At 69.8% G+C, this 230,686-nt stretch carries 198 protein-coding genes, 1 tRNA gene and 1 riboswitch (2 of these 200 cut by a window edge); of the genes, 107 read left to right on the forward strand and 92 right to left on the reverse strand.

Annotated features, from left to right (window positions below):
* On the forward strand, positions 1–557 hold the 3' portion of the coding sequence (locus LQ938_RS03740; protein ID WP_223721832.1) for a hypothetical protein. 652 nt of this gene lie to the left of the window's left edge; only the last 557 of its 1,209 coding nucleotides appear in the window; its start codon lies off the left edge, out of view; the stop codon is at positions 555–557.
* 84 nt (positions 558–641) lie between these two features.
* On the opposite strand, the gene LQ938_RS03745 is transcribed toward LQ938_RS03740, so the two are convergent.
* A complete protein-coding gene (locus LQ938_RS03745) occupies positions 642–1,268 on the reverse strand; it encodes a cyclodeaminase/cyclohydrolase family protein (RefSeq protein WP_223721833.1) in 627 nt (208 codons plus the stop codon).
* A 35-nt stretch (positions 1,269–1,303) separates the two neighbouring features.
* On the opposite strand from LQ938_RS03745, the gene LQ938_RS03750 reads away from it, so the two are divergent.
* Positions 1,304–2,134 carry a hypothetical protein gene (locus LQ938_RS03750; RefSeq protein WP_223721834.1) on the forward strand — a complete coding sequence of 277 codons (831 nt, stop codon included), beginning with the start codon at positions 1,304–1,306 and terminating at the stop codon, positions 2,132–2,134.
* The gene (locus tag LQ938_RS03755; RefSeq protein WP_223721835.1) at positions 2,131–3,180 is read left to right on the forward strand and encodes a methylenetetrahydrofolate reductase C-terminal domain-containing protein; all 1,050 of its coding nucleotides are present in this window, start codon (positions 2,131–2,133) and stop codon (positions 3,178–3,180) included. The genes LQ938_RS03750 and LQ938_RS03755 overlap by 4 nt, the downstream gene beginning before the upstream one ends.
* 5 nt (positions 3,181–3,185) lie before the next feature.
* Here the strand turns inward: LQ938_RS03755 and LQ938_RS03760 are convergent, their stop codons facing one another.
* Positions 3,186–3,794, reverse strand: a complete 609-nt coding sequence (locus LQ938_RS03760) for a helix-turn-helix domain-containing protein (RefSeq protein ID WP_223721836.1) — start codon at positions 3,792–3,794, stop codon at positions 3,186–3,188.
* A gap of 158 nt (positions 3,795–3,952) precedes the next feature.
* Between LQ938_RS03760 and LQ938_RS03765 the strand changes: the two genes are divergently transcribed.
* From LQ938_RS03765 to LQ938_RS03775, 3 genes are read left to right on the forward strand one after another with little or no spacing between them, the layout of a single operon-like run.
* Positions 3,953–5,275: an FAD-binding oxidoreductase gene (locus LQ938_RS03765; RefSeq protein WP_223721837.1), complete on the forward strand. Its 1,323-nt coding sequence runs from the start codon at positions 3,953–3,955 to the stop codon at positions 5,273–5,275.
* A complete protein-coding gene (locus tag LQ938_RS03770) occupies positions 5,272–6,069 on the forward strand; it encodes a creatininase family protein (RefSeq protein ID WP_223721838.1) in 798 nt (265 codons plus the stop codon). Before LQ938_RS03765 ends, LQ938_RS03770 begins: the two co-directional genes overlap by 4 nt.
* 8 nt (positions 6,070–6,077) lie before the next feature.
* Positions 6,078–6,716, forward strand: a complete 639-nt coding sequence (locus LQ938_RS03775) for a pyridoxine/pyridoxamine 5'-phosphate oxidase (protein ID WP_223721839.1) — start codon at positions 6,078–6,080, stop codon at positions 6,714–6,716.
* 32 nt (positions 6,717–6,748) lie between these two features.
* On the opposite strand, the gene LQ938_RS03780 is transcribed toward LQ938_RS03775, so the two are convergent.
* Both LQ938_RS03780 and LQ938_RS03785 read right to left on the reverse strand, forming a co-directional pair.
* Positions 6,749–7,543, reverse strand: a complete 795-nt coding sequence (locus LQ938_RS03780; protein WP_223721840.1) for a transglutaminase-like domain-containing protein — start codon at positions 7,541–7,543, stop codon at positions 6,749–6,751.
* Positions 7,544–7,957: 414 nt separating this feature from the next.
* A complete protein-coding gene (locus LQ938_RS03785; RefSeq protein ID WP_223721841.1) occupies positions 7,958–8,146 on the reverse strand; it encodes a hypothetical protein in 189 nt (62 codons plus the stop codon).
* A 916-nt stretch (positions 8,147–9,062) separates the two neighbouring features.
* Here LQ938_RS03785 and LQ938_RS03790 point away from each other — a divergent pair.
* The 3 genes from LQ938_RS03790 to LQ938_RS03800 all read left to right on the forward strand — a co-directional run bounded on the left by LQ938_RS03790 (position 9,063) and on the right by LQ938_RS03800 (position 12,668).
* Positions 9,063–10,358, forward strand: coding sequence for a hypothetical protein (locus tag LQ938_RS03790; protein ID WP_223721842.1), 1,296 nt, complete (start codon positions 9,063–9,065; stop codon positions 10,356–10,358).
* A 221-nt stretch (positions 10,359–10,579) separates the two neighbouring features.
* The gene (locus LQ938_RS03795; protein ID WP_223721843.1) at positions 10,580–10,876 is read left to right on the forward strand and encodes a hypothetical protein; all 297 of its coding nucleotides are present in this window, start codon (positions 10,580–10,582) and stop codon (positions 10,874–10,876) included.
* 319 nt (positions 10,877–11,195) lie between these two features.
* A complete protein-coding gene (locus LQ938_RS03800) occupies positions 11,196–12,668 on the forward strand; it encodes an NAD-dependent succinate-semialdehyde dehydrogenase (protein WP_223721844.1) in 1,473 nt (490 codons plus the stop codon).
* Between the two features lie 45 nt (positions 12,669–12,713).
* On the opposite strand, the gene LQ938_RS03805 is transcribed toward LQ938_RS03800, so the two are convergent.
* The 3 genes from LQ938_RS03805 to LQ938_RS03815 are packed head-to-tail and all read right to left on the reverse strand — an operon-like array spanning position 12,714 to position 15,790.
* Positions 12,714–13,553, reverse strand: coding sequence for a carbohydrate ABC transporter permease (locus LQ938_RS03805; RefSeq protein ID WP_223721845.1), 840 nt, complete (start codon positions 13,551–13,553; stop codon positions 12,714–12,716).
* Positions 13,546–14,472 carry a carbohydrate ABC transporter permease gene (locus tag LQ938_RS03810; protein WP_223721846.1) on the reverse strand — a complete coding sequence of 309 codons (927 nt, stop codon included), beginning with the start codon at positions 14,470–14,472 and terminating at the stop codon, positions 13,546–13,548. Before LQ938_RS03810 ends, LQ938_RS03805 begins: the two co-directional genes overlap by 8 nt.
* Entirely contained in the window at positions 14,465–15,790 is a 1,326-nt protein-coding gene (locus tag LQ938_RS03815) for an ABC transporter substrate-binding protein (RefSeq protein WP_223721847.1), read from the reverse strand. Before LQ938_RS03815 ends, LQ938_RS03810 begins: the two co-directional genes overlap by 8 nt.
* A 229-nt stretch (positions 15,791–16,019) precedes the next feature.
* Between LQ938_RS03815 and LQ938_RS03820 the strand changes: the two genes are divergently transcribed.
* Genes LQ938_RS03820 through LQ938_RS03830 form a run of 3 tightly spaced genes read left to right on the forward strand, consistent with a single transcriptional unit; the run spans position 16,020 to position 19,947 of the window.
* Positions 16,020–17,438 (forward strand): LLM class flavin-dependent oxidoreductase, encoded by a 1,419-nt coding sequence (locus LQ938_RS03820; protein WP_223721848.1) that lies wholly within the window; start codon positions 16,020–16,022, stop codon positions 17,436–17,438.
* Between the two features lie 26 nt (positions 17,439–17,464).
* A complete protein-coding gene (locus LQ938_RS03825) occupies positions 17,465–18,691 on the forward strand; it encodes an acyl-CoA dehydrogenase family protein (RefSeq protein ID WP_223721849.1) in 1,227 nt (408 codons plus the stop codon).
* The gene (locus LQ938_RS03830) at positions 18,688–19,947 is read left to right on the forward strand and encodes an acyl-CoA dehydrogenase family protein (protein ID WP_223721850.1); all 1,260 of its coding nucleotides are present in this window, start codon (positions 18,688–18,690) and stop codon (positions 19,945–19,947) included. Before LQ938_RS03825 ends, LQ938_RS03830 begins: the two co-directional genes overlap by 4 nt.
* Positions 19,948–19,965: 18 nt before the next feature.
* Here LQ938_RS03830 and LQ938_RS03835 read toward each other — a convergent pair whose 3' ends face one another.
* The gene (locus LQ938_RS03835; protein WP_223721851.1) at positions 19,966–21,402 is read right to left on the reverse strand and encodes an XRE family transcriptional regulator; all 1,437 of its coding nucleotides are present in this window, start codon (positions 21,400–21,402) and stop codon (positions 19,966–19,968) included.
* 126 nt (positions 21,403–21,528) lie between these two features.
* Here LQ938_RS03835 and LQ938_RS03840 point away from each other — a divergent pair, with 126 nt between their 5' ends.
* The gene (locus tag LQ938_RS03840; protein WP_374197467.1) at positions 21,529–23,409 is read left to right on the forward strand and encodes a phosphoenolpyruvate carboxykinase (GTP); all 1,881 of its coding nucleotides are present in this window, start codon (positions 21,529–21,531) and stop codon (positions 23,407–23,409) included.
* 758 nt (positions 23,410–24,167) lie between these two features.
* Here LQ938_RS03840 and LQ938_RS03845 read toward each other — a convergent pair.
* The 8 genes from LQ938_RS03845 to LQ938_RS03880 form a co-directional block, all read right to left on the reverse strand.
* Positions 24,168–26,105: an ABC transporter ATP-binding protein gene (locus LQ938_RS03845; RefSeq protein WP_223721852.1), complete on the reverse strand. Its 1,938-nt coding sequence runs from the start codon at positions 26,103–26,105 to the stop codon at positions 24,168–24,170.
* Between the two features lie 74 nt (positions 26,106–26,179).
* Positions 26,180–26,533: a Fe-S protein gene (locus tag LQ938_RS03850; protein ID WP_223721853.1), complete on the reverse strand. Its 354-nt coding sequence runs from the start codon at positions 26,531–26,533 to the stop codon at positions 26,180–26,182.
* A gap of 108 nt (positions 26,534–26,641) precedes the next feature.
* Positions 26,642–28,111 carry an MFS transporter gene (locus LQ938_RS03855; RefSeq protein ID WP_223721854.1) on the reverse strand — a complete coding sequence of 490 codons (1,470 nt, stop codon included), beginning with the start codon at positions 28,109–28,111 and terminating at the stop codon, positions 26,642–26,644.
* A 354-nt stretch (positions 28,112–28,465) separates the two neighbouring features.
* Positions 28,466–28,939 carry a 6,7-dimethyl-8-ribityllumazine synthase gene (ribH, locus tag LQ938_RS03860; RefSeq protein WP_223721855.1) on the reverse strand — a complete coding sequence of 158 codons (474 nt, stop codon included), beginning with the start codon at positions 28,937–28,939 and terminating at the stop codon, positions 28,466–28,468.
* Positions 28,936–30,210 carry a GTP cyclohydrolase II gene (gene ribA, locus LQ938_RS03865; protein ID WP_223721856.1) on the reverse strand — a complete coding sequence of 425 codons (1,275 nt, stop codon included), beginning with the start codon at positions 30,208–30,210 and terminating at the stop codon, positions 28,936–28,938. The genes ribH and ribA overlap by 4 nt, the downstream gene beginning before the upstream one ends.
* Entirely contained in the window at positions 30,207–30,848 is a 642-nt protein-coding gene (locus LQ938_RS03870; RefSeq protein ID WP_223721857.1) for a riboflavin synthase, read from the reverse strand. The genes ribA and LQ938_RS03870 overlap by 4 nt, the downstream gene beginning before the upstream one ends.
* Positions 30,848–31,930, reverse strand: coding sequence for a bifunctional diaminohydroxyphosphoribosylaminopyrimidine deaminase/5-amino-6-(5-phosphoribosylamino)uracil reductase RibD (gene ribD, locus LQ938_RS03875; RefSeq protein ID WP_223721858.1), 1,083 nt, complete (start codon positions 31,928–31,930; stop codon positions 30,848–30,850). Before ribD ends, LQ938_RS03870 begins: the two co-directional genes overlap by 1 nt.
* 59 nt (positions 31,931–31,989) lie before the next feature.
* Positions 31,990–32,144, reverse strand: a riboswitch (FMN riboswitch).
* Between the two features lie 483 nt (positions 32,145–32,627).
* Positions 32,628–33,584 (reverse strand): sugar-binding transcriptional regulator, encoded by a 957-nt coding sequence (locus LQ938_RS03880; RefSeq protein ID WP_223721859.1) that lies wholly within the window; start codon positions 33,582–33,584, stop codon positions 32,628–32,630.
* Between the two features lie 98 nt (positions 33,585–33,682).
* Here LQ938_RS03880 and LQ938_RS03885 point away from each other — a divergent pair, with 98 nt between their 5' ends.
* Together LQ938_RS03885 and glpK are read left to right on the forward strand one after the other, a co-directional pair.
* Positions 33,683–35,455 carry a glycerol-3-phosphate dehydrogenase/oxidase gene (locus LQ938_RS03885; RefSeq protein ID WP_223721860.1) on the forward strand — a complete coding sequence of 591 codons (1,773 nt, stop codon included), beginning with the start codon at positions 33,683–33,685 and terminating at the stop codon, positions 35,453–35,455.
* A 70-nt stretch (positions 35,456–35,525) separates the two neighbouring features.
* Positions 35,526–37,055, forward strand: coding sequence for a glycerol kinase GlpK (gene glpK, locus LQ938_RS03890; RefSeq protein WP_223721861.1), 1,530 nt, complete (start codon positions 35,526–35,528; stop codon positions 37,053–37,055).
* Positions 37,056–37,453: 398 nt separating this feature from the next.
* On the opposite strand, the gene LQ938_RS03895 is transcribed toward glpK, so the two are convergent.
* From LQ938_RS03895 to LQ938_RS03905, 3 genes are read right to left on the reverse strand one after another with little or no spacing between them, the layout of a single operon-like run.
* Positions 37,454–38,326: an Fpg/Nei family DNA glycosylase gene (locus LQ938_RS03895; RefSeq protein ID WP_223721862.1), complete on the reverse strand. Its 873-nt coding sequence runs from the start codon at positions 38,324–38,326 to the stop codon at positions 37,454–37,456.
* Between the two features lie 38 nt (positions 38,327–38,364).
* On the reverse strand, positions 38,365–38,931 hold the full coding sequence (locus LQ938_RS03900; protein WP_223721863.1) for a GNAT family N-acetyltransferase: 567 nt from the start codon (positions 38,929–38,931) through the stop codon (positions 38,365–38,367).
* 49 nt (positions 38,932–38,980) lie between these two features.
* Positions 38,981–40,243: an alpha-hydroxy acid oxidase gene (locus LQ938_RS03905; RefSeq protein WP_223721864.1), complete on the reverse strand. Its 1,263-nt coding sequence runs from the start codon at positions 40,241–40,243 to the stop codon at positions 38,981–38,983.
* 121 nt (positions 40,244–40,364) lie between these two features.
* Between LQ938_RS03905 and LQ938_RS03910 the strand changes: the two genes are divergently transcribed.
* Positions 40,365–41,099: a FadR/GntR family transcriptional regulator gene (locus LQ938_RS03910; protein ID WP_223721865.1), complete on the forward strand. Its 735-nt coding sequence runs from the start codon at positions 40,365–40,367 to the stop codon at positions 41,097–41,099.
* A gap of 217 nt (positions 41,100–41,316) precedes the next feature.
* Positions 41,317–42,204, forward strand: a complete 888-nt coding sequence (locus LQ938_RS03915) for an endonuclease domain-containing protein (RefSeq protein WP_223721866.1) — start codon at positions 41,317–41,319, stop codon at positions 42,202–42,204.
* Positions 42,205–42,245: 41 nt separating this feature from the next.
* Here LQ938_RS03915 and trpS read toward each other — a convergent pair whose 3' ends face one another.
* From trpS to sdhC, 7 genes are all read right to left on the reverse strand, one after another.
* The gene (trpS, locus tag LQ938_RS03920) at positions 42,246–43,250 is read right to left on the reverse strand and encodes a tryptophan--tRNA ligase (RefSeq protein WP_223721867.1); all 1,005 of its coding nucleotides are present in this window, start codon (positions 43,248–43,250) and stop codon (positions 42,246–42,248) included.
* A 127-nt stretch (positions 43,251–43,377) separates the two neighbouring features.
* Positions 43,378–44,226: an exodeoxyribonuclease III gene (locus LQ938_RS03925; RefSeq protein ID WP_223721868.1), complete on the reverse strand. Its 849-nt coding sequence runs from the start codon at positions 44,224–44,226 to the stop codon at positions 43,378–43,380.
* A 70-nt stretch (positions 44,227–44,296) separates the two neighbouring features.
* Positions 44,297–45,520 carry a YihY/virulence factor BrkB family protein gene (locus LQ938_RS03930; RefSeq protein WP_223721869.1) on the reverse strand — a complete coding sequence of 408 codons (1,224 nt, stop codon included), beginning with the start codon at positions 45,518–45,520 and terminating at the stop codon, positions 44,297–44,299.
* Between the two features lie 62 nt (positions 45,521–45,582).
* Complete coding sequence (locus LQ938_RS03935) at positions 45,583–46,362, reverse strand: succinate dehydrogenase iron-sulfur subunit (protein ID WP_223721870.1); 780 nt, start codon at positions 46,360–46,362, stop codon at positions 45,583–45,585.
* 2 nt (positions 46,363–46,364) lie between these two features.
* Complete coding sequence (gene sdhA / locus LQ938_RS03940; protein ID WP_223721871.1) at positions 46,365–48,170, reverse strand: succinate dehydrogenase flavoprotein subunit; 1,806 nt, start codon at positions 48,168–48,170, stop codon at positions 46,365–46,367.
* 73 nt (positions 48,171–48,243) lie between these two features.
* Positions 48,244–48,687 carry a succinate dehydrogenase hydrophobic membrane anchor subunit gene (locus LQ938_RS03945; RefSeq protein WP_223721872.1) on the reverse strand — a complete coding sequence of 148 codons (444 nt, stop codon included), beginning with the start codon at positions 48,685–48,687 and terminating at the stop codon, positions 48,244–48,246.
* A complete protein-coding gene (sdhC, locus tag LQ938_RS03950; protein WP_223721873.1) occupies positions 48,687–49,121 on the reverse strand; it encodes a succinate dehydrogenase, cytochrome b556 subunit in 435 nt (144 codons plus the stop codon). Before sdhC ends, LQ938_RS03945 begins: the two co-directional genes overlap by 1 nt.
* Before the next feature lie 185 nt (positions 49,122–49,306).
* Between sdhC and LQ938_RS03955 the strand changes: the two genes are divergently transcribed.
* From LQ938_RS03955 to LQ938_RS03995, 9 genes are all read left to right on the forward strand, one after another.
* Positions 49,307–50,422, forward strand: coding sequence for a mannose-1-phosphate guanylyltransferase (locus LQ938_RS03955; protein ID WP_223721874.1), 1,116 nt, complete (start codon positions 49,307–49,309; stop codon positions 50,420–50,422).
* A 173-nt stretch (positions 50,423–50,595) separates the two neighbouring features.
* Positions 50,596–51,687 (forward strand): BMP family lipoprotein, encoded by a 1,092-nt coding sequence (locus tag LQ938_RS03960; RefSeq protein ID WP_223721875.1) that lies wholly within the window; start codon positions 50,596–50,598, stop codon positions 51,685–51,687.
* 68 nt (positions 51,688–51,755) lie between these two features.
* Complete coding sequence (locus tag LQ938_RS03965) at positions 51,756–52,769, forward strand: adenosine deaminase (protein ID WP_223721876.1); 1,014 nt, start codon at positions 51,756–51,758, stop codon at positions 52,767–52,769.
* 10 nt (positions 52,770–52,779) lie between these two features.
* Positions 52,780–54,318 (forward strand): ABC transporter ATP-binding protein, encoded by a 1,539-nt coding sequence (locus LQ938_RS03970; protein WP_223721877.1) that lies wholly within the window; start codon positions 52,780–52,782, stop codon positions 54,316–54,318.
* Entirely contained in the window at positions 54,315–55,658 is a 1,344-nt protein-coding gene (locus tag LQ938_RS03975) for an ABC transporter permease (RefSeq protein ID WP_223721878.1), read from the forward strand. The genes LQ938_RS03970 and LQ938_RS03975 overlap by 4 nt, the downstream gene beginning before the upstream one ends.
* The gene (locus LQ938_RS03980; protein ID WP_374197468.1) at positions 55,655–56,950 is read left to right on the forward strand and encodes an ABC transporter permease; all 1,296 of its coding nucleotides are present in this window, start codon (positions 55,655–55,657) and stop codon (positions 56,948–56,950) included. The genes LQ938_RS03975 and LQ938_RS03980 overlap by 4 nt, the downstream gene beginning before the upstream one ends.
* A gap of 56 nt (positions 56,951–57,006) precedes the next feature.
* Positions 57,007–57,408: a cytidine deaminase gene (locus LQ938_RS03985; protein ID WP_223721879.1), complete on the forward strand. Its 402-nt coding sequence runs from the start codon at positions 57,007–57,009 to the stop codon at positions 57,406–57,408.
* Positions 57,405–58,697 carry a thymidine phosphorylase gene (locus LQ938_RS03990; protein WP_223721880.1) on the forward strand — a complete coding sequence of 431 codons (1,293 nt, stop codon included), beginning with the start codon at positions 57,405–57,407 and terminating at the stop codon, positions 58,695–58,697. The genes LQ938_RS03985 and LQ938_RS03990 overlap by 4 nt, the downstream gene beginning before the upstream one ends.
* A 39-nt stretch (positions 58,698–58,736) precedes the next feature.
* Positions 58,737–59,852, forward strand: a complete 1,116-nt coding sequence (locus LQ938_RS03995) for an adenosine deaminase (RefSeq protein ID WP_223721881.1) — start codon at positions 58,737–58,739, stop codon at positions 59,850–59,852.
* A gap of 306 nt (positions 59,853–60,158) precedes the next feature.
* Here LQ938_RS03995 and LQ938_RS04000 read toward each other — a convergent pair whose 3' ends face one another.
* The 7 genes from LQ938_RS04000 to LQ938_RS04030 all read right to left on the reverse strand — a co-directional run bounded on the left by LQ938_RS04000 (position 60,159) and on the right by LQ938_RS04030 (position 67,459).
* On the reverse strand, positions 60,159–60,890 hold the full coding sequence (locus tag LQ938_RS04000; protein WP_223722528.1) for an alpha/beta hydrolase: 732 nt from the start codon (positions 60,888–60,890) through the stop codon (positions 60,159–60,161).
* An 807-nt stretch (positions 60,891–61,697) separates the two neighbouring features.
* Positions 61,698–62,849: a mannitol-1-phosphate 5-dehydrogenase gene (locus LQ938_RS04005; RefSeq protein ID WP_223721892.1), complete on the reverse strand. Its 1,152-nt coding sequence runs from the start codon at positions 62,847–62,849 to the stop codon at positions 61,698–61,700.
* Positions 62,846–63,277: a PTS sugar transporter subunit IIA gene (locus tag LQ938_RS04010; RefSeq protein ID WP_223721893.1), complete on the reverse strand. Its 432-nt coding sequence runs from the start codon at positions 63,275–63,277 to the stop codon at positions 62,846–62,848. The genes LQ938_RS04005 and LQ938_RS04010 overlap by 4 nt, the downstream gene beginning before the upstream one ends.
* 159 nt (positions 63,278–63,436) lie before the next feature.
* Complete coding sequence (locus LQ938_RS04015; RefSeq protein WP_223721894.1) at positions 63,437–65,125, reverse strand: PTS mannitol transporter subunit IICB; 1,689 nt, start codon at positions 65,123–65,125, stop codon at positions 63,437–63,439.
* Complete coding sequence (ptsP, locus tag LQ938_RS04020) at positions 65,122–66,810, reverse strand: phosphoenolpyruvate--protein phosphotransferase (protein WP_223721895.1); 1,689 nt, start codon at positions 66,808–66,810, stop codon at positions 65,122–65,124. Before ptsP ends, LQ938_RS04015 begins: the two co-directional genes overlap by 4 nt.
* Positions 66,811–66,818: 8 nt before the next feature.
* Positions 66,819–67,094 carry an HPr family phosphocarrier protein gene (locus LQ938_RS04025; RefSeq protein WP_223721896.1) on the reverse strand — a complete coding sequence of 92 codons (276 nt, stop codon included), beginning with the start codon at positions 67,092–67,094 and terminating at the stop codon, positions 66,819–66,821.
* A gap of 5 nt (positions 67,095–67,099) precedes the next feature.
* Entirely contained in the window at positions 67,100–67,459 is a 360-nt protein-coding gene (locus LQ938_RS04030) for a PTS sugar transporter subunit IIB (RefSeq protein ID WP_223721897.1), read from the reverse strand.
* A 162-nt stretch (positions 67,460–67,621) separates the two neighbouring features.
* On the opposite strand from LQ938_RS04030, the gene LQ938_RS04035 reads away from it, so the two are divergent.
* Positions 67,622–69,529, forward strand: coding sequence for a BglG family transcription antiterminator (locus LQ938_RS04035; protein ID WP_223721898.1), 1,908 nt, complete (start codon positions 67,622–67,624; stop codon positions 69,527–69,529).
* A gap of 193 nt (positions 69,530–69,722) precedes the next feature.
* Here LQ938_RS04035 and LQ938_RS04040 read toward each other — a convergent pair whose 3' ends face one another.
* From LQ938_RS04040 to LQ938_RS04055, 4 genes are all read right to left on the reverse strand, one after another.
* A complete protein-coding gene (locus tag LQ938_RS04040) occupies positions 69,723–70,685 on the reverse strand; it encodes a type IV toxin-antitoxin system AbiEi family antitoxin domain-containing protein (RefSeq protein WP_223721899.1) in 963 nt (320 codons plus the stop codon).
* A 257-nt stretch (positions 70,686–70,942) separates the two neighbouring features.
* The gene (locus LQ938_RS04045) at positions 70,943–71,542 is read right to left on the reverse strand and encodes a GNAT family N-acetyltransferase (RefSeq protein WP_374197470.1); all 600 of its coding nucleotides are present in this window, start codon (positions 71,540–71,542) and stop codon (positions 70,943–70,945) included.
* On the reverse strand, positions 71,539–73,236 hold the full coding sequence (locus LQ938_RS04050; protein ID WP_223721900.1) for a phospho-sugar mutase: 1,698 nt from the start codon (positions 73,234–73,236) through the stop codon (positions 71,539–71,541). Before LQ938_RS04050 ends, LQ938_RS04045 begins: the two co-directional genes overlap by 4 nt.
* Positions 73,233–74,066 carry a purine-nucleoside phosphorylase gene (locus tag LQ938_RS04055; RefSeq protein WP_223721901.1) on the reverse strand — a complete coding sequence of 278 codons (834 nt, stop codon included), beginning with the start codon at positions 74,064–74,066 and terminating at the stop codon, positions 73,233–73,235. The genes LQ938_RS04050 and LQ938_RS04055 overlap by 4 nt, the downstream gene beginning before the upstream one ends.
* 85 nt (positions 74,067–74,151) lie before the next feature.
* Between LQ938_RS04055 and LQ938_RS04060 the strand changes: the two genes are divergently transcribed.
* Positions 74,152–75,603 carry an NAD(P)H-quinone dehydrogenase gene (locus LQ938_RS04060; RefSeq protein WP_223721902.1) on the forward strand — a complete coding sequence of 484 codons (1,452 nt, stop codon included), beginning with the start codon at positions 74,152–74,154 and terminating at the stop codon, positions 75,601–75,603.
* A gap of 110 nt (positions 75,604–75,713) precedes the next feature.
* Here LQ938_RS04060 and LQ938_RS04065 read toward each other — a convergent pair whose 3' ends face one another.
* Both LQ938_RS04065 and LQ938_RS04070 read right to left on the reverse strand, forming a co-directional pair.
* A complete protein-coding gene (locus tag LQ938_RS04065; protein ID WP_223721903.1) occupies positions 75,714–77,480 on the reverse strand; it encodes an acetyl/propionyl/methylcrotonyl-CoA carboxylase subunit alpha in 1,767 nt (588 codons plus the stop codon).
* A gap of 78 nt (positions 77,481–77,558) precedes the next feature.
* Positions 77,559–78,212, reverse strand: coding sequence for a Maf family protein (locus LQ938_RS04070; RefSeq protein WP_223721904.1), 654 nt, complete (start codon positions 78,210–78,212; stop codon positions 77,559–77,561).
* A gap of 69 nt (positions 78,213–78,281) precedes the next feature.
* On the opposite strand from LQ938_RS04070, the gene LQ938_RS04075 reads away from it, so the two are divergent.
* The 4 genes from LQ938_RS04075 to LQ938_RS04090 are packed head-to-tail and all read left to right on the forward strand — an operon-like array spanning position 78,282 to position 82,538.
* Positions 78,282–79,565, forward strand: a complete 1,284-nt coding sequence (locus tag LQ938_RS04075) for a class I SAM-dependent RNA methyltransferase (RefSeq protein ID WP_223721905.1) — start codon at positions 78,282–78,284, stop codon at positions 79,563–79,565.
* A gap of 42 nt (positions 79,566–79,607) precedes the next feature.
* Positions 79,608–80,273 carry a response regulator transcription factor gene (locus LQ938_RS04080; RefSeq protein ID WP_223721906.1) on the forward strand — a complete coding sequence of 222 codons (666 nt, stop codon included), beginning with the start codon at positions 79,608–79,610 and terminating at the stop codon, positions 80,271–80,273.
* Positions 80,263–81,495 (forward strand): sensor histidine kinase, encoded by a 1,233-nt coding sequence (locus tag LQ938_RS04085; protein WP_223721907.1) that lies wholly within the window; start codon positions 80,263–80,265, stop codon positions 81,493–81,495. Before LQ938_RS04080 ends, LQ938_RS04085 begins: the two co-directional genes overlap by 11 nt.
* A complete protein-coding gene (locus tag LQ938_RS04090; RefSeq protein WP_223721908.1) occupies positions 81,492–82,538 on the forward strand; it encodes a hypothetical protein in 1,047 nt (348 codons plus the stop codon). Before LQ938_RS04085 ends, LQ938_RS04090 begins: the two co-directional genes overlap by 4 nt.
* A gap of 297 nt (positions 82,539–82,835) precedes the next feature.
* Here the strand turns inward: LQ938_RS04090 and LQ938_RS04095 are convergent, their stop codons facing one another.
* The 3 genes from LQ938_RS04095 to LQ938_RS04105 all read right to left on the reverse strand — a co-directional run bounded on the left by LQ938_RS04095 (position 82,836) and on the right by LQ938_RS04105 (position 86,125).
* Entirely contained in the window at positions 82,836–83,057 is a 222-nt protein-coding gene (locus tag LQ938_RS04095; RefSeq protein ID WP_223721909.1) for an acyl-CoA carboxylase subunit epsilon, read from the reverse strand.
* Positions 83,054–84,643: an acyl-CoA carboxylase subunit beta gene (locus LQ938_RS04100; RefSeq protein ID WP_223721910.1), complete on the reverse strand. Its 1,590-nt coding sequence runs from the start codon at positions 84,641–84,643 to the stop codon at positions 83,054–83,056. The genes LQ938_RS04095 and LQ938_RS04100 overlap by 4 nt, the downstream gene beginning before the upstream one ends.
* Positions 84,644–85,249: 606 nt before the next feature.
* Complete coding sequence (locus LQ938_RS04105) at positions 85,250–86,125, reverse strand: DNA/RNA helicase (protein WP_223721911.1); 876 nt, start codon at positions 86,123–86,125, stop codon at positions 85,250–85,252.
* 381 nt (positions 86,126–86,506) lie between these two features.
* Here LQ938_RS04105 and LQ938_RS04110 point away from each other — a divergent pair, with 381 nt between their 5' ends.
* From LQ938_RS04110 to LQ938_RS04135, 6 genes are all read left to right on the forward strand, one after another.
* Entirely contained in the window at positions 86,507–87,307 is an 801-nt protein-coding gene (locus tag LQ938_RS04110) for a biotin--[acetyl-CoA-carboxylase] ligase (RefSeq protein WP_223721912.1), read from the forward strand.
* 104 nt (positions 87,308–87,411) lie between these two features.
* Positions 87,412–87,975 carry a PH domain-containing protein gene (locus LQ938_RS04115; protein ID WP_223721913.1) on the forward strand — a complete coding sequence of 188 codons (564 nt, stop codon included), beginning with the start codon at positions 87,412–87,414 and terminating at the stop codon, positions 87,973–87,975.
* 72 nt (positions 87,976–88,047) lie between these two features.
* Complete coding sequence (locus LQ938_RS04120) at positions 88,048–89,184, forward strand: 5-(carboxyamino)imidazole ribonucleotide synthase (RefSeq protein WP_223721914.1); 1,137 nt, start codon at positions 88,048–88,050, stop codon at positions 89,182–89,184.
* A gap of 124 nt (positions 89,185–89,308) precedes the next feature.
* Entirely contained in the window at positions 89,309–89,776 is a 468-nt protein-coding gene (gene purE / locus LQ938_RS04125; RefSeq protein WP_223722530.1) for a 5-(carboxyamino)imidazole ribonucleotide mutase, read from the forward strand.
* 2 nt (positions 89,777–89,778) lie between these two features.
* Complete coding sequence (locus LQ938_RS04130) at positions 89,779–91,251, forward strand: LCP family protein (RefSeq protein WP_223722531.1); 1,473 nt, start codon at positions 89,779–89,781, stop codon at positions 91,249–91,251.
* A gap of 63 nt (positions 91,252–91,314) precedes the next feature.
* Positions 91,315–92,421, forward strand: coding sequence for a glycosyltransferase (locus tag LQ938_RS04135; RefSeq protein WP_223721915.1), 1,107 nt, complete (start codon positions 91,315–91,317; stop codon positions 92,419–92,421).
* Positions 92,422–92,460: 39 nt separating this feature from the next.
* Here the strand turns inward: LQ938_RS04135 and LQ938_RS04140 are convergent, their stop codons facing one another.
* Both LQ938_RS04140 and LQ938_RS04145 read right to left on the reverse strand, forming a co-directional pair.
* Entirely contained in the window at positions 92,461–93,201 is a 741-nt protein-coding gene (locus LQ938_RS04140; RefSeq protein WP_223721916.1) for an ABC transporter ATP-binding protein, read from the reverse strand.
* Entirely contained in the window at positions 93,185–94,054 is an 870-nt protein-coding gene (locus tag LQ938_RS04145) for an ABC transporter permease (protein WP_223721917.1), read from the reverse strand. Before LQ938_RS04145 ends, LQ938_RS04140 begins: the two co-directional genes overlap by 17 nt.
* Positions 94,055–94,205: 151 nt before the next feature.
* Here LQ938_RS04145 and LQ938_RS04150 point away from each other — a divergent pair, with 151 nt between their 5' ends.
* Complete coding sequence (locus LQ938_RS04150) at positions 94,206–95,897, forward strand: glycosyltransferase (protein WP_223721918.1); 1,692 nt, start codon at positions 94,206–94,208, stop codon at positions 95,895–95,897.
* Positions 95,891–96,823, forward strand: a complete 933-nt coding sequence (locus tag LQ938_RS04155) for a glycosyltransferase family 2 protein (RefSeq protein WP_223721919.1) — start codon at positions 95,891–95,893, stop codon at positions 96,821–96,823. The genes LQ938_RS04150 and LQ938_RS04155 overlap by 7 nt, the downstream gene beginning before the upstream one ends.
* Here LQ938_RS04155 and LQ938_RS04160 read toward each other — a convergent pair.
* Genes LQ938_RS04160 through rfbA form a run of 3 tightly spaced genes read right to left on the reverse strand, consistent with a single transcriptional unit; the run spans position 96,808 to position 100,140 of the window.
* Positions 96,808–98,220: a sugar nucleotide-binding protein gene (locus LQ938_RS04160; RefSeq protein WP_374197475.1), complete on the reverse strand. Its 1,413-nt coding sequence runs from the start codon at positions 98,218–98,220 to the stop codon at positions 96,808–96,810. The two genes, LQ938_RS04155 and LQ938_RS04160, sit on opposite strands and share 16 nt — an antisense overlap.
* A 44-nt stretch (positions 98,221–98,264) precedes the next feature.
* Positions 98,265–99,266, reverse strand: a complete 1,002-nt coding sequence (gene rfbB / locus LQ938_RS04165; protein WP_223721921.1) for a dTDP-glucose 4,6-dehydratase — start codon at positions 99,264–99,266, stop codon at positions 98,265–98,267.
* Positions 99,267–99,270: 4 nt separating this feature from the next.
* Positions 99,271–100,140: a glucose-1-phosphate thymidylyltransferase RfbA gene (rfbA, locus tag LQ938_RS04170; RefSeq protein ID WP_223722532.1), complete on the reverse strand. Its 870-nt coding sequence runs from the start codon at positions 100,138–100,140 to the stop codon at positions 99,271–99,273.
* A gap of 112 nt (positions 100,141–100,252) precedes the next feature.
* On the opposite strand from rfbA, the gene LQ938_RS04175 reads away from it, so the two are divergent.
* A complete protein-coding gene (locus tag LQ938_RS04175) occupies positions 100,253–102,646 on the forward strand; it encodes a hypothetical protein (protein WP_223721922.1) in 2,394 nt (797 codons plus the stop codon).
* Positions 102,647–102,723: 77 nt separating this feature from the next.
* Here the strand turns inward: LQ938_RS04175 and LQ938_RS04180 are convergent, their stop codons facing one another.
* Entirely contained in the window at positions 102,724–104,592 is a 1,869-nt protein-coding gene (locus LQ938_RS04180) for a hypothetical protein (RefSeq protein WP_223721923.1), read from the reverse strand.
* 60 nt (positions 104,593–104,652) lie between these two features.
* Between LQ938_RS04180 and LQ938_RS04185 the strand changes: the two genes are divergently transcribed.
* Positions 104,653–106,827, forward strand: a complete 2,175-nt coding sequence (locus LQ938_RS04185; RefSeq protein ID WP_223721924.1) for a hypothetical protein — start codon at positions 104,653–104,655, stop codon at positions 106,825–106,827.
* Between the two features lie 27 nt (positions 106,828–106,854).
* Here the strand turns inward: LQ938_RS04185 and LQ938_RS04190 are convergent, their stop codons facing one another.
* From LQ938_RS04190 to LQ938_RS04200, 3 genes are read right to left on the reverse strand one after another with little or no spacing between them, the layout of a single operon-like run.
* Entirely contained in the window at positions 106,855–107,790 is a 936-nt protein-coding gene (locus LQ938_RS04190) for an NAD-dependent epimerase/dehydratase family protein (RefSeq protein WP_223721925.1), read from the reverse strand.
* Positions 107,774–108,748: a glycosyltransferase gene (locus LQ938_RS04195; RefSeq protein ID WP_223721926.1), complete on the reverse strand. Its 975-nt coding sequence runs from the start codon at positions 108,746–108,748 to the stop codon at positions 107,774–107,776. Before LQ938_RS04195 ends, LQ938_RS04190 begins: the two co-directional genes overlap by 17 nt.
* 26 nt (positions 108,749–108,774) lie before the next feature.
* On the reverse strand, positions 108,775–109,608 hold the full coding sequence (locus LQ938_RS04200; RefSeq protein WP_223721927.1) for a glycosyltransferase family 2 protein: 834 nt from the start codon (positions 109,606–109,608) through the stop codon (positions 108,775–108,777).
* A gap of 167 nt (positions 109,609–109,775) precedes the next feature.
* Between LQ938_RS04200 and LQ938_RS04205 the strand changes: the two genes are divergently transcribed.
* Positions 109,776–110,297, forward strand: coding sequence for a GtrA family protein (locus LQ938_RS04205; RefSeq protein WP_223721928.1), 522 nt, complete (start codon positions 109,776–109,778; stop codon positions 110,295–110,297).
* 26 nt (positions 110,298–110,323) lie between these two features.
* Entirely contained in the window at positions 110,324–111,460 is a 1,137-nt protein-coding gene (gene glf / locus LQ938_RS04210; RefSeq protein WP_223721929.1) for a UDP-galactopyranose mutase, read from the forward strand.
* A 28-nt stretch (positions 111,461–111,488) separates the two neighbouring features.
* Here the strand turns inward: glf and LQ938_RS04215 are convergent, their stop codons facing one another.
* Positions 111,489–113,522 (reverse strand): acyltransferase family protein, encoded by a 2,034-nt coding sequence (locus tag LQ938_RS04215; RefSeq protein WP_223721930.1) that lies wholly within the window; start codon positions 113,520–113,522, stop codon positions 111,489–111,491.
* Between the two features lie 189 nt (positions 113,523–113,711).
* On the opposite strand from LQ938_RS04215, the gene LQ938_RS04220 reads away from it, so the two are divergent.
* Both LQ938_RS04220 and LQ938_RS04225 read left to right on the forward strand, forming a co-directional pair.
* Positions 113,712–114,503, forward strand: a complete 792-nt coding sequence (locus LQ938_RS04220) for an ABC transporter permease (protein WP_223721931.1) — start codon at positions 113,712–113,714, stop codon at positions 114,501–114,503.
* The gene (locus tag LQ938_RS04225; RefSeq protein WP_223721932.1) at positions 114,503–115,246 is read left to right on the forward strand and encodes an ABC transporter ATP-binding protein; all 744 of its coding nucleotides are present in this window, start codon (positions 114,503–114,505) and stop codon (positions 115,244–115,246) included. Before LQ938_RS04220 ends, LQ938_RS04225 begins: the two co-directional genes overlap by 1 nt.
* Here LQ938_RS04225 and LQ938_RS04230 read toward each other — a convergent pair.
* Genes LQ938_RS04230 through LQ938_RS04240 form a run of 3 tightly spaced genes read right to left on the reverse strand, consistent with a single transcriptional unit; the run spans position 115,231 to position 118,964 of the window.
* Entirely contained in the window at positions 115,231–116,226 is a 996-nt protein-coding gene (locus LQ938_RS04230; protein ID WP_374197471.1) for a glycosyltransferase, read from the reverse strand. The genes LQ938_RS04225 and LQ938_RS04230 overlap by 16 nt on opposite strands.
* A 12-nt stretch (positions 116,227–116,238) precedes the next feature.
* Positions 116,239–117,567: an O-antigen ligase family protein gene (locus tag LQ938_RS04235; protein ID WP_223721934.1), complete on the reverse strand. Its 1,329-nt coding sequence runs from the start codon at positions 117,565–117,567 to the stop codon at positions 116,239–116,241.
* Positions 117,564–118,964, reverse strand: a complete 1,401-nt coding sequence (locus tag LQ938_RS04240) for an O-antigen ligase family protein (protein ID WP_223721935.1) — start codon at positions 118,962–118,964, stop codon at positions 117,564–117,566. The genes LQ938_RS04235 and LQ938_RS04240 overlap by 4 nt, the downstream gene beginning before the upstream one ends.
* Positions 118,965–119,006: 42 nt before the next feature.
* Here LQ938_RS04240 and manA point away from each other — a divergent pair, with 42 nt between their 5' ends.
* The 4 genes from manA (at position 119,007) to LQ938_RS04260 (ending at position 125,895) form a co-directional block, all read left to right on the forward strand.
* Positions 119,007–120,227, forward strand: coding sequence for a mannose-6-phosphate isomerase, class I (gene manA / locus LQ938_RS04245; RefSeq protein WP_223721936.1), 1,221 nt, complete (start codon positions 119,007–119,009; stop codon positions 120,225–120,227).
* A 770-nt stretch (positions 120,228–120,997) separates the two neighbouring features.
* On the forward strand, positions 120,998–121,321 hold the full coding sequence (locus LQ938_RS04250) for a WhiB family transcriptional regulator (RefSeq protein ID WP_223721937.1): 324 nt from the start codon (positions 120,998–121,000) through the stop codon (positions 121,319–121,321).
* 300 nt (positions 121,322–121,621) lie between these two features.
* Complete coding sequence (locus LQ938_RS04255; RefSeq protein ID WP_223721938.1) at positions 121,622–124,492, forward strand: glycosyltransferase; 2,871 nt, start codon at positions 121,622–121,624, stop codon at positions 124,490–124,492.
* On the forward strand, positions 124,489–125,895 hold the full coding sequence (locus LQ938_RS04260; protein WP_223721939.1) for a DUF5719 family protein: 1,407 nt from the start codon (positions 124,489–124,491) through the stop codon (positions 125,893–125,895). Before LQ938_RS04255 ends, LQ938_RS04260 begins: the two co-directional genes overlap by 4 nt.
* A gap of 90 nt (positions 125,896–125,985) precedes the next feature.
* On the opposite strand, the gene LQ938_RS04265 is transcribed toward LQ938_RS04260, so the two are convergent.
* Complete coding sequence (locus LQ938_RS04265; protein WP_223721940.1) at positions 125,986–126,423, reverse strand: metallopeptidase family protein; 438 nt, start codon at positions 126,421–126,423, stop codon at positions 125,986–125,988.
* A gap of 147 nt (positions 126,424–126,570) precedes the next feature.
* Between LQ938_RS04265 and LQ938_RS04270 the strand changes: the two genes are divergently transcribed.
* Positions 126,571–126,777, forward strand: a complete 207-nt coding sequence (locus LQ938_RS04270) for a DUF3499 family protein (RefSeq protein WP_223721941.1) — start codon at positions 126,571–126,573, stop codon at positions 126,775–126,777.
* A 63-nt stretch (positions 126,778–126,840) separates the two neighbouring features.
* The gene (gene ahcY, locus LQ938_RS04275) at positions 126,841–128,301 is read left to right on the forward strand and encodes an adenosylhomocysteinase (protein ID WP_223721942.1); all 1,461 of its coding nucleotides are present in this window, start codon (positions 126,841–126,843) and stop codon (positions 128,299–128,301) included.
* 733 nt (positions 128,302–129,034) lie between these two features.
* On the opposite strand, the gene LQ938_RS04280 is transcribed toward ahcY, so the two are convergent.
* Positions 129,035–129,841, reverse strand: a complete 807-nt coding sequence (locus LQ938_RS04280) for an RDD family protein (protein ID WP_223723565.1) — start codon at positions 129,839–129,841, stop codon at positions 129,035–129,037.
* Between the two features lie 16 nt (positions 129,842–129,857).
* On the opposite strand from LQ938_RS04280, the gene LQ938_RS04285 reads away from it, so the two are divergent.
* The 3 genes from LQ938_RS04285 to katG all read left to right on the forward strand — a co-directional run bounded on the left by LQ938_RS04285 (position 129,858) and on the right by katG (position 133,735).
* The gene (locus LQ938_RS04285) at positions 129,858–130,853 is read left to right on the forward strand and encodes a stage II sporulation protein M (RefSeq protein WP_223723564.1); all 996 of its coding nucleotides are present in this window, start codon (positions 129,858–129,860) and stop codon (positions 130,851–130,853) included.
* Between the two features lie 66 nt (positions 130,854–130,919).
* Positions 130,920–131,387 carry a Fur family transcriptional regulator gene (locus LQ938_RS04290; protein ID WP_223723563.1) on the forward strand — a complete coding sequence of 156 codons (468 nt, stop codon included), beginning with the start codon at positions 130,920–130,922 and terminating at the stop codon, positions 131,385–131,387.
* Entirely contained in the window at positions 131,384–133,735 is a 2,352-nt protein-coding gene (gene katG / locus LQ938_RS04295) for a catalase/peroxidase HPI (protein WP_223723562.1), read from the forward strand. The genes LQ938_RS04290 and katG overlap by 4 nt, the downstream gene beginning before the upstream one ends.
* A 108-nt stretch (positions 133,736–133,843) precedes the next feature.
* Here the strand turns inward: katG and LQ938_RS04300 are convergent, their stop codons facing one another.
* The 5 genes from LQ938_RS04300 to LQ938_RS15435 are packed head-to-tail and all read right to left on the reverse strand — an operon-like array spanning position 133,844 to position 139,304.
* Positions 133,844–135,160, reverse strand: a complete 1,317-nt coding sequence (locus LQ938_RS04300; protein WP_223723561.1) for a DUF58 domain-containing protein — start codon at positions 135,158–135,160, stop codon at positions 133,844–133,846.
* Between the two features lies 1 nt (position 135,161).
* A complete protein-coding gene (locus tag LQ938_RS04305; protein WP_223723560.1) occupies positions 135,162–136,127 on the reverse strand; it encodes an AAA family ATPase in 966 nt (321 codons plus the stop codon).
* A complete protein-coding gene (locus tag LQ938_RS04310) occupies positions 136,124–137,302 on the reverse strand; it encodes a DUF4350 domain-containing protein (protein WP_223723559.1) in 1,179 nt (392 codons plus the stop codon). Before LQ938_RS04310 ends, LQ938_RS04305 begins: the two co-directional genes overlap by 4 nt.
* A complete protein-coding gene (locus LQ938_RS04315; protein ID WP_223723558.1) occupies positions 137,299–137,946 on the reverse strand; it encodes a DUF4129 domain-containing protein in 648 nt (215 codons plus the stop codon). The genes LQ938_RS04310 and LQ938_RS04315 overlap by 4 nt, the downstream gene beginning before the upstream one ends.
* Positions 137,943–139,304: a glycerophosphoryl diester phosphodiesterase membrane domain-containing protein gene (locus LQ938_RS15435; RefSeq protein ID WP_269216576.1), complete on the reverse strand. Its 1,362-nt coding sequence runs from the start codon at positions 139,302–139,304 to the stop codon at positions 137,943–137,945. The genes LQ938_RS04315 and LQ938_RS15435 overlap by 4 nt, the downstream gene beginning before the upstream one ends.
* Before the next feature lie 159 nt (positions 139,305–139,463).
* Between LQ938_RS15435 and mtrA the strand changes: the two genes are divergently transcribed.
* The 5 genes from mtrA to hpf all read left to right on the forward strand — a co-directional run bounded on the left by mtrA (position 139,464) and on the right by hpf (position 145,008).
* Positions 139,464–140,144, forward strand: coding sequence for an MtrAB system response regulator MtrA (gene mtrA / locus LQ938_RS04330; protein WP_223723557.1), 681 nt, complete (start codon positions 139,464–139,466; stop codon positions 140,142–140,144).
* Position 140,145: 1 nt separating this feature from the next.
* On the forward strand, positions 140,146–141,831 hold the full coding sequence (gene mtrB, locus LQ938_RS04335; protein WP_223723556.1) for an MtrAB system histidine kinase MtrB: 1,686 nt from the start codon (positions 140,146–140,148) through the stop codon (positions 141,829–141,831).
* Entirely contained in the window at positions 141,828–143,498 is a 1,671-nt protein-coding gene (locus LQ938_RS04340; protein WP_223723555.1) for an LpqB family beta-propeller domain-containing protein, read from the forward strand. The genes mtrB and LQ938_RS04340 overlap by 4 nt, the downstream gene beginning before the upstream one ends.
* 94 nt (positions 143,499–143,592) lie before the next feature.
* On the forward strand, positions 143,593–144,261 hold the full coding sequence (locus LQ938_RS04345; RefSeq protein ID WP_223723554.1) for a ComF family protein: 669 nt from the start codon (positions 143,593–143,595) through the stop codon (positions 144,259–144,261).
* Positions 144,262–144,348: 87 nt separating this feature from the next.
* Positions 144,349–145,008, forward strand: coding sequence for a ribosome hibernation-promoting factor, HPF/YfiA family (hpf, locus tag LQ938_RS04350; RefSeq protein ID WP_223723553.1), 660 nt, complete (start codon positions 144,349–144,351; stop codon positions 145,006–145,008).
* An 82-nt stretch (positions 145,009–145,090) separates the two neighbouring features.
* Here hpf and LQ938_RS04355 read toward each other — a convergent pair whose 3' ends face one another.
* Together LQ938_RS04355 and LQ938_RS04360 are read right to left on the reverse strand one after the other, a co-directional pair.
* The gene (locus tag LQ938_RS04355; protein ID WP_223723552.1) at positions 145,091–146,416 is read right to left on the reverse strand and encodes a hypothetical protein; all 1,326 of its coding nucleotides are present in this window, start codon (positions 146,414–146,416) and stop codon (positions 145,091–145,093) included.
* A gap of 38 nt (positions 146,417–146,454) precedes the next feature.
* On the reverse strand, positions 146,455–147,036 hold the full coding sequence (locus LQ938_RS04360; protein ID WP_223723551.1) for a PadR family transcriptional regulator: 582 nt from the start codon (positions 147,034–147,036) through the stop codon (positions 146,455–146,457).
* 195 nt (positions 147,037–147,231) lie between these two features.
* Between LQ938_RS04360 and secA the strand changes: the two genes are divergently transcribed.
* Positions 147,232–150,027, forward strand: coding sequence for a preprotein translocase subunit SecA (gene secA, locus LQ938_RS04365; protein ID WP_223723550.1), 2,796 nt, complete (start codon positions 147,232–147,234; stop codon positions 150,025–150,027).
* Between the two features lie 195 nt (positions 150,028–150,222).
* A complete protein-coding gene (locus LQ938_RS04370) occupies positions 150,223–151,449 on the forward strand; it encodes a pyridoxal phosphate-dependent aminotransferase (protein WP_269216577.1) in 1,227 nt (408 codons plus the stop codon).
* Between the two features lie 67 nt (positions 151,450–151,516).
* Here LQ938_RS04370 and LQ938_RS04375 read toward each other — a convergent pair whose 3' ends face one another.
* Positions 151,517–151,903: an Rv3235 family protein gene (locus tag LQ938_RS04375; protein ID WP_223723571.1), complete on the reverse strand. Its 387-nt coding sequence runs from the start codon at positions 151,901–151,903 to the stop codon at positions 151,517–151,519.
* 180 nt (positions 151,904–152,083) lie between these two features.
* Between LQ938_RS04375 and LQ938_RS04380 the strand changes: the two genes are divergently transcribed.
* On the forward strand, positions 152,084–152,686 hold the full coding sequence (locus tag LQ938_RS04380; protein ID WP_223723549.1) for a hypothetical protein: 603 nt from the start codon (positions 152,084–152,086) through the stop codon (positions 152,684–152,686).
* 56 nt (positions 152,687–152,742) lie between these two features.
* Here LQ938_RS04380 and LQ938_RS04385 read toward each other — a convergent pair whose 3' ends face one another.
* Positions 152,743–153,024, reverse strand: coding sequence for an excisionase family DNA-binding protein (locus LQ938_RS04385; RefSeq protein WP_223723548.1), 282 nt, complete (start codon positions 153,022–153,024; stop codon positions 152,743–152,745).
* Positions 153,025–153,122: 98 nt separating this feature from the next.
* On the opposite strand from LQ938_RS04385, the gene LQ938_RS04390 reads away from it, so the two are divergent.
* Genes LQ938_RS04390 through LQ938_RS04400 form a run of 3 tightly spaced genes read left to right on the forward strand, consistent with a single transcriptional unit; the run spans position 153,123 to position 156,532 of the window.
* The gene (locus tag LQ938_RS04390) at positions 153,123–153,752 is read left to right on the forward strand and encodes an SAF domain-containing protein (protein ID WP_223723547.1); all 630 of its coding nucleotides are present in this window, start codon (positions 153,123–153,125) and stop codon (positions 153,750–153,752) included.
* Entirely contained in the window at positions 153,749–155,035 is a 1,287-nt protein-coding gene (locus LQ938_RS04395; protein WP_223723546.1) for an AAA family ATPase, read from the forward strand. Before LQ938_RS04390 ends, LQ938_RS04395 begins: the two co-directional genes overlap by 4 nt.
* A 9-nt stretch (positions 155,036–155,044) precedes the next feature.
* On the forward strand, positions 155,045–156,532 hold the full coding sequence (locus tag LQ938_RS04400; RefSeq protein WP_223723545.1) for a sensor histidine kinase: 1,488 nt from the start codon (positions 155,045–155,047) through the stop codon (positions 156,530–156,532).
* A gap of 45 nt (positions 156,533–156,577) precedes the next feature.
* On the opposite strand, the gene LQ938_RS04405 is transcribed toward LQ938_RS04400, so the two are convergent.
* Positions 156,578–156,826, reverse strand: coding sequence for a WhiB family transcriptional regulator (locus LQ938_RS04405; RefSeq protein WP_047542656.1), 249 nt, complete (start codon positions 156,824–156,826; stop codon positions 156,578–156,580).
* 242 nt (positions 156,827–157,068) lie between these two features.
* Between LQ938_RS04405 and LQ938_RS04410 the strand changes: the two genes are divergently transcribed.
* Positions 157,069–157,461, forward strand: a complete 393-nt coding sequence (locus tag LQ938_RS04410) for a histidine kinase (RefSeq protein ID WP_223723544.1) — start codon at positions 157,069–157,071, stop codon at positions 157,459–157,461.
* Positions 157,462–157,491: 30 nt separating this feature from the next.
* Here the strand turns inward: LQ938_RS04410 and bcp are convergent, their stop codons facing one another.
* The 3 genes from bcp to aroA form a co-directional block, all read right to left on the reverse strand.
* Entirely contained in the window at positions 157,492–157,959 is a 468-nt protein-coding gene (gene bcp / locus LQ938_RS04415) for a thioredoxin-dependent thiol peroxidase (protein WP_223723543.1), read from the reverse strand.
* Positions 157,960–158,214: 255 nt separating this feature from the next.
* Entirely contained in the window at positions 158,215–159,255 is a 1,041-nt protein-coding gene (gene rsgA / locus LQ938_RS04420) for a ribosome small subunit-dependent GTPase A (protein ID WP_223723542.1), read from the reverse strand.
* Complete coding sequence (gene aroA, locus LQ938_RS04425) at positions 159,252–160,589, reverse strand: 3-phosphoshikimate 1-carboxyvinyltransferase (RefSeq protein WP_223723541.1); 1,338 nt, start codon at positions 160,587–160,589, stop codon at positions 159,252–159,254. Before aroA ends, rsgA begins: the two co-directional genes overlap by 4 nt.
* 61 nt (positions 160,590–160,650) lie before the next feature.
* Here aroA and LQ938_RS04430 point away from each other — a divergent pair, with 61 nt between their 5' ends.
* The 4 genes from LQ938_RS04430 to LQ938_RS04445 all read left to right on the forward strand — a co-directional run bounded on the left by LQ938_RS04430 (position 160,651) and on the right by LQ938_RS04445 (position 165,447).
* Positions 160,651–161,304: a sigma-70 family RNA polymerase sigma factor gene (locus LQ938_RS04430; RefSeq protein WP_374197496.1), complete on the forward strand. Its 654-nt coding sequence runs from the start codon at positions 160,651–160,653 to the stop codon at positions 161,302–161,304.
* On the forward strand, positions 161,301–161,546 hold the full coding sequence (locus LQ938_RS04435) for a zf-HC2 domain-containing protein (RefSeq protein WP_223723540.1): 246 nt from the start codon (positions 161,301–161,303) through the stop codon (positions 161,544–161,546). The genes LQ938_RS04430 and LQ938_RS04435 overlap by 4 nt, the downstream gene beginning before the upstream one ends.
* Before the next feature lie 119 nt (positions 161,547–161,665).
* Positions 161,666–164,152 (forward strand): bifunctional lysylphosphatidylglycerol flippase/synthetase MprF, encoded by a 2,487-nt coding sequence (locus LQ938_RS04440; RefSeq protein ID WP_223723539.1) that lies wholly within the window; start codon positions 161,666–161,668, stop codon positions 164,150–164,152.
* Positions 164,149–165,447 carry an alpha/beta hydrolase-fold protein gene (locus tag LQ938_RS04445; RefSeq protein ID WP_223723538.1) on the forward strand — a complete coding sequence of 433 codons (1,299 nt, stop codon included), beginning with the start codon at positions 164,149–164,151 and terminating at the stop codon, positions 165,445–165,447. Before LQ938_RS04440 ends, LQ938_RS04445 begins: the two co-directional genes overlap by 4 nt.
* 59 nt (positions 165,448–165,506) lie before the next feature.
* Here the strand turns inward: LQ938_RS04445 and LQ938_RS04450 are convergent, their stop codons facing one another.
* A complete protein-coding gene (locus tag LQ938_RS04450) occupies positions 165,507–169,202 on the reverse strand; it encodes a multifunctional oxoglutarate decarboxylase/oxoglutarate dehydrogenase thiamine pyrophosphate-binding subunit/dihydrolipoyllysine-residue succinyltransferase subunit (protein WP_223723537.1) in 3,696 nt (1,231 codons plus the stop codon).
* Positions 169,203–169,375: 173 nt separating this feature from the next.
* Between LQ938_RS04450 and LQ938_RS04455 the strand changes: the two genes are divergently transcribed.
* The 4 genes from LQ938_RS04455 to LQ938_RS04470 all read left to right on the forward strand — a co-directional run bounded on the left by LQ938_RS04455 (position 169,376) and on the right by LQ938_RS04470 (position 174,829).
* Positions 169,376–170,833, forward strand: a complete 1,458-nt coding sequence (locus LQ938_RS04455) for a GuaB1 family IMP dehydrogenase-related protein (protein WP_223723536.1) — start codon at positions 169,376–169,378, stop codon at positions 170,831–170,833.
* A 296-nt stretch (positions 170,834–171,129) separates the two neighbouring features.
* Entirely contained in the window at positions 171,130–172,110 is a 981-nt protein-coding gene (locus LQ938_RS04460) for a hypothetical protein (RefSeq protein WP_223723535.1), read from the forward strand.
* A gap of 323 nt (positions 172,111–172,433) precedes the next feature.
* A complete protein-coding gene (locus LQ938_RS04465) occupies positions 172,434–173,780 on the forward strand; it encodes a hemolysin family protein (RefSeq protein WP_223723534.1) in 1,347 nt (448 codons plus the stop codon).
* A complete protein-coding gene (locus LQ938_RS04470; RefSeq protein ID WP_223723533.1) occupies positions 173,777–174,829 on the forward strand; it encodes a hemolysin family protein in 1,053 nt (350 codons plus the stop codon). The genes LQ938_RS04465 and LQ938_RS04470 overlap by 4 nt, the downstream gene beginning before the upstream one ends.
* Before the next feature lie 172 nt (positions 174,830–175,001).
* Here the strand turns inward: LQ938_RS04470 and LQ938_RS04475 are convergent, their stop codons facing one another.
* Entirely contained in the window at positions 175,002–176,066 is a 1,065-nt protein-coding gene (locus tag LQ938_RS04475; protein WP_223723532.1) for an NADH:flavin oxidoreductase/NADH oxidase, read from the reverse strand.
* A 35-nt stretch (positions 176,067–176,101) separates the two neighbouring features.
* On the opposite strand from LQ938_RS04475, the gene LQ938_RS04480 reads away from it, so the two are divergent.
* The 4 genes from LQ938_RS04480 to LQ938_RS04495 all read left to right on the forward strand — a co-directional run bounded on the left by LQ938_RS04480 (position 176,102) and on the right by LQ938_RS04495 (position 179,989).
* A complete protein-coding gene (locus LQ938_RS04480; RefSeq protein WP_223723531.1) occupies positions 176,102–176,968 on the forward strand; it encodes an ADP-dependent NAD(P)H-hydrate dehydratase in 867 nt (288 codons plus the stop codon).
* A 120-nt stretch (positions 176,969–177,088) separates the two neighbouring features.
* Positions 177,089–178,357, forward strand: coding sequence for a DUF2029 domain-containing protein (locus LQ938_RS04485; protein WP_223723530.1), 1,269 nt, complete (start codon positions 177,089–177,091; stop codon positions 178,355–178,357).
* 23 nt (positions 178,358–178,380) lie between these two features.
* On the forward strand, positions 178,381–178,695 hold the full coding sequence (locus LQ938_RS04490) for a thiamine-binding protein (protein ID WP_223723529.1): 315 nt from the start codon (positions 178,381–178,383) through the stop codon (positions 178,693–178,695).
* Positions 178,696–178,774: 79 nt separating this feature from the next.
* Entirely contained in the window at positions 178,775–179,989 is a 1,215-nt protein-coding gene (locus LQ938_RS04495) for an MFS transporter (RefSeq protein ID WP_263317819.1), read from the forward strand.
* A gap of 15 nt (positions 179,990–180,004) precedes the next feature.
* Here the strand turns inward: LQ938_RS04495 and metX are convergent, their stop codons facing one another.
* The gene (gene metX / locus LQ938_RS04500) at positions 180,005–181,207 is read right to left on the reverse strand and encodes a homoserine O-acetyltransferase MetX (RefSeq protein ID WP_223723527.1); all 1,203 of its coding nucleotides are present in this window, start codon (positions 181,205–181,207) and stop codon (positions 180,005–180,007) included.
* A gap of 188 nt (positions 181,208–181,395) precedes the next feature.
* Here metX and LQ938_RS04505 point away from each other — a divergent pair, with 188 nt between their 5' ends.
* Positions 181,396–183,450, forward strand: a complete 2,055-nt coding sequence (locus LQ938_RS04505) for a glucose PTS transporter subunit IIA (RefSeq protein WP_223723526.1) — start codon at positions 181,396–181,398, stop codon at positions 183,448–183,450.
* Positions 183,451–183,505: 55 nt separating this feature from the next.
* On the opposite strand, the gene LQ938_RS04510 is transcribed toward LQ938_RS04505, so the two are convergent.
* Positions 183,506–184,828 (reverse strand): bifunctional o-acetylhomoserine/o-acetylserine sulfhydrylase, encoded by a 1,323-nt coding sequence (locus LQ938_RS04510; protein ID WP_223723525.1) that lies wholly within the window; start codon positions 184,826–184,828, stop codon positions 183,506–183,508.
* Positions 184,829–184,965: 137 nt separating this feature from the next.
* Between LQ938_RS04510 and LQ938_RS04515 the strand changes: the two genes are divergently transcribed.
* Positions 184,966–185,745 (forward strand): SDR family oxidoreductase, encoded by a 780-nt coding sequence (locus LQ938_RS04515; protein ID WP_223723524.1) that lies wholly within the window; start codon positions 184,966–184,968, stop codon positions 185,743–185,745.
* A 30-nt stretch (positions 185,746–185,775) separates the two neighbouring features.
* On the opposite strand, the gene LQ938_RS04520 is transcribed toward LQ938_RS04515, so the two are convergent.
* Complete coding sequence (locus LQ938_RS04520; protein WP_223723523.1) at positions 185,776–187,266, reverse strand: MFS transporter; 1,491 nt, start codon at positions 187,264–187,266, stop codon at positions 185,776–185,778.
* Positions 187,267–187,400: 134 nt separating this feature from the next.
* On the opposite strand from LQ938_RS04520, the gene LQ938_RS04525 reads away from it, so the two are divergent.
* Genes LQ938_RS04525 through LQ938_RS04535 form a run of 3 tightly spaced genes read left to right on the forward strand, consistent with a single transcriptional unit; the run spans position 187,401 to position 189,254 of the window.
* A complete protein-coding gene (locus tag LQ938_RS04525) occupies positions 187,401–187,898 on the forward strand; it encodes a phosphoribosyltransferase (RefSeq protein ID WP_223723569.1) in 498 nt (165 codons plus the stop codon).
* A gap of 20 nt (positions 187,899–187,918) precedes the next feature.
* The gene (locus LQ938_RS04530; protein WP_223723568.1) at positions 187,919–188,632 is read left to right on the forward strand and encodes a uracil-DNA glycosylase; all 714 of its coding nucleotides are present in this window, start codon (positions 187,919–187,921) and stop codon (positions 188,630–188,632) included.
* Positions 188,633–188,642: 10 nt separating this feature from the next.
* Positions 188,643–189,254: a GNAT family N-acetyltransferase gene (locus LQ938_RS04535; RefSeq protein WP_223723522.1), complete on the forward strand. Its 612-nt coding sequence runs from the start codon at positions 188,643–188,645 to the stop codon at positions 189,252–189,254.
* A gap of 507 nt (positions 189,255–189,761) precedes the next feature.
* Here LQ938_RS04535 and LQ938_RS04540 read toward each other — a convergent pair.
* The 6 genes from LQ938_RS04540 to LQ938_RS04565 all read right to left on the reverse strand — a co-directional run bounded on the left by LQ938_RS04540 (position 189,762) and on the right by LQ938_RS04565 (position 195,846).
* Positions 189,762–190,565 (reverse strand): ABC transporter ATP-binding protein, encoded by an 804-nt coding sequence (locus LQ938_RS04540; protein WP_223723521.1) that lies wholly within the window; start codon positions 190,563–190,565, stop codon positions 189,762–189,764.
* On the reverse strand, positions 190,562–191,365 hold the full coding sequence (locus LQ938_RS04545) for an ABC transporter ATP-binding protein (protein WP_223723520.1): 804 nt from the start codon (positions 191,363–191,365) through the stop codon (positions 190,562–190,564). Before LQ938_RS04545 ends, LQ938_RS04540 begins: the two co-directional genes overlap by 4 nt.
* The gene (locus LQ938_RS04550; RefSeq protein ID WP_223723519.1) at positions 191,362–192,264 is read right to left on the reverse strand and encodes an ABC transporter permease; all 903 of its coding nucleotides are present in this window, start codon (positions 192,262–192,264) and stop codon (positions 191,362–191,364) included. Before LQ938_RS04550 ends, LQ938_RS04545 begins: the two co-directional genes overlap by 4 nt.
* A complete protein-coding gene (locus tag LQ938_RS04555; RefSeq protein ID WP_223723518.1) occupies positions 192,261–193,211 on the reverse strand; it encodes an ABC transporter permease in 951 nt (316 codons plus the stop codon). The genes LQ938_RS04550 and LQ938_RS04555 overlap by 4 nt, the downstream gene beginning before the upstream one ends.
* Positions 193,208–194,716: an ABC transporter substrate-binding protein gene (locus LQ938_RS04560; protein WP_223723517.1), complete on the reverse strand. Its 1,509-nt coding sequence runs from the start codon at positions 194,714–194,716 to the stop codon at positions 193,208–193,210. Before LQ938_RS04560 ends, LQ938_RS04555 begins: the two co-directional genes overlap by 4 nt.
* Before the next feature lie 113 nt (positions 194,717–194,829).
* Entirely contained in the window at positions 194,830–195,846 is a 1,017-nt protein-coding gene (locus LQ938_RS04565) for an alpha/beta fold hydrolase (protein ID WP_223723567.1), read from the reverse strand.
* 84 nt (positions 195,847–195,930) lie between these two features.
* On the opposite strand from LQ938_RS04565, the gene LQ938_RS04570 reads away from it, so the two are divergent.
* From LQ938_RS04570 to LQ938_RS04580, 3 genes are all read left to right on the forward strand, one after another.
* Positions 195,931–196,401 (forward strand): carboxymuconolactone decarboxylase family protein, encoded by a 471-nt coding sequence (locus tag LQ938_RS04570; protein WP_223723516.1) that lies wholly within the window; start codon positions 195,931–195,933, stop codon positions 196,399–196,401.
* Positions 196,398–197,123 carry a tyrosine-protein phosphatase gene (locus tag LQ938_RS04575; protein WP_223723515.1) on the forward strand — a complete coding sequence of 242 codons (726 nt, stop codon included), beginning with the start codon at positions 196,398–196,400 and terminating at the stop codon, positions 197,121–197,123. The genes LQ938_RS04570 and LQ938_RS04575 overlap by 4 nt, the downstream gene beginning before the upstream one ends.
* Before the next feature lie 129 nt (positions 197,124–197,252).
* Positions 197,253–197,720 (forward strand): SIP domain-containing protein, encoded by a 468-nt coding sequence (locus LQ938_RS04580; protein ID WP_223723514.1) that lies wholly within the window; start codon positions 197,253–197,255, stop codon positions 197,718–197,720.
* Positions 197,721–198,388: 668 nt separating this feature from the next.
* On the opposite strand, the gene LQ938_RS04585 is transcribed toward LQ938_RS04580, so the two are convergent.
* From LQ938_RS04585 to LQ938_RS04600, 4 genes are read right to left on the reverse strand one after another with little or no spacing between them, the layout of a single operon-like run.
* The gene (locus tag LQ938_RS04585) at positions 198,389–198,853 is read right to left on the reverse strand and encodes a Fe-S oxidoreductase (RefSeq protein WP_223723513.1); all 465 of its coding nucleotides are present in this window, start codon (positions 198,851–198,853) and stop codon (positions 198,389–198,391) included.
* Positions 198,850–199,671 (reverse strand): arginase family protein, encoded by an 822-nt coding sequence (locus LQ938_RS04590; RefSeq protein WP_223723512.1) that lies wholly within the window; start codon positions 199,669–199,671, stop codon positions 198,850–198,852. The genes LQ938_RS04585 and LQ938_RS04590 overlap by 4 nt, the downstream gene beginning before the upstream one ends.
* A gap of 52 nt (positions 199,672–199,723) precedes the next feature.
* Entirely contained in the window at positions 199,724–200,521 is a 798-nt protein-coding gene (locus tag LQ938_RS04595) for a PspA/IM30 family protein (RefSeq protein ID WP_223723511.1), read from the reverse strand.
* A 52-nt stretch (positions 200,522–200,573) separates the two neighbouring features.
* Positions 200,574–202,592 carry a TPM domain-containing protein gene (locus LQ938_RS04600; RefSeq protein WP_223723510.1) on the reverse strand — a complete coding sequence of 673 codons (2,019 nt, stop codon included), beginning with the start codon at positions 202,590–202,592 and terminating at the stop codon, positions 200,574–200,576.
* Positions 202,593–202,724: 132 nt separating this feature from the next.
* Here LQ938_RS04600 and LQ938_RS04605 point away from each other — a divergent pair, with 132 nt between their 5' ends.
* The 3 genes from LQ938_RS04605 to LQ938_RS04615 all read left to right on the forward strand — a co-directional run bounded on the left by LQ938_RS04605 (position 202,725) and on the right by LQ938_RS04615 (position 205,227).
* Positions 202,725–203,558, forward strand: a complete 834-nt coding sequence (locus LQ938_RS04605) for a DUF3097 family protein (RefSeq protein WP_223723509.1) — start codon at positions 202,725–202,727, stop codon at positions 203,556–203,558.
* A 135-nt stretch (positions 203,559–203,693) separates the two neighbouring features.
* Positions 203,694–204,356 carry a tRNA (guanosine(46)-N7)-methyltransferase TrmB gene (gene trmB / locus LQ938_RS04610; RefSeq protein WP_223723566.1) on the forward strand — a complete coding sequence of 221 codons (663 nt, stop codon included), beginning with the start codon at positions 203,694–203,696 and terminating at the stop codon, positions 204,354–204,356.
* A gap of 1 nt (position 204,357) precedes the next feature.
* Entirely contained in the window at positions 204,358–205,227 is an 870-nt protein-coding gene (locus LQ938_RS04615) for a CPBP family intramembrane glutamic endopeptidase (protein ID WP_223723508.1), read from the forward strand.
* A gap of 35 nt (positions 205,228–205,262) precedes the next feature.
* On the opposite strand, the gene LQ938_RS04620 is transcribed toward LQ938_RS04615, so the two are convergent.
* The 3 genes from LQ938_RS04620 to LQ938_RS04630 form a co-directional block, all read right to left on the reverse strand.
* Positions 205,263–206,342: a sensor histidine kinase gene (locus LQ938_RS04620; protein WP_223723507.1), complete on the reverse strand. Its 1,080-nt coding sequence runs from the start codon at positions 206,340–206,342 to the stop codon at positions 205,263–205,265.
* A gap of 299 nt (positions 206,343–206,641) precedes the next feature.
* Entirely contained in the window at positions 206,642–207,334 is a 693-nt protein-coding gene (locus LQ938_RS04625; protein ID WP_269216579.1) for a response regulator transcription factor, read from the reverse strand.
* Between the two features lie 70 nt (positions 207,335–207,404).
* Positions 207,405–207,905, reverse strand: a complete 501-nt coding sequence (locus LQ938_RS04630) for an SgcJ/EcaC family oxidoreductase (protein WP_223723505.1) — start codon at positions 207,903–207,905, stop codon at positions 207,405–207,407.
* A 247-nt stretch (positions 207,906–208,152) separates the two neighbouring features.
* Here LQ938_RS04630 and LQ938_RS04635 point away from each other — a divergent pair, with 247 nt between their 5' ends.
* The 5 genes from LQ938_RS04635 to LQ938_RS04655 all read left to right on the forward strand — a co-directional run bounded on the left by LQ938_RS04635 (position 208,153) and on the right by LQ938_RS04655 (position 212,825).
* Entirely contained in the window at positions 208,153–209,445 is a 1,293-nt protein-coding gene (locus tag LQ938_RS04635) for a hypothetical protein (protein ID WP_223723504.1), read from the forward strand.
* 62 nt (positions 209,446–209,507) lie between these two features.
* Positions 209,508–209,580: transfer RNA gene (locus tag LQ938_RS04640), tRNA-Arg, on the forward strand.
* A 201-nt stretch (positions 209,581–209,781) separates the two neighbouring features.
* On the forward strand, positions 209,782–210,795 hold the full coding sequence (locus tag LQ938_RS04645) for an SDR family oxidoreductase (RefSeq protein ID WP_223723503.1): 1,014 nt from the start codon (positions 209,782–209,784) through the stop codon (positions 210,793–210,795).
* A gap of 48 nt (positions 210,796–210,843) precedes the next feature.
* Entirely contained in the window at positions 210,844–211,374 is a 531-nt protein-coding gene (locus LQ938_RS04650; RefSeq protein WP_223723502.1) for an SRPBCC family protein, read from the forward strand.
* Positions 211,371–212,825, forward strand: coding sequence for a phytoene desaturase family protein (locus LQ938_RS04655; protein ID WP_223723501.1), 1,455 nt, complete (start codon positions 211,371–211,373; stop codon positions 212,823–212,825). The genes LQ938_RS04650 and LQ938_RS04655 overlap by 4 nt, the downstream gene beginning before the upstream one ends.
* Positions 212,826–212,840: 15 nt before the next feature.
* Here the strand turns inward: LQ938_RS04655 and LQ938_RS04660 are convergent, their stop codons facing one another.
* A complete protein-coding gene (locus LQ938_RS04660) occupies positions 212,841–213,611 on the reverse strand; it encodes an SGNH/GDSL hydrolase family protein (RefSeq protein ID WP_223723500.1) in 771 nt (256 codons plus the stop codon).
* Positions 213,612–213,702: 91 nt separating this feature from the next.
* Here LQ938_RS04660 and LQ938_RS04665 point away from each other — a divergent pair, with 91 nt between their 5' ends.
* From LQ938_RS04665 to prfA, 10 genes are all read left to right on the forward strand, one after another.
* Positions 213,703–214,509 (forward strand): transglutaminase-like domain-containing protein, encoded by an 807-nt coding sequence (locus LQ938_RS04665; protein ID WP_223723499.1) that lies wholly within the window; start codon positions 213,703–213,705, stop codon positions 214,507–214,509.
* Between the two features lie 134 nt (positions 214,510–214,643).
* Positions 214,644–216,326: an arginine--tRNA ligase gene (locus LQ938_RS04670; RefSeq protein ID WP_223723335.1), complete on the forward strand. Its 1,683-nt coding sequence runs from the start codon at positions 214,644–214,646 to the stop codon at positions 216,324–216,326.
* 7 nt (positions 216,327–216,333) lie between these two features.
* Complete coding sequence (locus LQ938_RS04675) at positions 216,334–217,152, forward strand: LmeA family phospholipid-binding protein (protein WP_223723336.1); 819 nt, start codon at positions 216,334–216,336, stop codon at positions 217,150–217,152.
* A 23-nt stretch (positions 217,153–217,175) separates the two neighbouring features.
* Complete coding sequence (locus LQ938_RS04680) at positions 217,176–217,601, forward strand: GNAT family N-acetyltransferase (protein ID WP_223723337.1); 426 nt, start codon at positions 217,176–217,178, stop codon at positions 217,599–217,601.
* 151 nt (positions 217,602–217,752) lie between these two features.
* Entirely contained in the window at positions 217,753–219,165 is a 1,413-nt protein-coding gene (gene lysA, locus LQ938_RS04685) for a diaminopimelate decarboxylase (RefSeq protein WP_223723338.1), read from the forward strand.
* The gene (locus tag LQ938_RS04690) at positions 219,162–220,484 is read left to right on the forward strand and encodes a homoserine dehydrogenase (RefSeq protein WP_223723339.1); all 1,323 of its coding nucleotides are present in this window, start codon (positions 219,162–219,164) and stop codon (positions 220,482–220,484) included. Before lysA ends, LQ938_RS04690 begins: the two co-directional genes overlap by 4 nt.
* Position 220,485: 1 nt before the next feature.
* Positions 220,486–221,571, forward strand: coding sequence for a threonine synthase (thrC, locus tag LQ938_RS04695; RefSeq protein ID WP_223723340.1), 1,086 nt, complete (start codon positions 220,486–220,488; stop codon positions 221,569–221,571).
* Positions 221,568–222,503 carry a homoserine kinase gene (thrB, locus tag LQ938_RS04700; RefSeq protein WP_223723341.1) on the forward strand — a complete coding sequence of 312 codons (936 nt, stop codon included), beginning with the start codon at positions 221,568–221,570 and terminating at the stop codon, positions 222,501–222,503. The genes thrC and thrB overlap by 4 nt, the downstream gene beginning before the upstream one ends.
* Before the next feature lie 185 nt (positions 222,504–222,688).
* Entirely contained in the window at positions 222,689–224,830 is a 2,142-nt protein-coding gene (gene rho, locus LQ938_RS04705) for a transcription termination factor Rho (RefSeq protein WP_223723342.1), read from the forward strand.
* Between the two features lie 26 nt (positions 224,831–224,856).
* The gene (prfA, locus tag LQ938_RS04710) at positions 224,857–225,933 is read left to right on the forward strand and encodes a peptide chain release factor 1 (protein WP_223723486.1); all 1,077 of its coding nucleotides are present in this window, start codon (positions 224,857–224,859) and stop codon (positions 225,931–225,933) included.
* 117 nt (positions 225,934–226,050) lie between these two features.
* Here prfA and LQ938_RS04715 read toward each other — a convergent pair whose 3' ends face one another.
* Genes LQ938_RS04715 through cysK form a run of 3 tightly spaced genes read right to left on the reverse strand, consistent with a single transcriptional unit; the run spans position 226,051 to position 228,992 of the window.
* Positions 226,051–227,448, reverse strand: coding sequence for an amidase (locus tag LQ938_RS04715; RefSeq protein WP_223723343.1), 1,398 nt, complete (start codon positions 227,446–227,448; stop codon positions 226,051–226,053).
* A 27-nt stretch (positions 227,449–227,475) separates the two neighbouring features.
* Positions 227,476–228,054 (reverse strand): serine O-acetyltransferase EpsC, encoded by a 579-nt coding sequence (gene epsC / locus LQ938_RS04720; RefSeq protein WP_223723344.1) that lies wholly within the window; start codon positions 228,052–228,054, stop codon positions 227,476–227,478.
* Positions 228,054–228,992 carry a cysteine synthase A gene (gene cysK / locus LQ938_RS04725; protein WP_223723345.1) on the reverse strand — a complete coding sequence of 313 codons (939 nt, stop codon included), beginning with the start codon at positions 228,990–228,992 and terminating at the stop codon, positions 228,054–228,056. Before cysK ends, epsC begins: the two co-directional genes overlap by 1 nt.
* A gap of 104 nt (positions 228,993–229,096) precedes the next feature.
* On the opposite strand from cysK, the gene prmC reads away from it, so the two are divergent.
* On the forward strand, positions 229,097–229,993 hold the full coding sequence (gene prmC, locus LQ938_RS04730; RefSeq protein WP_223723346.1) for a peptide chain release factor N(5)-glutamine methyltransferase: 897 nt from the start codon (positions 229,097–229,099) through the stop codon (positions 229,991–229,993).
* 39 nt (positions 229,994–230,032) lie between these two features.
* A protein-coding gene (locus tag LQ938_RS04735; RefSeq protein WP_223723347.1) for an L-threonylcarbamoyladenylate synthase crosses the window boundary here: on the forward strand, positions 230,033–230,686 show its 5' portion. Its footprint extends 45 nt past the window's final position; 654 of the gene's 699 nt are visible here — the first part of the coding sequence; its start codon is at positions 230,033–230,035; its stop codon lies off the right edge, out of view.

The following is a 230,686-nucleotide window of genomic DNA, read 5'->3' on the forward strand; positions in this document are numbered from 1 at the left end:
ACGAGGGCACGCCGCAGCGGTTCGTCTCCGACCCGACGATCCTGCAGCAGGGCTTCGCGACGGCCGAACCGTACATCTACGAGAACGAGATCCCCGAGTGGGGTCGTCCGATCGACTACCAGCTGCTGTCCGAGATCGGCTACTCGATCTACCCCGAACCGCTCGCGGTGCGGGCGGATGCGGTCGAGGAGTACGGCGACTGCCTCGCCAAGCTCGTGCCGATCATGCAGCAGTCGCAGCTCGACTTCCTCGAGGACCCGAGCGCCGCGATCGCGCTGATCCTGGACCTCGTCGACCAGTACGACACCGGGTGGACCTACTCGGAGGGCGTCGCGGAGTACTCGGTCGCGCAGCAGCTCGAGCTCGGCATCGTCGAGGACGACCCGGCGACCGGTGTCTTCGGCGCCTTCGACCCCGACCGCATGCAGTCGATCCTCGATGACTTCGTGCCGTTCCTGGTCGAATCCGGAAGCATCTCGTCGTCGGATGCCGACGCAATCGACGTCGATTCGCTCTACACGAACGACTTCCTCGACACGTCGATCTCGATGGGCTGAGCGGGGCTTCTCATGACCTCGATTTCGTCGGCATCCGCGTGGTGGTACGCGGCGCGGATGCCGACGGAACGAGGCCGCGAAGAGTCAGAGCGCCGACGCGACGCCCCGGGCGATCGCGTCCAACGCGTCGGCCGCGAGGATCGCCGCGGCGACCCGCGCGCGGAGCGGGGCGAGCGTCTCGTCCGGGCTTCCCTCGGCGACTGCGACCGTCGTGGCGGCCGTCAGGTTGCTGCGCGCGGTGACCGCGGCGGAGCGCACCCCCGCGGCGAGCGTGTGGCCGGCGACGACCACATCCGGAGCCAGCATCGGCTCCCCGTGCTCGGCGAGCCAGGCGAGCGGCCCCGGCAGGGGCACGCCCAGCCCGGCGACGTCGAGACTCGTGACCGTGGCCTCCCGAAGCGCCTCCGCACGCGCGGCGGTCGCGGCGGCGCCATCCGGAAGCCGGAACGCCGCCACGAGCGCGGCGGATGCGGCCGCGTCGCGGTCGGCGAGAACCAGCGCGCGCTGCCTCGTTTCCGCCGCGAGGTCGAGCGCTCGCGTGCGATCCGGCCCTGCGGGCGCGTAGCCGGCGGTCATGCCGAGCACGGCGGCGCCGATCGCGAGCGTGACCGCCGCGGCCGCACCTCCGCCGGGCGCCGGTTCGGGGGCCGCGAGTCGTTCCAGCCAGGGCGCCAGGTGGCTCGTCGAAGCATCGTCTTCGGGGTGCGTCACGTCGGAAGTCTAGGACGGCGACGGGCGGCGACCGGATGAGCGCCATCGCAACTCCGCACCCGGAATTCTTCTCGCTCGACGGACCCGACCGGCTCGCCGACCGACGCGGAACCCTCGGGCGCACCGCCGCCGCCGAACGGTTCGCCGAGCGCACCCGTCGGCCGGGCCTCGTGTGCGTGACCCTGCCGGCCGAGGTCGCGACGGTCGCCGCCCTGCGCACGGCCGCGCGCCTGCTCGGACCGGTGGTCGACGCTGTGCTGCTCGATGAGCCCGCGGGTGGCGCCGGCCTCGCCCTCACCCACCGGGCGGCCGTGCTGCGCGCCGAGGGCGCCGAGGTCATCGTGGTGCTCGGTCGCCGCGATCGGAACCGGGTGGCGCTGGAGGGCGAACTCGCCGCGCTCGCCGACATCGACGTCGCCGCCGTACTCATCGCGGCTGGGCACGGCACGGCGGGCGATGCGGCGGCGGACGATCCGTCCGGCGGAGTGTGCGACCTGAGCGCGGCGCAGCTCGCCGCGCTCGCCCGGCGCGCGGGTCACACGGTCGCCGTGCCCGAGCCGTTCTCCGCGACCGAGGATCTCGCGCCCGAACCGGATCTCCGGGTGCTCGGAGCCGGCGAGCCGCGGCCGCCCGCCGCGAGGCCGCATCCGGCCCCGCCGATGCTCGCCGTCCTGCCCGTCGACCTCGCCGATGCGGCGCACGGCCCGGCCGCGATCCGAGCGGTCGTCGCAGCGAGCCGCGCCGCGACTCGCCGGCCGGGCGTGGTCGGGGTGCTCCTCGAGGGGCGCCGCGGCGGACGAACGGATGCGGCCGTCTCCGCGACGATCGCGCGCATCGCGGGAGCTGTCCGGGAGGCGCAGGCATGACCGCGACTCTCGAGACGGCCCGGCACGCGGGGTGCCCGAAGACCATGACGTACGGCCCGTGCGGCGGAGTGAACCGCGACGGCACCTGCGAGGTCGCCCCGACGCCCTGCGTCTTTCTCACCGATCGGCTGCCCGTGCCCTGGACCGCGCGGGCGGAGGCGCCTAGAACCCCGCCGCTGTCAGTGGCGGCGCGGGAGTTCGAAGCCATCCGGATGCGGCGCCCCGTCATCCTCACCGGTTTCCCGGTGCGGGCGATGGTCGCCGACGACGTCCTCCGCGCCGCCGATCTGCTGCGCGGCAGTGTCGACGCCGTACTCTCGGGCGATGTGGGTCGGTCCCGCACCCAGTTCCCGCCGTCGTACCGGGCGCTGCTCATGAGCCAGGCGGGGATGCGGGTGTGGATGGGCGCCAACACCCGCGACCGCACCCGGGACGCCCTCGACCGCGAACTCGCCTCGATGCGCGAGATCGGCGTCGCTGGGGTGCACTGCGTGACTGGCGACCACACCCGCACCGGCGACCGTCCCGACGCACGGCCCGTCTTCGACCTCGAATCGACGTCGCTCATCCCGCGGGCGCGCCAGCTCGGTCTGCTCGTCTCGTTCGCCGAGTCTCCCGATGCGCCCCCGGTCGCCGTGCGGGGCGGCCGGGTGCGCGAGAAGCAGCGCGCCGGCGGGCAGTTCTGCTTCACGCAGTACTGCGGTGACGCCGCCGATGTCGCGGCATTCGTGGACCGGTGCGCGGATGCGGGCGCCGCCGTCCCGGTCTTTCCGGGCGTGCCGCTCGTGGTCGACCGCGACGGCGCGGAGATGCTCGCCTCTTTCCACGCGGCGACGCTGCCGACGGGGTACCTGGACCGGCTGTTCGCCGCCGAGGACGTGCGCCGCGAGGGCATCCGGCTGGCCATCGAGTACGGTCGGTCGTTGATCGAGGTGCTCGGTGTCGGGGGACTCGTCGTTGCGGGCGGCGCCCGGCACGGTGACGAGGCCGCCTATGCGCGAGCACTCGCGGTCGTGGCCGCCGAGCTCGGGGGAGGGCGGCCGTGAGCGGATCAGCGGTTGTGCTGCTGCTCCTTCACGACGAGCACGCGGCATACGGTACCGGGCGGAGTGCGCCATTTGTGGCGGATGCCGCTCTCGTAATAGGTCGCGTCGCCCGCGTGCAGCAGCACCTCGGAGTCCTCCAGCACGACGATGATCGCGCCCTCGAGCACGTAGACGAACTCTTCCTCATCGTGTTCCCACCAGATGCCGTCATCGTCGAAGCTGCCCGAGAACACCATGGGCAGAAAACGCGCGCGATGCTGCGCGAGCACAGCCACCGGCCCGGTGCCGGCGTCGACCGGCGACCCGGACGACTGCCGGTACACGTGATAGTTGCCCTCGGGTCGGTCGGGTGTCTCGTCGGTCAGCAGGTCCTGCTGGGTGGTGCCGAGCGTGCGGGCGACGCGGAACAGCGACGCCATACTGAGCCGTTCCAACCCTCGCTCGACCTGGCTGAGGAAGGAATGCGACAGCCCCGCCTCCGCCGCCGCTTGCGTCAGGGTGAGCCCGCGGCGCTTGCGGAGTTCGCGGATGCGGGCGCCCAGGGCACGTGCCGCGGCGTCCAGGTCGGCGGACCGATCCGCCCGCACCGACGATGCCTCATCCGTGTCCGTCATGGGTGCAGATTACCGTCGCTCGGGCACTCGGACCGTTCGTCCGGTGCCGAACGTCGCGGCGCGACCAGACCCGGGGCGCGCGCGCCCCGTGCAGCGAGTGATCCATCACCCGGCTCGCTGTGCACCACACGCGGGAGATGCTATTCAGGAGGACGAACGTGACAGCTATCGACTACACCGCACTCGAAGCGGCGCTGGCCGACCTGCTCGGCCCACGCGGCGTGAGCAGCGACCTGCGCCAGCGCGAGCGGGCATCCGTCGACGGGGCCCGGATGTCGCCGATCATCGCCGAGCTGCTGCCGCTCGGCGTGGCCGATCTCGTGGCGTTCCCCACGACCGCGGAGGAGATCGCGGCGGCGGTCGCGATTGCCGCGCGATTCGGTGCGCCCATCACGCCGCGGGGCAAGGGGACGGGCAACTACGGTCAGGCGATCCCGATGACGGGCGGGCTCGTGATCGACACGTCGCGCGCGCGCACAGTGCACGGCGTGGACGGCGACACCATCACGGCCGACGCGGGGGCGCCGATGACCGCACTCGAGCAGGCGGCGCGCGCCGCGGGCAAGCAGCTCTGGATGTACCCGTCGACCGTGCACACCACGATCGGCGGCTTTCTCGCCGGCGGATCGGGGGGCACCGGCACGATCGCGCACGGCAGTAACGACATGGGCTTCGTCGTCGCCCTCGACGTCGTCACCCCCGTGTCGGACGGCGCGCTCGTGCACGTCGAGGGCGACGAGGCCCAGCGGTACGTGCACAACTACGGCACGGCCGGGATCATCGCGCGGGCGACCGTGCGCGTGGAGGACCTGCAGGACTGGCGGGGGCTGTACGCATCCTTCGACGACTTCTCCGGAGCGCTCTCGGTCCTGCGCGCGCTCGGCCGACTGCATCCGGCGCCGCGCCTGGTCTCCGCGGATACCCCGCACATCTCCGCCCAGCTCCCGCCCGACGACGCGTTCCCGCCCGGGCGCAGTTCGCTGCGGATGATCGCCGACGCCCGCACGGTGGCCGAGGCGACCGCGCTGATCGAGTCCGCGGGGGGACGCGTCGAGGACGTGCGCGAGGGTCCCACCGTGTCGGCCGCGATCTCGGTGCTCAGCTACAACCATCCGATCGAATGGCTGCAGAAGTCCGAGCCGGGGGTCTACTTCCACGTCGAGGTGTCGGGCGACGCGCTCGTCGACCGCATCGACGAGGTGCACGCCGTATACCCCGGAGGACTTCTGCACATCGAGGCCGGTCACACCGTGCCGATCGGGATGCTGGCGGGCGTGTACGAGAGTCCCGAAGCCGTGTACGCGGGAATCGCCGCGCTGAACGCTCTGGGGGTCGGGGTGCACAACCCGCACCAGTGGAACGTGGACTTCAAACTCGCGCAGACCGTCGAGCTCGCTCGAGAGACCGACCCTCGCGGATTGCTCAATCCGGGCAAGCTCAACCCCGACTACGCCGGCCCGACCAAGGGAGCCATCCGATGACCGCACCGTTCACCCCGCCCGGGCGCCGCTGGGACGACCTGTCGGGACCCTCGCTGGTGGCTGCGACATCGGACCGGTCGATCGCGGTCGTGCCGATCGGTGCCATCGAGCATCACGGGCCGCATCTGCCGCTGCGGACGGACGCGCTGATCGCCGAGGCGGTCGCCTCGGCGGCCGTCGAGCGGGTGGCCGCGCAGGGCGTCGATGCGTGGCTGCTCCCGACGATCGCGTACGCGAAGTCCGACGAGCACCACTGGGCGCCCGGAACGCTGTGGATCGAGGGCACGACCCTCCTCGACGAGCTGATCGAGATCGGTCGTTCCATCGCGATGACCCCGGTCCGAACCGTGGCGTTCGTCAACGGGCACGGCGGCAACGTGATGCTGCTCGGCTGGGTCAACCGCGAGCTGCGACGCCGGTTCGGGCTGCGATCGTTCTCGATGCCGGCGGGTGTCGGCGGCGCCGGCGACGGGGCGGACGGGCGCCCCGACGAGCTCGGTCAGGGGATCCACGCCGGCTTCGGTGAAACGTCCATCGTCATGCATCTCGCCCCGCACCTGGTCGCCCCCGAGATGCCGCCGCGCAACGTGCCGGAACGCATCGCGGCGATGACGCACATCGGGTTCAATCGGAAGCCGGTGATGTTCGGGTGGACGAGCGACGATTTCGGCCCGACGGGTGTCATCGGCGACGCGACGGGCGCGAACGCCGCGGCCGGTCGTGACCTCTTCGACCGCGGCGTGGACTTCGTCAGCGAAGCGCTCGTCGAGATCGACGGCTTCGAGTTCGGATAGGACGCACCATGGACACCCCTCCCGGCCGGCTCGTCATCGACGTGCCGATCATCGATCACCAGACGGATCCCGTGCAGTCCGACGATCCGGTCGACGACCCGTTGGCGTTGGCCGCCTCCTGGCTGCCCGCCGCGGGCGCCGACCGGATGCTGATGACGCTCTCGACCGTCGACTCCGACGGTTTTCCGCGTGCGCGGACGGTGATGCTCAGCGAGTTCGACGGTGAGCGCTTCTTCTTCCACACGGATGCGGCGAGTCGGAAGGTCGCCGATCTGGCGGCGGATCCGAAGGTCGCCCTGACGCTGCTCTGGCCGGGATTCACCCGGCAGATCGTCGTGCAGGGAACGGCCGAGGTCGCTCCCGAGGGCGAGGTCGCCGACGCCTACGCCACCCGCTCCGCCTATCTGCAGCAGCTCGCGTGGCTGAACACCGACGCATTCGCGCAGCATCCGAGATCCGTGCGTGAAGAGCGCTGGGCGGAGTTCGCCGTCCGCCATCCGGCGCCCGCGCAGCCGGAGAGCTGGGTCGGATACGCCGTGACCCCGCACCGACTCCTGTTCTGGGTCTCGAACCCGCGAACGGCGAGTCGCCGGGTGGAGTACACGCGTGGTGCGGCGGGATGGGATCGGCGCTACCTGCCCGGCTGATCCCGGGTCGTGCTTCTTCCGGGGAGTGCCCGTCAGGACAGCGTGACGAGCCGCGTGATGTCGTCGTCCGGGAGCGTGTCGGCGACCGCCGTCACCGAGACGCGATCGAGGTCGGCGCGTCCGGAGAGTACCGAGAGGAAGGCCGTGTCGGCCGCGTCGCGCCCCGTCGCGATCCGCACGAGCGTCGAGCGGGGAGCGAGGGTCGTCGCGTCGACCGCGCGCCACTCGCCATCGACCCAGGCCTCCGCGATCGCGTGGAAATCCATCGGATCGAGCCCGGGGGCGTACACCGACACGAGTCGCGCGGGAACGTTCCGCGCACGCAGCAGGGCGACGCAGAGGTGGGCGTAATCGCGGCAGACGCCCTGGCGGGCGAGCAGAGTGCGGGTGGCACCGTCGGTGGGAAGCGACGATCCGGGCACGTAGAGCAGACGCGTCCCGACCCAGGACGACACCGCCGCGAGCAGGTCGGCATCTCCCTCGATCCCGCCGAACTCCGCGGCCGCGACGGCGCCCAGAGTGTCGGACTCGGCGTACCGGCTCGGCCGGAGGTAGCGGATGGGGTCGGCGGGCTCTCCAACGACCGGCCCTGCCTCGCCATCGATCCGCGCCGAGTAGTCGAGCGTGAACGACCCGACGCCCGCGTGCACGCGGTGCAGTCGAGTGCCGTGCTGATCGGGCACCTCCTCTATCGGCACGTCGGCGCCGTCGAGCAGAACGCGGAATGATTCGGTAGCCGAATACCCCGCGCTGACCGCGACGGAGAAGATGAGCTCAGCCGGCTCGGTGATCGTGAGGGCGATGTGTGCGGAGACGTCCCGATGCATGCGCCCAGCGTGCCACGCCGGGCCGCTCGACCGTAACCGCTTGACCCCGGGCATCTCGCGCTCCGCGTGCGGGCCGGGGGTTCGGCGGCCGACCGCGGATTGCCGCGCATCGAGAAAGTGGACGCGCTCGTGCGCGGGCGTTCCGGGGCGTCGCAGCGGGCGAGTGGCGGAGTACCAGCGCCGGTTCCGGGAGGGTCACCCCGAGAGAGCGCGAGAGCAGGCCTCCCGGGCGACGCAGAAGTGGCGTGACAAAGACGCAGAGCGCACCTGCGCCCGTTGGACGCTCTGCAGCTGCAGAGCGTCATCAGGCCGACCCTGATGCGTGTCAGCGGTGATGAGCCGCGAACCTCGACCGGCAGCGTGAGCGCGGCCGCGAGGCAAGCCGACTACGAAAAGCCGACGGCGACGCGCCGGTTACTGCTTCTTGCGTGGTGGTCTTCCGGCAATCAGGAACACCGCCGCAGCGAGAAGGACTAGTGCGCCGATGAGTGTGATGAGCCACTGATTCGTTGACAGACCGATGAAGATGACAACTACGAAAGGCACCAGCGCGGCGATAATCGCCGTGTCGGTGAACTGGTGCTTCGGGAAGCTGTTCATCATTCGCATGCCGATATGACGTTGGCTCCGGCGACCATGAGTGCTCCAACTTCCGCGCCAAGCAGCAAGCCGGCGCCGACGCCGGCAAGTCCACCCGACGCTATCGTTGCCGCGCCACCTCCGAGGATGGTGGCTTCGATAGCAACGACCGTGCGCAGCTTGATGTTCAATCTGTTCCCCCGTGCCCCCGAGTATCAACTGCTGCTCACACTGGAGACCTCGAAGAAATTCCACAAGCAAAAGAAAAAGAACACCCTGGGACTTCGTGCACTTGTAACCTGCGGCTCTCCAACCGATGATGCCTCCACTTGCGAGGACTGCTGGAGCACGGAGCCGCAACTGCACTCCGTCGAGTGCGGCTCCTCCCCGAACTGGCGGCACCGGACTTGAGAGCCCGTACGTTTCTCGTTGCGCTCTGATTTGAACGGCTACGACTCGCGTGCTGTTCGCTCGGATGTGGCAGAGGTTACCGCAGATGCCCATACCCAGGCTTTGTGCTCGATGCCGGCCATCGTAAAGCGGATGGCCTCACGCCCGTTACCGCGCTAGAACAATGTTCTTTTCTTTGTGGATGTGCGCACGGTCCTCGATCAGGTCGCGGCGCAGCCGGATCGGGTTCCGTCGTCACGCGCGACCACTTGCAGTTGCGCTGAGCCCGTGTCGCGGGCTACTTGCCGAATGGTCGAGGCCGCGGTTTGATCCTCATCAACATCAACATCAACATCAACGTCAATTCTGATTCTCCCCCAGCACAACTCGCTCTGCGAGATCGCCGCATGCTCGATGCGGCATGGACAGTAACCCTCGCGAGCGACGCGGCTCGCGCAGATGTGCTGTCGAGTAAGTCGGGAGTTGTGGACACTTGCCGCGGGTGGATGTCCGCCAAAAGGTCGACATGCGGGAGGTCCTGTCTTGCGTCATGATTGGCCTCGACGGGTGTCGGGGGATGTGTCGCCGCCGCATTGGGGGAGCAATGAATTTATGTCGATGGACCGCAGCCGCATGTGCAGCGCCGCTGATTCTGACCAGCATCGCGGCCGGAGGGGCTGCCAACGCCGAACTGCGAGACGGGGCACTCGAAGAGCCTGATCTCATTGAGAAATCGGCGGACGAATCTTTTCATCTACTCGCCTTCGCTCATCCCGTCTCTCTGGAGTCCGCCACCTCCGTGACAAGCGGAGCCAACCTGCCAATCGAGGGATATCACTTTGAGAGTGAGTCCATCACTGGGGACTACTGGCTGGATGGAGGGCTCACCGTCGAGACCTTCCTCGACGAGGTCGTGGCAAGGACCGGGACCTTCCCGGAAGTCACAGCGGCATATGTCGATGCCCCGGCTTATGCAGACCGCCGGACGGCGAAACGGGGTGCCGAGGAGGCAGCACTGGGTGTAGAGCTACCCGTGTACGAAGCGCCCCCTGCAGACCCTTCCCTCGCAGCAGCATCGAGAGGTTCAGAGAAGAACTCTTCCGTGGCGGGTGAACGACTTGCTGCAACAGATACGTGGCAGCCTAACGACGCCGAAACCATGATCACGCCGATGGGGAGCAATCTCGCCATCTCCGCAAAGTACTCCTGGTGGGGTTTTGATCCCTACGCGTCGCCTCTTTCGATGGCCAACAGCTGGGGGATGGAGTTCCAGACCGACTTCTACTCCGCTAACCGTCCTTGGCCACCCGGAACACCTATCAACTTCCCTGGAAAGAACACGCGACCGAACTGCTCTGCCATGGACTACAAGGATTGGGGGGCCGCGTCAAATCAGCCGTTCGACTGGTTTGGCTGGGTAATCTCTGGGGATGATTATGTCGCGGCCCCTGGAAGTCTCGGCCTGTACGGGGACTATAACGACGCCACCGATCCATGCACAGTCAGTTCGATCGCGGTTGGCATGGCAAATCCACAGGCCATGCCTTGGAGCACCCTAGGGACGAATCATTTGGACCTCTACATCTACCCCAAGACAGGTCAAGCAGCACAAAGCCCTGTGGGCGCCATCGTTCAGCCGGTCAGTCGAAATTGGTGTGAAATTAACTCCTGGATGCCTCTCACAGACTGCATGGGTGTCACGCCGGGAACATATCCTGGCCCTGGTCCCACGCAGAGTCGGATGGTGCTCAACTCGGCCAATAACAACCTGGCGCCGAGCCTGTGCTGGTACTCCTCGGACTTCGGGACCGTGCCCGCTACATTCTGGGATTGCAGCAGCTTTTAGAGGGGAATGGGCTGATCGTCGATCCACGAGCTGTGCGCCACGCACCAACGTGGCTCGGGTGGGCTGCCTTGCTGGCCGCGCTTGCCGTGCCTTTCGCGATCTCACTCACGACGGTGATGGAATTATGGAAGGGGCGTTGCACTGAGGAGGTTTCATGGACCTTTGCTCCATTGCTCCTGAGTTGCGGAGTCCCATCGCCCCCCGCCTTAATCACAGGCTGGATGCTGACTGTAGTGACGGTTCTATCGGCTGCTGTTGCGATTGTGGTGGCAGGCATGGCCTCCAACCACGCGCGGTCTCCCTACCGCCGGAATCTATTCGGGGACATGTACTTTGCGGGTACGTTGCTGCTCGTCATCGCGACGGTTTCCTGTGCGATTGCTCTGACGGTGGAAAGTACCTGGGGGCGTGGGGCATGGATTTTCTTCGGCTCCGCGAGCGGCTTGGGAGTGATATGCGTTGCACTTGTTCTGAAGCCGCTTTTACAAGCGGTGCTCACGCCACGGCTCATAAACTGAGCGCTCGATGGCAGGCTCCGGGCGTCGCCGCGCGTCCGTGACGTCCCCGGAGTAGACGCATGTGCTCGCTACCCGTCACCATGTCCTGCGGGTTTACCCGTGGTGAGACACTCGACTCCCTTCCGACCTCGACCGCACGCGCGCAGGGGTATCGCGGCGGCCGAAGGAACGCGGATGTACACCGTGTCGAGTCTTGTGGCGTCAGTGCTCCACGGGGGAGAGTGGAGACGCGGGGGCGGCGCACGAGAATGGGACCGGCCCGGGCCGCTGCATCCGCCGTGTGATCGAGCCGAGAGACGTCCGCGACGAAGGAGTGCACATGTCCGACACCCGTGAATCCGACCTGCTGGCGGCGGTTCCCGACGGTCTGTACATCGGCGGCGAGTGGCGCGCGGCAGAGGACGGCCAGACGCTCACCGTGCAGGATCCGTCGACCGGTGATGTGATCAAGACGATCGCGTCCGCCTCCGTCGCCGACGGCAAGGCGGCGCTGGATGCCGCCGTCGACGCCTTCCCCGCCTGGGCCGCCACCCCCGCGCGGGTGCGCGCCGAAGTGCTCCGACGTGCGTTCGACCTGCTGCAGGCGCGCAAGGAGGACTTCGCGCTGCTGATGACCCTCGAGATGGGCAAACCGCTCGCCGAGGCACGCGGCGAGGTCGTCTACGGCGGCGAGTTCCTGCGCTGGTTCAGCGAAGAGGCGCCGCGCATCCAGGGGCGCTACGGCGCGAACCCGGAGGGCACCGGTCGCATGATCGTGTCGCAGCATCCGGTCGGCCCCTGCTTTCTCATCACGCCGTGGAACTTTCCGCTCGCGATGGCGACCCGCAAGATCGCGCCCGCGCTCGCGGCGGGGTGCACGGTCGTCGTGAAGCCCGCCGAGCTGACCCCCTTGACGACGCTCGCCTTCGTGAAGCTCCTCGAAGACGCGGGACTCCCGAAGGGCGTGGTCAACGTGATCACCACCGCGCAGTCCGGCGCCGTGTCCGAGCCGATCATCCGCGACCCGCGGTTGCGCAAGCTCTCGTTCACGGGCTCGACGCCGGTGGGGCAGAAGCTCCTCGAGCAGGCTGCATCCGGGGTGCTCCGCACCTCCATGGAGCTCGGCGGCAACGCCCCGTTCGTCGTGTTCGACGACGCCGACCTCGACAAGGCCGTCGACGGTGCGATCGCGGCGAAGTTCCGCAACATCGGCCAGGCCTGCACGGCCGCGAACCGGTTCATCGTGCACCGGTCGGTCGCAGAGGAGTTCGCGCGCCGGGTCACCGAGCGCGTGCAGGGCTTCGGCATCGGTCGGGGCACCGAGGACGGCGTGACCATCGGGCCGCTGATCGATGACCGTGCGGTGGCGAAGGCCACCGATCTGGTGTCGGATGCGGTGTCTCGCGGGGCGACGCTGCGCACCGGAGGAAAGCCCGTCGACGGGCCGGGCACGTTCTACGAGCCGACCGTCATCAGCGACGTGCAGCCCGGCAGCAGCATCCTCCGCGAGGAGATCTTCGGACCCGTGCTCGCGATCGTGCCCTTCGACGACGAGGACGACGCGGTGCGCCTCGCGAACGACACCGAGTACGGCCTCGTCTCCTACGTCTACACCGAGAGCCTGTCGCGCGGTCAGCGCATGATCGAGCGCCTCGAGACCGGGATGATGGGCCTGAACATCGGCGTCGTCTCGAACGCGGCCGCGCCGTTCGGCGGGTGGAAGTTCTCCGGCCTCGGCCGCGAGGGCGGCGCCGAGGGCATCCACGAGTACCTGCAGACGAAGTACACGCTCACCCCCGACCCGTTCGCCTGAGCCGCGTGGGCACCGCCGGGAGCCGCGACTCCCGGCGGTGCCGCGTCAGCGCACGCTGCCGCTGGTCAGCCCGCCGATCAGCCAGCGCTGCAGGAAGACCGCCGCGGCGAACACGGGGATGACTCCCATGACCGACGCCGCCGCGATCTTGCCGAAGTGCGGCGTGCGCTCACCGTAGAAGAGCGACAGCACCACCGGGAGAGTCTGCGCATCCGGGCTCTGGGTCAGGAACGTGGCCAGCAGGAACTCGTTGTAGTTCAGCACGCCCACGATGATGCCGACGGCCACCATGGCGGGCGTCACGATCGGAACGACGATCGAGAACAGGATGCGGAACGACCCGGCGCCGTCGATGCGTGCGGCCTCCTCGATCTCCTCGGGGATCTTCCGCAGGAAGCCCTCCAGCAACCAGATGCCGACCGGCACGTTCACCAGGGCGTAGACGAGCGTGAGACCCAGCAGCGTGTTGTTCAGGCCCAGCACCCGCAGCAACGTGAACAGCGGAACGACCGCGACGATCGGGGGCAGCAACCACGGACTCATGAGCGTCGCCGACAGGGTGCGGCCGCCGGTGCGGTACCGCACGATCGCCCACGCCCCCGGCACCGCGAGCGCGATCGTGAGCACCGCTCCGCCGATGGCCGCCACGAGCGAGTTGCCGATGCCCTGCAGCAGGTCCGAATCGACGAGGACGTCGGTCCAGTTGGTCCACTGCGCCGCGGCGGGGATCAGAACGCCCTGCCCCGTTTCGTTGCGCCCCATCAGCGACACCGATACGAGGTAGATCAGCGGCGTCACGAAGAAGACGAGCAGAACGACCAGGACGACCGTCGCGAGAATGCTGCGCGGGTTCGTTCCGGCACGGACTCGGCGATTCTCACTCATCTGCGGCCTGCCATCTCCGTGCGATCAGCGCGACCGGCACCGTGATCACCGTGACGACGACCGCGAGCAGCAGGGTGATGACCGCTGCCTTGCTGAGATCGAACTCCCGGAGCGCCGCCTGGTAGATCAGGTACGACGTGGTGGTGGTGGATTGACCCGGTCCGCCGGAGGTCATCATGAACACGAGATCGAACACCTTGAACGCCAGCACGAGCCGGATGAAGAACGCCGCGGCGATGACGCCGCCGACGGCCGGGAGGGTGATGTAGCGGAGCAGACCGAGACCGTGCGCGCCGTCGAGGCGCGCGGCTTCGAGGGTGTGCGGGTCCTGCGCCAGGAGCGCGGTGAACACGAGCAGTGCGATCAGCGGCGACCACTCCCACACATCCGCGACGGCGATACCCGGTAGCGCCCAGGTCGTCGACGACAGAGGCGCGATCGCATCGCGCGGCGCTCCGAAGAACCCCAGCACGGTCGCGAGCAGCCCGCCGCCGGGGTTGTAGATGAGCTTCCACAGGGTGCCGACGATCACCGGGGGAGTGATGAGCGGCAGGAGCAGGAGCGTGCGAACGAGCGAGCCGCTGCGCACCGCGCTGTGCAGGGCGAGAGCGGTGATGACGCCGAGGAGCAGGCTCGCGACCGAAACGCCGAGTGCATAGATGACCGTGCGGCCGAGTGAGGCGATCGTGTCGGCATCCGCGAGGACGGACTCGAACGTCTCGGTCCCCACCCACTCCTGGAAGGGCTTGCCGAGCGAGGACTCCGTCACGGCCGCGCCGACGATGAAGATCAGCGGGTAGACGCCGAGCACGAGCAGCGCGAGAACGCTCGGCCCCACGAACAGACGGTGCGCCGACGCCGGGCCCCGGAACCATCCGGAGCCGCGGCGCGGGCGCGCGACGGGAACGAACTCAGCCAAGAAGCTCTTCCCATTCGGCCTGGGTGGCGTCGAGGGCCTCCTGCGCCGTCGCCTCTCCGGCGATGAGCTTCGCGAGCTCGTCGGTCAGCACCTCCGCGGCCTGCGTCGCGTTCTTCCCGGTCGGCCAGGCGAGCGTGCCGTTCAGTGTCGCGCGGTTCGCCTCCTGCAGCGCCGGGTACGCGTCGCCGTACGCTTCGCTCTCCAGCGACGACAGGCGGTTGGGGTCGATGCCGGTCTGCGGGTCGGCCACCAGCAACTCCTCGTTGACCTCGCTCGAAGACGCCCACTCGATGAAGTCCTTCGCCTGCTCGGTCTTCTCGGTGTTGGCCGCGATCACCCAGGTGAAGCCGGCGACCAGCGACGCGCGCGGCTGCGTGTTGTCGCCGCCCACGGGTAGGAACGTGACGCCCCACTTGTCGGCGACGGTGGAGTCGGGGTTGATCTGCGAGCCGACGCCGAGGTCGGTCCAGTTCTCGATGAACGCCACCTTACCGGCGTACCAGGCGGAGTTTCCCTCGCCGAACGCGGTCTCGGCGGGAGTGGGGTACGCCGAAGCGATGGAGTCCGCGAGCGACTGCGCCGCCGCGACCGCCTCCGGAGTGTTGATCGTCGGTGCGCCGTCCGCATCCACGAACTCGCCGCCGAAGCCGGCGAGGCGGTTCGCGAAGCTCGCGCCGAGGATCAGGGGGGACTTCTGCCCGAAGATCACGTTGCCGTAGACGCCGTCGGCGCTCTCGTTCGCGGTGATGGTGCGGGACTGCTCGTTGTATTCGTCCCACGTGGTCGGCGGGGCGTCGAACCCGTTCCGGGCGAGGATCTCCTTGTTGTAGAACAGCACGTGCGTGTCGCCGTCGAACGGGAGACCGTAGCGCCGACCGTCGACGAGCGTATACGGGTCGTAGATCGAGGGGATGAAGTCCGCCTCGTCGATGCTCGGGGTGTCGGCGATCCAGTCGGTCAGGTCCTGAATCGCGCCGGCGTCGGCGAGGTCGCCGATCGACACGTACCAGGGCGCCGCGACGTCGATCGTGTTCGCGCCGGACTGCTGGTCGAGGGCGAGGGTGTTGCCGATCTCGTCGTACGGAACGATGACCGGGTTGATCTTCACGCCCGTCTTCGCCTCGTACTCCTCGGCGAGGAGCTTCGACGCTCCCTCGTGAGAAGAGATGAGGAGCACGGTGAGCTCGTCGACATCGCCCTCTCCGGAGGCGGATGCGGAACCGCCGGCGCACGAGGCGAGCGTCAGCGCGGCAACCGCCAGCGCGGCCGGAACGAGGATCGGGCGCCAGGAGCGCGCGCGGCGAGGGGTAGCGGACATGGGGGCCTCCAGTGGGCAGTCGGGACGCGCGGGGCTGTGGTCCGCACGGAGGAATTCTCCGGAGCCGCAGCGGGCGACGAGCGCGCCGTCGTAAAACGGGGTCACGTGACGACGCGGAACGCAATGAACCGGGCCACCGTGACCGTGTGTGTCGGAGCGGTAGCGGGCGGTCCCTCGTGCGCTGCTAGCTTTCCGAGTCGTGCGCCCCCGAGCGCAGGAAGGAACGGTGATGGTGTCTCGCATCATCCTCAACGCGTTCGAAATGAGCTGCGTCACGCACCAGGCCCCCGGACTCTGGCGTCACCCCGACAATCGTGCCGACCGGTACAACCGACTGGACTACTGGGCAGATCTCGCCCGTCTGCTCGAGCGCGGCACGTTCGATGCGGTGTTCCTCGCCGACGTGGTGGGCGTCTACGACGTGTACCGCGACTCGGCAGCCCCCGCTCTGCGCGACGCGGCGCAGATTCCCGTCGGCGACCCGCTTCTGCAGATCCCCGTCATGGCCGCGGCCACCTCGCACCTCGGCTTCGGGGTGACGATCGCCTCGACCTACGCCCAGCCGTACGCGCTTGCGCGCACGCTCTCGACCCTCGACCACTTCACCGACGGCCGCGTGGGGTGGAACGTCGTCACGTCGTACCTGAACAGCGCGGCGCGCAACCTCGGGCTCGGGGAGCAGATCCCGCACGATGACCGATACGAGATCGCCGACGAGTTCCTCGACGTCACCTACAAGCTCTGGGAGGGATCCTGGGAGGACGGCGCCGCGGTCCGCGATCGCGAGGCCGGGGTGTTCACCGATCCCGAGCTCGTGCACCCGATCGAGCACCACGGCCGGTTCTTCGACGTCCCCGGCATCCACCTGGCGGAACCCTCGCCCCAGCGGACCCCCGTGATCTTCCAGGCGGGTGCCTCCCCCCGCGGGCAGGAGTTCGCCGCGCGGCACGGCGAGGCCGTGTTCATCAACGGTCTCGTGCCCGAACTCACCCGCACGGTCACCGACAGCATCCGCCGTAAGGCCGAGGAGATCGGTCGTCCGCGCGAGAGCGTCAAGATCCTCACCCTCGCGACCGTGATCGTCGCGGAGACCGACGAAGAAGCACAGGCGAAGCACGCCGACTACCGTCGTTACGTCTCCGTGGAGGGGGCGCTGGCACTCTACGGCGGATGGTCGGGAGTCGATCTCTCAGCGCTCGACCCCGACGAACCCCTCCAGTACGTCGACACGGATGCGGCCCGCTCCGCGCTCTCGATCTTCACGAAGGCCGACCCGTCACGCACCTGGACCCCTCGGGACATCGCCGAGTACGTCGGCATCGGCGGTATCGGCCCGGTCATCGTCGGGAGCGCGGCCACCGTCGCCGACGAGCTGGAGCGGTGGGTGGAGGTGGGCGGCATCGACGGGTTCAACCTCGCCTACGTCGTGACGCCCGGCACGTTCGAAGACATCGTCGAATACCTCATCCCCGAGCTTCGCCGCCGCGGCCGGGTCTGGGACGAGTACGAAGGCGGCACGCTCCGCGAGCGGATCAGCGGAAGCGCGGTCGTTCCGTCGTGGCACCCCGCCCACGCCTACCGCGGTGCCTATCGCGCACGTCGCAGCGCCGCCGACGGTGCCGCCGCCCGTCAGCCCGAATCCGTCTGAGCACGCACACCCGAAGGAGCGCACACATGGCCATCGCCGAAACCCGCACCGCCCGCACCCCATGGAGCGGCACCGCCGACCGTGACGAGCTCGCCCGGTGGGACGCCGTCGCCCTCCGCGTCGCCGACCAGCTCGGACAGGACGCCCTCGCCCGCGACCGCGCCAACGCGCAGCCGTTCGCCGAGGCCGAGCTGCTCCGCGAGGCGGGCCTGACCACGCTTCTCGACCCCGTCGAGTTCGGCGGCGGCGGCGGCCACTGGGAGTCGGCTCTACGCGCTGTGCGGACGATCGCGCGGACCGACGGATCGATCGCCCAGCTGCTCGGCTACCACTACATCAACTCGGCCAACATCGCCCTGGTCGGTGCTCCGGAGGAGCGCGAGCGCTGGTACCGGGCGTCGACGGCGGGCCGGTGGATCTGGGGCGACTCGGTGAACCCGGTCGACCCGCAACTGACCCTCTCGGTCGACGGCGACGGATACCGCCTGAACGGCTTCAAGCGGTACTCGACCGGATCCGGGGTGGGCGACGCGCTGCTCATCAACGCCGTCGTCGAGGGCGGCGCGCGGCACGGCGAATTCGCCTTCCTCGTGCTGCCCTACGGGCACCCGGGTGTCGAGCTCGTCGATGACTGGGACAACCTCGGCCAGCGCCTGTCGGCGAGCAACACCGTGCGGTACACCGACGTGCGCGTCGACCCGGATCAGGTGCTCGGATACGGCACGGACGAACCGATCCAGAGTTTTGTCACCCCCGGCATCCAGCTCGTGTTCGGCAATCTGTACCTCGGGATCGCCCAGGGTGCGCTCGCGCAGGCACGCGAGCTCACGCGGGCGCGCCCCAACGCCTGGTTCCTGAGCGCGGCGGAGACCTACCGCGAGGACCCCTTCGTCCAGCGCTTGTACGGCGAACTGGTCTCGCGGGTCGCCGCGGTCGAGGCCCTCGCCGACCGCGTCAACCGGCGCTTCGACGAGATCATCGGGCGGGGCGAGACCGTGACCGCCGACGACCGCGCGGGGATCGAGATCGAGGTGGCGCAGCTCAAGGTCGTCTCCAGCGACACCGCCGTCGACGTCGCCCAGCGCGTGTTCGAGGCGACCGGGACGAGTTCGACCGCGAACCGGATCGGTCTCGACCTGCACTGGCGCAACATCCGCACGCACTCGCTGCACGACCCGGTCGACTACAAGAAGCTCGAGGTCGGCGCGCATTTCCTGACCGGCGCCGTCCAGCCGATCTCGCTGTACACATGAGCGCGACCGACTACGCAGACCAGCTCTGGGCGCGTCTTCCCGCCGACGTCGTCGCCGCGTTCCGCCCCGCGGTCGAGGAGATCGCTGCGGGGGCCGGCGCGCGCGACGTCGAGCGCGAGCTTCCGGTGAAAGAACTGGGGCTGCTGCGCGACGCGGGGCTCGGCCGGGCACGACTCCCGATCGCCGACGGCGGCGCCGGCCTCGACTGGCCGACGTTCGGGCGGCTGCTGATCGCGATCTCCGCGGCCGACAGCAACCTGCCCCAGATCCTCCGCGGGCACTTCGCGCTCGTCGAGCAGGCGCTGACGACGGGCGATCGCGCGTTCGCGGAGCGCTGGCTGCCGCGCATTGCAGCGGGCGAGATCACGGGCAACGCGTGGAGCGAGGCGGGCGGGTCGAGCATCGCGCGCGCCAGCACCGAGCTCGTCGCCGACGCCGATGGCGTGCTCCGCATCCGGGGCCGCAAGTTCTACACGACGGGCAGCATCTTCGCGGAATGGACGGATGCGGTCGCGCACCGGCTGAGCGACGGCGTCGACGTCTCGGCCCTCGTGCGCCTCGACCAGCCCGGCGTCACGGTGCTCGATGACTGGGACGGCTTCGGCCAGCGGCTGACGGGAACCGGAACCATCGTGTTCGACGGCGCCGTCGTCGAGGCCGGGGACGTGCTGCCGGTGCCCGAGCGATTCGGCTACCAGACCGTGCTCTACCAGTTCGTGCTGCTCGCGGTGCTCGCCGGCACGGCGCACGCCGCGGTGGCCGACGCCGCCGACGCGGTGCGCGCCCGCACGCGCGTGTACAGCCACGGTTCGGCAGACCAGGCCCGCAGCGACCCGCAGATCCAGGCGTTGCTCGGCGAGCTCGCGGCATCCGCCTTCGCCGTCGAGTCGGTCGTTCTCGCGGTGGCCGATGCGCTCGAGGACTCCTACGGTGCGGCGCTCGCCGAACGCGATTCCCCGGGTGAGGAGGAGGCGGATCGTCGACGCCGCATCCACGGCCTCGCCGAGGTGCGCGCAGCGCAGGCGCAGTCCTTCGCGACCGCGGCCGTGCCGAAGATCTCGTCGCGCTTGTTCGACGCGCTCGGCGCCTCGGCCACGTCCCGCGGGGCTTCTCTCGACCGCCACTGGCGGAACGCGCGCACGGTCTCCAGCCACAACCCGGTGCTGTTCAAGAACCGCTGGGTGGGGGAGTGGGTGCTCGACGGCACGCTGCCGCAGCCGCTCTGGGCGGTGGGGAACCCGACGCCGGGCGCGTGATCCGCGGCCGCCCACGACTCAGGCGTGGCGGTCGAGGAACGCGTAGACCTCGTTGTCGTCGACCCCGGGGAACGCGCCGCGGGGCAACGGCGTGAACATCTGCATGTGCACGCGTGCGCTCGGCCACGCCTTGCCGGTCCACCGATCGGCCGCGGCGCTGTCGGGCCGGCGGCAGCACGCCTCGTCGGGACAGGTCGAGACCGCGCGCTGCGCCGTTTCGCGCCCGCGGAACCACTTCGCGTCATCGAACGGGACACCGACGGTGATCGAGAACTCGCCCGCCGCGGTGCTGCCGGTCTGGGTCGAGCACCAGAAGGTGCCGGACGGAGTGTCGGTGTACTGGTAGTGCTCCGTCGTGCGGTTCTGCTCGGCGAACGCCGACCGCGCCGAGAACTTCCGGCACACGATCTGTCCTTCGACCGCCCCCGTGACGTCCATCGGAAGGGGCAGGTCGTCGTTCTCGAAGACGCGGGAGATCGAGCCGTCGCCGTCGACGCGGAGGAAGTGCAGGGGGATGCCGATGTGCTCGGTGAGGAGGTTCGTCATCCGCATCCCGGCTGCTTCGTGGGTGACGCCGAACGCGTCGCGGAAGTCCTCGACCGCGAGATTCCGGTCCTTCTTCGCCTGCTGCAGGAAGGCGACCGACGCGGTCAGGGGCATGAGGCAGCAGGCGGCGTAGTAGTTGATCTCGAGGCGCTGCTGCAGGAAATCGGCGTAGTCGCTCGGCGGGCGGTGCCCGAGCAGGCGGTGCGCCATCGCCTGCAGCGCCATGGAGCGCAGTCCGTGGCCGCCGGGGATCGACGCCGGCGGAAGGTAGATGCGTCCGTTCTCGATGTCGGTAATCGAACGCGTCGACTGCGGCAGGTCGCTCGCGTAGATGAGCTCGAAGCCGAGTTGCTCGGCCATGACGCTCACGGTGCGATGCGTCAGCGCACCGCCGCCGTGACCCGCGGCTTTCAGCTGCTTCTCGGCGAGCTTCTCGATCTCGGGCAAGTAGTTGTTGCGTTCCCGCATCCGGAGGCGCAGTTCGGTGTTGGCCCGTCGCGCCTCTTCGGGGGTCGCGATCGCCTCGCGCTCCCGGCGCTGCAGCTCGCGGTGCAGCCCCAGCACGGTCTCGATCGTCTCGTCGCTGAGGCTCTTCGTCACCCGGATGCCGGGGAGACCCAGCCGGCGGAACTCGTGCGTCGACTGGGCGCGGTCGAGTTCGATCTCGAGGGCGGCGCGGCGGTTGGGCGGGTCGCTGGAGAGGAGATCGGCCAGCTGCGCCCCGGTCGCCCCCGCGATCTGCTGCAGCAGCGAGAGCTTGGGTTCGCGCTTGCCGTTCTCGATGAGGCTCAGGTGGCTGCCAGCGACGCCCACCGCAGCGCCCAGCTCGTCGAGCGTGAGTCCGGCCGAGGTGCGGTAGTGACGGATGCGGTGGCCGAGCGTGGCGAGCTCGATCGTGGACGAAGTCATTCTTTGAATATAGCGAAAGAATCCAGACTCTTTCGACCTGGACGGCGGGTAAGAGTCGCCGCGAAGGCGGCAATCTGGGTGAGAACCCGCGTTCTGAACGCGATCCACCCACCTTCAGGAGTCATCGTGGCACTTGCCGAGACCTTCATCCGCACCGCACCCCACGGCACCGCCGCCCTTCGTGCGTACGGCCGCCGTCCGGCCGTCGAGGGTGCCGGCATGGCAGCCCTCACCGCGTGGGTCGACGAAATCGCCGCCCTCACCCAGCCCGACCGCATCCACTGGGTCGACGGCTCACGCGGCGAGAACGACACGCTGCTTCGCGAGATGGTCGACGAGGGCAAGCTGATCAAGCTCAACCCGGAATGGCGCCCCGGTTCGTACCTGGCCCGTTCGCACCCGAGCGACGTGGCACGCACCGAGGGGCGGACCTTCATCGCTTCCGAGCGGGAAGAAGACGCCGGCCCCACCAACAACTGGGCGGCCCCGGCCGAGATGCGCGGGACGATGACCCGCGTCTTCGCGGGGTCGATGCGCGGCCGCACGATGTACGTCGTGCCGTTCTCGATGGGCGCGGTCGGCGGCCCCCTCTCGCACATCGGTGTGCAGGTCACCGACTCGGCGTACGCCGTCACATCGATCGGGATCATGACGCGGGTCGGTGACGACGTGATCGCCGAGATCGCCGCGGGAGCCCCGTGGGTGAAGACCGTGCACTCGGTCGGCGCCCCGCTGGCACCCGGCGAGGCGGATGCAGCGTGGCCCTGCAACGACGACAAGTACATCGTGCACTTCCCCGACACTCTCGAGGTCTGGTCGTACGGCTCTGGGTACGGCGGCAACGCGATCCTCGCGAAGAAGTGCTTCGCCCTGCGCATCGCCTCGGTCATCGGGCGCGACGAAGGATGGCTGGCCGAGCACATGCTCCTCATCCGGGTCATCAGCCCCGAGGGCAAGGCGTACCACGTCGCGGCGGCGTTCCCCTCGGCGTGCGGCAAGACGAACCTCGCGATGCTGCGTCCGACGATCCCGGGGTGGCGCGTCGAGACGCTCGGTGATGACATCGCCTGGCTCCGCCCCGGCGACGACGGTCGGCTCTGGGCCATCAACCCCGAGGCCGGGTTCTTCGGTGTCGCCCCCGGAACGGGCGAGTCGACGAACGTGACCGCCGTCGAGACGCTCTGGGGCAACACGATCTTCACGAACGTCGCGCTCCGCCCCGACGGCGACGTCTGGTGGGAAGGACTCACCGACGAGGCCCCGGCGGAGCTCACCGACTGGGAGGGGAACGCGTGGACTCCCGCATCCGGTCGCCCCGCCGCCCACCCGAACTCGCGCTTCACCGTCTCGGCCGGGCAGTGCCCGCAGATCGCCGAGGACTGGGAGGCGCCCGAGGGCGTGCCGCTGGACGCGATCCTGTTCGGCGGGCGACGCGCGACCAACGTGCCCCTCGTCCTCGAGGCGACGGACTGGACGCACGGCGTCTTCCTCGGGTCGACGATCTCGTCGGAGCGCACCGCGGCTGCCGAGGGCACCGTCGGCGAGCTGCGCCGCGATCCGTTCGCGATGCTGCCGTTCTGCGGTTACAACATGGCCGACTACTTCGGGCACTGGGTGTCGATCGGCCAGAAGCTCCGATTTGACCGGGCGCCGCGGATCTTCCAGGTGAACTGGTTCCGCAAGGGCGCCGACGGGCGGTTCCTGTGGCCCGGGTTCGGTGACAATGCCCGCGTCGTGGACTGGATCATCCGCCGCGTCGAGGGCCGGGTGCCCGCGATCGACAGCCCCATCGGGCGTCTGCCGCGTACGAGCGATCTGAACCTCGACGGCATCGAGGTGCCGGATGCGGACCTCGCCGAGCTCTTCGCGGTCAACCCGCAGTCGTGGCTGACCGAGGCGACGCTCACGGAGGAGTTCTACGACACCTTCGGTGACCGTGTTCCCTCCGCGCTCCGCGCCGAACTCGCGTCGCTGCGCTACCGCCTGGAGCGCGCCGACGTCGCCTGAGCGCCCGGGCGCCCGGGCGTGCCGGTCGGCTGAGCGCCGGTGCTCCCGGGCGCCGAGCGCGCCAGTCGGCTGAGCGCCGTGCGCCCGGCCTCGCCCGCCCGCGCTGGTGCGCGCCCGCGCCGGTTCCGGGCTCACGTGGCGCAATCCGCCGCCGCGACTCGCCGATTGCGACACGTGAGCGCCGAGTACCGCGGCTCACGTGTCGCAATCTGTCGCCACGACCCGCGGATTGCGCCACGTGAGCGACGCGCGCGCCTCACGAGTCGCGATAGGTCGGGCCGGGGCCCGCCGCGCCGGTCCTGGGCCATGCATGTGTCGGTCGCGGTGTCGGTCGCGCTGGTTCCCCGCTCACGTGTCGCGATCTGCCGCCGCGACTCGCCGATTGCGACACGTGAGCGCCGAGTACCGCGGCTCACGTGTCGCGATCTGCCGCCGCGACCCGCGGATTGCGCCACGTGAGCGATGAATGCGCGCCTTACTCGTCGCTATCGGTCGCGCCGGGGCCGCCGCGCCGGAGTCGGCTCGCGCCGGGGCTGGTCACGCTGGTTCCCCGCTCACGTGTCGCAATCGGCCGCCGCGACTCGCCGATTACGCCCCGTGAGCGACGAGTACCTCGGCTCACATGTCGCAATCTGCCGCCACGACCCGCGGATTGCGCCACGTGAGTGCGGGGGACCACGTGAGCACGGCGGACGTGACCGCGGGGGACGTGAGCGCGGCGGGGGACGTGAGTGCGGGGGATGGCGAAAGCCGCAACGTCAGACGAGCAGCTGGTGCTTCGCGAGGTCGCGGTAGAGCGGCACGGTGGCGACGAGTTCGGAGTGCGTGCCCTGACCGACCACGACCCCGTCCTCGAGAACGACGATCAGGTCGCTGTCGACGACGGTCGAAAGGCGGTGCGCGATGACGATGAGGGTGCGTCCGGTCGCCACCGCGTCGATGGCCTCGCGCATGCGCTGCTCGTTCAGTCCGTCGAGCGATGACGTCGACTCGTCGAGCAGCAGGATCGGGGGCGCCGCGAGCAGTGCCCGTGCGATCGCGAGCCGCTGACGCTCGCCGCCCGAGAGCATGACGCCGGCCTCGCCCACCGGCGCGTCGATCCCGAGCGGGTTCCGCTCGAGCACGTCGCCGAGGTTGACGGCGCGAAGGACTCGCGCGCACTCCTCGTCGCTCGCGTCGGGTGACGCGAGCCGCAGGTTCTCGGCAATCGTGCCGGCGAGCGTCGGCGCATCCTGTTCCACGTACCCGAGCTGGGCGCGGAGCGCATCCCGCTCGAGCGTGCGGATGTCTTCTCCGCCGAGCAGGATGGCGCCCGACGTCGGGTCGTAGAACCGCTCGATCAGCGCGAGTGTCGTGCTCTTGCCGGCACCGGACGGCCCGACGAGCGCGACACGCGAGCCGCGCGGCACGGTGAACGACACCCCGTGCAGAACACCGCCGTCGTCGGTGCCGGTCACGGTTTCCGCCACGCCGGCCGCGGCGACGCCCTGATCGACGACGGCCACGGCGCTCGTGTCCACGCGCGCCTGTTCGAGCACCGCGCGCGCCTCGTCCTCGGCCTTCCGGCGGGCCTGCACGACGTGCTCGGGGTAGCGGAAGTGCACGTCGCGGAACTCGATCGCGGCATCGGCGTCGCCGCGGACACCGGATGCGGTCGCGGCAGCCGCCGTCGCCGCATCATCCGCCGTCTCGGTCGGCAGTTCCAGCACTTCCTGGATGCGGCCGAGCGCGCCGAGTGCCTGGTTGACCGAGCTGATCGCGCCGAAGAACGAGCCGAGCGGGGCGACCAGGAGGAAGAGGAACATCACGAAGGTGACGAGGTCGCCGACCGTGATGTCGCCGGCGGCGACGCGGTAGCCGCCGAGGCCGAGCACGACCAGGAGCGACACTTGGAGGGCGATCCCCGCGATCGGCACGACGAGCGCGGACACCTTGGCGATCCGCACGCCGACGCCGTAGACCTCGGTTGCCACGGTGGTCACCGCGGCCGTCTCGCGCTCGGTCGCACCGGCGGCGCGGACGGTCCGGATCGAGCCGATCGCGCGTTCGATGCCGGAGGCCAGCTCGCCGACCTTCTGCTGTTGCTGCTGGGTTGCTTGACGGATGCGGCTGCTGAGCGCGACGACACCCACAACGGACACCCCGATGACCACCACGATCGCCGCGAGGAGCAGCGGGTCGATGAAGCCCATCGCGATGATCGCGCCGACGAACAGCAGCGCGTTGCCGACCGAGTCGGCGAGGCCCTGGGTGAGAACGGCGTAGAGGAGAGTCGTGTCGGTGCCGACGCGCGACACCAGGTCGCCGGTGCGGCGGGAGTCGAACTCGCTGATGGGCAGGTGCAGGATGCGGGCGATCAGCTGTCGACGGCTCGAGTAGACGACCGCGGTGCCGGTGCGCTGGAGCAGGTAGTGCTGGTAGCCGGAGATGATCGAGCTTCCGACGACCAGGCCGACGATCGCCCACACGAGCATGCCGAGGCCCTGCTCGGCCTGCACGCGCTGGATGACCTGTCCCACAAGGAGGGGCTGGCCGAGGGTGAGGGCCGCCCCGACGATGCTGAGCACGACGATGAACACGACCACGCCGCGGTGCTCGAACACGTACGGAAGCAGTTGTTTCAGGCTCGCCCGGGGTCCGTCTTTCGGATCCGCGCGGCGGCCGCGGCGGCGGGGTTCGGAAGCCGTGCCGGACATGGGGGTGCCTCGTTCCTGCGTGGGGATTGCGTACCTTCGACCGTACTTCGCTCCGGGCCCTCAGAGGCGCGCGGTCATCGCCATAGAACGGCGATCGCCGCGTTCGCGAGAGTGAGGATACCGACCGCCCAGAAGAGGGGTGCCGGTGTCGCGCCGGTGCGGCGCTGGCGCGCGGTCCCGATGCCGAGCACCGCGCCGATGGCGAGGAGGATGACCAGCTTGACGCCGATCTTGGCGTAGTTCAGGTCGTGGTCGATGCCCCACGGCGCGGCGAGGGCGAGACCCGCGATACCGGCGATCAGCATCCCGTAGGTCATCAGGCGCGTGAGTCGGATGCGGCGGCCCACGGCCTCGGCGGCCCATGCGCCGAACAGGACGGCAAATCCGACGAGGTGGACGAGGAGCACGACGTGACGCAGTATTTCCATGCGCGTCACCCTACCTTACGTAACACTGAAGGTTGGTGCCGGCCGGTCTGCGCGCCGTTCGAGAGTGGATCGGCCGGCCGGCATCGGCCGGCCGATCCACATCGCGGTCTAACGTGCGGCGGTCACGCCGATGTTCTCGTCGTAGTCGATGTCTTTCGTCTCCTTCGACAGCAGCAGGGCGATGAAGGTGAGCACGCCCATGGTCGAGAGGTAGATGCCGACGAGCCACGGGTTGCCGTCGCCGAGTTCCCACAGCCACAGCGCGATGATCGGAGCGACGGCCGCACCGAGGATCGACGAGACGTTGTAGGAGATCGCCGAACCCGTGTACCGCACGTTCGTCGGGAAGAGTTCGGGCAGCAACGCCCCCATCGGACCGAACGTCGCGCCCATGAGCATGAAGCCGAGAACGAGGAACGCCTGCGTGAGCGCACCGGTGAACTTCGGGTCGGAGTGCGGCAGCAGGAACACCGAGAAGGTGAGACCGAACACGATGATCAGTCCGGTGACCCACAGCAGCAAGCGCCGGCGGCCGATCGCGTCGGCGATCGGTCCCGACAGCAGCGTGAAGACACCGAAGAAGATCACACCGATGATCTGCATGATCACGAAGTCGGTGTAGCCGAAGCCGAGACCGGGGTAGAACTGCGCGGCGAACGCCGTCGGGTCGAACGGCTTGCCGGCGGCTTCCGCGGCTGCCTGGGCGGTGGCGGATGCGGCGCTCAGGTCGCCGGACTTCGTGCCGTACGAGAGCGTGAAGTTCGTCATCAGGTAGAAGAGCACGTAGGTCGCCAGCATGATGAACGTGCCGAGAATGAGCGACTTCCAGTGCCGGCGGATCACGACGCCGAGCGGGAACTTGCGGATCGCTCCCTTCTCCTCGGCCTTCACGAACGACTCGGACTCGACCAGACGCAGACGCACCCAGAGGCCGACGATGACCATGACGGCCGAGAAGAGGAACGGCACGCGCCATCCCCACGCCAGGAACTCCGCGGATCGCTGCGCGGTGCCGTCGGGGTGGGGGAGCGCGAAGTTGATGATCAGGAAGACCGTGTTGGCGATGATGAAGCCGATAGGGGCGCCGAGCTGGGGGAACGTGCCGTACCAGGCGCGCTTTCCCTTCGGCGCGTTCTCGGTCGCGACCAGCGTGGCACCGGACCACTCGCCGCCGAGCGCGAAGCCCTGCGCGAGCCGCATGACCAGCAGCAGCACCGCGGCCCAGACGCCGATCTCGTTGAAAGTGGGGAGGCAGCCGATGAGGAAGGTCGCGACACCCATCGTGAGCAGCGACGCGACGAGGGTCGCCTTGCGGCCGAACCGGTCGCCGAAGTGCCCGAAGACGACTGCGCCGATGGGGCGCGCGATCATCGCCGCGCCGAAGACGCTGAACGAGAGCAGCAGCGCGGTGGTGTCGTTGCCCGTCGGGAAGAACAGAATCGGGAACACGAGCACGGCCGCCGTGGCGTACGCGTAGAAGTCGTAGAACTCGATCGTCGTGCCGATGAGGCTCGCGGTGATGACGCGAGAGCGCGGGTTGGCGGGTGCGGTCGAGGTGGGGGGTGCAGAGGTGGTCACGAAGAAGCCCTGTCGAAGATGCGGCGGAGAGACGTTCGTTCTGCGATGCGTCGAGGTGGGCGAGCCGCGGCGCGGGGTGTGCGCCGGGTGGAAGCCAGATCACCGTGTGCGCCGACGAGTCGCCGAGGCACGATCCTCGATTCTACGCCTCTCGTCGGCGAGATCGGCGGCGCTGCCGCGATGCCGCCCGCCTGGTCGGCATCGGCGGCGGGGTATGGCGGCTCCGCGGAAGGTCCGGGGCGGCGCATGCCCCCGGCCGCCTGCGGCGGCCTCCCGCCAGACCCGATGCCAGCGCCGCCCCGGACCGCCCGCGGCGCGGCGCGGCCGTGGTGTCGACCGCCGGGGGTCGCCGCCTCAGCCGCGCAGCTCGCGCAGCAGCAACGCCGTGCGGACGGCGGCGTCCGCGGCTTCCTCGCCCTTGTCCTCCGTCGAGCCGGGAAGCCCGGCCCGGTCGATGCCCTGCTGCTCGGTGTCGAGCGTGAGCACGCCGAAGCCGACCGGTTTGCCCGTGTCGAGAGCCACCCGGGTCAGTCCGTCGGTCGCGGCCGACGACACGAACTCGAAGTGCGGGGTCCCGCCGCGGATGATCACGCCGAGGGCGACGACCGCATCCGCGCCCGCCTCTAAGGCCGCCTTGGCGGCGACCGGCAGCTCGAACGATCCGGGTACGCGCACGACGCGGTACTCGGCTCCGGATGCGGTCAGCACCCGCTCCGCGCCCGCGATCAGGCCGTCGGTGATGACGTCGTGCCAGGTGCCCGCGACGACGACGACGCGCAGTCCGCTCGCGTCGACGATCTCGGTCCGGGGTGCTCCGTGTCCGCTCATTGGCCTGTGCTCTCTTTCATCTGTTCCAGGGCATCGGTGAGGTCGGCATCCGGGATGATGTGCCCCATCCGGTCGCGCTTGGTCGCGAGGTACTGGTGGTTGTTCGGTCCGACGCCGACCAGCAGCGGAACCTGCTCGACGACGTCGAGCCCCAGGGCGACGAGCTGGTTGACCTTGTCGGTGTTGTTCGTCAGCAGGCGCACCCGTTCGACGCCGAGGTCCGCGAGGATCCCCGCGGCCGCGGCGTAGTCGCGGGCATCGGCCGGCAGGCCCAGCGCGAGGTTCGCGTCGACGGTGTCGAAGCCGCGCTCCTGCAGGCTGTACGCCCGCAGCTTGTTGATGAGGCCGATCCCGCGGCCCTCGTGACCGCGCATGTAGACGACGATGCCGCCGTCGCGATCGATGCGATCCAGAGCGGCGTCGAGCTGCGGTCCGCACTCGCACTTGAGGGAGCCGAACGCTTCACCCGTCAAGCACTCCGAGTGCACCCGCACCAGCGGAGCGTCGTCGAGCTCGCCGGAGACGACCGCGATGTGGTCGGTGCCGGTGATCCGGTCCTTGTACGCGAGGAAGCGGAACTCGCCGTGCGAGGTCGGCACGGTCGCCTCGGCGCGCAGGCTCACGCGCCGTCGGTGCGAGGCCGCCACCACGGCGTCGATCGGCTCGGTCTCCTGCAGGTAGGCGATCAGTTGCTCGATCGTGATGACCGGGATGTCGTCGCGGGCGCCGAGCTCGATCAGGCCGGGAAGACGCATCATGCTGCCGTCCTCGGCGACGATCTCGGCGATCGCACCGACGGGCTCGAGGCCGGCGAGGCGCATGAGATCGACGGCGGCTTCGGTGTGGCCGCTGCGTTCGCGGACACCGCCCTCCACCGCGCGGAGCGGCAGCACGTGGCCGGGGCGGATGAGACTCGTCGGCACGGATGCGGTGTCGGCCAGCACGTTCAGCGTGCGTGCCCGATCGGCGGCGCTGATGCCCGTGGTGACACCGGAGGAGGCATCGACGCTGACGGTGTAGGCGGTGCCGCGGGCGTCCTGGTTGACCTCGACCATCGGGGGGAGGTCGAGCCGGTCCGCCCATTCGGCGGGCATCGGCGCGCAGATGAACCCGCTCGAGTGGCGCACCGTCCAGGCGATCCACTCGGGAGTCGCGAGCTGAGCGGAGAGGATGACGTCTCCCTCGTTCTCGCGATTCTCGTCGTCGGCGACGATGACGGGGTTGCCGGCGCGGAGCGCGTCGAGGGCGACGGGGATGGGGGAAAGGCTCATCGTGAGCCTCCTTCGAGGGGGATGCGGGGAGCGGGGGAGAAAGCGAGAAGGCGCTGCACGTGGCGCGCGAGGATGTCGGTCTCGAGGTTGACGGCGTCGCCCTCCACGCGGGCGCCGAGGGTCGTCGCCGCGAGCGTTTCGGGGATGAGGGACACTTCGAGCCACTGCTCGGCGGCATCCGCATCGCTCACCGCGCTCACCGTGAGCGATACGCCGTCGAGAGCAATCGACCCCTTGTCGACGACGAGAGGGGCGAGCTCGGCGGGCACGCTGACGCGGATGACCTGCCACTGCGCGCCGGGGCGGATCTCGAGCACGCGGCCCGTCCCGTCGACGTGGCCCTGCACGATGTGTCCGCCGAGGCGGGCGTGCACCCCGGTGGCCCGTTCGATGTTGACGCGCGTGCCGCCGGCGACACCCGCGACGGAGGTCATATCGAGCGTCTGGCGCATCACGTCGGCCGTGAACCAGTCCGGGCCCTGATCGATGACGGTCAAGCACACGCCGGAGACAGCGATGGAGTCGCCGTGACCCGCGTCGGACACGGCCAGCGGAGCCTGCACGGTCAGACGCACGCCGTCACCCGACGGCTCGACGGCGGTGACCGTACCGATCTCTTCGATGATTCCGGTGAACATCAGCGAACTCCTTCGAGCGGGGTGGATGCGGGGCGCGCGATGATCAGAAGGTCGTCGCCGAGGCGGTGGAGATCGGTCATCTGCAGGCGATGCTGCTGGTCGATCGTGTCGACACCCAGCATCCGCACCGCCGGATGGTCGGTCCCGTCGGGGCCGTAACCGATCAGAGTGGGGGCGACATAGGCGAGGATCTCGTCGGCGAGTCCCGCCCGGATGAAGGCGCTCGCGATGGTGGGGCCGCCCTCGACGAAGACACGCTGCACCCCGAGTTCGCGCAGCTCGATCAGGAGCGAGTCCGAGGCCTCATCGCCCGCGTGCTCGCCGAAGAGGTTCGCGCCGGAGCGGTGCAGGAAGCCCCGCGGATGCTGCCGCAGCGCCGCGTCGTCCGGCACGGCGCGGTCGCCCAGCACGACGGGGAGCGGCTGGTGCTCGTATAGTGAGCCGTCGGGCCGGCGGGCGGTGAGCGCCGGGTCATCGGCGAGCACCGTTCCGGTACCCACCACGATCGCATCCGCATCCGCACGGCGACGGTGCACGTCGGCCCGGGCGTCGGGGCCGGTGATCCACTGGCTGGTGCCGTCCGCGGCGGCCGCGCGTCCGTCGAGGCTCTGCGCCCATTTGACGGTCACGTGCGGGCGGCCGAGCATCTGCATCGTGGTCCAGGACGACAGCAGGTCGCGGGCGTCATCGGCCAGCACGCCGGACTCGACCGAGACGCCGCCCGCGCGCAGGCGATCCGCGCCGCCGCTGGCGACCGGCGTGGGGTCGGGCAGGGCGTACACGACGCGCGCGATGCCCGCCTCGAGGAGCGCGACGGCGCAGGGGCCCGTGCGTCCCGTGTGGTTGCAGGGTTCCAGCGTGACGACCGCGGTGGCCCCGCGGGCCGCGCCCGGGGCGAGATGCGAGAGCGCGTCGACCTCCGCGTGCGGGGTGCCGGCGCCGTGGTGCCACCCCTCGGCGAGGACGTCGCCATCCGGCCCCAGAATCACGGCGCCCACCTGCGGGTTGACACCCGTCGGGCCGCGCCGGGCGATCTCGAGCGCGTGCGCCATGGCACGGCGTTCGGTGTCGCTGACCGTCATTCGTTTCTCCGCTCGCAGGCTCCGCGGTCGGCGAACGGCGCGCGCCGCCTACGGCGGTCACGCGTGCTGCCTCCCATCCGGACTAGCGACATGAATGTCGCATCACCGTCGGTTCCGGAATTACACCGGATCAACCTTTCCCCGCCCTGAAGGGGGGAAACGCTCGCGGACTGTTACCGCCGGTTCGGATTCACACCGACCCCGGAGCACGTTTGCTCCGAGTGTACTCAACCCCTCGGACGCGGAATCATTCCCCGCCTCGCGCGGTCACAGAACGCGCGTCCCGGTGCCCGCGTGCGGGGGCTCGGGGAGGGGCGCAGGCTCCGGGGTAGTGGGCGGGGGCGCCGGCCGCCGGGGGCCGGCAGCGGCCGTAGGTGCGCGGTGCCGACCGCGGGGGCGCCGGGGCCGCGCGCGCGCAACTCCTCCAAGTCGTGGGTGTCGGCCGGTCGGGGCGCTGCCGGGGCCCGATGTGGAGGAGTTATCGCGGGTGCACGTGCGCGACGGGCGAGATTCGGCCCGCCCCGCGCCCTTCGGGCGGGGCTGCACTCGTTGCTCCTGCAGTCGCGCACGCGCGCCGCCGCAGCCGGGTGCCGCGCGCATAACTCCTCCAGATCGTGGGTGCCGGGCGGTCGGGGCACTGCCCGGGGCCCGATGTGGAGGAGTTATCGCGGGTGCGTGCCCCGACGGCGTCGCGACGCTACCCGGCGAGAGCCCGCGCGGAGGGTTCGTCGATCACGAGATCGGTCACCAGGCCCGCCGCGAGCGCGCCCCGCACGCTGTCGAGCTTGCCGTCGCCCGAGACGATGCAGATGCGCCGGGGCACTCGCGCGAGATCGGCGAGGGCCGGGCCGGAGGCGCGAGCGTTCAGCGCGATGTCGGCGCTCGAGCCATCGGCTCGATAGAACACGGTCGCGACGTCGCCGACGACGCGTTCCCGGTCGAGCTCGGCGAGGTCGGCGGGTTCGAGATAGCCGCCCGCGTACACGTGGCTCGGCACCGACGATCCGCTCGCGCCGACCGAGAAGACGACGGCGTCCATGGATGCCTGTGCGTCGAGGATCCGGTGCATGCTGCGCTCGCGCCAGAGCGCGGTCTTGGTCGCGGGGTCGTCGAAGAACGCGGGAACCGGGAACTGCTGCACCTGCGCAGTGAAAGCGCGCCCGAACCGGCGGAGCAGCTCGCTCGCGTAGCCGAGCCCCGTCGTGCGCGTGTTGCCCGAACCGTTGAGCTGCACGAAGCGCGTGCCGGTCGTCGGCTTCGGGACGAGTCGACGGCTCACCGCAGCGATCGTCGCCCCCCAGGCGAGCCCGACGGTCATGTGCGACCCGATGTGCGTGGCCAGCACGTCGGCCGCGGTGGCGGCGACGATGTCGAGCCGCTCCACCTCGCTCGCGTCCTCCCGCACGAGGGCCGTGTGCGTGGTGACGCCGTACCGGAGGCGCAGCGTGTCGGCGAGGCCTTCGGGGGCATCGCGCGGTGAGCGCACGCGGATCTCGACGAGCCCCGTCTCGCGGGCATGCTTGAGCAGGCGTGACACCGTCGACCTCGACATCCCCAGGCGCGCGCCGATCGATTCCATCGTCTCGCCGTGCAGGTAATGCGCGGTCGCGGCCGCGAGAGCGCGCTCGTCATGGCGGCGGAGTTCATCGGACATCGATCCAGTCTGCACGTTCGTGCATCGCGACTGCAACGATGTGTGCGGCTGGCACGATGGGTGCAGTGGCGCGCCCGACGCCGCGATGCGGAGGAATCATGACGACGGATGCGGCCCCTCGACGGTCCTGGCAGCAGTTGGTCGATCGTCCCCACGCCGAGGTGCTGATCGTCGGCGGCGGTATCAACGGTCTCGCGACCTTCCGCGACCTGGCGATGCAGGGGATCGACGTCGCCCTCGTCGAACGCGACGATTTCGTCAGCGGTGCGTCTGCGGCCAGCTCCCACATGATCCACGGCGGCATCCGGTACCTCGAGAACGGCGAGTTCCGTCTCGTGCACGAAGCGGTCGTCGAACGCAACGGTCTGCTGCAGATCGCGCCGCACTACGTGCGCCCTCTGCAGACGACGATCCCGATCTCGTCGACGTTCTCGGGCGTCCTCTCCGCCCCGTTCCGATTCCTGCGCCACGGCGCCGGACGCCCGAAGGAGCGCGGTGCGGTGCTCATCAAGATCGGGCTCGTCATCTACGACTCCTTCTCTCGCGGCGGCGGACAGGTCGCGCGGCACGCGTTTCACGGGCGCACGCAGTCCCGCCGCATCCTTCCCGAGTTGAACCCGTCCACGCGCTACACCGCTTCGTACTGGGACGCCTCGCTGCACGATCCCGAGCGGCTCGCGCTCGACGTGCTGCAGGACGGGATCACCGCCGGCCGTGACCGCGCTCGCGCGGCGAACTACGTCGCCGCGGTCGAAGCGCGGGACGGGGCGGTGCTGCTGCAGGATGCGGAGACCGGCGCGCAGGTCGAGTTCACCGCATCCGTCGTCGTGAACGCGTCGGGCCCGTGGACCGACCTCACGAACGCGGATCTCGGCGCGCCGACCCACTACATGGGCGGCACGAAGGGGTCGCACATCGTGCTCGACAACCCGGCGCTGCTCGCAGCGACCGGCGGGCGGGAGATCTTCTTCGAGCACAGCGACGGCCGCATCGTGCTCATCTACCCGCTGAAAGGCCGGGTGCTGGTGGGCACGACCGACCTCGAGCACGACATGCGTGACGAGATCATCTGCACCGACGCCGAAGTCGACTACTTCTTCGAGCTGATCGGCCACGTCTTCCCTCGCATCGAGGTGGACCGCGAGCAGATCGTCTACAGGTTCTCGGGTGTGCGTCCGCTCCCGGGTCACGGCGATCTCGCCCCCGGGTTCGTGTCGCGCGACTACCGGATCGAGTCCTCCCCGCTCACGGGTTCGGATGGCCGCGTGCCCGTACTCAGCCTCGTCGGAGGCAAGTGGACGACGTTCCGCGCGCTCGCCGAGAACCTCTCCGACCGCGTGCTCGAGGCCCTCGGCGCCGACCGTCGGCAGAGCACCGCCGGTGTGCAGATCGGCGGTGGCATCGGCTACCCGACGACCGATCGCCGGCGCGCACGTTGGGTGAACGACAACGCCCAGGGTCTTCCGGCCGAGCGTGTTGCCGTGCTGCTGGACCGGTACGGAACGCGCGCGACCGAGGTGATCACCGCGATCGTGGCGGATGCGGACGACGCACCCCTCTCGGCCGCACCGAACTACTCGACCGCCGAACTGCGCCACCTCGCCCGCGCCGAGAACGTCGTGCACCTCGCCGACCTGCTTCTTCGTCGGACGAGCCTCGCGTTCACGGGCGAGGCCGTCGCCGCCGCTGCGCAGATCGCGGATGCGGTGGCACCGGCGCTGGGCTGGGACGCCCCGCGCGTGGCGCACGAGGTGCAGGCCGGGATCGCCGCGGTACGCCGGGCGGAGCCGCATCCGGTGTCGGCACGCTCCGACGAAACGGATGCGGAGCCCGCATCCGCGGACGCGGGCACGGCGCACGCCGAGTCCTGAGCGACCGCACCCCGCACGGCATAATCGAGCACGGGTCGCGCACCGGCGCGCCCGGAGAGGAAACGGCGACGTGGCCGACCATGTGATCGCCCTCGACCAGGGCACCACTTCCACCCGAGCGATCGTCTTCGACGCGGCCGGTCGCATCGTGGCGAGCGCGCAGCGCGAGCACGCGCAGATCATGCCGCGCGCCGGCTGGGTCGAGCACGATGCGAACGAGATCTGGACCAACGCGGTCTGGGTGCTCGAGACCGCGCTCGCCGAGTCGGGCCTGGGATCGGACGAGATCGCGGCCCTCGGAATCACGAACCAGCGCGAAACCGCCATCGTGTGGGACCGCCGCACCGGTGAACCCGTCCACAACGCGATCGTCTGGCAGGACACGCGCACGCAGCCGGCGATCGACCGCCTCGTCGACGCGCACGCGGACTACGACCGCTTCGCCGACATCACCGGCCTGCCGCTCGCCACCTACTTCTCTGCATCCAAGGTCGCTTGGATCCTCGACCAGGTGCCCGGTGCGCGCGCGGATGCGGACGCCGGACACCTCCTGTTCGGCACCGCCGACAGCTGGCTCGTCTGGAAGCTCACGAACGGCGACCGGCACCTGACCGACGTCACCAACGCCAGCCGCACGCTCCTCATGGACCTCGAAGCGCTCGATTGGTCCGAGCGCATGCTCGATGTGTTCGGCATCCCGCGGACGATGCTTCCGGAGATCGTGTCGTCCTCGGCCGTCGTCGGGGAGATCTCCGCGGTGGCGGCGCTTCGCGGAACCCCGATTGCCGGCATCCTGGGCGACCAGCAGGCCGCGACGTTCGGTCAGGCCGCCTTCCTTCCGGGCGAATCGAAGAACACCTACGGCACCGGCAACTTCCTCCTCGTCGGCACGGGCGAACGCATCGTCCGCTCGCCGCACGGCCTGATCACCACCGTCGCGTACCGGATCGGCGACGAGCCGGCGCAGTACGCCATGGAAGGATCCATCGCCGTCACCGGGTCGCTCGTGCAGTGGCTCCGCGACAACCTCGGCATGTTCAGCGAATCCAACGAGATCGAGCGGCTCGCCGCATCCGTCCCCGACAACGGCGGCGCCTACTTCGTGCCCGCATTCTCCGGACTGTTCGCGCCGTACTGGCGCCCGGATGCGCGCGGCGCACTCGTCGGGCTCACCCGCTACGTCAACCGTGCGCACATCGCTCGCGCCGCTCTCGAGGCCACCGCATTCCAGACGCTCGACGTGATCGGCGCGGTCGAGGCCGACACCGGCCACGCCCTCGAAGAACTCCGCGTCGACGGCGGAATGACCAAGAACGGCCTGCTCATGCAGTTCCAGGCCGACATCCTGGGCGTCCCCGTCGTGCGCCCCGAGGTCATCGAGACCACCGCGCTCGGCGCGGCCTATGCCGCAGGCCTCGCCACCGGAGTCTGGACCGACCTGGACGAACTCCGCAGCCACTGGCGCGAGGGCGAACGGTGGGAGCCGCAGATGGACGGCGAAGAACGGGACCGCCGCATCCGGATGTGGCGAAAAGCCGTCCGCCGATCCTTCGACTGGGTCGACGACGATGCCCGCATCCTCATGGGCACGACCGGCTGAGGGGCGGGGCTGGTGCTGGCGCTTCGCAACGCTGGTGCTGGTAGTCGCGCTTCGCTGCGCGGGAGGTCCCCGGCGCCGCATGCCCCCGGCCGCCTGCGGCGGCCTCCCGCCAGTCCCGATGCCAGCGCCGCCGGGGACCTCCCGCTTCGCGGTGCCGGATAGGGCGAGGGATGCGGTGGCTGCCGGATGTCCGGATCGCCTGCGGCGGACTCCCGCCAGTCCCGATGCCAGCGCCGCCGGGGACTTCCCGCTGTGCGGTGCCGGATAGCGCGGCGGATGCGGTGGCTGCCGGATGTCCGGATTTTCTGTGGCGGCCTCCTGCCAGTCCCGATGCCAGCGCCGCCGGGGACCTCCAGGTTCGCGGTGCCGGGATGCGGCAGGGCGCGGGCCGGGCGGCGTTACTTGAGGAGCCGCGAGAGGCGGCGATCCGCCAGGATCTTGCCCCCGGTCTGGCAGGTCGCGCAGTACTCGAGCGAATTGTCGGCGAAGAAGACCGAACGCACCACGTCGCCGCACACCGGGCACGCCTCACCGCGCCGCCCGTGCACGCGCATCCCGCGGCGCTTGGCGTCCTTGAGGTCGGCCGGAGGTTTTCCGGATGCGGTCGCCACCGCATCCGTCAGCGTCTCGACGGTCGCCGCGTACAGCGTGTCGATGTCGCCGTTCGAGAGCGTCGCGGCCAGCGCGTACGGAGACAGCCGCGCGACGTGCAGGATCTCGTCGGAGTAGGCGTTGCCGATGCCCGCGACGATCGACTGATCGCGGAGGACGCCCTTGATCTGCGTGCGCCGCCCGGCAAGCAGGCCCGCGAGCGTGTCGCGCGTGAAACCGGGCGCCAGCGGATCGGGTCCCAGCCGCGCGATTCCCGGCACATCCGCGGGGGAGCGCGCCACGTACACCGCGAGCGACTTCTTGGTGCCGGCCTCGGTGAGATCGAAACCGGAGCCGTCGTCGAACCCCACGCGCAGCGCGATCGGTGTTCGACCGGGCTTCACGACGGTCGCCGGCATCGTGTCGTACCAGCGCAACCACCCCGCCTTCGCCAGGTGGAACACGAGATGCGCGTCAGCGTCCACCCCGAACACGTCGACGTCGAGGAACTTGCCGTGACGCTGCACCGCCCGCACCGTCGCACCGATGAGGCTCTCGATCGGGGGGTCGTAGGTCTTCAGAGCCGAGATCGCGACGATCTGCGCCTTCGTGATCTGCCGCCCGGGGAGGCGGCCGTTCAGGAACGCGACGAGACCTTCGACCTCCGGCATCTCCGGCATGGAGTCATCCTGTCACGTGCCGCCGACACCGGCCCGACTCAGTCGAGGACCGGCCACGACTGCGGCGTGCGGTCATCGTCCGCGAGGAGGCCGGCGATCCAGCCGTCGCTCCGGACGCCCGTTCCGTTGCGCAGGACCGAACGCGACATCCCCTCGTACCGGAACCCGAGAGCCCGCGCGGCGCGGGCCGAACCGATGTTGCCGACGACGGCCCGCCATTCGATCCGGGCGAGGCGGAGTCCGTCGGGAGAGAACCCCCAGTCGATCACCGCACGCGCCGCCTCCCGCACGACGCCGTCGCCTCGCGCCGCCGGGGCCGTCCAGTAGCCGAGCTCGCCGGCACCCGTCCCGTCGACGCGGTAGATGCCGATCGTGCCGACCAGGGCACCGTCGCGGTGGACGCCCCAGGTGAAATGCACACCGACCGCCCACTCCGCCGCGACCCGGTCGACGAACGCCTCGGCCAGTGAGCGCGGGTACGGCGAGGGCACGGTCGTGTAGCGCTGGATCTCCGCATCCTGGCACGCCGCATGGATCGCGTCGACGTCGTCGATCGTCGGCGCGAACAGCTCGAGACGGGCGGTGCGGAGCGTGACCGGTTCCATTCCGGCACCCTACCGGCCGGGCGCGCTCCGCATCCGGCCCCGTAGCAGATCAGACCGTGATCGGGCTTCCCGACATCGTGCGCGGCGCGAGGCGCTGCAACTGCGTGACGTGTGACGGCGTGAGTTCGGCCAGTTCCGACACCTGCAGCAGCTTCATCGTGCGAACGATCTGCTCGGTGAGGATCTCGATCGTGCGGTCCACGCCCTCGCGTCCGCCGGCCATCAGGCCGTAAAGGTAGGCGCGGCCGATGAGGGTGAACTTCGCCCCCATGGCGATGGATGCCACGATGTCGGCGCCGTTCATGATGCCCGTGTCGATCGTGATCTCGGTGTCTGCTCCGACCTCGCGGACGACCTCCGGCAGCAGGTGGAACGGCACGGGCGCGCGGTCGAGCTGGCGTCCGCCGTGGTTCGAGAGCACGATGCCGTCGACGCCGAGATCGACGAGTTTCCGGGAATCCTCGACGTTCTGCACGCCCTTCACGACGATCTTGCCCGGCCACATCGAGCGGATGATGTCGAGATCCTCGAACGAGATCGAGGGGTCCATGGCGGAGTCGAGCAACTCGCCGACCGTGCCGCCCGTCGTCGACAGCGACGCGAACTCGAGCTTCGGGGTCGTGAGGAAGTCGATCCACCACCAGGGGCGGGGGAGCGCGTCGAGGATGGTGCCGACGCTCAGCTGCGGCGGGATCGAGAACCCGTTGCGCTTGTCGCGCAGCCGTGCACCGGCGACCGGGGTGTCGACGGTGAAGAACAGCGTGTCGAATCCCGCCTTCGCGGCGCGCTCGACTAGCGCGTACGAGATCTCGCGCTGGCGCATCACGTACAGCTGGAACCAGTTGCGGCCCGCGGGATTCGCGGCCTTCACGTCTTCGATCGAGGTCGTGCCGAGCGTCGACAGGGTGAAGGGGATGCCGGCCGCACCGGCCGCCCCCGCACCGGCGATCTCGCCCTCGGTCTGCATGAGGCGCGTGAAGCCGGTCGGCGCGATTCCGAACGGCAGCGCGGACGGGCCGCCGAAGACGGTCGTGGAGGTGTCGACGTGCGACACGTCGCGCAGGATCGACGGGTGGAACTCGATGTCCTGGAAAGCCTGGCGGGCACGCGAGAGCGAGATCTCGCCGTCGGCGGCGCCATCCGTGTAGTCGAAGGCCGCGGTCGGGGTGCGGCGCTTGGCGATCCGCTGCAGATCCTCGATCGTGAGCGCCGAGGTGAGGCGACGGCGCTTGCCGTTCAGATCGGGCTTCTTGAACTGCATCAGTTCGAGGAGTTCGGCGGGGTTCGGCAGCTGCCGGCGGATGGCACTCATTGGCGTCCTTCGAGAGGGGGATTGCACGGCGCACCGCGCGGGTAGGTGGTCAGACCTCTCTGCTAGAGTAGGGATGCGCCGTGGCTGAGTCAATCCGGGCCGTCGCGCGGAGGAGGACGACGTGACCGACGTACGCAACCCGGCCTGGGCTCCCGTCATGCGCAGTCGCGCGCACGAGCTCGTGATTCAGGCGATCGAAGACCAGATCATGACCGGCGGACTGACGGTCGGTGATCCGCTGCCTCCCGAGCGTGAACTCGCCTCCCGGCTCGAAGTGAGCCGCGCGGGAGTTCGCGAAGCCGTGCGCGTGCTCGAAGGGCAGGGCGTGCTGCGGTCGAGGGTCGGCTCCGGCGCCGAGGCCGGCACGTTCATCGCCGCACTCCCCGACGCCGCGCTCACCCGTTTCCTGCGCTTGCACGTCGCGCTCGCGAACTACCCGCTGGCCGACGTGGTCGATGCGCGCGTGACGCTGGAGCGGTCGTCCGCGTCGTTCGCGGCGCGGAACGCGGATGCGGCCGCCCTGGCCCCCATCCGGGCCGCCCTCGACCGGGGCGCCGTCCCCGGGCTGTCGCTCGCCGAGTTCAACGACGCCGACACGGCGTTCCACGTCGCGATCGCCGAGGCGGGCGAGAACCGTCTGGTGGCCTCGATGACCGTCGCCATCCGGGAGTCGCTGAGCGCCCGCATCCTGGACGCGCTCGCCGACCACGCGGACTGGTCGGGCCTCGCAGCCCGGCTGCACGCGCAGCACGTCGAGCTGTTCGAAGCGATCAGCCGGCGTGATCCCGACGCCGCTGCGCGACTGGCGGAGGAGCACATCCGCTTCGCCGGCCAGGAACTCCCGCACGTTCCCTGAGAGATCTGCGGCACGGCGAGTGCAGTCTGCTAACTCCTCCATACTCGACACCGCGGGCCCGCGGACCGGGTAAACGCACCGAAATGGAGGAGTTGGCGTCGCGAGGGCGGCGGCACGGCGGCGGAAGTCGTCCTCCACAGGGCGAGTCACCCCGGAAGTTGTGCCGACAGGGCGCTTCGCGCGGGATGCAGCAGCCCGGACTGCGCACGCTGGGAGGATGTCAGCGTTCTTCGCCACCCCGTGCGTGTATTCGACTCGGGCGGATCTCCGTTCCGGCGGCTACACCGATTCGTCGATTGCACGGCTGTGTCGCGATGGTGAGGTGGTGCGAGTGCGGCGGGGTCGCTATGTCGATGCGAGCCTCCCCGCAGAGATCGTCGATGCCGCCCGCCTCGGCGGGCGGCTCGATTGCACGTCGCTGCTGCGCCTTCTCGGGGTCTTCGTCCTCGACGATGGTCGCCTCCACATCCAGATCGAGCGTGGGTCCAGCCGGCTTCCCCATCGGGGCACGAACGTCCACGCGCACTGGCGGACGACGGCCACCGCCAGCTCCGATCTGATCGTCGACCCGATCGAGGCGTTGGCCCAGGCATGCCGCTGCCTCGCTCCGCGCGCGGCGGTCGCCACGCTCGATAGCGCGTGGCATCTCGGGGTCGTCGACGAGGCGGGGATCAACGAGGTGTTCGCCCGGCTGCCGGGTCGGTTCCGGACGCTCCGGCGTCTCCTCGACCCGCGGAGCGAATCCGGACCCGAAACGCTCGTGCGGTTGATGCTTCGAGCGATGGGGGTTCGCGTCGACGTACAGGCGTGGATTCCCGGTGTAGGCAGGGTCGATCTGCTCGTCGATGGCTGGCTCATCATCGAGTGCGACAGTCGCGCGTTCCACAGCGACTGGACCCAGCACCGCAACGACCGCCGCCGCGACAGCGCGTCGGCCGCGCGCGGCTACGTCACCCTGCGCCCCATCGCGGAGGACATCTTCGGGAACCCCGCCGACGTTCGCGCGGCCATCGCCGGGCTGCTGTCCGCGGGTCCGCCGCGTCGACGCCGCGCAAACTCCTCCAGAACGGGCCGCACGGCCGCTCTGCGACCCGCAACGGCGTGATCTGGAGGAGTTATCGGGCGGCGGTGGCGCCCGAGCGGTGCTCAGCTGCGGCGGAGCAGCCCGATCCGGTCGTACACGTCGCCGAGAGTCTTGTTCGCGACGGATGCGGCGCGCTCCGCGTTCACGGCCAGCACACGGTCGAGCTCGGCCGGGTCGTCGAGCAACCCGAGCGCGCGCTCGCGCACCGGCCCGAACTCGTTCACGACCACCTCGGCAAGACCCTTCTTGAAGTCGCCGTACCCGCGGCCCGCGTACTCGTCCTCGATCGAGGGGATCTGCCGGCCCGTGAGAGCCGCGTAGATGACGAGCAGGTTCGAGACGCCGGGCTTCAGCTCGCGGTCGAATCGCACCACGCCCTCCGAATCCGTCACCGCGCGCATGATCTTCTTCGCGCTCTTGGCCGGGTCGTCGAGCAGCCACAAAACGCCCGCGTCGGACTCGGCGGACTTCGACATCTTCGCGGTCGGGTTCTGCAGGTCGTAGATGCGCGCGGTGTCCTGCTGGATCACCGGCATCGGCACCTCGAATGTCTTCCCGTAGCGCGAGTTGAAGCGCTCGGCGAGGTCGCGGGTGAGTTCGACATGCTGCTTCTGATCGTCGCCGACGGGCACGATGTTGGTCTGGTACAGCAGGATGTCGGAGGCCATCAGCACCGGGTAGGTGAACAGGCCGACGTTCGTGGCATCGGTGCCGTACCGCTGCGACTTGTCTTTGAACTGCGTCATCCGCCCAGCCTCGCCGAAGCCCGTGATCGTCGACAGGATCCAGGCAAGCTCCGCGTGCGCGGGCACGTGCGACTGCACGTAGAGCGTCGACTTCGCCGGCTCGATGCCCGCCGCGATGTACTGCGCGGCGGTCCGGCGCGTCTTCTCCCGAAGCTCTGCGGGGTCGTTCGGCTGGGTCAGCGCGTGCAGGTCGACGACCGAGAAGAACGCATCGTAGGACTCCTGGAGATCCCGCCACTGCATCAGCGCACCGATGTAGTTGCCGATCTGAAGGGAATCGGCGGAAGGCTGCATTCCGGAGTACAGGCGCGCTTTGCTCACACGGTCGATTCTATGCGGGACGGATGCGGCGCCCGCCCCGAGCCGTGCGGTACCCCGCCCGCGCACGGCGCCTGCCCCGCGCCCGCGCCGAACCCGCGCCTCGCCACCCGGCGCCCGGCGCGGTCGGTCAGCGCCCGATGCGGTAGTCCGCGATGACCGGGGCGTGGTCACTCCATCGCTCCGCGTAGGCAGCGGCACGAGCGACCCGATAGTCGCTGACCCGTGCAGCGAGGGCGGGGGAGGCCAGGTGGTAGTCGATCCGCCATCCGGTGTCGTTGTCGAACGCCTGGCCGCGGTTCGACCACCAGGTGTACGGGCCGTCGACCTCGCCGGCTGCGCGTCGGCCGATGTCGACCCAGCCGATCCCCGGACCGACCGAGCCGTCGACTCCGGTGACGGATGCGCCGGCGTCGCCCAGGAACCGGTCGAAGTAGGCGCGCTCGGCGGGGAGGAACCCTGCCTTCTTGACGTTGCCCTTCCAGTTCTTGATGTCGAGTTCGCGGTGGCCGACGTTCAGGTCTCCCGTGACGAGGGCGAGCGCGTCGCTGTCGGAGAGCTGCGGCAGCCGCGCGCTCATCGCATCGAGGAACCCGTACTTGGCCTCTTGGCGGGGGGTACCCACTTCGCCCGAGTGCACGTAGGCGCTGACGACGGTGAGCCGTTCGCCGTCGACTTCGAAGTCCGCCTCGATCCAGCGGCCGCGCGAATCGACGTCGTCATCGCCCAGGTCGATGCGCGAGTCGACGATGGGCAGTCGGCTCGCGACGGCGACGCCCGAACGCCCCTTCGTGAGCGACTCGTCGTGCACGAGGTGCCATCCCGGAAGGGCATCCTCGAGGTGGACGCGCTCGGCGCGCACCTCTTGCAGGGTGAGGACGTCGACTCCGGCGGAATCGAGCCAGCCGGCCATTCCGTTCCGGACGGCGGCACGGATGCCGTTGACATTGACAGAGGCGATGCGAACCGTTCGAGACACGCTCTCCAGCGTATCCGCCGCCCCCGACACGGCCCCGCGTCGCCCGAGACGACCCCCGCGGCCCCCGATGTCAGCTCAGCACGTCCCGCAATCGCAGCTGATCGGCGTCCGGACGCGGCGGCGCATCGAGCGCCCGAAGCTCGGCGATCGCGCGGCGGACGGCGCGCCGTGCCGCGGGGCGGCGCCACCACGGCGCGGACGCGAGTTCCGCGCGAGCATCGCGGAGATGGACGCCCGCGGCGATCCGGAGCGCGTGGCGTTCCCGTCGCTCGCGCTCCTCGGGCGAGATCTGCACAAGTGGCAGGTCGCGGTCGGACGTCTCGACCGCGATCCAGGCGGCGGCCACCAGGATCACAATGCCGTTGATCCGGAACCACAGCAGGAAGCCGATGAAGATCGCGAACGTGGCGAGCAGCGGATTGCTCGGCGTGTACACGAGGAGGAGTCCGGCGCCGACCTGCAGCAGGGCCAGCGCACCGCCGCCGAGCAGCGAACCCGGCCAGATGCGTCGCCAGCGGAGCGACGTCCCGGTGAGGAAACGGAACAGGAGGGCGAGAGCCAGGGCGTTGATCGCGAAAGCGACGACCAGCGTCAGCACGCGCACCGAGATGTTCGAGGCGGTGGAGTCCGAGGTCCATCCGAACAGGGAGAAGACCAGATCGAGAGCCCACGTCGTCATCTGCACGAGAACGGAGCCCGCGACGAGCGCGACGCCGAATGCGAGCGCGGCGATCAGATCGCGTGCCTTCAGCAGCACGTAGCTGCGGCTGTCGTACGGCAGCCCGAAGGTGTCGCGCACCGCGCGGCGGGCGTAGGTCACGAACCCGATCGCCGTCCAGACGATGACGATCAGCGCGATGCCGCCGGTCACGGTGAGCAGGCTCGCCGAGCTGTCGGCGATCTCCTGCACCTGACCCGGCTTCACGAGCCCGTGCTCGCTGATGAGGTTCGGGATGTAGCTGTTGATGAGGTCGATCAGCTGCCCGACCGCCTGCGCGTCGCCGCCGAGCCAGACTCCCACGACCGCGAACGCCAGATAGATCGCGGCGAAGATCGTGAACAGCGACTGATAGCTGATCCCGGCCGCCAGGAGAAAACCGTTGTGCTGGAGGAAGTGGCGCCAGACCCGGATCGGCAGCCAGGCGAGGGTGCGCTGCGTCAGACGCGACGCGCGTTCGATCGGCTCATCGAAACGCTCACGGAGCTCCGCCTGACGCGCGTCCCAGCGTTCACGGAGCGACGGATCGGTCGCCGGCAGCGGGTGCGCCGCATCCGGGTTCGGTCTGTCACTCACGCTCACAGAGTAGCGAGCGGGGGATGCCGCTTTCGCCGCATCCCCCGCTCGTCGTCGGTGACTCAACCGCGCAGGACTGCCTGCTTGACCTCGGCGATCGCCTGGGTCACCTGGATGCCGCGGGGGCACGCCTCGGTGCAGTTGAAGGTCGTGCGGCAGCGCCACACGCCTTCCTTGTCGTTGAGGATGTCGAGGCGCGCGTCGCCGGCGTCGTCGCGGGAGTCGAAGATGAAACGGTGCGCGTTCACGATCGCGGCCGGGCCGAAGTACTGGCCGTCGGTCCAGAACACGGGGCAGGACGAGGTGCACGCCGCGCACAGGATGCACTTCGTGGTGTCATCGAACCGCTCGCGCTCGGCGATGGTCTGCACGCGCTCCTTGCCCGGTTCGGGCTTCGACTTCGAGATCAGGAACGGCTGCACCTCGCGGAACGACGCGAAGAACGGGTCCATGTCGACGATGAGGTCCTTCTCCAGCGGAAGGCCCTTGATGGCTTCCACGTAGATGGGCTTCGAGATGTCGAGGTCCTTGATGAGGGTCTTGCACGCGAGGCGGTTGCGGCCGTTGATGCGCATCGCGTCGGAGCCGCAGATACCGTGGGCGCAGGAGCGGCGGAAGGCGAGCGTGCCGTCGACCTCCCACTTGATCTTGTGCAGGGCGTCCAGCACACGATCGGTCGAGAAGACCTCGACGTCGTAGTCCACCCAGCGCGGTTCGTCGTCGAGCTCGGGGTTGAACCGGCGCACGATGAAGGTGACGAGGAACGCCTGAATGCCGGAGTCGTTGATCTCCTGCACGTCCGTGCTCTGTGCCGTGGTTTCGGCGATCGCAGTGGCGGCCATGGTCAGTACTTCCTCTCCATCGGCTGGTAGCGCGTGATGACGACCGGCTTCCAGTCCAGGCGGATGTGGTCTTCCGGATGCGAGGATGCGGCGTCTCCGGAGAGATACGACATCGTGTGCTGCATGTAGTTCTCGTCGTCGCGCTTCGGGTAGTCGTCGCGCATGTGCCCGCCGCGGCTCTCCTTGCGGTTGCGCGCGGCGACCACGACGACCTCGGCGATGTCGAGCAGGAAGCCGAGCTCGACGGCTTCGAGCAGATCGGTGTTGTACCGCTTGCCCTTGTCGTCGACGTGGATGTTGCGGTAGCGGTCGCGGAGCTCCTCGATGACGAGCATGACTTCGCCGAGCGACTCGTCGGTGCGGAAGACCTGGGCCTTGCGGTCCATCTCGTCCTGCAGGGTCTTGCGAAGAACGGCGATCCGCTCGGTGCCGGGGTTGTTGCGCAGGCCCTCGATGAGCTCGCGGACCTCGGCGGCGGGGTCTTCCGGCAGCGGCACGAACTCGGCGGTCTGCACGTATTTCACGGCGTTCTTGCCGGCGCGCTTGCCGAACACGTTGATGTCGAGCAGCGAGTTCGTGCCGAGGCGGTTCGAGCCGTGCACCGACACGCATGCGCACTCGCCCGCGGCGTACAGGCCGGGAACCACGGTCGTGTTGTTGCTCAGGACCTCGGCGTCGTTATTGGTCGGGATGCCGCCCATCGCGTAGTGCGCGGTCGGCATCACGGGAACGGGTTCGACGACCGGGTCGACGCCCAGGTAGGTGCGGGCGAACTCGGTGATGTCGGGGAGCTTCGTCTCCAGCACCTCCGCGCCGAGGTGCGTGCAGTCCAGCAGCACGTAGTCCTTGTGCGGACCGGCGCCGCGGCCCTCGGCGACCTCCTGCACCATGCACCGGCTGACGATGTCACGCGGGGCGAGGTCTTTGATCGTGGGGGCGTAGCGCTCCATGAAGCGTTCACCCGATGCGTTGCGAAGGATCGCTCCTTCGCCTCGGGCACCCTCGGTGAGCAGGATGCCGAGACCGGCGAGGCCGGTGGGGTGGAACTGGAAGAACTCCATGTCTTCCAGCGGCAGGCGCTTGCGCCAGATGATGCCGACGCCGTCACCGGTGAGGGTGTGGGCGTTCGAGGTGGTCTTGAAGATCTTGCCGAAGCCGCCGGTGGCGAAGATGATGGCCTTCGCCTGGAAGACGTGCAGGTCGCCGGTGGCGAGCTCGTAGGCGACGACGCCCGCGACCTTCGTGGTGTCGCCGTCTTCGACCGTGATCAGGTCGAGCACGTAGAACTCGTTGAAGAAGTTGATGCCGAGCCGCACGCAGTTCTGGAACAACGTCTGCAGGATCATGTGGCCGGTGCGGTCCGCGGCGTAACAGGCGCGGCGCACGGGCGTCTTGCCGTGGTCGGCCGTGTGGCCGCCGAAGCGGCGCTGGTCGATCTTGCCCTCCGGCGTGCGGTTGAACGGCAGGCCCATGTTCTCGAGGTCGATGACCGCGTCGATGGCTTCTTTCGCGAGGATCTCGGCCGCATCCTGATCGACGAGGTAGTCGCCGCCCTTGACGGTGTCGAAGGTGTGCCACTCCCACGAGTCCTCTTCGACGTTGGCGAGCGCTGCCGCCATGCCGCCTTGCGCGGCGCCCGTGTGCGAGCGGGTGGGGTACAGCTTCGAGATGACGGCCGTCTTCGCTCCGGGGCCCGCCTCGATCGCGGCACGCATGCCCGCGCCGCCGGCGCCCACGATGACGACGTCGAACTGGTGGTAGTAGACGCCGTCCTTGATGACGGTGTCCTCGGTCGAATGTGCGCTCACGGCGATGCCTCTTTGTCTGTTCTCACGCGTCGTTACCGGCGCGCAACGTGTCGTTGGGCGGGATGCGGCGGAATTACTGGCAGATCTCCCACAGCGAGCTGTCGGGAGTCACACCCAGGCACGGGTCGAAGGTGAAGACGACGAGGGTGCCCAGCACGATGAGGAAGATCGACACGATCCAGATCGCCCAGACGAGCGTGCGGCGCACGCCGTTGTGGGTGACGTAGTCGTTGACGATCGTGCGCATCCCGTTCGCGCCGTGGATCATCGCGAGCGTCAGCATCAGGAAGTCCCACCACTGCCAGAACGGCGAGGCGAGCTTTCCCGCGACGAACGCGAAGTCGATCTGGTGGATGCCGTCGCCGGTCAGCAGGTTCACGAAGAGGTGCCCGAAGATCAGCACCACCAGGACCATGCCCGAAACGCGCATGTAGACCCAGCCCCACTTCTCGAGGTTGGGGCCCTTCCGCCGCGGGGCGGCGTAGGGGGTGCGGGGGTCGGCGATCGCGGTGCTCATCAGTGACCGCCTCCGATCGAGGAGAAGACGTTGATGAGGTGGCGCGGGGCGAAGCCGAGCATCGTGACCGCCCAGACACCGAGGACGATCCACCAGAGCTGGCGCTGGTAGCGGGCGCCCTTGGACCAGAAGTCGACCAGGATGATGCGGAGCCCGTTGTACGCGTGGTACGCGATGGCGGCGACGAGCACCACTTCGCCGAGGCCCATGATCGGGTTCTTATAGGTGCCGATGACCGCGTTGTACGCCTCGGGGGAGACGCGGATCAGCGCCGTGTCCAGGATGTGCACAAGAAGGAAGAAGAAGATCGAGACACCGGTGATCCGGTGCAGGACCCACGACCACATGCCCTCGTTGCCGCGGTAGAGCGTGCCGCGAGGAACCTTGGACGTGGTCTGAGCCACAGTTGGTATGACCCGCGCTGGTGCAGACACGGTCGTCCTCCCTGATCGAACACGGTGTGAGGTCATCGATGGCCCCTCGGGACGTTGGCCCCTCGCGTCACTCGGGCGCTGTCCGCCATTTTATCCGGCCGGATGCGGTTGCGCCTGGAAGGCGAACCTAACTATCTCGACGTCGAGATAATCGAGCGGATGCGGCGGCCCGCTACTCTGGCCGCATGGCGACTCCTATCGACGATTTCTATGCCGTGATTCCTGCCGGCGGGATCGGCAGCCGACTGTGGCCGCTCTCCCGCGCCGACGCGCCCAAGTTCCTGCACGATCTCACCGGCTCGGGTCAGACGCTGCTGCGCGACACCTGGGACCGGCTCGAGCCGCTCGCCGGTCATGACCGCATCGCGGTCGTGACGGGTCGCGCGCATCGCGCTGCCGTGGAGGAGCAGCTGCCCGGCATCGCCGACGTCAACGTGTTCCTCGAGTCGGAGCCGCGCGACTCGACGGCCGCGATCGGCCTCGCCGCCGCGATCCTGGTGCGCCGCGAACCCGACGTGGTGATCGGCTCGTTCGCCGCCGACCACGTCATCCGCGGGGCGCGGGTGTTCGATTTCGCCGTCCGTCAGGCGGTGGAGGTGGCCCGGGCCGGCTACATCTGCACGATCGGCATCCAGCCGTCGGAGGCATCCACCGGATTCGGCTACATCAAGCGTGCCGATGAGCTCCCCATCGACGGCGCTCCGGAAGCGGCGCTCGTCGAACGCTTCGTGGAGAAGCCCGATCTCGAGACCGCGCGGTCCTACTTCGCCGACCGCGCCTACTCGTGGAACGCCGGCATGTTCATCACCCGCGCCGACGTGCTGCTGGCCGAGATCGAAGCGAACGAGCCGGAGCTCCACGCGGGCCTCGTCGAGCTCGCCGACGCGTGGGACGACCGGGAACGCCGCGGCCCCGCGGTCGACCGGATCTGGCCGACGCTGAAGAAGATCGCGATCGACTACGCCGTGGCCGAGCCCGCGGCGGCGAAGGGCCGGCTCGCGGTCGTGCCCGGTCACTTCGACTGGGATGACGTGGGTGACTTCGCGAGCCTCACCAAGCTCATCTCCAACGGTCGGAAGAACGACCTCGCGATCCTCGGCGAGAACGCCCGCATCCTCTCGGATGCCGCGAGCGGAATCGTGGTCTCGCAGACCCAGCGCGTGATCAGCCTGATCGGTGTGCAGGACATCGTGGTGGTCGACACCCCCGATGCGCTGCTCGTGACGACGACGGAGCACGCGCAGCGCGTGAAGCAGGTCGTCGACGCGCTCAAGCTGACCGGCCGCGGCGACGTCCTCTGATCCGCACCCGATGAGCCGCCCGTCCGGTGGCTGTGAAGCCCGTTTGTAACCATTGCGTTGCGGCCTGTCGCCGCGTACGGTTCGCCGCCGACTCATTGGGTAACGTGACCTCATCCACCCCGGACTCGCCGGGGTGCACCACGTCTCTTGATGGAGGACTCGTGAAGAAGACGATGACCAAGGCACTGCTGAGTGGCCTCGCGATCGCCGGCACTGCCGCGCTGCTCGCCGGCTGTGGCTCGGCACCCGCAACCTCGAGCAGCTCCGGCGGCGGCGCCGCAGCATCCGACTACCTGCCCTGCATGGTCTCCGATTTCGGTGGCTTCGAGGACAAGTCGTTCAACCAGCTCGGCTACGAAGGACTCAACAAGGCGGCCGACGAGCTCGGCGTCGAGGCGAAGGCCGTCGAGTCCGCGACTGAGACCGACTACGCGTCCAACGTGCAGGGCCTGGTCGACCAGGGCTGCAGCACGATCGTCACGGTCGGCTTCGCCCTCGCGAGCGCCGCATCCGAGGCCGCGCTGGCGAACCCCGATGTCGAGTTCGTCTCGATCGATGACGTGGTGGACACGGATGGCGACGGCGAGACCGACGCCGAGAACATCAAGCCGCTCATCTTCGACACCGCTCAGGCCGCGTTCCTCGTGGGTTACCTGTCGGCGGGCGTCACCCAGACGGGCGTCGTGGGTACCTTCGGCGGCATGAACTTCCCGACCGTCTCCGTCTTCATGGACGGTTTCGCACAGGGTGTCGAGTACTACAACGAGACCAAGTCGGCTGACGTCCAGGTCATCGGCTGGGACCGCGCGTCGCAGGACGGCTCGTTCACCGGTGGCTTCGAGGCCAACGACACCGCGCGCCAGATCGCACAGGGTCTCATCGACCAGAACGCCGACATCATCCTCCCCGTGGGTGGTCCGATCTACCAGTCGGCCGCTGCCGCCATCCAGGACTCGGGCAAGGACATCGCTCTGATCGGTGTCGACGCCGACGTCTACGAGACCGACCCCTCGGTCGGTCCGCTGCTGCTCACCTCGGTGCTCAAGGGCATCGACGTGGGTGTCTACGACGCGATCGTCGCGGCCGGTAACGACGAGTTCGACAACGCGCCGTTCGTCGGCACGCTCGAGAACGACGGCGTCGGAATCGCGCCGTTCCACGACTGGGAGTCCAAGGTCCCGGCCGAGCTCGTCACCGAGGTCGACGCGCTCAAGGCCTCGATCATCGACGGTTCGCTGACCGTCGAGTCGTACCTGGCTCAGTAAGACGCACAGCTCGGGGGAGGTCGGCGGCTGCCGGCCTCCCCCTCTGCATGGTCGGGAAAGGACCGCACATGACCACGCTGCCGCTCGTCGAGCTGCATCTGCACCTCGAGGGAACGCTCGAACCCGACTTCATCATGCGGACCGCCGCGAAGAACGGTGTCTCGCTGCCGTGGGAATCGGTGGAGGATCTGCGCTCGCGGTACGAGTTCACCGACCTGCAGTCCTTCCTCGACCTCTACTACACCAACCTCGAGGTGCTGCGCGAGCGCGAGGACTTCCGCGACATGACCGACGCATACCTGCGTCGGGCGCAGCAGGCCGGAGTCCGGCACGCCGAGGTCTCCGTCGACGTGCAGGTGCACACGGCCCGCGGCATCCCGGTCGAGGTCGTGCTCGGCGGCATCCGTGACGCGCTCGACGAATCGGAAGCGCGCTACGGCATCAGCACCGTGCTGCTCGTCGCGTTCGTCCGCAACCACCCGCCCGAAGAGGCCCAGGAGCTGCTGGACCACCTCCTCCGCACCGGTGCGCGGATCGACGGCATCGGCCTCGATTCCACCGAGGTCGGCTACCCGCCGCGCCTGTTCGCCGGCGTCTACGAAACCGCTCGCCGTGCGGGCCTCCGACTCGTCGCGCACGCGGGAGAAGAGGGGCCGCCGGAGTACGTGGTCGAGGCGCTCGACCTGCTGCACGTCGAACGAGTCGACCACGGCAACCGCAGCCTCGAAGACGACGCGCTCGTGGACCGGATGGTGCGCGAACGCATTCCGCTGACCGTCTGCCCGCTCTCCAACGTGCGATTGCGGGTGGTGGACCGGATGGCGCTGCACCCGCTTCCGGGCATGCTCGCCCGCGGGCTCCGCGTGTCCGTGCACTCCGATGACCCGGCGTACTTCGGCGGCTACATCGACGCCAACGTCGACAGCATCCGGGAGGAACTCGCGCTGACCGACGATCAGCTCGAGACGCTCGCCCGGAACGCCGTCGACTCCGCCTTCATCACGGACGACCGCCGCAGGGTGCTGCACGCCGAGATCGACGAATGGGCGGCGCAGCGCGGCGGCCCGCAGAGCGCAAACTAGGATCGATTTCATGAAGCTCGAACTTCGCGGCATCACGAAGACATTCGGGTCTCTCGTGGCCAATGACCACATCGACCTCACTGTCGAGGCCGGAGAGATCCACTGTCTTCTGGGTGAGAATGGCGCCGGCAAATCCACGCTGATGAACGTGCTGTACGGCCTGTATCAGGCCGACGGCGGGGAGATCCTCCTCGACGACGCGGTTCAGCACTTCGCCGGACCGGGTGATGCCATGCGGGCCGGGATTGGGATGGTGCACCAGCACTTCATGCTGATCCCCGTCTTCACGGTCGCCGAGAACGTCGTGCTCGGCCACGAGCAGACGAAGTTCGGCGGTCGCCTCGACCTCCAGTCGGCGCGCGCGAAGGTGCGGGAGATCTCGGAGCGGTTCGGCTTCGACGTCGACCCTGACGCTCTGGTGGAAGACCTGCCCGTCGGCGTTCAGCAGCGGGTCGAGATCATCAAGGCGCTCTCGCGTGACGCGCGGGTGCTCGTCTTCGACGAGCCCACCGCGGTGCTCACCCCGCAGGAGACCGACGAGCTGATGGCGATCATGCAGCAGCTCAAGGAGTCGGGCACCTCGATCGTGTTCATCACGCACAAGCTGCGCGAGGTGCGCGAGGTCGCCGACCGCATCACGGTCATCCGCCTCGGCAAGGTCGTCGGCGAGGCGGCGCCCACCGCATCCAACGCCGAACTCGCCTCGCTCATGGTGGGCCGCGCTGTCGAGCTCACGGTGCAGAAGTCCGCGCCGACGCTCGGCGGTCGCGCGCTCGTGGTCGAGGGCCTCACCGTCATCGACCCGATCGGTCAGCTCGTCGTCAACGACGTGAGCTTCGATGTGCGCCACGGCGAAGTGCTCGCGGTCGCGGGCGTGCAGGGCAACGGTCAGACCGAGCTCACCGAAGCGCTGCTGGGCCTGCAGCCGAACGTGCGCGGATCCGTCGTGCTCGACGGCAACGAGCTCGCCGGGCGTTCAGTCCGCGGGATCCTCGACGCGGGCGTCGGTTTCGTTCCGGAGGACCGCAAGGAGGACGGCCTCGTCGGCGAGTTCTCGATCGCCGAGAACCTCATGCTCGACCGCTCCGACGGAGCGCCCTTCGTCCGCGGCGGCGCCGTTCAGGTGGGAGCCCTGACGGACTTCGCAACCCAGAAGGTCGCGGAGTTCGATGTGCGGACGCCCTCGATCGAGACCAAGGTCGGTCGCCTCTCCGGCGGCAACCAGCAGAAGGTCGTCCTCGCACGCGAGCTCAGCCGCGAGCTGCGCCTCTTCGTCGCGGCTCAGCCGACCCGCGGTGTCGACGTCGGATCGATCGAGTTCATCCACAAGCGCATCATCGAGACACGGGATGCGGGCGTTCCCGTCATCGTCGTCTCGACCGAACTCGACGAGGTCACCGCCCTCGCCGACCGCATCATGGTCATGTACCGGGGCAAGGTCGTCGGCGTGGTGCCGGGAGACACCCCGCGCGACGTGCTCGGACTCATGATGGCCGGCGAGATCCCGACCGGCGTCGACGCCACGACCACAGGGGGAGCCGCCGCATGAGCGACCCATCGAACACCACCGACCCCGACGTCGCGCTCGAGACGCCGGGCGCCGTGAGCGGTGAGACGGCCACACGCCGCTCCGCCGCGACACCCCCGGCGGACGACGAGGGGTCCAGTCGCTGGACGCGCGCGCTGCACGAGATCGCGACCGGCAACGCGATCATCTCCGTCCTCGCGGTCGTCATCGCGCTCGTCGTCGGCGCCATCATGATCGCTGCGACCGACTCGCGCGTCGAAGAGACCGCGGGCTACTTCTTCGCGCGTCCGGGCGACATGCTGTTCGCGATCTGGGATGCGGTCTCCGGCGCCTACGTCGCGCTGTTCCAGGGAGCGATCTACAACTTCAACCGCCCCGACTTCCTCACCGGCATCCGGCCGCTGACCGAGACGCTCACCTTCGCGACCCCGCTGATCGCGGCGGGGCTCGGTGTCGCGCTCGCGTTCCGCGTGGGAATGTTCAACATCGGCGGCCGCGGGCAGATGCTCGTCGCGTCGGCCGCGGCCGGCTGGGTCGGCTTCGGCTTCGACCTGCCGTGGGGCATCCACATGATCGTCGCGCTCCTCGCCGGTCTCGTCGCGGGCGCCGCCTGGGCGGGCATCGCGGGTCTCCTTAAGGCGCGCACCGGAGCGCACGAGGTGATCGTCACGATCATGCTGAACTTCGTCGCGCTCTACCTGATCACCTGGATGCTGCGCACCCCCGGCCTCCTGCAGGCACCCGGGTCCAGCAACCCGAAGACGCCCGCCATCAAGGAGACCGCGATCTTCCCCGACCTCCTCGGCCCGGGATACAACCTGCACTTCGGCTTCATCCTGGCGCTCCTCTCGGTCGCGGTCGTGTGGTGGATCCTCAACCGCTCGGCGCTCGGCTTCCAGTTCCGCGCCGTCGGTGAGAACCCGAACGCGGCGCGCGTCGCGGGCATCAAGGTGCCCCGCATGTACGTCTACGCAATGCTCATCTCGGGCGCGCTCATCGGTCTCGCCGGTGTCAGCCAGGTGCTCGGCACCGTGACGACCGGCTTCTCCAGCGGTATCGACGCGGGCATCGGCTTCGACGCGATCACGGTGGCCCTGCTGGGTCGTTCGACCCCGGTCGGCGTGCTTGTGGCCGGCATCCTGTTCGGTGCGTTCAAGGCCGGCGGGTTCTCCATGCAGGCGGCGGAGGGCATCCCCGTCGACATCGTTCTCGTCGTGCAGTCGCTCATCGTGCTCTTCATCGCGGCGCCGCCGCTCGTACGGGCGATCTTCCGCCTGCCCGCCCCGGGAAGCGGCCCCCGCCGCCCCCGTCCGATCGTCTCGAAGAAACTCCGCACCGGTGAGGAGGTGACGGCCAAGTGACCACGACCGCCGTCCCCGAGCACGTCGTCCCCGACGCGCCCCTGGCGCGCACCGTCGTCGTCAGCTGGAAGGCCCCGATCGCCTTCGCCGCGCTGACGGTGCTCGGCGCCATCCTGTTCCTCCTGGTCGGGCACGGTCAGGAGACCGTGTTCCGCATCACCTCCGACGGCGACGCGATCCAGCTCGCCGACATCACCCTCGACGCGGGTCTGACGGGCGTGATCTGCACGATCGGCCTCGTCGTCGTGACGGCCGCATCCGCGTATCTGGTGTGGAAGCGCCGCCGGGTTCCGCTCTGGCTCATGGTCGTGTTCGCGGTGCTCTTCATGGTGGGCTTCCTCACCTGGGCGGGATCCGGCGCGCGCACCAACGTCATCCCGCTCGCCGGTCTCCTCGCCGGTGGCATCAGCCTCTCCGTGCCACTCATCTACGGTGCGCTCGCGGGCGTCATCAGTGAGCGCGTCGGCGTCGTGAACATCGCGATCGAGGGTCAGCTGCTCGCCGGGGCCTTCACATCCGCCGTCGTGGCGACGGCGACCGGGCAACCGCTCCTCGGACTCGTGGCCGCCGGCGTCGCCGGCGTGCTCGTCTCGTTCGTGCTGGCGGCGTTCGCGATCAAGTACTTCGTCGACCAGGTCATTGTCGGTGTCGTGCTGAACGTGCTGGTCACCGGCCTCACGAGCTTCCTGTTCTCGCAACTGCTGGCCCCGAACGCGGCGACCCTCAACACCCCGCCGCGGTTCGAACGCATCCCGATCCCCGTGCTCAGCGACATCCCCCTGATCGGGCCGATGTTCTTCCGCCAGACGATCATCGTGTACCTGATGTACGTGCTGGTCGCCGCGGTCTACTTCGGTCTTTTCCACACCAAGTGGGGGCTGCGCCTCCGCGCCGTCGGCGAGCACCCGCAGGCCGCCGACACCGTCGGCATCAACATCGCCCGCACGCGGTTCTGGAACGTCTCGCTGGGCGGGGCGATCGCCGGCATGGGTGGCGCCTTCTTCACGCTCGGCTCGGTCGGTGCGTTCAACAAGGAGATGACCGCGGGCGCCGGATTCATCGCGCTCGCGGCCGTCATCTTCGGCCAGTGGGACCCGCTGAAGGCGACCCTCGCGGCGCTGCTGTTCGGCTTCGCGTCCAACCTGCAGAACACGCTCGGCGTCATCGGTTCGCCGGTGCCAAGCGAGTTCATGCTGATGCTGCCGTACGTCGTGACGATCTTCGCCGTGGCGGGGCTCGTCGGCAAGGTGCGCGGACCCGCCGCATCCGGCAAGCCGTATATCAAGGGGTGACCCCCTCGGATGCGGTTCGCCGCACCCTGACTCTGTTCGACAACTGAAAGGCGACCGTGACTGATATCGACTGGGACCAGCTTCGTACCGTGGCGAATGAGGCGATGCAACGCGCCTACGCGCCGTACTCGCGGTACAAGGTGGGCGCGGCGGCGCTGGTGTCGGACGGCCGGATCGTCTCGGGATGCAACGTCGAGAACGCCTCCTACGGCGTGGGACTCTGCGCGGAGTGCGGCCTCGTGTCCGAACTCAACATGACCGGCGGCGGTGAGCTGGTCGCGTTCGTCTGCGTGAACGGCGCCGGCGAGACCATCATGCCGTGCGGTCGCTGCCGTCAGCTGCTGTACGAATTCGCCCTTCCCGGGATGCTGCTGGAGACCGTGTCGGGCATCCGCACGATCGACGAGGTGCTGCCCGACGCCTTCGGACCCCGCGACCTCGAGGAGTACCGCCGGTGAGCGCGGTCGAACCGTTCGACGCCGTCGACGTCATCCGCGCCAAGCGCGACGGCGGGGCCGTCCCCGACGACGCGCTGCGCTGGATGATCGACGCGTACACCCGCGAGTACGTCACCGACGCGCAGATGGCCGCGTTCGCGATGGCCGTGCTGCTCAATGGCATGGAACGCGATGAGATCCGCGTGATGACCGACGCGATGATCGCTTCGGGCGAGCGGATGAGCTTCGCCGGTCTCGGCAAGACGACGGTCGACAAGCACTCCACGGGCGGAGTCGGCGACAAGATCACCCTCCCGCTCGCGCCCCTCGTCGCGGCCTTCGGGGTCGCCGTGCCGCAGCTGTCGGGCCGGGGGCTCGGTCACACCGGCGGCACCCTCGACAAGCTCGAGTCGATTCCGGGGTGGCGCGCCGCCCTGTCGAACGATGAGATGTTCGCCCAGCTCGCCTCGGTCGGTGCGGTCATCTGCGCCGCCGGCTCCGGGCTCGCCCCCGCCGACAAGCGGCTGTACGCGCTTCGCGACGTGACCGGCACGGTCGAAGCCATCCCGCTCATCGCGTCGAGCATCATGTCGAAGAAGATCGCCGAGGGAACGGCCGCGCTCGTTCTCGACGTGAAGTTCGGCTCGGGGGCGTTCATGCAGGACGTCGATCGGGCCCGCGAACTGGCGCGCACGATGGTCGCCCTGGGCACCGACTCGGGTGTGGCGACGACCGCGCTGCTCACCGATATGAACACGCCCCTGGGGCTCGCGATCGGCAACGCGAACGAGGTTCGCGAGTCGGTCGAGGTGCTCGCCGGCGGAGGGCCCGCCGACGTGGTGGAGCTGACCGTCGCGCTCGCCCGCGAGATGCTCGCGCTGGCGGGTCAGCCGGACGCCGACGTCGAAGCCGCGCTCCGCGACGGACGTGCGATGGACGCCTGGCGCCGCATGATCATCGCCCAGGACGGCGACCCGGATGCCGAGCTGCCGGTCGCGCGCGAAACCCACACCGTCACGGCCACCGAATCCGGCGTCATCACGCGGATGGAGGCGCTGCCGTTCGGCATCGCCGCGTGGCGCCTCGGCGCCGGCCGCGCGCGTCCGCAGGACCCGGTCGTGCACGCGGCCGGCATCGACCTGCACGTGAAGCCGGGCGACCGGATCGCCGCTGGACAGCCGCTGTTCACCCTGTCGGCGGATGATGGCGACCGATTCGCCCGTGCCCTCGGTGCCCTCGAGGGCGCCTGGGAGATCGGCGGGGCGGCACCGGCCGCATCCGCCCGCGTCCTCGAACGCATCACCGCCTGACCCGTCCACCACCGCACCCCCCACGCCGAGGAGCCCCCGATGCCCATCGATCAGCACGCAGACGCCCTGGTGGAAGGCGTGTCGCTACGCGGCCTGCCGAAGGTCTCGCTGCACGACCACCTCGACGGTGCCCTGCGCCCCGAGACCATCATCGAGCTGGCGTCCGACGCCGGCGTCGACGTGCCCGAATCCGACGCCGACGATCTCGCCGACTGGTTCGCCGACAAGAGCGACTCCGGGTCGCTTGTCGAGTATCTGAAGACGTTCGATCTGACGACCGCGGTCATGCAGACGCGCGAGGGCCTCACCCGGGTCGCTCGCGAGTTCGTCGAGGACCTCGCGGAGGACGGCGTGATCTACGGCGAGGTGCGCTGGGCGCCCGAGCAGCACCTCGGCGGCGGACTCTCGCTCGACGAGGTCGTGGAAGCCGTGCAGGACGGGCTCGAGGAGGGCGAGGATGCGGCGGCCGACGCCGGTCACGACATCCGCGTCGGTCAGCTCCTGACGGCCATGCGCCACACGGACCGCTCGCTGGAGATCGCCAAGCTCGCCGTCGCCTTCCGCGAGCGCGGTGCGGTCGGTTTCGACATCGCCGGGCCCGAGGACGGCTTCGCGCCGTCGCGCCACCGCGCGGCCTTCGACTATCTGGCCTCCGAGTTCTTCCCGGTCACGGTGCACGCGGGTGAGGCGGCGGGGCTCGACAGCATCCGCTCGGCGCTCATCGACGGCCGTGCGCTGCGGCTCGGCCACGGTGTGCGCATCGCCGAAGACCTCGAGGTCGTCTCGCGCGCCGGCGACATGGTCGAGGTCGTGTTCGGCGACCTGGCTCGCTGGGTGCGCGACCGCGAGATCCCGCTCGAGCTGTCGCCGTCGTCGAACCTGCAGACCGGCGCGATCGCGGCGTGGGGTCAAGAGCTCGGGGACCACCCGTTCGACCTGCTCTACCAGCTCGGTTTCGCCGTCACCGTGAACGTCGACAACCGCACGATGAGCCGCACGTCGCTCACGCGCGAGTTGGCGCTGCTCGCCGAGACGTTCGAGTACGGCCTGGAAGACATCGAGACGTTCCAGCTCAACGCGGCCGCGGCCGCATTCCTCCCGGTGGAGGAGCGCGAAGAGCTCATCGAGCTCATCGGCGAGGGCTTCGACCACTGACCCCCGCGCGGGTTTCGTAGGCCGCTCCGGGTTGCGGGCCGCTCCGGGGTGTGCGGGCCGCTCCGGGGTGCGTGCCGCTCCGGGGTGTGTGCTCCTACCCCCGTCGCGCGCTAGTTTTCTGCTCGCGCGCCAGCGATCTGTGGCGCGGGTGCAGCGAACTAGCGCGCGACGCCCTCGCCGCTCGTGACCGTGTTGGCGCCTGTTTCCTGTCGGGGCTTCAGTAGTTTCTGGCGCCGGAGCAGGAAACAGGCGCCATCGCGGCGAGGGCCCCGGTGAACGAGGGCGAGTGAGAGGGCGCGGCGGGGGTCAGCCGACGGATGCGGCGAAGTCGCCCACGAGCGAGGTGATGTCGGCGCGCATGTCCGCATCCGGAATCGTTGGGGTGCCGTCGCCGGGCTGCAGGCCGTAGTCGCCGAACGAGGAGTGCCCGGCGCCGGGGATCTCGATCAGCTCGGCGTCGGCGGGGAGCTGATCGCGGGCGTCGGCGATCTTCTCCGGGGTGGATAGGCCGTCTTCGCTGCCGGCGATGCTGAGCACCGGCAGACCGGATGCGGAGAGGTCATTGGCGCAGTACGAGCCGAAGAGCGCGAGCGCGTCGGCATCCGTGGCCAACTGGCAGGCACGGACTCCGCCCAGCGAATGCCCGCCGACGATCCAGGTCGCTGTATCGGGGGAGAGGCCCGTGAACGAGTCGAGCCCGCGCAGGTCGAAGAACGCGAGGTTCAGCCACGGTTTCGTGATCACGACCGTCATCCCCCGCTCGGTGACGAGTCCGGACAGCTTCGACGCGTACGCCCAGGGGTCGACCTTCGCACCCGGGATGTAGACGAGTCCGGTCTCGCCCGCACCGGCAGCGGGGGACAGGACGATCGCCGCGGAGTCGTCGGTCAGGACGATGCCGGGGTCTGCCCGCACGGCCGCCAGTGCCTCCGGCTCCGCGCCCATGACGCCCACCTGGCTCCAGATGAGGATGCCGACGACCGCGGCGAGCAGCACGGCGCCCACGGATCCGAACACCCACGCGAGGATGCGCCGCATCCGTCGCCGCGGGCGCGCCCGCGTGCGGTCGTTGTCTTGGGGCGCGGTGGTGTCCGTCACCCCTCGAGCCTACGATCTCGCGAGCCCGTCCACCCCGGCTTCAGGTGTCCGCGTGGGCTGGCTTGGTCCGGGTTCACGTGTCGCGGATTGTCGGGCTGTGGCGTGGATTGCGACACGTGAGCCGGTGTGGCCTGGGTTCACGTGTCGCAACCTGCCGCGCCGCGTCGTGGATTGCGACACGTGAGCGGGAATCGCGCGTGGGCTGGTTTGGTCCGGGTTCACGTGTCGCAATTAGCCGGGGTGCAGCGCGGATTGCGACACGTGAGCGTCGATCGCGACGCGTGAGCCGGTGTGGCCTGGGTTCCCGTGCCGCGATCTGCCGTGGCGCGCCGCGGATTTCGCCACGTGAGCGCGGATCGCGCGTGAGCTGGCTTGGCCTGGGTTCACGTGTCGCAATTTGCCGGGCTACGGCGTGGATTGCGCCACGTGAGCCTGCCTGGCTCGGGTTCACGTGTCGCAATCTGTCGGGCTGCGGTGCGGATTGCGACACGTGAGCACAAACCGCCCCGCGCAACGGTCGCGGCAGTCGACAACGGACCCCGTAACCCCACGGACCCGCGAACCCCACGGACCCCGTAACCCCACGGACCCACGAACCCCGCGAACCCCGCGGACCCGCGAACCCGACGGACCCGCGAACCCCGCGAACCCCGCGAACCCCACGGACCCGCGAACCCGACGGGCCCGCGGGGTGGCTCCTCGACGGGGAGGTTCGGGTCCTCCCCGCCGAGAGTCGGGAGGGCGGGCTCAGCGGAGCGCGGTGCGGCGTGCGGCGAACGCGTCGCGCACACGGGGATAGAGCGGATGCTGCGGCTCGAGCCCGGTGACCTCGCCGACGAGCACGTCGGTGTCGGTCTCGACCAGGCGGCGCTGGAGCTCCACAGCCTCCGGGTCCTCGGGCGACGAGAACTCGAGCGCCGCACCGATCGTGGCGACCAGGGCGTCGACCGGCAGGCCGCGCTCGGCAGCCTCGGCTGCAGGACCGATGAATCGCTCGTGGCGGGAGAGCTTGCGCAGCGGCTGCCGTCCGACACGACCGACGGTGTCGGGAAGCCCCGGGTTGCGGAAACGGCCGAGGATGGTCTCGCGGTAACGGGCGAGCTCGTCGGGCGCGAAGCCGTGCGTGGCAATCAGCACGGCCGAGGTCTCGGCGAGTGTCGCCGACACGGCGGCCGCGATCTCCGGATCGGCCAGGACGTCCGAGATCCGATCGATTCCCGCGCGCGCGCCGTAGTACGCCGTCGTCGCGTGGCCCGTGTTGACCGTGAACAGCTTCCGCTCGATGTACGGTGCGAGGTCGTCGACGAAATGCGCCCCGGGGATGGTCGGCAGCTCGCCCGCGAACGGACCCTGCTCGATCGCCCACTCGTAGAACGGCTCGACGAACACGTCGACACCCGCATCCGCGGGCTGACCGGGAACGATGCGGTCGACGGCGGTGTTGGCGAAGACCGCGCGGGCGGCGAGGGCGTCCCAGTCGGCGCCGGCCTGCTCGGCCATGTGCGCCCGCAGCTGATCGGTCGCGCGGATCGCGTTCTCGCACGCCATCACCTGCAGGGGAGCGCGTGACGCGTCGCGCGCCGCGAGTCCGGCGTTCAGCAGCGGTGCGACGAAGCGCAGGATGTTGGGTCCGACGGCCGTCGTCACCACATCCGCCGTCGCGATCTCATCGATGACCGCCTGCGGATCCGCGGCGCTGTTCAGCGCACGGAACCCGGTGACCTCGATGTCCACGCCGCCGTCGCCGACTTCGTGGACCGTGTAGGAGTCGACCGCGTTGATCGCGTCGACGAGACCGGCGGAGACGTCGGAGAACACGACCTCGTACCCGCCCTCGTGGAGCAGGAGCCCCACGAAGCCGCGGCCGATGTTGCCCGCGCCGAAGTGAACGGCTTTCACTGGTTCACCGTCGCGAGCAGGGTGTACAGCTCCTCCGGAGTCGATGCGGCCTTCAGGCGCGCGACGTCGTCCTCGTCGGAGAACAGGATGGCGATCTGCGACAGGATGTCGAGGTGCTCGTCGCCCTTGCCGGCGATGCCGATGACGAACGTGACGTGCTCGCCGCTCCAGTCGACGCCGCCGTCGTAGCGGACGACCGAGAGCGCGGAGTCGAGGATCGCGTCCTTGGTCTCGTTGGTGCCGTGCGGGATGGCGAGTTCGTTGCCCATGTAGGTGGACACCGTCTCCTCACGCTGCAGCATCGCGTCGTAGTAGGCGTCGGTCACGGCCCCCACGGACTGCAGGATGTCGGCGGCCTCGCGGGTCGCCTCCTCCCGGCTGACGCTGCCCGGGTGAATACGAACCTGCCCGATGCTGAGAACTGCCATGATGCTTCCTTTCGGTTGGTGTGCCCCGCCCGGGAGCCATGTCCCACTTTCTGCCGTTCAGACCGGGTCTGAGCGGCACAAAGTGGGACACGATGCGCAAAGAGTGGGACATGGAGAAGGATGCGGGCCGCGCGCGTGACGCGGCCCGCATCCGGAAGGTCAGCTCTGCGAGCCGTCCTTCTGCTGGTCGATGACGAGGTTGACGACCTCGTCGTACTTCGGGGAGTTCATGAAGTTGTCGACCGAGACGTGCACCGCGCCGGGAGCCGTGCCGCGGGCACGGTCCGTCAGCTGGTTCTGCGTGATGACCAAGTCGGCCGAGCCGTCGAGGTTCGCGATCGCCTTGTTCGTGACCGTGATGCCCTCCACGCCTGCCTTCTTGATCTTGTTGCGGAGCACGCTGGCGCCCATGGCGGACGAGCCCATGCCCGCGTCGCACGCGAACACGATGTTCGTGACGCGCTTCGTGGTGAGCACGCCGCCGTCGGCGTGGCCGCCGCTCTCGGCGCGGGTCTCGAGCACGTCGGCCTCGGCCTCGGCGTCGCGCACCACGGCGCGGTCACCGCCCGCTGTCGAGGTGCGCAGCGCATCCATGGCGGCAGAGGACTTGCCCTTGTTCGCCTCGGTCTGCGCGATCGCGGCGCCGAACGTGTCGCCCTCGGCGAGCAGGTCGCGCTTGCGCGAGGCCCGCAGGATGATCGCGGTGATGACGAACGTCACGGCCGCGGCGATGAGCACCGAGAGGTAGACGACGACGAGGTTGCCGACGCCCGGTCCGATGGCCGCGGCGGTCACGGCGATGATGCTGCCGGGAGCCGCGGGGAAGGCGAGACCGCCGCCGAGAACCATGTTGGTCGTGACACCGGCCGCGCCACCCGCGATGAGGGCGAGGATGGTGGTCGGCTTCGACAGGGCGTACGGGAAGTAGATCTCGTGGATGCCACCGAAGAACTGGATGATGGCCGCGCCCGGAGCAGAGGCCTTCGCTGCGCCGACTCCGAAGAAGGTGAAGGCGAGGAGGAGGCCGAGGCCCGGGCCGGGGTTGGCCTCGATGAGGAACAGGATCGACTTGCCGGCCTCGGTGGCCTGCTCGATTCCGAGCGGGGTGAAGACGCCGTGGTTGATCGCGTTGTTCAGGAAGAGCACCTTGGCGGGCTCCACGATGATCGAGACGATCGGAAGCAGGTTCACCGACACGAGCCAGTCGACCGCCGCACCGAGGACGGTGCTGATGCCGAGCATGACCGGGCCGAACACGAAGAAGCCGATGATCGCGAGGAACATGCCGAGGATGCCGGCCGAGAAGTTGTTGACGAGCATCTCGAAGCCGGGCTTGATCTTGCCGTCCCAGATGCGGTCCATCCACTTGGTGAGGATGGCGGCGATCGGGCCCATGATCATCGCGCCGAGGAACATCGGGATGTCGGTGCCGACGATGACACCCATCACGGCGATCGTGGCGACGACGCCACCGCGCTCGCCGTAGACCATGCGGCCGGCGGTGTTCGCGATGAGGAGCGGCAGCAGGTAGGTGACCATCGCACCGACGAGGCCGACGTAGGCGGAGATGTTTCCGCCGTCACCGGCGGCCAGGGCCGTCATGGCGCCGTTCCAGCCGATGACGCTGGAGTCGCCGCCGCCGCCGATGATCTCCGAGACGGGGTACCAGTGCCAGCCGAAGGGGCTGTTGGCGCCGAAGAAGCCGGCGGGGATGAAGAGCATGGTGATGAAACCCCATGCGATGAACGCGGCGATGTTCGGCATGATCATGCCGGACAAGAACGTGCCGAATCGCTGAACCGCGACCCGTGCACCCCCTGCCTTACTCGGTGTAGACGTCGTCGTCATTGCTGTGTCTCCTTCTGGGCGGTCGCGGCCTCACGGGCTGCGGTTCGGGCGGATGCGGCATCGTTTGCGGCAAGGGCGGCCTCGGCGATGCGACGTGCATCGTCGAGCGTGTACTGCAAAAGGGTGGCGCGGACGTCCGCGAGGGCGGTGGGCGCCATCGACAGGGTCGTCGCGCCGAGTCCGACGAGGACCACGGCGAGCAGCGGGTCGGCGGCGGCTTCACCGCAGATGCCGACGGGCTTGCCGAGTTCCGCGCCGGCACGGCCGGTGGTGCGGATGAGGCTGAGGACCGCGGGGTGCCACGGGTCCTGGAACGACGCGACGGAGCCGAGCAGGCGGTCCGCCGCGAGCGTGTACTGGGTGAGGTCGTTGGTGCCGATCGAGGCGAAGTCCGCCTCGCGCAGCACACGATCGGCCAGCAGCGCGGAAGAGGGGACCTCGACCATCACGCCGGCGGTCTTGATGCCGTACTCGCGCGCGATCGTGACGAAGTAGGTCGTCTCCTCGACGGTCGACACCATGGGTGCCATGACCCAGAGGTCGGCTGGCTCGCCGCTCGCGCGGACGTCCGCATCCGCTTCCGCGAGTGCCGTCAGCTGCTCGCGGAGGATGTCCTCGTTGGCGCGCAGGGCGCGAAGACCGCGGAGACCGAGCGCCGGGTTCTCCTCGTGCGCGTCGTTGAGGAACGCCAGCGGCTTGTCGGCGCCGGCGTCGAGTGCCCGGACGACGACCTTCTTGCCGCGGAATCCGGCGAGCAGCTGACGATACGACTCGCGCTGCTGGGCGACGGTGGGGGCATTCGTCGCGCTGAGGAACAGGAACTCGGTGCGGAAGAGTCCGACGCCCTCGGCGCCGAGCTCGATCGCCTCTGCCGCGCCCTCGGGCTTGCCGAGGTTCGCCAGCAGCGGCACCTTGGTGCCGTCGGCCAGGGCTCCCGGGGTGAGGGGAGCGGATGCGGCGTTCGCCCGAGCGTCGGCGCGGTTGCGGGCGCGCTGCAGTTCTTCCTCGGTCGGATCGATCGTGACGACTCCGGATGCCGCATCCACGATCACGACGCCGTCGTCGACGAGGTCCTTCGCGCCGGCGGCGCCGACGATCGCGACGATGCCCTTCTCGCGGGCGAGGATCGCCGTGTGCGAGGTCGGGCCGCCCTCGCTCGTGATGAGCGCGAGCACCATATCCAGGTCGAGGAGCGCGGTGTCGGCGGGCGCGAGGTCGGTCGCCACCAGTACGAACGGGTGACCGGGCTCGGGAACGCCGGGTGCGGGAACGCCGCGGAGACGGGCGATGACCCGCTGCGCTACGTCGTCGAGGTCGGCCGCGCGCTCACCCAGGTAGCCGCCGACGGCCGTCAGCGTGTCGCGGAAGCTCGCGAATGCGTCGTGCACGGCCCACTCGGCGGTCACGCCCTTCGCGAGCCGCGAGTCGACCTCGGATTCGAGCGACGGGTCCTCGGCCATCATGGCCTGGGCTTCCAGAACGTCCTGCGCGGCTCCACCAGCCTGCGCACCGCGCTCCTCGAGTTCGCGCGCGACCGCGTTCACGGCATCGCGCACGCGGGAAGTCTCCTCCTCGACGGTGAGGGTCGAGGGATCGTTGGCGGGAGCGGGCAGAGGCGCGGCCATGCGGGCGACAGGGCCCTGGGCGACGCCGAGTCCGATACCGACTCCGGGGATGGTGCTCATTGTTACGTTCACTCCGAATCGTGGTCAGTCGACAGCAGGTCCGCGAGGCGATCCAGGATCTCCTCGGCGTCACCACCGTCGACGGTGAGGGTCACATAGTCGCCGTAGTCGATGCCGAGCGAGATCACGCCGAGGATGCTGGCGGCGTTGATCGGTGCTCCGGCGTCCTTCGCGATCGTGACGGGGACGCCAGCGTCCTTCGCCGCCTGCGCGAACATCTTGGCGGGGCGAGCGTGCAGACCGTGGGACGATCCGATCCGCACGGTTCGGGTTGCGAGTGCCATGGGTGTCAGGGGGCCTTTCGTGCTCGGTCGGTGAGGGCGTCCGGAACCTCGGCGGCGCGAACGCCACCGGCGGCTTCCGTGACGAGACGCAGGGTACGGGCCCCGTCGCGGTCCGTGAAGATGTCTTCGGGGAGCAAGATCACGGGCACGCTGTACGCCGCCGCATCCGTTCGGATGTCGTCAATCGCGTCGGTCAGGTGCGGGCCGATCAGAACGATCTCCGCCTCACCGAGCCTGGCCGCAAGAGCGGACCGACTGACCGGTGCAGCGTCGTAGTGGAGTCCGGAATCGAGCGCCGCCCGCCGTAGCCGCTGCGCCACAAACGTGCTGGACGCGCCTGCGCCGCACACCACAAGGATCCTCATCGACCCGCCTCCTTCTTACCCATCCTGGAAACTCGCTGGGAGCAGGGCAACCAGAGGTTCTTCCGCGGGGTGCGGAAACCGGCGCGCACGCTCGGACGCAATCAGGCGCAACGTGATGGAATGAGAGTGTCGGCGGGTCTCGTCGGCAGAGAAAGGCGACCCGTGACTCGAGCAAGACAGGACCGTGTCCTCGCGGTCCTCGTGCGCGAGCGCGATTGGGTCACTGCGGCGACCCTCGCGGACGCGCTCGGAGTGACACCGCGCAGCATCCGCTCGTACGTGACGGCGATCAACGCCCGAGTGGCGGGCGCTGTCGAGTCCGGGCCGCTCGGTTACCGCGCGGCCGCGGAGGCGACGCTGGCTCTGCGTTCCCACGGAGCGGATGCGGGCACCCCCCGCGACCGCCTGCACACGATCGTGCGCACCCTGCTGAGCGCGCCCGACGGCATCGACGTATACGAGACGGCCGATGCGCTGTTCGTCAGCCCGGCGACGCTCGAATCCGATCTGTCGCGGGTACGCGGGCTGCTCGGCAGCACCGAACTGACGCTCGAGCGCTCGGCGGCCCGCGCGCGCCTGGTGGGCACCGAGGTCGCGCAGCGCCGCCTGCTGAGCAGCCTGGCCCACGACGAGATGGATGCGGGAGCGTTCGACCTCGCGAGTCTGCGCCGCACGCTCGGTGAGGAGTCGGTGGGGCCGCTCGCGTTCGGTCCGTTCAAAGCCGCGCTCGTCTCGGCGCTGACCGGCCTCGGCTACTTCGTGAACGAGTTCGGGATCTCCGACGTCATCGTGCACATCGCCATCGCCGCCGACCGCGTGACCGCCGGGCGCCCCCTGGAGGAGACGGCGACGCCCGCGACACCCGCCGTGCAGGCCGTCGCCGACGTCATCGACCGGTTGACGCAGCAGCACCTCGGTGTGCATCTGGGCACCGGCGACCGGCAGCATCTGGCGACCCTCGTGCTCACCCGGGTGGTGGCGCCGGGCGCCGAGGAGGGCCGGACGCCCCTGGATCCCGAGGTCGAGCTGGCGGTGCGAGACATCGTGGCGGATGCCGCATCCGAGTTCCTCGTCGACATCGTCGACCCGGACTTCGTGCTGCGTCTCGCCCTGCACGTGCAGAATCTGCGCCTGCGCGCCCGCGAACAGGCGTGGTCGCGGAACCCCCTCACCCGCTCGCTCAAGTCGACGTACCCGATGATCTTCGAGGTCGCCGTGTACATCGCGAATCGCCTGCACGAGCGGCTCGACATCCCGCTCCTCGACGATGAGATCGCCTATATCGCGATGCACGTGGGCGGCGAACTCGAGCGCAGCCGGCGCGCGGACGACCTGCTGACCGCGACGATCGTGTGCCCCGGCTACTACGAGCTGCACGAGTTGCTGCGATCGAGCGTCGATCGTTCCCTCGGTCGCGCGATCGAGGTCGTCGAGGTCGAGACGCGAGTCGATCCCGACTGGGAGGCGATCGACACCGACCTGGTGCTCACCACGATCGACCCCCCGATCGCGAGCGACCGGTTCGTGCACATCCAGCCCTTCCTGACCCCCGCCGACGTCGAGCGCGTGCAGACCGTCGCCGCCCGCATCCGCCGCGGCCGCCGACTCGCCCGTTTGCGGGCGGAACTCGAGCGGTATTTCGATCCGAGCGCGTTCGTCCGCGGGATCGACGGCGCCGGCGGTGAGGAATCCGTCATCCGGCACCTGGGCAGCACGCTCGTCGCGCAGGGCGTGATCGACGTCGACTACCTCGATCGCACGATCGAGCGGGAGCGCCTGTCGTCGACCGCCTTCACGGACTCGCTCGCCGTGCCGCACGCGATCGGCATGACGGCCGAACGCACCGCGATCGCGATCGGGATCGCCGAGCACACGATCCCGTGGGGCGACGGGCGCGTGCAGGTGGTCGCGCTGGCGGCGTTCTCCGAGACCGACCGCGAAGCCTTCCAGACGGTGTTCGAACAGTTCGTCGAGGTCTTCAGCGAGCGCGACAGCGTGCAGCGGATCGTGCGCCGCGGCACGGACTTCTCGTCGTTCCTCGACGAGCTCGTCGCCGTCATCGACGGCTGAGCGCGGGCGCGCTGCGCGTTCGAGGTGCGTGTTCGAGGTGCGCGCCGATGTTCGTTCGGCTGAGCGCCGAGCTTCGTTCCGGTTCGGGGCACGATCCTGCGGTTGGGGCACGAATTTCGCGCCCCAACCGCACGAATGTGCCCCAAACGACAAAGAATGCGCCCCAAACACGGGGGAATGTGCTGCGAACGGGTCAGCGGGAGCGTGGCGGAACGAGGCCGAAAGCCGCGAGGCGCGTGCCGAGCGATTGAGCACTGCCGATGTGGTCCCACCCCCACCGGGCGAGTGGGCGACCGGTCGTGCCCCTGATCCAGTCCTCGCGGGCCTTTTCCTCCAGGAGCGTGCGCTCGAGGTCGCGTCCGCTGCGTAAGTCCGGGTTGGTGTACTTTCCGAGTCCGTCGAACTCGCCGAGGGCGTGAACGTCGTCAAGTCCGAAATCGACGAAGAAGTCTTGGCCGTGCGGACCCGCGACGCGCACCTGGAGATCGGGACGAGCGAACCCGAGTTGTGCGAGGCGGATGCGGCTGATGCTCTCTCCCGGGAGCTGCGCGCGCCCGTCGGCGAACTCCAGCACGCGCTCCGCGCGCCAGATGCCATGCGCCGAGCCCCGGGCGATCCCGGCGGCGGCGGCCCGGAGCTCTTGGGCGCGGTCTGCGTCGTAGGTGCGCGACATCGCCACGAGCCGGAGCGCAGCATCCGCGACGCAGACGGACGTCTCGCGCTCAGAGGTCCGGGCGACGTCTGCAACGGTCCGGACGAGACTCGTGCATCGAAGCCCGACCCGCTCGACGATGTCGCCCTCATCGAGAGCGCCGCGATGACGCACCACGCCCTGGGATGCTCGCGGCCTGCTGCCCGGAACGATCGTGTGCACGCTTCGATCGCGCACGCCGTAGACAGGGAGGCCGTGCAGTGCCGCTGCCGTCAGATGGGAGAAGACGGGCGGCCGGTGCGACACCAGTGCGACGGCCCGGGCACGCACGATGATGCGGTCCTCGACGGTGAAGGCGGATGCCGCATTCTGGCGCAGATAGACGCCGGGGCGCACGACGGTCAGTTCGTTCGCGGCGAGCAAGCGCCGCAGCGGAACGGCCCCGATGCCGACGTCCGCGAGATCGTCGCGGCGAAAGAGTTCTACCGTCCAGGCCAGGCTCATCCGTTGAGTATCGAGGCCCGACGTGACGCGGAGTTCGTTTCGTCGCCGCATCCGTACAACGGATGCCCGCGTCGCCCCTGGGGAGGAGCCGTCGGCTCACTGCCCCCGTGCACGCTCCGCTCCAAGCCGACCAGGCGTTCGGGGCACAATCCTGCGGTTGGGGCACGATTTTCGCGCCCCAACCGCACGAATGCGCCCCAAACCCTCAGGAATGCGCCCCAAACGAGGCGCGGGGAGCGCGGGCGCGCGGCGCGGGGTCAGGCGCGGCGGCGGAGGCGCTGCTCGAGGGCCGTGCGGGCCGCGGGCCACTCGCGGTCGATGATCGAGAACACGACCGTGTCGCGCAGCGATCCGTCCGCCCACACGGAATGGTTGCGGAGCACCCCGTCCTGCTTCGCGCCGAGACGGGCGATCGCGGCACGCGACTGGTGGTTGTGCCAGTGTGTGCGGAACTCCACCGCGATGCAGTCGAGGTCCTCGAACGCGCGCGTGAGCAGCAGCAGCTTCGCCGCCGGGTTGACCCCGGTGCTCTGCGCCGCCGCACCGATCCAGGTCGAGCCGATCTCCAGACGCCGGTTGGGGGCGTCGATGTTCATGTACGTGGTCATCCCCACGGCGCGACCGGTCGACACCGGCACGATCGCCCACGGCGCCATGGTCCCGCTCCGCTGCGCGGCGAGCCGCCGTTCGATCTCGGCCGGCACCGCGTCGGGCGCGGGGATGCGGGTGTACCAGGTGCGCCACAGGTCATCGACCGCGACCGCTTCCGCAAGGTCGGCGGCGTGCGAGAGCGCCAGCGGCTCGAGGCGAACGATGTCGTTCTCGAGCGCCGGCGTCGCGGCGAACCCCTCGCTCACGACAGGCTGTCGAGAAGCGCTCGTGCGCCGGAGGACAGCGCGTCCAGGCGGGTGCGGGCAGCATCCGCGGAGTCGCCCCGCACGTCGAGGTACAGCTTGAGTTTCGGTTCGGTACCGGAGGGGCGCACGATCAGGCGCCCGCCGCCCTTGACCGCGTACCGCAGCACATCGCCGGGCGGCAGGTCGCCGGATCCCTCGAGCAGGTCGTCGACGCGGGTGACCTTGGTCTCGCCGATCCGGGCCGGATGCTGCGCCCGCAGCGCAGCCATGATCCGGGCGATCGTCGAGACATCGTCGACCCGCACCGAGATCTGATCGCTCGCGTAGTACCCGAAGGTCTCGTCGAACTCGGTCAGCAGATCGGAGAGCGTGCGGCCGTCGGCGCGCGCCTCGGCGACGAGGCCGAGGATCGCGACCGCGGCCGAGATCCCGTCCTTGTCGCGCACGGTTCCGGGATTCACGAGGTAGCCGAGGGCTTCTTCGAACCCGTAGGCGAGGCCGGGGGCGCGCGAGATCCACTTGAAGCCCGTCAGGGTGGCGTGAAAGTCGAGCCCGTAGTGCGTCGCCACGGCCTCGAGGCCGGGGGAGGAGACCAGCGAGCACGCGAGCGCTGCGCCTTCGGTGGCACCGGATGCAGCGACCAGCCGCGCAGCGCGCCAGCCGAGCAGCAGCCCGACCTGGTTGCCGGTCAGGCGTCGCCATCCGCCGTCGGCGTCCGCATCCGGGATCGCGACCGCCAAGCGGTCGGCGTCGGGGTCGTTCGCGATGATCAGTTCGGCGTTCTCGCGCCGCGCGGTCTCGAACGCGAGGTCCATCGCGCCCGGCTCCTCGGGGTTCGGGAAGGCCACCGTCGGGAACGCGGCATCGGGCTGGATCTGCTCGGCGACCACGATGGGGGCCGGGTACCCCGCGGTCGACACGATGCGTCCGAGCGTCTCCGCTCCGACGCCGTGCAGGGCGGTGTAGACCCAGCGGAGCCCCTCGGCGCCGGCGACCGCGGGGGCGACGGCGGAGGTCGCCTCGACGTAGGCGTCCACGACGGACTCGGGCGCCGTGCGGTAGGCGAGGGACCGCGGCAGTTCGCTGACGGGAGCAGATGCAGCGACCCGCGCGATGTGCGCGGCGATCTCGCCGTCGGCGGGCGGAACGATCTGCGAGCCGTCGTCGGCGCCGCCGAGGTACACCTTGTACCCGTTGTCGTTCGGCGGATTGTGGCTCGCCGTGACCATGACGCCGGCGTCGGCGCCGAGGGCGCGCACGGCGAAGGCCAGCACGGGCGTCGGCAGAAGACGCGGCAGCAGCACGGCATCGAAGTCGGCGCCGGCGAAGATCTCGGCGGAGTCGCGCGCGAAGACGTCGGAGTTCTTGCGCCCGTCGTAGCCGACGACCACGGTCGGCGTCCGGCCGGCCGGGGCGTGTTCCCGCAGGTAGCCCGCGAGTCCCGCGGCGGCCTGCGCGACGAGCACCCGGTTCATCCGCTGCGGGCCGGCGCCGAGTTCGCCGCGGAGGCCGGCCGTGCCGAACTCGAGTCGACCGTCGAAGCGGTCCGCGAGTTCGGCGGATGCGGCGGCGTCGCCCGCATCCGCCCGCTCCAGGATGGCCTCGAGCTCTGCACGGGTCTCCGGATCGGGATCCTGCGCGAGCCAGTCGCGTGCCGCAGCGGCGAAACCGCCCGCCGCGTCCGGGGCGCTCACAGCGCGCCGATCACGCGAGCGAGCAGGGCAGAGATCACGGGCTCCGCCTCGCGGCCCGCCTCGATCACCTCGGCGTGGCTGAGCGGCGTGGTCTGGATGCCGGCGGCGAGGTTCGTGATGAGCGAGAACCCGAGGATCTCCATGCCGGCCTGTCGCGCGGCGATCGCCTCGAGCGCGGTCGACATGCCGACGATGTGCCCGCCGATGATCCGCGCCATCTGCACCTCGGCGGGAGTCTCGTAGTGCGGACCGCGGAACTGCACGTACACACCCTCGTCGAGCGACGGGTCGATCCCGCGGGCCAGCTCGCGCAGGCGCGTGGAGTAGAGGTCGGTGAGGTCGATGAACGTGGCGCCCTCGAGCGGCGAGTCGGCGGTCAGGTTGATGTGGTCGCTGATGAGCACCGGCTGCCCGGGCGTCCACTCGCGCTTGATGCCGCCGGCGCCGTTGGTGAGCACCATCGTCTTCACGCCCGTCGCGGCCGCGGTTCGCACGCTGTGCACGACCCGGCGGACGCCGTGGTCCTCGTAGTAGTGGGTGCGCGCGCCGATGACGAGCACGTTCTTGCCGCCGGGCGTGCGGACGCTGCGGAGCGTGCCGACGTGTCCCTCGAGCGCGGGCTTGCTGAAGCCGGTCACCTCGGTCGCCGGGATCGTCGCGACGGTCTCGCCGATGAGCTCCGCGGCCTTACCCCATCCGCTGCCGAGGGTGAGCGCGATGTCGTGCTGGGCGACGCCGGTCAGGCGCGCGATGTCGTCCGCGGCTTGGCGTGCGACCTCGAACGGGTCGGCTGCGGGATCGTCGAGGGGGTGGGTGCCGGTAACTGCCATCCCCCCACCTTATGAATCCGCGCCCCGCGGGGCCACTCGGGCGCGCGGTTTCGCGCTGCCCGCGCGCGCGGGAGACAATGAGCACATGTCCGTCAGCTTCGAGAGTTCGCAGAGCGTCGCCATCATCGGTGGAGGGCCCGGCGGATACGACGCCGCGCTCGCCGCCGCCCAGCTGGGGGCCGAGGTGACGGTCGTCGAGCGCTCCGGCATCGGCGGCTCGGCCGTGATCACCGACGTCGTCCCATCCAAGACGCTGATCGCGACGGCGGATGCGGCGGTGTCGATCGCGGGTGCCGGCGACCTGGGCGTGCAGCTGTTCGCGCGGAACGGCGACGGCACGCCCCTTCAGCCCCACATCGCGATCAACCTCGCGGCCGTCAACCGCCGCACGCTCGCGCTCGCTCGCCAGCAGTCCGACGACATGCGCGCCACTCTCGTCGAGGCCGGCGTCCGCATCATCTCCGGGCACGGGCGCCTGGAAGGTCCGCGGGCTGTCGTCGTCTCGACGGGCCCCGGCGGCACCGATTTCGACCGCGTCGAAGCCGACACCCTGGTCGTCTCGGTCGGCGCCTCGCCGCGTGAGCTTCCGACGGCGAAGCCCGATGGCAGCCGCATCCTCACGTGGACTCAGCTGTACGACATGAAGACGGTCCCCGAGCACCTCATCGTGGTCGGCTCGGGCGTGACCGGCGCCGAGTTCGCTTCGGCGTACATGAACCTCGGCGCGAAGGTGACCCTCGTGTCGAGCCGCGACCAGGTGCTCCCGGGTGAGGATGCGGATGCGGCGGCGGTGCTCGAGAAGGTGTTCGCCCGCGGCGGCATGACGCTTCTCGCGAAGGCGCGCGCCGACCGGGTCGTGAACACGGGTTCGGGTGTCGTCGTGACCCTTTCCGATGGGCGGACCGTCGAGGGCAGCCACTGCCTGATGGCGGTCGGGTCGGTACCGAACACCGCCGGCATCGGGCTGGAAGAGGCCGGGATCGAGATGACCGAGTCCGGCCACATCCGGGTCAATCGGGTCGCCCGCACCTCCGTGCCGAACATCTACGCCGCGGGGGACTGCACGACGTTCGTGCCGCTCGCGTCGGTCGCCTCGATGCAGGGGCGCACGGCGATCTTCCACGCGCTCGGCGATGTCGTCATCCCGCTCGACCAGCGCCGTATCGCCGCCAACATCTTCACCGCGCCCGAGATCGCGACCGTCGGGTGGCAGGAGAAGGACATCGCGGAGGGCACCGTCAACGGCGTCGTCCGCAAGCTCCCGCTCGCCGCGAACCCGCGCGCGAAGATGATGGGCATCAAGGACGGCTTCGTCAAGATCATCGCCCAGAAGAACAGCGGCACTGTGCTGGGCGGCGTGATCGTCGGACCCCGCGCATCCGACATGATCTACCCGATCGCGATCGCCGCCGAGCGCCGCCTGACGGTCGACCAGGTCTCTCGCGTGTTCGCGGTGTACCCGTCGCTCTCGGGCAGCATCACCGACGCGATGCGCGCGATGCACGTCGTCGAGCGCTCCGGCGAAGACGAGGACTGACCCCGCGCGGGCGGGTGCGGCCCGCCCCCGTTCCCGCAGTCCCTTGTCGCGCGCTACTTTTCTGCTCCCGCGCCACAGATCTGAGGCGCGGGAGCAGAAAAGTGGCGCGCCTAGGTGATCGTGAGCAGTCGGTGGCCGGCGGAGACGGTCGTGCCGGGGGCGGCGTCGATCCCGCCGACCACGCCGTCCTTGTGGGCCTGGATCGGCTGCTCCATCTTCATGGCTTCGAGCACGACGACGAGGTCGCCCTTGACGACCTGCTGGCCGTCCTCGACGGCGAGTTTCACGATCGTGGCCTGCATCGGAGCCTTGACCGCGTCGCCCGATGCTCCCGCGACGACCGAAGTCTGGTGCGAGCGGCGCGAGGGCGGCACGATCGCGGGGCGTCCGGATGCGGCGGGCGCCGCAGCGATGCGGTCGGGCAGGCTCACCTCGAGGCGCTTGCCACCGACCTCGACGACGACCGTGTGGCGCGCCTCCGCCGGGGCCGGGTCGCCCAACTCGCCGTCCCACGCGGGGATGTCGTTGTCGAACTCGGTCTCGATCCAGCGGGTGAAGACGCCGAATTCGCCGCTCTCCGCGGTGAAGGCGGGGTCGCGGACGACCTTGCGGTGGAAGGGGATCACGGTCGGAAGCCCGGCGACCTCGAACTCGTCGAGCGCGCGGCGGGCGCGAGCGAGCGCCTCGTCGCGGTCGCGACCGGTGACGATGAGCTTCGCGAGCAGCGAGTCGAACGCGCCCGAGACGGCATCGCCCGCGGTCACTCCCGAATCGAGCCGGATGCCGGGGCCACCGAACGTCTTGAAGACGCTGATCGGGCCGGGCTGGGGCAGGAAGCCGCGACCGGGGTCTTCGCCGTTGATCCGGAACTCGATCGAGTGGCCGACCGGCGCCGGGTCGTCGTAACCGATGAGCTCGCCCTCGGCGATCCGGAACTGCTCGCGGACGAGGTCGATCCCGGTGACTTCCTCCGAGACCGTGTGCTCGACCTGCAGTCGCGTGTTGACCTCGAGGAAGGAGATCGTGCCGTCGGCGCCGATGAGGAACTCGCACGTGCCGGCGCCGAGATATCCGACCTCGCGGAGGATCGCCTTGGACGACTCGTAGAGGATGCGGTTCTGCTCTGCGGTCAGGAACGGCGCGGGCGCCTCCTCGACGAGCTTCTGGTGGCGACGCTGTAGAGAGCAGTCGCGGGTGGAGATGATGACGACGTTGCCGGCCGCATCCGCCAGGCACTGCGTCTCGACGTGGCGGGGCTTGTCGAGGTACTTCTCGACGAAGCACTCGCCGCGACCGAACGCGGTGATCGCCTCGCGGGTGGCGGATTCGAACAGTTCCTCGACCTCGTCGAGTTCGCGCGCGACCTTGAGGCCGCGCCCGCCGCCGCCGTATGCCGCCTTGATGGCGATCGGCAGCCCGAACTCCCGAGCGAACGCGACCACTTCGTCGGCACCGGACACGGGCCCCGGCGTGCCGGGGGCGAGCGGCGCGCCGACCTTCTCGGCCACGTGGCGGGCGGTCACCTTGTCGCCGAGCGACTCGATGGCGTCGGGGGACGGCCCGATCCAGATGAGCCCCGCTGCGATGACGGCGCGGGCGAACTCGGCGTTCTCCGCAAGGAAGCCGTAGCCGGGGTGCACCGCATCCGCCCCCGAGCGGCGGGCGATCGAGAGGATCTTCTCGATGGAGAGGTACGTGTCGGCGCTCGTTGCGCCCTCGAGTGCGTAGGCCTCATCGGCGAGGCGGACGTGGAGGGCGTCGCGATCCTGGTCGGCGTAGACGGCGACGGACGCCTTGCCGGAGTCGCGAGCGGCACGGATGATGCGGACGGCGATCTCGCCGCGATTCGCGATGAGGACCTTGGCGATTCGAGGCATGGGTGCCAGCCTACCGAGCGTTTCCCGACTGTTTTTGACCGAACCTCACAAAACGGCGGACAAACCGTGGGTGGGTTCCTACGACACGTCCCACAGGTCGGTCCAGGTCACGTCGAGTTGCCGGCAGAGCTGCCGGAGAGTCGACAGCGACATGCCGACGACGGTCGAGGGGTCGCCCTCGACCCGCGTGATGAAGGCCCCGCCGAGGCTGTCGACCGTGAACGCGCCCGCGACCAGCAGCGGTTCTCCGGTGGCGACGTACGCCGCGACCTCGCCGTCGGTGACGTCAGCGGCGAAGGTGACGGATGCGGCCGCCACCGCGTGCGCCTCCTGCGGGGGTCGTCCGGGAGAGAGTCGCACGACGCTGTGGCCGGAATGCAGCACGCCGGTGCGCCCGCGCATCTGGTGCCAGCGGGCCGTGGCCGCCTCCGGCGTGTAGGGCTTGCCCAGGATCTCGCCGTCGATCTCGAACATCGAGTCGCCGCCGATGACGATGCCGTCGAACGCGGGGTCGTCGGCTTCGACGACGGCGGTGACGGCGGCCGCTTTCCGGCGAGCGAGCAGCAGGACGTGCTCGTCGGGGGCGAGTGTGCGCCCCTCTCCGGCCTCGACGGCGGCGATGACGGCCTCTTCGTCGACGTCCGGTGCCTGCGTCTCGGGTTCGATGCCGGCCTGGCGCAGCAGCATGAGCCTGGCGGGAGACGTGGAGGCGAGCAGCACGCGAAGGGGCATGATCTCCACGGTAGTGCGCCCCGGTCCGCCCGGCGATCGGCCCGCCACGGCATGTGACAGGCTCGACGTATGGACACCGGTGACGTCATCGACCTCGAGATCACGGATGTCGCCCACGGCGGCGTCTTCGTCGGCCGCCACGGCGAGCCCGGCGAGAAGGGGCGTGTCGTGTTCGTGCCCGACACGATGCCCGGCGAGCGGGTTCGGGTGCGTCTGACCGATACCCGCAAGCCCGCGTTCTGGCGTGGCGAGGTCGTCGAGGTGCTCGACGCGTCGCCGCACCGCCGGCCGCACGTGTGGGCGCAGGCGGGCCTCGACCACCCGGCCGACGATCGTCCCGGCGGGGCCGACTTCGGGCACATCGCGCTGGACGAGCAACGCGCCCTCAAGCTCCGCGTCGTCGAGGATGCCCTCGCGCGGATCGGCAAACTGGACCTCCCGGCGACGATCGAGCCGCCGCGTCCGGTGACCGACGCCGCGGGCGCCGTGCACGAGGAGTCCGAGGACGGCACCGGCTGGCGTACGCGCGTCAGCCTGCACGTGGATGCGGACGGCCGCATCGGACCGTTCGGCGCGCGCAGCCATCGGGTGGTTCCGGTCTCGGAGCATCCGTTGGCGACCGCTGCGATCGCGGAGACCGCCGCACGCCTCGATCACGGTCGGCCGGGACGGATCGACCTCGTCCAGCCCGCCGACGGGCGTGTGCGCGTGCTGCCGCGCCCCGACGCTCGGCCGGCGCGCCGGGCGACCCCGGAGGTCGTCCGCGAGATCGTCGGCGAGCGGGAGTTCCGCGTGGACGCCGGCGGATTCTGGCAGGTGCATCGCCTCGCGCCCCGCACCCTGACCGATCTCGTCACCGACGCGTTGCGCGAGGTCGGAGCGGATGCGGACGGCTGGCACCTCGACCTCTACGGCGGTGTCGGCCTGCTGGCCGCGGCCATCGGTGACGTCGTCGGCCCGCTCGCGCGCATCACGACGGTCGAATCCGACGCTCGGGCGACCGAGCACGCGGGGGAGAATCTCGCGGAATGGGTCGGCGCGCGTGCGGAGACGGCCCGCGTCGAGCGCTGGGTCGACGCGCTGGCGAGCGGCGCGAGCGCCGCGGAGCAGGAGCGGCTGCAGCGCGGTGTCGTGGTACTCGACCCGCCCCGGTCGGGTGCGGGAACGCAGACGACGCGCGCGATCGCCAGGCTCGCTCCGCGCGCGATCGTCTACGTCGCGTGCGACCCGGTCGCGCTCGCCCGGGACCTCGCGGTGTTCCGCGAGGAGGGCTACGAGGCCGCCACGGTGCGGGCCGTCGATCTGTTCCCGCACTCGCATCACATCGAAGCCGTCGTCGCCCTCACCCGGTGACGCCTCGCCATCCGGTGTCGGTGCCGCGGTTAGCATGAGCGCATGACGCGCGTTGCTTTCGTCGATGACCACGAGTCCGTCCGGCTCGGGGTCGAGGCGGCGTGCGCGCGCACCGGCACCACCCAGGTGATCTTCTCGGGTGCCACCGTCGACGCCTACCTCGCGTGGCGCCGTGAGGACGGCGGCGCCCCGGCGGATGTCGTCGTGCTCGATCTGACCCTCGGCGACGGAACGACGGTCTCCGAGAACGTCAACCGCCTCGTCGACGACGGCAGCGCGGTCATCATCTACAGCGTCGCCGACCGGCCCGCCGCCGTTCGCGAGGCGCTCCAGGCGGGCGCGGCCGGCGTCATCAGCAAGGCCTCACCCGTGCACGACGTCGTCTCGGCGATCGAGACGGTCGCGGCCGGCGACGCGCTGAACACCGTCGAGTGGGCGAGCGCCATCGAAGGTGACCGCGCGTTCGCCGACGCGCAGCTCTCGGTCCGCGAGCGCGAGGTGTTGCGGCTGTACGCCGCGGGTCTGCCGCTGAAAGCCGTCGGCGAGCGGCTCGGGATCGCGTTCTCGACTGCGAAAGAGAACATCACCCGCATCCGGATCAAGTACGTCGAAGTCGGGCGCCCCGCGCCCACGAAGGTAGACCTGCTGCGCCGCGCGCTCGAAGACGGCCTGCTCGAGGAGTACTCGGTGGGCGCCAATGGCGGCTAAGGCCCCCGCGGCGCCGACCGTCGACGAATACGCGGGAATCCCGGGCATCGCATCCTTCACCCGCGAGCGCGTGGAACGGGTCATGGCGGTGTCCGTGGCGATCGGAATCCTGGCCCTCGGGGCCCAGGGGTTCTTCGCCTCGATCGGGGCGCCCGATGTTCGTCCGGGCTGGCTGCTGCCGCTACAGCTTCTGACCTTCGTTCCCCTCGTCCTCACCGTGATCTCGTTCTTCTCCGGCACGGCGGTGAGAACGTTCGGCACGATCTTCGTCGCCGCGTACGTGATCGTGCTCCTGCTCTGGCCGATGGCGACGGCCGGATCGCAGACCGCCATCACCTTCCAGCCGTGGATCTACTTCATCGTGAACGTGGCCACGGTCGCCGCGGTGATCGTCATGCCGTTCCGGGTACACCTCGTCGTCACCATCGCGATTCCGGTGCTGTACTGCCTGGTGCGGATGGTCGAGGCGCAGTTCGTCCCCGAAGCGTGGATCGCGGTCGTGCTCGACAGCTCCTACTCGCTCATCCTCGGGAGCGTCCTGATGATGGTCGGGTGGACGTTCCGCACCGCCGCGACCACGATCGACGATCGACGCGCGCGCGCCGTGTCGTCCTACGCGCAGGCCGCCGCGGTGAACGCCACCGAGCGGGAGCGCGTCGCGGTCGCGGCGCTGATGCACGACAGCGTGCTGGCGGCGCTCATCGCGGCGGAGCGGGCCGAGACCCCCCGGGAACGCGACCTCGCGGTGTCGATGGCTCGCGAGGCGCTGACCCGGTTGGCCAACACCGACCGCGACGTCGGCGAGGGCAGCGATGCGCCGGTACCGGCCGACTCGATCGTCGACGGCATCCGGAACGTCCTGGTCGAGATGCGGGCGGATGCAGACATCCGGGTGCAGATGCATCCGGACACCCCGACCGTCCCCGGACGTGTGGCGCGCGCACTCGTGCTGGCGGCGACCCAGGCGCTGGCGAACGCCGTCGAGCACGCCGGCGCGGCCGACCTGACCGTCACCGTCGAGGGACGCCCGGCGCCCGAGGGCGTCATCATCACCGTGCAAGACGCCGGAGGCGGCTTCGACATCCGCAGCGTGCCGGCCGATCGGCTCGGCATCCGGGCGTCGATCCTCGCCCGGGTGAGCGCGTTCGGTGGCGAAGCCGTCGTCGACTCCGACGAAACCGGTACCCGCATCACGATGGTCTGGCGAAGCGGGGCGGCATGATCAGCATCCGTTTCGTCATCTCGATGCTCGGCGTCGCTTTCACATCGTTCCTGATCGCGCGCGCGGCCTGGCTCACCGGGCCCGTCGACAATCTGCCCCTGCTCTACACGACGATGGTCGTCTACCTCGTGAGCGCGTGGCTCTGCATCTTCTGGGGACTATCGTGGCGCACCGCGGCCCGCACGAACAGCGTGTCGGTGGGTCGCGGGAACGAACGGCTGCCGGTGTGGGTGTGCCTGGTGGCGCTGGTCGTCGCGATGATCCTCCCGCCGGCGGTCAGCCTCGGCGTCGGCAGCGGAGCGCTGACCGAGCAGTACGCGACCTGGTACATCGGCGGCATCGGCGCGACGATGACGATCCTCGTCGTCCGCCGCCGTCCGTGGCCGGCCTGGAGCGGTACGGCTCTGCTCGCCGGCTGGTCGATGTTCCTGCTCGGCCCGGGCGACGCGCTCGGTCTCGGTCTGGTCGGGTCGGTCGTCTGGGTCGCGGGCGCGCAGTTCTTCACCTTCGCGCTGGATCGCGCGGCGCGCGACACCGAGCGGCTCAGCGAGCTGCAGCGCAAGGCATCCGCCGTGCACGCCGCACAGAGCGGGCAGCAGCGGGAGCGCCGCATCCAGGTTCAGCGGGCGCTCGCCGTCGCCGGGCCCGTTCTCGGCCGCACGATCGCGAGCGGCGGATCGCTCACCCCGGAGGAGCGCACCGAGGCGCGGATCGCCGAGGGGCGGCTGCGCGACGAGCTGCGCGGACCGCGCCTTCTCGACGAGGCCGTGCGGGAGGCGCTGGATGCAGCGCGGCGCCGTGGTGCGCTCGTGACGGTGCTCGACGAGGGCGGCCTGGACGGCCTCGACGAGGGGCAGCTCGGCGAGATCCGACGCGAGCTCGCCGACACGCTGCGGAGCGCCCGCTCGGAACGGCTCTACATCCGCACGTCCCCCGACGACCGCGTTGCGGTGACGGTTGTGGGCCGGGCCGCATCGGCGCTCGGACTGTCGGACGAAGACAGCGTCGACCTCTGGCGCGAGATCGAACACCCCATTCGCTGAGCGCGCTTGCGGGTGAGGGTGCGGTCGCGGCCGTGTGCATGAGCGGATGCGGCGGCACGCGCTCGAGAACGTGACCCGCGCGATCGTCGCGGTGAAGAGGAGGGGAGCGGGAGGCGGCGAAACGCACGCCCCCCGCCCCGGGCAGACGGTTACCCGAAAACCGTCTGCGAGGCCGGTCCCGTCTGTCTACCCTGGTCGACAGCGGAACGACCGAACGCGAAAACGCGTTCCAGCGGTTCAAGTATCGCTAGCGGTGCGCGCGTCGTCTGTAGGTCTTTTGGGGGACATTTTCCGGGCTCAGCCGGAGAATCCACCCCAGCCCAGATCCCGGCGCAGGGGGGAGCGGAGCCCGCGCTGCGAGATCTCCCACCGCGAGCGCCGGGTCTCATCGGCGCGTGCGTCCTCGGACTCCTCCACGTAGCCGGTCGTGACGACGGCGATCACCGCGGCGAGTTCTTCCTCGGTGGGGTGTCCGCGCCGAACATCCACCCTCAGACCGGGGGCAGGCTCAGCGGTCACAGGGGGATGTTCCCGTGCTTCTTGGGCGGCAGGCTGGCACGCTTGCCGCGCAGCGAACGCAGCGCCTTCGCGATCGCGACACGCGTCTGGGCGGGCTCGATGATGCTGTCGAGCTCGCCGCGCTCTGCCGCGAGGAAAGGCGACGCGACGTTGTAGGTGTACTCGTTCGCGAGCTTGGTGCGGACCGCGGCGACGTCTTCGCCGGCCTCTTCGGCGCGCTTGAGTTCGCCCCGGTAGAGGATGTTGACTGCGCCCTGACCGCCCATCACGGCGATCTCCGCGGTCGGCCACGCGAGGTTCACATCGGCGCCGAGCTGCTTGGAGCCCATCACGATGTACGCGCCGCCGTAGGCCTTGCGGAGGATGACCGTCACGAGCGGCACGGTGGCCTCCGCGTAGGCGTACAGCAGCTTCGCACCGCGACGGATGACACCCGTCCACTCCTGGTCTGTGCCCGGCAGATAGCCGGGCACGTCGACGAGCGTGACGATCGGGATGGAGAAGGCGTCGCAGAACCGCACGAAGCGGCTGGCCTTCTCGCCCGCGTCGATGTTCAGCGTGCCGGCCATCTGCGACGGCTGGTTCGCGATGATGCCGACCGAGCGACCTTCGACGCGACCGAAGCCGATCATGATGTTCGGTGCGAACAGCGGCTGGACCTCGAGGAACTCACCGCCGTCGACGATGTGCTCGATGACCTGACGGATGTCGTAGGGCTGGTTGGCCGAGTCGGGGATGACGGTGTTGAGGAAGCGGTCCGCATCCGTCGTCTCGAACTCGAACGCGCTCTCGTACGTCGGGATCTCGGCCATGTTGTTGTCGGGCAGGTACCCGAGCAGCGAGCGGACGTAGTCGATCGCGTCGTCTTCGTCGTCGGCCAGGTAGTGCGCGACCCCGGAGCGTGAGTTGTGGGTGTGGGCGCCGCCGAGTTCTTCCATGCCGACGTCCTCGCCGGTGACGGTCTTGATCACGTCGGGGCCGGTGACGAACATCTGGCTGGTCTTATCGACCATGATGACGAAGTCGGTGAGGGCGGGGGAGTACACCGCGCCGCCGGCCGCGGGGCCCATGATGATCGAGATCTGCGGGATGACGCCGGATGCGGCGGTGTTCAGCCGGAAGATCTCGCCGTACTTGCCGAGGGCGACGACGCCTTCCTGGATGCGGGCGCCGCCGGAGTCGAGGATGCCGATGCAGGGCATGCCGCCGCGCAGGGCGAACTCCATGACCTTGATGATCTTGTCGCCCGCGGCCTCGCCGAGCGAGCCGCCGAAGGTGGAGAAGTCCTGCGCGTACACGGCGACCGTGCGGCCGTGGATCGTGCCGACGCCCGTGACGACGGAGTCGCCGTAGGGGCGGGACTTGTCCATCCCGAACGCGGTCGTGCGGTGACGCACGTACTCGTCCATCTCGACGAAGCTGCCGTGATCGACGAGCATCTCGATGCGCTCGCGCGCCGTCAGCTTGTTCTTCGCGTGCTGCTTCTTCTGGGCGGCGTCCTCGGCGTCGAGAACCGCTTCCTGGTAGCGCTGGCGCAGATCCGCGATCTTGCCGGCGGTGGTCGAGAGGTCGGGGGTGTCCGTCACGCGTTCCACCCTATCGGCGGGGATGCCGGCGGCCTTGGAGGGTGGGCACAGCGGTTGGCCGGATCCGCTGTGCGCATGCTCCGCGCCGGTGGGGGGTGGGTGCGGGGGTGGGTGCGGGGGTGGGGGTGCGGGGTGGGCGGTGCGTGAGTCGGTCGGGGCGTGCAGCGCGGGACGAGTCGCGGCCGAGATGAGGGGATTCCGCCGAGATGAGGGTGCGTGCGCCGCATCCGCCCTCATCTGGGTAGATCATCCTCATCTGAGGAGGCTCCGGATGCGGATGCGGATGCGTGGTGTGAGGAGCGGGTGCGCGGTGCGGAGCGTGAGGTGCGTCGCGTGCGCGGTGCGCGACGAGTCGCGGCTGAGATGAGGGGATTCCGCCGAGATGAGGGTGTGTGCGCCGCATCCGCCCTCACCTGGGCGGATCATCCTCATCTCGGGAGGCATCGGATGCGGATGCGGATGCGGATGCGCGGTGCGTGATGTGAGGAGCGGGTGCGCGGTGCGGAGCGTGAGGTGTGGCGCGCGACGATTAGCGGCCGAGATGAGGGGATTCCGCCGAGATGAGGGTGCGTGCGCCGCATCCGCCCTCATCTGGGCAGATCATCCTCATCCCAGGAGGCGCCGGGAGCCGTGACCGGATGCGGATGCCGCCCGCAGGGGCGCCAGATGCAGGCCCTGCGCCATCGCGTCGAGAACCTCCCGCTCCATCTTCTCGGCGACGTGGACGGTCTCGAAGTAGTCGTATCGGAATACCGTGCAGCCGAGCAGGCGGAGCGTGCGATCGTGCGCGAGGTCGCGACGGCGTTCGGCGGCCTGGTGGAAGGAGAGTCCGTCGAACTGCAGCACCAGATGAGTGCCGACGAGACCGTCGACATCGTGTCCGGCGAGCCGCACCTGCTGGCGGACGGGCACCCCCGCGCGTCGGAGCCGTGCGACGCCGATCGTCTCCACCCCGGAGTCCGAGAGGTCCTCGACCTCGGCGCTGAGAGCACGCGCCCGCGTGCCGGGCCAGGTGACGGCCGCAAGATGCTCCGGTGTCGCGATGCCCCGCGCGACGGTGGATTCCCACGCCGCTCGCGCGTGATCGAGCGGCTGGCACACGGCGATCGCGGCCAGGACGTTCTCGATCGGCTCGACCAGCGAGCGCGGATGGGCGGGAACGATGGGCCGGGCGCGGTGCACGCGGAGGCCCTCGACGCTCGCGCTCGCGTGCGGCGGCAGCCAGAGGTGCGGGCCGGAGGGTTCATCCGATACCCACACATTCCGGACCGCCGCGGCGCTGACGCACGTGAGTCGCGCGCCCCGTGACGCCGCCGCGCGGATGGCGGCATCCGCATCCGGATCGACGACCCACTTCCGGCGGAGCAGCAGCAGCCCCTCCTCGGACACCGCGCGGCGGATGCGGTCGGCGGACCACCCCGCATCGACGAGATCGCCGCGATGGATGTAGCCGAGCGGATGCAGACGCGCGCGAATCGACATCGCCCCAGCCTGCGTCGTGCAGGCCACCCGGAGACGCGCTGCACAGGCGCGATGCGGCAGGGTGGCGCCGGGGAGGACCAGTGGGCGGCGTGCGATCCGGGCGCGGACGACCTCCGCGCCGTCGGGGACCGAGGCGAGGCGCCCCGCCGAGCGGAGGGGTTTCCGCCGAGACGTGGGCTTTTGCGCCGCATCCTCCCTCGCCTCGGCAGATCATCCTCATCTCGGCGAGTGGCGCGGCGCATCTCGGCGAGTGCCGGCCCGCGGCGCGGCGCGCACCTCGGCGCAACCCCGCGAGCGGCGCGCCGCGCGAGCACTACGCCCCGCCCATCGCGGCGTGTCAAGTCGACACCACCGGATGCGGCCGCGCGTAGGGTGGGCGCCATGTCGATCCCCGCCGAGGGCTTTCCGCTCGCCGCTGCCATCAGTCCGCGTCTGCAGGTCGTGGAGACGACCGATTCGACGAACGCGGATGTGGTCGCGGCGGTCGTGCAGGATGACGCCGGATGGCCGCACCTCGCCGCTCTGCTCACGACCGATCAGCGGCATGGCCGCGGCCGCCTGGACCGCACCTGGACGGCGCCCGCGGGCACGGCGCTGGCCGTGTCGGTCGTCGTGCGCGTACCCGGGATTCCGGCGCAGGCGCGCGGCTGGGTGCCCCTGATCGCGGGCGCGGCGATGACCCGGGCGGTCGCCGCCCAGCTCCCGGAATCGCACGACGTGGGACTCAAATGGCCGAACGACGTGCTGGCCGGCGGCGGCAAGATCTCCGGCATCCTCGCCGAGGCCGTGCCGAATCATCCGGACGCGATCGTCATCGGTGCGGGCGTGAACACGCGGATGCCGCAGGCCGACCTGCCGGTGTCCACCGCCGTGTCCTTCGAGGTGCTGGGGCGAGCCGCCGACGATGACCGTCTGCTCGCCGACTATCTTTCTGCGCTCGACGAACTGCTCCAGAAGCTGATCGCGGCAGGCGGAGACGCCACCGCATCCGGGATCCGAGACGAGATCACGCGGATGTGCACGACCATCGACGCGCGGGTCCGGGTGTCGATGCCCGACGACACCGTGCTCGAGGGACGCGCCGATCGCCTCGACGAGGCGGGCCGGCTGGTCGTCGTCACCGGCGGCGCCGAGGTTGCCGTCGCCGCCGGCGACGTGACCCACGTCCGTCCTACCCCCTGACCTCGGCCGATGGGGCCCATCCGAGCGGCAACGAACACGCACCGATCGACGTCGCCGTGCGTGTGCTGCGACGCGGTGTCGGTGGCGCACGTCAGAATGAGGGCATGACCCAGCCGACCGGTCTCGGCCTGTCCCGACCGCTCACGCCCGCGCCCGGCGTTCCGACGCCCGAACGCCGCATCGTGCGCACGCGGCATCATGCGCGCCGGCTCACCTGGTCGGCGCTGATCCTGATCGCCGTGGCCGGTGCGGTCGGCTTCTTCTACAGCAACCTGCCGTCGCCCTTCGAGGACTGGATGCTGCTCACCGCCGCGGGCGTCGTGGTCTTCCTGTTCGTGCTGCTGCCGTTTCTGGTCTGGTGGTCGCACACGTACGTCATCACCACGCGCCGCGTGATCGAACGCTCCGGAATCCTCCGACGTCGGGGGCGTGAGCTCACCCATGTCCGCGGTTACGCGATCACCGAACGCCGCGGAATTCTGCAACGCATGTGGCGGACCGGTTCGCTGAGCCTCGACGACGGGGTGGAACGCCCTCTCGTCATCCGCAACATCCCGCACGTCGCGCTCGTGCACGAGGTGCTCGTCGACCAGGTCGAGGTGAACCAGATCCTCGCCCATCGCGACGGGCAGTCGCTGCCGCCCGCGCCGCCCCTTCCCGGGCGTTAGGCCGGCACGACGCGGCGCCGAGAACACGGCGGAGCGGTGTGGGGGAGAATGGCCGGGACGAAAGGGAGTCGCATGACCGTGCGTGTCGGTGTGGTGGGCGGAGGACAACTCGCCCGGATGATGATCGCCCCGGCGGTCGAACTCGGACTCGAGATCCGGGTGCTGGCCGAGCAGGAGGGGATGTCCGCATCCCTCGCCGCGACCCAGGTCGGCGACTACCGCGACCTCGACACCGTCCGGGCGTTCGCCCGTGAGGTAGATGTCGTCACGTTCGATCACGAGCACGTGCCGCAGGACGTGCTGCGTGCGCTCGTCAGCGAGGGCGTCGCGGTGCACCCCGGGCCCGACGCGCTGCAGTTCGCACAGGACAAGCTCGTCATGCGGGCGCGACTCGCCGAACTCGGGATGCCGCAGCCGGACTGGGCCGCGGTCACATCCGCCGACGAATTGCAGGTCTTCCTCGACGCCCACGGCGGCCGCGCCGTCGTGAAGACGCCGCGCGGCGGCTACGACGGCAAGGGTGTGCGGGTCGTCAACGCCGCGACCGAGGCCGACGACTGGTTCGCCGCGCTCGCCGAAGACGGGCGGGGCGGTGCGCTGCTCGTCGAGGAGCTCGTGGAGTTCACCCGCGAGCTCGCGCAGCAGGTGGCGCGGCGCCCGTCCGGTGAGATCGTCGCGTACCCCGTGGTCGAGACGGTGCAGCAGGGCGGCGTCTGCGCCGAGGTGGTAGCACCCGCCCCGCGCGCCGGCATCCGGCTCGCTCAGGTGGCCGAGCGCATCGGTATCGCGATCGCCGAGGGCCTCGGCGTCACCGGGATGCTGGCGGTCGAGTTGTTCGAGACGGTCGATGATCGTGTGCTGGTCAACGAACTGGCGATGCGACCGCACAACAGCGGCCACTGGACCCAGGATGGCGCCGTGACGAGCCAGTTCGAGCAGCACCTGCGTGCCGTGCTCGACCTGCCGCTCGGCGACCCGTCGGCGCGTGCGGACTGGTCGGTCATGATCAACGTGCTGGGCGGCCCGTCGCAGGGAACCCTCGATGGCCGCTTCGCCGACGCGATGGCCGCGCACCCGCGGGCGAAGATCCACACGTACGGTAAAGCGCCGCGCCCGGGCCGCAAGGTGGGGCATGTCACGGTGACCGGCGACGACCTCGACGACGTCGCGTACGAAGCGCGCGCCGCCGCATCCGTCTTCCTCGACTGAACGCGAAGCAGGCGCGGATCGATGCGGGTGCGCGCCGTTCCCGCGAACACACAGCACTGCGGCCTACCCTGAACGGGTGACCCGGCCACTGCATTCCTCCGACGCGCCTCTGGTCGGCGTCGTGATGGGTTCTGATTCCGATTGGCGCGTCATGAGCGCGGCCTCCGAGGCGCTGACCGAGTTCGGCGTGCCGCACGAGGTCGAGGTCGTTTCCGCCCACCGCACGCCCGACAAGCTGCACCGGTACGGCCGTGATGCGCGCGCCCGCGGACTCAAGGTCATCGTCGCCGGAGCCGGCGGCGCTGCGCACCTTCCCGGGATGCTGGCATCGGTGACGCCGCTGCCGGTCATCGGTGTGCCCGTGCCGCTCGCAACTCTCGACGGACTGGATTCGCTTCTCAGCATCGTGCAGATGCCGGCGGGGATTCCGGTGGCGACCGTGTCGATCGGCGGCGCGAAGAACGCGGGGCTGCTGGCCGCCCGCATCCTCGCGGTCGCGGACTCCGCGCTCGCGGATCGCATCGAAGCGTACGCGCGGGAGCTCGAAGACGTCGTCGAGCAGAAGAACCAGCGTCTGAAGGATTCCCTGTGAGCGTGACGAGCGCCGCTCGTCCGCGCGGTGCCGGTGCTTCATCGCGGAGCGTCGTCAACCCGTATCCGCTCCGCTATCCCGACAGCTCGTCGCGCGCGGGCATGACGCGCCGCGCGTGGTGGCTCGTCGGGATGAACATCCTCGTTCCGGGGTCGGCGCAGGTTCTCGCCGGTAATCGGCGTCTCGGTCGCATCGGTCTCGGTGCGACGCTGTTCCTCTGGGGCGTCGTGATCGTCGGCGGCGCGATCGCGCTGCTGTCGCCGAGCGCGATCATCGGGATCGCTGCTGCGACGTGGATTCCGGAGTGGCTGAGCGCGCTCCGCAGCCTGCCTCTTCTCATCGCTCAGGGGGTGCTGCTGCTGTACGGCGTGCTCTGGGCGGTGCTCACCATCGACACGCTGCGGCTCGTGCGGTTCGTGAAGATCGAGCCGTGGGCGCGGATCGGCACCGGAATCGTCGCGATCGTCGTGATGGTGCTGAGCACCGGCGGCGCCGTCTACGCGTCGAACGCGACGGGGGCCGTCCGCGACACGCTCAGCTCCGTCTTCACCCAGTCCGGCCCCGCGATCCCGCCGGTCGACGGGTACTACAACATCCTGCTGCTCGGCGCCGACAGCGGCGAGGGGCGCGATTCGATGCGCTTCGACAGCATTTCCGTGGTCTCCGTCAACGCCGACACGGGCGCCGTCAGCATCTTCGGCATCCCGCGCGACATGCCGAACTTCCCCTTCGCTCCGGGTCCGATGCAAGACAAGTACCCCGACGGTCATGAGAGCCACGACAGCAAGACCTGCGGCTGGGGGAGTGGCATCAACCAGCTCCGCACCGAGGTCGAGGTGTGCCAGGACGGCAACGAGCTGTATCCGGATGCGGTGGACAACGGCTCCGAGCCCGGTGTCGAGGCGACGAAGGACGCGGCCGAAGGCATTCTCGGCATCGAGATCCCGTACTACGCGTTCATCGATATGGATGGTTTCGCGGCGCTCGTCGATGCCCTCGGGGGTGTGAACATCACCGTGACCGAGCGGCTTCCCGAGGGTGGCGGCCCGGCGTACGCGGGGCAGCCGGCCGAGGACTGGGCCATCGGCTGGATCGAGGCCGGCGAGCAGCACATGGACGGCAACACCGCGCAGTGGTATGCCCGATCTCGGTACACGACGAACGACTGGGATCGGATGCGGCGCCAGCGCGAACTGCAGGAGGCGATCCTCGCGCAGGCGACGCCGGCGAACGTCCTGACCCGCTTCCAGGAAGTCGCGACGGCCGGGCAGCACCTGGTCAAGACCGATATTCCGCAGTCGATGCTCGGCTACTTCGTCGAACTCGCGATGAAGGCGAAAGAGCAGCCGGTCACCACGGTCGAGATGACGCCCGCGACGGGGATCGACGATCGCAACCCCGACTACGCGCACGTGCAGGAGCTCGTGCAGCAGACGCTGCATCCGGTCGCGGCAACGGAGACTCCCGCGGGCTGAGTGATTTCGTCCCTCTGCGGTGTCTCTCAGGGGCGGCGGACGGGTGCTCGTTAGTCTCGGAGGGTGACCGTCTCTCTGCGCGTGGTGCTCGACCAGCTCGTCGACGTCGTCGACGCGGACGTGGCGGAGGCCGAAACGCAGATCGCCCGTGCACTCGTGGCTACCGCGCCCCGGGGCTGCGTCGTCGAGGCGATCGTGCCGGCCGGGTCGGAGGGATCGGTTCCGGATGCGGCGGCCGTCGCCGAGGTGACGAAGGCGCCGCTCACGCGTGCCAAGCTGTCGGCCGCGTGGCAGCTCGGGATTGCCCCGGGCCTGAATCGCGGGCTCATCCACGCGCCCTCGCTGATGGCGCCCCTCGTGCGGCACGACCGTGTGAACGACAACGATCAGACGGTCATTACGGTCTGGGATCTGTGCGCGTGGGAGGTGCCGGACGCGATGCCGCGGGGCGCGGTCGCGTGGCATCGGTCGATGGTGAAGCGTGCGGAGAAGTACGCCGATGCCGTGATCGTGCCCGCCCACGCTCTTGCCGAGCGGCTCTCCGAGGCATCGCCGAAGCTGCACTCCCGCATCCGTGTGATTCCCGGCGCCGCGCCGCTCGGGTTCGCCGTGCCCTCGGATGCGGTCGGTCGTCGTCGCGAGCTGATGCTGCCCGATGAGCTGATCGTGCTCGCCGGTGGTCGCTGCGATGATGCCGCGCTGGCCGCGGGCCTGGCCGCGATCGCATCGCTGGGCGATGAGCATGCGGTGGTCGTGCTCGATATCGCCGAGGGTGGAGAGTCGCGGGTGGAGGACCTCGCCGCGGCCGCGGGCCTTCGCGCCGAGGTCGTGCATTCGCAGGCTTCGCTGTCGCCCGCGGATCGTGCCGCCGTCTTCGGTGCGGCCCTCGCCGTCGTGGCCCCCTCCGCGTTGACCGCGTTCCCGTGGCGTGTGGTGGAAGCGATGGCGCTCGGGGTTCCCGTCGTCGCGGTCGCGTCGCCGATCCACCAGGAGATTCTGCTCGACGGCGGCTCGCTCGCGCCGGCGGAAGGCCTGGGCGAAGCGCTCGCCGAAGTGCTGTCGACCGACGCGAATCGACGACGCGCATCGGTGCGTGCCGCCGACCGCGGCAAGGCGTTCGCGTGGCGCGACCACGCCGAGCGCGTGTGGGCGCTGCACGCCGAGCTGTAGGAGCGGGCGCCGCTAGGCGAAGTGCTCGAAGAGCCGGCGTCAGACGCGCATCATCGCGACGGCCTCGTGACTCGGCCCGTCAAACACCAGCTCGCCGTCCCGAAGCAGGACCCCTCGGTTGCAGAGCGCCGAGACCATGTCGAGGTCGTGCGAAACGACGACGAGTGTCTTTCCCGCGGCATGTAGCTCGCGGATGCGTGCGAGGCACTTTTGCTGGAAGGGCTCGTCGCCGACCGACAGGATTTCATCGATGAGGAGGATGTCTACCTCGGTGTGGATGGCGACCGAGAACGCTAAGCGAAGAAACATGCCGGAGGAGTAGTGCTTGACCTCGGTGTCGATAAACTTCTCGATCTCGCTGAAGGCGACGATCTCGTCGTAGCGTTCCTGGGTCTCGCGTCGACTCATACCGAGGATCGCGGCGTTGAGGAAGATGTTCTCGCGCCCCGACAGATCGGGGTGGAAACCAGCACCAACCTCGATGAGCCCCGCGACGCGTCCGCGCGTCAGCACGGCCCCCTTGTCGGGACGCAGTACTCCGGAAATCAGCTTGAGCATGGTCGATTTGCCCGACCCATTGAAGCCGAGGAGGGCGACCGACTCGCCCTCGCCGATGGAGAAGGACACGCCGTCCAGGGCATGGAAATCGGTAGTCAGCGGTCGGCGCCGCACCGATGCGAGGAATGTCTCCTTGATGGAGTGGGTGTGGCGGAGCTTGAAATCCTTCCGGACATTGTCGACGACAATACGGGGGACGTCGAGGTCAGAGGTCTTGGGCAAAACGCCCCTCCAATCGGCGGAAGACGATCTGGCCGATCACCATGAAGCCGAAGGACACGGCGGCAGCGATGCCCGCAAAGGTCCAGAGACCTGGCAGGAGCTGACCGCCGGCCGGGTCGAGCGGGTACCAGATTCCGTAGTGGAACAGTTCGATCGCGGGTGTGAGGGGGTTCAACCGATACAGCACGAAGAGCCACTCCGGCACCTTCTGTGCCACCATCTCCCATTGATACATCACCGGTGAGGCCCAGACAGCGCACATCGTGATGATCTCGACGAAGCTTTGAGCGTCGCGGAAGGTGACGTTGATCGCCCCGAACAGGAGCCCTAGCCCCGTTGCCAGCATGGCGACGATGGCGAGCGCCAGGAGGACTGCGGCGATGTGCGCGAGCGAGGGCAGCCACCCGAAGAACAGGGAGATGACGATCAGCACCGCGATCTGCGGGAGCGTGTTCACCGCGGCGATGAGCATGCTCGATACCGGGAACATCTCGCGCGGCAGATAAATCTTCTTGATCAGCGCAGAGTTGTCCACCAGCGAGCGGGTGCCGTTAGAGAACGCCTCATTGAAGAACGTGACGACTGTGTTGCCGGCGAGTAGGTAGATCGGGAAATACTCAACCCTGTCGTTCATCCCGAGAAACACGCCGATGGCCAGGTAGAAGACGACGAACTGGACCAGCGGTTTGACGTAGGACCAGAGCCAACCGAGCACCGATCCCCGGTAGCGGATCTGGACTTCTTTGCGCACGATCAAAGAGAGCAGATAGCGCCTTCGGAAGACGTCGAGGAGTCCACCGGCGCGCCCTGGTTCTTCCATCTGTGGGTGCTGCACAGCAGGCGGAAGTGTCATCGCCCTCCTTGTCGGGTTTGGTGCCCGTCGGACGGACCTCGTCAATCCTAACGGGGACGTCATGTGGATGAGCCGCCTGGCGCTCCGGACGGCGTGGAGCGCGCTGGTAAGGTCGAAGAGTTCCGGAAAAGAGAAGCCTGAGATTGCGCACGTGACACTCGAAACCGCCCTTGACCAGCCCGCCCTCTTCACGATCGCTACCGCTCCTGCAGCTCTCGATGAGTTGAGCGTTCGAGAGCGCCGTTTGTTGGTGGGCGCGCTTAACTTCCACGCACTGATGGCACCTGGCCAAACCCTCACGATTCACGGATACGACGGGGACTGGACCACCCTGCCGCGAACCACTGACGATTCAACCTTCACCGGAATGTCCAGGGTATTTCGGAAGAGAATCTTCTCGTTCGACATCGAGAGTCGCGTCCGGCCTGAGGAACGCCCTGCAATCGTGGCGGAGAAGCCGAGCTTGCGTCTGTCTTCGCGGGAAACGCGCCACCTGCATGTCTCCCGTGATGCGGTACTCGACTTCGACCCGCCGAGAGATATCTCCCCCGATCCTGTGCGTCGCGTGCTGCGGGCAATTCGAGCGAAAGCGCCCCTGTGGTATGACGAGGCGCGGGATGTTGAGCTTCTCCGGCACCGGCGCGCGCTACTGACCTCCGCCCCGCGCCGCCGATACGAGGAGGAATTCCATCCTGGAGGCGGACATTCTCATGCCGATTCGGAGATCATCCCGGCTTACACGTTTCACGCGGACGCCCCTAGAGCAGTGATCGTCGGTCTCCACTGGTTTGAGCTGGGTGGTGCCGAGCGGTGGGCATTCGAGACCGTGCGTCTCGCACGGGAAGCGGGGCTCATTCCAATCGTCCTGACGAACCGTGATTCCCATCAGCCGTGGATCGGTAGACCCGAGCTGGATGGGGCCCTCCTCATTCCCTTTTCGGAGGCGACGGCGCTCAGTCAGACGCCCGGCGTCGAAGAGTTGCTCCGTGCGCTTATGCGCGAGTTCGACGTGCGCGGTGTCGTAGTCCATCACAACCAATGGCTTTACGACCGGTTGCACTGGATCAGAAAGTCGCGCCCGAACATTCCGATCGTCGATTCCACTCACATTGTCGAGTACCGAGGCGGCGGATACCCGCTCAGCAGCGCGATGGTGGAGGAAGTTATCACGGCGCATCACGTGATCTCCCCGTCGTTGGCGCGCTGGATGACCGATGTGCAGCGGATCGATCCGAAGAAGATCGTGATGGCGCCGTTGGGCGGTCTGACCGTCGACGTGTCGACCCCCGTCTTCCGGGATCGCGCACCAGATGAGTCATTCGTGGTTGCCTTCGTCGGTCGGATATCCCGGCAGAAGGCTCCCGAAGTATTCGTCAGCATGGCGCGACGAATGCGGGGTCTGCCCAACGTCGAATTCATCATGCACGGGGATGGCGAGCTCTCCAGTTGGCTTGACGATGTCATCCGCTCGCAGGGGATGGAGGGCCGCATCCGGCGCCGCAACTCGTCCGTCGCGGTGTCCATGACGCTCGATGAAGCCCACGTTCTCGTCGTTCCGTCGCACAACGAAGGACTGACCCTGACGTCGCTTGAAGCGATTGCGCACGGAGTACCCGTCGTGTCCACGGCCGTCGGCGGGCAGGGCGATCTGATCCCGAACCGCGCACTGGTTCCGCGTCGGGCGCACGCCGCGGCGCGGGAGTTGACGCGCGTCGTGTCCGGGCTGGTGGGTGACGAGATTTCTCGGAAGAAGCTCTGGATAGACGAGCTCTCAGCCGAGCGGGGGCTGCTCGCGCAGCGTTCCGCGAGCGAATGGTTCCAAGAGGAGATCAGCGGATGGTAACGACAGCTGCAGTTGTGGTGACTTTCAATCGTCTCGAGAAACTCAAAGCGGTTATCGAGTCCGTTCGTGCGCAGATTGAGCCCGTTGAGACGCTCATCCTTATCGACAACGCCTCAACAGATGGCACGCGGGAGTATCTGGCGACACTCCGCGATCAGGACGGAATCGACGTCGTGACGATGCCGCGCAATGTCGGCGGGGCGGGGGGTTTCGCCGAGGGAATGCGGCGCGGATACGGCACGGGCGCCGACTTCGTCTGGATCATGGACGACGACTGTTACCCCGAGTCGACGGCGCTTGCGGAGCTCACGCGCGGATTCGCCGACGCGGTCGATGAGCTCGGACCGGATGTCCCCTTCGCCTGCTCCGTCGTCAAGTTCACCGACGGAACAATCTGCGAGATGAACAATCCGGTCCCCACCTGGGACTGGGGGCGACTGTTGGTCAAAGGGCAGCGCAATGTCATGGTGACAACGTGCTCGTTCGTCTCGGTGCTGGTCCCGCGGTGGGCGATCGCGGAGTACGGCCTGCCTTACGCCGAGTACTTCATCTGGTTCGACGACCGCGAGTACACGTTGCGGCTTACGCGCAGGTGCCCGGGCGTCCAAGTGCTCGACAGCGTCGTTATCCACGACATGGGTGAGAACCGCGGAGTCAACTTCGGGATGGTCGATCCCGCGAGCGTGTGGAAGTTCGAACACGGCGTCCGCAACGAAGCGTCGTACCTTTTCCACCATCGAGGGCTCTTGTACTACATCGAGTTCGGTGCGCGACTGGCGGTCAGCCTGCACCGAGGCCGGGTGCCGCTGCCGCTGCGCGCGAGACTCTTCAAGAAATGGCTCGCTGGAGTAACCTTCAACCCCCAGGTGGCTTTCCCCGACCACTCACCCGAGGATAAGCGCCCGAATACTCATTCGCGCAGGTAGCGGCGGAGTTCGTCGATGGCGTCGGTGGGGCTGAAGCCCGATGCCACTAGTTTGTCGAGACCCAGCACGCTATTCGCGGGTCGTGGGGCGACCGGTGCGGTAGATCGCGTGAAATACTCCGCGGTGGAAGTGGCGGATACTCGTTTCGGTTCGTGACCGGTGAAGGTGAACACCGAACGCGCTATCGCGTGCCAGGACATGGGTTCACCGCTGTTGGTGACGTTGTAGATGCCGCCGCCCGGTCGCGTCGTTACCAGGTGCTGGATCGCGGCGGCGAGAGTCGAGGTGAATGTCAGCCGTCCGACTTGGTCGTTGACCACGCTCGGGTTGATGCCGCGTTCGGCGAGGTTGGCCATGGTGCGGACAAAGTTGTTGCCGTCGCCGATGACCCAGCTGGTGCGGATGATGTAGTGGTGGGGGACGGTGGTGACGATGGCGTCGCCGGCGGCTTTGGTTTGCCCGTAGACGCCGAGGGGGGAGAGGGGGTCGGTTTCGGCGTATGCGCCTGGTTTGGTGCCGTCGAAGACGTAGTCGCTGGAGACGTGGACGAGGGTGATGCCGTAGGTCGTGGCGATGCCGGCGAGGGTGGTGAGGGCGGTGACGTTCGCGGCCCACGCGGCGGTGCGTCCGGTGGGGGTTTCGGCGGTGTCGACGGCGGTGTAAGCGGCGGCGTTGATGATGGTGTCGTAGTCCCGCCACCGGCGTGCGGAGCCGAGGCCGGGTGCGGTGATGTCGAGGGTGTCGCGGGTCGCGTATTCCATGGACGGCTCGTCGCCGAACGCAGCGCGGAGAGCCGTGCCGAGTTGCCCGTTCGCGCCGATCACGAGAGTCCGCTTCGGGGGAATCGGAGTGACACCCGCAAGGCGGGGGTGATTCTTGTCTTTCTCGCTGATTTCGACCTGATCCAACGGGATGGGCCAGTCGATCGCGGCGGTTTCGTCGGCGAGGTTCAGGAAGGAGTACGACGCGGTCGGTGACCAGTGATCGTTGACGAGGTAGGTGTACGCCGTATCGGGTTCCAGGGTCTGGTAACTGTTGCCGACACCACGGGGGATGTAGATCGCTTGGGTGGGATCGAGCTCGGTAGTGAACACGGTCCCAAAGGTGGGACCATCGCGCAGGTCGACCCAGGCGCCGAAAATTCTCCCGGTGGCGACGGACACGAACTTGTCCCAGGGTTCGGCGTGGATGCCGCGGGTTGTGCCGACGGCGTCGTTGAAGGAGATGTTGTTCTGCACCGGACCGAAGTCGGGGAGGCCGACATCGAGCATCTTTTGCCGCTGCCAGTTCTCCTTGAACCACCCGCGCGAGTCGCCGTGCACGGGCAAATCCAGCACGACCAAGCCCGGGATAGGGGTCGCCGTAAGTCTGAGGGTCTTGCCGAAGTCAGTCACGATTGCCCACCACTACGTCGATCTTGCTGTGCGCCCCGGCGGGGTCGTCACTGTCCTTTGGTTGCGTAGAAGGCTTCGACGCTGTCTTTGGTGGGGGACCACCAGGGTTCGTTGTTTTGGTACCAGGTGATGGTGTTGGTGATGCCTTGTTCGAAGTTTTGGTACTTCGGAGTCCAGCCGAGTTCGGTGCGGAGTTTGGTGGAGTCGATCGCGTAGCGGAGGTCGTGTCCGGGGCGGTCGGTGACGTGGTCGTACGCATCCGCGGGTTGACCCATCGTGGTGAGGATCAGTTCGACGACGTCTTTGTTGTTCTTTTCCCCGTCGGCACCGATCAGGTACGTCTCACCGATGACACCGTTGTTGAGGATGGTGAGGACGGCGGAGGAGTGGTCGTCGGCGTGGATCCAGTCGCGGACGTTTTCGCCGGCCCCGTAGAGCTTGGGGCGGATCCCGCGGATCACGTTCGTGATCTGGCGGGGGATGAACTTTTCCACGTGCTGGTAGGGGCCGTAGTTGTTGGAGCAGTTGGAGATCGTGGCTTTCACGCCGAACGACCGCACCCACGCCCGCACCAGCAGATCCGAGCCCGCCTTGGTGGAGGAGTAGGGGGAGGACGGGTTGTAGGGGGTGTTCTCGGTGAACCGGGCCGGGTCATCGAGTTCCAGGTCCCCGTAGACCTCGTCGGTGGAGATGTGATGGAACCGGCGGTCGTGTTTCCGTGCGGCTTCCAGCAGCGTGTACGTGCCGATGATGTTCGTGTCCAGGAACGGGCGGGGGTCGTTCAGGCTGTTGTCGTTGTGGGACTCCGCGGCGTAGTGCACGACCGCATCGACCTCACCGAACAACGTGTCCACGAGGCCCTGGTCGGCGATGTCGCCTTCGACGAATCGGAACCGGTCCGCGGGGAGCCCGTCGAGGGAGGCGAGGTTTCCGGCGTAGGTGAGTTTGTCGAGGACGGTGACGTGGTCATCGGTGTGGGTGAGGACGTGGTGGACGAAGTTCGAACCGATGAACCCGGCACCGCCGGTCACGAGAAGTTTCCGGACCATGCGTTTACTTGCCCCTCTTCAAAATATCCAGCAGGTACGCCCCGTACCCGGACTTCACCAGCTTCACCGCACGCTCTTCGAGCTCCGTGTCGGTGAGGAATCCTTGCCGCCACGCGACTTCCTCGGGAACACCGATCCGCATCCCCGTGCGCCGTTCCATGGTTCGCACGTACTCGCCCGCGTCGAGCATCTGATCAAACGTCCCCGTGTCCAACCACGCCGTCCCGCGGGGGAGAACCTCGACCTGCAACTTCCCCGCATCCAAATACGCCGAGTTGATGTCCGTGATCTCGTACTCGCCACGGGGGGAGGGCTTCAGGCCCCGTGCGATCTCCACCACATCGTTGTCGTAGAAATACAACCCCGGCACCGCATAATTCGACTTCGGGGCCACCGGCTTCTCCTCCAACGACACCGCCCTGCCCGCATCATCGAACTCCACCACCCCGTACGCGGACGGCTCCGCCACCCAATAGGCGAACACCGCCCCACCATCAACATCCGCGTAACGCTTCAGCTGCGTGCCCAATCCGGGTCCGTAAAGCAGGTTGTCGCCGAGGACGAGGGCGACCTTGTCGTCGCCGATGTGGTCCGCGCCGATTGTGAACGCCTGCGCCAACCCATCCGGCGACGCCTGCTCCGCGAACGACAACGAAATCCCGAACTGTGACCCATCGCCGAGCAGACGCCGGAAATGCGGCGCATCGTGGGGTGTCGTGATCACCAAGATCTCCGTCACACCCGCGAGCATCAACGTCGTCAACGGGTAATACACCATCGGCTTGTCATAAACCGGAATCAGCTGCTTCGACACCCCCAACGTGATCGGATGCAACCGAGTCCCCGAACCACCAGCCAGAATGATGCCTTTCACTCGTCCATTGTGGCAGGTGGTGGCGGCGCCGCCGAATTTCCGCCCGGCCTGCCGGCTCTCGAACCGTTCGTCGGTAACAATGGCCACTGTGATGCATAGTAAAAATCGTCCCGTGCGCGCTCACGCGCGTACCCTTCTGGTCGCGCTGCTGTCCGCTGCCGTGCTGGTCAGCGGGATGACGGCATCCCCGGCAATCGCGGTGGCACCGGCCGTCGACGCCGCACTGCCCGCCTCGGTGGCGCCGGCCGCAGTGAGCGACGGTGTAGACGCATCCCGCATCGTCCCCGCCGCCGACCTCGCTGGCTTCCGGCCGGGCAACATCATCTCCAACGAGGTCTTCTTCAATTCCTCGACAATGACCGAAGCGCAGATCTCGGATTTCCTCCGTCAGCGCGTGACGTCGTGTCAGAGCGGGTACACCTGTCTGCGTGACTATCAGCAGGACACCGTGACCCGTGCGGGTGACGCCTATTGCTCGACCTACGACGGGGCCGCGAACGAGTCGGCAGCGCGCATCATCTACAAGGTCGCTCAGGCCTGCGGGCTGAATCCTCAGGTGCTACTGGTCACGCTGCAGAAAGAGCAGAGCCTCGTCACCAACCGTGCGCCGAGCAAAGACAACTTCACCATCGCGATGGGACAGGGATGCCCCGACACCGCCGCCTGCGACACCCGCTACTACGGGTTCTACAACCAGGTGCTTGGTGCCGCGCGTCAGTTTCAGATCTACAGCGCGAACAAGTTCTTCACGTACTACGCGCCGGGCAGGACCTGGAACGTCCGGTACAACCCGAATGCGAACTGCGGTTCCTCGCCGGTGTACATCGAGAACCAGGCGACCGCCAACCTCTACTACTACACGCCCTACCAGCCCAACGGGGCCGCGCTCGGCGCCGGGTACGGTCTCGGCGACGGATGCTCCGCCTACGGCAACAGGAACTTCTACAACTACTTCACGGACTGGTTCGGGAGTACGCAGATCTCCACGACCGTCCTGGTGAAACTCGCGACGGACGCGACGGTATGGCTGGTCAGCAACGGTGCCCGATGGCATGTGGGGAACGTTGAGGACTACATCGAGCTGTCGCGGGTGTTCGGCGCGGCCAGCGTCGTGGGGGCCCCGTACATCTCGTCGCTCGCCTTCTCCGGGGCCGCGGGTGCCGTCCTCCGAGACTCCACGACGGGCGCGATCGCGCTCATCCAAGACGGCCAGCGACATGCGATTCCTAGCTGCGAGCTGGTCGCCGGCCTGGGCGGATCCTGCGCCGCGCCGGTGAACGTGGCGGCGGGCCTGTTGGCCCGCGTGCCGACCGGAGCCGACGTTGGCTCGTTCTTCCGTGTGCGCGGTGGGGAGCGGTGGGGACGATTCGAGGACGGGCAGACGGTCACGCCGCTGTACAACGCCGCGGCCGCGCGATCGGCGAACAACGACGTCCGGACGACCCCGTACGCGCCGTACCTGAACACTGACCTCTACCTGGCGGCTCCTAAGCGGAGCCTGGTCTTCGCACCGGCGCAGCTCGTCAAGGCGGCGAACGACCAGACCGTCTACCTCACAGTGGACTACGACAAGCTCCTATACGTGCCGACGTGGGACAGCGTGGCCGACTACAACCGCGACGGGTCTTCCCTCGCGGTCGTCAGCCCGGAAGAGCTCAGCGGTTACAAGATGTCCGGGACGGTGACCCCGTTGCTCTCCTGCAACGGCGCGACGTATCTGCCCGTCGCCGGGTGGCTCAACGCTCTCGCGAATCCGTCGTCCACCGGACTGGGCGTGACCTCGGCGGGTGCCGCGACGTGTGCTCAGTTCTCCGCGCGGGACGGGCAGATCGCCGGAGTGCTGGCGATCAAGACCGCGGATTCGGCGGACGTGTGGGTCGTTGATCGCGGTTCGCGACGCTACGCGATCTCGTGGTCGGCCCTGGTCGCGCAGAACGGTGGAGCCGCGCCGCAGATCATCACCGTGGGCCGCGGCACGCGGGACGGGATCCCCGAGGGGGTTCCCGTGCTGGCCGGGTCGGTCGTCAAGACGGCCTCCTCGCCGGACCTCCTGCTCACGGGCGCCGCGAACACGTACTGGATTCCGTCCGGGGGGCTCGCCGCCGATCTCGGCATCGCTCTCAGCTACCGGGTGATCCCGGATGCACAGGCCACCGGTCTGCCGCGCGGCTCTCAGCTCTCGAGCTGGATCCGGTGCGGCACCATGACGTACTTCGGGGCGGAGGGGCGAATGTGGCCGGTTTCGGAGCAGGCGGCACGCGGGTTCACGCCCACGGTGCTCGATGCGGCGGCGTGCGCTACCGTCTCTCGCGGCACCGACACTCTGGGCCTGGTCGCGGTGAAGCGCGCGGGTTCCGCGGATGTGTTCGTTGCCTCGGGCGGACAACTGCGCTACGTCACGTCGTGGAACGCCCTCCTCCAGCTGAACGGCGGCGCCGCACCGCGCGTGCTGACCGTGTCGCCCGACGCACTGAACGCGATGCCGGCGGGCGCGGCCGTCGGATAGCGGCGAGGGCAACAGGGGCAACCGTTTCGGCGCTCATGCCTGGGGTGAGTGAGCCTAACGGGGGCGCGCGGGGTCGGTCAGTCCGTGAGGCGCCAGAGGGTGATGGTGCCGTCGCTCTGGCTTCCGGCGCCGATGACTTCATCCTGGGCGAGCCGATAGTCGATCGAGTCCACAGGCGTCAACACGCTCTGATACTCGTTCTGCCAATCCGAGTCACAGCTCGAGTCGGTGAGAACCCAACGCGTTCCACTCTGGTGCATCGCGTTGACATCGAGACCGCCCGCGTCGCGCGCCGCGATGATGCTGTCAATGGCGGAACGGTCGTCGGGCCACGCCATTCCCAGGTGGTAGTTGGCGATCGCCGCGCCGGAGGTCACCTTCGCGGTGCGATTGTCGATGCAGCGTTCCGTCGTGAGCAGGCCGCCCTCCTCGGAGAATGCCGGCATCGAGGCGAGCTCCGCGATCGCGAGCTCCCGTTCCGTGCCCGGATCCCAAGCGGCCTGCATCTGTCCGTCACGGAGCGAGTTGACCCAGTCGGGGAGCGCGCCCGTCCACAGGACCCCGGAGGCCAGGACGGTCGCGAGAAACACAGCGGCAGCGCGTCTCGGCGCGGGGGTGGATACTGCGGGGTCCGAGTCGAGCTCGCGGCCGGGCACCGTGCGCGTAGAGAGGATGAGACCGGCCAGCCGAGCCATGCCCAGCAGGGCGAGGACGGAGCCGAGGAGAATCCCCTCGATCCAAAAGCGGTAGGGCTCCGCGTTCGCACCCCACACATCGTTCACCGTCAGAAGCGGCAGTGCGATCAGCGCGGTGATGGAGATCGTGAGGGTGAGGCGGTCGCGGAGGAATGACGCCGTGATGAGCACGCCGACGAGCGCGGTGAGCACGACCGCCGCTCCCACGACGGCTTGCCACGATACGACTCCGAGCATGTGGTTCGATGCCACGCGATAGTCGAGGAACGGGTCGTCGCTCACGATGCCGAGGACGGTGTAGGTGATCTGCGGCAGCGCCGTCGCCGCGGCCGCGACGGCCGCGATGCCGACGAGCCCCCGGGTACGGACGATCGCGACGACGAGGCCGGGGAATGCCGGGATCATGCCGAGGACCAGGGTCGGCAATTGGCCCAAGGTGTCGGCGGACAGCGGACCCAGGACGAACACGGCGACCAGCAGCAGCGCCGTGATCACGAGGGTCGGTGTACGGCGCCGTGCGGCGATCACCCCGGCCGTCGCCGCGCCGAACACGAGCAGGTACGTGAGAGTCAGGAACGAGTAGGTCTGGAAGCTGGAGAGCAGGCCCACCGCGGCCGCCGCCGTGATGGTCAAAACGATTCGGGTGCCTCGGCGTGCGGTGCCCCGCCACGCCCAGACCAGGGCGCTCAGCGCGATGATCCCCACGCAGAGGCCTGCGGTCTCGGCGTTGTTGGAGAACAGCACCCCGTACGGGCCCCACAGCACGGCGTGCGCGGCGAGATGGGTGTACCAGGCGTTCTCGGTGCCGGCGATCAGGTACGCGAACGTGCCCGTGAAGAAGGGGAGCGCGCCCGCGAACGCGACCCACCAACGGTGGGCGAGTCCTGCGGCGACGAGCGACAGAGCGAGGGCGGCGAGGAACTGCAGCACGAACGAGGTCAGGTTCCAGGCGACGACGGTGGGGAGCCCGAACAGGCGGGCGATGAGTCCGACGAAGGAGTAGTACAGCCGGGGGTAGTGGCTCACCCCGGTCATCGTGACGGGTTCCGAGTTGTCGAAGTGCCCGTGAGCGACATCTGCGGCGATCGCCAGATAGCCGAGCTGATCGTGCCAGAACTCGGTGCGCAGGAACTGCAGCGGATTCCGTCCCGCACGAAGCTGACCGAGCTGTTGCAGAAGGACGACGGCAAGCGCCGTCACGCTCGCCGCTGTGCCGAGCAACCACCGGTCGAGGGTACGAAAAGGGCGCATTCGGCCAAGTCTAGACACTGGCCTGCGAGACTCCGATTGTTCCCCGGGTAGCCTCGTACGGTGCACAGCCTGACCGAGACCGAAGATCGATCGACACCCGACGGATCGGTGCAGAAGCCGGGCTGGCGGCAGTCCCCGGTGCTGTGGCTGGCTGCCAGCGTCGCGGCGGTCATGGCGATGATGCTGGCCCGTCTGGTCAGGGAGCCTCGATTTCTGTTCTGGGACGACACGCAGCTCGGCGCCTTCGGGCAGTGGTACGGCCTCGGATCGCGGCTTCTTGAGGGGCAGCTGCCGATTCTTTCTCCCGGGGCATGGCAGGGAGGTAACTACCTGGCAGAGGGGCAGTGGGGTATCTGGAACCCCCTCACCTGGCTCATCGCACTCAGTATGCATGTCGGAGACGGCGCGACCGTTGCGGTGACGCTCGTCAAACTCGTGTTCCTCGTGGCGCTTTGCATCGGCGTGTTTCTCTTGGCGAGAGCCTACGGGGCGCAACCGTGGTGGGCAGCTGTCGCCGGATTCACGGCAACTGCGGGCGGCCAAACGATCTTCATGGACGCGCCATCCTGGGTGACCGGTCTGCAGAACGCAACACTTTTCGCCTTCGTCTGGTGGGCCCTCAAGCGGCACCTTGACGGCGCGAGGGGGCCCCTGCCGTTCTTCGTGGCCTCCTACCTGCTCGTCACGATCGGGTACGTGTTCGGTGTCATCGAGCTAGCCATTCTGCTCTTCGTATTTCTCGGGTTCGCGATAGCCGCGAAGAACCGCGCACAAGCCCTGCGCGTTGCACTTCTGGGCTGTTTCCCGGCGCTTCTGACGGTGTTCGTCTACCTTCCCGGTGTTCTTACAGCTCCCGTGACTCGACGGGCTGGTTCCGACATCCTGAACGACCTGTTCTTGAACATGGATCTGGGTGACCTCGCAGCTTCGCCGATCGCAACAGGGGTCAGCTCTGTTCGTGGGTATTGGGGAGATTTTCTCCCCGTTCCGCTGCAGTACGTGACGTGGCTGCTTCCGCTGCTGGTGCTCATTAGTGCCGGATGGCGAGCGTCCTTGCGGGACCTTCGTGTGCCGCTTGTGCTCCTCGGGGTCACTCTCGCTCTAGTAATCGGGCCGAGCGTGGTGGGGCCGCTCCGCTACCCCGCACGGATGATGCCGTACGTCGTGATGGTGGTCGCGCTGTTGATCGCGGTCGTCGCCTCACGCGGCTGGCCACAGCGGGTGTCGCCGCGCCGTATCCTGGTGGCCGCCCTCATCACGGTCGTCTCCGGATGGCTCGCGTGGGCCGCGCAGCCCTCGTCGTGGGTAGTCGTGGCGGTCGGTGTGCTCATCCAGCTCGGCGTTCTCTTCGCCCTCCTCCATCGACGGGTGGGCGGCCGGGGCGGGAAGGCGGCTGCGGGGTGGTTGCTCATCGCGTCGCTCGTGGTCATCGCGCCCCAGATCGCGAAGTACCCGTCCAGCCCGCTCGGCAACTTCAACGTCCCGTCGTCGGTGTCCGCCATGCACGATGTCGCCTCCGGCATGGGCGACGGGATCTTCACGGTCGGCGATGTCTACTCCCTGCAGAGGGACCCCCGTTCGTACGAGGAGTCGCTCGTCGCGAACCTCTGGTACACGACCGGCAAGGACGTCGCCTCGGTGTACACCGTGCTGCCGTTCACGTCGTACGCGGATCAGCTCTGCGTGGACATCCGCGGGTGGACCTGCGCCGACGCACTCGACACGCTCTTCGAGGGCTCACCCACGATCGCCGACGACATGGCGCTTAACACCGTGGTGGTCATCAAGGGAGAAGGCCTCGATGACGTCCGAGCGCCCGCGGGATGGACGGCTGACGAGGGCGAGTTCACCTGGACGCTCCACCGCACGGACGAGCTTCCCCGGGCGGGAGGAATCGCCCGCGTCTCCGATGGCGTCACGGTGTCGAACGTCACGCACGACGACACCTCGGTGACGTTCACCGTCGATTCCGTCGCACAGTCCGGGAGCGAGGTGGTGATGAGCCGTCTCGCCTGGCCGGGTTACACGGTCGACGGTGCGGAACTCGCCGCACCCGATCGGGGCTTCCTGCTGTCGGTCGCTCTGGATCCGTCGGACGTCGGCTCGACGATCCGCGTCCAGTTCTCGCCGCCCGGATGGACGGCGGAAGTCGCCGCCGCCGCCCTCGCCGGCGTGCTGGCACTCTCCTACACGCTCTGGTTCGCGGTGCGCGCCCGCGCGCGGCGACGGGCATAAGCGCCGACGCGCATCTGCGTCGGCGGGCTATAGGCCCGACAGCATGTGCGACCGCAGCTGCGCCTGATACACGGCGCCGAGTCCGGCCGGGAGTGTCGTGGCGACCAGTCCGTCGAGGTCACGCCACACGGTCGATCGGACACGCAGGTCGAGGGCCTGCCCCGTGGCGTTGCCCTGGCCGAGGATGAGGGGGACGGGCTTGCGCCGCAGCCGCGAGAGCTCGCCCACGATGGCGCCGATCGACAGGGCGGTCATCGAGCCCACGATCTTCGTCACGACGGTTCCCTCGGGTTCCCGGCTCACGCGATCCATCGCGGCGGAGATCACCCGGGCGCAGTCGTCGACGTAGATGTAGTCCCGCAGGGTGTCGAGCGAGACGTAGACCTTGACCGGGCGTCCCGTGACGTAGCCGTCGACCATGACCGAGATGAGTCCTTGGCCCTTGCCGAGATCCTGGCCCGGCCCATACAGGTTCGTCACGCGTGCGATGAACGCCCGGTGTGCGGTTCCGTCGACGAAGGAGCGCAGCGACGCCTCCATGCGGAGTTTTGCCTCCCCGTACGCCGACAGGGGGGCCGGCGCGGTGGCCTCGGAGAAGGGCGGTCGGTCGCTGCCGGCATACGCGCCACCGACGCTCGAACCGAGGAAGAATACCCCGGAATCCGCCTCCGAGGTGCGCTCGGCGACGACGCTCAGAAACTGCTCGAAGAGGTCGGCCTCCGCCATGACGACGTCGCGCGGCGTCGAGGTGACGCCACGGCCCGCGCTCCAGTAGATCTCCCACGGTTCCGCCGCGGAGCGCACCTTCCGGAGGAACTCATCGAGTCCTTCCGTCAGCGACGTCAGCGTCGCCGCCGAGTCGGCCCAGTCCACCGCGACGTGGAAGGCCTCCGCCGACCCCGTGCGGTCGATGGCGGAGCCGAGCAGGCCCCGTCCGATGATCCACCTATGGGGCGTCGGCATGCCGGTGGCCCAACGGACCGGATTGCGGATCGCGGACGATGAGGTACGCCGGCTTGCCGAGGGCCATGTTGACCGCGAGGCCGAGGTACTCCGCGATGATGCCGAGCGCCACGAGGATCGCCCCCGTTCCCAGCGCCGTCAGGACCATCTGAGACGTCCACCCCGCCGGTATCTCCACCCCGGCCAGTCGCACGATGATCAGGTAGAGGGCGAAGAGGATGCCCCCACCGGCGAACAGCAGACCCGCGCCGGTCACCAGGCGCAGTCCGCGTGTGCCGGACGTGAGGATCATCCGCCAGAAGTGCGCCATCAGGCGCCGGTAAGAGTACCCGGATCGACGGTCGCCCTCCTCGCGGAGCGTCACGGGAGAGGTGACGATGCGGGCGGCTACCCACGAGAGCGCGACATCGAGGTACACGCCGGTGCCAGAATACGCCGCCACGCTTCTGCCGACCTCGCCGAGCACGAGCCGGTAGCTGTTGAAGTGCGATGCCTTGCCCCCGCCGAAGATGGTCTCGAGCAAACGCTTGGAGACGCGCGAGGCGGAGTTGCGCACGTATCCGTGGGGCGGCTTGTTGGTGGGCGCCGCGTAGACGACGTCCGCCTCCTCGCGCATCGCCGTGTCGAGCATCGAACCGATGGCGGCGGGATCGTGCTGGCCGTCCTCGTCGAGCGTGACCACCCATTCGCCGCCCGACGACGCGATGCCGGCCAGGGTCGCCGCGTGCTGCCCGTAGTTGCGGCTGAGCCAGACGGGTTTCACATACGGGAACTCGGCGGCGAGTTCGCGGATGACTCCTGCCGACCGGTCGGGACCGTGATCGAACGCGAGCACGACCTCATCCACGGAGGCGTGATATCCGTCGGCCGTCACGAACCCTCGGGTGAGCGGCTCGATCTCGGCGAGCACCGATCTGAGGGTTCGTTCCCCCTGGTACACCGGGATCACGACAGACATCCTGTGCACGTATTGCGCGGTAGTGGTCACCGCATCCTCCGTTCGAGAATCTTGTAGCTGATGCGGCGCGCGCGAGCCATGATCCGCGCTCGGGCGTTGCCCAGCGCGACGTCGGCGCGCGAAAGCGCATCGGGATGGTGGCGGCGGAACCAGAGATGGAAACCGCGTGCCTGGGAGGCTTGGTCCTTCGTCAGAGCCACACTCCACTGGGTCGAGCTCATTCGGAACGTTGCGCCGACCTCGCCGTCGGGAGCGAAGTCGCCGGACAGCAGGACGCGCGAGTAGGTGGCTTGATCGATGAGGTACGGGAAATCGCCGAACCATCCGCCGGCATCCCGCAGGGCGGCGGTGCGCATCATGACCGACGCCGGCTCGCCGAACGGGTTGGACCCGGCCCGGACGGCGCGTCTGACGGCGGCCACTCCGGGCATGCGGCTCTTGATGCCTCGAAGGCCCCATCCGGCCATCAGCACCTGACCGGACGCGTCGATGATGTCGCGTCGGCAGGCGGTCAGCGCCACCGCCGGGTCGTCGAGGATCCGCGCTTGACGCGCGAGGATGCCGGGGCGGAGCACGTCGTCGCCGCAGACCAGCTTGAGCAGTTCACCCCGGGCCCCGTCCGTGACCCGATTCCAGTTGCGTGGAGCGCCCCCGCCGGCGGGGGTGTCCAGTAACCGGACACGCGGATCGTCCGCATAGCGGTTCATCTGCGCCCGGGTGTCGTCCGTCGACGAGTGGTCGGCGATGATCACCTCGAACTCGACGCCGTCCTGCACCAGCACCGAGTCGATGGTCTCGGCGATCGTGCGGCCGTTGTTGTACGCGGGGATGACCACCGAGACGCGGGGTGCAGCGCTCATGCCCGTCCTTTCGTAGCGGCGGCCGTCGGGCGGCCGGGGGAGGTGCTACGCCCACCGCATCCGGGAGCGACACTCCGCGAATGCGCGGCACGCCGCGGTTGTCGAGCATACCGCAGGTGTCTGGGGGTCCTGCGTGGGGCCACGGAGCGGGCAGGTAACATCAAGAGGTGCGGACGTTCCTCTCCACCGTCGCGGCTCGTCCCGAGGTGAGGTATCTCTTCTTCGGAGGGATCAACACGGCTTTCTCCTATGGGCTGTACTCGGTGTTCCTGATCACGCTGCACCATTTCGAGGTTCCCGGCGACTTCGCCATCGCGACGGCGCTCAGCTGGCTGATATCCAACGTGACGTCCTTCGCTCTGCAACGTCGGTTCGTCTTCCGGAGCAGCGCGCGCATCGTCCGGGAGTTCGTGAGGTTCTCCTCCGTGACCCTCGGATCGTTCGCCGCGAACCTCGCCCTTGGGTTGTTCGCGGTGACCGTGCTGGGACTCAACGGGCAGGGAGAGAAACTGCTGAGCCAGTTGGTGATCACGGTCATCCTGGTCATCGCGACGTTCGCGCTGCACAAGGCATTCTCGTTCCGCGGTGATCGGGTCGACGCGTTCGGCACGGGGGCGGTCATCGAGGAGTCCCCGACAGAGGATGCGCCCCACCACCGGAGCTCTGCGCGTTCCTCAGACGAGCGCTGACTTCTTCAACGAAAGGACGGTCCTTCGTGGACTTGCTTATTGTCGGCTCGGGTTTCTTCGGCCTCACGATCGCCGAGCGCGCCGCCGCGGCGGGTCGCAAGGTCACGGTCATCGACCGCCGCCACCACATCGGCGGTAACGCCTACACCGAGAACGAGCCCGTGACGGGCATCGAAGTTCACCGCTACGGCGCGCACCTGTTCCACACCTCGAACCCGACCGTGTGGGAGTACGTCAACCGATTCACGGCGTTCACGAACTACGTGCACCGCGTCTACACGACGCACAAGGGGATCGTCTTCCCGTTGCCGATCAACCTCGGCACGATCAACCAGTTCTTCCAGGCCGCGTACACGCCGGGCGAGGCGCGGGCGTTGATTCAGGAACTCGCCGGTGAGTTCGACCCGAAGCAGGCGCAGAACCTCGAGGAACGAGCGATCGGGCTCATCGGCCGCCCCCTGTACGAGGCGTTCATCCGCGACTACACGGCGAAGCAGTGGCAGACCGATCCGAACAACCTGCCGGCCGAGGTCATCTCTCGCCTTCCCGTCCGTTACACCTACGACAACCGGTACTTCAACGACACGTGGGAGGGCTTGCCGGTCGACGGCTACACGGCGTGGCTCGAGCGGATGGCCGATCACCCGAACATCGAGGTGCAGCTGAACGTCGACTACTTCGATGCGTCCCAGCCGCTCAACAAGGCCGCGACCGTGGGTCAGGTCCCCATCGTCTACACGGGCCCGGTTGACCGCTATTTCGATTACGCCGAAGGTGAGCTGTCGTGGCGCACCCTCGACTTCGAGCAGGAGGTGCTCGACATCCCCGATTTCCAGGGAACGAGCGTCATGAATTATGCGGATGCAGACACCCCGTACACCCGCATCCACGAGTTCAAGCACTTCCACCCGGAGGGCGCCGACCGGTACCCGACCGATAAGACCGTCATCGTCCGCGAGTACTCGCGCTTCGCCACGCGCGATGACGAGCCCTACTACCCGGTCAACACGCCCGAGGATCGGGCTGGGCTGCTCGCCTACCGCGACCTGCAGAAGGGCGAGCAGGGCGTGCACTTCGGAGGTCGACTGGGTACCTACCAGTACCTCGACATGCACATGGCGATCGGCGCAGCGCTGTCGATGTGGAACAACCAGCTGGCCTGATCCCGAGCGACGCCCCGGCTCTCCCGCCTCAGCGGAGGGCCGGGGCGATCTGCGCGGTGAGCGCCGGCACGAGCGAGTGTGCGTACGACCGCGTCAGGTGGTTGTCGTCGCTGTAAACGACGACTCCGCCGATGCGCGACAGGCAGCGATCCGCCGTGCAGAACAGGTCGTCCAGATCGATGACCGTCGCCGAACGGGCGGATGCCGCAGCGAACATCGGGTCGTCGAAGGTCGCTTCCGACCGGGGGAGAGCGCAGTCCGCTGGCGAGGTCGCCTTCAGCAGGCAATCCGCGGCGCTGCCGCCGCCCTGCGGGGGGATCGCGTTCATCTCCGGCGGATCTTTGAGGACGACGACGTTCTTTCCGGCGTCCTGAAGGGCAGAGATCGATGCTTCCACCATCGGCTCTGTCAGCGGGCGGTAATCGAGGTTGTCGGTGACGTAGAGGCGGGTTCTGTTCGTCAGGACGACTGTGCCGAACTCGTCGTCCGCGGCGACGACGGAGTGCACCTTCGTGGAGATGTCGCGGCACTGTTCGCCGTAGGCGGCGTCGAAGCCCCAGGCGCTGCCGGTGAGCTCGGTCGACATCATCGAGCACCCGGACACGAGGAACGTGCTCAGTGAGCCGCCCTGGCTCTCCACAGCGGTTCGGAGCGCCTCGACCCATCGGGTCGCGTGGGAGTCGCCGATCAGTGCGACGTGCGGCCCGGGACCGGCGAGGTCGCCGAAGTCGCAGCGCACGAACTCGCCCGTGGATGCGGCGCGCTCGCACCCCATCACGTCGGCGGGCGGGAGGTCGATGGCGAAGGACTCCAACGATGCGACGAGCGGCACGTCCTCCGGCGCCGGGCAGGAATCGTCCGTCATCGCGTCGGCGCCGACGCAGGAGGTGTCCGCTTCCGCCGCGGGCGGCGCACGGAGCACCGTGCTTGCGACGGGGTAGGCCGCGCCGGCGACCAGCGTCGTGGCGAGGGCGACGGCGAGGAACGTGCGTGCCGGCGAATGGGCCGTCAGCCACGGGAGCCGCCGGACCGGATCTTCGACGATGCGTTTCGACAGCCACCCCAGCATCAGAGCGGCGCCGGCGATGACGAGCTTCTCTACCGTCGAGAGATCGTGTCCGCTCGCGTAGGGCACGAGCACGATCAAGGGCCAGTGCCAGAGGTATGTGCCGTACGACACATCCCCGGCGAACTGCACAGGGCGCAGCTGGAACAGTCGCGCCGGCGACAGACGAGTGCGTGGAGCGCCGGCCGTGATGATCACGATCGTCGCGGCGACCGGCACGGCGGCGGTCCACGAGGGGAAGGGCGTATCGGCGTCGAACACGAACATGCACGCGACCAGCGTGACGAACCCGGCCCACGACGCCAGACCGGCGAGTCGTGCCGGGAGGGCGAATGAGTGGTGGTGCAGGGCCGCGGCGAGCAACGCGCCGGCGGCGAACTCCCAGGCCCGCGTGAACGTGGAGAAGTACGCGACCGTCGGCTGAGCGGCCGTCAACACGACGGAGTACACCAGGCTCGCCGCGGCGACCGCCGCGATGGCCGCGGCGATGCCCGCGCGCCGCCGCCCCGCGAGAAGACGTGCCCCGAGCAGGCCGCCCAGGACCATGAGCACCGGCCACATGAGGTAGAACTGCTCTTCCACGCCGAGCGTCCAGAAGTGCTGCACCGGGGACTTCACGTTCGAGAGCGCCATATAGTCGACCGACTGGGCAGCGAGCGACCAGTTCTCGACGTAGAACGCCGAGGCGATGATCTCCCATCCGAACTGTCCCCAACGGCTGACCGGGACCCAGAGGGCGACCCCCGCCAGAGTGGCGAGCAGGACGAGCAGGGAGGCGGGCAGCAGACGCCGCGCCCGCTTGGCCCAGAACCCCGCGAAGCTGATCCGCCCGCGCGTCGCCAGCTCTCGCAGCAGGTGATCCGTGATCAGGAACCCGGAGACGACGAAGAACACGTCGACGCCGATGAATCCACCCGTGAGCCTCAGGGGCCACAGGTGGTAGACCAGCACCCCGAGGACGGCGAGCGCGCGAAGCGCTTGGATCTCGGTACGCACGCCCTCGGCGCGTCGGCGGCGACGTGTGCTCGTCGAGGGGAGCGGCGATGTCGTGGAGAGCAAGGATGTTCCGGGGGGACAGGGGGTTCGGGCTTGAACAGCGTAGACGACGCCCCACTCGGGCGAGAACTCTCCGGCGGTGTCGCGGCGGCGGAGTCGTCGCCGCAGCCTCGCCTCTAGACTCGTCCAGTGACCGCCGCCGCCGTAGGAGCTCCCGGATCCCCGCGGCGCTACCTCCACTCGCTGTGGCTCTTGTCTGCCCGCGACCTGCGGGTGCGCTACGCGACCAGCGCACTCGGGTACCTGTGGTCGGTCCTCGATCCGCTCGTCATGAGCGGGATCTACTGGTTCGTCTTCACGCAGGTGTTCGGGCGGGGCGTCGGCGAAGAGCCGTACATCGTCTTCCTCATTACAGCTCTCTTGCCGTGGGTATGGTTCAACTCCGCGGTCACGGATTTCACGCGAGCGTTCAACAAAGACGCGCGTCTCGTGCGATCGACCGCGATCCCGCGGTCGATCTGGGTCAACCGGATCGCCCTCAGCAAGGGGATCGAGTTCCTCTGTTCGCTGCCCGTGCTCGTGCTGTTCGCGGTCGTCTCCGGCGCCACCGTCGGATGGGGGTTGCTCCTCTTCCCGGTCGCCGTGCTCCTGCAGGCCGTCCTCCTCGTCGGGCTCGGTCTCATCGTCGCGCCGCTCTGCGTGCTCTGGGGCGACCTCGAGCGCACGACACGTCTCGTTCTGCGAGCGCTGTTCTACGCGTCGCCGATCATCTACGGAGTGACCGATCTTCCCGGTGCATTCGCCGACCTCGCCGCGCTCAATCCGCTGGCGGGCATCTTCACGCTCTACCGGGTCGGGTTCTTCCCCGACCAGTGGGATGCGCTGAGCGTGGGAATCGGGGCGGTCACCAGCATCCTCATCCTGATCATCGGTGTGCTGGTCTTCCGTCGCCTGGAGCGATCCGTGCTGAAGGAGCTGTGATGTCAGACGCTCTCGCGATCGAGGTCGGCGGGCTCGGTGTGCGCTTCCGTCGCAACCGGCGCGGTCGACGCACCCTCAAGGATCTTTTCTCCGGATCGTCGCGGCGTTCGCGCCCGGGCGAGTTCTGGCCGCTCCGAGGCGTGTCCTTCGACGTGCGGCCGGGGGAGTCCATCGGGGTCGTCGGGCGGAACGGTCAGGGCAAGTCGACGCTCCTCAAACTCGTCGCGGGCGTGCTTCTGCCGGACGAGGGTCACGTGCGTGTGCACGGCGGGGTGGCGCCGCTCATCGAGATCACCGGCGGGTTCGTCGGCGATCTCACGGTGCGCGAGAACGTACGCCTGACCGCGGGCCTGCACGGCATGCCGCGCGCGGAGGTCGCGCGACGTTTCGACGGGATCATCGACTTCGCCGAACTGCGCGAGTCGGTCGACACCCCATACAAGCACCTCTCGAACGGGATGAAGGTGCGCCTGGCCTTCTCGGTCGTCTCGCAGCTCGAGGAGCCGATCCTGCTCGTCGACGAGGTGCTCGCGGTCGGCGACAAAGCGTTCCGGGAGAAGTGCTATCGCCGCATCGATGAGCTTCTCGCGGACGGGCGGACGCTCTTCTTCGTCAGCCACAACGAGAAGGACCTGCGCCGCTTCTGCACCCGCGGTCTCTACCTCGACAAGGGTGCCCTGAAGATGGATGCGCCGATCGCCGAAGTGCTCGATCGGTACAACGCCGATTACAACGCGGGCTGAGCCGCATCCAGCGGCGGCATCGGCCGCCACGAGCGATCGCGCGCGATCTTGCGACCGTCGCGGAGCCCCCGGAACAGGTGCCGGGTACCGCTGACCTTCCGCTCCACCACGAGGAGTCGGATGATCTCCTTCGCGAACGTCAGCGCCGTGCCGGCGCCGAACAGCACGGGGCTGTATGCGCCCACCGTGCGGTAGTAGCGCTTGATGTGGGCGCGGTTGCGCATGATGTAGTAGCGGTAGGCGTCGCTCGACGCATTCATGTGCCGGATGCCCATGTCCCACTGCTTGATCTCGCGTGTGCGACGCAGCACGAACTCGTCAACGATGACGGATGTGGTGATCCGCGACGCCAGCCAGCCGTACAGCTGGTCGTCCCAGTAGATGAAGAAGCGCGGGTCGGGCAGACCGATCCGGCGGACGATGTCACGGTGGATGAACATGCCCTCGAAGCATCCGGAGTTCATCTCCTTGTAGCCCGACGGGCCGAACCCGGCCGGGGCGAAGGGGATCGGAATGCCCATTCGGTCGGCGACCCGGTACTGCCAGTAGAACTCGCTGCCGTCGTAGTCGTACCGGCGCCCCTGGATGCTCTGGAAGCGGGGTGCCCACACGCCCATCCGCGCGAGTCCGTCGGGGAGTACCTCGACGTCGTCGTCCATCAGCCAGATCCACTCGGAGCCCAGCTCGTAGGCGATCCGCATCCCCTCGCTGAACCCGCCCGATCCGCCGGTGTTCGTGTCGAGCTTGCGATAGACGATCTCGCTCCCGATGCGGCTCCGGAAGGACTCCACGACGGCGGTCGTGTCATCGCTCGACGCGTTGTCGACGATCACGATGTGGCCCGGCTTCGGGTCCATCACCACGAGGCTCTCGAGCAGGCGCGTGAGCAGTGCGGAGCGGTTGTAGGTGACGACCGCGATCGTGGCGGATGCCGGGTCGAAAGAAGTGAGCACGTCGTGACTTTCCGGTGCGGCGGCCATAGCGGGACGAGCCTACCGCCCCTTCCCGTCCTCGCCCTGAATGCCGCTCGGCAGCTCGGGGGGCACGGCCGTCTCGTCGCGCACACGATCGCGCCACGAACGTGACCGGCTTGCTCGTGCGGCGCACAGCACGAGCAGCATCCACCCGTAGCCGACCAGCGTGAAGCTCTCGAACATCGAATCGACCAGCAGCGCGACGAGCATCAGCGGCGTCCAGGTGTAGACCACCGAGCGCCGGTTGCTCGCCTCGACCCAGCCCCGGACCAGCGCGATGCCGCAGACGAGCAGGAACAGCAGCAGGCCGAACCAGCCGATCTGCAGCAGCACGTCGAAGTAGGCGTTCAGCGCCGACGCGTGGCGCTCACGGAGGAAGAGGTTGATGGGGAGGAACGGGAGCTCCGTCGTCGTCCACGAGCCGAACCACCCCCACCCTTGCACCGGGTTCGTCCGGACGAAATCGAGGATCGTGTTCCAGAGATCCGCGCGGGTCGAGAAGTCCGAGCCTGCGCCGAGGAACGCGATGATGCGATTGCGGGCCGCGTACGCCAGCACAAGGCCGACGACCACCGTGCTGCCGAGAGCGATCTGCAGGGAGGGGCGCCGTACGGCCGGCGCGTGCCGGACGGCCATGAGAGCGAGTGTGGCGAGCCCGACCACGATTCCGATCACCAGCACGGTGGGGGAGTCCGAGAGCACCGCCATCCCGCCCGCCAGAACCACCGAGAAGATCGAGAGCCCCGGCCGCACCGACGACGTGCGCCACTCCACGACGAACGTGATGAGGGCGAGCACCGCGATGAAGCCGAGCGCGTTGCGAGTGCCGAAAATGCCCTGCACCGGCCCGAACTGGGCGATGTTGCCCTGCACCCCCAACAGCCGGAAGGGCATGTCGAGCAGGATGCCGAACAGCACCTCGACCCCGAGCGAGACCCCGAGCAGCCACCGCATGACGTCGCCGACAGCGCGCGCCGTCTGCAGCGTGTCGCGCACATGACCGATCGTGATCGCCAGCAGGGCGAACGCGAGCAGCGAAACCCACCCCCACGCGGACTTGGGCGGGTCGGACGACCAGACGACGCTGATCCCCGCCCAGACGATCAGGATGACGACCGAGAACGGCACCAGCCGCAGCAGCGACAACTCCGCCCGACGAGCGACCAGGATGCCGACGGCCACCGCGCACAACCCCGCGATGATCGTCACGTACGTGAGCCGACCGGCGAGCCGTTCGATCGCAAAGGCGCCGAACGCCGCGGCGATCGTCGTCAGCGTGAACGCGCGAGCGAGCGCCGCCGAACGCAGCAGGTCGCCGGCCTGGCGGACGGCGGCCGCATCCGTCATGCGGCGTCCGACACGGCTTCGCCCTGCTCGATGGCGAGCGACTGCTCGGCGGGGCCGACGCCCACGAGCGGCGACTGGGTGACCTTGAACCCGAGCATGACGATGAACAACCAGCCCCACAGGAGCAACGGCCCCGACTCGGCGAGTCCCTGCACGAGCAGCACGGTCGCGACGAGCGTCGGCAGCAGCGTGAGGGGAGAGTAGGGGCGATCGTCGCGCAGATCGAACCGCGGGCGGTCGATCGCGAAGAACCACGCCCGCCAGATGAATGCGACGTAGATGCCGGCGATGATCAGCACACCGATCAGGCCGAGCTGCAGGAACACATCCACCCACATGTTGTGCGCCTGCATGACGGTCTCGCCGTGGTCGACGATCCAGCCGTCGAACATCGGGTCCCAGGGAAGCCACGGGGTCGCGAAGCCCCATCCGATCACCGGATGCTGCTGCGCGCGCTCGAGGACGCTCTGCCAGATTCCCTCGCGACCCGTGAGATCGCTCGAGCGGCCGAGCGCGTCGAAGATGACGCTCCGTCCGAACCAGAGCACGGCCGCGCCGGTGACCGCGACGGCGGAGTAGAGCACGTAGTACTTCGTGCGACCGCCCGGCCGGTTGACCGTCCGCATCAGCAGCACCGTCACGAGGACGACGACGACAGCCGCGGCCGACAGATACGCCGTCGCCGACCCGGCGCGAACGAAGAGGAACGCCGCGAGCACGAACCATCCGACGAGCAGCACGCGCCGCGGGGCGCGGGCCGTGAAGCGGATGGCGAAGACGATGAGACCGAGAAGCGCCACGACGGCGAGCAGATTCGCGTTGCCGAAGAGGCCCTGGATGCGGCCGCCGTCGAACAGGTTGTCGCGTGACCAGTAGACGATCGGGTCCATCTTCTCGGCCGGCAGGATGAAGCCGGGCAGAAGCGGCCCGCGGACGAAGATCGAGACGCCGAGTTCGAACAGCAGGGAGAGGCTGAGCACCCACTTGAGGGCGCCGGCGATCGCCGCGACCGTCTCTTTCCACGTGAGCATCGCCGCGACGAAAAGGCCCTGCAGGGTGGTGATCGCGAGCAGCAACCAGGTGAGAGCCGTGGTGCCCGGCCACGCCGACCACAGGATGGAGGCCGCCGCCCAGGCGACATAGCCGAGGACGAACCAGGGCAGCCGTCGCGCGTTGATCGCCGGTCGAACGCTCACCCAGACGGCGATCGAGACGAGCGCGCTGACGACGGTCACCACGATCGTGATCGTGTTGCCGAAGGCGTGCACCCAGCCGACACCCGCCAGCGCCTGGAACAGCACGAAGACGCACCACGCGCGCAGCAGGAGGTGCGAGGTCCGCTCGCGCACCGGTGGCGCGGGCGGCGAGCCGACCGGATGCAGGGTGTGAACCGCCATGATGCACTCAGGGTATCCCGGCGTCACCCCTAGGCTGGGGGCGTGCTGGCTGCGCTGACGAACACGCCCCGTGACTACGCCTGGGGATCGACCACTCTTATCGCGGGTCTGGAAGGACGCGCGCCCACGGGCGTGCCCGAGGCGGAGATCTGGTTCGGCGACCACCCGGGTTCGCCCGCCCGGCTCGGCGCCGACGGGAACCCGACCCTCGCCGAGTGGCTGAGCGTGCACGGAACGGATGCGGAGACCCCCGCCCGGCTCCCGTATCTGCTGAAGCTGCTGGCCGCCGCATCCCCCCTCTCGATTCAGGTGCACCCCTCGAAGGCGGAGGCCGAGGCGGGCGCCGCGCGCGAAGACGCGGATGGCGTCGCCGCGGACGCTCCGCACCGCAACTACAAGGACGACAACCACAAGCCCGAGGTGATCGTCGCGATCTCCGAGCGCTTCGAGGCGCTCGCCGGCCTCCGCGACCTCGACGCGACCCGCCGGCTCGTTGCGGCCCTCGGCGACAGCGCCGGGGTGCGTGCGCTCGCCGACTCCCTCGAGGGCGAGGGCGAGGGCGAGGGCGAGGGCGGGGGCGATGGCGATGGCTCCCTCGACGGTGACGCGTCTGCCGCGCTCCGCCGCACGATCGCGTGGCTGCTCTCCGGGTCGGCGCAGAACACGGTCGACGACGTCATCGCCGCGCTCGGCACGGCGACGTCGGCCGAGTTCGAGCCCGAGATCGCGGCCGTCCGCGCGATCGCCGAGGCCTACCCGGGCGACCCCGGCGTCGTCGTTGCGCTGCTGATGAACTACGTTTCGCTCACGCGCGGCGAGGCTGTCTTCGTGCCCGCCGGGGTGCTGCACGCCTACCTCTCGGGACTCGGCGTCGAACTCATGGCCGCGAGCGACAACGTGCTCCGCGGCGGACTGACCCCCAAGCACATCGACGTCGACGAACTGCTCCGGATCGTGGACGCGCGCCCGGATGCCCCGCCGCGCCTCGCTCCGCAGCCCGTCGCCGAGGGCGTCGAGGTGTTCGCGCCCGGAATCGCCGACTTCGAGCTGTGGCACATCACGTCCGGCGCCGACGACGAGCGGCGCGTGCCGCTGCACGGCCCCGGCATCGCACTGGCCGTCGCCGGCGAGCCCGTGGTGCGCACCGCATCCGGCGCCGAGGTGTCGCTCCGCCCCGGAGCGGCAGCCTTCGCAACCGCGGACGAGCGCGAGCTCGTGATCAGCGGTGCGGGCGAGGTCTTCGTGGCCCAGCCCGGGCGCTGACCCGGGCGTGCGGCGCGGTGTCCGGTGCGGCGCTGTGCTGTGCTGCGCGGTGTCCGGTGCGGCGCGGTCTGCCCGATGCAGCATCCGGTCGTCGTGGCGCAGCTTCGGTGTGGTCGCAGCCTGCCCGGCGCAGCATCCGGCGCAGTCGCGGTCAGTCTGGTGCAGCATCGGGCGTTCGAGGTGAGGGGAATCTGCTGAGGTGAGGGCTTTCGGATGCGGAGCGTCCTCGTCTGGGCGGAATCCCCTCGCGTCGGCCGCGCGCGGGGAGGGCTGTGCGCGCGGCACCTTGGCCGCCCGCACCATGCCCGTGCCGCACTGGCGCGCCGGTCTCGGCCTGAAGCGAGGGAATCTGCCCGAGCGAGGACGAATCGGCCCGAGACGGACCTCGCTTCGGCAGATCACCTCGCTTCGGGCCGGCGGCCCCCGCCTCGCTTCGGGCCGGTGGCCACGCCCTCGCGATGGCGGGCGGACCGCGGCAGGTCGCTTCGCGCGAGTGTCCCGATGTCGTCCCGGGCGCGTCGCGCACTACGGGAGGATCGATCTCCGGATGCGGCGACACGCCGTCACCTCCGTCGAGTTCCGCCCGGAACACGCGGCACGCGCTGTGTCGAGGTAACGAATCCGCCGCATCCGACACGCCGTCGGCGCGTCGTGAAGTTTCGAGCGCGGGTTGAGGGTTTACGATCTGCGACTTGATTTCAGCGAATCACACCTGTGTAATTCATACATCCGCTTCCTTCGAGCGGAGTTCGGACGAGTGGGGAGACCAGATGACGGGCGCACAGTACCGTTCGGGCGTTCCCGACAATTGGTTCGTCGATCCGGTGTTCCTGGGTGTTCCCGGGGTTCGCCGTGAGGCGCCTGCCGAGGAAGAGAACACTCTCTCCTGGCAGACCGATGCGCTCTGCGCACAGACGGACCCGGAGGCCTTCTTTCCGGAGAAGGGTGGATCCACGCGAGACGCGAAGCGCATCTGCACGACGTGCGACGTTCGCGACCAGTGCCTCGAGTACGCGCTGCAGAACGACGAGCGCTTCGGCATCTGGGGTGGCCTCAGCGAACGCGAGCGCCGCAAGCTCAAGCGACGCGCCTGACCGTCGACTCTGTCGCCAGCCAGCCAGCCAGCCAGCCAGCCAGCACGCGGCGACGACACGCTGTCGCGAGCGCGCCTCGGCGCACGCGGTCTTGCGACCCGCTCAACCCCAACCTCGAGCTCTGCCCGTCGCGACGGCGACCCGCTCGGTGATACGGGTCGTGCGAGCACCCAGCCCCGCGAGCGTCGAGCCCCGCACACCCAGTCCCGCGAGGGACACGCCCCCACCCCACCCGTGACATTGCCGTTGTCGGCGCGTGCGCCCGGTTCGTTCGGTCGACGCGCTTAGGCTGACCAGGCCATGCCCGCCCGTGTACATGCTCTCCTCGTCGTGCGCCCCGATGGACGCAAGGCCGCCGCGACCCATCTGCAGCACACCCTCGACGCCCTTTCCGCGCAGACGCGCTCCGCGGATGTGCTGACGATCGTGCTGTGCGGCCCCGACCGTGCGCTCACCGAGGTGGCGGCCGCATCCGGAGCCGAGGGCGTCATCACCGCGAACGGGTCCACGAGCTTCGCGGATGCGGCGCGCCTCGCCAGCCCGCGACTGACGGGCGACGCGATCTGGCTGCTCGCGCAAGACACCGCCCCCGAGCCGCACGCGCTCGCGCGGCTGCTGGCCGGTCTCGAGCGGGCACCGTCCGTCGGGATCGTCGCCCCGAAGCTCGTCGATGCGGAGGATCCCGCGCGCATCGTGTCGCTCGGCGTGACGATGACGCCATACGGGCGAACGGTCGGCCTCGCCGACAACGAACTCGACCAGGGTCAGCACGACGCCGACGAGGACGTCCTCGGGGCGGACGTTCGCGGACTGCTCGTCCGAGCCGAACTCTGGCGCCAGCTCGTCGGCATCGATCCGTCGCTCGGCGGCGCCGACGAGGGCCTCGATCTCGGCGTGCGCGCCCGCCTCGCCGGGCACCGTGTCAGCCTTGTCCCCACCGCGCACGTCGCGGTGAACGGCGACGGTACCGCCGGGCTCCCTGCGCCGACCAGCCGCCGACGCCGTCGCCGTCGCGCGTACGCCATCCGGCTCGCTCAACTTCACCGCCGCATGGTCTACGCGCCGGCGGCGACCGTGCCCCTGCATCTGCTCTCGCTCATTCCGCTCGCACTGTGGCGCGCCGCGGCGCTGCTCGTCGCCAAGCAGCCCGCCCGCGTGCTGCCCGAGTGGGGCGCGTCGATCGTCGTGTTCTTCCGCTGGGGAGCGATCGCGCGGGCGCGCGGAATCATCCGCCGTTCACGAACCAGCTCGTGGGCGCAGCTCGCGGCGCTCCGCATCACGCGGTCGACGCTCCGACAGCGTTTCGACGCGGATGCGGATGCCGACGCGTTCGATCGTCCGATCCGCGAAGAGCTCCGCTTCTTCACCGGCGGCGGCGCCTGGCTCGTCCTCGCCGCGCTGCTCGTCGCCGTCGTCGCGTTTCCCTCGCTCCTCGTGTGGTCGGTGCTGGGCGGCGGCGGCCTCGAGCCGCTGCGTGCGACGCTCGGACAGCTCTGGGCCGACGCCGCCTACGGGGTGCGGTCGGTCGGTCTGGACACCGTCGGACCCGCCGACCCGTTCGCGGCGCTGATGGCCCTGATCGGCTCGTTCTGGCCGGGCGACCCCTCGCGGGCGCTCGTTCTGCTGTGGATCGCGGCGCTTCCGCTCGCCACCGTCGGCGGCTGGTTCGCCGCCACCCGGCTCACGCCGAACTCGCTGCTGCGCAATACGGCCGCCGTCGCCTGGGTGCTGGCGCCGACCTTCTGGACCGCACTCATCGATGGCCGTCCGGCCGCGGTCATCACCCACTTGCTGCTGCCGTGGCTGTTCTACGCGGGTGCGGTTGCGCATCGATCGTGGGCGGCAGCGGGCGCCGCATCCATCCTGCTCGCCGGCGTCGTCGCGGCGTCTCCGTCGCTCGGACCGGCCCTCATCGCCGTGTGGGCTCTGCTGGTCATGCTCGTCGTCATCGCCCGCGCGGGCCGCGGCGTCGGCCACATCGTCTGGATCGGCGTGCCGTCGATCGCGATCTTCGCGCCCCTCGTCTGGGTGCAGGTGCACGCGGGAACGCCGTGGGGTCTGCTCGCCGATCCCGGCGTGGTCTGGGCGGGGCCGCAGGCCGCAGCGGATGCGGCGGGGCGCCTCGCGCTCGCCGGCGGGTTCCCGACGCAGGACTTCGCCGGCTGGACGACGCTCCTCTCCAGCACGACCCTCGCGGGTCTCGCTCCGTGGGTGCTCGTCCTGGTCGCTCCGCTCGGGGCGCTCGCGCTCCTCTCTCTTCTCACCCCGCGCTGGATGATCTCCGGCGTCCTCGTCGTGATCGCTCTCCTCGGACTCGGTTCGGCGTTCGTCCTGGTGGGCGTGGCGGTGGCGGCGAGCAGCGCGGCTGCGGCCGTGCCGATCTGGCCGGGCGGGGCGCTCAGCCTCGCGTGGCTGGGCGTCGTGGGCGCGGCCATCGTCGCGCTCGACGCCGGGATCCCCGTCCGGCGGCGCGCGCTGCGCGTGGTCGGTGCGGGCGTCGTGATCGGCACTCTGTTGGTCGTGGCCGTGCCGTCGGCGACCTCGATGCTGCGGGGAACCGCGCTTCTGCAGAACGGTCCGAGCACGACGCTTCCCGCATACGTCGCGGCGCAGGGGGCGGACGACCTCTCCGTCGGCACGATCCTGATCACCCCGCAGAACTCGGGTGCGGTCGCTGCCCGCGTCGTCTGGGGCGGCAGCGACACGCTCGGCGGCCACTCCACCCTCACCGCCACGCGCCCGGCACCGACCGAGGACGACCGCGAGGTGGCAGCGCTCACGGCCGACCTGGTGTCGGCGTCGTCCGAGGATGTGGTGCGCCGTGCCGCAGCTCTCGGCATCCAATTCGTCGTGGTCGCACCTGAGTCCGCGACCGAGTCGGATGCGGCCCGCGCCCTGCGCCTGACCGCAGAGACCGCGCTCAACCAGCGCAGCGACCTCGACGCCGTCGGGCCGACACCCAAGGGAACGCTCTGGCGGATCTCGACCGACGTGGCCGATCGACCCGGGGCCTCCGCGGCGGACGACCGGCTCACGCTCGCGATCTCGCTCATCCAGTTCGTCGTGTTCGCGGTCGCTCTGCTGCTCTCCGTGCCGACGGCGGCATCGCGCCGCCAAGCCCGACGCATGCCGCGCACCGTGGGTCCACGGGCCCGGGAGGAAGAACAATGACCCGCCGCCGCGCCCTCGTCTGGGCTGCCACCAGTACCCGGCTCGTCGTCGGAACCGCCCTCGCGGCGGGCGTCGTGCTCGCGGTCGGCGTCGGAGTCGCCGCACCCTGGCCGACTCACGAGACGCAGCCGGTCAGCCTCTCCGTCACCCCGGCCCCGGCCGACACCGTGCTCGCCTGCACCGGGCCGCTCCTCGCGCTCGGCCGGGACGCCTCGGATGCCGGCGGGCTCACCTCGGCGGCATCCAGCCAGACGGTGTCCGCATCCGACGGGTCTCCGCTGGACACCGTTGCGCTGACGGCGTCGCCCGCGATCAGCGGTGATGCCTCGGCCTCGGCCCTCGTGGCTGCCCCCGACGGCGATCGCCGCTCCGACGCAGCCGCCGCCGCAAGCGCATCGGTCGAGGCCGACGATCTGCGCGGATACACCGTATCCGCCTGCCGGCAGCCGCTCATCGAGTCCTGGCTCGTGGGAGGCGCGACGACGACCGGTGCGGCGGACCTCGTGATCCTGTCGAACCCGTCCGACGTCGCGGCGACCGTGCAGCTCAGCCTCTACAGCCCGACGGGCATGTCTGTGCCCGCCGGTGGCGCCGGACTCCGCGTCGACCCGCGAACCCAGCGGATCGTTCCGCTCGCGAGCCTCGGCGTCGGCGAAGAAGCGCCGATCGTGCGGGTCACCGCATCCGGTGCCCCCGTGTCTGCCGTGCTGCAGTCGAGCCTCACGCGCACCCTGCTTCCGGGCGGTGTCGAGCAGACCGGACCGGTCGTCGCCGCCGAGACCACCCAGGTGCTGCCGGGGGTGCAGGTGCTGCAGAGCGCCGTCGACGCCGGCCCGAGCGGTGCGACGACGGTGCTCCGCGTGCTGTCACCGGGAACGGCGACGACCGTCACCGTCACGGTGCGGGACGAGCGCGGAGACGAGGTACTCCGCCAGGAGGCACCGCTCGAAGCGGATCTGCCCACCGAAGTGGAGCTCGCGGGCCTCGCGGTCGGCCGGTACACCGTGACTGCCGCCGCCGACGCGCCGATCACAGCGGCGGTGTGGCAGACGACCGGATTCGGCGAAGGGGCCGACTTCGCCTGGTACACCCCGGCGCCCCTGCTCGCCGCGCCGACGCTCGTCGCCGTCCCCGCCGGTCCGTCGCCCACGATCTTCCTCGTCGGAGGGGGAGAGGCGGCCGACGTCACGCTCGAACCCGTCCAGGGCCCAGGCGACGCGATCGACGCGAACGTCTCCGCCGCCGGCGTCACCGTCGTGGCCGCCACAGCCGGCACGGTCTACCGCCTGCAGACCGACGCGCCCGTGCGGGCGTCGGTGTCGTACGCGAGCGCGGGTCAGCTCGGCGGATTCCCGATCTGGCCGGCGGATGCGGCAGCCGCAGCACTCACCGTCTACCCCTGAGCCTTCGGGTCGGAGGATGCGGCGCTGCTGCGCTGCTGCCCTGAGGATGCGGCGCTGAGCGTTTTGCCCTGAGCGTTCTGCGGCGCTGCGTCAGAGGTCGCGGAAGCGATCCGGACCGAGGTCCCACGGATCGCGGCCGAGATAGTCGGCGGCGGCGCGGAACACGCAGCTCTCGATCATCATCCGGCGGTGCGCCTCATCATCGCGATGCAGGTGGCTGAGCCGTTCGATGGGCAGCCGGTACAGCACGATCCGCTTCTCGGCGGGCAGAGCGGTCCACCGCGGGATGCCGTCCGCATCCGTCGCCGGCGGCATGTCGGCCATCTCGAACCGCACGTCGCGAAGGTCTTCCCACGAGCCGCGCAGGAACTCCGCCGCCGACCCGACGGCCATGTCGAAGCGTTCGACACGGGTCTCCAGCGGCGGAAGCGGCGGGCGGACGACCGCGCTGCGGCCCTCACGCCCGTGTCGCCCGTGCCGACCGGGCCGGGAACGCGTGGGGGTGGTGCGGGACCGCCGGCGGATCATGCTCTCATCCTAGGCGGGGCGTCCCGGCTTGTCGGCGGCGCGTCCGAGCCGGGGTGGGGGGCGCATCAGGCGGGCTCCGGGGCCCGGCTCCGGCCCGCGCGGCGCGGCGACCCGGGGGTGCCGCATCCGCTGAGTAGGGTCGATCAGGTGCAAGACAGACTGTGTTCGAAGGTGGCGTGCGCGCGCGAGGCGGTCGCGACGCTGACCTACGACTACGGCGACCAGATGGCCGCGGTCGGCCCGCTCGGCCGCGCCGGCGACGTGCATGCGCACGACCTCTGCGCCATCCACACCGAACGTCTGTCGGTGCCGAAGGGGTGGCTCGTCATCCGTCACGAGACGCTCCGCGCCTAACACGCCCCATCCTGCCCCGGTAATACGCTCCGCACCCGTGCGCACGTGGGGGACAATAGGGGCATGGCCACCCCCACGCAGACCACGATCGACCACGCCGTCCGCGACCTCGCGCTCGCCGAAGCCGGTCGCCACCAGATCCGCCTCGCCGAGAACGAGATGCCGGGACTCATGGCGCTCCGCGAGGAGTTCGGCCCGACGCAGCCGTTGAAGGGCGCCCGTATCGCGGGATCGCTGCACATGACGGTGCAGACTGCGGTGCTCATCGAGACGCTCGTCGCCCTCGGCGCGCAGGTGCGTTGGGCGAGTTGCAACATCTTCTCCACCCAGGACGAGGCCGCGGCCGCGGTCGTCGTCGGCCCCTACGGCACCGTCGCGGAGCCTCAGGGCGTGCCGGTGTTTGCGTGGAAGGGCGAGACCCTCGAGGAGTACTGGTCGCTCGCCGACCGCATCTTCGACTGGAGCGCCGAAGGATTCGACGGACCCAACCTCATCCTCGACGACGGCGGCGACGCGACGCTGCTCGTGCACCGCGGTGTGGAGTTCGAGAAGGCCGGCGCGGTTCCGGATGCGGAGGCCTCCGCATCCGCCGAGTACCGGGTCGTTCTCGACACGCTGCGGGCCTCGCTCGCCGCCGACCCGCAGCGCTTCACGCGAATCGCTGCCGGACTCATCGGCGTCACGGAAGAGACGACGACCGGTGTGCACCGCCTGTACGAGCTCGCAGCGGACGGCAAGCTCCTCTTCCCGGGCATCAACGTCAACGACTCGGTGACGAAGTCCAAGTTCGACAACAAGTACGGCATCCGGCACTCGCTGCCCGACGGCATCAACCGTGCCACCGACGTGCTGATCGGCGGCAAGACGGCATTCGTCGTCGGCTACGGCGACGTCGGCAAGGGCGCCGCGGAAGCACTTCGCGGCCAGGGTGCGCGCGTGATCATCGGCGAGATCGACCCGATCTGCGCCTTGCAGGCCGCGATGGACGGCTACCAGGTGGCCAAGCTCGAGTCCGTCATCGACAGCGTCGACATCGTCATCACCGGCACCGGGAACACCCGCGTCGTGACCGTCGAGCAGCTCCAGGGGCTCAAGCACCTGGCGATCGTCGGCAACGTCGGCCACTTCGACGACGAGATCGACATGGCCGGGCTGGAGGCGATCCCCGGTGTCGAGAAGGTCGAGATCAAGCCGCAGGTGCACGAATACCGTCTGCCGAACGGACGCAGCATCCTGGTCCTCAGCGAAGGCCGGCTGCTCAACCTCGGCAACGCGACCGGGCACCCCTCGTTCGTCATGAGCGCGTCGTTCGCCAACCAGGTGCTCGCCCAGCTCGAGCTCTTCACCCGCCCCGAGGAGTACCCGGTGGGTGTCTACGTGCTGCCGAAGGCGCTCGATGAGAAGGTTGCACGCCTGCACCTCGCCGCGCTCGGCGTCGAGCTGACGACGCTCTCCGACGAGCAGTCGGCCTACCTCGGCATCCCGGCCGACGGCCCGTACAAGCCCGACCACTACCGCTACTGAGTCGCGCACCGCCGGCCCGCCACCCGAGTCCGGGTGGCGGGCCGGCGGCATGCGTGGCGGTTGCGGTGCGGGCTTTGCCCGGCCGGGGAGGGCGGTGTCTGCCGGCCGCGGGTTTCTGGCGGCCGTGCCCGCCTGCGGTGGGCCGGCGCCGTGTTTCGACGGCTGTAGGTCGTGAGTCGTCGGACCGGTGGTGCAGATGCGCACGGGTGGGGCGGATGAGGCGGCCCAGCGACGTTCGTTCCGACGACTGACGCGCCATCGGCGGCGTCCCGGCACAGATGGGCTGGACTGGCACGATCCCGGTGCGGGCACGCGTACCGGTCGGCGGCGGCGGTCGGCGCGGGCGGGGGATGTGCTGTGCGTGGGCTGCATCCGCGCGTTGAGTCGACGGCTGTAGCTCGTGAGTCGTCGGACCGGTGGTGCAGATGCGCACGGGTGGGGCGGATGAGGCGGCCCAGCGACGTTCGTTCCGACGACTGACGAGCCATCGGCGGCGTCCCGGCACAAGTGGGCTGGATCGGCGAGGGCGGGGAAGTGCTGTGCGTGGGGGTGCGTCCGTGCGTCGAATCGGCGTGAGTCGTCGGACCGGTGGTGCAGATGCGCACGGATGGGGTGGATGAGGCGGCCCAGCGACGTTCGTTCCGACGACTGACGAGCCATCGACGGCCGAAGAAGCGGCGGACCCGCGGCGCGGCGGACCCGCGGCCGTCCGCCGCGCCGGCGCGGGCGGGCGTCAGTCCCGGAGGAGCGTGGCGGCGCGGGCGTCGCGCAGGCGCACGGCGGCGAGTTCGCGTGAGAATCGCACGGCGACCACCGCGCGGACGAACAGTTCCGGATCGACCTCGGGAACGGGGGAGACGGATGCGGACACCGCGGCAGCCAGGTCGCGGGCGAGCCGCGCCCGGGCGGCCGGCTGCAGATCCTCCGCCTGGCGGACGAACTGGCTGAGCCGGCGGGCGAGCCGCTCGGGGAGCGGGGCGACATCCGCCACTGTCGCCCAAGCCGCCAGCGCGGGCGGAACGACCGGAGCGATCTCGGGCAGTCGCGGGGATCGGGTGCGCTGGCTGTAGGTGCCCGCCAGCAGGTCCCCGAGGCGCTGCGCGCGAGGGGTGAAGATGCCGGTCACCGCGGCGACCGCCCCGAACGTCATCCAGATCTCCAGAACGCCCACGAGGGCGCGGATGAAGGCCTGCCGGAAACCGGCGGCACCGCCGTCGGCGCGGACGATGCGGCCGCCCACGGCCAACTTGCCGAGGCTTCGTCCGTGCGTGGCGGTCTCGACGACGGTGGGGATGACGACGGCCACGACCACGAGCATGGCGATCGACAGGATCGGCGCGAGGGCGGGATCGAGGCCGGACCCGCCGGCCCAGAGCATCACGAGGATGAAGAGCACGTACACGAGGACCGCGAGCACGATGTCGATCAGTGCGCCCAGCGCACGGAGGAAGAACCCGGTCGGCTGGATGTCGAGCGCCACCGCTTCGCCGGTCAATACCTCGTCCTGGGCGATATCGACCACGGTCACGGGGGAGGCCATGGGTACAGTGAAACACATGGACCTCGACGCCCTGACGGCCGCGCACCGTGCCGAGTGGGAGCGCCTCGACGAGCTCACCCGCACCCGCCGCCTCGCCGGCGCGGACGTCGACGAGCTCGTCACGCGGTACCGGGCCGCATCCGCCGATCTCGCCGATGTCAAGACCACGGCCGGTCGGAGTCCGCAGGCCGATCACCTCTCGCTCGTCCTCGCCCGCGCCAGGCTGCGGCTGACCGGCGCATCGGAGAACGTCCTTCGCCGCATCCCGAGATTCTTCGTCCTGCAGCTGCCCGCGGCGCTCTACCGGGTTCGCGGGGCGACGCTCGGCGTCACCGTCGGGTTCCTGCTGATCGCGACCCTGGTGGCGACGTGGATCGCGAGCGATCCGGCTCTCGTTGCCTCGCTCGGGTCGGACGCGCAGCTCGCGTCGTACGCCCAAGACCAGTTCACGGCCTATTACTCCGAGAATCCGGCCGCCGTCTTCGCAGGAACGGTGTGGACGAACAATGCCTGGATCGCGGCCCAGTGCGTGCTGTTCGGCATCTCCGGGGTGTGGCCCGTCTACGTTGTCGCGCAGAATGCGGTCGGACTCGGCACGTCCGCCGCGGTGATGGCGTCGTACGACCGGCTCGACGTGTTCTTCGCGTTCATCCTTCCGCACGGTCTGCTCGAGCTGACCTGCATCTTCGTGGCTGCGGCCGCGGGGTTGCAGATCTTCTGGGCCTGGGTCGCTCCCGGGCCGCGTTCGCGGGGGGAGGCGCTCGCGGCCGCGGGGCGCTCCCTTGTCACGGTGGCGATCGGGCTCGTGTTCGCGCTCGGACTGTCGGGGATCGTCGAGGGCTTCGTGACGCCGCAGCCCTGGCCGTGGCCGATCAAGCTCGGACTCGGCGCTCTCGCCCTGGCGGTCTTCCTCTTCTACATGCTCGTGATCGGTCGCCGCGCCGTGCAGCGGGGGGAGACCGGCGACCTCACCGAGGACGAGACCGGCGCTCCGGAGCTCGTCGCGGGCTGATTTCTTCCGCCCGGCGATCGGCCCGCCTTCTTTTGAACAGATCAAAACTAGGCTAGATTGGGCCTGATGACCCCCGCACCTCTCTCCCCGGCCGATACCGCGATCCGCGGTGCCGGATTGCGTGTGACCGACACCCGGCGAGGCGTGTACGACGCGCTCCGCGGGATGGCGCACGCCCGCGTCGACGAGGTGCATTCCCGGGTCCGCGCCGACGTGCCGGCGATCAGCCTGCAATCCGTGTACAACGCGCTCGGCGATTTCGTCGACGCGGGGCTCGCGCGACGCATCGAGCCGGCCGGACACCCGGGCCTGTACGAGATGCGCGTCGATGACAATCACCACCACCTGGTCTGCACGAGCTGCGGACGGGTCGAGGACGTGGACTGCGTCGTCGGCGAGGCGCCCTGCCTCCAGCCGGCGAACACGCACGGCTACCGCATCCACACCGCCGAAGTGACGTTCTGGGGGCTTTGCGCGGACTGCGCAGACCCGGCCTCCGGCGAAAACCACCTGTCAACGGAAGGACACTCATGACCGACAACGAAGGTACCGTGCCGCAGATCGGCGACACCCCGACCGGCACCGACCAGTCCGTCACCGACATCGACACCCCCGTCGACGAGCGGTTCGACGGTGAGGATCGTCCCCGTTCCAACGAGGATGCGGCCGGCTCCTGCCCCGTCATCCACGGCGAGGGCCAGCGCCCCGCGGCGCCCGCCTGGACCGGCGCGCAGCCGCATCCGACCGCGGGTTCGGCGAACCGCGTGTGGTGGCCCAACCAGCTGAACCTCAAGATCCTCGCGAAGAACCCGGCGGTGTCCAACCCGCTCGGCGAGGACTTCGACTACAAGGCGGCGTTCTCGCGCCTCGACCTCGCCGCGGTGAAGCAGGACATCGAGTCGGTCATGACCGACTCGCAGGACTGGTGGCCCGCCGACTTCGGCCATTACGGCCCGTTCATGATCCGGATGGCGTGGCACAGCGCCGGCACCTACCGCGTCACCGACGGCCGTGGCGGCGCCGGAGCCGGGATGCAGCGGTTCGCACCGCTCAACAGCTGGCCCGACAACGTGAGCCTCGACAAGGCACGTCGCCTGCTCTGGCCCGTGAAGAAGAAGTACGGCCAGAACCTGTCGTGGGCCGATCTCATGATCCTCGCCGGCAACGTCGCGCTGGAGTCCATGGGCTTTGCGACCTTCGGCTTCGGGGGCGGTCGCCCGGACGTCTGGGAACCGGATGACGACGTGTACTGGGGCCCCGAGACCACTTGGCTCGCCGACGAGCGGTACTCCGGCGATCGGGAACTCGAGAAGCCGCTCGCGGCCGTGCAGATGGGCCTCATCTACGTCAACCCCGAGGGCCCCAACGGCAACCCCGACCCGCTCGCCTCGGCGCGCGACATCCGGGAGACGTTCGGTCGCATGGGCATGAACGACGAAGAGACCGTCGCCCTGATCGCGGGCGGTCACACGTTCGGCAAGACCCACGGCGCGGCGCCCGACACGAACATCGAGGACAACCCGGAGGCGGCCGGCCTCGAGATGCAGGGTCTCGGCTGGAAGAACAACTTCGGTACCGGCAAGGGCGACGACACGATCACGTCGGGCCTCGAGGTCACCTGGACCTACCACCCGACCCGCTGGGACAACGAGTTCTTCCACATTCTCTACGCGTACGAGTGGGAGCTCATGCGCAGCCCCGGCGGCGGTCACCAGTGGCGACCGATCAACGGTGCAGGCGCCGACATGGTGCCGCTGGCGCACTCGTCCGGGCGCCGCGAGCCCCGCATGCTGACGAGCGACCTGGCGCTGCGCGTCGACCCCGACTACGACCGGGTGTCACGCCGCTTCAAGGACGACCCGGTCGCATTCGGCGATGCCTTCGCCCGCGCGTGGTTCAAGTTGACCCACCGCGACATGGGTCCGATCGACCGCTACCTCGGCCCCGAGGTTCCGCAGGAGGAACTGCTCTGGCAGGACCCGGTGCCCGCGGCCCCCGCGGTGCTGATCGACGCGGCGGATGCAGCGGCGATCAAGGAGCAGATCCTGCGCTCCGGTCTCACCGTTTCGCAGCTCGTATCGACGACGTGGGCCGCGGCCTCGACCTTCCGTGGCAGCGACAAGCGCGGCGGCGTCAACGGCGCCCGCATCCGGCTCGCTCCGCAGAAGGACTGGCAGGTCAACAACCCCGCGCAGCTCGCGCAGGTGCTCGCCGAGCTCGAGAAGATCCAGACGTCGTTCGCCGAGGGGCGCACCGACGGCAAGACCGTCTCGCTCGCCGATCTGCTGGTGCTCGCCGGTAACGCCGCGGTCGAGAAGGCGGCGGCGGATGCGGGTTACGAGGTCGAGGTGCCGTTCCACCCGGGACGCACCGACGCGACGCAGGAGCAGACCGACGAGGTGTCGTTCTCGTTCCTCGAGCCGGCCGCCGACGGATTCCGCAACTACTATGGCCCGAACGCGACCCTCCCGCAGGAGCACCACCTGATCGACAAGGCCAATCTTCTGACGCTCAGTGCGCCGGAGATGACGGTGCTCGTCGGCGGGCTGCGCGTGCTGGGGGCGAACTGGGACGGCTCGGCCTACGGCGTCTTCACGGACCGTGCGGGCGTGCTGACGAACGATTTCTTCGTCACGCTGCTCGATCTCGGCACCACCTGGAAGCCGCTCGACCCGGGTTCGCACGCGTTCGCCGGAGCGAAGGACGGCTCGGGGGCGCCGGTCGGTGTGGGAACCCGCGTCGACCTGCTCTTCGGCTCGAACTCCGAACTGCGCGCGCTCGCGGAGGTCTACGCGAGCGATGACGCGAAGGAGAAGTTCGTGCGGGACTTCGTCGCCGCGTGGACGAAGGTCACGGAGCTCGACCGGTTCGACCTGGTCTGATCTCCGCACGCCCTCCGGGCCCGCTCCGCATCCGCGGGGTGGGCCCTCGTGCGTCGGGGGCTCCGCCGGATGGCGGGCACGCCCGCGGGCAACGAGATCCGGACGGGGTCAGAGGAGTCCGCGGAGCTTGAGCGCCAGGTAGTGGTCGGCGATGAGCGGAGGCAGCGACTCCGCATCGGCGGCGAGAGATACCGCGCCCGCGCGGGCGACGGCATCCGCCACCCGCGCCGCATCCGAGCCGGCCCGCGCCCGGGCGGCCTCGAGATATGCGGACTCCGCGTCGATCAGCCCTTCGGCGGCGTCGGCGGCGCCTGCGGAGGTGTCGTGGTCGGTCGCGGCGCCCACCAGCACGCGGGAGCGCGCGGTCCACGACGGAAGCGCGGCGAGGAAGGCGCGGGATGCGGCGGGGTCGTCCTGGGCCGTCAGCAGCACGACGAGCGCCGGGCGCACGGGCAGCCGCCGGACGAGGGCCGCGACGCTCGACCAGTCCGTGTCGATCAGCTGCGGGTCCACCGCCGCCATCGCGTCGACGAGAGCGGGAACGAGGGCGTTCCCGTCCACCCCGCTTACTCGGGCGCGCGTCACCCGGTCCATCATGACGAGATGCACGTGGTCGCCGGCGCGGGCGGCGAGAGCCGACAGCAGCAGCGTCGCCTCCATGGCCGCATCCAGCCGAACGCCGTCGCCCACCCGCGTCGCCGACGTGCGTCCGGTGTCGATCACGATCACGATGTGCCGGTCGCGCTCGGGACGCCAGGTGCGGAGCATCGTCGTGCCCGCACGTGCGGTGGCGCGCCAGTCGATCGAGCGCACGTCGTCGCCGCGCACGTATTCGCGCAGGCTGTCGAACTCGGTTCCCCGGCCGCGTAGTTGCACGCTCGTGGAGCCGTCGAGCTCGCGCAGGCGGGCCAGACGTGAGGGCAGGTGGCGGCGCGAGCGGAACGGCGGCAGCACGCGCAGCGCTCCGCGGGCGCCGATGCTCGCTTGGCGTCCGGCCACGCCGAACGGCCCGCCGGAGCGGACGACGACGAATTCCGAGACCAGTTGGCCCCGGCGACGCGGATGCAGCGGCACCGTGATGCGACGTGACTCGCCGCCCGGGATGTCGATGCGGAACCGCCCGAGAGGGGCGCCCGCGGTCGGCTGCCAGGCATCCCGCATCCGTCCGTGGATCCGGCGCGTTCCGGTGTTGCGGAGGATCACTTCGGTGCGGACGGCCTCATCGCGACGCGCACGCGCGGGGATCTCGCGTGCGACCCGGAGCGCGCGCGGGGATGCGGCGAGGAGCGCGTCGGCGACGGCGACCGCCGCGCTGAGGAGGATCCAGCCGCCCGCGACGATCCACGGACCGAGGGCCGCGCCGAACAGCACGACGGGCACGATGCCCGCCGCGACGAGGAGAGCGAGACGACCGGTGATGTACACGTCAGAGCGGAACGCGCGTCTGCTGAACGACCGAGGCGATCACCGCATCGACCGTGACCCCCTCGAACTCGGCCTCCGGTCGGAGCCGCAGCCGGTGGCGCCAGGTGGGCGCGAGCATCGTCTGCACGTGATCGGGGGTGATCGCGGGGTACCCGCCGAGCCAGGCCCAGGCCTTCGCGGTGGCGAGCAGCGCGGTCGCGGCGCGCGGGCTCGCCCCGAGCTGAATCGAGGGCGATTCGCGCGTGGCACGGGCGAGGTCGACGATGTAGCCGAGCAGATCGTCGGAGACGCCGACGGATGCGGCCGCGCGCTGTGCGGCGCGGATGCGTTCCGCGTCGACGACCGGCACCAGGTCTTCGAGCTCGCGCGGCGAGAACCCGGCGGCATGCCGGCGCAGGACGTCGATCTCGGCATCGCGTTCCGGTACGTCGATCAGGAGCTTCAGCAGGAACCGGTCCAGCTGCGCCTCGGGGAGCTCGTAGGTGCCTTCGTGCTCGATGGGGTTCTGCGTCGCGGCGACCAGGAACGGGTCGGGGAGCGGGCGGGTCACACCGTCGGCCGAAACCTGACGCTCCTCCATCGCCTCCAGGAGCGAGGACTGGGTCTTCGGCGGCGTGCGGTTGATCTCGTCGGCCAGCAGCACGTTCGTGAACACCGGTCCCTCGCGGAAGTCGAACTCTCCGTCGCGAGCGTTGTAGATGAGCGATCCGGTCACATCACCCGGCATCAGGTCGGGCGTGAACTGCACCCGGTGCGTGTCGAGGCCGAGGGCGCGGCTGAACGATCGCACGAGCAGGGTCTTCGCGACGCCGGGAACGCCCTCGAGCAGCACGTGGCCGCGGGCGAGGAGGGCGACCAGCAGTCCCGTGATCGCGCCGTCCTGACCGACGACGGCCTTGCCGACCTCGGTGCGCACGTCGTGCATCGCGGCGCGCAGCGCGTTGTGGTCGGGGGTGATGTCGCTCATCGGGGGTCCTTTCCGGGCCGGAGCGCCGCGGACAGCGCGGCTTCGAGGTCGTGGAGATGGTGAATGAGTGCGACGAGGTCGCGGTCGGTGCGCGGGACGTCGTCGACGAGCAGTGCCCGCACTTCGCGGGGATCGCGGTCGAGGCGCGCGGCGACGGCATCCGATACCGAGACGGCGGAGGAGGATGCGGCGAGCCCGGTCAGCCGCGCGAGACGCGCGACGGTCGCCTGACGGATCGCGTCGGCGGCGTGCGGGACGTCACGGGAGCGGGCGTAGAGGCGCGCCCGCCCGCGGGTGGTCTCCGAACCGCGCACGGTCACCGGGAGGCGCTCGCGGACGAGAGGTCCGAACCGTCGCCCGCGCCAGATGATGGCCGCGAGGGCGGCGGCCAGCAGCAGAACGATCGCGGGACTCACCCAGCCCGGAGTGAGTTCGCCGAGCGTTCCGGCGGCGCCGTCGCTGTCGGCGAGGCTCGGGACGAACCACACGACCCGGTCGCGGGCGCCGAGCAGGTTGAGCGCCAGGGCCGCGTTGCCGTCGCTCGCGAGGGTCGCATTGGTGAAGAGCGCCGTGCCGTCGATCGCTACCGCCCGTCCGTCTCCGCGCGGCACCGTGAGCAGGCCGTAGCCCTCGCCGACGGGATAGCACCCGGTCGCCGTGTCCGAGGCGAACGTCACACCGATCACGACCGGGCCCGCGCGTTCGGCCTCGGCGAGACCGCACCCCGGGGCGACCGGCGTCGTCTCGCCGAATCCGTCGAGGCGGCCCTCGAACAGCACCCGGATGCTGCGCGCCCGGGGCTCGGCGACGACGACATCCGTCGCGGCGCTCGCGAGGTGGGTGAACGCGTCGTCGGAGAGGAGCGGTGAGTCGGGCAGCACCAGGGTGGCGCTGCCGGCGCGGAGGGCATCCTCCGCCGCGGCCCGATCGCGGACGATCTGCACGTCGATACCGTTCTCGGCGAGCAGGCGGGCGACCGCGCGGGTGCCGCCCGGGCCCGCGGACTCCGGGTCGAATGCGCCGCGTTCGGACCACTGGATGCCCCCGGAGATCACCGCACCGAGGGAGCCGACCAGCACGAGCACGAGGGCGATCACGATCCAGCCCCCGACGCGTCGGCGACGCCCACTGCGCTCCGGGAGAGCGGTCGCCGCGCGGGCGGGCGCGGACGTCATCGCGCGTCCACCGTCGCGCGCGCATGGGCGAGCCGGTCGTCGAGGGCGCGCACCCGATCGTAGGTCTCCCGGCTGCCCGGCCGCCGGAGGTATCGGACGTCGTCGAAGTCGGCCGCACAGCGCGCGAGATCGGCCGCGCGATCCGGGAAGCTCGCGGTGGCGGCGCGCGCGAAGGCCTGCACGGTCGCGCCCGGGGGAGTCGTGACGATGCCGCGCTCGTCGAGGCCGCGCGCGAGCGCCCGGACCGCATCCGACACGGCGGCGGACCAGTCACCGGATGCTGCCCATCGGGCGGCGTCGGCGCGGAGGTCCTGAGCGGAGCGGCCGGCCGCGTCGCCGAACAGGTCGCTCGGTGTGGTCGTCCGCATCCGGGCCCGCGACCGCGGACGCCCCCACACGAGGAAGGCGACCAGAACGACGGCGAGCACGATCACCGTGGCGACGACGGCCGCGACGGGTCCCCACGAACCGGTCAACGGCTGCGAGAAGAAGCGGGCGATCGCGTCGCCGACGGCCTGCGCGATGCGGTCGATCGGGGTCGGTTGGGCGGCGAGGTACGAGGGATCGCTGAGTTCCTGTTCGGCCCAGCGCCGCGCCTCGTCGCCGTCCGGGATGAGGGGGGCTCCGGTGAGGACGCCGATCACCGTGCCGAGCCCGAGCCGCCGGGGGCGGCCCAATCGGTCGGGGTCGGGGTCGGGGTCGGGGTCGGCGGCGGCGGGGTGTCCTGTCCGCGATCCGACGGCTCTGGTGCCGGCGCCGGCGAGGGTTCGGGTGCGGGCTCCGGGTATCCGTGCGGTGCCGGGTATCCCTGCGGGACCGGGTATCCCTGCGGTGCCGGGTATCCCTGCGGTGCCGGGTACCCCTGCGGTGCCGGGTATCCCTGCGGGACCGGGTATCCCTGCGGGACGGGGTACCCCGGGGATGCCCCCGGGTACCCCTGCGGCGACGGCACGGGTGCCGGGGTGACCGCGCGGCCGACATGCCAGCGGTACGGGTCGGCGACGCCGGCCCCGGCCTGGCGCTGGTCGACGTAGGACTGCAGGTCGTGGTCGAGGCCCTCGGTCCGCATCCGCGCGTCGACGTACAGAAGTGTTCCGGCGGAGGCACCGACGACGAGCGCCACGGACTGGACGAGCAGCGTCACGATCTGCGCGAGGCCCATCGAACCGAGGTAGGCGATGATCGCGGTCGGTTCGGGTTCCCCGGTGGGGGCGATCACGGTGCTGAAGACCCCGCTGAGGAGCGAGAACGGCACGCTGACGACCTGAGCGATCACGCTGAAGGTGACCTGGATGACGAACCAGATGCCGAGCGTCTTCCAGAACCGGCCGCGGGTGAGTTGCCACGAGCGACCGATCGCCGCGAAGATCCCGGCACCCTCGAGAACGATGACCTCGGGAACGAGGAACAGCTTGGTCGTCAGCCAGAACATGAGGGGGACGGCGGCGATCACGAGAAGGATCGCGAGCACGATCCCGACCGCGAGCGCGACGGTCGAAAGCGCCACCACGGCGATCACGAGGACGGCGACCACGATGATGATCGCGACGACCGTGAGGACCGTATAGCCCAGCAGACGCCAGAACGCCGGGCGCACGCGTCGCCAGAGCGCTCCGACGGTGAGCTGCTCTGAGACGACGCCGTGGGCGACCTCGGCCACCACGACGCCCTGCACCACGACCGTCAACGCGGTCGCGGCGATCCCCAGCACGACGCCGGTGATGACGGTGATGAGCGTCGACCCCGCGAAGAGGGCGTCGTACTCGTCGGAGCCGAGGGGCACGGTGTCAAGCCGCGAGAACGACGCGAACGCGGTGCCGCCGACGGCCACCAGCAGCACGATGTACGCCAGCATCTGCATCCCGAGCGCGAATCCGAGCAGCACACGAGGGTTCCGGCGGAGCGCGGTGAACGAGCGGCCGAGGATGGCGCCGAACGTGAGCGGATGCAGCGGGATGATGCCCGCTCTCGCTGCCGGCGTCCATGACGGGTAGGCGGTCACGATGTCTCCCTCGCGGTCGGCGTCCCCTTATCGTGACACACGGGCGGTCGCCCCTCGGCAGCGCGGCGCGCGGCGTGGACTACTCTGTGGGGAGCGCACGGGGGACATCGGCGGTGCCCGGCCGTCGTCGTGTCGCAGGCAAAGGACGAACGCGATTTCATGACTTCACGCATTCTCGTGGTCGACGACGACGTTGCCCTTGCCGAGATGATCGGCATCGTCCTCGACACCGAGGGGTTCGAGACGGTGTTCTGCGCAGACGGCGCGGAGGCCGTCGAAGCGTTCCGCACCGAGCGTCCCGACCTGGTTCTGCTCGATCTCATGCTTCCCGGGATGGACGGGATCGAGATCTGCACGCGCCTGCGCAGCGAGTCCGGCGTGCCGATCATCATGCTGACCGCGCGCACCGACACCGCCGACGTGGTCCGCGGGCTCGAATCCGGTGCCGACGACTACATCGTCAAGCCGTTCAACCCGAAGGAGCTCGTCGCCCGCATCCGCACGCGGCTGCGTCCGACGCCGGCCGAATCGGCCGAGGTGCTGCGCATCGGCGATCTCGCGGTCGATGTGGCCGCCCACGAGGTGCGCCGAGGCGACGCGCCGATCGCGCTGACGCCCCTCGAGTTCGAACTGCTGGTTGCGCTCGCCTCGAAACCGCAGCAGGTCTTCTCCCGCGAGATGCTGCTCGAGCAGGTGTGGGGCTATCACTACAAGGCCGATACGCGCCTCGTGAACGTGCACGTGCAGCGTCTGCGCGCGAAGGTCGAGCTCGACGCCGACAACCCGAAGATCGTCACCACGGTGCGCGGCGTCGGGTATCGCGCGGGCGCCGTGGTGTGAGATGACCGTCCAGGCCCCGCGCCGGCGGCGCCGCACGGCCCTGGTCCGGTTCCTGCGGAACTGGCGAACCTGGCCGGACTCGCTGTCGGGATTGTGGCGACGCTCGCTCCGGTTCCGCACGCTCGTGCTGACGATCGCGCTGAGCGCGCTCGCCATCCTGGTCGCCTGCGTCTGGATGGCGCTCGCCATCCAGAACGACCTCTTCCAGTCCCGTCGCGATCAGGTCGTCGGCGACGCGCGCCGCGCCACCGCCGCGGCCCAGGCGACGCTCGACTCGGCGGTGCAGAGCGACAGCGCGCAGGTGCGGAGCGTCATGGACAGCGTGCGCACCACGCTCGTCCAGCAGTCCGCCTCCCAGCGGGTCGCGGCGACCCGGATCGATGACGCGCCGTCCGCGACCGCGCCGCAGGACTTCACCCTCGGCGGGGCGGACTGGGATGCGCAGATCAGCGACGCCCTCCGGGAGCGCGTGCAGAGCACCGCGAACGCGCAGTGGTGGCAGTCGATCTCTCTGCCCGACGGGCCCGGCGACACGTCGCCCGGGATCGTCGTGGGCCAGCAGCTCAATGTGGACGGCGACGCGTACGAGCTCTACATCGCCTACGACCTCTCCGCCGCAGAGCAGACCCTGCTGTTCGTCCAGAGCACGCTGTGGATCGTCGGGCTCGCGCTCATCGCCATCATTGCGGCGATCTCCTGGTTCGTGCTGCGCACGGTGACCGTGCCGATCGCGGACGCGGCGCAGACGAGCGCCGAGCTCGCCGCCGGGCGACTGAACGTGCGGCTCGACGTGCACGGCGAAGACGAACTCGCGACGCTGGGCCGCTCCTTCAACGCCATGGCCGACAGCATCCAGACCCAGATCGCCGAGCTCGCAGAGCTGTCGCTCGTGCAGCAACGCTTCGTCTCCGACGTCTCGCACGAGCTGCGGACGCCGCTGACCACCATCCGGCTCGCGGCCGACGTGCTGAACGATCACCGCACCGATTTCGACCCGGTCTCCTCCCGCGCCGCCGAACTGCTGCATGCCCAGGTGCAGCGCTTCGAGGTGCTGCTCGGAGACCTGCTCGAGATCAGCCGCTACGACGCGGGGTCCGTACAGCTCGAACTCGAGGCGACGAGCCTCGCCGCGCTCGCCGAAGACGTCGTCGAGTCGATGCATCAGCTCGCCGCACAGCACGGCAGCGACGTGCGGGTCGTCGCACCCGGGGGATACTCCCCGGTCGACATGGACCCGCGTCGGGTGCGCCGGGTCGTCCGCAACCTGCTCGGGAACGCGATCGAGCACGGGGAGGGGCGGCCGATCGTCGTCACGGTCGACAGCGATCAGGATGCGGTCGCCGTGGGCGTCCGCGACTACGGGCTCGGGATGCGGGCCGAGGATCAAGAGCGGGTGTTCGACCGGTTCTGGCGCGCCGATCCGTCGCGCAAGCGCACGATCGGCGGCACGGGGCTCGGGCTCTCGATCGCGCTGGGAGACGCGCGCCTGCACGGCGGCACGCTCGCGGTGTGGTCCTCTCCCGGGCGCGGGACGAACTTCGTGCTGACGCTGCCGCGGCGCACCCTGGATGTGGACGTTCGCTCTCCCATCCCGCTCGATCCGGGCGAGGACGCGCTCGATGTCCTCGGGATGACCCAGCCGATCGATGTCTCCGCGAACGCGCGGGCCCGGGAGGAGAAGCGATGAGACGCACCGTGTCACTCGTGTCCGCCGTCGTGATCGCTCTGGTGCTCGCGGGATGCGCCGGGCTGCCGACGACCGGACCCGTCCAGCCGGTGCCGCAGGAGACGGCGCAGGCCGAGGTCCCCGACATCACGTTCCGCCCCGACGCGCCGCAGGCAGGCGCCACTGCGCAGCAGATCGTCGAAGGGTTCGTCCGGGCGGCCTCCGGACCGCAGAACGACTGGGATACGGCGCGGCTCTTCCTCGCGCCGGACTTCCGCGACTCGTGGGAGCCGGAGGCGGGCGTCATCGTGGACGTCCTGTCCGACCGTGTGTACACCCCGATCTCCGACGAGGCCCTCGATCTGCAGGTGACCCCCCGGGCCACCGTCGACGAGCACGGCAGCTATGCGCCGTCCGACGGCGGCACCGCCGCGCCGCTGTCGTACGCGCTCGCGCAGCAGTCCGATGGCGAATGGCGCATCACGTCGGCCCCGAACGGCATCCTGCTCGACGAGGACTTCTTCCGGAGTGTGTTCCGGTCGTACTCGCTCATGTACTTCGACCCGACGTGGGAGTTCCTCGTTCCGGACACCCGGTTCTTCCCGACCTACAACGCGGCGACGCGGATCGCGGACGCGCTCGTGAACGGTGCGCCCTCCGCGTGGCTCGCGGATGCGGTCAAGACCGCGTTCCCCGAGACCGTCGACCTGCTGCCCTCCGTGCCGGCGATCGGCGGCGTCGCGCAGGCGCAGCTGAGCCAGCAGGCCCTGACCCTCGACCAGACCACGCTCGACCGGATGCAGACGCAGCTCGCGAGCAGCCTCGCGAGCGCTCAGGTCAGTCAAGTCGAGATGCTCGTGGACGGCACGCGGCTCGACGCGGACCGGGTGGCGACCGAAGACACCTCCGTCGACCAGCGAGCTCTCGTGCTCTCCGAGGACGGCTTCGGGTTCCTCGTCTCGGGAGACCTCACGCCGATCCCTGCGCTGTCGCCCGCCGTCGTCACCGCCGCGCCGTCGGCGATCGAACTGGCGCGCGATCGGGGCTCGGTCGCGGTCCGGATGCCGGACGGTTCCGCATCCCGCATCTCCGACGACGGCCGGCGCTCCGTGATCGACGATCGGAAGGGCCTGCTCGCACCGGCGATCGACCCGTTCGGCATCGTCTGGACCGTGCCGTCGGCGTCCCCGAGCGATCTCCACGCGACCACGCCCGGCGGCGAACTCGTCGAGCCGGAGGGCGCGTGGAGCGGAGCGAGCCGCATCGACTCCCTGCAGATCTCGCGGGACGGCGCGCGGATGGCGGCCATCATCGGATTCGGGTCGCGGACGGTGCTCGTGGTCGCGGGCATATCGCGCGACGCGGATGGCGTGCCGATTGCGATCGGCGATCAGATCACCCTCGCGAATCTGGACGGCACCGGTCGTGACGTCGCGTGGCTCGATGATCTGACGGTCGGGGCGCTGACCGGCCCCGATGACGACGTGACGTTCGTGGAGCAGGTCGTTGGTGGTCTGACGACGACGTTCGAGGCACCCGCGGGTGCCGCGGAGATCTCGGGCGTCAACACGCCGTCCGCGGTGCGACTGCGATCGGCCGACGGGGCGCTGTTCGTGCGGCGCTCGTCGAACTGGGTGCAGACCGCCGCGGGAATCTCGGTGCTGGCGGTGCTGCAGGGGAGCCCCTGACCTCCTTTCCTCCCCAGGGCGTGAGGGCGGGCCATTGTCCGAACGCGCGCGCGAACCGGGATCGGGCGAAGGTCGGGTGGGCCAGAGTCGACCCGTGTCGTCTTTCTCTCCCCTCATGCCCGACGTCGTGCGCGCAGCCTTCGCGGACGCGCTCGCGTTCGTCCTTCCGGTCTCGTGCGCCGGCTGCGGTGCGGCGGACGTCGCGCTCTGCCCCGCTTGCGCGGTTCTCCTCGCGCGTCCGTCCGACCTCGTCCGGTCGGTCGGAGACGGCCTCGTCGTGCACTCCGCGTTCCGTTACGTCGACGAGCCGGCGCGGATGCTGCGCGCGCTCAAGGAGGACGGCCGCACCGCGCTCGCACGCCCGTTCGGGCGCGCGCTGGCGATGCGTGCCGCATCCGCCTTCCCCGGCGAGGATCTCGTGTTCGTCCCCGTGCCGACCTCCCGGGCCTCGATGCGTCGCCGCGGGTATCGCGTCGTCGAGCTCCTGACGCGCCGGAGCGGACTGCCCGCCCTCGCCGCGCTCCGCCCCGCGCGGCGAACGGCCGACCAGCGCACGCTCGGCCGCGAGGAACGCGCGTCGAACGTGCGGGGGAGCCTCGTCGCGACCCCGGCGGCATCGGGCCGGCGCGTCGTGGTGGTCGACGACGTCGTGACGACGGGAGCAACGCTCGAGGAGGCGATGCGCGCGTTGACGGCGGCCGGCGCGGACGTTCGGGGAGCGCTGACGGTCGCCGCCACTCCGAAGCGCCGGTTCGATGCGTGACACCCGACACCGTGCGGGCTAGGTTGGGACGGACAAGGCGACGATGGTCCGCCCTTGACCGGGCGGACCGGAACAAGGAGGTCAAGGATGGATACCAACATCGTCGGCGTGGGCGTCGGGATTACGGATCGCTTTCGCGCAGTCGTCGAGGAGAAATCCGTTCGCATCGAGAACATTGCGCCACGCGCGCAGAGTCTGGATGTGAAAGTCACGCATCGCGCCTATCGCAACGGCCGAATGGAGGACTCGACGGTCGAGCTCACGCTCACCGGCAAGGGTCCTCTGGTACGCGCCGAGGCTGTCGACGGCGACAAGTTCACCGCCCTCGACCTGGCCGTCGACAAGCTCAGCGAACAGGTCCGTCGCGCGAAGGAGAAGCGCATCGACGGGCGAAATCATCCGCGCGGCGCGCACTACGAGAAGGGCACCGGTGAGATCGCGGGCATCGACGTGCAGCCCGCATCCGTCGACGTCCTGCGAGCCGTCGCCACCGGCGAGGTTCCCATCATCACGGGCGCCGAAGACGAAGAGGCCTACTCGCCCGTCGTCATCCGCACGAAGCAGTTCGACGCGGAATGGATGACCGTCGAAGACGCCGTCGATCGGATGGAGCTCGTCGGTCACGACTTCTTCCTCTTCATCGACGCGCGTTCCGATCAGCCGAGCGTCGTCTACCGGCGCAAGGGCTGGGACTACGGCGTCATCTCGCTCGAAACGCAGGCCGCCCCGGAGAAGGTGGCGTCCTGACGCAGTGAGGCGTTGAGACAGAAGAAGGGACCCGTCCGTGCGGCGGGTCCCTTCTTCTGTCTCTGAGGATCAGTCGACCAGGTCAGTCGAACATGTCGCCGAGCAGGCTGCCGATGACCAGGCCGCCGAGGATGCTGCCGCCCATGCCGCCGCCCATGCCTCGCCCGCCGCCACCGCCCCAGCCGCCGCCTCCGCCCCAGCCGTCGTCGCGCGGACGGGACTGGTCGATGTCGCGTTGGGCGAGCTGGAGCGCTTCACTGGCCAGCTGACCCGCGCGGCGGGAGAGCTGAAGTGCGGTCTCGAGGGAGTCCTCTTCGTCCGGGAGCCGGTCGATGTCGGCCCGGGCGCGCTCGGCTTCGGCGAGGCGCGTGCGCGCGTCGGCGCCGATCCACCCGCGGTGTCCGTTGATGAGGCTTCCCGCGACCGCGATCTGCCGGTCGGCGTCGTCGATCGTGTGCCGCACGAGGTCGGGGCTCGGAAGGGGGCGTTCGGCCCGCTTCCGCGCCTTCGCGACGGCGGCGTCGAGGGCGGTGTTCGCCGTCCGCAGCTGCGAGAGCTCCGCGAACGGGTCGCCGAGGGTGCCGGGAGGGGTCAGGGCGTCGAGCGCCTGCTCGAGATCGCGCATGGCCGCCGTGATCTCGGGGTTCCCGGCGATGCGGCGTGCCTCGACCAGATCGCCGCGGGAATCGGCAACGACCTCGCTGAGCGTCGCCTCCGCCCGCAGTGCCTCGATCTCGAAGTCCTCCACACCGTCGAGCAACGATTCGGCGCGGCGCACCGACTCGGTCGCGGCCTCGAGCGCCATGTTCGCCTCTTCGGCGCGCCCCGCGTCGCGACGCCTTGTCGAAACGTCGGCGCTGTGCAGGGCGAACGAGAGCACTTGCTCGGCTTCCGCCGGGGCGTTCTCGATCTGGTGCACGGCGGACTGGGCGTAACGGGCCCGCATCCGTTCGACGACGTCGGCCGCGTTCGGAATGCGCTCGCGGAGCCGTTCCGCATCCGCTCGCACACTCGCGAGTACCTCGGGGGCGCGGCGGATGCGGGCGATCGCGTCGGCGAGCACGGTCGTACGGTCATCGAGCAGGTCTTCGGCCCATTCGGCCAACTGCACGATGCGGGCGTTCCGGGTGCGGAGCTCTTCGGGGGTGTCGGGGATCTCGTCGTGGTTCAGCTGATGCAGCTGGAACGCCTCGCCGAGATGCGTGCGCACAGCGGTGAGCGCGTCGCGCAGATCCTTCGTCGACTTCGGGCCGAGTTCGGCCTCGGCGAATGCCAGCTCCTCCGTCGTCGCGCGGATGCGCTCGTCGGCCGAGACCAGGGCCTGCTCGGCGCGTCGGGCCAGATCCGCACCCTTCGCGTCGATCTCCGCTTGCTGTTCGCGCTTGCGTTTACCCCAGAAACCCGCCATGTACCGATCCTAAGCGCGCTGCTGCGCGGGCGATCCGTTCAGGCGACGCGAGCCGGCCGCCCGCGCTTCGGACGCCGCTCCGACAGCGACACCGTGCGGGCGGATTCCGGATGCTGCGCCAGTCGCTCGGCGACGCGCCCGAGCCAGACGACCTCCGCTTCGGCCTGGGCCAGAAGGTGCTCGTGCACGATCAGGGCGGCGAGATCCGGGGTGTCGTCGGCGCCGCTCGGGTCGTTCGCCCGGAGCGCGGTGACGCGACCGCGTGCCGCAGTCTCCTCCGCGGCGACCACCCTGCTCGCCGTGACGCCGGGCAGCGTGGCGGCCAGGGCGATCTTCACGGAAAGCTCGTCTCTGGTCGCGGGCCGCTCCACCGTGTCCTGGAACCACGCGCGGGCGTCGGCGCGCCCGGCATCCGTGATCTCGTAATAGACGTGGCCGTGCTCATCGGTGTCGCCCTTGACGACCAGTCCGTCGCGCTCGAGGCGCTCCAGCGTGTTGTAGATCTGGCCGACGTTCAGGGGCCAGACGCTGCCGGTGCGCCGGTCGAACTCGGCGCGGAGCTGGTAGCCGTAGCACGCGCCCTGGTCGAGGATCGCGAGCAAGCTGCGTCGTACCGACATTCCACGTCCCGTCCTGGAGTTTTCAATTTCCGAGTATATGGCGGGGGTGGAGGGCTCGGCGCGACGACGGCGACCGCATCCAGTGCTCTCGTAGGTCACGGACGGATAACATGGGAGACGGCGTGCCCGGGTTGCCGGGAACGACCCGCGTGAGCGTTCATCCGCCCGCGCCCACCCGACAGATGGAGATGCCCCGTGGCCAACCCTCTCGAGAGACTGCTCCGCGCCGGCGAGGGCCGGCTCGTCCGGAAGCTTCAGCAGGTGGCGAAGGCCGTCAACGCGCTGGAGGAGGAGTACGCGCACCTCACTGATGAGGAGCTGCGCGGAGAGACCGCAGAGCTCCGTGCGCGCTACGACGCCGGTGAGACGCTCGATCAGCTCATGCCCGAAGCCTTCGCCGCCATCCGCGAGGCCGCGAAGCGCACGCTCGGTCAGCGCCCGTACGACGTGCAGATCATGGGTGGTGCGGCCCTTCATCTCGGCAACATCGCCGAGATGAAGACCGGTGAAGGAAAGACGCTGACGGCGACGTTCGCGGCCTACCTGAACGCGATCGCCGGCCAGGGCGTGCACGTCATCACGGTCAACGACTTCCTCGCGAGCTACCAGGCCGAGCTCATGGGTCGCGTCTATCGCGCGCTCGGCATGACGACCGGCACGATCGTGTCGGGGCAGACCCCCGAGGTCCGTCGCGCGCAGTACGAAGCCGACATCACGTACGGCACGAACAACGAGTTCGGATTCGACTACCTGCGCGACAACATGGCGTGGCGCAAGGAGGACCTCGTTCAGCGCGGTCACTTCTTCGCGATCGTCGATGAGGTCGACTCGATCCTGATCGACGAGTCCCGCACCCCGCTCATCATCTCCGGCCCGTCCTCCGGCGAGGCGAACCGCTGGTTCACCGAGTTCGCGAAGGTCGCCCGCACCCTCGAATCGGGCGTGGACTACGAGGTCGACGAGAAGAAGCGCACCATCGGTGTGCTCGAGCCCGGTATCGAGAAGGTCGAGGACTACCTCGGCATCGACAACCTCTACGAGTCGGCGAACACCCCGCTCATCTCGTTCCTGAACAACTCGATCAAGGCGCTCGCACTCTTCAAGCGCGACGCGGACTACGTCGTCATGAACGACGAGGTCATGATCGTCGACGAGCACACCGGCCGAATCCTGGTCGGGCGCCGGTACAACGAAGGCATCCACCAGGCGATCGAGGCCAAGGAAGGCGTTCCGGTCAAGGCCGAGAACCAGACCCTCGCCACGGTGACGCTGCAGAACTACTTCCGTCTGTACGAGAAGCTCTCCGGCATGACCGGTACCGCCGAGACCGAGGCGGCGGAGTTCATGTCGACCTACAAGCTCGGCGTCGTGCCCATCCCGACGAACAAGCCCATGATCCGCAAGGATCAGCCCGACCTGGTCTACAAGAACGAGCAGGCCAAGTTCGAGCAGGTCGTCGAAGACATCGCCGGGCGCCACGAGAAGGGCCAGCCCGTGCTGGTCGGTACGGTCAGCGTCGAGAAGAGCGAGTACCTGTCGCGGATGCTGGCGAAGAAGGGCATCAAGCACGAGGTCCTGAACGCGAAGAACCACGCTCGTGAGGCCGAGATCGTCGCCCGCGCGGGCCGCTTGGGCGCGGTGACCGTCGCCACGAACATGGCCGGTCGCGGTACCGACATCATGCTCGGTGGGAACGCGGAGTTCCTCGCCGTTCAGGAGATGAAGGCCAAGGGCCTCGACCCGGAGGAAACCCCGGACGAGTACGAAGCGGCCTGGGACACGGTGTACCAGGGCACCCGCGACACGGTGGCGGAAGAGGCGACGAAGGTCGTCGAGGCCGGCGGCCTGTACGTGCTCGGCACCGAGCGTCACGAGTCGCGCCGAATCGACAACCAGCTGCGCGGTCGCTCGGGACGACAGGGAGACCCCGGTGAGAGCCGCTTCTACCTGTCGCTGACCGACGATCTCATGCGTCTCTTCCAGTCGGGAGCCGCGGAAGCCATCCTCGCCCGCACGAACTTCCCCGACGATGTCGCGATCGAATCCGGCATGGTGTCGCGGGCGATCCGCAGCGCGCAGTCGCAGGTCGAGTCGCGCAACGCCGAGATGCGTAAGAACGTGCTCAAGTACGACGACGTGCTGAACCGCCAGCGCGAGGCGATCTACGCCGACCGCCGGCACATTCTCGAGGGCGACGACATCGCCGATCGGGTCGCGCACTTCGTGGAAGACGCCGTCGGCGGCATCGTCGCCGACCGCACCGGCAGCGGACACACCGAGAGCTGGGACTTCGACGCGCTCTGGACCGAGCTCGGCACGGTGTACCCGGTCGGGGTCACGATCGACGAGGTCGTCGCCGAGGCGGGGGAGAAGGGTCGGGTCACCTCGGCCGGCCTCATTCGCGAACTCGTGAGCGACGCGAAGATCGCCTACCAGAAGCGCGAGGAGCAGCTCGGTGAGGCCGCGATGCGCGAACTCGAGCGCCGCGTGGTGCTGCAGGTGCTCGACCGCCGCTGGCGCGACCACCTGTACGAGATGGACTACCTCAAGGACGGCATCGGCCTGCGCGCCATGGCGCAGCGCGATCCGCTGATCGAGTATCAGCGCGAGGGCTACGAGATGTTCCAGACGATGATGGGGCAGATCAAGGAGGAGTCGGTCGGCTTCCTCTTCAACCTCGAGGTCGAGGTGCGCCGCGCCGACGGTGAGCACACCGAGGTCGAGGCCAAGGGTCTCGTGGCCCCGTCGGTCGAGGCGCAGCGCCTGGAGTACACGGCGCCGTCCGAGGATGGCGAGGCCGAGGTGCGGAACGAACGCGGCCAGGTGCAGAAGGCCGCGACCGGTCGTGCGCGTCAGGCCGCGGCTCCCGTGGTGCCGCAGCGCGCCGCAGAGCCCGCTGCCCGTGGTGCGTTCGGGCAGAAGACCGACGCTCCTGCGGCGCCCGCATCCGCCCCCCAGAACCGCGCCGACCGCCGCGCCAAGAAGAAGTAGCCGCCCGCTCCTTCCGGGGCGTCCTCGACCGCGAGACGGGATCTTCGCGCCGAGACCGTGGGGTAACCCCACTGTCTCGGCGGCCAGATCCCGTCTCGCGGCCGGTGCGGTGCGTCTCGCGGGCTGTGCGGGGCGGCGGATGCGGGGGCCAGCGGTGGCCGATTGGCATGCCGGTGGCGGGACTATCCTGATCGGATGAGTTCGCTGCGCCACCTCGACCAGTCCGCCAAGCTGAAGAACGTCTTGTACGAGATCCGCGGCGAGGCCCTGGCCGAGGCCGATCGGCTCGAAGCCCGCGGACACACCATCCTCAAGCTGAACACCGGCAACCCGGCGACCTTTGGGTTCGAGGCGCCCTATCAGATCGTGCGCGACATGATCGCGGCGATCCCGTCGGCGCACGGGTACAGCGACAGCAAGGGCATTCTGTCTGCGCGTCGCGCGGTCGTCTACCGGTACGAGCAGGAGCCCGGGTTCCCGGCGTTCACGCCCGAGGACGTCTACCTCGGCAACGGCGTGTCCGAGCTCATCACGATGACGATGCAGGCCCTCCTCGACGAGGGCGACGAGGTGCTGATCCCCTCGCCCGACTATCCGCTCTGGACGGCGATGACGAGCCTCGGCGGGGGCACCCCGGTGCACTACGTCTGCGACGAGCAGAACGACTGGCAGCCCGACATCGAAGACATCCGATCCAAGGTGACGCCCAAGACCAAGGCGATCGTCGTCATCAACCCCAACAACCCGACCGGCGCGGTCTACAGCCGTGAGGTCCTGCAGCAGATCGCGCAGATCGCGCGGGAGAACTCGCTGCTGCTGCTCGCGGACGAGATCTACGACCGCATCCTCTTCGATGACGCGACGCACATCCCGCTCGCGACCCTCGCCCCCGATCTGCTGTGCCTGACGTTCAACGGTCTGTCCAAGACCTATCGCGTCGCCGGGTACCGCTCGGGCTGGCTCGTGATCACGGGACCGAAGTCGCACGCGCGCGGGTTCCTCGAGGGGATCAACCTGCTCGCGTCGACGCGCCTGTGTCCGAACGTCCCCGCGCAGCACGCCGTGCAGGCGGCGCTGTCGGGCGTGCAGTCGATCGATGCGCTCATCGGGCCGTCCGGCCGCCTCCACGAACAGCGCGATAGTGCGTGGGAGGGACTCGAAGCGATCCCGGGTGTGTCGTGTGTGAAGCCGCGCGGCGCCCTCTACGCGTTCCCCCGGCTCGACCCGGAGGTACATGAGATCCGCGACGACGCGAAGCTCGTGCACGACCTGCTGGTGGCGGAGCACATCCTGCTGGTGCCGGGCTCGGGGTTCAACTGGCCGACGCCCGACCACCTGCGGATCGTCACGCTCCCGGAGGCGCGCGTCATCTCCGAGGCGATCGAGCGGTTGGGGAACTTCCTGTCGTCGTACCGCCAGTAGACCGGCGGTCGGCGGCGCCGCGGGTGCGCCCGCGAAGGCTCGCGCTCCGAGGCGGACGGCGTCGCGCTTACAGCAGTGCGAGCGACGTCGCGCGCCAGCGGCGGTCGATGCCTTCGAGGCGGATGGCGATCGCCCGGGTGCGCGCGGGGCCGGCCACGATCGCGACAGCCTCGACGACGCCGTCCGCGGGCGCGGAGTGGTGGACGCTCAGAATCGTGTGCACCGGGCGGACGGCGGCGACGCCGCGGGCGCTCCGCGCGCGGGTCGCGAGGTTCACCCGAGTGAGCAGCGCACGGTAGGCGTCTTCCGTCAACCAGCGTCCGAACTGGTCGATGTCGCGGACCCCCGCGAGCGCTTCCAGCACACCGTTCGTGAGGTTGCGGACGAGCGGGACCGGGTCGGGAAGATCGGCGGCCGACGTCGGCTGCGGCGCGAAGAAATCGCCGGAGTACATCCGTCCGTCCGCACGGGAAGCGCGCTGCGCTTGCGTCGACGTGTGTGCCATGGTGAGCCTCACTGGGTGGGGGATCCTGAACGGGTTCAGTAGACCACGCACCTCAGAGCCGCCTCCAGGGCTCCGGCCTATTGTGGAAAACTTCTCATCCGGGCCACCGGATCGGTCTAATCTCACGGCGTGCGCTGGGATCGTTTCTTCGAAGACCTGCAGGACCAGTTCGACGCCGAGTGGGAGGCGGAGCGAGCGGTCCTGGACACCGAGGCCGAACGGCTGCGGCTGTCGCGTGTCGCGCTGCGCGAACGCCTCACCGAACTCGGTCGCGGCGCGGATGCGGACGCGCCCACCCTCGCCTGGGACCTGCTCGGCGATCTCTCGATCACGGCGCGTGTCAGCGTCGTGGGAGCGGACTGGGTCGGTGTCGAGACGGCGGGCGACCGCTCCGGCGTCATCCCGCTCGCGTCGATCGCCGCGATCGGGCTCGGTCATGCCGATCTCCTGCGCAGCGCGCGGCCGCGCGCGTCGGAGCGCGCGTCACTCACCGAACGGATGACCCTCGGGTTCGTGCTCCGCGATCTCGTGCGGCGCCGGACGCCCGTGACGGTGACGACGACCGGCGGACGCGCGCTGGCCGGAACCATCGACCGGGCCGGGGCCGATCACCTGGATCTCGCGCTTCACGATCCGGGGTCGCCGCGCCGGGCGGATGCGGTCAACGGGCACCGGCTCGTGCCGTTCAGCGCTGTGTCATGGGTGCGCGTCGACAACCTCGAGCGGCTCTGAGGGCCGCAGAGCTCCGCGCCGTTCCTCCGGGAGGATTCTCAGGTCGACGGGCGTCGTCAGTCCGGGTTGCGGACGCGGCCTCGGCCCCACAGCTCCGGAAAACTCGCGGTGCTCGACTGGCGCCACAACGCCATCCGCCGGGCCTCTTCGGCCTCGTCGTCGAGATACTCGGCGACGCTCGCTTCTTCGACGCGCCACTGACGCCCTGATCCGACGCGCAATCCGCGCAGCCGGCCGTCCATGATGAGAGCCACGACCTCGTCGACCGACACGGAAAGCGCCTCCGCGACGGACGCGGGGGGAAGAAGACGCCCCTCGGTCGGGGAGGAATCGGGCATGTGTTCATTATGGGACCACCCACCGACGCACCCGCCCGCGAAGAGCGGCTGTGGATAACATCCGACGCCGTACCCGCTCCTGGACGACCATGGACGCCATGACAGCTCAGGACCCGCCGCGGCAGCGACCGCGTGCCCTGTGGGCCGACGCCCGATTCGTGATCGGAGCGGCCCTCGTGATCGCCTCGATCGTCGGAGTCTGGCTCGTGGTCGCCGCCGCCCGCCAGACCACCCCGGTGTTCGCCGCCGCCCGGACCATCACCCCGGGGGAGGCCATCACGGCGGGTGATCTCCGAGTCGTCGACGTGGCTCTGGGCTCGCTCGAGGAGATCTATCTCGCGCCGACGCAGCTGACGCTCGACACGGTTGCCACCCGCACCATCCACGCCGGAGAACTCGTTCCGGCCGAAGCGCTCGGCGCGGCGGACGTCGCGGCGACGACAACGGTGGTGGTGCGCAGCGCGACGGAGGTGCCGGCATCCGTCGCGACCGGCGCGGTCGTCGAAGTGTGGTCCGCGCCGCTCGACGCGGAGGGGGTCCGTGAAGAACCTCGCATCCTCGTCGCGGACGCGACCGTGACGGAGGTCACCCGGGACGACTCAATGATGGGCGGTGGTGCGGCATCCGTCGAACTCGTCATCCCGCGCGAGGACGTCGCGGACGTGCTGGCGGCCATCTCCGGCGAGGCGTCGCTCTCGGTCGTGCCGAGTGTCGGAGGGGCCCCGTGACCCGCGTCGTCTTGGTCCTCGAGGAGGCCCTCGCCGCGGCGATCGCTCCCGAACTGGCGGCCGAGGGCGTTGCCGAGATCGCCCGTGTCGCACCCGAGCACGTGGCCGCGACGATCTCCTGCGCAGCGGCACCGGATGCGGCCGCTGCGGCAGCCTTCGACGGCGCGACCGCTGTCGTGCTGCCGGCGATTGCCGGCATCCTCACCTCGGATGCCGTGGCCTTCGCGGATCGCCAGGGCATCCGACTCGTTCCGGTCGGCGACGACAGCGCTGCCGCGCGTCTCGCCGCGGCGTTCGGGTTGGCGGCGCCCGTGCCGAGCGTGTGGAGCGCTCGCGACATCGCGCGTGCGGTGCTGGCCGCTCAGCCCCCGGCGCCCGAGCTCGCTCCGGCGCCCGCACCGCGGACGATCGCCGTGTGGGGGCCGCACGGGTCGCCGGGGCGGACGACGCTCGCGATCGCTCTGGCCACCGAACTCGCGCGCGGCGGGCGGCACGTCGCGCTCGTCGACGCCGACTCGCACGCACCGGCTGTCGCCATGACGCTGGGGCTTCCGGATGAGGGACCCGGCTTTCCGGTCGCGTGTCGTCAGGCCGAGCGCGGCACGCTCGACGACGTCGAACTCCATCGCATCAGCGTGCCGCTGGGCGGAGTGGACGTCGACGTGTTCGCCGGGATCAACCGGCCCTCGCGGTGGCCGGAGCTCAGTGCCGTGCGCGTCTCGCGAGCCCTGGCGGCGTGCGCCGGATGGGCCGATCACACGGTCGTCGACGTGGCCGCGAGTCTGGAGCAGGACGAGGAGATCGTCAGCGACATCGTCGACGGGCCGCGGCGGAACGCGGCGACTCTCGCCGCGGTCGCGTCCGCTGACCACATCGTGGCCGTGCTCTCGGCCGATCCGGTCGGCGTCGCGCGTTTCCTCCGCGCGTATCCCGATCTGCGAGCGCTCGCCGGCACGACGCCCGTGTCGGTCGTCGTGAACCGGCTCCGTGCGGGCACGGTGGGGGTGGACGCGCGGGGGCAGATCCGGCGCACGCTCGACCGTTACGCCGACATCCGCGACCTCTGGTTCGTGCCCGAAGATCGGCGGGGGATGGATGCGGCCATGCTCGCCGCGCGCCCGGTCGCCGAGGTCGCACCGCGCTCGACCCTCGTCGCCGCGGTCCGGCGCATGGTGGGCGCCGAGCTCCTGCCGCCCGCACCGGCATCCGCCGATCTCTCCCGACGTGCGCGGCGGCGTTCGGCACCCCGTCGGGCGCCGCGAGGGGCGCTGGTCGACGTCTAGGCTGGACGCGTGTCGACCCTCAGTGAACTCGTCTACGCGCACGGCTTCTCGGACCCCGCTGATGTGGAGTGGCTGCACCGCCTCGCCGGCGACGGCCAGTTGCTCGCCGACCTCGCGTCCGCCGACATCGTCGTGTGGGTGCCGACGGAGGACGAGTCCTTCGTCGCTGTCGCGCACGCGCGTCCGAGCGGCGCGGCGACCCTCTTCTACCGAGACATCGTCGGCGACCGGGTGCGCCCGCAGTGGCGGGCGCAGGTGCGGGACGCCTTCGTCTCGGGGCGCATCGTGGATTCCGCGTCGCCCGACTGGTTCGAGGAGACGCCGACCCGGGTGCGCGCCGTGCCCATCATGCGTGCCCGGTCCGACAAGGCCGTGAACGTCATCGCCGTGCTGACGCGGCACACGAACCTGGGGGAGGCGCGCACACCGTCGCGTCAGCAGATCACGTTCAACGACTGCGCCGACGACCTCTTCGGCATGATCGCCTCGGGAGAGTTCCCCGACCTCGCCGCCCCGACCGCCCCCCGCCGGGGAGCGCCGCGCGCGTCGGACGGCCTCATCCGCATCGACGTCAACGGTCTGGCGACCTTCGCGAGCCCGAACGCGCTGTCGGCGTTCAACCGGATGGGGTTCGATGACGAACTCGAGGGCGAACCGCTGATCGAGGTCATCACGCAGATCCTCCCGGCGAAGCGCCAGTTCGACGAGTCCCTGCCGGTGGTCGTCGCCGGTCGGGCGCCCTGGCGCACCGACATCGAAGCGCGCGGCGTCACCGTCTCGCTCCGCGCCATTCCGCTCCGCGACCACGGCACCCGGGTCGGTGCCATCGTCCTCTGCCGCGACGTGTCGGAACTGCGCCACCAGGAGCAGGAACTCATCACCAAGGACGCCACCATCCGGGAGATCCACCACCGGGTGAAGAACAACCTCCAGACCGTGGCGTCACTGCTCCGCATCCAGGCGCGTCGCACGCACTCCGACGAGGCGCGTGACGCGCTCACCCACGCGACCCGGCGCGTCTCGGCGATCGCCGTCGTGCACGACACGCTCTCCGAAGGTCTCATGCAGAGCGTGGACTTCGACGACGTCTTCTCGCGCGTGCTGAAGCTCGTCGCGGAGGTCGCCGCCGCTCCCAACACTCGCGCGATGACCCGCAAAACGGGCTCGTTCGGGCCGCTGCCGAGCGAGTACGCGACTCCGCTCGCGCTCGCACTGACCGAGCTCGTCACCAACGCCGTCGAGCACGGACTGGCCGGCCAGGAGGGCGAGGTTGAGATCGCCGCCGAACGCAGCGACGAGACGCTGTCGGTCAAGGTGCGCGACACCGGAGTCGGCCTGCCCGAGGGTCAGGTCGGACGCGGCCTCGGTACCCAGATCGTCCGCACCCTCATTCAGGGTGAGCTGGGAGGAACGATCGACTGGCACACCGTGATGGGCAGCGGAACCGAGGTCACGATCGAGATTCCGCTCCGCTACATCGGGCGCGCTCAGGTGTAACGCAGAAGCGGATGCGGGCACCCCGCATCCGCTTCTCGCGTGAGGTCAGGAAGCGCGGCGGGCGCGCGCGGCGCGGCGCTTGAGGGCGCGGCGCTCGTCTTCGGAGAGGCCGCCCCAGACTCCCGAGTCCTGCCCGGTTTCGAGGGCGTACTGGAGACACACTTCGGTGACGGTGCAGCGAGCGCAGACAGCCTTGGCCTTCTCGATCTGGTCCACAGCGGGTCCGGTGTTGCCGACCGGGAAAAAGAGTTCCGGGTCGACGGTAAGGCAGGCCGATTTGTCGCGCCAGTCCATGCGTGTTGCTCCTCAGACTTGGGAAGGAAGATTCGTGCGGTAACAGGGCGGAACTCGGGTCCGGTACCCTGTGTGGTGTGCGAGCAGAATGCTCGCCCCACGCCGCTGTGGGAGCACACGACGTGAGCAATCGTCGCACAGGGGTTGACCCTTTTCAAGGGTTCACCCCCTGTTTTGTTGGCATTCACCCAGTGGAAGCTCGTCGTGTTGACGTCCCCAACAACAGTGCGACCGGGAGAACCATGCGTTACGACCTGCTCAGTACCCTCACCGGGGGCCTTCTCATCCTGGAGGGCGCCGCGATCGCCGTGCTCGCGATCGCCCAGGGCGGCGCCATCATCGGGGGAGACACCAGCGCCCTCGAATCCGCGATCGCGCTCCTGGTCTTGACCGTGATCGGGGCCGCCGCTGTCGTCGCGTTCGGTGTGGCCACCATCCGCGGGCGCTCCTGGGGGCGCTCCGGCGGAATCGTCACCCAGCTCCTCATCCTCGCGGTCGCCGGCGGCGCCGCCACGGGAGTGTTCGCGCACCCGCTCCTCGGGCTCCAGCTCGCCATTCCCGCGATCATCACGCTGGTGCTGCTGTTCGCCGCCGTCCGTCAGGCCGGACGCGACGCGGGCACCGAACGCCCCTGACCGCCACCGGGCACCGTCCCGGCGCGCGACTCAGTCGATCGACAGCATCCGGCGCAGACGCGCGACGTGACCGGTCGCCTTCACGTTGTACTGCGCGTGCACGATCCGACCCTCGGGATCGATCACGAACGTGGAACGCCGGACGCCCTCGATGCGCTTGCCGTAGTTCATCTTCTCGCCCCACGCACCGTACGCATCGTGCACGGCGTGGTCCTCGTCCGCGAGGAGCGAGAACGTGAGACCGTCGCGCTCGCGGAACTCGCGAAGCTTCACCGGAGTATCGCGGGAGACACCCAGAACCGTGAACCCCGCCGCCTCGAGCGAGGAGAGGCTGTCGCGGAAATCGCACGCCTGCGTTGTGCAACCCGGCGTCATCGCCGCGGGATAGAAGTAGACGATGACCTGCCTGCCACGCAGATCGTGCAGCGACACGGTCTGACCGTCCTGGTCGGCGAGCGTGAAGTCGGGGGCGATGTCTCCGGGATGCAGCGTCGTCATATGTCCAGGGTACGGGGCGCTCGCTCGGTGCTGTGCTGTGCTGTGCTGTGCTGTGCTGTGCTGCGCTGCGCGTCGCGTCCGTTCCGGGCGCATGCCCCCGACCGCCTGCGGCGGTCTCCCGCCAGTCCCGATGCCAGCGCCCGGAACGGACGCGTCGCATCCGCTTCGCCCGCGTGCGACGGGCGCATGCCCCCGCCAGTCCCGATGCCCGCACTCGGAACGGATGCGTCGCGTCCGCGGGCGGGTGGGAGCGAGTCAGCGGGCGAACGTCGTGAGCAGGCGCTGCAACGAATCGAGACGGGCCGGAGCGCTCGGGCCCAGCCGACCCTCTGCGACGGCCTCGATGATCGCGCAATCCGGGGCGTCGGGCAGATGCGTGCACCCGCGCGGGCAGTCGGCTGCCGCCTCGGCCAGATCGGTGAACGCGCCGAGCACGTTCGCCGGGTCGACATGACCGAGTCCGAACGACCGCACGCCCGGGGTGTCGATCACCCATCCCGCCCCCGCCGGGCCGCGGTAGCGGTACGAGATCGTCGAACTCGACGTGTGCCGTCCGCGCCCGGTGACGTCGTTGACGTGCCCCGTCGCGCGCATCGCGCTGGGCACGAGGGCATTCACCAGCGTCGACTTGCCCACACCGGAGTGCCCGACGAACACGGTCGAATGCCCGACGAGCGCCACGCCGATCCGATCGACCGGCATCTCCGTCTGAGCGCTCGTGAAGACCTCGAGATCGAGCCCCGCGAAATGACCGAGGAACTCGGACGGATCGGCGAGGTCGGTCTTCGTGACGACGAGAAGCGGGCGGATGCGCGCATCCAACGCCGCGATCAGGTAGCGGTCGACCAGCCGCGCGCGCGGCTCGGGATCCGCAGCCGCGACGACCACCAGCATCTGGTCGGCGTTCGCGACGATGACCCGCTCCACCTGGTCGGTATCGTCGGCGCTGCGCCGCAGGAGCGTCGCCCGCGGCTCGATCCCCACCATCCGCGACAGCGTGCCCTCATCGCCCGACGTGTCTCCGACGACGCGCACCCGGTCTCCGGTGACGATCGGCTGCTTGCGGAGCTCCCGCGCGCGGGTCGCGGTGATCGCCCGCTCATCGGCTTCGTCTTCGTCGATGAGCACCGCGTACCGGCCGCGGTCGACCCCGAGAACGCGCGCGATCCGGGCATCCGCGTGCGCCGGTCGACGCTTCGTCCGCGGGCGGTTCGCCTTCGGGTTCGGTCGCGCCCGGAAGTCGGACTCGTCGAGTTCTTGCTCGTCGTCCTCGTCGTCGTCGCTCAGCCAGCTCACCCGGCGGCGTCCTCGTCGGCGAGCATCCGCCGCCAGAGCTCGGGGAACTCCGGCATCGTCTTCGCCGTCGTCCCGATGTCATCGACGTGGACGTCGGCCACCCGGAGACCGAGCAGTGCACCGGTCGTCGCGAGTCGGTGGTCGTGGTGCGCACGCCACAGCCCGCCGTGCATCGTCCGGGGGATCACCCGGATGCCGTCCGGCAGTTCCTCCGCCTCGCCACCGATCGCGCGCAGGTTGCTCACGAGCGCCGCGATGCGGTCGGTCTCATGTCCCCGGATGTGGCCGATGCCGGTGAAGGTCGAGGGGGCATCAGCCAACGCGGCGAGCCCGACGAGCGTCGGGGTGAGCTCTCCGACGGCCGACAGATCGAGATCGACGCCGTGGATCCGGTCACCCGCGGTGACGGTCAGCGCGCCGTGGCGGCGCACGCACCGCGCGCCGAAGGCGGCGAGAAGCTCGGGCAGCTGCGCGCCGGGCTGCGTCGACGTGCCCGGCCAGCCGAGCACGGAGACCTGGCCGCCCGTCACCAGCGCGGCCGCGAGGAACGGTGACGCGTTCGAAAGGTCGGGTTCGATCGCGACATCCTTCGCGCGGATCGGTCCTGGCGGCACGATCCACTGTCCGGGCGCGGGTCGCTCGACATGCACCCCGCGGTGCGTGAGCGACTCGACGGTCATGTCGATATGCGGAACGCTCGGCAGGCGCTCGCCGCGGTGGATCAACTGCATCCCGACATCGAACCGCGCAGCCGACAGCAGCAGCCCGGAGACGAACTGGCTCGACGCGCTCGCATCGATCGTGACCTCGCCACCGCGCACGTGACCGCGCCCGCGCACGGTGAAGGGCAGAGACCAGCTTCCGCCGTCGTCGATATCGACCCCCACTTCGCGCAGGGCTCGGATCATCTCGCCCATCGGGCGGTGCAGGGCGCTCTCGTGCGCCGTGATCGTCACGTCGCCGGTCGCGAATCCGGCGGCGGGCGTGACGAAGCGCATGACCGTGCCGGCCTGGCCGCAATCCACCGTTCCGCCGCCCGGGATGTGCGCGGGGGGCGTGACCCGGAGGTCGTCGCCGAAAGCGCTCGTCCCCTCCACCGGATCGACGGCGACACCGAGTCCACGGAGCGCTTCGATCATCCGCCGCGAGTCATCCGAGTGCAGCGGGGCGTGCAGCGTGCTCGGCCCGTCGGCGAGGGACGCGAGCACCAACTCGCGGTTCGTGAGGGACTTCGAGCCGGGCACGGCGACCGCCGCTTCGACGGGCGCAGCGGCGACCGGTGCCGCCCAGTGGCCGGCATCCTTCGATTCGGGGGAATAGCCTTTCGCGCTCATCGGTTCCACCCTACTGAACGGCTTGCAGACCGCGTGGGCCTGAGCCGAGAAGGGGGACCGGATGACGAGCGTGCTCGAGCGCCCCCGGAGCGCTACCGCCCCGGCCGTAGACTGGCTGGCGATGGATGACCAGGCACCCCCGGATCCGCGCGCGCAGTTCGAAGAACAGGCGTTGCCCTTCATGGACCAGCTTTACGCCGCGGGCATGCGCATGACGCGCAATCCCGCGGATGCGGCCGACCTCGTGCAAGAGACCTTCATGAAGGCCTACGCGTCGTGGGCGACCTTCACGCAGGGCACGAACCTCAAAGCGTGGCTCTACCGCATCCTCACGAACACGTACATCAACACGTACCGCAAGAAGCAGCGCGAGCCCTACCAGAGCGCCATCGACGACCTCGAGGACTGGCAGCTGGGCGGGGCCGAATCGACCACCGCGACCAGCTCGCGGTCGGCCGAGGCGGAAGCCATCGACCACATGCCGGCGTCCGTCGTGAAGGACGCCCTGCAGTCGATCCCCGAGGACTTCCGGCTGGCGGTGTACCTCGCAGACGTCGAGGGATTCGCCTACCAGGAGATCGCGGACATCATGAAGACACCCATCGGCACGGTCATGAGCCGTCTGCATCGCGGCAGACGGATGCTGCGTGACCTGCTGGCCGATTACGCGAAGGAACGGGGCATCACCCCGTCATCATCCAGGAGTGGGAAATGACCGATTGCGGCTGCGACCAAGCGCGACGCGACCTCGAAGAGTATCTGCGCAACGAGGTCTGCCACACCCAGCACACCGACATCACGGAGCACCTCGAGCACTGCGCCTCCTGCCGCGATGAAGCGCTCGTGGCGAGAACCCTCACCGAGGTTGTTGCGCGGGCATGCCGGGAGACCGCTCCCGAAGAACTGCGCGACACCGTGCTCACGCGCCTGCGTGACGTGCAGGCGACCCACCACTGATCCGCATCCCCTCTCTCGCGATCCTCAGCTGACTCATCGGCTATTGCTCGGTGCGGCGTCCCGGTCGGTGCCCGTCATCGATAAGGTGACGTCGGCGCACTGAGCACGCGGGAGGGCATGTGTCGACTGTCGATTCGTCGGGTGCGACCGGATGGCGCGCGACGCTCCGGATCATTCGGAGCTACCTGACCCGGCATCCGTCCGCGGTCATCATCGCCGGCGCGGTGCTTGTGTCGGCCGTCGTGACCGGCTCTCTCTGGGGCGAAGACGCCACATCCTGGGGCACGGGTCCCACGGCGCTGGCCAGTGGGAACTGGTGGACGCCCATCACGGCGCTGATCGTCCCGGACTCCACGATCGAGACCGTGCTGGCGGTCGTTCTGCTCCTCACCGTCTTCGCCTACGCGGAAACCCTGCTCGGTCACCTGCGGGTCGCCGTGCTCTTCGTGGCGACGGGCCTGGTCAGCGTCGCCGTCGCCACCGGTGTGCACGCGGCGCTCTGGAGCATCGTCGATCTTCGGCCGTGGGAGACGACCGACCCCGTGCTCGACCCATCGATCGGCATCTTCGGGGCGACGATGGCCGCATCCGCGTTCGCCTCGGCGCTGTGGCGACGCAGATTGAGAACCGTCGGCTTCGCGGTGCTCGTGATGTTCGCCTTCTACGCGGGCGACGCCGACTCCTGGTATCGGCTCGTCGCAGGGCTCGTCGGATTCGTCGTGGGCGTTCTCATGGCGGGTCGGCCCCGGTTGGAATGGCACCGCTCGTCCACCCGTGAAATCCGCTCGCTGATGGCCGCCCTCGTCGCCGTCACCGGCCTCGGTCCCGTCGCAGCCGTGATCGCGGGCGGCGGACGCGGCCCGTTCTCCCTCGTCGCCTCGTCGTTCGTGGAGTACGACCAGCACCTCGTCGACCGGTGCGTGGCCGTGTACTCCCGCGGGTGCGATCATCAATTCGCGCTCCTCGTCACCCGCGGTGCGGGCCCCGTGATCCTCGCGCTCGTGCCGCTCGCGCTGCTGATCGTCGCGGCGATCGGGATCCGACGCGGACGCCGCGCCGGGGCGCTGCTGGCGGTCGTCGTGCAGGTTCTGCTGGCCGCGGTCGCGATCTACTCCTGGGCCAGCGGAGAGCTGTCGATCGATTCCTGGGCCGACGGTACCGGGCTCGAGTACGTCCTGTGGGCCGCGGCATCCATCGGCGTGCCACTCGTGACCGCCGGCACCATCATCCTGCTGCGGCGCCGCTTCTCGGTGCGGGCCACTCCCGCCGCCGCGCACACTTTCGTCGTGACCGCCGTTCTGGCGTTCGTCCTCTGCGTCACGGTGTTCATGGGGAGCGAGTGGCTCCTGCGACGCTCGTTCGACGTGGCGCCATCCGTGCTCGACCTGCTCACCGAGGCGCTCCGCCGCTTCATCCCGCCCGCGTTCCTGCAGGGCGTCGGCCAACCTCCGTACCCGCGGCAGGGTCCGGCGCTGTGGGTGTACCAATGGGTCGGCGTCGTGTTCTGGGCGATCATCATCGTGGCGCTGCTCCGCCTCTCGCGGAGCGTGCGCGGTCCCGTGAACGACGACGGACGCCTCTACCGCGACCTGCTGCGCCGGGGCGGCGGCACGCTCGGCTTCCTCGGAACCTGGCGGGGCACGAGCTACTGGTACAGCCCGGATCGGTCATCCGCCGTCGCGTTCCGGCTCGTCGGTGATGTCGCCCTCGCGCTCGGCGACCCGCTGACGCCTCCCGGCGGCGAGGACCGCGCCATCCGCGGATTCATCGATCACTGCACGGATGCGGGCTGGGTTCCGGTGTTCTACAGCATCCACGATGCGCAACTTCCCGTGTTCGACCGGATCGGTTGGCAGTACGTCTCGGTGGGGGAGGAGACCGTCATGGTGGTCTCCGAAGTCACCCTGACCGGCAAGCAGTGGCAGAAGGTACGTCAGCCGATGACCCGGGCGGAGCGCGAGGGCATCACGGCGGTGTGGACCCGTTGGGCCGACCTCACCGCCTCCCAGCGCGCGCAGGTGCGCGAGATCGACGAGCAGTGGGTGGCCGACAAGGCCCTGCCGGAGATGGGATTCACCCTCGGTTCGCTCGATGAGGTGACCGACCCGGACGTGGCGCTGCTGTTGGCCGTGGATGCGGAGGAACGCGTGCAGGTCGTCACGAGCTGGATGCCGTCGTGGCGCGATGGCGCGCTGACCGGATGGACGCTCGACTTCATGCGACGCCGCGCGGACGGACCCAACGGCCTCATGGAGTTCGTCATCGCACGCGCGGCCCAGCGCGCCGCGGCGGACGGCATCGAGGAGGTGAGCCTGTCGGGTGCCCCCATGGCCGTGAAGCCCGACGCCGAGGTCTCCGGCGACCCGACGACGCTCCGCGGGGTCTTGAGCTGGCTGGCGGAAACGCTCGAACCCGCCTACGGCTTCGCCTCGCTGTTCCGGTTCAAGCGGAAGTTCCACCCGCACTACCGCACGATCTGGCTCGCCTACGGGGATCCGGTCGACCTGCCGAAGATCGGCATCGCCATCGGGCGCGCTTATCTTCCCGACGCGACGCCGGCCGACGTGCTGACGCTGCTCCGTTCCGCCCGAGGAGGCGACCGATGACCCGGTGGATGCTGAGCCTCGAGCTGATCGACAGCCCGCTCGTGTGGGTGTTCGCCGCCCTCACCGTCGTCGTCGCGCTCGTCATCGTCGCGGCGCGTCCGCGGCGCGTGCGCCGGCTCCTCATCACGTTCGCGGCGGCGACGGTCGCCGCCTACGCCGCAGCCCATGTGCTGGCGGGGTGGGGGATCTTCGACGGCGCGCTGCCCGTGCATGCCGCCCTGTGGGCGGCGGCGGGCACCGGATTCATCGTGATCGGGTTCTTCGCGCTCTTCCTCCGGCCCTGGTGGCGCCGTGCGCTCGGCATCCTCCTGGTGATTCTGGCCGCCACCACGGCCGGTCTCGGCGTCAACGCGTCGTACGGGCTCACCCACAATCTGGCCGCCATCCTCGGAGTGCAAGCCCTCGACAGCGCCCCGCTGCCGAATGCGGGCGCCGCGTCGACGGACCCATCGACGCTGTACGAGACGTGGACACCGCCGGCCGGAATGCCCGCGCAGGGCCGGGTGAGCGCACTGTCCGGCGACCAGCGGATCCCATCCACCGGCTTCTCGGCACGGGATGCGGCCGTGTATCTTCCGCCCGCGGCGCTCGTGGCCGACCCGCCCCAGCTGCCGCTGATCGTCTTCATGATGGGCCAACCCGGCTCTCCCGACCCGACGGCGCTCGCCGCGGCCCTCGACGCCTTTGCGGCCGCGCACAACGGTCTCGCCCCCATCGCGATCGTGGCCGACCAGCTCGGCTCCGTGAACGCCGACCCGGCGTGCGCCGACTCCAAGACCTACGGAACCGTGTCGACCTACATCAACCAGGATGTGCTCGACTACGCGACCCGGACGCTGAACATCGTGGACGACCCGGCGTACCGGGTCATCGGCGGCTACTCCAACGGTGGGTCCTGCGCTTTCACGTACGGGGCGCAGCATCCGGAACTGTGGGGAAACGTCATGGACATCTCGGGGAACGAGTACCCCGGATCCGAACACATCGACCAGACCATCGCCGACGCGTTCGGCGGCGACAGCGCGGCGTTCACGGCGGCGAAGCCGGCGGCGCAGCTCGCCGCGCACCCCGGTGCGTACGACGGTCACGTGGCGGTCTTCACCCACGGCGACCAGGACGCCACCTTCGGCCCGGGGCAGGTGAGCAACGCGGCGCTGGCGCAGCAAGCGGGATTCACGGTCTACGCCGAGACCATCGCCGGGGAGGGGCACGTCGGTGCGGCGCTCTCCAAGGGGCTCACCTCGGCGATCGAGGCGCTCGGCCCCCGGCTCGGACTCGCCGCCCCGACCGGCTGAGACGGAAACGACGATGCCCCGGAGGCCGCAGCATCCGGGGCATCGTCATTCCGCGGTGATCAGAGGGTCAGCGCCTTCGCGAGCAGGGCCGCCTGCTCGATCTGGTGGACCTTCGCCGACCCGGCCGCCGGGGATGCGGATGCAGCACGCGAGAGCACGCGCATCGAGGGGCGGTGGAGGTGCGGCACGACCTCGAGCGCGATGAAGGGCCATGCGCCCTGGTTCTCGGGCTCTTCCTGGACCCACACCAGTTCGGCGTTCGGGTAGCTGTCGATGATCGCGTTCAACTCCTCGATCGGAGCGGGGTAATACTGCTCCACCCGAACGAGCGCGATCTCCGGCTTCGGGTTCTTCTCGAGGTCGGCGCGGAGGTCCCAGTGCACCTTGCCCGCGTGCAGCAGAACCCGCGTGACCGCGTTCTTGTCGAGTCCGCGATTGTCATCGAGCACCGGTTCGAAGCGGCCCTGCGTGAAGTCCTCGACTGGGCTCGTCGCGTCCCGCAGCCGCAGCATCGCCTTGGGTGTGAAGACGACGAGGGGCTTCCGGGGCTTCGAATACGCCTGCCGACGCAGCAGGTGGAAGTACGACGCGGGCGTCGACGGACGCGCGACGACCATGTTGTCTTGCGCGCACATCTGCAGGAAGCGCTCGATGCGCGCGGACGAGTGGTCGGGACCGGCGCCCTCGTAGCCGTGCGGCAGGAGGAGCACGACCGACGACTGCTGGCCCCACTTCTGATCGGCCGACGTCAGGTAGGTGTCGATCACGGTCTGCGCGCCGTTGGCGAAGTCACCGAACTGGGCCTCCCACAGCACGAGCGCGTCGGGCCGTTCGACCGAGTAGCCGTACTCGAAGCCGACGGCCGCATACTCGCTCAGCAGCGAGTCGTATACGAAGAACCGGCCCTGGTTGTCCGCGATGTTCACGAGCGGCAGCCACTCCTGGCCGTTGGCGCGGTCGTGCAGCACGGCGTGACGCTGCACGAATGTGCCGCGACGGGAATCCTGTCCGGCGAGGCGCACCGGCGTGCCCTCGAGAACGAGCGAACCGAACGCGAGCAACTCACCGAACGCCCAGTCGATTCCGCCCGAACGGCTCATCGTGTGGCGCTTGTCGAGCAGCTGCTGCAGCTTGGCGTGCACCGTGAAGCCGTCGGGCTTGTTGATGAACGCGTCGCCGATCAGGTGCACGACCTCCGTCGACACGCCCGTGGATTCGGGCTCTCCGACGGCGGGTTCCGGCTCGACGGTGTCGCTCACGACCTGGTGCGTACCGGTCTCGGCGGCGTGCGTCTCCGCGAAAGCCACCTCGAGACGGTCCTGGAAGTCGCGCTTCGCCTGCTCGTATTCCTCTTCGGTAATATCACCGCGGCCGACGAGCGCCTCGGTGTACAGGCGGCGCACGGAACGCTTCGCCTCCACGAGGTTCGTCATGAGGGGCTGGGTCATCGACGGGTCGTCGCCCTCGTTGTGACCGCGGCGGCGGTAGCAGACGAGGTCGACCACGATGTCGCGGTGGAACTCCTGGCGGTAACGGAATGCGAGCTCCGCCGCACGAACCACAGCCTCGGGGTCGTCGCCGTTCACGTGCAGAATCGGTGCCTGGATGGTCTTGGCCACATCCGTCGCGTACACCGACGAGCGACCGTCGATCGGCAGGGTGGTGAAGCCCAGCTGGTTGTTGATGACGACGTGGATCGTGCCACCCGTGCGGTAACCGCGCAGCTGCGACATCTGGAGCGTCTCGACGACGATTCCCTGGCCGGCGAACGCGGCGTCGCCGTGGACGAGGATCGGCAGCCACGAGAACGTGCCGATCGGCTTGCGGTCCTGCTTCGCGCGGACGATTCCCTCGAGCACGCCGTCGACGGTCTCCAGGTGCGACGGGTTCGCGGCCAGCACGACCGGCAGCTCCTCGTCACGGTCGGAGATGAAGGTGCCCTCGGTGCCGAGGTGGTACTTCACATCGCCCGAGCCGCGCTTGTTGCCCGGCAGGCTCGTGCCCTCGAACTCGCGGAACACCTGGCCGTACGTCTTGCCGGCGATGTTCGTCAGCACGTTCAGGCGACCGCGGTGGGCCATTCCGATGGCCGCGCCGTCGAGTCCGGCGGTGGCGGCCCCCTGCAGGATCTCGTCGAGGAGCGGGATGACGGACTCGCCGCCCTCGAGGCTGAAGCGCTTCTGACCGACGTACTTGGTCTGCAGGAAGGTCTCGAACGCCTCGGCCTCGTTCAGCTTCGACAGGATGCGCAGCTGCTCGTCGTGACCGGGCTTCTGGTACTTGACCTCGACGTTGTCCTGGAACCACTTGCGCTGCACCGGATCTTGAATGTGCATGTACTCGATGCCGGTCGTGCGGCAGTACGAGTCGCGCAGAACGCCCAGGATGTCGCGGAGCTTCATCAGCCGCTTGCCGCCGAAGCCGCCGACGACGAACTCGCGATCGAGGTCCCAGAACGTCAGGCCGTGGTTCTCGATCTCGAGGTCGGGGTGCGTGCGCTGCATGTACTCGAGCGGGTCGATGTCGGCCATCAGGTGGCCGCGCACGCGGAACGAGTTGATGAGCTCCTGCACGCGCGCGCCCTTGTCGACGCGCTCGGCGAGGTCGACGTTGATGTCGCGCGCCCAGTGGATGGGCGCGTACGGGATGCGGAGGTCGGCGAAGATGTCTTCGTAGAACCCGCGCTGCCCGATCAGCAGCTCGTGCACCTTCTTGAGGAACTCGCCCGAACCGGCGCCCTGGATGACGCGGTGGTCGTAGGTGCTGGTGAGCGTGATCGTCTTGCCGATGCCGAGCTCGGTGAGCGTCTTGTCGCTCGAACCCTGGAACTCGGCGGGGTACTCGAGGGCACCCGCGCCGACGATGCATCCCTGCCCCTTCATCAGACGGGGCACCGAGTGCACCGTTCCGATTCCGCCGGGGTTCGTCAGCGAGAGCGTCGTGCCCTGGAAGTCGGCGGCCGTGAGCTTGTTGGCGCGTGCGCGCTTGACGAGATCCTCGTAGGAGGTGAGGAAGTCGTGGAACGTCAGGGACTCGGCGCGCTTGATGCTGGGCACCATGAGCGAGCGGGTGCCATCGGGCTTGGGCAGGTCGATCGCGATGCCGAGGTTGATGTGCGCGGGCGCCACGACCGACGGCTTGCCGTCGACCTCGGCGTAGAACACGTTCTGGCTCGGGAACTCCTTGAGCGCCTGGATCAGCGCCCAGCCGATCAGGTGCGTGAAGCTCACCTTGCCGCCGCGGGTGCGGGCCATGTGGTTGTTGATGACGATGCGGTTGTCGATCATCAGCTTCGCCGGCACGGTGCGGACGCTGGTCGCGGTCGGGACCGTCAGCGACTGGTCCATGTTCGCCGCGAGGGTCTTGGTCATGCCGCGCAGAGGCGTGACCGTGTCTTCTTCGACGGCGGCCGTCGGGTTCGAGGGCTGCGCGCTCGGCGCCTGCGCGGGAATCGGCTGCCGCGCGGCCGGCTTCGCCGTCGTGCGCGCCACCGGCTGAGCCCCGATCACCGGGATCGGCGCCGTGATCGGATGAGGTTCCGTGCCGGTCGGCGCGGGCGCCGCGCTGGGTGTCAGCGGAGCGGCGGCCTCTGCCGTGAGATCCGCCGGGGTGTAGGCCTCGAGAACCGGCCACCATGACTTGTCGACAGAGTTCCTGTCGACCTTGAACTGCTCGTAGAGCTCTTCGACGAGCCATTCGTTGGCCCCGAACTCTCCCTCGTTCGATACTCCGACGCCTGTCACCTGGCTCGACACTCTCGATCGCCCGCTTTCGTGAGATTCAGTGGTCGTGCGGGGCCACCGTCGGCCCACACGCACGCTTACCCAGGGTAGCCCAGTCTGGCCGCGCCGAGTCCGGCGACCCGCATCCGTGGTATCACCTCCGCCGCCGGTCCGCGGCCGGGGCGAGAGGTCTAACGTTGGGATACATGGAGTTCTACGGCGACGACCCCGAACTGGACCTGACCTACTCGGACGTGTTCCTCATTCCGCGGCGATCCGCCGTCACCAGCAGGCTCGACGTCGACCTCTCGCCCGGAGACGGCACGACGGCGCGCATCCCGCTCGTATCGGCGAACATGAACTCGGTCACCGGCCCGCGGCTCGCGGCGACCCTCGCCCGACGCGGCGGACTCGGCGTGCTGCCCCAGGACATGCCCCTGCAGGAGCTCGATGCTGCCATCCGGTGGGTCAAGCGGCAGCCGGTGCGCTGGGACACGCCTCTGGTGCTGCCCCCGCAGACGACCGTCAGCGACGCGTCCCGGATGCTGCCCGCCACCCCCGGGCACGGGATCGTCGTCGCCGACGCTCCCGCTGAGGGGCTCTCGATCGACGACATCGCCGGGGTGGTGCCCGCCTCCCGGCTCGCCACCGCGCTGCCGGATGCGACCCTCGGCGATCTCGTTCGCGGCCGCCCCGTCGCGATCGACGCGGACGACGTCGCGGACGCGCGCGCCGCGTTCGATCTGCTCGTCGCGGCGGATGCGGAAACCGTGTGCGTGCTGCACCACGGGCACCTCGTCGGCACGCTCTCGCAGCGGAGCGCCCTGCGCTCGACGCTGTACCGACCCGCCGTCGACGCGAACGGTCGACTGATCGTGGCCGCCGCCATCGGCATCAACGGCGACGTTGCCAGCAAGGCGCGCGCGCTCGCGGCCGCCGGAGTCGACGTGCTCGTGCTCGACACCGCGCACGGCCACCAGGAGGGGATGCTGCACGCCCTCCGGGCCGTGTCGGCGCTCCAGCTCGGACTCCCCATCGCCGCTGGCAACATCGTGACCGGTGACGGCGTCCGCGATCTCGTCGACGCCGGCGCCTCGATCCTGAAGGTCGGCGTGGGGCCGGGCGCGATGTGCACGACGCGGATGATGACCGCGGTCGGGCGCCCCCAGTTCTCCGCGGTCCTCGAGACGGCCGCGGCGGCGCGCGAGTTCGGCGCGCACGTGTGGGCGGACGGCGGAGTGCGCTACCCCCGCGACGTCGCGCTGGCGCTGGCCGCGGGCGCCGCATCCGTCATGGTCGGCTCGTGGTTCGCCGGCACGATCGAGGCGCCCGGCGAGCTTTTCGCGGATGCCCAGGGCCGGGTCTACAAGGAATCGTGGGGGATGGCGTCCACGAAGGCCGTGCAGGCGCGGTTCGGCCGGCTCGACGCCTACGAGCGCGCTCGGAAGGAGCTGTTCGCCGAGGGGATCTCGTCGTCGAAGATCTACCTCGATCCGCTGCGCCCGGGCCTCGAGGATCTGCTCGACATGATCACCTCCGGCGTGCGCTCGTCGTTCACCTACGCCGGCGCGTCGACGGTCGCCGAGTTCCACGACCGCGCCCTCGTCGGCCTGCAGTCCGCATCCGGCTACGAAGAGGGCAAGGCGCTCCCCGTCAGCTGGTGACCCGCGCGGCGCGGCGCCCCGCGCTGAGCCCGTCCGCCGGTCGCGGTTCGCCCGTGCTGAATCGCTCTGCGCGCTACTTTCCTGCACTCGCGCCTCCGATCTGTGGCGCGACAGCAGGAAAGTAGCGCGCCGACCAGGGGGCACCCGTGGCGGGGGACCCGAGCGGCGCGTGCTCGTGCCCGAAGGGAGCGTCGGGCGGGCGATCCTGTCCTCCACGGGGGGATGCGGACCCGGATTTGTCCACGGATGGGGCGCAGAGCCCGCGGAAGGGGCGATCACGAGGCCAGCCTGACTCCATGCAACCGCCCGCGCCGCCCGACATCGAGGTCTATCGCCGCAAAGATCGCGACGGGATGCCGGTCAATGATCGGCGGCTCCGCGCGCACGTGGAGGCGGGCCTCGTCCACCGGGTGTACCCCGGATCGTTCGTCTCCGCCGACGCATGGAACGGGCTTCGCGCACGCGAGCGTCACCACATCCTGGTCATAGAGGCGGCGGAGCACGCTCGTGGACCGCTCGTGATCACCCACGACTCGGCTGCGGCGGTCTGGGGGATGGAACGGCTGGGCACCTGGCCGGAGCGCGTGGACACCCGGATCGACCGCCGGACGGGAGGCCGCTCGACCGGCCTCATTCGCCGAAGAGCGTGGGGGACGAACGGCATCGACCTCGTGCCGTGGGGGTCGCACTGGATCACCTCGCCCGCGCAGACCGCGCTCGATCTCGCGGCGGACTCCTCGTTCACCTCGGGCGTCGTGGCGCTCGACCAAGCGCTGTGGGGCCGCCGCGAAGGAGATCCGCTCGTGCAGGTGCCCGATCTGCGAGCGGCGGCGGAGCACGCCGACGTCGGACGCGGCGTCGCCCGAATGCGGATGGCGCTGGAGTTCGTCACCCCGATGTCGGATTCGGTCCGCGAGTCACAGAGCCGGGTGGCGATCCACCGCCTCGGCTTCCCCGCGCCGATTCTGCAGCAGCGGTTCTTGTTGGGCGGGGGACGGGTCGCCTACACGGACTTCTTCTTCGAGGCGCACGCGCACGTGGGCGAGTTCGACGGCGTCGGCAAGTACGTCGATGCCGCGCTTCTGCGGGGCCGCACACCTCAACAGGCGTTGCTCGCGGAGAAGGATCGCGAAGACGCGCTGCGCCGCCGCATCCGCGGTCTATCGCGATGGCGGACGCCCGAGCTGCAGGACGTCCGGCTTCTCTACGACATCCTCTCCGGCGCGGGCTTGCCGACGTCGTCGCCGCGGCCCCGCTCCCGACTGCAATTCGTCTGACTCGTTCGGTGCTCGCTCGTCCCCGCGTCACATTTGCCCTCTCGCTGTTCATCGCGCGCCATCTTCCTGCTCCCGCGCCACAGATCGGAGGCGCGCGAGCAGGAAACTAGCGCGCCGGGCAGCGGAGTAGCACGGCTGGCGGAGCGGATGCGGAACGGCGGGGCGGTAGAGCGTGCGGGGTGATGCGGAGCGGCGGGACGGATGCGGGGGAGCCCGGGTCCGGAGGGTGCAGTCTTCGGTAAAGTGGTCCGCACGATGGACGACCCTCCCAGTTGCAGACCCTCGCCCCACCGACCCCCCTCCCGCACGGGAGGTGATGCGTGATGGATTACGTCATGTTGGGCGTGGGGCTCCTGCTCACCGTGGGTACGGGCTTGTTCGTTGCGAGCGAGTTCGCCCTCGTCAATCTTGATCGCGCCGACCTCGAGTCGCGGCGCGACGCCGGCGAGACCCGGCTGGCGATGACGATCGGCGCGTTGCGGATGACGTCGACGCACCTCTCGAGCGCGCAGCTCGGCATCACCCTGACCACGCTGCTCACCGGTTACACGATGGAACCGGCGATCTCGAACCTGTTGCGCCCGGTGCTCAGCGGATGGGGGATCGCGGAGGGCATCGTCGTCGGCGTCTCCTCGGTGATCGGCATAACGATCGCGACGGTGTTCTCGATGATCATCGGCGAGCTCGTCCCCAAGAACTTCGCGCTCGCGATCCCGCGGCAGACGGCGATTCTGGTCATGCCCTTCCAAGTCGCGTTCACCACGGTCTTCCGCCCGGCGGTGGCTCTGCTCAACGGCAGCGCGAACGGCATCCTGCGCTCCGTCGGCATCGAGCCGAAAGAAGAACTGTCCGGCGCCCGCACCGCCGAAGAACTCTCGAGCCTCGTCCGCCGTTCCGCGAGCGCGGGCGTGCTCGAGAAGGACACCGCGTCGCTTCTCGACCGCACCCTGACATTCGCTCGACTGAGCGCCGACGACGTGATGACGCCGCGTCCGCGCGTTCACGCCGTCGCCGCATCCGATTCCGCGGATGACGTCATCCAGCTGGCGCGCTCGACGGGACACAGCCGCTTCCCGGTCTACGACGAATCCATGGACGACATCGTCGGCATCGTGCACCTCAAGGCCGCCGTCGCCGTGCCCCGCGATCGGCGCGGAGACGTGCCCGCCGCGGCCCTCGCGAGCGAGGCGCTGCGCGTTCCCGAGACCGTCCACCTCGACGTGCTCGTCGCGGAGCTCCGCGCCCGCGGCTATCAGATGGCCATCGTCGTCGACGAGTACGGCGGCACCGCCGGCGTCGTCACGCTGGAGGACCTGGTCGAGGAGATCGTCGGCGAGGTGCTCGATGAGCACGACCGGCGGCGTGCGGAGATCGTCCGCGGTGCCGATTCGGTGACGTTCTCGGCCGCGCTCCGTCCCGACGAACTGAGCGACCGCGCCGGCGTCCGCGTGCCCGAGGGCGACGTCTACGACACGGTCGGCGGATTCTTGATGAGCGAACTGGAACGGATCCCCCGAGTGGGCGACGAAGTGGAGATCGAGGACGGCACGCTGGCGGTGGCCCGCATGGACGGACGACGCGTCGACCGGGTGAAGTTCACCCCGCGATCGATGCCCGGTGACACACCCGACCACGTCGCACGTGAGGCCCGAGGGGGTGAGTCCCGATGAGCGATTGGGTGGGAATCGTCTGGCTCGTGGTGCTGCTCGTCTTCAACGCCTTCTTCGTCGGCGCCGAGTTCGCGGTCATCTCCGCGCGCCGATCGCAGATCGAACCCCTCGCCGAGAAGGGATCGCGCGCGGCGAAGACGGCGCTGTGGGCGATGGAGCACGCCACGCTCATGCTGGCCACGTGCCAGCTCGGCATCACGATCTGCTCGCTGCTGATCCTGAACGTCTCCGAGCCCGCCATCCACCATCTGCTCGCGGTTCCGCTCGAGCTGACCGGATGGAGCGAGGGGGTCGTCGACATCGTCGCCTTCGCCTTCGCGCTGGTGCTCGTGTCGTACCTGCACGTGGTGTTCGGAGAGATGGTGCCGAAGAACCTCGCGTTCTCGGTGCCGGATCGCGCGGTGCTGATGCTGGCGCCGCCGCTCGTGTGGGTCTCGAAGGTGTTCCGCCCGATCATCGTCTCGCTCAACTGGACCGCGAATCACATCGTGCGCCTGTTCCGGGTGGAGCCGAAGGATGAGGCGGCCTCGACCTTCACGCTCGAGGAGGTCGCGACGATCGTCAACCAGTCGCGGATCGAGGGCGTGCTCGATGATTCCGCGGGCGCCGTTGCGGCGGTCGTGGAGTTCACCGACAAGAAGGCGAAGGATGCGGCCGTGCCGCTCGCCGAGCTCGTCACCCTGCCGCAGCACACCACGGCGGCGGAGATCGAACGCGCCGTCGCCCGCCACGGGTTCTCGCGCTACGTGATCGTGGACGACGCGGGCGTGCCCGTCGGATACGTGCACCTGAAGGACGTGCTGCGGGTGACCGAGGACCCGGCGGACCCGCGCCCGGACCGGGTGATCCCCGCCAAGCGGATCCATCAGATGGTGCCGCTGCAGGAGACGACCGATCTGGAGGACGCGCTGGCGCTCATGCGCCGCGCCGGCCGCCACCTCGCGCAGGTGCGGGACGCCACCGGGCGCACGACCGCGGTGCTGTTCCTCGAGGACATCATCGAGGAACTGATCGGAGAGGTGCAGGACGCGACCCGCCGCGCCCGCTGAGCAGCATCCGTCTCCCGCCTTTCGACCGCGAGACGGGATCGGGGCGCCGAGACAGCGGGGTTACCCCACTGTCTCGGCGCGAAGATCCCGTCTCGCGGACCCGACCGGGCCCGACCGGACCGGACCGGTAGCGGGAGCGAGCCGGGATGCGGCGGCGGGCGGCGGGATGCGGTCAGTGGCGGCGGGCGGCCCGCTCATACTGGGGCGGCCACGGGGCCGACACGCCGAGCTCGCCGGCGGCACGGAGAGCGAAGTGGGGGTCGCGGAGCCACTCGCGCGCGGCCATGACCGCATCCGCATCGCCGTCGACCAGCACTTGCTCGGCCTGTGCCCCCGAATCGATCAGCCCGATCGCGCTGACGGGCAGGCCCGCCTCGTGCAGGCGCCGCGCCAGCGGCACCTGGTAGCCGGGGCCGGCCGAGATCTGCTGGTGGGCGACGAGGCCGCCAGAGGAGATGTCGAAGAAGTCGGCACCGTGCTCCGCGGCCCACTGCGCGACCTGCACGGTCTCCTCGATCGTCCATCCGCCCTCGGCCCAGTCCGTGCCGGAGAAGCGCACGAACAGCGCAGCCTCGGGCGCTTCTCGGCGGACGGCGTCGACCACGCGCAGCAGGAGGTGCGCGCGTCCCGACAACGGACCGCCGTACTCGTCGGTGCGCGTGTTGGCGAGGGGTGAGAGGAACTGGTGCAGCAGGTATCCGTGGGCGGCGTGCACCTCGAGGACGACGAAACCGGCCTCGACCGTTCGGCGCGCCGCCGCGCCGAAGTCGGCGACGACCTGGTCGATCTCGAACGCCGTGAGCTCCCGCGGCACGGCGTAGCCCTCGTACGCGATCGCGGACGGGGCTACGGGTTCCCAGCCCCCGTCGGCGGGCGGCACGGTCCCGTGGTGTCCGGAGAACGGCGACCAGGTCGACCCCTTGCGCCCCGCGTGCGCGAGCTGGATGCCGGCGACCGCGCCGCGGCTGTGGATGGCGGCGACGATCGGCTTCCACGCATCCCGCTGCTCGTCGTTCCAGATGCCGGTGTCCTCGGGCGAGATGCGCCCCACGGGAGACACGGCCGTCGCCTCGCTGATCACGAGACCCGCCCCGCCGCTCGCGAACTGGGCGAGGTGCACGTGGTGCCACTCGCCGGGCATCCCGTTCTGGGCGCTGTACTGGCACATCGGTGCCACCCACAGACGATTGCGCATGTGCGCGGAACAGATGGTCAGCGCAGAGAACAGCTGGGACAACGGGGCTCCTCGAGGTTCGCGGATAGGGTGACGCCATGGTGGTGACGGAGTGGAACGCGGCCTGCACGCGACGGTCGTTGCGTGAGCCAACGGCCGCCGATGACAAGTATTCCCGCGGCGTCGTCGGGATGCGCACGGGTTCGGAGGCGTATCCGGGCGCCGCGCTCCTCGGCGTCGAGGCGGCGTGGCGAACCGGCACGGGCATGGTGCGCTACATCGGCCCCCCGCGCCCGACGGCGCTCGTGCTGTCCCGCCGCCCCGAAACCGTCACCTCGTCGGGCCGCGTGCAGGCGTGGGTCATCGGATCGGGAACGGATGCGGCCAGCCGCTCGGCGCTCGAGACGTCGGCACTCGTCCGCATCCTGTCGGGCACGGTGCCGGTCGTCGTCGACGCCGGGGCCCTCGATCTCGCCGCGGATGCGACCGCGCCGGTCATCGTCACGCCGCACGCGCGCGAGTTCGACCGGCTGCGGGCCGTCCTCGGACTCCCGGCGCTCCGCCCGGACGCGGACGACGCGGAACGCACGGATGCCGCCCGTGACACGGCCACGGCCCTGGGCGGTGTGGTGCTGCTGAAGGGATCGGCGACCCTCGTCGCCGATCCGGGCGGCGACGTGCGGATCGTGCGCGCGGGCACACCGTGGCTCGCGACGGCCGGCACGGGAGACGTGCTCGGCGGAGTGCTCGGCGCGGTGATCGCCGGCGGGGTCGCACGCGACGAGTCGGGTGATCCGGGGCGCTGGCTCGCGGATGCGGTCGCCTCGGCGAGCTGGCTGCACGGCCGCGCCGGAAACGCCGCCGCGGAACGCCTCGGCGGGTCGGGCGGTCCGATCACGGCCCTCGACGTCGCAGAAGCGCTCCCGGGCGTGGTCGGCGCCCTGCTCGCGTCAGCATCCGACTGACTCGCCCGCGCCGCGTCGTCCACCGGACCGGCCACGCGAGCCCCGCTCGCGCACGTCGAGTCCGCCGCGGGAGGCGTTCGCGTCCGGGGGCGCAGGGGCCGTCCACGTAGGATGTCCTGCGTGTCAAAACGGGCGGTTCTGTGGGTAGCGTTCCTCATCGTCCACCTCGGGGTCTCCGTCCTCGGGTGGATCATGCCGAACGAGCCGATGGGCGACGTCTACCGCGTGTACGAACCGTGGTCGGGCGCGTTCTTGAACGGCGGCTACTTCACTCAGCCGGACCCGATGACCGGGCAGCCGAAAGACAACTACTACGGGTTCGTCGGCATCACGGATTCGTGGGTGTACCCGCAGCTCGCGCTCCTGCCGATGCTGTTCACGTGGCTGTTCGCGTGGGCCGTGTCGTACACGCCGGCATGGGCCATCACGGTCGCGCTCCTGGATGCGGTCGCTTTCGCGGTGCTCGTCGGCCGGGGCCGCTCGACCGGGCGGAACGTCGGTGCGTGGTTCTGGCTCGTGTTCATCGCGCTGATGGGGCCGGTGGCGCTGTACCGGCTGGACGCGATCACCGTGCCGCTGGGCATCATGGGCTGCCTCTGGCTCGTCGGGCGGCCGTGGCTCGGTTCGATCCTTCTGGCGGTGGCGACCTGGATCAAGGTGTGGCCCGCCGCTCTTCTCGCTGCCGCCCTGATCGCCGTCCGCCGCCGGATGGTGGTCATCGGGGGAGCGCTGCTGGTGAGCGTCGCCACCCTCGCCGTGGTGTTCGTCGCCGGCGGCGGCCGGTACGCCTTCGGTTTCATCGGGGATCAGACCGGTCGCGGGCTGCAGGTGGAGTCGCCGGTGAGCACGTTCTACCTGTGGGACGCCATGCTCGGCGGGTCCTCGCAGGTCTTCTACAACCCGGATCTGCTGACGTTCGAGGTGCTCGGACCGTTCGTCGACCCGGTGATCGACATCATGACGCCGATCCTCGCGATCGGGGTGGGCGCCGTGGCGCTGCTCGGCGCGTACAAGGCCTGGCGCGGCGCCTCGTTCGCCGCGCTGTTCCCCCCGCTCGCCCTCGCCCTCGTGACGGCGTTCATCGCTCTGAACAAGGTCGGGTCGCCGCAGTACATCGTGTGGCTGGTCGTGCCCCTGGTCATCGGTCTCGTGCTGGATCGACGGCGCTGGTGGGGGCCGGGGATCCTCGTGCTCGTCATCGCCGCGTGCACCCAGATCATCTACCCGCTGACCTACTTCGATCTCCTGGTCGCGCTTCCCTTCCCCGTCATCGTCATCACGGTGCGAAACGCTCTCCTGATCGCCCTGGCGATCTGGTCGGTCGTGCTCATCGCGAAGGTACGGGGGCAGCGTCGCGCCGTCCCCCGGGCCGCGGCGCTCGCCACCTGACCGCTCCTCGAAAGGACCCCGCCATGCTCGTCGCCTTCTCCGTCGCCCCGAGCGGCACCGGCCGTGCCGATGGCTCCGTGCACGACGCGGTCGCCGCGGCTGTCCGCGTGGTCCGTGCGTCGGGCCTTCCGCACCGCACGACATCGATGTTCACCGAGATCGAGGGGGAGTGGGACGAGGTCTTCGCCGTCGTGAAGGCGGCGACGGATGCGGTGCTGCCGTTCGGATCCCGAGTCTCCCTCGTGCTGAAGGCCGACATCCGGCCGGGCTACTCGGGAGAGCTCGACGCGAAGGTGGAGCGCCTGGAAGAGGCGATTTCCGCCGTCGACGAGGGCTGATTCGAATCGATTCGTCGCATTCCGGCGGGTTCACTACGATGGGCCGGTGACCTCTTCGACTCGAACGAAGGGGGCGGCGATGTGGGCGCTCCTCTCTCTCGCCATCGGCAGCTTCGGTATCGGCATGACCGAATTCACCATGATGGGTTTGCTGCCCGAGATCGGCCAGCAGCTGCTTCCCGCCCAGTGGGCGGCGAATCCCGACGATGCGATCGCCCAGGCGGGCTGGCTAATCAGCCTCTACGCCCTCGGCGTCGTCGTCGGGGCCCCGACGATCGCCGGGTCGGTCGCGCGGTTCCCCCGGCACCGGGTGATGATCGTGCTGGCGCTCGCGCTCACGGTGTTCAACGCCCTCACGGTGATCGCGCCGACCTTCGAACTCGTCGCCGCCTCCCGCTTCCTGGCGGGTCTGCCCCACGGTGCGTACTTCGGCATCGGCGCGCTCGTCGCCGCCGAGATGCTCGGACCGGGGATGCGGGCGAAGGGTGTGGCGTTCGTGCTCACCGGGCTCACCGTCGCGAACGTGGTGGGCGTTCCGTTCGGCACGTTCCTCGGGCAGCAGTTCGGCTGGCGCGTGGCGTTCGCGGTGGTCGCGGGCATCTTCGCTCTCGCGACCGTGGCGATCGCGGTGTTCGTGCCGGCCCTGCCCGGCCAGCCCGGCCGCACACTGCGCGCGGAGCTCGGAGTGTTCCGCATCCGGCAGGTGTGGTTCGCGCTCGGCACCGGGTCGATCGGCTTCGGCGGGTTCTTCGCCGTCTACAGCTACATTTCTCCGGTCGTGACGGATGTGGCCGGCTCGCCGGCGTGGACGGTGCCGCTGATCCTCGTGGTCATGGGGCTCGGCATGACGGTCGGGAACCTGCTCGGCGGGCACCTGGCCGATGTGGATCTGCGGCGCACGCTGCTCGGCGGGCTCGCGGCCCTCGTGGCGGTGCTCGCGCTTCTCGCCGTGACCGCGCAGTGGATCTTCGTGCTCGCCGCGATGGTCTTCCTCGTGGGGCTGGTGTCGTCCGCGCTGAGCCCCGCGATCCAGTCCCGGCTGATGGATGTCTCCGCAGACAACCAGTCGATCGCGGCGGCGCTCAACCACTCGGCCCTCAACATCGGCAACAGCCTCGGCGCGTACCTCGGCGGCGTCGTGATCGCGGCGGGCTGGGGCTTCCTGGCTCCGACGTGGGTCGGGGTGGGCCTGGCCGCCGCGGGTCTTCTCGTGGCCGTCGTGGGTTATGCCGTCGAGTCGCGGTCGTCCACTCCCGCGCCGATGCTCCGGCCGCACGACACCGCCGCGGGCTGATCGGCGCGGCCTGCCTCAGGCCGACAGCAGACGGCGAAGGTGTCGCGCGACCGCATCCGTTTCGATGAGGAAGCCGTCGTGGCCGAAATCGCTCGCGATCACGACCGTGTCGTCGTCGATCGTGTTCCGGATGCCGCGGCTGATGCGGTGCTGTCCTTCGACCGGGAACAGGCGGTCGCTGTCGATGCCGAGCACCAGGGTCGTCGCGCTGATCTCGCGCAGCGCGTCTTCGACGCCCCCGCGGTCGCGCCCGACGTCGTGCGAGTTCATCGCCTCCACGAGCGTGATGTAGCTGTTCGCGTCGAAACGGCGAGTGAACTTGTTGCCGTGGAAGTCCAGGTACGACTCGACGGCGAACCGGCCGCCGTGTCCGAGCGGGCTGACGCCGGACTGCCAGGAGCGCTGGAAGCGCAGGTTCAGCTCGGTGGGGCTGCGATAGTTCAGAAGCGCCATGCGCCGAGCGAGGGCGAGGCCGCGGTGCGGGCCGTCGCCAGCCTGCGCGTCGTAGTACTCGCCGCCGGTGAAGCGCGGATCCATCCGGATCGCCTCGGTCTGCACCGAGTTCAGCGCGACCTGGTCGGCGGTCGTCACCGGGGGAGCGGCGAGTATCGCCAGACGCGCGACGCGGTCCGGGCGAGTGATGCCCCACTCGAGAGCGTGCATCCCGCCCATGGACCCGCCGACGACGGCGCCCCAGCGGTCGATGCCGAGGAGATCGGCGAGCTCGGCCTGAGCGGCGACCTGGTCGCGGATGGTGAGGTACGGGAAGCGGGCCGCCCACTCGTACCCGTCCGGAGCGACGCTCGCGGGGCCGGTGGAACCCTGGCAGCCGCCGAGCATGTTCGGCGCCACGACGAACCACCGGTCGGTGTCGATCGCCGCACCCGGCCCCACGATGCCGTCCCACCATCCGGCGGTCGCGTGCCCCGCCCCCGCGGGCCCGCGCACGTGGCTGTCGCCCGTGAGGGCGTGCAGGATGAGGATCGCGTTGTCGCGCCGCGCGTTGAGCGCGCCCCACGCCTCGTAGGCGATCCGGTAGGCGGGAAGGGTCTCGCCGCCTTCCGTGCGGAACTCGCCGAAGGCCGCGAAATGGCGTTCACCGCTCGGGTCTCCGTCGCGCCACGCACCGGTGGCGGGCGGTCTGCCGCGGAGCAGGCGCGCGTCGGCCTCCGTCACGAGTGCGCTCGGCACCGTGTCTTCGGAGGTCTGCCAGTCCATGCCCCCATTGTCCCAAGCGGGGTTGCTCCGTCGGGCCGTGTTACGTCATCGCGGGGGACGGGCTTTAACACGGCGCGAGCGGACGCACGGTGAGGGCGATCGGCCTAGCGTCAGGAGACGAAGAGGCCGTGCCCACGGGGACCGCGACGAACGGGCTATCCCGGCGGCCGAATAAGAGGGAGTGAGCCATGGCTCAGAGCGCGGCATCCGACATCCTCACCCGGGTCGGCGGGGCGGAGAACGTGGTGGGTCTCACCCATTGCGCCACCCGTCTCAGATTCCAGTTGCGCGACGCATCGGTCGTCGACGGCGCGGCCGTCGAGGCGATCCTCGGCGTGATGGGCGCCGTCCCTCAGTCCGGCGACCGCTATCAGGTCGTCATCGGCGGCGCGGTGCAGACGGTCTACAACGACATCATGGCGCTGCCGGCGATGGCCTCGGTCGGATCGGGCAGCGACGACGACGCCGCCGCGGTCAAGGCGCGCGAGCGCGCGAAGGGACCGCGCGGAAAGATCGCCTGGCTGGACTCGCTCTTCGAGTTCCTCTCCGATTCCTTCCGCCCGATTCTCGGGGCGCTCCTCGGCGCGTCGCTGTTCATCACCTTCATGGCCCTGATGGGCACGCTCGGTGTGATCGGCAACTGGGCCGACCCGCGCACCGACCTGCCGCCGTCCTGGCAGTTCGTCAACCTGATGTGGCAGTGCGTCTTCGTCTTCCTGCCCCTCCTCGTCGCCTACAACGCGTCGAAGAAGCTCGGTGCGGACCCCTGGGTCGGCTTCGCGATCATGGCCGTCGTCATGCTGCCCGGGTTCAGCGCCCTCGGCTCCTCGCCCGAGGCGTCGCAGATGTCGTTCCTCGGCTCCGATGTGACGACGATCCCGATCTTCGGTGTGCCGCTGACGATCTTCAACTACAGCTCGCAAGTCTTCCCGCCGCTGTTGATGGCGGCCGCCCTCGGCCCGCTGTACAAGCTGCTGCGCAAGATCATCCCGGAGAACGTGCAGCTGATCTTCCTGCCGTTCCTCAGCATGCTCATCATGATCCCGCTGACCGCGTTCCTCATCGGCCCGATGGGCGTCTACGCGGGCGCGGCCCTCGCTGACGGCCTCCGCGCGGTCAACGACTTCTCGCCCTTCATCTTCGCGGTCGTCATCCCGCTCGCGTACCCCTTCATGGTGCCGCTCGGGCTGCACTGGCCCATCAACGCGATCATGCTCCTGAATATCCAGACCCTCGGGTTCGACTACATCCAGGGCCCCATGGGGGCATGGAACTTCGCGTGCTTCGGCGCGACCGCCGGTGTGCTCTTCCTCGCCTGGCGGGAGCGCGACGCCCAGATGAAGCAGACGGCCACGGGTGCGCTCGCCGCCGGCCTGCTGGGCGGAATCTCCGAACCGTCGCTGTACGGCATCCACCTGCGCTTCAAGCGGATCTACCCGCTGATGCTCGTCGGCTGTCTGGTCGGCGGTGTCATCATCGGCATCGGCGGTGGCGTCACGACCAAGGCGTTCGTCTTCACCTCGCTGCTCACGATCCCCGCCTTCGACAACATGCCGCTGTACGCGACGGCCGTGGGCGCGGCGTTCCTGACCGCGATGCTGCTGGTGATCTTCTTCGGGTACCGCGACAAGGAGCCGAAGGCCGAAGCTGCCGGTTCCGTTCCCGCGACGACGACGGCAGTGCCGATGACGGCCGCATCCGGCGCCGTGGGCGCACAGTCGGCCGCATCCGGCGCCGCGGGTACACGCTCCGCCGCGGTCGGTTCCGCCGTCACGATCGCTTCGCCGCTGGATGGCGACCTGGTGCCGTTGTCCGAGGTTCCGGACCCGGTCTTCGCCGCGGGGGTCATGGGGCCGGGCATCGCGATCATCCCGACGGGTGACACCGTCTACTCGCCCGGCGACGGCACCGTCGCGGCGGCGCAACCGACCGGCCACGCGTTCGGTCTGGTCATCGACGGAGGCGTCGAACTGCTCATCCATGTGGGCATCGACACGGTCAACCTGAAGGGCGAGGGGTTCGACGTGAAGGTGAAGGCGGGCGACCGGGTCGTCGCCGGTCAGCCGCTCGTCACGTTCGATCGCGCCCTCATCGAGAAGGCCGGCTACCCGCTCATCACCCCCGTCGTGGTGCTGAACGCGGATGATCTCGGAGAGGTCAACCCGGCCGCATCCGGTGCCGTGGTGGTCGGTGAGCCCGTGATCGAGGTGCGTGCCGCCGCGACGGCGGAGTCCCGCGCGTAACGACGAAAGGAGCCCCGGACCTGTCGGTCCGGGGCTCCTTTCGTGTGTGCCGTGATCAGGCGCGGGCGGCCTCGACGCTCCGACGTGCGGAGGCGAGGGCCTGCTCCAGGTCGGCCTTCAGGTCGTCGACGTTCTCGATACCGACCGACAGGCGCACGAGACCCGGCGTGACACCGGCCGTGAGCTGCTGCTCGGGCGTGAGCTGCGCGTGCGTCGTGGATGCCGGGTGGATGACGAGCGAGCGCACGTCGCCGATGTTGGCGAGGTGGCTGAACAGGTCGAGGCTGTTCACGAACTCGCGGCCGGCGCCGACGCCGCCCTTGAGTTCGAACGACAGCACCGCTCCGACACCGCGCGGGGCGTACTGGTTCGCCGCGGCGTACCAGGGCGAGGTCGGCAGGCCCGAGTAGTTCACCGACGCGACGTCGTCCTGGTTCTCGAGCCACTCCGCGATCTCCTGCGCGTTCTGCACGTGACGCTCGATGCGCAGCGACAGGGTCTCGATGCCCTGCAGCAGCAGCCAGGCGCTGAGGGGGGCGATGGAGGAGCCGAGGTCGCGGAGCAGCTGCACGCGGGCCTTGGTGATGTACGCGACGCCGTCGCCGAGGGCGCCGGTGTAGCTGAGCCCGTGGTACGACGGGTCGGGCTCGGTGAGACCCGGGAAGCGCTCGACGTTCTCAGACCACGGGAACGCACCGCCGTCGACGATGACCCCGCCGATGGTCGTGCCGTGGCCGCCGAGGAACTTGGTCGCCGAGTGCACGACGACGTCGGCACCGAACTCGAACGGGCGGATGAGGAACGGGGTCGCGATCGTGTTGTCGACGATCAGCGGCACTCCCGACTCGTGCGCGACGTCGGCGACGAGGCGGATGTCGAGGACGTTGATCTTCGGGTTTCCGATGGTCTCGGCGAAGAAGAGCTTCGTGTTCGGCCGGACCGCGCGACGCCACTCGTCGGCGTCATCCTGGTTCTCCACGAACGTGGTCTCGATACCGAGCTTCGCCAGCGTGTACTTGAACAGGTTGTACGTGCCGCCGTAGATCGAGCTCGACGACACGATGTGGTCGCCGGCTTCGGCGACGTTCAGCACGGCGAAGGTCGAGGCGGCCTGGCCGGAGGCCACGAGCAGCGCGCCGGTGCCGCCCTCGAGCGCGGCGATGCGCTCTTCGACGACGCTGGTGGTCGGGTTGATGATGCGCGTGTACACGTTGCCCGGCTCAGCGAGCGAGAAGAGGTTCGCGGCGTGGTCGGCGTTGTCGAACACGTACGACGTGGTCTGGTAGATCGGGGTGGCCCGGGCGTTCGTGGTCGGGTCGGGCGCGGCGCCGGAGTGGACCTGCTTGGTCTCGAAGCGCCAGTTCTCGGGTGCGGACATCGCATGCTCCTGAAGATTCGGTGATGTCGCGGCGGGCGTCGCGGACTCCTCGAGCGTAGAACCGCCCGGGGTGGGCGACAACGCGCGGGACACGTGACGTAACACCACCGCCTCGGGCAGCCCGTAGCGTGGGTGGTATGACGAACAGGCGTGCAGTGGTGACCGGAGCGAGCTCGGGGATCGGGGAGGCGACGGCACGGATGCTGCGCTCCCGAGGATGGGACGTGGTCGCCGTCGCGCGGCGCGCCGACCGCCTCGAAGCGCTCGAAGCCGAGACGGGCGCGGTCGCGTACGCTGCCGATCTCACGGTCGAGTCCGACATCGATGCGCTCGCCGGATGGTTGGCCGACTCCGGCCCCGTGCACGCACTCGTGCAGGTCGCCGGGGGCGCCCGCGGCACCGACCGGGTGGAGGACGGCGCGGTCGAGGATTGGCGCTGGATGTACGAGACGAACGTCCTCTCCTCGCAGCGGCTCGTGGCGCACCTGCTGCCGCTGCTGCGGCGGGCGGCCGCATCCGACGGTCACGCCGACACGCTCTTCGTGACCTCGACCGCGGCGCAGGTCGCGTACCCCGGCGGCGCGGGCTACAACGCCGCGAAGGCGGCGGAGGAGATGCTCGTGCGGGCACTGCGTCTCGAGCTGAACGGCGAGCCGATCCGCGTCATCGAGATCGCGCCCGGGATGGTGCGCACCGAGGAGTTCTCCCTGAACCGGCTGGGCGGCGACGCCGCGGCCGCCGAGGGGGTCTACGAGGGCGTCGAGAACCCGCTGTCGGCCGACGACGTCGCCGACGTCATCGCCTACGCGCTCGGCGCTCCGGGGCATGTCAACCTCGACCTCGTGACGGTGCGTCCGGTCGCGCAGTCCGCGCAGCACGTGCTCGCCCGCGGTCCGCTGCGGGTGCGGCAGGGCTGATCCGGTACCGACGGCCTCCCGGCCCGGCGGTCAAATGATCGGGGACTCGGCGGCGGTCGCGCCTGCCGCATCCTCGTCGCTGTCGGCGAAGGCGACCTTCGGGACGACGAAGAGGACGGCGGCGGCGACGAAACCGCCGATCGCGCAGATCGTCCATACCGCGAGGTAGCCGCCGAGCGACGCGGCCGTCTCGGCGGCGATCGCGCCGACCCCCGCGGCGAGGACGACCCCGAAGACCGCCGAGGCGAACGTGCCGCCGATCGTCTTCGTGGTGTTCGTGAGCGCCGACGCGATGCCCGTCTGCCCGCGCGGAGCGGCAGCCGCCGCGGCGGCGGGAAGAGCCGCGACCAGAGCGCCGGATCCGAGCCCGGCGATGGAGAGGTTCAGAAGCACCTGCCAGAGCTCCAGATGGAACGGCAGGAACAGCAGGTAGCCGATCCCGACGAGCAGCGCCGCACCGATGAGGACGACACGGGGGCGCGCGCGACGAGACGTCACCGCGAACAGCACGGCACCGACGATCAGCGAGACGAGGTAGACGCCGATCACGTTCGAGCGGCCGGTCGCGTCGAGCCCGAGTCCGTATCCGAGCGATGAGTCCGTGCCGGCGTAGGTCGAGAGCGGTCCCTGCGCCCCGAGCAGACTGATGCCGACCAGCGCCGCGGTCGCCTGCACGGGCCACATCTCGGGCCTACGGAGAACGCGGATGTCGACGGCGGGATCGTCCTGTCGCAGCTCGAACCGCACGAACCAGGCGAACAGGGCGAGTCCGGCGGCCAACAGCAGCCACGTCCACACCGATCCCGGTCCGTTCAGGCGCAGGAAGGTGAGCGCGCTCGTCACCAGCAGCAGCGCCAGCGCGAGCAGCACGAAACCCCCACCATCCAGGCGTCGGCCGCGGACGGGCGTGGACTCCGGCACGCCGAACCAGATCACGAAGCCGACGAGGGTGACGGCGATCGCGGGGAACATGAGCGTGAGCGACAGGTTCTCCGCGGTCGCGGCGAAGATGCGGCCGGCGGCGAGAGCGCCGACGATGGCGCCGGCCTGCAGCCCCACGACCAGGAGCCCCGCCGCTCGCCGGGTCGCCGACACTCCGCGGCCCTGACGGCGGCCGCGCTCGAAGATCAGCGCGATCTCCAGCGGGAGCCACACGACGTAGAAGCCCTGCAGCGCCCACGCGATCAGGAAGCTCCAGAACGTTCCGGCGAAGGCGATCCACCAGGTCGCGCCGGCCGTGAGCACCGTCGCGATCAGCAGGATGCGCTTGTGGCCGTACATGTCACCGAGCTTCGCGAGCACCGGCACGACCAGCGCCGAGAGCAGCAGCTGCGCCGCCTCGAACCAGTTCACATCGGAGTCGTGCACCCCGAGATGCGTCACGATGTCGCTGAACAGCGGCACGTAGTACCCCTGCAGGATCCCGCTCGTGATCTCGACGAGCACGAACCAGCCGATGAGGGATGCGGTGATGCCGAGCGCGGAGGCGCGGAGGCGATCACCGGTGAGCGGACGGGTCATGGCGACACGCTAGTGGTTCCGGCGGCCGCCCGTGCGCACGACGGGTGGGCGGGAGCGTCCGCCGGTGCGCACGACGGACGGGCGGGGGTGCCCACCGGTCGTAGGCTGGGCGGGTGAGCGAACAGGATGCGGGCATGCCGGAGCGGGAAGTACTGACATGGGACGGCTTCGGTGACGCGAGTCGCGATATGGCCCGGAAGGTTTTGGCCGCGGGATTCGTGCCCGAGGTCGTCGTCGCGATCGCGCGCGGCGGACTGCTGCCGGCGGGCGCCATCGCCTACGGGCTGGGCATCAAGAACTGCGGCGCGATCAACGTCGAGTTCTACACCGGAATCGGCACCGTGCTCGACGCCCCGGAGCTGTTGCCCCCCGAGCTCGACATGACCTACCTGGACGGGCGCCGAGTGCTGCTCGTGGACGACGTGGCCGACAGCGGTCGGACGCTCGACCTCGCCGTGCGGCTGCTGACCGAACGCGGCGCCGACGTCCGCTCCGCCGTGATCTACACGAAGCCCACCACGATCATCCAGCCCGACTTCAGTTGGAAGGACACGGATCTCTGGATCGACTTCCCGTGGTCGTGGCAGGGCTCGGTGCACGAAGAGGACGCGGGCCTGCCAGCATCCGCGTGACCGCCCCCGCGCACCCCGACATGTCGTCGCTGGCGGAGCTCGCCGCATCCGGTCGCCTGGATCCGGGCTGGGCCGAGGCCCTCGCACCGGTGGCGCCCGAGATCGCCGCGCTCGGCGACCGTCTCCGCGCAGAGGTCGCGGCCGGTCGGCCGTATCTGCCGGCCGGTGACCGGGTGCTGCGGGCGTTCCAGCGACCGCTCGAGGACGTCCGTGTGCTGATCGTCGGCCAGGACCCCTATCCGACCCCCGGGCACCCGATCGGTCTGTCGTTCGCGGTGGACGCGGATGTGCGACCGCTGCCGCGGAGCCTCGGCAACATCTACCGCGAACTCGAGGACGACCTCGCGATCCCGCCCGCCCGGCACGGCGACCTCTCGGCATGGAGCGACCAGGGGGTGCTCCTGCTCAATCGGGTGCTGACCGTGGCGCCCGGCGCGCCGGGATCGCATCGCGGATGGGGATGGGAAGCGGTCACGGCGCACGCCATCCGGGTGCTCGCCGAGCGGGACGCACCGCTCGTCGCGATCCTCTGGGGGAAGGATGCCGCCGCGCTCCGCCCGCTGCTTGGGACGACGCCGGTGATCGAGTCACCGCATCCGTCGCCGCTTTCGGCCCGTCGCGGGTTCTTCGGATCGCGACCCTTCTCACGGGCCAACGCACTCCTGGTCGAGCAGGGTGCGCGCGAGGTGGACTGGCGGGTCGAGCGACCGTCGCCGGACGACGTCTCCGCGTAGGCTGAGCGCCATGCTGGAGGAGGAATACGACCGCAGTCGGCGGCGCATGCCCCGTCACCTTCGTCGTTCGGCAGACGACGAACGGCCCTTCGAGTACGAGATCCGGCCGGTGCAGCCGCGAGACCTTCCTGACATCCGCGAGATTTACAACTACTACGTCACGAACTCGGTCGTGACGTTCGACGAGAAGCGGTGGTCGCTCGCGAAGTGGCGCGAGAAGTACGACCTCCTGGCCAAGCTCGAGCTGCCCTTCCTCGTCGCGCAATCTCCGTCCGGACAGATCCTCGGCTACGCCCTCGTGCAGCCGTGGGCGGGCAAGTCGGCGTTTCGCTACACGGTCGAGGATTCGATCTACCTCGGCCAGGCCGCATCCGGAAAAGGCCTCGGTCGTGCGCTGCTCGAGGCGCTGATCGCGGCCTGCGAGGCGAAGGGCATCCGCGAACTCGTCGCTGTGATCAGCGACAAGGGCGCCGAAGGCTCGATCGCGCTGCACGAGCGGCTCGGCTTCGTCGAGGTCGGGCGGATGGGCCGCGTCGGTTTCAAGTTCGGCCGCTGGCTCGGCACGATCTACCTGCAGAAGTCGCTGAAGCCGGTGAAGAAGCGCGGCCTCTTCCGCCGCTGACCCGCGCCCGAGGCCGCTGCCCCGCGCCTCACGCCGCCGTCTCGCTGGCTAACTCCTCCAGAATGCGCGTTTCGGGCGTCGAAGCCGCCGTCTCGTGTGGATGTGGAGGAGTTGGCGCGGGCCCGCGGCGCGTTCGCCCGCTTGCCCCGCCCGGGATCCTGATTCCGACGGGCGGCCGATGCTCGGCGTCCGCCGCCGCTAACTCCTCCAGAATGCGCGTTTCGGGCGTCGAAGCCGCCGTCCCGTGCGGATATGGAGGAGTTGGCGCGGGCGGCCCGACGCGCATTCGCCCGCGTCAGACCCGGGGGCACCCGCCCGACCCGCCCGCCCCGCCCGCCGGACCCGCCCGCCCGGACCGACTCGCTCCACCCGCGAGACTGCAGTCGCGGCGCGAGACGTCGGCTCGGAGCACACGTCTCGTGGCTCAGCTGCAGTCTCACGGCCGGAAGCGGCCGGCCTGGCGGGCGCGCGCGTGGGCGGCTCGGCGCGTGGGGGCCAGTGCGCGGGTCAGGGCGTGGGGTCGCGCGGGGCGATCGTCGGGATGGCGGCGAGCAGCCGGCGCGTGTAGGCGGCCTGCGGATGCAGCAGCACCTGCTCGGTGGCACCCCGCTCGGCCACGACGCCGTCCTTCATCACGACGACCTGATCGCAGAGGCTCTGCACCACGCCGATGTCGTGCGACACCATAATGAGCGTCAGCGCATCGCGGGTGCGGAGCTCGGTCAGCAGCTCGAGGATCTGCGCGCGCACGGTGACATCGAGCGCCGACAACGGCTCGTCGCCGATGAGGAGTCGCGGTCGATGCGCGATCGCCCGCGCGAGCGCGATGCGTTGCCGCTGACCACCCGAGAACTCGTGCGGGTACCGGGCCGCGGCATCCGCATCCAGGCCGACATCGCGCAGCACTTCTCCGACCCGCGCCCGGTGGACGCCCGGGATCCGGAGCGCCCAGAGCGGCTCGGCCACGATCGCGCCGACGCTCATCCGCGGGTCGAGAGACGCGTACGGGTCCTGGAAGACGATGCCGGTCTGCCGGCGCAGCCAGTGCAGGCTCCGGGCGGATGCGGTCGCGTCCACCGGGCGTCCGTCAAAGGAGACCGTGCCGGACGTGGGGGAGTCGAGGCCGAGCAGCAGGCGCACGAGCGTCGACTTGCCCGACCCCGATTCGCCGATGATCCCGAGCGCGGAACCCTCCTCGACGTCCAGATCGACGTCTCGGAGCGCGTGGGTGAGCGGGCGCGGACCGAATACGCCTCCGCGCGGCGCGCGGTAGGCGCGGCTGAGTCCGCGTCCGCTGACCAGGACGCTCATGCGCTCTCCTCCTCGGTGCCGGGCGCGGGACGCCACACGGTTGCGGTCGCGTCGCGCAGAAGCCCCTGCGCGACGCGCGATCGCGGAGCGGTGAGAAGTTCGTGCACGGGGGCGGACTCGGCGATCCGACCGTGTTCGAGCACGATCGCGTGCGTGGCGATCTGCGAGAGCACGGCGAGGTCGTGGGTGATGAAGACGAGCGACATGCCCGCATCCGAGACGAGACCCTGCAGCAAGTCGAGGATCTCGGCCTGGATGGTGACGTCCAGCGCCGTCGTCGGTTCGTCGGCGAGCAGCAACTGCGGGCGGCATGCGAGCGCCACGGCGATCGCGACCCGTTGGCGCTGACCGCCGGAGAGCTGGTGCGGGTAGCGATCGACGATGCGGGCCGGGTCGTGCAGCCGTACGCGCTCGGCGTCGGCGATGGCGCGGGCGCGCCGGTCGCCGCGGGAGAGGCGCTCGCGGATGCGGACGGGATCGCTGATCTGCCGACCGACCGTGCGGATGGGGTTCAGCGCCGTCTGTGGCTCCTGGAAGACGATGCCGATCTCGGCGCCCCGGACGGCCGCCAGGTCGCGGTCGGGGAGTCCCAGGAGCTCGCGACCGTTCCAGCGGATGCTGCCGTCGGCGTGCGCGCCGTCGGGCAGGAGGCCGAGGATCGCGAGGGCAGTGAGCGACTTGCCCGACCCGGACTCGCCGATGATGCCGACCCGCGCACCGTCGGGCACCTGGAAGGAGACGTCGTCGACGACCCGTCGACCGTCTATGTCGATCGAAAGATTGCGTACGTCGAGACTCATGCGACCACTCCCGGGAGGTGCGTGCGTGCCCGGCGCGCGCTGCCGCCGCGGTGCGAGAGGGTCGGGTCGGTGGCGTCCCGCAGGCCGTCGCCCAGCAGGTTGAATCCGAGCACGGTGAGGGTGATGGCGAGTCCCGGCCAGACGACCGACAGCGGATGCACCGACAGGTACTGCTGCAGCTGTGACAGGAGCACGCCCCAGGACGCCTCCGTCACCGGGGCACCGAAGCCCAGGTACGACAGCCCCGCCTCGGCGAGCACCGCGACGGCCATCCCCCACGAGAGCTGCACGATGAAGACCGGGGCGACGTTGGGGAGCAGGTGCCGGAACAGGATCTGCGCGGGGGTGAGTCCGGCCGCGCGTCCGGCGACGATGAAGTCGCTGTGCAGCACGCGGCGGAGTTCCGGGCGGCTCACTCGGGCGATGTTGACGCCGAAGCCGATGCCGACGGCCCACACCACGACCCAGAGCGACCCGCCGAAGACCGCCGAGATCATCATGGCGATCAGGAGCACGGGGAAGGCGATCAGGATGTCGACGAGCACCGCGATCGATTCGCGTACCCACCGGGCGCTGAGCGCGCCGATCGTGGCGAGGGTGAGACCGAGCGCGGTGGCGATCACGCCCGCGCCGACGGCGACGAAGACGGTCGTCCGGGATCCGGCCATCAGCAGGCTCAGGATGTCGCGGCCGGTCGCATCGGTGCCGAGCAGGTGCGGCCATCCCGGTGCGGCCCAGCGGCCCGCGACATTGGTGAGCTGAGGGTCGAACGGCGTCCAGACCAGCGACACGAGCGCGGTGGCGACGATGACGAGCACGACCACCGAGCCGAAGACGCCGGTCGGCAACGCCCACAGGCGCCGCAGCCACGAGCGGCGTTCCGCATCCGTTCGCGTCATGACGACTCCCTCTGGCGCGGGTCGATCGCGCGATGGACGAGATCGACGACGAAGCCGATGATGAGCACGAACCCGGTGAGCGCCAGAAGCTCGCCCTGCACCTTCGGCAGGTCGCGCCTGCCGACGTCCTCGACCAGCATGCGGCCGATTCCGGGAAGCGCGAAGAGCTGCTCGATCACGACCGCGCCCACGATGATGCCGGCGATCTGCAGGCCCAGCACTGACACGACCGAGAGCCCGACGTTCGGCAGGCCGTGCCGGATGAGGGCTTTCGTGCGGGTGAGCCCGGTGGCGGCGGCGGTGCGGACGTAGTCCTGGCCGACGGCCTGGAGGGTGGCCGAGCGCACGAAGCGCAGCAGCATCGCGCCTTCGACGACGCCGATCGTGAGGGCGGGCAGGAGAAGGGATCGGAACGCCGCGGCGGGATCGCTCCAGCCCGCGCGCGGGAAGCCCTGCGCGGGCAACCAGCCCAGCCAGACCGCGAAGACGACGACCAGCATCATGCCGGCCCATACGGTCGGCACCGCGGCGAGGGCCTGCGCGGTGACGCCGATCGCGGTGCCGCCCGCGCGCCCGCGGCGAAGCGCCGAGACGACGCCGAGCGGCCCGGCGACCGCGAGGGCGATGAGCAGACCGAGCGCGCCGAGCGGCACCGTGACCTGCGCCTTCTGCCAGAGCTCGCTCGCCACGGGCGTGCCGGTCACGAGCGATGTACCGAGGTCGCCCCGCAGGACGCCGCCGATCCACTCGAGGTACTGGGCGAGGAGCGGCTGGTCGAGCCCGAGCCGGTCGCGGAGGGCCGCGACCTGCTCGGGCGTCGACTGGGTCCCGGCGATCATCTGCGCGATGTCACCGGGCAGAACCCGAAGCGCCAGGAAGATGATCGCGCTGGCGACGGCGAGCCCCACGATGAGCAGGGCCAGCCGCGTCAGCGCGTATCGGATCACCCGGCGCTCTTGCTCAACTCGGCGACGTTCAGGCGCTCGTTGAGGTTGTCGGCGGGCATGCCGCTGACCTGGGTGGAGACGGCGGCGACGGATGCGCCGTTGTAGAGCCAGTCGGCGGCGGCGTCTTCGGACACGATCCGCGCGGCTTCGGCGAGGAGCGAGTCGGCCTCGTCGTCGCTCGTCGCGGCCCGCGACTGCGCGTACAGGTCGGTCACCTCGGGGTTCGCGTACGTGAAGTAGTACTCGGGGTTTGCCCAGTTCTGGAAGTCGCGCGCCTCGGTGTGCAGCACGAAGCTCAGGTCGAAATCGCGGTTGGTGTAGACGTCCTGCAGCCAGGTCGAGAAGTCCACCGAGTTGACCGTGAGGGTGACGCCGACCGCATTCAGGTCGGAGACCAGCAGCTGCGCGATCGTCGTCGGGTAGAAGTTCGGGATGGTGAGGGTCAGCTCGGTGTCTTCGGCGCCCGCATCCGCCAGCAGCTGGGTGGCCGCATCCGGGTCGTACGGGGCGACGTCGGAGAGGTCCTCGTAGCCGGGGTCGAGCGACGGGATCGGTCCGTAGAGGGTCTCTCCGGCGCCGAGCGCCTCGACGATGGCGTCGTGATCGATCGCCTGGCGGATGGCCTGGCGCACGCGCTTATCGGCGAGCGGGCCCGAGGTCTGGTTGAACGCCAGCGTGCCCTTGTCGGTGGAGGCGCCGATCGACAGGGCAAAGTCGCCGTTCGCTTCGATCTGGTCCTTCAGGTTCGCGTCGAACCCGGTGACGACGTCGAGTTCGCCCGCCTGCGCGGCGTTCAGCGCGGCCTGGTTGTCGGGGATGTACTCGAACGCGACCTCGGCGGCCGCGGCGGGCTCGCCCCAGTAGCTGTCGCTCCGCGCCAGCGTGATACTCGCGCCCTGCGTCCAGTTGTCGAGCGTGAAGGGCCCGGTGCCGTTCGCGGCGGTCTTGTAGTCCACCGTGTCGCCTTCCTTCAGCACGACGCCCGCGCGGCCGGTGAGGTTCCACAGCAGCTGCGAGTCGGGGCCGGCGAGCGTCAGGGTGATCGTCTGCCCGTCGGCGGTGATGCCGGTGACACCCGCCAGCGTGCTGGCATCGATCCACGACGCCGTGTCGCGGTGCTGGGTGAGCGACCAGACGACATCCTGCGCCGTCAGTTCCTGGCCGTCGTGGAACGTGACTCCGTCGCGCAGCGTGAACTGGTAGGTGAGTCCGTCGTCTGACACGGTCCAGTCGCTCGCGAGCGCGGGGACGATCTCCTGCTGGGGCGTCCGGGACACGAGCCCCTGGTACACGTTGTCGATCAGGATCTGGTCGAGCGCGGCGCCCGACGTCTCGCGGATGTCGAGGTTCGTCGGCTCGAGGACGAGACGGACCGAGACGGTCGCATCGGGGTCAGCGGGGCCGGCGGTCGAGGCCACGGGCGAGGACGGGCCCGCGCATGCCGTGAGGGTGAGCGCGGCGGCGGCCAGCAGGGCGGCGGCGGCCAGAGATGTGCGGCGGAACATGAGGTCCTTTCGCCCGGGGCGCGGGCGGGTGATGGCGGGAGGTCGGTGCGGTGTACCAGCCTAGAGCGGGGTGCCCGGGAGGGGCGCCGCCCGGGCGTAATGCGGCGTAGCCGTTAGGGTCGGGCGACCTCTTCCGGCGTCGGCGCACCGGAAGAGGAGAGGAGCGCGGCCTCGTCCCGCAGCAGTTCGGCGAGGCGGACCGGGATCTCCTCGTGCACGTTGTGGTGCGAGTCGACGACGACGATCGCGGCGGTCGGATGACGGTCGCCGAACTCTTCGGCATCCGCTTCCGTGACGTATCCCTCGGCGCCGCGGATCAGCAGCACAGGGGAGTGGACGGCGGCCAGATCGTCCCAACCGGAGTGCGAGAGCACGTTCCGCACCGGGTCGCCGGCACCCGGCGTCGGAACGGAAGAGGCGGATGCGGCGGCCGCCGCCGCAGCGAGGTGTGCGAAGTGGTGCTTCCACTCCACCCGTCCGTCGGCGCGGACGCGAGAGTTCAGGTACACACCGCGCGCCGCCGCGTCGCGGCTGCCGCCGAGACCGAAGGCGAGCGCGCGGTCCACCAACTCGTCCCGGGACGCCCAGTCGGTGGGGCCCGCGAAGAACTCGCGCACCTGGCGGGGGCCCGCATCCGGATTCACGCCGGGGGTGATGTCGACGATCACGAGCCGGTCGACGAGGTCCGCACGCGCGGCGGCGACCGCCGCGGCCGTGAGTCCGCCGAGCGAGTGACCGACGAGCAGTTGCGGTCGGTCGGTCCACGCGTCGACGGCGGCCACGACGTCCTGTGCGAGCGTGGCGGGGGAGTAGTCGAGGTCATCCCGCCACGAGGAGTCGCCGTGCCCGGCGAGATCGATCGCGAGCGCGGGAAGGCCGAGCGCGAGAACCGTCGTGTCCCAGGTGTGCGCGTTCAGGCCCGCGCCATGGAGGAACGTCGCGACCGGCGGACTGTCGCCATAGCGGAGCGCCGACAGAGTGCGCCCGTCGGGCAGGCCCAGGCGAACGCGCCGAACCCTTGGGGGCGGCTCGACGCGACCGATCTCGGCGGCCTGCACCGGCAGGAACGAGAACTCGTCGAAGGAGTCCGCACCCCGCTCCGCGGTGTCATCGGGGAGGGCTGTCGAAATCGCGGCGTCGTCGGTCACGGCAGAATGCTACGCGCCGTTCCGACCACCCGTCCGTTCGGTGTCACACGCGGTTACCCTGGCGTTATGAGCGAAGAGCGCCGGGTCCATCTCGCCAAGTCCGCCCCGTCCGCCTACCGCGCGCTGGAGGCGTTCGCGAAGTCGGTCGGGCAAGTCGCGACCGACGGTGGCATCGACGATCGCCTGAAAGAACTCGTTCAGTTGCACGCCTCGCAACTGAACGGATGCGCCTTCTGCGTGCGGGTGCACGTCGATCGCGGCCTCACCGCGGGGCTCGACGCCGATGTCATCGCGCAGATCCCGACCTGGCGCGAATCGGGCGTCTTCTCCGAGCGCGAGCGCGCCGGTCTGGAGCTCGCCGAGGCCATCACCTTCATCGATGAGGGTGGCGTCGCAGATGACGTCTACGACCGGGTCGGCGCCATCCTGACCGAACCCGAGTACGTGGCCCTCAGCTGGATCCTCGTGTCGATCAACGCGTTCAACCGCGTCGCCATCGCGGGCCGGTACCCGGTTCCGCCGCGCTCGGCATCGTGAGTACGCTGACGCCGGCGCTGGCGGGCGCCGTCAACTTCCGCGACGTCGGGGGACTGCCCGCGGCGACCGGCACGACGCGCTCCGGGGTGCTCTTCCGCTCCGGATCGCTCGCGCGGATCGACGAGCCGGCTCGCACGCAGATCGCGGGGATCGGCCTGCGCCGGATCGTCGACCTGCGCGATGACGACGAGGTGGCGCTCGAGCCGACGCTCGGTGACCTCGCGGTGGCCGACACGGTGCGCGTGCCGCTCGTGCTGGGCTCGGTCGCCTCCTTCTTCGAGAACGACATGAGCCTCGACGAGCTCTACGCGCATATCGTCGACGAGAGCGCGCCGCGCCTGGTGGAGGTCGTGCGTGCGGTGATCGAAACGCAGCCGGTGCTGGTGCACTGCACGGCGGGTAAGGACCGCACGGGGGTGTCGGTCGCGCTCATCCTGTCGGCCGCAGGCGTCGAGGAGGACGCCGTGGTGGCTGACTACGCACGCACGGCGGCGAACCTCGACCCGGAACGCGCGAGGCGGATCGTCTCGTGGCTGCGCCGGGTGCATCCGGATGCGGTCCACCTGGAAGAACTCGTCACCGGATCACCCGAACCCGCCATGCGGGGTCTGCTCGAGCGGCTGCGCGGCTCGCACGGCGATCCGGCGGATTATCTTCGTGCCGCCGGTGTCTCGGATGACGAACTCGCCGAGCTGCGCCGCATCCTGATCGCTCCCCGCTGAGTCGCTCGCTGGGTCGCTCGCGCCGGGTGGGTCGCTCGCGCCGGGTGGGTCGCTCGTCGCCGAGCGGCGTCGGGAGATCGTGACCGAGTTAGGCGAGCCTTGCCTTCAGAGGGGTAGGATGAACGAGTCATGTCCGAGAACCTCACCCACAGCGCCAGCGCCTGCCGTGCATCCAAGCACGTGCGTGCGCAGCATCTGGTGACGGCCGACGAGTCGTCGCTCTCCGACCTGGAGATGCTCCTGACGACGTTGCCGCTCTGCTCGACCGGCCGCGTGTTCGTCGAGGTTCTGGACGAGAGCGACATCGTCGACATCACGGTTCCGGCGCGCATGACGATCACCTGGCTTGCCCGCTCGCAGCGCAGTGGCGCTCCGGGCACCGGGCGCGCGTGCGCCCCCGGCAGTGCGCTCAGCCGTGCGGTCATCGCGTGGGCCGACGAGATGCTGTGCACCGAAGAGGCGTGCGGCACCTCGGTGACTCTGCTCGGGGGATACCTCGGCACGGCCGATATCGTCGACCACCTCACCGAGGCCCACGGCATCCCTGCCGACCGCATCCGCACCCCCGAGCGCTTCGCGGCCGTCATCCACCGCTGAGCTCCGCCCGCCACCACGCCGTGCACGTTCGCGCGTGTTCGCGTGTCGCGATCTGCCGCCCGCCTACGCGGATTGCGCCACGTGAGCGAGGCCCCCGCGGGCTCAGGTGTCGCAATCGGTCGCTCGGGCCTGCGGATTGCGCCATGTGAGCGAGGTGGGGTGCCCGGGCGAGGTGGGTGCCCGGGTGGCGTGGGGTGCCCGAGTGAGGTGGGGTGCCCGGGTGGCGTGAGCGCCTCGCTGGCTCAGGTGTCGCGATCTGCCGCCGGCCCACGCGCATTGCGCCACGTGAGCGAGGCCCTCGCGGGCTCAGATGTCGCAATCGGTCGCTCGGGCCTGCGGATTGGGCCACGTGAGCGGAGTGGGGTGCCCGGGCGAGGTGGGTGCCCGAGTGAGGTGGGGTGCCCGGGTGGCGTGAGCGCCTCGCTGGCACACGTGTCGCGATCTGCCGCCGGCCCACGCGCATTGCGCCACGTGAGCGAGGCCCTCGCGGGCTCAAGTGTCGCAATCGGTCGCCGGGCCCCGCGGATTGCGCCATGTGAGCGAGGAATGCCGGCGGATGCCGGACCGCCCGGCGTCGTACGACGGGCGGCGGGCGCAGGGCGCCGGATGCGGCGGGGGAGTCAGGCCGAGGGGACGCCGAGCGGCGGTGATGCCGGGCGGCGGAGGGGTCAGGCCGCGGGGCGGCGGGTGCGGGGGAGGTAATTGCCGTCCTCGAGCCCGGCTTCGATCTCGAACCTGTTGCGCAGCGGATCGCGCCCGGCGAACCGGTATAGCACCGGCATGAGGAAGCCGTACCGCCGCCACTGCCGTTCGTGCGTGCTCTCGTGGGCGAGGAGCCGGTCGTCGACCGGCGCGTCACCGGTCAGGAAGCAGTGCCCGACGCAGACGCCCCCGCGGGGGAACGCCCACTCGGGGAGGCCGCGGAAGACGAAGAGCGATCCGTGCCGTTCGATGCGTCCGCGGCTCCAGATGGTTCCCCAGACCCACCCGACGGCGCAGCCGTAGAGGTAACCGGCGCGGCTGATCGGGGAGTCGAGGAGCGCCGCGGGGATGAAGCGGTCGATCCTACGGCCGCGTTCGACGGCCGCTGCGGCGCGCTCGCGCCATCCGGCCGGTGCGGGACGAGCGTTCATGCGAGGGCTCCGATCAGTCGCAGCAGGGTTCCCATGTCATCCGGCGCGCTCGCCGCCGAAGCCGGCGCGAAGCCGGCCAACGACGCGCCGGCCAGAGGCGTCGCCGCGCGGAGTTCCTTGATCGCGGCGATCAGGTCGGCAAGCGCCGCACCGAACGGTTCGGACGCCTTGACCCCGGGCATCTCGGCGGGGTCGAGCACATCCACGTCCACGTGCACGTGGACCGCGTCGACGCCGAGTTCGGCCACAGCAGTCGCCAGCGCGGCGGGATCGCGGAGCGCCTCGGAATCGATGATCCGGATGCCGTGCGCCGCGATGTAGTCGACCTCGGCGTCATCGAGGGCGCGGGCACCGACGAGGATCACATCGCTCGGCCGCACGGTGCCGGACGGGAGAGTCAGCTCGGGAGCGCCGTCACCCAGGACGGCGCGGAGAGCCATGCCCCCGAACGCGTGCGAGGTCGAGGTTTCGGGGGAATGCAGATCGGGGTGAGCGTCGGCCCAGACGACGGCCACCCGACCGTGGTCCGCGGCAGAGCGCCCGACGCCCGCGACGGCCACGCTGCAGTCACCGCCGATCGTCAACGCGCGTTCCGTGAGCGGGGCGAACGCCGCATCCAGCGCCAACCGCACCTGGCGGAGTGCGCTGTAACGGTGCACGCCCGTGCCGAGCTCGTCGCCCGCTTCCAGCGGCACGGGGATGCGCTCGCACGCACTGCGCGGCAGGTCTCCGGCGATGGCGTCGGCGCCGTCGATGAGATTCATGGCCCGCGCGGAGGGCGAGCCCTGCCACTGCGGAACGATCAGAAAACGGGTCACGGGGATTCCTCGGGGGAGCGACGGGGCCGCGCGGACGCGGCCCCGTCGGAGATCACTGCTGGTGCGGCAGCTGCTGCGAGATCTGCTGCTGCGGCGCGGCCTGCGGTTCGGCGCCGGCGCCGAGAGCGCCCTGCGTCGACCCGCCGGCCTTGAGCGCGGCGAGCCGGGCCTCGACCTCGGTCAGTTCACCGATGTCGTCGAGGCTCTCGAACTGGGCGTCGAGGCTCGAGGCGGCGAGCTCCGCCTTGCCCTGCGCGAGCGCCTCCTGGCGGCGGATCTTGTCTTCGAACCGGCCGATGTCGCTCGTCGGGTCGAGCACGTTGACGCTCTTGATCGCGTCGTGCACCTTGTTCTGCGCCTCGGCGACCTTGGCCCGCGCGAGCAGTTCGCTGCGCTTGGTGCGCAGCTGCTCGAGCTTCGTCTTCATGCCGTTGAGGCCGTCCTTGAGCTTGTCGACGACCTCGGTCTGCGCAGCGATCTGAGGTGCGGCGGCCTTGGCCTGGCTCTCCTCGGAGATCTGGCGCTGCAGAGCGATCTTGGCGAGGTTGTCGAACTTGTCGGCATCCGCCCCGTTGCCGGCGTTCCGCATCTCGTCGGCGCGGCGGCTCGCCGCGAGCGCCTTGCTGCCCCACTCGGCTGCCGCCTGGACGTCTTCCTGGTGGTCGCGCTCGAGGAGGCGCAGGTTGCCGATCGTTTCGGCGATCGCCGACTCGGCGTCGGCGATGTTGTTGCTGTAGTCGCGCACGAGCTGGTCGAGCATCTTCTGCGGGTCTTCCGCAGAATCGATCATCGCGTTGACGTTCGCCCGGACGAGGGTCGAGATGCGTCCGAAGATGGACTGCTTGGCCATCGTGTTTCCTTTCCTTGAGGTCGATTCCGGATGCGGCGGGTGCCGGTCCGGATCAGAATCTGCCGCCACCGCGGCGGGAGCGGCCGCCCCCGCCGAAACTTCCGCCGCCGCTGCGTGAGCGCCCGCCGCCGAATCCGCTCCGCGACCCGCCGCCGAGCGATCCGCCGCCGAGCGATCCGCCGCCGAATCCGCCCCCGCCGAATCCGCCGCCGAACCCGCTGCTGCGGCGGCCCCCGCCGAGGATCGAGCCGACGAGCAGGCCGCCCAGCATGGCGCCCATGTCCGAGCCGCCTCCGGTCGGGGCGAAACCGTCGACGTCGCCGCGGGCCGAGTCGATGGCGGATGCTGCGAGCTGGCTGGCCCGCTGCGCCGACTGCAGGGCGCGCTCCGCATCCGCCGACTGCTCCTGCCGTGCCTGAGCGAAGCTCGCTCCCGCCTCGGCGAGCCGCGTGCGGGCGGTCGCGCCGACGGCGCCGCGCCGCGCCGCGATGAAGTCCTCCGCGGCCGAGATCTGCGCCTGCGCCTGGGTCAGGGCAGGTCCGAGCAGCTGCCGGGCGCGTTCGGTGCGGGCGGCGGAGTCTTGCGCGGCGGCGAGCAGCGCGTCGAGTTCGGCGTCGGCAGTCTGCAGGCGCTGCAGCGCCGCGACGGGGTCGCTCGCGGCGCGGTCGGCGTCGATCTCCGCGCGCGCCCCGGCAACGGCCGCCGCGAGGCGCCCGTCCGGGTCGGGCAGCGCGGCGGATGCGGCGATCTCCCGCTCGATCTCGGCGCGGAGGACGGGCACCTGCGCCGCCGCTGCGGTGAGCTGTTCGTCGAGCGTCCGCACGGCCTGCGCGAGACCCTGCGCCTGCGTCAGTGCGTCTTCCGTGGCGCGCAGCGCGAGTGCCGCGGATCCGGTGTCGCCCGTAGCGAGGGCCGCACGGGCCGCGGCGAGCTGTTCGTCGGCGAAGCCGAGCCGGTGCTGCGCCTGTGCGACGTTGTCGGCGACGGTGACGAGCGCCGACCCGGCATAGGTCGCCTCGAGCCGCGCCAACCGGTCGGCCGCCGCGGGAAGGGCGTCGCCGGCGGCCGTGCGGAGCGCGCCGAGTCGCTCGATCGCGGCGGGCGCGTCGGCGCCGAGCCGGCGGAGCGCGGCGAACCGTTCGGACTGCTCTTCGAGCCGGCCGGTCGCCTGCGCGCAGAGCGCGAGCACCTCGGAGTGCCACGCCCGCACCTGTTCGTCGGAGTCGGCGACCTCGTCATCGAGCTTCTGGCGCAGAGAGAACGCGCGGTCGAGCTCGGCGCGGGAGGCGCTGAGGGCCGCCGTGAAATCGGCGGTGGCGGATGCGGGGAACTCGGCGGTCGCGAAGCCGAGCTCTTGCTCACCGGTGCGGATCGCGTCGTCGGTTTCGACGAGCGCTGCGGACGCGCGTCGGGCGAGGTCGGCGGTGCTCTCGGCCGGAGCCGAACCCGAGGCCGAAGTCGCACCCGCCGAGCCCGGCCGGCGACGGCGGCTGCGCACCACGAAGAAGATGACCACGGCCACGATTGCGACACCGGCGATGACCGCGATCACGACTCCCGCATCGACCCCGGAGGATCCGTCACCGGCACCCGAGCCGCCGGTGGCCGCATCCGTGATGCCGGCGGCGGCGGCGGCGATCGCGCCGTTCCAGTCCTGGTCACGCAGCTCCGGCAGCACGTTCTGCTGCTCGATGGTCGACAGTTGGTTCTCGTCGAGGGGGCCGGCGGCGTCGCCGGAGAGGTAGTACTGACCCGCGTCGACCGCGATCGCCAGCAGATACTGGTTGGTCCCGAGACCGTTCTGCTGGGCCGCGGCGTTCGCCCAGCCCTCCGCATCTGCGGGATTGCTGAACCGGTCGACGAAGACGACCCAGAGGTCCAGGCCCGTGTCGTCGGCGAGCTGGTCGAGGCGCACCTCGGCGGCGTCGATCTCGTCCGAGCCGAGCACGGCGGCTTCGTCGAGGACGTAGCCCGATTCGAGCGTGACCGGATCGGCGGCGGATGCGGGCGCCGCACCGAGGAGGACCACCGCGCAGACGGCGGCCAGGGCGAGACTCCCGCGCGCGCGCATCCGTTGCCTCCTCCGGGCACGAACGCGCCCCCGCGTGAAGTCTATGCAGTGGATCTTGTGTTCTGCCCGGGATGGCACGCACGCGGGTCGCTGCCGTCCTCGGGCGCTTCGCGTGGGTACGCTGACCCCCCGATGGACGACCGATACGGACACGATGTTCTCGCCGCGGGATGGCGCGCGAAGCACCAGCGCGAGCTCGCGCGGATCCCGGCCTCGCGCGATCTCGTGGTCGAGGTGGCGGAGGACGGCTACTGCGGCGCGGTGATGTCGGTGACGGGCGGGCTGGTGGAGCTCGAAGACCGGCACGGGCGCCGACGGATGTTCCCGCTCGGGCCTGGTTTCCTCGTCGACGGCGCCCCTGTCGTGCTCGTGGCGGCGCCGCCCGCCGCCGCTGGCGCCCCGAAGCGGACCGCATCCGGATCCTTCGCCGTCGCCGATGCGCGCGCCCGCGTCGCGCGACCGAGCCGGATCCTGGTCGAGGGGCGGCATGACGCCGAACTCGTGGAGAAGGTGTGGGGCGACGACCTGCGGGTCGAAGGCGTGGTGGTGGAGTATCTGCAGGGCGTCGATCTGCTCTCGGACCTACTGGATGCGGAGCCGCCGAACGCCGAGCGCCGGTACGGGGTACTGGTCGACCACCTGGTGACGGGGTCGAAGGAGGCCCGCATCGCGCAGGCGGTGGAGCGCGGCCGGCACGGCGCGCACGTGCGGATCGTCGGCCACCCGTACATCGACGTGTGGCAGTGCGTGACTCCGCAGGCGGTCGGCATCCGGGCGTGGCCCGAGGTGCCCCGCGGCACCGACTGGAAGACCGGCGTCTGCCGCGCGCTCGGCTGGCCGGCGCGAGACCAGGCGGACTTCGCCCGGGCCTGGCAGCGGATCCTCGCGTCGGTGCACTCCTACCGTGACCTGGAGCCCGCGCTGCTCGGACGCGTCGAGGAGCTCATCGACTTCGTCACGGCCTGAGCGGGCGCCGAAAGGGCGTTCGGGGGCCGCGTGATCACGCGCAGCCCGCGCGCTGATTACGCTCGGAGGGTGACCGACCCCGCATCCGGCTCCTTTCGCGACCGTCCCGTCTCCTTCGTTCGGCGGAGCGGACGGATGACCGAAGCGCAGGATCGCGCGTGGAGCGAGCTCGCGCCCGCCCTCGTGCTCGACGTCGTGCGCGGGGAGGCGGTGACGAGCATCGCGCCCGGGGCCGAGATCGATCCGGAGGCGGTGTGGGGGCGCCGGGCGCCGCTCATCGTGGAGATCGGATCGGGTCAGGGGCACGCGATCATGCACGCCGCGACCACGCGACCGGATGCGGACTTCCTCGCGGTCGAGGTGTTCCGCGCGGGTCTTGCCCGCACGATGCTCGACGCCGAGCGCGCGGACGTGCGGAACCTGCGCCTGGTCGAGGCGAACGCGCCCGAGGTGCTCGCACACCTGCTGCCGGCGGCATCCGTCGATGAGCTGTGGATCTTCTTCCCCGACCCGTGGCACAAGAACAAGCACACCAAGCGGCGCCTCGTGCAGCCGGAGTTCGCCCCGCTGGCCGCGCGCGTCCTGCGCCCCGGGGGAACGCTGCGACTCGCGACGGACTGGGAGGACTACGCGGTGCAGATGCGCGACGTCCTCGACCGGGCGGACGATCTGACCCGCGGTTTCGAGGGGGACTGGGCGCCCCGGTTCGAGGGGCGAGTGCGGACGGCGTTCGAGCGCAAGGGCGAACGCGTCGGGCGCGCCATCCGAGACCTCGCGTACGTGCGGCCGGGGGCCTGAGGTGATCGCCGAACGCGAGCAGATCGCCGTCCGAGAGCTCCGGGTCGGCGCCGTCGTTCCCGCCCTCCTCACCTGCCTCGCCGCTCCGGCGTTCTTCGTGCTGCTCACCCCCTGGCTCGGCTGGCTGCTGCTCGCCGCGGGGCTGCTCACCGCGTGGGCGTGGGATCGACGCAGGCCGCAGAACCCGCTCGTGCCCGACGGGCCTCGGGCGCCGTCGCTTCTTCGCGACCTGTCGCTCATCGCGGCCGGGATGCTGATCGTGAGCGCCATCCCGCTCGCGGCCGAGCTCGACAACGTCGCGATGCTGCGATTCACGCTCGCGCTCGGCGGCGCCGTGGTGGTGCCCTATGCGATCTCGCGGTTCGTGTACCGCGATCGCGCCATCCGCTTCCCTTGGCGAGGAGGCGGGACGTGGACGCGCTTCCAGTGGGCGTGGCTCGCGGCGGTGCTGGTGCTGGGATGGGCGATTCTGCCGTTCTATTTCATCACCTCGGGCGTCTACCAGAACTGGCCCGTCGTCGACTCGCCCGAACTCATCGCGCGGCTGTTCGTCGGGGTGGGAGCGGTCGGGATCTGGGACGAACTGTTCTTCATCTGCACGGTCTTCGCCCTCCTGCGTCGGCACCTGCCGATGCCGGCCGCGAACGTTCTGCAGACGATCGTCTTCGTCTCCTTCCTCTGGGAGCTCGGCTACCGCGCGTGGGGTCCGGTGCTCACCATCCCCTTCGCATTGCTGCAAGGCTTCGTGTTCTTGCGCACCCGGTCGCTCGGCTATGTCGTGACCGTGCACCTGCTGTTCGACGCGGTCGTCTTCGCGGTGCTCGTGCACGCGCACAACCCGGGCCTGCTGGACGGCTGGTTCCTGGTCTGAGGTGCGGTCCGCCGGCGGATGCTGCGGCGGGGGAATCAGCCGGGCACGTGCTCGGTGAGGATACGGGTCAGCAGAAGCCGAGCTGTCAGCCCGCCCCCCGGTGTGTCGACGAGGGTGATTGCTCCGCCGTCGTGCTCCACGAGTTCGCGGGCGATCGCCAGCCCCAATCCGGAACCCCCGACCGTCGTGCTCCAGAAGCGATCGAACGCCCGCGCCCGGTCCTCCGCCGACATCCCCGGCCCGTGGTCGATCACCTCGATGAGCGCCCCCGAGGACAGAGTCGACTCGCGGATGGTCACGATGCCGCCGGCGGGACTTGCCCGGAGCGCGTTGTCGATGAGGTTGTCGAGCGCCTGCTCGAGATGGCCGGTCGTCGCGCGGACGTGTCGCTCTGCGGACGCCATCTCGACGACGATCCGGACACCCGCGTCCTCGGCGGATTCCGCCCAGAAGCGACCGCGCTCGCCGAGCACCGCACCGACGTCGATCGCGGCGGGTGCGCCCGACGGTGCTTGGCTTCGCGCCAGCGCGAGCAAGTCGGAGACGAGTCGACTGAGGCGACCGGATTCGCGCAGGGCGCGATCGACGGCGGCCTTGTCGTCCGGATCGTGCAGGCGATCGTGCAGGTTCTCAAGTCCCAGGCGGAGCGCGGTGAGCGGCGTTCGCAGCTGGTGCGACGCGTCCGCCGTGAACGCCTGCTGAGCGGAAAGGAGGACGTCGATCCGCCGGGCGGCTTCGTTGAGGGTGTCGGCGAGGCGTCGCATCTCCGGGGGACCCATCTCGTCGAGGTTCGCGCGGACCTTCACGTCGCCGTCGGAGATGCGGCCGGCCATCGCGTCCAGAAGCCGGAGCGGGCGCAGGATCGACGTCGCGACAACCGCGCTCACGATCACCGACAGCACGAGGACGATCGAACCCACGCCGAGCCGGAAGAGCCAGATGCTCTGCACCTGAGCATCCACCGGCGCACTCGGTACGGTCACCCGCACGGCACCGTCGACACGGCCCTCGTCGGTTTTGGCGGGAACGGTGACCTGGAGCCCCTTCTCACCCAGCACGGATTCGTCGAGCGATCGGACGCTCTCCTCGCCTGCCAGGGCCGCGTCGAAGTCCACGTCCTGGGCGCCGACGACCGCGCGCCCGAGGGCGGGTTCGCGGTCGGTGCCGATGAGTTCGACCCGTCCGGCGGTCTGGTCTTCGACCTCGTCGCGGAGCTGTACCAGCGCCAGTCGCGCGCCGCGCGGTGGCCTCGTCAGCTTCTGTCGCCGTCGCGAGGAGCACCGCGATCGTGCGTGCTTCTCTCAGGGCGACCTCGCGCTGGCCGTCGCGCAGCAGTTGACTGAGATTCAGCCCGACCGGCAACGTGAACGCGATGAGGGCGATCGTGACGATCACCAGGTACGACGTGACGAGCCTACGGCGCATCGGCGCGCTCCACTCGGAAACCGACCCCCCGAACGGTCGTGATCACGACGTCCGGTCCGAGCTTCTGGCGGAGCGCCGACACGTGCACGTCAAGGGTGCGTGTCGAGCCGAACCAGTGGCTGTCCCATACCTCGTCGATGAGTGACTCGCGGGTGAGCACCGAACCCGCGCGGCGGGTGAGCGCGACGAGGAGGTCGAACTCCTTGGGGGCGAGTGCCACCTCGCCGTCGCCTCGTCGCACTCGTCGCGCAGCGACGTCGATCGATACGGTGCCCACGTCGATGGGCGGGGGTGCGACCTCGTCGCGTGTGCCGCCCATCGCCGGGGCATCGCCCGCGTGGCGGCGGGTCACCGCACGGATCCGTGCCACGATCTCGCGCACGCCGAACGGCTTGGCGACGTAGTCGTCGGCGCCTACTTCGAGTCCCGCGACCGTGTCGACCTCATCGCCCCGTGCGGTGATCACGATGATCGGCACGTTCGACACGGCGCGAAGCTGGCGGCACACGTCGAGTCCGTCCATATCGGGCAGCCCGAGGTCGAGCAGGATGAGGTCGGGAGGAGCGGCGGCGAGCGCCTCCCTCCCGGACATCACCCACTCGACCTCGTAGCCGTACCGCGTGAGACCCTCGCGAAGCGAGTCGGCGATGGATGGATCGTCTTCCACGATCAGAACAAGCACGACAGATGGTCTCACCCTCTTCTGGGCGTGCGGCGGACGGGGCGGATCGAGGAGAGGGGACGACGAGCGCCTACTCCGCGGACGGCTCTTTCGACGAGTGGTGTTCGACGATCAACCACTCGCCGTCGACCTCCTGGTAGACGAACGTGAACCGGGCCGGCACGACGTCGCCGGTCGCGCCCATCGTGAAGGTGTAGAGGCCGGAGTGGGAGACGAATCCGTCCCCGAGGTCGCGAACCACACCCTCGGTGATCTCCCCGGAAGGTTCGTTCTGAAGGAACCCCTCGAAGTACTCGAGGCGTTCCTCGGGGGTGTCGTGGATGCCGGGGGCCACCGTCGGCAGAAGCACCGCATCCTCGGCGTAATACTCGTTCACCTGTTCCGGGTCTCCCGTGGCGAGCGCGGCGTTCCACTCCTCGAACAGCGCCTGCACCTCGGAGTCGGTCGGCGCCGTCGCGGCCGTCGCGGCGGGAGCGGCCTCCGCCGCGGTGGCGGCGCAGCCCGTCAACGCGAACACTCCGGCGACGGGCAGAGCGAGCAGGGGGAGTGCGGAGCGGTGTCGTCGAGGCATGATTCGTTCCTTCGCGTAAGGGCCGGTTCTCCGGCCGACGGTGAGCGTGAATCCAGCCTCGTGAATCGACCGTCATCACCCGGTCAGGAGAACGTCAAGGGTTGGTCAGCATCCCGTTCACGCGCCTCCGGTGCGTCTCGTGCGGGCCGCGTTCACCGGGCGGCGGGCCGGGGCATGGCATGATCCTCCAGTGACGGATCGCCGCATCCGCACGTTTCGTGAGCGCCGCTGGCGCGGAAGGGATCCCGTGACCGCCACCGGCTCGTCCCGCCCGACGACGGACGCACGCACCGGCCGCCTCCCCGCCGCCCTGTCCCGGGCGCGCGCCGGAGTCGTCACCTGGTTCGACGATGTGATCCGCCCCGACCCCCGGGTCCGCCCCGTCACTCGACGCGATCTCGTCGGCGTGATGTGGATCTGGGTGATCGGTCGGGTGCTGAGCCTCGCGATGCTCGCGATCTGGTACGGATTCTCGAAAGCGTTCTCGTGGAGTTTCGGCGCGCAGGGGCTGCCCGTGGGCGACTTCCTGTCGTTCCTCACCGCGTGGGATGCGGATCGCTACGGACGGATCTCCCGGATCGGGTACCCGGCGGAGCTCCCGGTCGACACGACCGGCGCCGTGTTCCCGAACGACTGGGCGTTCATGCCGATCTTCCCGGTGCTCGAACGGTGGGTCTCGGATGCGACGGGGTGGGGGTGGCAGCTCAGCGGGGTGCTGCTCGGCATCCTGTTCAGCGCCGGTGCCACGATCATGCTCTTCCTGCTGCTTCGCGCCGTGACGACGCCGAGCCAGGCGCGGTGGGCGGTCATCCTGTTCAGCTTCGGTCCGCTGTCGTTCATCTTCATGGTGGCCTACGCCGAGTCGCTGTTCCTCTTCCTGCTCTTCCTGGGACTGTGGCTCGCGGTGCGTCGCCGTTACGCCTGGATCGCCCCGGTCGGGGTGCTCGCCGCGTACACCCGCCCGGGCGCGCTGGTGCTCGCCCTGGCGCTGGGCATCGTGTTCCTCGTGCGCTGGGCACGCCACCGTATCGATCCGTTCCCACGCGGCCAGGTCATCGGCCTGATCGTCGCCGGTGTCTCGATCGCCGCCGCGGGCCTGTCGTGGTCGTGGATCGTGGAGATCACGACCGATCTGCCGCACGCGTACGTGCTGACCGAGACGTCCTGGTGGCGTCCGTTCCTCGGGCCGGTGCAATTCGTTCCGCTGACGCCCTGGTTCCTGTTCGCCTGGAACTTCCTCGGGGTCTTCGGCATCCTGATCGTGTTGGCCGTCATCGCCGCGTTCGCCCTGTTCGTCTGGTCGAAGCCGTTCCGGCGCCTGGGGCTCGTGATCGGCGTCTACACCGTGAGCTACGGGCTGTACCTCTTCGCGGTGTTCCTTCCGCAGCAGAGCCTGTTCCGGCTCCTGCTGCCGGTGGCGCCGCTCCTCGGCCACGAGAAGCTCAGCTCGTCGCGGGCCTGGCGGCGGGTGACGCTCGGCACCGCCATCGGATCCCAGCTCCTGGCGACCCTCGTCCTCTGGACCGTCGGCTATCCGTAACGCGGCCCCGACCCGCCCCGCGTGCTCGGCGGCCGCTCGCGGATGCTAATCTCGATCGGTACGCCTCCGTAGCTCAGTGGATAGAGCGCCGGTTTCCGGTACCGTAGGTCGCTGGTTCGACTCCAGTCGGGGGCACACGCGAAAATCCCAGGTCATGCCTGGGATTTTCTGCATTCTGCCCCGTGCTTGTGCGCACAGGCGGGGCGCGCGGGCGTTCCGCGGGGCGTGAGGAACCGCATCCGACCTACTCTGCGCGGAGCGGTCTGGCAAGCGTCGATGGCAGATGGGCCGCGTTCGTAGGGTGGCTGGCACAGCCCCCATCGGAAGAGGTTCGCCGTGCCATCCACATCCTCCCGCGGAGTCGCGGTCGTCACCGGCGGAACGGCGGGCCTCGGCCGCGCCACCGCACGCGAACTCGCCGGCCGGGGGTGGAACGTCGCCGTGCTCGCCCGCGGGCAGGACGGCATCGACGGAACCATCGCCGACATCGAGAAGATCGGCCAGCGCGGCTACGGCGTATCGGTCGACGTCGCCGACGCCACGGCGGTCGACGCCGCCGCGGAAGAGATCGAGCGCGAACTCGGGCCCATCGACCTGTGGGTCAACAACGCGATGACCGGCACGATCTCGGAGTTCCTCGACACCGATCGGGCCGACTTCGAACGGGCCACGGCCGTCACGTACTTCGGTGTCGTCAACGGCACCCGCGTCGCGCTCCGCCGGATGGTGCCCCGCCAGCGAGGGCAGGTCATCCAGATCGGTTCGGCCCTGGCGCACCGCGGCATCCCCCTGCAGTCGGCGTACTGCGGGGCGAAGCACGCCATCCACGGGTTCACCGACTCGGTTGTCGCCGAACTCACGCACGGCAAGGTCCCCGTCGCCGTCTCGATCGTCGACATGCCGGCCCTGAACACCGTGCAGTTCGGGTGGGTCAAGTCGGCGTTCTCCGACCACCCGCAGCCCGTCCCGCCGATCTACCAGCCCGAGGTCGGTGCGCGCGCGATCGCGGACGTGGCCGATACCCCGCGGCGGCGCACCTGGGTGGGCGAGTCGACCGTCGGCCTCGTGCTCGGCACGCGCTTCGCCGGCCGCTTCATGGACTGGTACCTCGCCAAGAACGCCTACGAGGGTCAGCTGGCCCCCGATCACCACGAACCCATGATGGCGCCGAACCTCTACGAGCCGGTTCCCGGAGATCATGGCGCGCGCGGCGTCTTCTCGGCCGAAGCGCGAGGCGGCAGCGTGCAGACGTGGGCGATCCGCCACCGCCGGGCCCTGAGCGTCACGGGAGCGGCGGCCGCCGCCCTCGGGGCCGCGACCGGATGGCGGGTTCTCGCGGCCCGCCGCTGAGGCATCCGCAGATTTCGACACCCGCCCCCTTCCGAGAAAGGATGACGTATGGCTCGCAACGTGAGGATCCTGGCCTGCACCCCGGAGGATGTCTTCCGGGTCTTCGACAACGGGTGGTTGTTCCCGGTGTGGGTGGTCGGCGCGTCCCGGATGCGGGACGTTTCCGGCGACTGGCCGGCCGTCGGTTCCCGGCTTCACCATTCGTTCGGGGTCTGGCCGGCTCTCATCGATGACGTCACCGAGGTGCTCGAGTACGAGGCCGGACGACGCTTCGTGCTCCGCGCCAAGGGGTGGCCGATGGGGGAGGCGCGCGTCGCGATCGACGTGAAGGCGCACGGCGAGAAGACCCTCGTCCGCATCCAGGAGGAAGCGGTGGCGGGGCCGGGGGCGTGGATCCCCGGGCCGCTGCTCGACATCCCGCTCCGCTGGCGCAACGCCGAGACGCTGCACCGACTCGCCTACCTGGCCGAGGGCATCCCCGCCCATTCGGTCGGGGCGAGCACCGCCGACCGAGAGATCTCGGAGACGGCGGAAGACGACTCGCCCGCACCCCGCGGGGAAGGCGCGTCGACGTCGTGACGGCGGAACTCGATGTCGTGGTCGTCGGCAGCGGGCCGAACGGGATGGCCGCCGCCGTGACCCTCGCCCGCGCGGGGCTCCAGGTGCGCGTGTACGAACGGTCGGACCACGCGGGCGGGGGCGCGGCCACCCGGGAGCTGACCCTGCCCGGATTCCTGCACGACGTGTGCTCCGCGGTGCATCCGCTGGCGTTCGAGTCGCGGTTCTTCCGGGAGTTCGCGCTGGCCTCGCGCGTCGAGTTCGCCGTGCCCGACATCTCCTACGCGCACCCGTTGGACGGCGGCCGCGCGGTCGTCGCCTACCGTGATCTCGGCCGGACGGCGGCCGAGCTCGGCGTCGACGGGCCCGCCTATGCGCGCGTGATGGCGCCGCTGGCCCGGCACTCCGCATCCGTCGCCGACTTCACCGGCGGTTCGCTGCTGCGCGTGCCCGGCGACCCGGTCACCGCCCTCCGCTTCGGCCTGCGCGCGCTCGAGCAGGGCTCGCCGCTGTGGAACCTGCGCTTCCGCGAAGAGAACGCGCCCGCGCTGATGACCGGCGTTGCGGCGCACACGATTCTGCGCCAGCCGAGCATCGCCGGGGCGGGCGGCGGTCTGGCGCTCGCCGCCTACGGACACGCGCGCGGATGGCCGGTGCCCATCGGCGGCAGTGGGGCCATCATCGACGCGATGGCCGACGACCTGCGCGCCCACGGCGGCGAGATCGTCACGGGGCACGAGGTGCGGTCGCTCGCCGAGCTGCCGCCCGCGCGCGCGGTGCTGCTCGACGTCACTCCCGACGCACTGATCCGGATGGCGGGCGACGCGATCCCGACCCCCTATCGGGCCGCGCTCGAACGCTTCCGCTACGGCGGCGGGGTCGCGAAGGTCGACTTCGCGCTCTCCGACCCCGTGCCGTGGGCGAATGCGTCGCTCCGCCGCACCGCGACGGTGCACGTCGGCGGTACGCGGGCGGAGGTCGCCGCATCCGAGAACGCGGTCTCGGCGGGGCGCCTGAGCGAGGCCCCTTACGTGCTCGTCACGCAGCCGTCCCTCTTCGATTCCGGGCGGGCCCCGGGAGATGCCCACACGCTGTGGGCCTACACGCACGTGCCGGCAGGGTCCCCCGCCGATCGCGAGGAGGCCATCGTCCGTCAGATCGAGCGGTTCGCGCCCGGATTCCGCGACACGATCCTCGCGTCGCACTCGCGCAACGCCGTCGAGATATCTCGCGACAACCCCAACTACCCGGGCGGCGACATCTCCGCGGGCGCCCCCAGCCTGCTCCAACTGCTGCGCCGGCCGACGCTGAGCCCGGACCCGTGGCGCACCCCCATGAAGGGCGTCTACCTCTGCTCGGCGTCGACGAGTCCCGGGCCGGGTGTGCACGGACTAGGGGGTTGGTGGGCGGCGCGGAGTGCGCTCCGGCACGAGTTCGGCACCCGATTCCTGCCCGACCTCTCACCGGTCTGACGCCCTGCGCAGGGCTCAGGATGCGGGGGCGAGGCTCGCCAGGGCACGCGCGAGGCGCTCGGCGAGATACGCGTGTCCGGCCGTCGTCGGGTGGTTGCGGCCGATCTCGCCGGTGTCGATGATCCACCCATAGTCGGCCGGGCTGATCCACTGCTCCGTGACGGGTGAGATGTACGCCCACCCGCGCGATGCCGCGAGCCCCGCCAGGGTGCGGTCGATCCGGGCGGTCGCGTCTTCCACCGGCAGCACCTGCGGGGCGGGCCCGAGGATCACGATCGGAGTCGACGGGTACCGCGCGGTCAGGGCGTCCCAGGCGGCGCCGACCGCATCCGCGTAGCCCTCCGCCGGCTCGCGGCGGTCGTTGATCGAACCCTGCACGACGATCAGGTCGGGATCCAGGTCCGGGTCGAGCCGCGCGATGCGCTCGCCGAACGTGCCGATGCCCTCGAGTCCCGGCACGAGGTAGCCGCTGCCGCGCACCCCGTCGACGATCGTCTCGCCGCGGATGAGCCCGGCCACGACGTAGGCGTAGCCGTCGGTGGGTACGGTCGCTGCCGAACCGTAGGTCCAGGAGTCGCCGAACACGAGCACGCGGGGGTTCTCCGGAAGCACCAGCGGGGCCACCGCGAGGGCCTCGGCGGGAACGGCTTCGGCGCGGCCGACCGTCGCGTCGCTCGCCGCCCACGGGTGCCAGAGCGCGAGGGCGCACACGACGGCGATGGCCGCCGCGAACCCGCTCAGCGCGACGAGGGAACGTCGAGCGCGGGCGCGGGAGGGGCGGGCCATGCGACGAGCGTACGACGTACGGCGCGCCCGGCGTCACGCGCCCGTCACGCCTCGACTCCGAACCGACTTCTCGGCGTGCGAGGATGACTCGGTGGAACGCGCTGTGACCGCTGAAATGGATCTCGAACTCGGGTCGTCGGTCGACCTCATCTTCCAGATCACGGCGGCCCAGACCATGCCCGTGACGAGCGAGCAGTTGACCTTCCGTCAGGGCGAGCGCATCTACACGCCGACCGAGATCGTCGACCAGTCCGGAAGCCGGCTGCACCGCTTCACGGCGGAGCCGGGCCTGCTCGAGGTCCGCTACGACGCGACCGTGTCGGGGCGTGCTGCGCCGGCTCGGGGGAGCGATCTGGAGACCATCACCTACCTGCGGCCGAGCAGGTACTGCCAGTCCGATGAGGTGTTCGCGCAGGCGCGGCGCCAGTTCCGGGGGCTCGAGGGCTTTGCGCTGCTCGATGCCGTCTCCGACTTCGTCGCGACGAGTGTGACCTACACGCCGGGGCTGAGTCTCGGCACCGACAGCGCGGTCACCACGCTCATGACCGGGCAGGGCGTCTGCCGCGACTACGCGCACGTCGTCATCGCGCTGCTCCGGGCGATGGACGTGCCCGCGCGCTACGCCGCATGCTTCGCCCCCGGACTCGACCCGATGGACTTCCACGCGGTGGCCGAGGCCTACCTCGACGGCGCCTGGTACGTCATCGATGCCACCCGTCTCGCGCCCCGTGACTCGCTCGTGCGCATCGCCACCGGCCGCGACGCGGCGGACTGCGCGTTCCTCAGCTACCACGGTGGAAACGTGGGCCTCGAGCGTCTGCACGTCGACGCCTGGCAGACGGATGCGGTCACCGCATCCGTCTCCGACGACCCGCACGCGCCCGTCCAGCTCACCTGACCCGCGCGTCCCTTTGTGACCGCGAGACGGGATCGGGGCGCCGAGACCCGGGGGGTGACCCCATGGTCTCGGCGCGAAGATCCCGTCTCGCGGGGAAGGGGAGGGCGGCGGCGCGAACGTAGAATGGGCGGGCTATGGATCCCGAACAGCTCTCCGCCGCCCTGCTCGCCGTCGTCGCCCCGCTCGCCGAGGCGCGACGCCCCGGCGCCGCCGCCGAGCTGTCGGTCTCCGACGTCGTCCTCGATCGTCCGAAGAACCGGGACCACGGCGACTGGTCCTCGAACATCGCGCTGAAGCTCGCGAAGTCCCTCGGCGCGAACCCGCGTGAGTTCGCGGCCGAGATCGCCGTACCCCTCGCGGACGTCGCCGGCATCGCGGCGGTCGACGTCGCCGGTCCCGGATTCATCAACATCCGTCTGGATGCGGCGGCCGCCGGTGCGCTCGCGAAGGTCATCGTCGAGGCGGGCGCTGCGTTCGGCACGAACTCATCGCAGCGGGGCAACACCATCAACCTCGAGTTCGTGAGCGCGAACCCCACGGGACCGCTGCACATCGGCCACACGCGCTGGGCGGCGCTCGGCGATGCGATCGCCCGGCTGCTGCTCGCGAGCGGCGCGACCCTCGTGCGGGAGTTCTACATCAACGACGCGGGCGCGCAGATGGAGCGCTTCGGGCGCTCCGTGCTCGCCGCCGCGCTCGGGCAGCCCATCCCCGAGGACGGCTACGCGGGCGAGTACATCCAGACGCTGGGCGCACGGGTGCGCGATCTGCCCGTCGAGGGAACCACGGGCGGACTCGTCGAGCTCGACCCGGCCGCGCAGCTCGCCTTCGTCACCGAGCGCGCGTACGAGCTGCAGCTCGGTGAGATCCAGGCCTCGCTCGAGCGGTTCAACGTGCACTTCGACGTCTGGTTCTCCGAGCGCGTGCTGCACGCGGCGGGAGCGGCCGGAGAACCGAGCCTCGTCGACGAGGCGGTCGAGCGACTCCGCGTCCAGGGCCACGTGTTCGACGACGAGGGTGCCGTGTGGGTGCGCACGACCGACTTCGGCGACGACAAGGACCGTGTCATCCGCCGCTCGAACGGCGAGTACACCTACTTCGCCGCCGATGCGGCGTACTACCTGAACAAGGGAGACCGCGGCTTCGCGCACAAGATCTACCTGCTCGGAGCCGACCACCACGGCTACGTGCACCGCCTCAAGGCGCTCGCGGGCGCGGCGGGAGAAGACCCCGAGAAAGACATCGAGGTGCTGATCGGCCAGCTTGTCTCGATCAACGGCGCGAAGCTGTCCAAGCGCGCGGGCAACATCATCGAGCTCGATGACCTGCAGTCCTGGCTCGGCACCGACGCCCTCCGCTACTCGCTGGGCCGCTATCCGGCCGATTCGCCGCTCACGCTCGATCCCGAGATCCTGCAGAAGCGCACGAACGACAATCCGGTCTTCTACGTGCAGTACGCCCACGCCCGTACGCACAACGTCGCCCGGAACGCCGCCGCGTCCGGGATCGATCGGAGCGCCTTCGCTCCCGAGGCGCTCACGCACGAGACCGAATCCGCGCTGCTCGGCGCGCTGCAGGAGTTCCCGCGTCTGGTGGCGTTCGCCGCCGACGTGCGCGAGCCGCACCGCATCGCCCGCTACCTCGAGGAGCTCGCCGGCCTGTACCACCGCTGGTACGACAGCTGCCGGGTGATCCCCCTCGGCGACGAGCAGCCGACCGATCTGCACCGCACGCGGCTCTGGCTCAACGACGCCACCGGTCAGGTGCTGCGCAACGGTCTCGATCTGCTCGGCGTGAGCGCGCCCGAACGGATGTGAGCGGGCGATGAGCGCCGACACGCAGCCCACCGAACCGTTCCCTTCGGAGTGGCGCGAGCAGCCGGTCGCTCGTCGTCGTCATCGCCGGTGGCCGTGGCTCGTCGCGATCCTCGTCGTGCTCGCCCTGGTCGTCGCCGCGTTCTTCGCGGGGGAGTGGATCGCCCGCGACCTCATCACGAAGGGCGTACAGCAGCAGGTGGTCTCGCGCCTCGCTCTGCCGGCGGATCAGGAGGTGGATGTCGACATCCCCGGTTCCGTGCTCTTCCAGCTCGCCGCGGGCACGATCGACGAGGTGCGGCTGTCTTCCGACGACGTCACGGTCGGCGACGTGAGCGGTGACATCTCGGTGGATCTTCGCCAGGTGAAGATCTGGGACGGGCCCACGATGGCGGATGGTGCCGCGACCGTCACTCTCGACGAGCAGCAGGTGCGCTCGCTCCTCGCGACGGTCGACGGGCTGCCCGCGGAATCCGTGGGTCTGGCCGCTCCGAACGTCACCGCCTCGACCGAGCTGTCGCTCTTCGGTGCGGCGATCCCGCTGCAGATCGCACTCACTCCCTCCGCGGCCGACGGCGACCTGGTGCTCAGCCCCGCCGCGCTGCAGCTCGCGGGCGCCGACATCACCGCCGACGGTGTGCGCGAACGGTTCGGCGCGCTCGCCGACCCCCTCCTGCAGGGATGGCGGGTGTGCATCGCGCAGTATCTGCCCGCGGGCGTGCCGTTGCAGGCGGTGCGGGTGGAGGGTTCCGTACTCGTGGCGGACTTCGCGGTCGACGGCACGCTGCTGACGGATGCGGGTCAACGCGCCAAGGGCACCTGCGCCTGAGCGACGCTGGTAGCGTCGGCCGGATGAGTTCCGACCTCTACTTCTTCACCGCTGACCCGGCCGACCTCGATCGCGATCTCGTGCACCGCTGGCTGAGCGAGCAGGCCTACTGGGCGCTCGGGCGTCCGCGGGAGATGCAGGACGCGGCGATGGATGCATCGCGCAACTACGGGGTGCGTCGACGCGACACGGGCGCGCAGGTCGCGTTCGCGCGGATCGTCACCGACAACGCGACCTTCGCGTGGCTCTGCGACGTGTTCGTCGACCCGGCGGTACGGGGCAACGGCGTGGGCAAGATGCTGGTTCGCGGCGCGCTGGCCGACATCGAGCCCCTGCACCTTCGCCGCACACTGCTCGCGACCGCCGACGCGCACGGCCTTTACGCCGCCAACGGGTTCACGGCGCTCGCCGCTCCCGATCGGATGATGGAGCGACCCATCGGTCACTGACCGACGCGGACGGCCGCGATGCGTGCCCGCATGACGGGTGCGGCATAGGCCGTGCCCTAGACTCGACTCACTCGCGACGGCGTGTCGCGGCGGCACCCGTGGCCGGACCCGATCACGTCGTCTCTGCAGCCACCACCGATTGGGTATCCCCGTGTCCGCTTCGTCGTCCCGGCCCGTTGTGCCGGCGTGGCTCGAAGTCCCGACCGACCCGAACGACCTCGCGGCGGGCGTCTGGCCGCACTCGTCGCGGCGTCGTCCGGAGGGCGAACTGGAGATCGCGGGCGTTTCCGTGGGGGAGCTCGCAGCGACCTACGGCACGCCCCTATATGTGCTCGACGAGGACGAGGTGCGCACCCGCGCCCGGCGCACGCGTGCCGCGTTCGAGGCCGCGGCCGCGCGGCACGGCACGGAGGCTCGCGTCTACTACGCGGGCAAGGCGTTCCTCTCGACCGAGGTCGTGCGTTGGGTCATGGGCGAGGGATTGACGGTCGACGTCTGCAGTGCCGGCGAACTGGCCGTCGCGCTCGCCGGCGGTGCGTCCCCCGACCGGCTCGGCTACCACGGCAACAACAAGAGTGCCGCGCAGCTGCGCCGCGCCGTAGACATCGGCATCGGATCGATCGTCGTCGACAGCCTCGACGAGATCTCCCGGCTCGCGCAGATCACGGCCGGTCGCCAGAGCGGTCAGCCCGTCCTCATCCGGGTCAACACCGGCATCCACGCCGAGACCCACGACTTCCTCGCGACCGCCCACGAAGACCAGAAGTTCGGGTTCTCACCGGATGCGGCGCGCGTGGCCGCCGCGCGCGTGCGCGAGGTGCCGGGGCTCGAACTGATCGGCCTGCACTGCCACATCGGGTCGCAGATCTTCGGCGCCGCGGGCTTCGCCGCATCCGCCGAGCGACTCGTCGCGCTGCACGCCGAGCTTCTGGCCGGCGGAGACCTTCCCGTGCTGAACCTCGGCGGCGGCTTCGGCATCGCGTACACGCGGGTCGACGAGCCGGCGGTCATCGAAGAGCTTGCCGACGCGATCGTGGATGCGGTCGCCGCCGCCTGCGCGGCGCACGGCATCGCGCTTCCGCGCCTCGCGTTCGAGCCCGGTCGCTCGATCGTCGGGCCGGCGGGGGTGACGCTGTACGAGATCGGAACGGTCAAGCCGGTCGCGCTCGGCGGCGACACCACGCGCACCTACGTGAGCGTCGACGGCGGAATGAGCGACAACGCGCGCCCGGCCCTGTACGGCGCGCAGTACTCCGCGCGCCTGGCATCGCGTGCGGGAGCCGGGGACCCGGAGCTCGTCCGCGTCGTGGGGTCGCACTGCGAATCCGGCGACATCGTCGTCGACGCCGAGTACCTCCCGGGCGATGTCGCCCCCGGCGATCTGCTGGCCGTTCCCGCCACCGGCGCCTACTGCTTCTCGCTCTCCAGCAACTACAACTACGCACCGAGGCCCGCTGTGGTCGCGGTGCGCGAAGGACGCGCACGGGTCATCGTCCGCGGCGAGACGGTCGATGACCTCCTCGCCCGCGACGCCGGCGCGACCGTCACGAAAGGTGAGGCATGACCGACTACCGCCATCTGCGCGTCGCGCTCCTGGGCGCCGGAGCCGTCGGCTCGCAGGTCGCCGCGCTGCTGCTCAAGCACGGCGACGAGCTCGCCGACCGCGCGGGCGCGAGCCTGCAACTGGCCGGCATCGCCGTCCGGAATCTCGACGCACCCCGCGACACCGACCTCCCGGAAGAGCTGTTCACGACGGACGCGGAGTCCCTCATCGTCGGCGCCGACATCGTGATCGAGCTGATCGGCGGCATCGAGCCCGCCCGCACCCACCTCCTTCAGGCCATCAACTCGGGCGCCGATGTCGTGACGGCGAACAAGGCGCTGCTGGCGACCCACGGCCCGGAGATCTTCGACGCCGCCGACCAGGTGGGCGCGCAGGTCTACTACGAGGCAGCCGCCGCCGGCGCCATCCCGATCATCCGCCCGCTCCGCGACTCGCTCGCCGGAGACCGCGTGCAGCGGATCATGGGCATCGTCAACGGCACGACGAACTACATCCTCGACCGGATGGACACCGAGGGGGCTGCGTTCGACGAGGTGCTCGCGCAGGCTCAGGCGCTCGGGTACGCCGAATCCGACCCGACGGCCGACGTCGAGGGGTACGACGCCGCGCAGAAGGCCGCGATTCTCGCGTCTCTGGCCTTCCACACGGCCGTCCCGCTCGAGGCCGTGCACCGCGAGGGCATCACCGAGATCACGACGACGATGATGGATGCGGCCCGCCGTGCCGGCTACGTCATCAAGCTCCTGGCCGTCTGCGAACGCCTCAGCGGGCACGAATCCCCGACGGGCGAGGCCATCTCGGTGCGCGTCTACCCGGCCCTGGTTCCCCGCGAGCACCCGCTGGCGAGCGTGCACGGCGCGAACAACGCGGTCTTCGTCGAAGCCGAGGCCGCCGGCAGCCTGATGTTCTACGGCGCGGGCGCCGGGGGAGTGCAGACCGCATCCGCCGTTCTCGGCGATGTCGTCTCGGCTGCGCGCCGGCACATCGCGGGCGGCGTGGGCGTCGGAGAGTCGACGCGGGCGAACCTGCCCGTGCTCGAGATCGGGCACGCGGTCACGCAGTACCAGATCACGCTCGAGGTCGACGACAAGCAGGGTGTGCTCGCGACCATCGCGACCACGCTGAGCGAGGGTCGCGTATCCATCGCGACCGTGGAGCAGACCGTCATCGCCGATGACGGAGAGGCCGGGGCGCGCGCGCGACTGGTCATCGGAACGCACAAAGCACGCGAGCAGGACCTCAGCGACACCGTGGCGCGACTCGCTCAGAGCGACGTCGTCGAACGGGTCGTGTCGGTCCTGCGCGTGGAAGGGAACTGACATGGCACACGTCTGGCGCGGAGTTCTCCGTGAATACGCGGACCGTCTCGGTGTGACCGAGAACTCGACGGTCGTCACCCTCGGCGAGGGCGGCACGCCGCTCCTGCCCGCCCCCGCGCTGTCGCGCCTAACGGGTGCCGACGTCTGGGTCAAGTTCGAGGGCATGAACCCGACCGGATCGTTCAAGGACCGCGGAATGACGGTCGCCCTCTCGCGGGCCGTCGAGCACGGAGCGAAGGCCGTGATCTGCGCGTCGACGGGCAACACGTCCGCATCCGCCGCCGCGTACGCCGCCCACGCCGGAATCACCGCGGCGGTCCTCGTGCCCGAGGGCAAGATCGCGATGGGCAAGCTCAGCCAGGCCGTCGCGCACGGCGGTCGGCTGATCCAGATCCGTGGAAACTTCGACGACTGCCTCGAGATCGCCCGTGAGCTCGCTGACCACTACCCGGTGCACCTGGTGAACTCGGTGAACCCCGACCGGATCGACGGGCAGAAGACCGCCGCGTACGAGATCGTCGAGCAGCTCGGCGACGCGCCCGACTTCCACTTCATCCCGGTCGGCAACGCGGGCAACTACACCGCGTACACGCGCGGCTACCGCGAAGAGCTCGAGCGCGGCGTCTCCACGACGATCCCGCGGATGTTCGGCCTCCAGGCCGCCGGTTCCGCGCCTCTCGTCCGCGGCGAGATCGTGAAGAACCCGGAGACGGTGGCCAGCGCCATCCGGATCGGCAACCCCGCCTCCTGGCACCTCGCTCTCGAAGCGCGCGACGCGACGGACGGGTGGTTCGGTGCCATCGAGGACGACCGCATCCTCGCCGCGCAGAAGCTGCTCTCGGAGCAGGTCGGCATCTTCGTGGAACCGGCATCCGCCATCTCGGTCGCCGGGCTGCTCGACCGGGCCGAGGCGGGTCTCATCCCCGCCGGTGCGCGCGTCGTTCTGACCGTCACCGGCCACGGCCTGAAGGACCCGCAGTGGGCACTCCGCCAGCCCGACGGCTCGGACGTGACCCCGACGGTCGTCGACGCCGAGGTCTCCGAGGTCGCATCCGTGCTCGAACTCGCCCCGGAGACCGGGGCGTGACCACAACCCTGGGCCGCAGCGTCTCGGTGCGGGTTCCCGCCACGAGCGCCAATCTCGGCCCGGGATTCGACACGCTGGGCCTCGCACTCAGCGTGTACGACGAGCTCGAAGTGACCGCCGCACCCGAGGGGGTGCTCGAGATCGAGGTCGAGGGTGCGGGCGCCGAGGCGGTGCCGCGCGATGCGTCGCACTTGGTCGTCCGAGCGATCGCGTACGCGTTCGAAGCCGCCGACCGTCCGCTTCCCGGACTCATCCTGCGGGCGCGGAACGTCATTCCGCACGGGCGGGGGATGGGGTCCTCCGGTGCGGCCGTCGTCTCGGGACTGCTGGCGGCGCGGGGGCTGCTCGCCGGCGACGTCGACTTCGGCCCGGACACGCTGCTGCGCCTCGCGACCGAGCTCGAAGGGCACCCCGACAACGTCGCCCCGGCACTCTTCGGCGGTCTCACGATCGCCTGGGTCGACGAAGGCGGACCGCAGCACAAGAAGCTCCTCGTGCACCGCGGCGTCTCCCCGATCGTGTTCGTGCCCGAGTTCACGATGTCGACCTCGGTTGCGCGCGGGCTCCAGCCCGCACAGTTCTCGCGCGAGGACGCCGTCTTCAACGTGTCGCGGTCGGCTCTGCTGATCGCCGCACTCACCCAGAGTCCTGAACTCCTGATGGCCGCAACGGAAGACAAGCTGCATCAGAGCTACCGGGCGGCGGCCATGCCGGAGACCGACCGGCTCGTGCAGGCGCTGCGTCGCGCGGGCTTCGCCGCGGTCGTCTCGGGAGCCGGACCCAGTGTGCTGGTGCTCGCCGACGGGCCCGGCCGGCGTCTCGAAGCGGCCGAGCTGGCGGCCTCGATTACGGACACTCCGTGGGAGGCGCTCATGCTCGCCGTCGACTTCAAGGGTGGTACAGTGAGGGACAACGCGGAGGGTGCCACGTAACCAGCGTGTATCTGGCCTCCGTCGCAATCTGCGAACCACCGCGTGATCCCCTGTATCCGTCCTGAGACGCGTCCTTACGACCGTGTCGAAGACAGCTCCGAGTGAGCGCCGGACGCGGGCGGACGTCTGTCCATCGGACGTTTTGAGTGGTCACGTGCATCGACTCGTATCACAAGGGAGTACTCGTGGAGTCTGTCTCCGAGATCCAGTCCACCGAACCGAACACCGACACCGCATCCGCCTCGGACGCCGTCGACACGGTCACCGCCTCGGCTGAGGCTCCGGCCACGGCCGACGTCGCGACCGAGCCGGCCGCTGCCGAGCCGGTGAAGGTGCCGCGCAAGCGTGCGCCGCGCCGCGCGAAGAGCGCCGACGTCGCCGAGAAGGCAGCCGCGGATGCAGCTGCCGCCGAGGCTGCTGCCGCCGAGGCCGAAGCTGCGGCAGCGGCCGACGCGGAAGCCGCCGCCGATGCTGCGGCCGAAACCGACGCCTCCGCGGTCGCTCCCGCGGAGGGTGACGCTGCTGACACTGTCGTCGCCGAACCCGTCGTCGCAGAAGCCGCCGTCGCCGAAGCCGGTGCCGACGCACCGGTCGACAGCGCGCCGGCCGACGCCGCATCCGACGAGGCCGTCGAGGCGCCTGCCGCCCGCAAGCCCCCTCGCCGCACCCGCAAGCCGAAGGTCGCCGCTGAGCCGGCCGCCGACGAGACCCCCGCGTCCGACGCGGCATCGTCCGTCGCGGCCGACGCGCCCGTCTCGGAGGCCCCGGTCGCCGATGCAGCGGACGCTGCCACGGCAGAGGCGCCGACCGCGCAGGCTCCGGCCGCCGCGTCCGACGCCGCCGGTGAGAACACCAACGACAGCGCCAACGACAACGACAACGGCGACGACACGGAACAGCCCAGTCGCAGCCGTAGTCGTAGCCGCAACCGGAACCGCAACCGCCGCGAGAGCGGAGAGGCGCGCCAGAACGGCGAGGCCGCTCCGGCCCGCGAGGCCCGCGAGCCCCGCCAGGCTCCTCAGGTGCAGAACGCGCCGGCGGCCGCCGCATCCGACGACGACGACTCGCAGGCCGGTGGCCGCGGACGTCAGCGCAACAAGCGTCGCGGCCAGGCCCAGAACGACGAGTTCGACACCGAGATCGGCGAGGACGACGTCCTCATCCCGATCGCGGGTGTGCTCGACGTGCTCGACAACTACGCCTTCGTGCGCACGACGGGCTACCTGCCTGGCCAGAGCGACGTCTACGTCTCGCTCGGTCAGGTCAAGAAGTACAACCTCCGCAAGGGCGACGCCGTCGTCGGTGCGATCAAGCAGCCGCGCGAGGGCGAGCAGTCCGGGCGCCAGAAGTACAACGCGCTCGTGAAGGTCGACTCGATCAACGGGCTCTCCGTCGAAGACGCTGCCGAGCGCGTCGAGTTCGGCCAGCTGACGCCCCTCTACCCGCAGGAGCGTCTGCGTCTCGAGACGGGTCACGAGAAGCTCACGCAGCGCATCATCGATCTCGTCGCCCCGATCGGCAAGGGACAGCGCGGCCTGATCGTCGCCCCGCCGAAGGCGGGCAAGACCATCGTGCTGCAGCAGATCGCCAACGCGATCGCGACGAACAACCCCGAGGTCCACCTCATGGTCGTGCTCGTCGACGAGCGGCCCGAAGAGGTCACCGACATGCAGCGCACCGTCAAGGGCGAGGTCATCGCCTCGACCTTCGACCGCCCCGCAGAAGACCACACCACGGTCGCCGAACTCGCCATCGAGCGCGCCAAGCGTCTCGTCGAGCTCGGTCGCGACGTCGTCGTGCTGCTCGACTCGATCACCCGCCTCGGCCGCGCGTACAACGTCACCGCGCCCACCAGCGGCCGCGTGCTCTCGGGCGGCGTTGACGCCTCGGCGCTGTACCCGCCCAAGCGGTTCTTCGGCGCGGCGCGCAACATCGAGAACGGCGGATCGCTCACGATCCTCGCGACCGCGCTCGTCGAGACCGGGTCCAAGATGGACGACGTCATCTTCGAGGAGTTCAAGGGCACCGGCAACAGTGAACTGCGTCTGTCGCGCCAGCTGGCCGACAAGCGCATCTTCCCGGCGGTCGACGTGAACGCGTCGAGCACCCGACGCGAAGAGATGCTGCTCTCGGCCGACGAGGTCAAGATCACCTGGAAGCTCCGCCGCGCGCTCGCGGGCCTCGACCCCCAGCAGGCGCTGGAAGTCGTGCTCGGCAAGCTCAAGGAGACGCAGTCGAACGTCGAGTTCCTCGTGCAGATGCAGAAGTCGATGCCGGCGCCCACCGCCGGTGGTCACTCGCACGGGCACGAGAACAGCATCCGCTGACCGGTCCCGTCATGTCCGACACCGGCATGTTCGAGTCCGTGAAGGGCCTCCTGGACGAGCACAAAGCCGTCCAGGAGGAACTCTCCGACCCGGCCGTCCACGCGGATGCTGCGCGCGCGAAGCGGGTCAACCGCCGGTACGCGGAGCTCTCCAAGATCGTGCACGCATACGAGGCCTGGGTGGCGGCAGCGGATGACCTCGAGGCCGCGCGCGAGCTCGCGGGCGAGGACGCCGCGTTCGCCGAAGAGGTCCCCGCGCTCGAGCAGAAGGTCGATGCGACGCAGGAGAAGCTACGGCGACTCCTCATCCCGCGGGACCCGGATGACGCGCGTGACGTGATCATGGAGATCAAGGGCGGCGAGGGCGGCGCGGAAAGCGCCCTGTTCGCCGCGGATCTGCTGCGCATGTACCTGCAGTACGCCGCCGCCAAGGGCTGGAAGACGGAGCTCCTCGAGCGCACCGAATCCGACCTCGGCGGCTACAAGGACGTGCAGGTCGCCATCAAGGGCTCGTCCGCGGACCCGGCTCAGGGGGTCTGGGCGCACCTCAAGTACGAGGGCGGCGTGCACCGCGTGCAGCGGGTGCCGGCCACCGAGTCGCAGGGGCGCATCCACACCTCGACGACCGGCGTGCTCGTCTTCCCCGAGGTCGACGAACCCGACGAGGTCGCGATCAGCCCGAACGACCTGAAGATCGACGTCTTCCGCTCCTCGGGTCCGGGCGGACAGTCGGTCAACACCACGGACTCCGCCGTCCGCATCACGCACGTCCCCACCGGGATCGTCGTGTCGATGCAGAACGAGAAGTCTCAGCTGCAGAACCGCGAGGCCGGCATGCGGGTCCTCCGCGCGCGTCTGCTGGCGCGTCAGCAGGAGGAGCGGGATGCGGCCGCATCCGATGCCCGCCGCTCGCAGATCCGCGGGATGGACCGGTCGGAACGCATCCGTACCTACAACTTCCCGGAGAACCGCATCGCCGACCACCGCACCGGGTACAAGGCCTACAACCTCGATCAGGTGATGGACGGCGCGCTCGAGCCGATCATCGAATCGGCGATCGTCGCCGACGAAGAGGCGCGGCTCGCCGCCCTCGCCGGCGACTGACCCACCCCGTCCGCTGCGCCGCCGCTGCGCCGCCTCGCGCGCCGCGCCGCTCTCCATCGCGAGTGAACACGGCTCGACGAGGGTGAGGGAACGGCGCAACGGGGACGGGGCGCGGGGCTACCAGAGCGGCGGATGCGGAAGCGCGCCCCGGTGCGCCTCGAGCACGGCCGCGAGCGACACGATCGCCGCTTCGCCGCCCGGTCGACCCACGAGCTGCACCGAGACGGGGTGGCCGTCGCCATCCGTCGTCACCGGAACCGTGATCGCCGGCAGCCCCGCGACGTTGACGAAGCTGCTGTATGGCGCGTACTGCACCTGCTGCGCGAAATTGCGCTCGGCGTTCTCGCGGTCGTACCAGCCGATCGGGCGCGGACTCTGCGCCAGCGCCGGAGTCAGAACCGCATCGAACGGCGCGAATGCGGCGATCGTCTGACGTTCGAACGCCGCCGCGGACGCCAACGCGTCGAGGAGCCGGGTGGCGGGCAGAGCCCGGCCCTCCTGCACCAACCACGCCGTGATGGGTTCGACGAGCGCGAGGTCCGCCTCCGACAGCGGGAGGCGGGCGGCGCTCGCGCGCCAGATCGTGCGGAACATCTCGGCGTAGCCGACGGGCGCCCACCGGAACTCGTCGACGCCCGTCCCTGCCGCAGACAGCACGGCCGCGGCGTGCTCCACCGCGGCGCGCGCGGCGGGGTCGAGCTCGATCTGCTCGTCGTCGTCCCACGGCGAGACCGTGGTGACGCCGACGCGCAATCCGTCGCGCGGCGCGAGCGCGGCGGGCAGCAGAGGCCCCGGGTCCGGGGCGGTGAGGGCGAACGGATGCGGCCGCAGCGTGTGGAGCGCGTCCGCGAGGAACGCCGCATCCGCCACCGTCCGCGCCAGCGGGCCGGTGACAGCGAGGCCGGCGAGCGAGTCGATGCCAGAACCGATCGGCATCCGTCCGCGGGAGGGCTTCAGTCCGACGATCCCGACCGTCGCGGCCGGGATGCGGATCGAACCGCCGCCGTCCGAACCCACGGCCAGGGGGAGGAGGCTGGCCGCGACGGCCGCGGCTGCGCCGCCGCTCGACCCTCCGGCGCCGTGGGCGGTGTTCCACGGATCGCGTGTCGGGGGAGTGAACGAGGTCTCGGTGTAGCCCGTGAGGCCGAACTCGGGCGTCGCCGTCTTCCCGAGATTCACCGCTCCCGCGGTGTCGAGCGCCGCAGCGAGCTCGTCGGAGCGCTCCGGGACGAAGTCGCGTCGCGCCCGCGAGCCGTACCGCGTCGGCACCCCCGCGCGGGCGACCAGGTCTTTATCGGCGAGCGGCATTCCCCGGAGCGGCCCGGCGACCGCGGCATCGGCCTGCGCGGCCTGGGCGAGCGCGCGATCCGCCGTGACCTCCACGAACGCTCCCACGCGGTCATCGATTGCGGCGATGCGTTGCAGGTAATGGGCCGTGAGCGCGACCGGATCGACCTCGCGGTCGCGCAGCATCCGGGACAGCTCGATCGCGGGAAGATCGTGCAGCGCCGTCATGATCCGAGCGTATCCGCGGCGGGCGGGTCAGATGCTGTACTCGGGCGCCATCAGCAGCGCGCGGGTGTCTTCGCCGGCACGGCGCTGGCGCGATCTCGCGGGCACACCCACGAGCACGCTGTCAGGCGCCGCATCCTTCGTGACGACGGCATTCGCTCCGATCACGCTGTGCGCGCCGATGAGGACGGGCCCGAGGACCTTGGCGCCCGCACCGACGGCCACGCCGTCGCCGAGCGTCGGGTGGCGTTTGCCGCCCTCGCGCTGACGTCCGCCGAGGGTCACCCCGTGGTAGAGCATGACGTCGTCGCCGACCTCGGCGGTCTCGCCGATCACGACGCCCATCCCGTGGTCGATGAAGAATCGGCGACCGATCTGCGCGCCGGGGTGGATCTCGATGCCGGTCAGCCAGCGCGTGATCTGCGAGCCCGCCCGCGCCGCGAACCGGAACCCGCGCCGCCACAGCGCATGCCACACCCGGTGCGCCCAGATCGCGTGGAGTCCCGGGTACAGCAGGGCGATCTCGAGCGAGCCGCGCGCGGCGGGATCACGCAGTCGCGCCGCCGCCAGGTCTTCTCGGATGCGGGATGCGGCGGCCCGGATCGCCATCACTCGTCGCGGAGGTGCTCGTAGAGCGCCGTCGACAGATAGCGCTCGCCCGCCGACGGGATGATCACGACGATGTTCTTTCCGGCCGCCTCGGGACGCGCGGCGATCTGCAGCGCCGCCCAGATCGCCGCGCCGCTCGACATGCCGACGAGGATCCCGTCCTGGGTGGCGGTCTCGCGCGCCACGCGGATCGCGTCGTCGAACTCGACGTCGATGACCTCGTCGATGATGTCGCGGTTGAGGATCGCGGGCACGAAGTTCGGGCCGATGCCCTGGATCTTGTGCGGTCCGGGGTGACCCTTGGTCAGGATGGGGGAGTCGGCGGGTTCGACGGCGACGATCTTGACGCCCGGAACCTTCTCCTTCAGCACTTCGCCGACACCCGTGATCGTGCCGCCGGTGCCGATGCCCGCGACGAAGTAGTCGACCTTGCCGTCGGTGTCGCGCAGGATCTCCTCGGCGGTCGTCGCCCGGTGGATGGCCGGATTCGCCTCGTTCTCGAACTGCCGGGCCCACACGGCGCCCGGGGTCTCGGCGACGATGCGCTTCGCCTCGTCGACGGCGTAGGACATGCCCTTGGTCGGGTCGGTGAGCACCAGCTCGGCGCCGAACGCCTTGAGGAGCGTCCGACGTTCCTTCGACATCGAGGCGGGCATCGTGAGAATCACGCGGTAGCCGCGTGCCGCGCCCACCATCGCCAGCGCGATCCCGGTGTTGCCGCTGGTGGATTCGACGATCGTGCCGCCGGCGGCCAGCTGCCCGGAGGCTTCCGCGGCGTCGACGATGGCGATGCCGAGGCGGTCCTTGACGCTCGACACCGGGTTGTAGAACTCGAGCTTCGCGAGGATCTGGGCATCGACGCCCGCGGCGATGCGATTGAGTCGGACGAGCGGCGTATTGCCGAACGCCGAAGTGATGTCGGAATGGATCCCGGGCATGTGCGCCTGCCTTTCGGAAACGTGCGTACGAGCCCTGCCAGCCTAGGGGAGCGGCAGGGGAGTGGGCCGTCTGTGACGGCCGGGCGACTATTCTGGACGGAGCCATGTCTGCATCCGTTCTTTCCCCCTGCCCCGGCGGGACGCGGTCGCTCTCGTCCGCACTCGCCGAGACCGTCGCGCTGTTCGCGCGCGCGGGCATCGTCGATCCGCAGGTGGATGCGGAGCTGCTGCTCGGGCACCTGCTCGGCGCCGGGCGCGGAGAAGTGCAGGCCGCCGCGATTCGTGGCGACGTGCTCGACGCCGACCTGGATGGTCGCCTGGCCGACCTCGCGGCCCGCCGCGCGGCGCGGGAGCCGCTCCAGCACCTGACCGGTGTCGCGTACTTCCGTCACCTCTCGCTCGCCGTGGGCCCGGGCGTCTTCGTCCCCCGCCCCGAGACCGAGATGGTCGCGCAGATCGCGATCGACGCCCTCCGGGCCAGCGCCTCCCCTGCTCCCGTCGCGGTCGATCTCGGCACGGGTTCGGGCGCGATCGCCCTGGCGCTGGCGACCGAGGTGCCGCACGCGCGGGTGCACGCCGCCGAGAACTCGGTCGACGCCTTCGTCTGGACGAAGGAGAACTTCGCGCGGGTCGGCGCCGACAACGCGCGGCTGGCCTTCATCGACCTTGCCGACGCGTTCCCCGAGCTCGACGGGACCGTCTCGGTGCTCGTGTCGAACCCCCCGTATGTTCCGGATGCGGCCGTGCCGCGCGATCCCGAGGTGCGTCGCTACGATCCGCCGCACGCGCTGTACGGCGGGGCCGATGGCCTCGATGTCGTGCGCGTGCTCGCGGAGGTCGGCCGCCGACTGGTGCACCCGGGCGGCACGATCGTGATCGAGCACGGCGAACTGCAGGGACCGTCGGTGCGCGGTGTGCTGACCGCGGCGGGATGGCTCGCCGCGGCGACCCATCCCGACCTGACGATGCGCGACCGCGCCACGACCGCGCTGCGGGCGTGAGGGGAGCCGGAGCTCTCCTCCGCGTAGACTGACCCGGTCATGTCCACATTCTTCGACTGCCAGGACGAGGCACAGCTGCTCGCCGGCATGCGTCAGGCGCGCCACGCGATCGGCCGTGGCGAGCTCATCGTCATGCCCACCGACACGGTCTACGGCGTCGCCGCCGACGCCTTCAACCCCTCCGCCGTCGCCGCACTCCTCGCGGCGAAGGGCCGCGGTCGGCAGCAGCCGCCACCGGTGCTGGTCGCGGGCCTGACGACGGTCCGTGCGCTCGTCAGCGACGTGCCGGCGCCCATCGAACGGCTGATCGAGTCCGCCTGGCCCGGAGGACTCACCATCGTGCTCCCGGCGCAGCAGTCCCTCTCCTGGGACCTCGGCGAGACGCGCGGCACGGTCGCTGTGCGGATGCCGGCCCACCGCCTCGCCCTCGAGCTCCTGGAAGAGACGGGTCCGCTCGCGGTCTCGAGCGCCAACCTCACGGGCCAGCCCGCGGCGGTCGACGCGTATTCCGCCCGCGACATGCTGGGTGACAGCGTGCAGGTGTACCTCGACGGCGGTTCCAGCGCGAACGGCGTGCCGTCCACGATCATCGACGCCACCGCCATCGCGCACGGGGGAGAGGGGCGCGTGCGCCTGCTCCGCCGCGGCATCATCTCCTACGACGAACTCCACCGCGTGCTCGGAGACGTCCTC

It is taken from the genome of Microbacterium sp. cx-55 (assembly GCF_021117345.1).
Taxonomy (GTDB): domain Bacteria; phylum Actinomycetota; class Actinomycetes; order Actinomycetales; family Microbacteriaceae; genus Microbacterium.

What these genes read in the sequence shown, in the direction of transcription:
- LQ938_RS04515 (WP_223723524.1), top strand. Translation starts at nt 184,966, where the DNA reads ATGACGAACAGGCGTGCAGTGGTGACCGGAGCGAGCTCGGGGATCGGG.
- LQ938_RS03960 (WP_223721875.1), top strand. Translation starts at nt 50,596, where the DNA reads ATGACCAAGGCACTGCTGAGTGGCCTCGCGATCGCCGGCACTGCCGCG.
- LQ938_RS04405 (WP_047542656.1), bottom strand. Translation starts at nt 156,826, where the DNA reads ATGGACTGGCGCGACAAATCGGCCTGCCTTACCGTCGACCCGGAACTC.
- LQ938_RS03825 (WP_223721849.1), top strand. Translation starts at nt 17,465, where the DNA reads ATGGCCATCGCCGAAACCCGCACCGCCCGCACCCCATGGAGCGGCACC.
- LQ938_RS04285 (WP_223723564.1), top strand. Translation starts at nt 129,858, where the DNA reads ATGGACCTCGACGCCCTGACGGCCGCGCACCGTGCCGAGTGGGAGCGC.
- LQ938_RS04595 (WP_223723511.1), bottom strand. Translation starts at nt 200,521, where the DNA reads ATGGCCAAGCAGTCCATCTTCGGACGCATCTCGACCCTCGTCCGGGCG.
- LQ938_RS04080 (WP_223721906.1), top strand. Translation starts at nt 79,608, where the DNA reads ATGACGCGCGTTGCTTTCGTCGATGACCACGAGTCCGTCCGGCTCGGG.
- LQ938_RS03900 (WP_223721863.1), bottom strand. Translation starts at nt 38,931, where the DNA reads ATGGAACCGGTCACGCTCCGCACCGCCCGTCTCGAGCTGTTCGCGCCG.
- LQ938_RS04110 (WP_223721912.1), top strand. Translation starts at nt 86,507, where the DNA reads ATGTCGATCCCCGCCGAGGGCTTTCCGCTCGCCGCTGCCATCAGTCCG.
- metX (WP_223723527.1), bottom strand. Translation starts at nt 181,207, where the DNA reads ATGGACTGGCAGACCTCCGAAGACACGGTGCCGAGCGCACTCGTGACG.
- LQ938_RS03975 (WP_223721878.1), top strand. Translation starts at nt 54,315, where the DNA reads ATGAGCGACCCATCGAACACCACCGACCCCGACGTCGCGCTCGAGACG.
- ptsP (WP_223721895.1), bottom strand. Translation starts at nt 66,810, where the DNA reads ATGAGCACCATCCCCGGAGTCGGTATCGGACTCGGCGTCGCCCAGGGC.
- LQ938_RS03820 (WP_223721848.1), top strand. Translation starts at nt 16,020, where the DNA reads ATGGTGTCTCGCATCATCCTCAACGCGTTCGAAATGAGCTGCGTCACG.
- LQ938_RS04490 (WP_223723529.1), top strand. Translation starts at nt 178,381, where the DNA reads ATGCTCGTCGCCTTCTCCGTCGCCCCGAGCGGCACCGGCCGTGCCGAT.
- ribA (WP_223721856.1), bottom strand. Translation starts at nt 30,210, where the DNA reads ATGAGCCTTTCCCCCATCCCCGTCGCCCTCGACGCGCTCCGCGCCGGC.
- LQ938_RS04675 (WP_223723336.1), top strand. Translation starts at nt 216,334, where the DNA reads ATGAGCGCCGACACGCAGCCCACCGAACCGTTCCCTTCGGAGTGGCGC.
- thrC (WP_223723340.1), top strand. Translation starts at nt 220,486, where the DNA reads ATGGCACACGTCTGGCGCGGAGTTCTCCGTGAATACGCGGACCGTCTC.
- LQ938_RS04190 (WP_223721925.1), bottom strand. Translation starts at nt 107,790, where the DNA reads ATGCCGACGCCCCATAGGTGGATCATCGGACGGGGCCTGCTCGGCTCC.
- LQ938_RS04580 (WP_223723514.1), top strand. Translation starts at nt 197,253, where the DNA reads ATGTCCGAGAACCTCACCCACAGCGCCAGCGCCTGCCGTGCATCCAAG.
- LQ938_RS04180 (WP_223721923.1), bottom strand. Translation starts at nt 104,592, where the DNA reads ATGCGCCCTTTTCGTACCCTCGACCGGTGGTTGCTCGGCACAGCGGCG.
- bcp (WP_223723543.1), bottom strand. Translation starts at nt 157,959, where the DNA reads ATGACGACGCTGCATCCCGGAGACATCGCCCCCGACTTCACGCTCGCC.
- LQ938_RS04290 (WP_223723563.1), top strand. Translation starts at nt 130,920, where the DNA reads ATGACCCCCGCACCTCTCTCCCCGGCCGATACCGCGATCCGCGGTGCC.
- LQ938_RS03755 (WP_223721835.1), top strand. Translation starts at nt 2,131, where the DNA reads ATGACCGCGACTCTCGAGACGGCCCGGCACGCGGGGTGCCCGAAGACC.
- LQ938_RS04040 (WP_223721899.1), bottom strand. Translation starts at nt 70,685, where the DNA reads ATGAGCCTGGCCTGGACGGTAGAACTCTTTCGCCGCGACGATCTCGCG.
- ahcY (WP_223721942.1), top strand. Translation starts at nt 126,841, where the DNA reads ATGGCCACCCCCACGCAGACCACGATCGACCACGCCGTCCGCGACCTC.
- LQ938_RS03785 (WP_223721841.1), bottom strand. Translation starts at nt 8,146, where the DNA reads ATGATGAACAGCTTCCCGAAGCACCAGTTCACCGACACGGCGATTATC.
- LQ938_RS04025 (WP_223721896.1), bottom strand. Translation starts at nt 67,094, where the DNA reads ATGGCACTCGCAACCCGAACCGTGCGGATCGGATCGTCCCACGGTCTG.
- LQ938_RS03780 (WP_223721840.1), bottom strand. Translation starts at nt 7,543, where the DNA reads ATGCATCGGGACGTCTCCGCACACATCGCCCTCACGATCACCGAGCCG.
- LQ938_RS04550 (WP_223723519.1), bottom strand. Translation starts at nt 192,264, where the DNA reads ATGACGCGAACGGATGCGGAACGCCGCTCGTGGCTGCGGCGCCTGTGG.
- LQ938_RS04385 (WP_223723548.1), bottom strand. Translation starts at nt 153,024, where the DNA reads ATGCCCGATTCCTCCCCGACCGAGGGGCGTCTTCTTCCCCCCGCGTCC.
- LQ938_RS04065 (WP_223721903.1), bottom strand. Translation starts at nt 77,480, where the DNA reads ATGCCTCGAATCGCCAAGGTCCTCATCGCGAATCGCGGCGAGATCGCC.
- LQ938_RS04525 (WP_223723569.1), top strand. Translation starts at nt 187,401, where the DNA reads ATGCCGGAGCGGGAAGTACTGACATGGGACGGCTTCGGTGACGCGAGT.
- trmB (WP_223723566.1), top strand. Translation starts at nt 203,694, where the DNA reads ATGACCGAAGCGCAGGATCGCGCGTGGAGCGAGCTCGCGCCCGCCCTC.
- LQ938_RS04120 (WP_223721914.1), top strand. Translation starts at nt 88,048, where the DNA reads ATGACCGTGCGTGTCGGTGTGGTGGGCGGAGGACAACTCGCCCGGATG.
- LQ938_RS04520 (WP_223723523.1), bottom strand. Translation starts at nt 187,266, where the DNA reads ATGACCCGTCCGCTCACCGGTGATCGCCTCCGCGCCTCCGCGCTCGGC.
- LQ938_RS04260 (WP_223721939.1), top strand. Translation starts at nt 124,489, where the DNA reads ATGACCCGCCGCCGCGCCCTCGTCTGGGCTGCCACCAGTACCCGGCTC.
- LQ938_RS03915 (WP_223721866.1), top strand. Translation starts at nt 41,317, where the DNA reads ATGTCAGCGTTCTTCGCCACCCCGTGCGTGTATTCGACTCGGGCGGAT.
- LQ938_RS04660 (WP_223723500.1), bottom strand. Translation starts at nt 213,611, where the DNA reads ATGGCCCGCCCCTCCCGCGCCCGCGCTCGACGTTCCCTCGTCGCGCTG.
- LQ938_RS04085 (WP_223721907.1), top strand. Translation starts at nt 80,263, where the DNA reads ATGGCGGCTAAGGCCCCCGCGGCGCCGACCGTCGACGAATACGCGGGA.
- LQ938_RS04115 (WP_223721913.1), top strand. Translation starts at nt 87,412, where the DNA reads ATGACCCAGCCGACCGGTCTCGGCCTGTCCCGACCGCTCACGCCCGCG.
- LQ938_RS04255 (WP_223721938.1), top strand. Translation starts at nt 121,622, where the DNA reads ATGCCCGCCCGTGTACATGCTCTCCTCGTCGTGCGCCCCGATGGACGC.
- LQ938_RS04195 (WP_223721926.1), bottom strand. Translation starts at nt 108,748, where the DNA reads ATGTCTGTCGTGATCCCGGTGTACCAGGGGGAACGAACCCTCAGATCG.
- LQ938_RS03835 (WP_223721851.1), bottom strand. Translation starts at nt 21,402, where the DNA reads ATGACTTCGTCCACGATCGAGCTCGCCACGCTCGGCCACCGCATCCGT.
- LQ938_RS04250 (WP_223721937.1), top strand. Translation starts at nt 120,998, where the DNA reads ATGACGGGCGCACAGTACCGTTCGGGCGTTCCCGACAATTGGTTCGTC.
- LQ938_RS04585 (WP_223723513.1), bottom strand. Translation starts at nt 198,853, where the DNA reads ATGAACGCTCGTCCCGCACCGGCCGGATGGCGCGAGCGCGCCGCAGCG.
- LQ938_RS04355 (WP_223723552.1), bottom strand. Translation starts at nt 146,416, where the DNA reads ATGGCGGGTTTCTGGGGTAAACGCAAGCGCGAACAGCAAGCGGAGATC.
- LQ938_RS04235 (WP_223721934.1), bottom strand. Translation starts at nt 117,567, where the DNA reads ATGACGGATGCGGCCGCCGTCCGCCAGGCCGGCGACCTGCTGCGTTCG.
- LQ938_RS04240 (WP_223721935.1), bottom strand. Translation starts at nt 118,964, where the DNA reads ATGGCGGTTCACACCCTGCATCCGGTCGGCTCGCCGCCCGCGCCACCG.
- LQ938_RS04605 (WP_223723509.1), top strand. Translation starts at nt 202,725, where the DNA reads ATGGACGACCGATACGGACACGATGTTCTCGCCGCGGGATGGCGCGCG.
- LQ938_RS03935 (WP_223721870.1), bottom strand. Translation starts at nt 46,362, where the DNA reads ATGGCCGCCACTGCGATCGCCGAAACCACGGCACAGAGCACGGACGTG.
- purE (WP_223722530.1), top strand. Translation starts at nt 89,309, where the DNA reads ATGGGTTCTGATTCCGATTGGCGCGTCATGAGCGCGGCCTCCGAGGCG.
- LQ938_RS04340 (WP_223723555.1), top strand. Translation starts at nt 141,828, where the DNA reads ATGAGACGCACCGTGTCACTCGTGTCCGCCGTCGTGATCGCTCTGGTG.
- LQ938_RS04690 (WP_223723339.1), top strand. Translation starts at nt 219,162, where the DNA reads ATGACCGACTACCGCCATCTGCGCGTCGCGCTCCTGGGCGCCGGAGCC.
- LQ938_RS03775 (WP_223721839.1), top strand. Translation starts at nt 6,078, where the DNA reads ATGGACACCCCTCCCGGCCGGCTCGTCATCGACGTGCCGATCATCGAT.
- prmC (WP_223723346.1), top strand. Translation starts at nt 229,097, where the DNA reads ATGTCTGCATCCGTTCTTTCCCCCTGCCCCGGCGGGACGCGGTCGCTC.
- LQ938_RS04375 (WP_223723571.1), bottom strand. Translation starts at nt 151,903, where the DNA reads ATGTACTCCGGCGATTTCTTCGCGCCGCAGCCGACGTCGGCCGCCGAT.
- LQ938_RS04075 (WP_223721905.1), top strand. Translation starts at nt 78,282, where the DNA reads ATGGACACCGGTGACGTCATCGACCTCGAGATCACGGATGTCGCCCAC.
- LQ938_RS04530 (WP_223723568.1), top strand. Translation starts at nt 187,919, where the DNA reads ATGTCGTCGCTGGCGGAGCTCGCCGCATCCGGTCGCCTGGATCCGGGC.
- LQ938_RS04545 (WP_223723520.1), bottom strand. Translation starts at nt 191,365, where the DNA reads ATGAGTCTCGACGTACGCAATCTTTCGATCGACATAGACGGTCGACGG.
- LQ938_RS04430 (WP_374197496.1), top strand. Translation starts at nt 160,651, where the DNA reads ATGACGAGCGTGCTCGAGCGCCCCCGGAGCGCTACCGCCCCGGCCGTA.
- LQ938_RS04445 (WP_223723538.1), top strand. Translation starts at nt 164,149, where the DNA reads ATGACCCGGTGGATGCTGAGCCTCGAGCTGATCGACAGCCCGCTCGTG.
- LQ938_RS04505 (WP_223723526.1), top strand. Translation starts at nt 181,396, where the DNA reads ATGGCTCAGAGCGCGGCATCCGACATCCTCACCCGGGTCGGCGGGGCG.
- LQ938_RS04670 (WP_223723335.1), top strand. Translation starts at nt 214,644, where the DNA reads ATGGATCCCGAACAGCTCTCCGCCGCCCTGCTCGCCGTCGTCGCCCCG.
- LQ938_RS04200 (WP_223721927.1), bottom strand. Translation starts at nt 109,608, where the DNA reads ATGAGCGCTGCACCCCGCGTCTCGGTGGTCATCCCCGCGTACAACAAC.
- mtrA (WP_223723557.1), top strand. Translation starts at nt 139,464, where the DNA reads ATGACTTCACGCATTCTCGTGGTCGACGACGACGTTGCCCTTGCCGAG.
- LQ938_RS04460 (WP_223723535.1), top strand. Translation starts at nt 171,130, where the DNA reads ATGCAACCGCCCGCGCCGCCCGACATCGAGGTCTATCGCCGCAAAGAT.
- LQ938_RS04145 (WP_223721917.1), bottom strand. Translation starts at nt 94,054, where the DNA reads ATGACACTTCCGCCTGCTGTGCAGCACCCACAGATGGAAGAACCAGGG.
- LQ938_RS04305 (WP_223723560.1), bottom strand. Translation starts at nt 136,127, where the DNA reads ATGAGCGACATCACCCCCGACCACAACGCGCTGCGCGCCGCGATGCAC.
- LQ938_RS03800 (WP_223721844.1), top strand. Translation starts at nt 11,196, where the DNA reads ATGTCCGACACCCGTGAATCCGACCTGCTGGCGGCGGTTCCCGACGGT.
- LQ938_RS04230 (WP_374197471.1), bottom strand. Translation starts at nt 116,226, where the DNA reads ATGGCCGCCGCACCGGAAAGTCACGACGTGCTCACTTCTTTCGACCCG.
- LQ938_RS03970 (WP_223721877.1), top strand. Translation starts at nt 52,780, where the DNA reads ATGAAGCTCGAACTTCGCGGCATCACGAAGACATTCGGGTCTCTCGTG.
- LQ938_RS03845 (WP_223721852.1), bottom strand. Translation starts at nt 26,105, where the DNA reads ATGTCCGGCACGGCTTCCGAACCCCGCCGCCGCGGCCGCCGCGCGGAT.
- LQ938_RS04650 (WP_223723502.1), top strand. Translation starts at nt 210,844, where the DNA reads ATGGCTCGCAACGTGAGGATCCTGGCCTGCACCCCGGAGGATGTCTTC.
- LQ938_RS04680 (WP_223723337.1), top strand. Translation starts at nt 217,176, where the DNA reads ATGAGTTCCGACCTCTACTTCTTCACCGCTGACCCGGCCGACCTCGAT.
- LQ938_RS03850 (WP_223721853.1), bottom strand. Translation starts at nt 26,533, where the DNA reads ATGGAAATACTGCGTCACGTCGTGCTCCTCGTCCACCTCGTCGGATTT.
- rfbB (WP_223721921.1), bottom strand. Translation starts at nt 99,266, where the DNA reads ATGGTCCGGAAACTTCTCGTGACCGGCGGTGCCGGGTTCATCGGTTCG.
- LQ938_RS04155 (WP_223721919.1), top strand. Translation starts at nt 95,891, where the DNA reads ATGGTAACGACAGCTGCAGTTGTGGTGACTTTCAATCGTCTCGAGAAA.
- epsC (WP_223723344.1), bottom strand. Translation starts at nt 228,054, where the DNA reads ATGGCGATCCGGGCCGCCGCATCCCGCATCCGAGAAGACCTGGCGGCG.
- LQ938_RS04055 (WP_223721901.1), bottom strand. Translation starts at nt 74,066, where the DNA reads ATGGCAGTTACCGGCACCCACCCCCTCGACGATCCCGCAGCCGACCCG.
- LQ938_RS04360 (WP_223723551.1), bottom strand. Translation starts at nt 147,036, where the DNA reads ATGTCGGTACGACGCAGCTTGCTCGCGATCCTCGACCAGGGCGCGTGC.
- katG (WP_223723562.1), top strand. Translation starts at nt 131,384, where the DNA reads ATGACCGACAACGAAGGTACCGTGCCGCAGATCGGCGACACCCCGACC.
- LQ938_RS04715 (WP_223723343.1), bottom strand. Translation starts at nt 227,448, where the DNA reads ATGACGGCGCTGCACGATCTTCCCGCGATCGAGCTGTCCCGGATGCTG.
- LQ938_RS04280 (WP_223723565.1), bottom strand. Translation starts at nt 129,841, where the DNA reads ATGGCCTCCCCCGTGACCGTGGTCGATATCGCCCAGGACGAGGTATTG.
- LQ938_RS04310 (WP_223723559.1), bottom strand. Translation starts at nt 137,302, where the DNA reads ATGACGTCCGCGCCCGCCCGCGCGGCGACCGCTCTCCCGGAGCGCAGT.
- LQ938_RS04435 (WP_223723540.1), top strand. Translation starts at nt 161,301, where the DNA reads ATGACCGATTGCGGCTGCGACCAAGCGCGACGCGACCTCGAAGAGTAT.
- ribD (WP_223721858.1), bottom strand. Translation starts at nt 31,930, where the DNA reads ATGACGGTCAGCGACACCGAACGCCGTGCCATGGCGCACGCGCTCGAG.
- LQ938_RS03880 (WP_223721859.1), bottom strand. Translation starts at nt 33,584, where the DNA reads ATGTCCGATGAACTCCGCCGCCATGACGAGCGCGCTCTCGCGGCCGCG.
- LQ938_RS04630 (WP_223723505.1), bottom strand. Translation starts at nt 207,905, where the DNA reads ATGCCTCGACGACACCGCTCCGCACTCCCCCTGCTCGCTCTGCCCGTC.
- LQ938_RS04600 (WP_223723510.1), bottom strand. Translation starts at nt 202,592, where the DNA reads ATGCGCGCGCGCGGGAGTCTCGCCCTGGCCGCCGTCTGCGCGGTGGTC.
- LQ938_RS04410 (WP_223723544.1), top strand. Translation starts at nt 157,069, where the DNA reads ATGCGTTACGACCTGCTCAGTACCCTCACCGGGGGCCTTCTCATCCTG.
- LQ938_RS04370 (WP_269216577.1), top strand. Translation starts at nt 150,223, where the DNA reads ATGAGTTCGCTGCGCCACCTCGACCAGTCCGCCAAGCTGAAGAACGTC.
- LQ938_RS04470 (WP_223723533.1), top strand. Translation starts at nt 173,777, where the DNA reads ATGAGCGATTGGGTGGGAATCGTCTGGCTCGTGGTGCTGCTCGTCTTC.
- LQ938_RS04465 (WP_223723534.1), top strand. Translation starts at nt 172,434, where the DNA reads ATGGATTACGTCATGTTGGGCGTGGGGCTCCTGCTCACCGTGGGTACG.
- LQ938_RS04090 (WP_223721908.1), top strand. Translation starts at nt 81,492, where the DNA reads ATGATCAGCATCCGTTTCGTCATCTCGATGCTCGGCGTCGCTTTCACA.
- LQ938_RS04540 (WP_223723521.1), bottom strand. Translation starts at nt 190,565, where the DNA reads ATGAGCGTCCTGGTCAGCGGACGCGGACTCAGCCGCGCCTACCGCGCG.
- ribH (WP_223721855.1), bottom strand. Translation starts at nt 28,939, where the DNA reads ATGAGCGGACACGGAGCACCCCGGACCGAGATCGTCGACGCGAGCGGA.
- LQ938_RS04480 (WP_223723531.1), top strand. Translation starts at nt 176,102, where the DNA reads ATGGTGGTGACGGAGTGGAACGCGGCCTGCACGCGACGGTCGTTGCGT.
- cysK (WP_223723345.1), bottom strand. Translation starts at nt 228,992, where the DNA reads ATGCCCGGGATCCATTCCGACATCACTTCGGCGTTCGGCAATACGCCG.
- aroA (WP_223723541.1), bottom strand. Translation starts at nt 160,589, where the DNA reads ATGAGCGCGAAAGGCTATTCCCCCGAATCGAAGGATGCCGGCCACTGG.
- LQ938_RS03965 (WP_223721876.1), top strand. Translation starts at nt 51,756, where the DNA reads ATGACCACGCTGCCGCTCGTCGAGCTGCATCTGCACCTCGAGGGAACG.
- LQ938_RS04010 (WP_223721893.1), bottom strand. Translation starts at nt 63,277, where the DNA reads ATGGCAGTTCTCAGCATCGGGCAGGTTCGTATTCACCCGGGCAGCGTC.
- LQ938_RS03830 (WP_223721850.1), top strand. Translation starts at nt 18,688, where the DNA reads ATGAGCGCGACCGACTACGCAGACCAGCTCTGGGCGCGTCTTCCCGCC.
- LQ938_RS04105 (WP_223721911.1), bottom strand. Translation starts at nt 86,125, where the DNA reads ATGTCGATTCGCGCGCGTCTGCATCCGCTCGGCTACATCCATCGCGGC.
- LQ938_RS04390 (WP_223723547.1), top strand. Translation starts at nt 153,123, where the DNA reads ATGACAGCTCAGGACCCGCCGCGGCAGCGACCGCGTGCCCTGTGGGCC.
- LQ938_RS04535 (WP_223723522.1), top strand. Translation starts at nt 188,643, where the DNA reads ATGCTGGAGGAGGAATACGACCGCAGTCGGCGGCGCATGCCCCGTCAC.
- LQ938_RS04225 (WP_223721932.1), top strand. Translation starts at nt 114,503, where the DNA reads ATGTCAGACGCTCTCGCGATCGAGGTCGGCGGGCTCGGTGTGCGCTTC.
- LQ938_RS03770 (WP_223721838.1), top strand. Translation starts at nt 5,272, where the DNA reads ATGACCGCACCGTTCACCCCGCCCGGGCGCCGCTGGGACGACCTGTCG.
- LQ938_RS04495 (WP_263317819.1), top strand. Translation starts at nt 178,775, where the DNA reads ATGTGGGCGCTCCTCTCTCTCGCCATCGGCAGCTTCGGTATCGGCATG.
- LQ938_RS03995 (WP_223721881.1), top strand. Translation starts at nt 58,737, where the DNA reads ATGCCCATCGATCAGCACGCAGACGCCCTGGTGGAAGGCGTGTCGCTA.
- LQ938_RS03750 (WP_223721834.1), top strand. Translation starts at nt 1,304, where the DNA reads ATGAGCGCCATCGCAACTCCGCACCCGGAATTCTTCTCGCTCGACGGA.
- LQ938_RS03815 (WP_223721847.1), bottom strand. Translation starts at nt 15,790, where the DNA reads ATGTCCGCTACCCCTCGCCGCGCGCGCTCCTGGCGCCCGATCCTCGTT.
- LQ938_RS03760 (WP_223721836.1), bottom strand. Translation starts at nt 3,794, where the DNA reads ATGACGGACACGGATGAGGCATCGTCGGTGCGGGCGGATCGGTCCGCC.
- LQ938_RS04570 (WP_223723516.1), top strand. Translation starts at nt 195,931, where the DNA reads ATGAGCGAAGAGCGCCGGGTCCATCTCGCCAAGTCCGCCCCGTCCGCC.
- LQ938_RS04000 (WP_223722528.1), bottom strand. Translation starts at nt 60,890, where the DNA reads ATGCGGCGCATCCTCGCGTGGGTGTTCGGATCCGTGGGCGCCGTGCTG.
- LQ938_RS04510 (WP_223723525.1), bottom strand. Translation starts at nt 184,828, where the DNA reads ATGTCCGCACCCGAGAACTGGCGCTTCGAGACCAAGCAGGTCCACTCC.
- LQ938_RS03945 (WP_223721872.1), bottom strand. Translation starts at nt 48,687, where the DNA reads ATGAGCACCGCGATCGCCGACCCCCGCACCCCCTACGCCGCCCCGCGG.
- LQ938_RS03790 (WP_223721842.1), top strand. Translation starts at nt 9,063, where the DNA reads ATGATTGGCCTCGACGGGTGTCGGGGGATGTGTCGCCGCCGCATTGGG.
- LQ938_RS04265 (WP_223721940.1), bottom strand. Translation starts at nt 126,423, where the DNA reads ATGATCCGCCGGCGGTCCCGCACCACCCCCACGCGTTCCCGGCCCGGT.
- LQ938_RS03795 (WP_223721843.1), top strand. Translation starts at nt 10,580, where the DNA reads ATGCTGACTGTAGTGACGGTTCTATCGGCTGCTGTTGCGATTGTGGTG.
- LQ938_RS04560 (WP_223723517.1), bottom strand. Translation starts at nt 194,716, where the DNA reads ATGTTCCGCCGCACATCTCTGGCCGCCGCCGCCCTGCTGGCCGCCGCC.
- LQ938_RS04060 (WP_223721902.1), top strand. Translation starts at nt 74,152, where the DNA reads ATGTCCGTCAGCTTCGAGAGTTCGCAGAGCGTCGCCATCATCGGTGGA.
- LQ938_RS03955 (WP_223721874.1), top strand. Translation starts at nt 49,307, where the DNA reads ATGGCGACTCCTATCGACGATTTCTATGCCGTGATTCCTGCCGGCGGG.
- LQ938_RS04015 (WP_223721894.1), bottom strand. Translation starts at nt 65,125, where the DNA reads ATGACGACGACGTCTACACCGAGTAAGGCAGGGGGTGCACGGGTCGCG.
- prfA (WP_223723486.1), top strand. Translation starts at nt 224,857, where the DNA reads ATGTTCGAGTCCGTGAAGGGCCTCCTGGACGAGCACAAAGCCGTCCAG.
- LQ938_RS03885 (WP_223721860.1), top strand. Translation starts at nt 33,683, where the DNA reads ATGACGACGGATGCGGCCCCTCGACGGTCCTGGCAGCAGTTGGTCGAT.
- hpf (WP_223723553.1), top strand. Translation starts at nt 144,349, where the DNA reads ATGGATACCAACATCGTCGGCGTGGGCGTCGGGATTACGGATCGCTTT.
- LQ938_RS04070 (WP_223721904.1), bottom strand. Translation starts at nt 78,212, where the DNA reads ATGCCCCTTCGCGTGCTGCTCGCCTCCACGTCTCCCGCCAGGCTCATG.
- LQ938_RS03895 (WP_223721862.1), bottom strand. Translation starts at nt 38,326, where the DNA reads ATGCCGGAGATGCCGGAGGTCGAAGGTCTCGTCGCGTTCCTGAACGGC.
- LQ938_RS03805 (WP_223721845.1), bottom strand. Translation starts at nt 13,553, where the DNA reads ATGAGTGAGAATCGCCGAGTCCGTGCCGGAACGAACCCGCGCAGCATT.
- mtrB (WP_223723556.1), top strand. Translation starts at nt 140,146, where the DNA reads ATGACCGTCCAGGCCCCGCGCCGGCGGCGCCGCACGGCCCTGGTCCGG.
- LQ938_RS03870 (WP_223721857.1), bottom strand. Translation starts at nt 30,848, where the DNA reads ATGTTCACCGGAATCATCGAAGAGATCGGTACGGTCACCGCCGTCGAG.
- LQ938_RS03905 (WP_223721864.1), bottom strand. Translation starts at nt 40,243, where the DNA reads ATGAGTGCCATCCGCCGGCAGCTGCCGAACCCCGCCGAACTCCTCGAA.
- LQ938_RS04455 (WP_223723536.1), top strand. Translation starts at nt 169,376, where the DNA reads ATGGAGTTCTACGGCGACGACCCCGAACTGGACCTGACCTACTCGGAC.
- LQ938_RS04030 (WP_223721897.1), bottom strand. Translation starts at nt 67,459, where the DNA reads ATGAGGATCCTTGTGGTGTGCGGCGCAGGCGCGTCCAGCACGTTTGTG.